We start from the raw sequence: 230,686 nt of genomic DNA, 5'->3' as shown, positions 1-230,686 counted from the left end.
GCCATGTTCCTTCAAAAGCTTGCTCCGGACATCCCACAACTTTTGCGACAAGTCCACATGGTAGTCTTGGGGGTTGTCAAAGCGCTTCATTTCATCCCAAAGCCGGTCCAGCTCTTCCTGGGCGTGGTTGCGGATTTGGTCCAGCTTTGGCAGGTCATAGACCAATTTTCCCTTGTCATAGATCCTTTCCAAGAGGGGTTTAACCGTATAATTAGAAAGAGTCCGGGTCTTCCAGGTGTAGAGGGGGTGGAAGATTTCAAAATCCTCCCCTTGGGGGGCCGGTTCGTCCTGGAGGCTAATGAGGTCGGCCAGGGCCTTGTCTGTTTCCTTGTCGTAAAAACGGTAGACCTTTTTAAAACCGGGGGTGGTGATTTTGGAAATATTTTCGGAAATCTTAATAGTGGGTTCCAATTGACCGTCTCTTTCCACACTGGTGAGCTTGTAGACCCCGCCAAAAACCGGGTCGCTCTTGGAGGTAATGAGCCTTTCACCAACGCCGAAAGAATCCAGCTTGGCTCCTTGAGTCAAAAGAGCCTCAATGACAAATTCGTCCAGGGAGTTGGATGCCATGATCTTGGCATAGGGGTAGCCGGCATCGTCCAGCATCTTCCGGGCCTTTTTAGACAGGTAGGCAATATCTCCGGAGTCAATCCGGATCCCCATATTTTTAATTCCCTTGGGTTTTAAATATTGGTCAAAAGTTGCAATGGCATTGGGAACCCCCTGCTTCAAGACATCGTAGGTGTCCACCAAGAGGATGCAGTTGTGGGGGTAGGTTTGGGCAAAGGCGTCAAAGGCCTCCTTTTCTGTAGGAAACATTTGGACCCAGGAATGGGCCATGGTCCCCACAGCTGGAACCCCGTAGATTTTCTCAGCCAGGGTGTTGGCCGTACCGGCACAGCCCCCGATATAGGCAGCCCGAGCCCCCAGGTTGGCCCCGGAATAACCCTGGGCCCGGCGGGACCCGAATTCCACCACGGGACGGCCTTGGGCCGAATAGCAAATCCGGTTGGCCTTGGTGGCAATCATGGACTGGTGGTTGATGGTTAAAAGCACCATGGTTTCCAAAAGTTGGGCCTGGATAACAGGACCCCGGACCACAACCAGGGGTTCGTGGGGAAAGGCCACCGTCCCTTCGGGAATGGCCCACATGTCACAGGTAAATTCGAAATTTCTCAAATAGTCCAGAAAACCCTCAGAGAAGATCTTCTTGGACCGTAAAAAGTCAATATCCTCGTCGGAAAAATGGAGTTGTTCCAGGTATTCCACCAACTGCTCCAAACCGGCAATAATGGCATAAGACCCCTGGTCCGGCACAGACCGGAAAAACATGTCAAAGGTGACAATAGTGTCTTGCATATCTTGGTCAAAATAGCCATTGCCCATGGCCAATTCATAAAAATCCGCCAAAAGCGTGTAGTTATTTTTATCCATAAATTTTATTCTTTCCATGAAACCCTCCTTAGGTTGGTAAAACAAGCATTTCTTACTATCTATTATAGCCTATAAAAAGATTTTGAAACAAAAAAATAAATTTAAAAAAATTTTGAAAAAAGCGTTTAAAAGAAAAAGAGTCGGGTATTATAAGAATACCAAAGGAAAAGGTTACTCCATCCTTTGGCTGTACCTTGAAAATTCCATCCAACGCAAAATCAATAGGAAGAAATGACATTCAAAGAGGTTCGACTTTCTTTTATATCGGTTTTAAGAAATAGATAAGAATTGATAAAAGAAGCGGAAGAAGTTATTTGAAGGTTAATTCTTTACATCAAGAATTTGATGTTGACTATAAAATGTGTATTTTAAAGGAAAATGAGCTCATAGATAAAAGTTAGATGCCTATTGTGGTTGAAAACAACCGAGTCGGAGAGAGATTCCATCGACTGAGGAATCGTTCGAATCCCCTTATCGAGTTGCTTTAGCAGAATAGGAAGGCAAGAGGTGAGACCTCTGAAAGATAAGAAATGACCGGGGCAAGAGCCCAAGAGAGTCAGGAAAGAGAGATGTGAATGGAACCTACAATAGACGCGTTGGATGGATGACAAGGTATTTTTTTATTTTATTGGCCGGGAGGCCTTTTTTTATTGGGATTTTTTGGGTGTGGGTGTTGAATGCCTTTTTTACAGGCTCTTTGTCAAATGTTGGGGTGAGATTCATTCTCGCCCCTTCTTTATGCCCGAAAGACCATTAAAATGCGACTCTTAAAGTTCTCAAAATTCCGATACCCATAGGAAACCCGTTTAATCACTTTGATTTTGTTGTTAAAGCCTTCTGTTTGTCCATTGGTGATGCCTGTGGAAAAGGCGTTTAGGATTTCTTCTTTCCAGTTTTCATAGGCCCGAATACTGGCTTTAAATTCCTTTAATTCACTTTCTTTGGCTGTCCAGATCCACTTGTCTAAGGCCTGTCTTGCTTCTTCTTTGCTGGAGGCATCTAAGACGTCATAAAAGCGTTCTTTTAAGAAATAAGCTTCTTTGATTTCCTTGTCTTGCCAAAGCATTAGTTCCAGCTTTTCTTTTTCTTCGGGGCTTAGCCGACTGCCTTTTTTCCGTAGGATGGACTTGGACCGTTTAAAGTAGAGGCGATACTTTGCATCCCTTGCCTTTTGTCGTGTCTTGCGGACATTCTCTAAGGCCCAAAAGACTTGTCTGGCAAAATGAAACTTATCCGCAATGAAGGTTGCCTGAGGGAAGAATTCCTTTAAGACGGCGTAGAAAAGATGACTCATATCCATAACCACATACTTCACCCTTCTTCGTTCTTCCTTGGGAAAAGAAGAAAAGTAGTCCATTAAAGCCTTCTTTCGTCGAGAGGGTAAAATATCCAGTACCTGGTGATGGATTGGATCCACTAAAATACATTGGTATTTATCCCCACCAGCATTTCCCTTAAACTCATCCATACTTAAGACCCGAGGAAGATTTGGCCGCCTCCTTGGAGCCAACTTTAGATAGCTTGTGAGACAAGAGGAAGATAAACCCAAGTCCTTGGCAATAGAAGATAAAGACCGGACCTGTTTTAATTGGTCTTGGATAAAGAAGTGGAGATCCTTAGTCCGTCTAGAATAAGGAGCTAAGAAATCCAAAGACTCATAAAAGCGCTTCTGACAATGAGGACAAACAAAGCGCTTCTTCCGAAGAAAAAGAAAGACCTTCCGCAAGCCAATGGGCGTATGTTGGATCCTTTGCAGACGATAATCATGGATGCGAGAGGTCTTATGCCCACAAACAGGACAAAGTCCCTCCTTGTATAAAGAATGGAGTTTTACATCAATGTGATCATCAAAAGAGACCACCTCGTCAATAGAGACACCTTTTAAATTCAATAGATTTGTGTTAGTATAGTTTTGCACTTATCTCACCCTTTCATTTTGTTGTGGTAACTTTATTGTAAAGGAAAAAAGAGATAAGTGCATTTTTTATAGCAAAAAATAAATGTTGGAGTCTAGGGGGACCCCAACATTTATTATAGAACCTTTTTACAAAGATGAATATATTTGTAGGGGCGATTTTAATGACCTATCCCAATGAAGCCAAGCGAAGCGAAGGCTGAATTGAGGAAGGTCAGATACTAAGATTTCCCAAGAGGCCGAGAGAAACGAAGGCCGATTGGCAGAAATCGACAGTGAAAGCCCTAGCTAGAAATTGACGGCTATATCGCCTTTTTTATAAGGGGTAATATGTTGATATGGGGGAGAAGGTGATGGAGGGTTTTGTAGGGGCGGCCCTGTGCCGCCTTACCACAATTCCGGATATGTGTATTTTGGGGTTTGGGTATTGATCTTGTTTCTTATGTTTAATGAAATAATTGAATTGGTAGATTTTCGAACATATTGCCGGAAGGATCGTAGGGGCGATTTTATATCGCCCTTTTGCAAGGGGGAAGAGGTTGATATGGGGGAATCATGGTTATTGTTTTTATTCTCTATATTTATATCACCTGTTTACAAATAAGGGCCGGACAGGCCGGCCCCTACATGGGGAATCGGTCCTTGGCTTCATTGGGTTAGTATCTATAGCAGGGATGGTCGCTTGCTGTCAAATCAAAGATTTGAAACGCCGCGACCTCTTCCAGACCTAACTTGGCGACGAAGGAGCCATAGTAGGTCTTATGCAACCAATTGCCCAAATTTTTAATTTGGCTGCAATTGTCTGCGAACCTTCCTCAATTCAGCCTTCGCTTCGCTTGACTTCATTGGGATAGGTCATGAACAAGGTCGCCCCTACATTGGGAAATCGAAGATTTCGGGTTAGGTCATAAAAAAACCAGCCGGGTTTTCCGGCTGGCAGGTTTATTTTTTTCGAATGGCGCCGAGGATTAATAACAAAATGACGGAGCCGGCAATGGCGATTAGGAAAGAAGACAGGTTGAAACCAGATACTTTTCCGAAATGGAAGATGTTGGTTCCGATGAATCCACCAATAAAGGATCCGATAATCCCAACGATAATGTTGGCTCCGGCACCCATATTAGGATCGTCTCCTGTAACTTTACTTGCCAACCAGCCTGCAATTGCTCCAAAAATAATCCAACTAATAATACCCATAGTCTACCTCCTTGTGGTTCGTTTTATAAAGTACTAGTAAATAAGTTCACTTATTTTTTACCCAGAAGAGGGTGGTTAAAACATAATTTTGTTCATTCTTTTCCTGCTAAAAGCTGGTCGATTTGTTTTTCCAGGTCCAAAATATGATCCAAGGTCAGGTCATCTCCCAGCTTTGCCAGGGACTTGGCCTGGCGAATCAATGGGTCCAGGCTGGGGTCTTGGAGGTCTTGGCATTGTTTGATTTTTTTCCCCAGGCGGTTGTAGGCCTGCATGACTTGGTGTTCTTGGGCAATGTGGCCCAGGAGGTAGGAAAAGGGCCAGGCCTTGGTGGTTTCCGTCAAAACGGCCTTGTGGGGAAATTGGTAGCCTTGTTCATGGGCTTCTTGCAAAAATCCGTAGAGGGCTTCCCGGTCAATTTGGCAAAAAAGCAAAAATTCCATGTCTTGGGGATAGTCTTCTTTGACGAATTTTCTGGGGTCGGCGTCGGGGATTTGGGCCAGGTGGCCGGCTGTATAGAGGGTGTCTTGGTCCCGGACTTCCTTGACGGTAAAGGAGTATTTTTGGGCCAGGTCTTGGATAAAGTTTAATTTTTCTTGGTCTAAACCGTAAACTAATAGCATTTTTTCACCTACTTATTTTTTTAGGTCCTTAAACTTATGGTAAAATAAGGACATATACTTTAAAAATATACCCGATTTCCGCTTGTATCTAACAGGAAGAAGGGGAAGAAGATAGAAGGAGAAGGTTTGATGAAAAGATTTTTTTGTTGTTTATTGGGGGTCCTGGTTTTGACCCTGGCAGCTTGTGGCGGGGGCAAGAAGGGGCCTCTGGTGACCAACCTGGGGGGTCCGGAAAGTAACTCCTGCCTCAAGAAACTAGGGGAAAGGTTCGGCCTCAGGGACCTAGAGGGGGTCTTGGCGGAAAGTGCGCTTTTTAATTCCACCAATGGGGACCGGGTGTATCCTTCTTTTGTGGCCTTGGACCAGGCGACCTATGATCCTTTTTCTTTTAATAGTGATTTTTTAAAGGACCATCCGGACTTCCAGGACAGTAATTGTCGGGAGACTTTGATGCGGGTTTACGGCCAGGCCCTGGAGGTGAAGAAGGCGGATTTTCAGGGGACCTACCTGGCCTTTGACCGGGAGGACCTGGCTAAAAATCCGGCTTTGAAAAAAATTGATCCCAGGACCTATGCGGGGCTTTTTAATGAAATTACCCTGGACCGGAAGGCCCAATCCAAAGAGGACCGGAAGAGGATCTTTCAAGAGGCCTTGGATGCCAGGGGCTTTAAAAACCACCAGGGGGCCAAGGTTGTCATGGTCTATTTGGAGGACCCGGACCAGGGGGTTTATTTTGTGGGCCACTGCGGGCTTTTAATGGAAGATGGGGGCCGCTATTACTTTTTTGAAAAACGGGCCATCAACGAGCCCTATTCTCTTTTATCCCTGGACTCCAAGGACCAATTGGTCCGTATTTTGGAGGACCGCTACGAGGCAGAGGATATTCCCAACCTGGTTATTACAGAGGATATGAAGGTCCTGGCCTGGGACTAGGGCTAGTTTTTGTGGAAGTGGACATGAACTTGGGTATTAATAAAGATAAGGGTTTACTTGTGAGGTGGAAAGATGAAAATGAAGCAAAAAACTTTTTTAGAAATTTTAAATTCCATTAGCCATGGTCTGGGGGTTTTTCTTGGTATCACGACCTGTGTCCTCTTGTGTGTCTACCATAGGGCCTATGCCAGCCGGATTTTTGTGGGAGAGCTGGTCTACATATCCAGCTTTATCCTCTTGTTTTTGGCTTCTACCCTCTACCATGGCATCCCCATCCGGTCGGAGAAAAATCTTTTGCGGGTTTTTGACCATAGTGCAATTTTTATCTTTATTGCCGGGTCCTATACCCCCATTGTCTTGTCCTTATTTGAAAATACAGGGGCCATTTTATTTTTAATCTTGATCTGGGGATTGGCCCTGGCGGGTTTTTGCTTTAAGTTATTTACCATAGGCCGTTATGATAAGTACACTAAATTGTCGACCCTTCTCTATATCGGCATGGGTTGGATTTCGGCCTTCTTGATTCCTGGCCTGGTAAAAACCATGGGGATCAAGTATATGCTGGGGATTTTATTAGGGGGCATTCTCTATACCCTGGGAACCTATTTTTACCGGAAGACATCCTGGACCTACCACCATGTGGTTTGGCACTTGTTTGTCTTGGCTGGAGCTGTGACCCAGCTGGTGAGCCTAGTCTTTGGCTTGCAGTTAGCTGTTTTGAAGGGATGATTTGATGAAGTATGGATTGAACCTCCTGGGGGCGGCCTTGAATACGGCCAACCTGGAGGAGGAGGCAGAAAAAATTGAAGAGATAACCAAGCCCTCTTTTTGGGCGAATATTGACTGGCATAGGTTGGCTAAGCCTCTGGCTTTGGGCCTGGTGATTTTTATTGTGGGTTTTTACCTGATCCGCCTGGTGACCCATCTTTTGGCCAAAATCATGAAGCAGCAGGGGGTCAACAAGGCCTTGAGCCACTTCCTCCTGGTGGGGGTCAAGGGGGTCTTGTATTTTTTCCTGGTGACGATTGTGGCGGGAAACCTGGGTCTTAAGACGACTTCTTTGGTGGCCCTGATTGGTACCTTTGGTATCGCCATTGGCCTGGCCCTCCAGGGGAACCTGGCGGACTTGGCATCGGGGATCCTGCTGGTGGTTTTGAAGCCCTACCAGGTGGGGGACTTTGTGTCCATCCGGGACCTGGATGGCCTCTACCGGGTTTTTGAAATCCGCCTCTTTCAAACGGTCTTGCTGGATGCCAGGGGCTTCCACCATATTTTTCCCAACAAGACTATGATGTCTTCGGTCCTGGCCAACTTGTCCCAAGAACCCCTGGTAGGGGCCCAGGCCCGGTTGACGGTGGACCTGGATGAGGATATTGACCGGGTCATTGAGGTGGCATCCCGGGCCATGGACGGTTTGGACTGTCTCAACCATAGCCGGGACTATGGAATTTTTCTGGACGAAGTTTTAGACTATGGCATGGTTTTTGTCTTCCGGGGTTTTAGCCGGGACGTGGACTATGCTGGGGCCTGTTCGGATATTGCTGTGGCTGTGAAAAAGGCCTTTGACCGAGAGGGAATCCGCCTGGCCCATAAGATTGTACGAATTGAAGAAAGAAAAGATGGAGAAAAGTCAGGAGAAAGAGAATGAAAAAACAAGTGAAACTAGGATTGACAGCACTTTTAATGACAGTCCTATGTGCCTGTGGAGGTCCAAAAAATGCCGACACAGGCAACACGGCCAAGGCAAATGCAAACCAAGCCCAAGCCTCTGTGGAAAGCCAAGACCAAAGCAATGCTTCAGCAGGTCAAGTCCAAGCCAATATCCAGGCTGTGGATGAAAAGACCTATCCCGTCAGCCTGGCCCAGGCAGTGGATGCCTTTAAAAAGGAATATCCCCAAGCCCAATTAACAGGAGTTTCCTTTGAAGAAGAAAATGGCAACTTTGTCTATGAATTGGAAGGAAAAGACCCCAAGCAAGACTATGAACTCCAAGTCCATGCTGGATCGGGGCAAATCTTAAAGCAAGCACAAGAAAATGAAAACAATCCCATGATTCAAGCCCTGGACCTAAGCCAAGTCAAGACAGAAAAAGAAGCCATGGATGCAGCCTTAGCTGCAGCCAAGAGCCAATACCTGTATGTAAAATCCTGGTCTTTAGAAGTGGAAAATAAGCGACCGGTCTATGAAGTTTCTCTTGTCTATGAAGTTTTTCTTGAAAAGGGCAACCAAGACGACTTGGAAGTGAAATTGGATGCAAAAACTTTAGAAGTTCTTGACCTGGATATGTAATTTTTAAAAGAGCTAGAACCCCGGAGAGATTTTTCCGGGGTCTTTTTTTAATCTTACCCTAAGCTTTTGAAAAATTGACGAAAAGACCAATAAAGCGTATAATAGAGCCATTAAATAAGTTTGGAGAGCCTATGAAATATTTAAATTTAAGTGGAAAATTTATTTTGGGGTCGGCCCTAACGGCCCTGGTCATTACCCTCCTGAGTCTTTACCTGGTAGGGGAAAAGTTTCAAGAAGGACTTTTTTGGACCTTCTTTAAACCTGTGGACATTTTTATCTATAACTTTATCCCCATCTTTTTGATGGTGGTTTTTTTGGCCTTTTTCTTTGGCAGTCTCCAGGTTTCTATCCTGGTCAACAGCATTTTTTGGATGCTATTAAGCTATATCAATGTTTTAAAGATCCAGTACCGGCAGGAATTTCTCTTTGCCAGCGACATCAAGCTGGTCCGGGAGGCCTTGCTCATGGCGAAAAAGTATTCTCTCAAGCTGGACCCCAAGCTGGTGGTCATCTTTGTGGTTTTTGGCCTGGCAGTCTTTGCCTGGTCCCTGCTTTTTTCCCGGGGCAGGATTCCTATGAATTTGGAAGTCCGTTGCCTAGGGAGCTTGATTTCCCTCTTTATCTTTATCTACCTGGCATCTAATTTTATGATGGACCCGGTTCGCTTTCAAGACCTGGGGGTCAATTCTGGCTTGAACACATGGCAGGGCCTCAACAATTATGCCTCCAAGGGTTTTGCCTACCCCCTGGTTTATTCCTTTAAGGATTCCCGGGGCTATATCTATGACGACTACAATGAAAAAGAGGCCTTGGAAACCGACAAGGCCTATCAAGACGCAGACATACCGGCGGGGCAAAAGGTCAACTTTATGTGCATCATGCTGGAATCCTACAAGGATTTTTACAAGTTCCAAAACCCCCGGATGGTCTTTAGGGAAAATCCCTATGCCTACTGGTACCAATTGAAAAATGAAATTATTTCCGGCAACCTCTATGTAGACACCTTTGGCGGCGGAACCCTGGTGACGGAAAAGATGTTTTGGTCGGGCTATAAACACAGCCCCAACTACACCACAGACCGCAAGACCCATGTCAGCTATTTCAAGGACCAAGGCTACCGGGCCGAGGCCTTCCACCCCAGCGACGGGCTCTTTAACAACCGGAAGAACCTCTATCCCAAGGTGGGTTTTGACAACTTTTTCTATGAACAAAACTACTTTAGCAAGGCGGTTAGGGAAGGAATTTTACCAGACTGCGAATTTTTCCCGGAACTGATGAGGATTTTCAAGGACCGGGCCAGCCAGGACCAACCCTATTTTTCCTGGTCCATTACCTACCAGGGCCATGGCCCCTATCCCACAGAGCCCCTTGAACCGGGGCAAGAAATTGTCACCAAGCAGGATGGCTATGATGAAAACCAATACTGGGCCTTTAACCACTACCTGCGGGGAGTCAAGGACACCACGGAAAACCTCAAATACCTGGTGGACAATTTACGGGACCAAGAGCCTACGATTTTAATCCTCTTTGGCGACCACTGTCCCTCTATGGGAGACCAAGCCATTGGCATGTCCATGATGGGGATTCCCTGTGACCTATCCAGCCTGGAGGGGTCTGTCAATACCTATGAAACCCCCTATATTGTCTGGGCCAACCCGGCGGCCAAGGAACTTTTTGCCGGGAAAAACCTGGTGGGCCAAGGACCCAACCTGGACGCCAACCTCTTAATGGACTATGTCTTTAAGACCCTGGGTTGGCGGGGAGACAAGTACACCGCTTTTTCCCAAGACTATATGGACCGGCAAAGTGTTATGAAAGACAACTTCTTCTTTGAAAATGGCCAATGGACCTTGAAATTGTCCGACCAGGGAGAAAAGATCCGCAAGAATGTATTGAACTACGAATACTACCTATCCAGACAAAAGAGAAATAAGTAAAACAAAGGCTTAGGCTGCGGTCTAGGCCTTTTCAATAAGGAGGCAAGATGAGATTTATCCTAGAAGACATTCACAAGTCCTTTAAAAAGCACCAGGTCCTCAAGGGGGCCGACATGACCTTTGAATCTGGCCATATCATTGGCCTTTTGGGCCGAAACGGCGCCGGAAAAACCACCCTCTTCCAAATTTTAAATGGGGAGCTGCCCTTTGATTCCGGGAGTTTTTACATTGAAGAAGGGGGCCAAAGACGGCCAGTCCAAGAAGGGGATATAGGCCTGGTCTATTCAGAAAACATCCTGCCGGACTTTTTAACCGGCTATGAGTTTATCAAGTTTTACCTGGACATCCACCGGGGCAAGGAAAGCATGGACCCCGAGCCCTTTTTGGACCAAATGGAATTCAGCCAGGAGGACCGGCACAAACTCATCAAGACCTATTCCCACGGCATGAAGACCAAGTTGTCCATGCTGACCCTCTTAATTGCCGCCCCACCCATTATGCTACTGGACGAACCCCTAACCAGCCTGGATGTCGTCATGAGTGAGATGATTAAGACTATTTTACGGACCATGCAAAAGGACCACATCATCATCCTGTCCACCCACATGATGGACCTGGCCAAAAACCTCTGTGATGAAATTGTCCTCCTCCACAACGGCAGGCTCAAAGGGGTGGAAGACATGGGCCAAGAGGACTTTGACGCCTACATCCTCCAAGCCCTAAGGGAGAAAGAAGATGCCTAATTTTTTACCCCTCATCCAACTCCGCCTGACCATGCGCTACAACAAGTTTATTGCCGCCCTACAAAAAATCCCCCTCCTGGGTCGATTAGTGTCGGACAAGGCCTTCCAAGCCCGGGGCTTTAAGGGCCTTATGGCCTTTTTCGGAGGAATCCAATTTATCTGGAGCCAGGTCTTTCAAAGTGTCCTCTACTTTGGCTTTATTGGCCTTGTAGGCTATGGTATCCACCAGGCTACAGGGCTCATTGGCCTGGACCTTTCCACCACTCAGGTTATGGTCCTTTTTGCCTGCAGTTTTGTCTTGGGGTCTTTTATGGCCAATGTTGATGTCTATGAGCCCTCCCAAGAGGCAGCCCTGTGTATTAAAATTTACGGCCTGGATCCTAAGAAATACTATCAAAGTCTTTTTTTCCTGGACCTGCCGGATCCACTTTTTTATATCCTGGCCCTGGCCATCAGTCTTAAGCTGATGGGCCTAAGCCCCTGGGGGGCCCTGCCCTTTGGCCTGGCCTTGGAAGGAGTCCGGGGCCTGGTCCGCTACCTATTTTTAAAAGATGTGGCCAAGAGGGAGTCCATGGACCTGTCTAAACGGTCCAGCGCCATCTTTGCCTGGTTCTTGGGCGGGAGCTTTTTGACCCTGGGACTCTTGATTTTGATTCACTGGTTGACGGGCTTGAACCTGGTAGCCTATATCCTTACTTGGCCAGCCGGCCTGGTGGGCCTAGGACTTTGCTTTTTAGCCTATAAGATGACCTACCGGGGAGACTTGCTCTATAGGGTAAGCCAAAGGGCACTCAATGCCAAGATGGCCAAAAACGATGTAGAGATAGATGCAGCAAAAATTATGATGGAGCTGGATGACAAGGACTTGGACTTGAGTCGGGACAAGAAGTTTGACCAGTTCCATGGAGTGGCCTATATCAACGAGATCTTTTACCACCGCTTGTCTCGTCGATTTTTCAAGATGGTCCGGGTCCGCTTTATCATTCTGGGCCTGGCCGCCCTGGTTCTTTTGGGCCTGAGTTTTTTCTTTAAGACGGAAATTTTGCAGGCCATGAAAAAAGACCACCTGGACTTAAACGATGGTCTGCTAAAAATCTTGCCGGCTGTGATTATTTACATGTCTTCCCTAATTTATGTATCGGAGTCCTTGACCAAGCTGTCCTTTTACCACTTGGACCGGACCCTGATGGGGGACCCCCTCTACCGGTCACCTAGGTTGGTGGTCTACTCCCTCAAGGTCCGGTTGAAAAAGGTCCTGAAGATGAACCTCCCCCTCATTGGTCTGGTCTACCTCTTTACCCTGGGCCTCAAGGTCATTTTTCCTCAAATCCAGGTCAAGACCCTGGTGGTTTTATTGGCTTGGGAAACCCTGCTGATGCTCTTTTTCAGCCTTTACTACCTCTACATGTACTATTTGATCCAGCCCTTTACGGTGGATATGAAGGTAAAAAGTCCCCTCTATAATTTTCTACAAGTGGTAATCGTCTTCTTCTCCTACCAGTCTATGAGTGTCTTTTTAAATATGGACAACCCCCTGCCCTTTTACCTGGGCCTGGCGGCCTTTTTTGTCCTCTTTACTTTGCTAGGATATTTTGCTGTCCTTCGTTTGGCACCGAAAAATTTCAAATTAAGACATGGATGATTTTTTAGATCGCAAGGCCCGCCAGGTCCGAAAGGCTTGGTAGGCCTTTTCTAATGTGTCGGAACAATAGGTAATGGCCACGCCGGGGTCCTGGAGGGTCCAAAGGGGACCGAAGGACCTCAAGGGGACATAGGCCGATAGGGGCAGGTCCAAAAAGGATCCTCGCCGGATGTGTTGGGCCAGGGCCAGGTAGGATTCTTGCCCTAGCCGGCCCCATTGGCCAGGCAGGGCCTTGTGTTTTTTCAGGTCCAGACCCAAAAGGGCCTTGCCCAGGGGGAGACCGGCCCTTTGCCAGAGGAAGGTAAAGTTGTCGGGACGGTTTTTAATGGACAGGATGTATTGTTTTTTTGTATAGGGGTCTTCCTTGGTCAGGATGGATAAAAATCCCCGCCATTGGACCTCCTTGGCCATGGACAGGAGGGCTGCATCCAAGAGGGAGGACTTGGTTTGTAAAATACTGGGACTGCCAATATAGAGGGGGTATTGGGCAAAGGCCCGGGCCGAGGCGTAAAAAATTAGGTCCCCTTGGTCGGAGAAAAAGGCGATGAATTGCCGCATGGTCTTGGAAGGACCCTTGACATATTCCTTAAAGGGGCCGGGGTCTTCTGGAGAGACCTGGTCCCTGGAAGAGTAAAGGCGGTTTTGGGCCAGGGAAATCAGGGGGAAGTCGGGAGCCTGGTCCGGGTCCTCATAAATTTTTGGCAGGGCAAAGTCGTATTTTTCGCAAAGATACTTGATGATGCTGGAGTGGGGGATCCTTTGGTCATGGGCCAGGGGCATTTGGGCATAGGCTGCCAAGTCATGAGCCTGGTCCAGGAAAAAGTCGTTTCGAGGATGGTGGGTAAAGAGCAAAAGAGGCCGCCCCTGTCTCAGGCCGGCTAGAGATTTAATTTGCTGGTAGGCCAGGCCGTCTTCCTTGGCCAAAAGCATCCGGGAAGAAAAACAGGTGGAGCTGTGGGGAATCCTATCCAGACCCAGGCCAATGACCTTGGCGTCCTTGGAAAATTCCCTGGCCAGGGCCAGGCCAGCGTAACTATCTGCTCCTACAATAAAAATATCCATAATCCTCACTCCTTTAGACTATTGTAGCAAATCTTTGTAAACTTGTGTAAAAATCTTTTCTCCGGGATATATATAAAAGGTAAGAGTAGGTGACAAAATGAAAATCAAGTTAATTAGCGTAGGCAAACTCAAGGAAAAATATTGGAAGGCCGCCGTGGATGAATACCAAAAACGCCTGGGGGCCTATTGCAAGTTGGAAATCCTTGAGTGCCGGGAAGAAAAGGCCCCGGAAAATTTAACAGACCATGAAAGAGACCAAATCCTGGACCGGGAGGGTCGGGGAATCCTAAGCCATATCAAGGAGACAGACCAAGTGGTGAGCCTGGCCATCCAGGGTCAGGAAGTGGACTCCCCCCAGCTGGCTAAAAAATTGGCCCAGTGGGAAATGGAAAGAGGCGACCTCTGTCTGGTTATTGGTGGGAGCCTGGGGCTGAGCCAAGAAGTCCTGGACCGGAGCCAGTGGAAGTGGAGCTTTTCCCCCCTGACCTTTCCCCACCAAATGGTCCGGGTCATGGTTTTGGAACAAGTCTACCGGGCCTACCGGATCAAGGAAGGCCACCCCTACCATAAATAAGTTTTCAATGGTAAAATAGAAAGGAGACAAGGAGGATAAAATGAAAGAAGAAAACATGAAAGACGTCAAAAATATTTCCACAGCCAAGGCCAAAGAAATGAAGGCCCACCTGGCCCAAGAAAATTCCAAGGACCACCAAACCACCCCTGCCAGCGACCTCTATAGTAAGGTTCAAGGCAAGGACCCCGAAACCGGCGTAGAAAAACCCACAGAAAGAGCCGTGGAAGAAGCCATGGAGTGGAACCAAGAAAACCAAATGTAAGGAAAAAGACTCCCTGGGGAGTCTTTTTTAGATGGTTGGTCTATAGGTTAAGATCCTGACAGTCCTTGTAGAGGGTTTGGCCGTTATCGACAATTTCCACCTCATAGGAAGATTGGTAGAGGGGGGAAGAAAGCAGGTAGTCGGCTGTGGTGGGACAGGTGGCCAGGGCGATGTTGTAGAGGGTGGAGATCCGAAAGAGGGCCTTGACGTCGGGGTCATGGGGCATGGCTTCTAGGGGGTCCCAGAAGAAGATCAGGATGTCGATTTTCCCTTCTGAAATCATGGCGCCGATTTGCTGGTCTCCACCCAGGGGGCCGGAAATCAAGGGTTGGATCCGGAGGCCGGTTCGTTCACTTAGGAGGCCGGCGGTGTTGCCGGTGCCTAAAAGGGTGTGGGCCTTTAAGAGGTCCTTGTTTTTGCTGACCCACTTTAAGAGGTCGTCCTTCCTGTGGTCATGGGCCACCAGGGCAATGGTCTTGTTTTCTGGGATTCTAATTTTTTTATGTAGCATAATCCACCTCCATGGACTAGATACCCTTATTTGCCCCGTTGACACAGGAAAAGGACAAATAAAATTTTTTTGAAAGAATCAAATTTTCTCTTGACAGAAATCGGCCTGTATGCTATTCTAATTACAAATTGAAGGGACAAAAAAACTCCTTAGCTGGTTTATTTCTTTCTTTCTTACTTACTCAACGGTTGTTCTACATATAACCGGGTCTCTTCAATTTTAACCACCCCCCAGGGGTGGTTTTTTTATGGGAAAATAGAGCTGGAACCAGTCTTTGTTAAAGGAAAAACCGCCTCTAGGAGACGGTTTTTTCTTTATGGAAGGCGGACTTGTAAAAGAAGATTAAGCCTAAGATGAAGAAGACCACCAGGACCAAGAGGGCCTGGTTTTGGTTGCCGGTAATCTGGCTAATAAGGGACACCACAAAGGTTCCAAACATGGAGGCTCCCTTGCCGAAGATGTCGTAGATGCCAAAGTATTGGGAGGATTTTTCCTGGGGAATGAGTTTGGCAAAGTAGGACCGGGACAGGGCCTGGATGGCTCCTTGGAACATACCTACCAGGGCGGCCAGGATCCAAAAGTGGGTCAGGGTCTTTAGGAAGACGGCAAAGATGGCGATGCAGGTATAGGCCAGGATGGTAACCATTAAAAGTTTGGCCGAGTCGACTTTTTTGGACAGGCGGCCAAAGAAGATGGCACAGGGGAAGGCCACAAACTGGGTCATCAAGAGGGCCAGGATGAGGCCATTTTGGTCCAGGCCCAGGGAGGACCCGTAGGCTGTGGCCATGTTGATAATGGTGTAGACCCCATCAATGTAAAAGAGGAAGGATAGGAGGAAGAAGAAGAGCCTCTTGTCTTTTTTAATGGCCTTAAGACTTTCCTTTAAAGATTGCCGGGCCAGGGAATTTTCTTCCCGGGGACCTTGCCGGTAGCTTTTTAAAAGGGGCAGGGTAAAGGCCAGCCACCAAAGGGCAATGATGGCAAAGATTAAAATGGAAGCTGGTCGGATGGTCAGGTCGATTATTTCATGGAAGAGCAAGAGGGCCAGGCAGAGGATAAAGGGCAGGCAGGATCCTACATAGCCCCAGGCGTAGCCAGCAGAGGACACCAGGTCCATCCGGTCGTCGCTGGTGATGTCTTTCATCATGCTGTCATAAAAAATCAAGGACCCGTTAAAGCCCACCTTGGATAGGATGTAGAGGATAAGGAAGGCCAACCAGGTGGTTGGTAGGGGCTGGAGGAGGCAGCCCATAAAGCCCAAGAGGAAGAAGAGGGTAAAAAAGGCCTTTCTCTTACCATGAACGTCGGCATAGGCTCCCAGGATGGGACCCAGGATGGCGGTAACCAGGGTGGAAAAGGTAACGGCATAGCCCCAATAGGCCAGGTAGGTGGCCGGGGCCAGGTCTTCCTTGGCCAGGAGGTTGAAGAAGATGGGGATTATAGTGGTGGCAATGAGGATGTAGGCCGAATTTCCAACGTCGTAAAAGATAAAATTGCGTTCGAGTTTTGTATATTTCATTGTTTTCTCCCGTTAAAGTCCAGGTCTACCAGGTCCGGTAGGGGGCTATCTTCTGTCAACCAGAGATAGATACTTTCTGTAAATTTTGCAGCTTCTTGGGGGCAGGAATCCAGGATGGCCATAAGGGCTTGGTTGGTTTTTTCTGCCTTGGGGTTGGTGACCTGGGGCACCAGTTGGTTGCCAAAGGCCTTGTCCATCTTAACCAACCTTAAAAGTCCCAGGAGGATTTTTTCCTGCCAGGGTCCCCGGGGCTGGAAGATTTTTTTCACCAGCTTGAGGTCCCGAAGAGATTTTTGAATATCAGATAGGGTGGCGCCAAAGCCCTGGTAGATGGTCCAAATGGCCCTTAGGTCATAGGAGGGGGCAAAGAGTTTACTTTGCTGGAAGCCATTTAGGTCCCGGCCATTTTTTTCAATAAAGTAGCGGTCCAATTCCCCCTCAATGGAAATGTGGTCAAAGTCTGGCCGGGCCAGGGCATTGACGGTGGGGTGGATGGAGGCGTCTACAAAAAAATGGTTGCAGAGGCCTAAAAAATAGGCCAGGGCCCCGGGCTTTTGGGCCAGGTGGGGCTGGATTTTTTTCAGGTCTTCCAGGAGGCTACGAAAGGGCCGGTCGTGGAGGAGGGTCCCTAGGTTTTTTTCTTTTTTCACCTGCTTGGAGATTTGAAAAAAGAAGAGGTCGGGGCCCTGGTTGCCTAAAAGGTAGAGGTCTTCTTGTCCTGCCACCAGGGCTTTGAGCCTTGGGCTGAACTTGTCTTGGATTTCTTTTGCCAAAAAGTAGTGGCTGACAAAGCTGGCCATGGTTTACTTCCTTTCTTAAATTTCTACATCGTCCAGGTTGCTATAGTCTTCTTCATCGACAGACTTGGCCTTGTAGAGGGAGGCCTTGTTAAAGAGACCTTCTTGGTGGGCAACAATGGTAGTGACAACGGCATCTCCTGAGCAGTTTACAGCTGTCCGAGCCATGTCCAGGACCCGGTCGATCCCCATAATAAGGCCGATGCCTTCCACGGGAAGGCCCACGGAGTTAAAGACCATGGCCAGGGTAATCAAGCCCACACCGGGAACGGCAGCGGTGCCAATAGAGGCCATGGTGGCGGTGCCGATGACAGTGAGAAAGTCACTTAATTCCAAGTGGATGCCAAAGGCCTGGGCCACGAAGATTACAGCTACCCCTTGCATGATGGCAGTACCGTCCATGTTGATGGTGGCCCCCAGGGGGATGGTGAAGGAGGAGATTTTTTTAGAAACTCCCATGTCTTCCAGGGTTTGGATGTTGACAGGAACCGTAGCCCCACTGGAGGCTGTGGAAAAGGCAAAGCCCAAAACCGGGGAGAAGCGTTTGAAAAAAGTAAAGGGGTTGGTCCGGGTAAAGATAAAGAGAAGGAGACCATAGACGGCAACCAACTGGATGGCCAGGCCACCACTGACGGTGAGCATGTACTTGACCATGGGGAGGAAGCCGTCAAAGCCAATGTCGGAAAAAGTTTTGGCAATGAGGGCAAAGACTCCTACAGGGGCCGCCTTCATGACGTTAAAGGTCATGGTCATCATGACTTCGTTGGCCTCGTTCATAAAGCGGGTGATGACGGGAACGTGGTTACCCAAAGAGGCCAGGATGATGCCCAAGAAGAGGGCAAAAAAGATGATTTGCAACATATTTCCGCTGGTTAAGGACTCAATGGGGTTTTTGGGGATGATGTCCAGGACCATGTCGATGCCCGTGGCGGCGCTTTTGGCAATTTCTGTTTGGGCGGTTTTGACTTCAGACAGGTTTAGGCCTATGCCGGGGTTGGTTAGTTGGGAAAAACTCAGGGCAATGATAATGGCCAGGGCCGTAGTGACAATGTAAAAGGCCAGGGTCTTTAGACCTACCTTGCCCAGGCGCTTGGTGTCCCCGATACTCATGGCTCCTGTGACAATGGAGAAAAAGACCAGGGGGACCACCAGCATTTGCATCAGTCGCATAAAGCCTGTGCCAAAGAGTTGGAAGAGGCCGTTAATGAGGAAGCGGTCCTTAAAGGGACCAGCCGGTAGAAAGTAGTGGACCAGGACCCCCAGGACTAGACCGGACAAGAGGCCGATAAAGATTTGACTGGTAAGGGAGAGTTTTTTTTCTTTCATTGGTTTGACCTCCCGGCTAGATAGTAGTTTTCAAGGTAGTTTTTCAAGTCTTCCTGCCAGGTGGGCAGGGACTTGTAGTCCTTCATCCTGAGCATAAAGGGATCCATGAGGGCATACTTGGGATGGAGGGAGGTTTGGTGGTGGAAGTCACTTTTTTCGTAGTGGTCTTCCAAGTTGAGGAGCTTGGCAATTTCTGCAATAAAGCCCTTCCGGTCTGTAGACCCCTGGGTGACAAAGTGGTAGATGCCGTAGTCATAGGAGTCTACCAGACCCAGGATAAAGTCGGCTAAAAGTTCCCTGGAGGTGGGGCTGGCGATTTGGTTCCGGGTAATGGTCAGGGAGTGGTTTTTCAAGCCCTGTTCGATTTTGGCAATGGTCCTTAGGTCGTAGACCCAGGAGGACCGAACGATGAAGTATTTTTGGCTAAATTCTTGGATGAATTTTTCTCCCTGGTGCTTGCTTTTTCCATAGATGGTAATGGGCTTGGGTTCCACCAGTTCATTCACCGGGGTATCATCCTTACCATTAAAGACGTCGTCGGTGGAAATATGGATCAAGCGGGCCCCATAGTGGTTGGCGGCAATGGCCAGGTTTTTGGCTCCCAGGGCATTGACCCGGAAGGCCTCGTCGGGGTTTTCTTCACAGGCCGTGGCGCTGGACATGCCGGCACAGTTGATAATGACGGTGGGGAGGTTCCTTTCGGTAAAGACTAGGATGTCTTCCAGGTTTTTTATGTCCACAGAGGCATGGTCTGTGGTGACAATCCGCCGGCTGCCATCGGTGAGTTTTCGGGTAATGCTGCGGCCAATCCGGCCCTTGGCTCCTAGGACCCAAATAGTTTCTTGGCCCTTAAAGAGGTCGCCCTCTAAGAGAATGGATTCGTGCATTATTTTTCCTCCTTTAATTCTTGGACCATGTCTCCGATGATGGAGATGGTCTTTTCCAGGGCCTGGCTGGTGCGGATGTCCAGACCCACATGTTGGGCAAAGTCAATGGGGGACTTGCTGCCGCCCATGTCTAATACCTCCAACCACTTTTGGGTGGTGGAGGGGTCATCGACTAAGAGCCGACCCAGGAGGGTTCCCAGGTTTAAACCGGCAGAATAGGTGTAGGAATAAAAACCACTGGCCTCATAATAGTGGGGTTGCCGCATCCAGGTTAGACCAGCAGAATCTGGTAGGTCTACGGAGTCGCCCCAGAATTTTTGTAAAGTTTCCAAGAAAATCTTCCGGAGGTCTTGGCCTTGGACATGGTCTCCAGCTTCCACTTTTCGGTAGACTTCTCTTTGGAAGTAGGCTTCCAGGAAGTGGGTGACAAAGTTGTGGTAGTAGGTGTTGGCCAAGGATTCGCCAATGATTTCCCGGCGGTCGTCTGGGGTCTTGGCTTCTTTTAATAGGTATTCCTTTAAGAGGAGCTCACTGGTGGTGGAAGGGGATTCCACAAAGTAGAGGGAGGGTTCCACCGTCAGGATGCTTTGCTTGGCTCCGGCCCGTTTAAAGTGGCCAGCGTGACCCAGTTCATGGGCCAGGGTAAAGACATCGGACAAGAGGCCCCGGAAGGTCATAAGAATGTAGGAATGACAGCGGTAGGGACTGGCGCAGAAACCTCCGGTGGACTTAAAGTCGTTGTCGGCATAGTCAAGCCAACGGTCGCTAAAGGCCTTGGCAATGGAGTCCACATAGTCCTTGCCATAGGGGGCAAAGGCCTTTAGGATCAAGTCCTTGGCCTCTTCCATGGAATATTTTTTCCCGGCTTGGGGGTTGGGAGACAATTTTAAGTCGGCATAGGTCATGGTGTCCAGGCCATAGCGGTCTTTTAAGATACCAGCATAGGTCCGCATAATGGGGGCCAATTTTTCCATCATGGTGTCCAGGTGGTTGTCAAACATTTCCCGGCTAATTTCGTGGCTCCGGAGCATGTAGTCAAAAACCGAAGGATAGGACCGGGCCTTGGCCAGGGCCAGGTCTCTTTTGACCATGGCAATAAAACCTGCAGCCATGGTGTTTTCATATTTTTCCAGGGCTTGGGAAAAGGCCTGGTAGCTCTTTCTCCGAACCTGGATGTCGGGGTCATAGGCGTATTGGTCTTCATAAAGGATAAAGCTCAAGGGATAGGTTTTTCCGTCGACTTGGAAGTCGGGGAAGGTCAGGTCCTTGAACTTGGCTTCTTGGTAAAGGCTGTAGGGTAGGTCCAGGGCAGGACTTAAAGACTTTAAAAGGGCCTCGGTTTTTTGACCCAAATAGTGGGGCTTGTCCCGGAGGATCCGTTTAAAAAAGGCCCCATAGACGGGGTCTTGGCTAAAGTCTTCCAAGACCCTATCCTCCAACTTGTAGTAGCGACCCTCTACTGGGGCCAGGTCTTCCTGGACAGCCACCAGGCCGTCGTGGATTTTTTGAGACAGACTGGTCATGGCCTGGTCGGAAAAGTCTGTGGAGACAATGAGTTCTTCATAGTTGGCCAGGTGGTCAAAAAGGACCATGGCCTTTTCATAATCCCTGGTGTAGGGTAAAATTTCTTCCTCTTGGTCCATCTTGCAAGAGGAGAGCTTTTCAACCAGGGCCCGGAGGTCGTCCAGGGCCTTTAAGGCCTCTTGGCTATCTTTATATAAGGCAGTTAAGTCCCAGGTTTGGTCCAGGGCTACATCTTTTCTTAACATAAAATCTTCCTTTCAAAACAGTTTACTTTTCATTTTATATCCAATAATATAATTATAACATAGAGAATTTTAAGGAGTTGACTTATGAAGAAAAAAAAGCCCCTGACTTGGGGCTGTTTGGTCTTAATTTTAGGAATTTTTTTCCTCTGGCTCTTTATCCAAGTTTTATTTTTTTTCGTCAATAACATCCGCTACCAGCCCCAAAGGGTCACTAGCCGGCAAGAATTTTTCCAAGAATACGCCCCCTTGGCCCAGAAAATTGGTAAAAAATACCATCTTTACCCCAGCGTCATCCTGGCCCAGGCAGCCCTGGAAAGCAACTTCGGCCAATCTGACCTGGCCCAGGTCAATAAAAATTTTTTCGGTATCAAGGCCAAGAAGGGCCAGGGGGTTTCTTATGCCACAGAGGAAGTGGAAAATGGTCAAAGGGTCACCATTCAGGACAATTTTGAATCCTACAAGAGCCCGGTGGATTCCTTTAAGCACTATGGCCGTCTTTTAAGCCAGGCCCAGCGCTACCAGCCTGTGCGAGAGGCCAAGAGTGCCCAAGAAGCCTGTCACAAGCTCCACCCCTCGGGCTATTCTACCGATCCTGGCTATGGCCAAAGGTTGGTGGACTTAATCAAGCAATATAACTTGGAAGTCTACGACCAGGGAATAAAAGATTCAAAATAAGGACAAGAATATCTTGTCCGAAAAGCCACTGCATGATATACTAAATCTTGACTGAAATAAATTCCGGCCACTAGATATAGTGGATAATAGGAATAATTCTTAGATAAATGAAGCCAAGAAAGAGAGAAAAATCATGCTAAAAGTTGAAAAACGCAATGGCCGGATTGTAGACTATGATGGCCAAAAAATTGCCCTGGCCATTGAAAAGGCCATGGGGGAAACGGACCAAGGCCTGGACGAGGCCTGTGCCAAGGAAGTGGCAGACAAGGTTACCCGAGATTTTGAGGCTAAAAACCTGAACCAGGTGGGAATTGAAGAAATCCAAGATGCCGTAGAACTCCACCTCATGCAGCTAAGACCCGATGTAGCCAAAAAATACATCCTTTACCGGGAAGAAAGAACCCGCCTGAGAGAACAAGGCTGGGCCATGAACGACCTCCAAAGGGATATTTATGAGAAAAAATACCGCCATGGGGGAGAAAGTTTCGAGGGCTTTTTAAGCCGGGTTTCCGGAGGCAATGAAGCCATTGAAAAGGCCATTAAGGACAAGAAATTTATGCCGGCAGGGCGGATCTTGGCTGGTCGGGGTCTGGACAAGGAAGGCAAGAAGGTCACCCTGTCCAACTGCTATGTCATGCCCAAGGTGGAAGACAATATTGAAGCGATTTTTGATACGGCCAAGTGGATGGCCCGGACCTATTCTTACGGAGGCGGGGTTGGCCTAACCCTGTCCAAGCTGCGCCCCAAGGGGGCCAAGGTCAACAATGCAGCTTCCTCCACTACAGGAGCGGTGAGTTTTATGGACCTCTACAGCCTCACCACAGGCCTAATTGGCATGCGGGGTCGCCGGGGGGCCTTGATGCTGAACATGGACTGCTACCATCCGGATATTTTGGAATTTATCGACGTGAAAAATGACCTGGACAAGGTCACCAGTGCCAATATTTCCGTCAATGTCTATGACGACTTTATGGAGGCCGTAAAAAAAGACCAGGACTACACCCTTCGCTTTGACGTGGAATCCACAGGAGAAAAAATCCGTAAAAAGGTCAATGCCCGGGAGATGTTTACCATCCTGGCCCGGAACAACTGGAACATGGCCGAACCCGGCATCCTCTACCAAGACCGGATCAACTCCTGGCACCTCTTAAGTGAAGACGATACTTTTGAATATGCCGGAGTCAACCCCTGTGCGGAAGAACCCCTGCCAGCCTTTGGGTCCTGCAACCTTTCTTCCATCAACTTAAGTGAATTTGTAGCCCAACCCTTTACAAAATATGCCCGCTTCCAATTTGAAGCCTTTGGTCAATTGGTCCGGGACGGGGTGGTTTACCTCAACGATGTCTTGGACGAAAACATGAACCTCCATCCCCTAGAAGAGCAAAGAGACCTTTCCAGAGACCTGAGACAAATTGGTCTTGGAATTATGGGGGTTGCCGATATGTTCATCAAGATGGGCCTGGCCTACGGGTCTGATGAATCTCTCAACCTCATCAACCAAATTGGTCGCGTCCTGGTGAACGAAGCCTTACGGCAATCGGCTCTTTTGGCCAAGGACCAAGGACCCTTCCCCAGGTACCGGAAGGAAAAGGTCCTGGAAAGTCCCTTCCTAAAGACCAATGCCGATGCAGATGTTTTAGACCTCATTAAAGAATACGGCTTGAGAAACTCCCAAGTCTTGACCATTGCCCCAACAGGAACCATTTCAACCCTCTTGGGTTGCAGCAATGGGGTGGAACCCATCTTCCAAATTTCCTATACCCGCAAGTCTGAGTCCCTCCACAATGAAGACACCTACTACACCGTCTACACCCAAATCATCAAGGACCTGATGGAGGCCCAAGGACTGACCTCGGAAGAAGACTTACCCGACTATGTCATTACCACCAGCAACCTAAACTACAAGGAAAGAATCAGGGTTCAATCCACCTGGCAACAATTTATTGATGCCTCTATTTCCTCCACCGTCAATGTTCCCAAGGAATTTACCGTGGAAGAAGTGGAAGACCTCTATATGTATGCCTGGGAAATGGGCTTAAAGGGAGTAACCATCTACCGAGATGGTTGTGCCCGGTCGGGAATTTTAATTACAGAAGATTCCAAGAAAAACAGGGTCCATGAGCTCCAAGAAGAGCTGAACCGGGAAATTGCCAAGCAGCTGACTGAAGACCCGGATACCTGCCCCATGTGTGGCGGCACCATGGCCCATTCCGGAGGCTGTGCCGAATGTCAAAACTGTGGCTACAGTCCCTGTGCCATTTAAATGAAAAGGAAAAAAGCTCCGACTTTAAAAAAAGAAGGAGCTTTTTTAAGTATTTTTGCCTACTTGGACCTAGCTTGTGTTAGTATAAACGTATAGGAAGTGCAAGAAGACACGACAGAAAAAATCAAGAGAAGGGGTGATTTTGTGCATAAAAAAGTTTCATTGACAGAGGGGTCCATTGCCAAGGCCTTGGTGGCTTTTGCCATCCCCTTGATCTTAACATCCATCTTGCAACAACTTTATAACACCGCCGACCTTTTAATTGTGGGTCGCTATGCTGGTAAGGTGGCCATGGCTGCTGTTGGGGCAACAGGCCCCATTACCCAGCTGATTATCGGCTTGTTTGTGGGTCTGTCCACGGGGGCCGGTGTGGTGGTGGCGCAAAATTACGGCCGGAGGGACTACCTAAGGATGGCTTCAGCCATTGAAACAAGTTTTGCCCTGGCCATTGGCGGGGGCCTTGTCTTAACCCTTGTAGCCTACATCTTCACCCCCCTCTTTTTACAATGGATGTCCACGCCGGCAGACATCTTCCAAGACGCAGTAGACTATATGCGGCTCTTTTTCATCGGCATTGTCCCCCTTTTGGTCTACAATATGGGGTCAGGGGTTTTACGGTCCATGGGGGATTCCACCAGACCCCTCTACTATTTAATTGTAGGGGCAGTGGTGAATATTGTCCTGGACCTGGTCTTTATTGCCTATTTCCACATGGGAGTTATGGGGGCGGGGATTGCCACCATCCTGGGCCAAGTGGCTTCGGCCATCTTAGTTTGGCTCAACCTCCGCCATGGGAATGACACCTTTTGGTTGAACTATAAGAACATCGGCCTAAAAAAGGACAGTCTCAATGCCATTTTGGCCATTGGGATTCCGGCAGGCCTCCAAACAGTGGTTATCAATTTATCCAATGTCATTATCCAAACCATGATCAACCGCTTTGGGTCCAATGCCGTAGCTGGTGGGGCAGCAGCCAGTCGGATTGACGGCTTTGTCTTTTTAATCATCGCCTCCCTATCCATGGCGGCTATGACCTTTGCCGGGCAAAATATTGGCGCCGGCCGCTACGACCGCCTCAAGAAGGGGACCTGGGTCAGCCTGGGGATGGTTTGCCTGGCCAGCGGGATTATGTCCGTCCTTCTCCTGGTCTTTTGCAACTCCCTAATCGGTCTTTTTAACCCCACGCCGGAAGTGGTGGCCTATGGGCGGCTTTCCATTATCTTTCTAGCCCCGGCCTATGTGATTTTCGGGGCCAGCGAAATTTTAGGGGGAATTTTAAGAGGAGCCGGCCATGCCGTTGTGCCCATGCTGGTGTCCATCCTCTTTATGTGTATCTTTAGAATGATTTGGGTCTTTTTTGTCCTGCCCCAATACTATTCCATCAAAACCGTCTACTTGTCCTATCCCATTTCTTGGACCCTGACCTTTGTGGTGGTGGGTCTATACTTTGTTTTTGGGAATTGGCTTGTGGAAGAAAACCAGGAGGCATAAGTGAAAGAATATAGTATTTTTCAAGTAATGGGCCCTATTATGGTGGGCCCCAGCTCCAGCCATACGGCCGGGGCCTGTCGGATTGCCAACAGTGCCAGAAACCTCTGCCCCTTTGACTTTAGCAAGGCAGTCTTCATCCTCCACGGGTCCTTTCTTATGACTTACAAGGGTCATGGAACAGACCGGGCCCTCTTGGCGGGAATTTTAGGCGTGAAACCTGATGACAGCCGGATTATCCAAGCCTTTGACCTGGCAGACCAGGCCGGCTTGGACTACCGTTTTGAAAGGGGAGACCTGGGCCATGTCCACCCCAACTCTGTCAAGATCATCCTGTCCAACGACCAAGGAGACAGTTTTGACCTGGTGGGGTCCTCCATTGGTGGGGGGAATATTGAACTTATTGAACTGGATGGCAATAAAATTTCCTTCCGGAACCAATTCCCCACCTTTATCCTCCAATACCAGGAGCAAAAGGGGGTTATTGCCCGGGTTTCTCGTTACATCAGCGATGCAGGTTATAATATCGAAAACATTGATACAGAAAAAAGGGGAAAGTCCGTCACCCTAAGTGTGGAATTGACCCACCCTGCTGGAGAAGACTTAAAAAATCAAGTCCTCCAATCCGATTTGTTTAACTTTGCCAAGTACCTGGATGTTGTGGACTAGGAGGTTGTATGTTAACAAGTACAAGTGAAATCATCAAGTATTGTCAAGAAGAAGGCATCAGCTTTCCGGAAATGGTCCTAAGAGACGAAGTGGAAAAATTTGAAACAGACCCCAAGGAAATCCTGGAAGAACTGGGCCGGATGTTGGATGTCATGGAAGAATCCACCCAAAACTACCTGGACCATCCTTCCGACTTGGGCCTGGGTATGATTAACGGCTTTGCCTACAAGATGATGGGCTACAGGGACCAAGACTCCCTGGTGGGGTCGGACCTGGTCCAAGCCATGGCCATGGCCCTGTCCACCTTTGAAACCAATTCCTCCATGGGGAGGATTGTGGCAGCACCTACAGCTGGATCTGCTGGGATCCTGCCGGCGGCCCTGATGTATATCAAGGCCAAGGAGGGAACCAGCCGGGAGGACCTGGTGGAAGGACTTTTAGTCAGCGTAGGTCTTGGACAAATCATCGGCTACTATGCCAGCTTCGCCGGGGCCGAAGGAGGCTGCCAGGCAGAGTGCGGATCAGCGGCAGCCATGGCAGCGGGTTGTTTGGTTTATTTAAAAAAAGGAAACCTGGACCAGGTCTTCCAGGCGGCATCCATTGCCCTGGTCAATGTCCTGGGTCTGGTTTGCGACCCCATTGCCGGCCTGGTGGAATATCCCTGTACCTTCCGCAACGCCAGTGGCCTTATGAATGCCTTGATCAGTGCCGATATGGCCCTGGCTGGGGCCAAGTCCGTTGTCCCCTTTGAAGAAGTGGCCCAGGCCATGAAGGAAGTAGGGGATGCCATGGTGGAATCTCTGAGAGAAACAGGAACAGGAGGCCTGGCCGCCACCAAGACAGGCAGCCAAATCCGCAAGGATTTTTTCAAGAAAAACGGCGTCCATATAGACTAAAAAAAGACCGAGTTGGAAAACCAACCCGGTCTTTCTACTTATTTAAAAGTTAATCCTTGGGGAAAATCTTGGATCCCAAGAATCCATCCACAAGGCCCATAATCAAGGCCCCAATTAAGGCCCCAAAGATACCTACGGAAAAACCCTCTACAAGCTTTCCGGCAATAAATAAAATCAAGGCAGCCAGGATAAACCCCTTGGCTCCCCGGCCAGAAGGAGCAGCCTGTTCTCCGAAAAACCGTCCCAGGGCAAAGTCTAAAATCCCAATAACCAGGGCCACCAGGATGGCCGTCTTAAAGCCGGCAACACTCATGCCCGGAGTCAACCAGGAAGAAACCAAAACGGCAAAACCTGCCACAATAAGCTTTATAATTAAATCTAAAATCATATTGACCTCCTTAATTGTCAAATAACTATTCTATATATGCCCAAAAAGCATGTCCTTTAAACAATTTACTTGTCTTATTGAAAGACCAGGTAAATTTGGTTATAATGACTATATATAAGAAAAAAGAGGTGAAAGGATGCAAGTAAAAGTTGAAGTCTATATTCCAAAAGATTATGTAACGGGTTTGGCCAATGACTTAAATAGTCATGACTACCTACAAGAGGGCTACTATGACTATGCCTTTTCCACCACTCTGGTTAAGGGCCACTGGCGTCCTTTGGAAGGGGCCCAACCCTATGAGGGGGAAGTTGGCCTGGTAACGGAAGCGGATGAAATTAAGATGGAGTTTGTAGTCCAAAGGGAAAACCTGGAGGATGTCCTGCATATCATCCGGAGAATCCACCCCTATGAAAGTCCGGCTGTAAATTGTATTGCCCTTTTGGATCCGGACCTGGACTGAAGCCTAGGCCGAGTGGACAGCTGAAGATTTAGGTCTCGGGAGATGGCCCCGGGGCTGGAACCCTCTTAAGGAGAAAAGGAGTCAAAAATTCATGACGCACAATTTTGAAGACGGGGCTCCCCGTCTTTTCTCTTGGGACTATTTGGCCAAGAGTTTAGAAGATACCAAGGCCCTGGCCCAAAGTCTAGCAGGGCTTTTAAGGCCCGGGGATATGATTTGCCTAGAAGGGGGCATGGGGGCCGGAAAAACAACTTTTACCAAGGCCCTGGCCCAGGCTCTGGGGGTCCAAGACCTGGTAACCAGTCCCACCTTTACCCTGGTTCGGACCTACCAAGGTCGCCTGCCCCTCTACCACTTTGACCTCTTCCGTTTGGAAGATCCGGACGAGCTGGATTTTTTAGGTTTTGACGATTATTTTTACGGGTCCGGGGTCTGTGTAGTGGAGTGGCCCAAGGACTTTTACCCAGTCCTGCCGGCTCATCCTCTTAAAATTCAAATCCAAGAGGAGGGGCCGGGCCAAAGAAGGTTTACCCTGAGTCAAGAAGGGGAGGACAGGATTATAGAAAGGCTAAGAAATGAAAATATTGGGGATTGATACATCGACAATGACGACTTCCATCGCCATTAGCCAAGACGATAAAATCTTGGGGGAAGTGCAAGTCTATGGCCGGATCAGTCATTCGGAACGTTTGATGGACTTGTTGGAAACCCTCTTAAGGGTGCAAAATTTAAAACTGGAAGACCTGGACCTCTTGGTAGCAGGTTGGGGTCCTGGGTCCTTTACAGGAATCCGGATTGGGGTAACCACCATCCGGACCCTGGCCCAGGTCTTAAAAAAAGATGCCCTGGGGGTGTCTTCTCTGGCAGCCTTGGCCAGCCAATTTCAAGGCCTGGTGGCTCCAATTGTGGATGCCAGACGGGGCCGGGTCTATACGGGTCTTTACCAGGTTGAAAATAACCGGGTTTCCTGTTTAAAGGAAGACTGCCTGGTGGACCTGAAAGACTGGATCAAGGACCTGCCCAAGGAAACTATTTTATGTGGAGAGGGCTTGGAAGTCTACCGGAACCGTCTTTTTCAAGAAGGCTTTAACCTAGCCAGCCAAAGGGACCAATCTCTGAGAGGGTCTTCTATTTGCCTAGTGGGAAGACAGATGGCCAGTCAAGGACAAGACTTGGACTACCGACAAATTCTTCCCAACTACATCCGCCCCTCCCAGGCAGAAAGGGAAAGAGAAAATGGACATTAGGCAGGGAGGTCCCAGGGACCTGGAGGGAATTTATGCCCTGGAAGTGGAAAGTTTTGCCAGCCCTTGGTCCAAGGAGTCTCTGGCCCTGGACTTGAAAAATCCCCTGTCCCACTATGTGGTTTTGGAAGAAGATGGGGACTTGCTGGCCTATGGGGCCTTTATGGTCCTGGCAGACGAGGGTCATATTTTAAATTTAGCTGTGGCCAAGGATTACAGGGGCCAAGGCTATGGCAAGACCCTGATGGAGGCCATGATCCAGGCTGCCAAGGACCGGGGAGTCAGGGCCATGACCTTGGAGGTGAGACCCTCCAACAAACCAGCCCTGGGTCTTTATGACCTCTATGGTTTTGAAATCAAGGGCCGGAGAAAAAATTACTATGGAGACAACCATGAAGATGCCTATATTTTATGGAAGGAGGACCTATGCGAGTCTTAGGAATTGAATCATCATGTGATGAAACATCTGTGGCCATTGTGGAAGACGGTCGCAAAATTTTAAGCAATGTGATTTCCACCCAAATTGACACCCACAAACTCTATGGGGGCGTGGTGCCGGAAATTGCCTCCCGCAAGCACGTAGAGGCCATTAACCTGGTGATTGACCAGGCCTTTGAAGAAGCGGGACTTTCCTTTCAAGATATTGACCTAGTAGGGGTTACCCGGGGACCAGGCCTCATTGGGGCCCTCCTGGTGGGCCTGTCAGCAGCCAAGGCCTTTGCCCTGGCCAGTGGCAAGGAAATTGTGGGCGTCAACCACATGCACGGCCATGTCTGTGCCAACTACCTGGCCCATCCTGATTTGGAACCGCCCTTTATCAGCCTGGTGATTTCCGGCGGCCATACCTATCTTTTAGAGGTCAAGGACTATTTGGACTTTGAAGTTTTAGGACAAACAAGAGACGATGCAGCTGGTGAGGCCTTTGACAAGGTGGCCCGAGCCTTGGGCATTGGCTATCCCGGGGGACCCATTGTGGACCAGCTGGCGCAAAAGGGTAATAGCCGGGATATTTTTCCCCGGGTCATGCTGGAAAAAGACTCCTATGACTTTTCCTTTTCCGGCCTAAAGACAGCTGTCATGAACTATCTCAACCAGGCCAAGCAAAGGGGAGAAGAAATCATCGTTGAGGACATTTGTGCCTCCTTCCAAGATGCCGTTTTGGATGTCTTGGTGGAAAAGTCCCTCCGACTTTTAAAAGATAAGAAGATGAAGACCCTGGTCTTATCCGGAGGAGTTGCAGCTAATTCCGCCCTGCGAAGCCGCTTGCAAGAAGCCTTCCAGGGAACAGACTACAATCTCTACTACCCTCCAAAAATTCTTTGCACCGACAATGGAGCCATGATTGCCAGTGCCGCCTACTATACCTACCAAAACCATAGGGGCCAATCCCTCTATGCCGACCCCAGTCTGGGGATCCTATCCACAGAAACATCCGTTCAATGATTGTGGATAATGTGGGTAAAATTGGGGAAAACTCAAAAATACAGGCTTAGAAATGTGCATAAAACTGTGGACAAAGTGGATAAGTGTGGATATTTTAAGAAAAATACCAACTTATCCACATTTTTTATGAAAAATAAGGGAAAAAATTTTTAAAGTGGCGGAAAATAGACAGAACAATTGTTTATAGCTAATCCATGCCTTTTTCATTGGGTCCTTGGAGGGAAAAAAGAAATTCTGAACAGGCATTCTGACTCTTTTTATATTTTACAGAGAAAATTATAAAAAAATTTATAAAAAATAAAAATTTTAGATAAAAATGGAATAGATTTGTATTCTCAAACATGCTATACTAGGTGGTGAAAAAGGAGGAGATTATGAACATACTCAAAAGAAAAAAATTATCTTTACTTTTAGCCCTAATCCTTGTAGTATCCAGCTTAGCTGCCTGCGGTAAAAGCGACACCGCAAGCCAAGCTCCCAATGCAGGGCAAAACGCAAGCCAAGATGGCGAAAAGTCCGGTAAAAACGGAACCATACGCATTGGCCAAACCTGGGTTATTGGTGCCCTAGATCCAACAGATTCTTCTGTGCCCTGGGGATTAACCAGCCATGGTGTGTCTGAAGGATTCTACATGTTAGATGAAAATGGTCACCTTTACAGCCGTTTTATTAAGGAATTAAAGCAAACAAGCGATACTAGCTGGGATGCCATCCTTAATGAAGACGTGAAATTTTCTGATGGTAGTGCAGTTGATGCCAAGGCCCTAAGCGATGCCATGAATGCCATCCAAGAAAAGAACGAACTTTCCAATGCAACTGTTGGAAAAATTACCTTTACTCCCAAGGGAGATTACGAATTAGAAATTAAGAGTGAACGTCCAACCATGACCATGGACTCTGTCCTGGCAGAATGGACCAATGTTGTCTTCAAACAAGACGGAGACAAGTTCATCTTTACCGGCCCCTACATGGTTGCTTCCATGGAACCGGAAAATAAGATTGAATTAACACCCAACCCCTACTATCCCGATGCAGACAAGAGACAAGATGTGGAACTAAGAGCCTTTAAGGACGTAACTGCCTTGAAGCTTGCCTTTGAAAGTGGCGACATCGACATGGCCTTTACCGTAACACCGGATGTGGCTGAACTCTTGAAAAAGGATGGAAAGATGGTTAAGAGCATCCCTGCAGGCTACCAATACTTTGGTATGTGTAACCTTAAAGACGGGGCTCTAAAAGATCCCAAGGTTCGTGAAGCCTTAAACTACGGCTTGAACCGTCAAGACTATTTAGACGTTTTAAAGGGTGGAAAAATCGAAACCGGTTTATTCGCTTCCTACTATGACTTTGCCGGCAAGGAAAAATTAACCTACGACAAAGAAAAGGCTATGAAGATCTTGGAAGAAGCAGGCTACAAGAAAAACAAGGACAACATCTATGAAAAAGATGGTAAGCCTTTAAACATCCGACTTGTAACCTATACTTCCCGTCCTGACCTAGGCTTAATCGTCCAAGTTATGACCTCTCAATTAAAAGATCTGGGTATCAAGGCAGAAAGCCAAGTTGTGGATGATATTGACCAATTCAAGAAGAGCGGCCAATTTGACCTTATGGTCTATGCCCAACATACGGCTCCTACAGGAGAACCCTCATTCTTCTTGAACCAATTCTTCCGGACCAACGAACCCAACAACACCATGGGCTACTCCAATCCAAAAGTAGACAAGTTGTTGGATCAATTTGGTAGCGAAAAAGACCAAGCCAAGAGAAATGAAATTGCTCAAGAAATTCAACACATCATCTATGAAGATGCTCCGGTTTTATTCCTAGTGGATCCGGAATGGCATATTGCAGTTAGCGATAAGCTTAAAGACTATGAACCATATGGTGGAGACTACTATATTGTGAATGCAAAATTAGGCTTATAAAAAGGTGCTCCCTAAGGGGAGCCTTTTTTATAAGCTAGAGAGGAGACCTATGAATACCCTAAAAGAAATTTTGAAATGGTTGGTGGGTTTTTTTATCCTAAGCCTGGTCTTTTTCATCCTGGTGCGGATGATTCCGGGAAATCCCGTAGACAGGCTTTTGGATTGCTACCAACTGCCCAGGACTGAGGCCAATGTGGCTTTTTTGAAAAAGAGCTTTGGTTTGGACAAGCCCCTTTTGGAACAATACCGCTATTGGATTAGCCACTTTGTCCAAGGAGACTGGGGCCGCAGCTATGTGACCGGAAGGGAAGTCAGGGCAGAATTATTTAAACGGATGCCCCTGTCCCTATCCATTGGCCTGGGCGGGGTTTGCCTAGGCGGGGTCCTGGCCTTTTTCCTAGGCTACCTGGCAGCCTGCCGGCCCCGGGGATTTTGGGACAAGTTCACCCGTTTTTTAACGGTTTTTGTCCAATCAGTTCCCACCTTTATGCTGGCTGTATTTGTCATCTACCTATTAAGTGTCAAATACCAAATCGTCAAGGTTTACAGCAATTATTACCTGTCGATTTTTCTGGCCATGCTCTTTGTGGCCCTGCAAACCACCGGGGACCTTTGTCGCTTGATGCGGAGTCATTTTTTGGAAATCAAAAAGACCCCCTATATTTACTTTTCCCGCTGCCGGGGCTTTCGGACAGAGGGACTCCTCCTAAGAGACGGGGCAAGGCCCGCCTGTATTGCTCTTTTGTCCTCCATTGTCAGCCGGTTTTCCTGGGTCATTGGCGGGACCTCCGTGGTGGAATTTCTCTTTGCCCTGCCGGGGGTTTCCCTCTTTTTAATCCAGTCCACTGCCGCCAAGGACTACAACATCATCCAATCCTACCTCCTCTTTATCTTCCTATGGATGGCCCTGGTCCACTTGATTTTTAACGGGATTATCTATCTCTTGAAGGGGGGCTTAAGATGAAAAAGAAAATAATCTTTATGGCCCTGGTTTTGGCAGTTTTCTTCTACTATGTAAGCCAGCACTCCCTGGACCTGGTTCCGGTGGATTTAGCCCACCGGATGGCCCCCATGTCCAGCCAGCACCCACTGGGGACAGACCCCCTGGGCCGGGACATGCTGGACCTTCTCCTTATGGGCTTTGTCAGAACCTGCTTGGTAATTTTCATTGCCGGGGGTATCAGTTTAAGTGTGGGTCTCTTGGCCGGACTTTTAGCCGGCTACTACAAGGGAAATATTGCCCTGGTCCTCCACTTTATTACAGACTTTCTCCTAATCTGCCCAACCTTTATTGTCGCCCTTTTGGTGACGGCCCTTTTCGGCCTCAGTCCTGTCAGTGCAGGCCTGTCCCTGGGCCTTTGTCAAATGGGCCACTTTGCCAACCACAGTGAGGAAATGACCGAGTCCATCCTCCAAAGAGAGTACATTAAAATTTTGCCGATTTTAGGCTATCCCAACTGGCTTATTTTGCTGAAACACATCCTGCCAGATGTCCTGCCCATGGCCCTGCCTTTTTTTGGCAGCATGGCCAGCTCCAACATCCTGGCCTATGCCTCCCTGGCCTTTATCGGCCTAGGCAGCGACATTACAAAACCGGATTGGGGAACCATGCTCTACCAATACCGGGTCTACATGATCGAGTCCCCCCAATTGATTTTGTGGCCCAGTCTAGGCATCTTCTTCTTTGCCCTGATTTTCCATCTTGTATTTGACACAAGGAGGTTAGAAGACCAATGATTGAAGTGAAAAACCTATCCCTAGAAATCCAAAAGGCCCCCATCCTAAGAGGGGTCAACTTCACCATAGAAGACCATGAAATTTTAGGCATCGTAGGCCCTTCCGGCAGCGGAAAGTCCATGACCATCAAGTCCCTCATGGGACTTTTGCCCGAAGGCAGCCAAGTCAGCGGCCAGGTCTATGATGGAAAAAAAGAAGTGGACATTGGCAACTTTAAACCCTTTGAGTCAGACACGAGATTTTGCATCCTGCCACAAGACTCCATGAACGGTCTCAACCCCTATGAAAAACTGGGCAAGCAAATGATCAAGTGCCGGAAGATGTATGGCCTAAGCCAGGACAAGGCCAGCGTCCAGGAACTTTTTTTAGAATTGGGCCTGCCGGGAGACGAGGAATTTTTAAACCGCTATCCCTCCTCCCTGTCCGGAGGGATGCGGCAAAGAGTGGCCATTGCCCTTTGCCTGGCCATGGAGCCCAAGGTCCTTATTGCTGATGAACCCACCACCAGCCTGGACCCCATTAACCAGCTCAAGTTTTTAGACCACCTAAGAGATGTCCACAAGAACCACGGCACCACCCTTATTGTCATTAGCCACAACATTGCCCTGGTGTCCTATATTGCCAATCGAATCCTGGTCCTATCCCAAGGCCAAGTCGTGGAAGAGGGAGACAGTCGGGCCATCTTAGACCATCCCCAGGCCCCAGCAAGTAAGGAAATCGTCTATGGGGCTAGAGAATTATATGGAGGTCTGGAATGAGTATACTAGAAGGAAAAAATATCGAAAAAAGCTACAAGGACCGGACCTTTTTAAAGACCAGCCACCACCAGGTCTTAAAAGACATCCACCTGGAATTAGAAGAAGGAGAAATCCTGGCCCTGGTGGGAGAATCCGGGTCAGGCAAGTCCACCCTGGCCAATATCTTGGGATTTTTAATTGACCCAGACCAGGGAGAAGTTATCTACAAGGGCCGGAGTCTGAAAAGACCCCTGGACCGTCAAGACCGTCTGGACATCCAAATGGTCTTCCAAGACCCCTTTATGACCCTCCATCCCAGAAAAACTGTAGGCCAAAGCCTTTACGAACCCCTAAGACTCCACAAGATTGTCCAGGAAGAAGACATCAAGGACTACCTGGCCGGACTCCTGAACCAATGTGGCCTTAGCCTGGACCACCTAGACAGGTATCCCAGGGCCCTATCTGGTGGCCAACTCCAAAGATTGAATATCGTCCGGGCCTTGAGCCTTAAACCCAAAATCCTCATTGCCGATGAAATTATCACCGCCCTGGACACCCCCATCGCCCTGGAAATCATCCAGCTCCTAAAAGAAATCCGGGACCGGGAAAAAATCAGCATCCTCTTTATTTCCCATGACCTGGCCTCAGTCCGTAGGATTGCCGACCACATCCTGGTTATGAAAGATGGGGAGATTTTAGAAAGAGGACAGACCCAAGAAATCTTCCAGGCTCCAAAAAATGCCTATACCAAAAAACTCCTGGCCAGCATCCCCAGACTCCCCTAGAATAAGTTTGCAGATTCCCCAAGAGAAGCTTACAATAGAAGGAGGAAAGTTTTAGGAGGTTGCCGGTGAAAAAATTAGCCCACTTATTTTTTATCTTCTTTAAAATTGGAGCCTTTACCATTGGGGGAGGCTATGCCATGTTGCCCATTATCCAGGACCAGGTCGTCAACAAGTACCACTGGATGAGCGACGAAGAATTTTTAAATTCCATTGCCCTGACCAACTCCATTCCGGGGCCCCTGGCAACCAATACAGCCACCTTTGTGGGCTACCACATCCTGGGATTTAGGGGAGCCCTGGCCGCCATGCTGGGAGCCATCAGCCCCTCCATCCTGATTATCCTTGTAATAGCCAGTGCCTTTGAGCACTTTTCCGATTCAGTCATAGCCCAGGCCGTCTTTGAAGGCATCCGACCCGCCGTAGTGGCCCTGATCCTCTATTCGGTTTTTAAATTGGGCAAGTCCGTCAAGCTAAGAGAAAAGTGCAACTGGCTTTTAATGGTTTTAGCCTTTGCAGGCATTAGCTTTTTTCATGTCCACCCCATCTTTATCATCCTAGCTGGGGCCCTGTTTGGAATTTTTTTAAGAGAAAAGCTATAAGACCTGGAAGATTGAATTGGGAGGAGACATGCGTTCATTTTTTCACCTGATGGTGACCTTTATTAAAATTGGAGCCTTTTCCTTTGGGGGAGGTTATGCCGTTTTGGCCCTGATCCAAAAAGAAGTGGTGGAAGTAAACCAGTGGATTGAGGCCAAGGAATTCGTCAATATTGTGGCTGTGGCAGAAATGACCCCGGGGCCCATTGCCGTCAATTCATCTACCTATGTGGGCTTTAAGGTCTATGGCCCGGGCATGGGGATTCTTTTAACCCTTTGTGTGGTCTTGATCCCCTTTATCCTGGCCCTTTTAGTTTCCCATTACTTCCAAAAATTTAGGGACAACCAGGAGCTGAACCTGGCCCTGGCTGGAATCCGGCCAGTCGTCATTGGAATTATTGCCGCCGCCTGCTTCTCCATTGGGAAAATTTCCATTGTAGACATCCACCACCTGGTCTTTTTCCTCCTGGCCCTTTTTGCCGTGGTGAAATTAAAGATCCACCCCATCCTGGTCCTGGTGGGAGCAGGAGTTTTGGGGGCCATATACTATCTCTATTTGCTTCCTCTTTTTTAAGTTGAGGATAAATCAAAAGGTCCATCCGAAAGGGCAACTCAATAAGGGATTTTTTATCCTTTGAAAAATTCGGCATAGTTGATTGTAATATCGTGATATGTACCCTCTTTACTGGACATCCAGTAAGGAGGGTATTTTTATGAAATATAGTTATGACTTCAAAAAAGAATGTGTGTAGTTGTACAGAGAGGGTAAGTGGCCTGATACACCTGAAGGGATTAAAGAAGAAAACTTTCATAAATTAGTTCGGAAATGGTTTAAGTTAGAAGAACTCCATGGCCCAGAAATTTTAAAACATGGAAACAATATCAATTGGACCCCCGATGAGAAACTAGAAATGCTATCTAAAGTACTCGCCGGGAACTCAATAAAGTCGACTGCAATCGAAAATGGAATCAACGAGGGACATGGGTTAACAAGTATAAAAATTATGGATATAATGGTCTTGTGAATAAAGAGAAAGAAATACAAGCATGAAAAAGACAAATATCCATAAACCAAAAGAACTGAATGAATCTGAAAGAGAAGAACTCATAAGACTTAGAGCGGAAAATGAATATATAAAGGCAGAAAACGAAATAATAAAAAAAGAGATCGCCTTGAGAGAAGAATGTTACGCTACGCAACTCAAGGCGAAAAAGCAAAGCTGGAAAGTGAGATGGATGTCTGTGTCAAGATGATCGAAGACCTTATCCGCCAAAATGCTGCCATCCCGCAAGACCAGAGCGAGTACCAAGCAAAGTACGAAGATCTGGAATGCTTCTACGATGAAAAACAGGCGGCCTTAGCGAAGGTCGAAGTAAAATTCAAAAAGATGCAGGCAACCAAAGCCGATATCAAGTTCTGCCTGAATCAGCTACAAAAACAAGACAGGCTTCTGCAAACATTCGACGCACAGAGCTTATGTGCCCTCGTAAATCATATCACGACATTCAGCAAAGAAGATATCCGCATAACCTTCAGAAATGACTCAGAAATCAAGGCACTATAAAATGTCCGAATGGAGCTTTTTATTTTAACTGGGGTTGAATGAAATGCCCTTAAAGAGGTTTAATCAAATGTGCTAAGTTAGCTTATTTTAACTCAATGGAGGTTAATTGTATGAAAAAATCATCTGGAATTAAAGCAAAAGATTTGATCACTACAGGTGTTTTTACTGCCATTATGTTTGCTCTTTGCATGGCAGTGGCAATGCTGGGTTACATGCCAATATTTATTCCGCTTTTAGGCATCATCGTGCCGCTTATTGACGGTATTCCGTATGTGTTGTTTGTGAGCAAAACGAAAAAGTTTGGGCTTATAACCATTATGGGATTTTTGCTTGGACTACTAATCGGGGTCATGGGAATGGGCGTATATGCACCCTTCACCGGACTTATCGCGGGCCTTTTAGCGGATTTGTTATTAAAATCCTCGGATTATTCCAGTGCAAAAAAAGTAATTCTCAGCAAAGGTATTTTTTCAATATGGCTGATCGGAAACTATATTCCTATTGTTATTAGCCGTGATGCTTATTATCAAAATTTAGCACAAGGCGGTTACGGAAAGGCCTATGCGGATGCACTGATGAAACTTATTCCGGACTGGAGTTTGATCCCATTACTTGTAGGCATGTTTATCGCGGGCATCCTTGGTGCCTTGATTGGACGTTCCCTTCTAAAAAAGCAGTTCGAACGCGCCGGGATTGTCTAATTCATCATGCAACCTATTCAAACACGATCAAAAAAAGAATTTCTTGATCCTCGAACAAAGATACTTCTTGTCTTTACCATCGCTGCTGTCGTTGTGGGAGGAGGACATGGATATTGGCTGGTTCCGATTCGAATACTCCTTATATCTGTTCCCTTTATACTGTTTCTTACTGAAAGCAAGTGGAAATATGCCGCCATATATGCCATTTTATTCATAGCGGCCTATGTAGGGCAGATATATCTTTTGCCGCTCGTTACCGGATTTTTAGGTTTTCTGTTGGTGGCTTTTTGCGGTATTTTTGTTCGCATGATGCCGGGGCTTGCCATGGGCACCTATTTGCTCAGCTCAACGAAAATCAGCGAGTTTATGGCAGCAATGGAACGCATGCATGTTCCTGCCCAGATTACGATTCCACTTTCCGTTGTTTTTCGCTTTTTTCCTACCATCTTGGAAGAGTATCACGCCATAGCCGATGCAATGAAAATGAGAGGCATCTCTTTAGGTGGTTCAAAACCGTGGAAAACTGTGGAATATCGTCTGGTTCCGCTGATGGTGTCCTGCGTAAAAATTGGTGACGAACTTTCCGCATCTGCTTTAACACGTGGCTTAGGCGCGCCGATTAGGCGCACCAATGTCTGTAAAATTGGATTCCATTTGCAGGATATACTCTTTCTGATGCTTTGCCTGGTTAGCTTGTGTGTACTTATCTTTTATAAGATCGGAGGTTCGTCATGATAGAAATAAGAAATTTTTCTTTTTCCTATACATCCTCTGACCAAAGTACACTTAAAAATATCAATCTGAGAATCCCTGACGGGCAATGCGTTCTTTTAACGGGAATGTCCGGATGTGGTAAGACGACCATAATACGAGTTTTAAATGGACTTATTCCTCATTACTATGAAGGGAAAAGTTTGGGAAGTGTATCTATTTTTGGTAAAAGTCCACAAACGCTTGCTCTGTATGAACTCGCACCGATTGTTGGCTGCGTGTTTCAAAATCCCCGCAGCCAGTTTTTTAATGTAGATACGGATAGTGAACTGGTTTTTGCCTGTGAAAATTTAGGTATGTCAAAAGAAGATATTCGATTGCGCTTTAACAAAATCGTATCCTCTTTGCATATTGAGAGATTGATGGGAAAGAGTTTGTTTCATCTTTCTTCCGGAGAAAAACAAAAAATTGCTTGTGCCTCTGTGGCTGTGCTTTCTCCTAATCTTGTTCTTATGGATGAGCCAAGTGCTAATCTTGATTTTTCCGCTATCGCAAATTTGCAAGGGATGATACAATTTTGGAAAGATGAGGGAAAAACAATCGTTATTGCCGAGCATCGCATCCATTATTTAAAAAATTTAGTGGATCGTGTGATATTGCTTGATGCCGGCGAGATAATCGGAGACTATCAAGGCGTTAACTTTTTCGAGTTACCGAGTTCATTTTATGAAACGCATGGGATACGTATTCCGGACATAAAACAGCTTTCATTTGGAGCTTCCAATCCATTATCGCCGACGAAAGATTTTTTAGAGCTTTACGATGTGAATTTTTCCTACCATAATACGCAAAGCGTATTGAATATTCCGAAGTTTCAACTTCCTCTGGGAAGGGCAACAGCTCTCATAGGTTCAAACGGTGCCGGCAAGTCCACTTTTGCCAAACTTATTTGCGGACTGGTGAAAAAAGATAAAAGCAAACTAATCTATAAAAACAAGACTTTTCCACCTAAAAAAAGACGTGATCTGACCTATCTTGTGCAACAGGAAGTGAATCATCAGTTGTTTACAGAAACGGTTATGGAAGAGCTTTTGATTTCTCAGGAAGAAGAAAATCATTCTGAAGCCGAGGCAATACTCCAAGAACTCCATCTGGATGGCTTTAAAGATGAACATCCCATGTCTCTTTCAGGAGGGCAAAAACAGCGTGTTGCAGTAGCCTCCGCTCTGATGAGCAATCGAGATGTTTTAATCTTTGATGAGCCGACCAGTGGTCTTGATTTGGAAAACATGCAGCGTTTTGCACAAATTATAAAGAGAATAATTCTTTTAGGAAAAACATGCTTAATTATTACTCATGATCCGGAGTTTATCGCTCTTGCCTGTCAGCATATTGTTGAAATGAAAGATGGGCAGATTAAGGAGCAATATGATTTGAACCAGACGACAGTACAGAAATTGCAGAATTTTTTTAGAGAGGAGGGTTCATGGCAATGAACGCCTTAGGCAATATGGGAAATAATATCAAAATGCAGAAACAAGAAGATGGCAGCTCTATCTTTTTTTTGCATGATGAAACCGGCTCCGGGACGATGACTTGCTACGCCCTTTTCGAAGGCGTCTTTGTACTTTTTAATGACTTTCATCTCAAAACTTGTTACTCAGCTTTCAAGCCACATCAATCGATGTTCACCATTGATTACTGTAAAGAAGGAAGAATAGAAAATAGCATTCATCCGAAAAAGTACACTTATATCAGTGCTGGTGATTTGCAGATGGAAGTACGCACCCAGCATTACGGAGAGTTTTACTTTCCACTTAAACACTATCACGGAATCACAATCAGCATTCTCTTTCCGCAGGGTTCTGAAACGATACGGACATTATTAAACGGATTTCCGGTTGATGTGGAAAATTTGAAAAACAAATTCTGTAGAACATCAAAAGGCTATGAAACCTTTATTATGCGTTCCAATCCACAAACGAACCATATCTTAGCCGAAATTTATCAAATTCCTGAAAAAGATAGAGTTCCTTATCTGAAAATTAAGGTATTAGAACTTCTTCTTTACTTGAATGGTATGGATATTTCTTTGGCAAAACAACAAAACGACTTTTTAAATTTCGCCCAAGTAACTAAGATCAAATCTTTGGAAAAAAGATTGACTTCACATCTTGACCGATTTTATACGTTAACCGAATGTTCGAGTTTCATTGATATGCCACTCACAGCTATGAAAAAAGCGTTCAAAATTATTTATGGAAAATCGATTTATGCCTATATGAAAGAGTATCGCGTTAATGCAGCGGCTTTGCTCTTACAAGATTCATCGAAGAGTATACTTGAAATTGCGAATGATTTAGGCTACCAAAATCCATCCAAGTTTTCAGCTGCCTTCAAGTCCCTTCGTGGATTAACGCCACGAGACTATAGAAAAACTCTTGTCTGAACGGGGCTGTTTTCCCATTAGAGGGTGGAACGGACCACACCTTATTTCATAAACTGTTTTAGAGAATACGTTGAATTCTCTTCGACCAAAACAGTTTAGAAATGAGGTGTTTTTATTTTGAAAAGCAAAAAAAGAATATTGCCGATTGTTCTGTCTTTTGCAGACAGTGCGAAATCACAGTTTATACTATCTATTCTATTTGCCGTGCTAAGCGTTTTCTGTGGTTTTTTGCCTTATTTTGGGATCTATCAAGTCCTTCTTGTATTTTTTTCAAAAGTACAAGATAGCAGTCAAATTTCTGTGCATTCACTTGTCCCTTGGTTCCTTTTGTGCGTCGCAGGATATGGCCTTAAAGTCATGTTTCACACAATCTCAACGAATCGGTCTCATCATGCCGCCTACCATATTCTTAAAAATATACGAAGCCGACTGACCGATAAATTAATGCGATTGCCGCTTGGAACTGTAACAGGAAAAACCGCCGGTGAACTCAAGAGCATTATTGTTGACCGTGTAGAAACGATTGAATTACCTTTGGCACACTTGATACCGGAAGGCTTATCGAATCTGATTTTTCCTGTTATCGTATTTATTTTCATGCTGGTATGGAATTGGAAAGTCGCATTGGCATCTGTTGCCTGCATTCCTTTTGGCGTGCTTGCCTATGCGATCGTCATGAAGACATTTAACAGCAAATATGACAGCTATATGAAAGCTTCTAAAAAAGTGGACAGTGTGATTGTGGAATATGTGGAAGGCATTGAGGTTGTCAAGGCTTTTAATCAATCCAGTAAATCCTATAAAAAATATACGAATGCGATCACGTCCTTTAAAGATTTTACTTTAGATTGGTTTCGCTCCACTTGGCCTCTGATGAATTTTGCAGCGGCGATACTGCCGAGCACACTATTAGGCATTCTTCCGGCAGGTATCTTGCTTTATGCTACAGGAAATCTAACACCTGCTGAACTAACGCTTACCATCATCCTTTCCTTAAGTCTGGTAGGCCCCGTTTCATACTTTACGACAGCTGTCAACAGCTATAAATCCATTGAATACGCTCTGCTGGATGTTCAGAAAATCTTAGACTTGCAAGAGCTTCCGGAAGAAAAAGAGTCGAAAGAACTGTCCGGTTATGACATTTCATATAAGGATGTCACATTTTCTTATGAAGAGGCTCAAGCACCTGTCGTTAAAGATTTTTCTTTAGAAATACCCGAGGAATCTTTCGTAGCTTTGGTAGGTCCTTCCGGCGGAGGAAAATCTACCTTATCTCGATTGCTTTTGCGTTTTTGGGATGTGAATCAGGGATGTATTTGTATCGGAGGAAAGGATATACGCTCTTTGCCACTTGGACAGCTCTCAGGACTCATCAGCTATGTTTCTCAGGATAATTTTCTTTTCAATATGTCCCTTTTTGAAAATATCCGCGTAGGCAATCCGGCCGCAACAAAAGAAGAGGTGTTTCAGGCTGCTCATATGGCACAATGCGAAGAGTTTATTTCACGTTTAGAACAAGGTTGGGACACGCCGGCTGGAGAAGCGGGGGATAAACTATCGGGCGGTGAAAAACAGCGTATAGCAATTGCCAGGGCAATACTAAAAGATGCCCCTATCGTTGTTTTGGATGAAGCAACCGCATTTACTGATCCGGAAAATGAACTTCAACTCCAAAAATCAATTAATGAACTAACGCGTGGCAAGACGCTGTTAGTGATTGCCCATAGGCTTTCTACAATAAAAAATGCCGACAAAATCGTTGTTTTGCAGGAAGGCACAAAAGTGGCGGAAGGAACGCAGAATGAACTTCTGAAGGCTTGTTCCCTTTACCGCTCCATGTGGGAAGCACATGTTGGTGCCAAAGTATGGGCGGCATCCAATCAAGAGAAAGGAGTGGATAAATAAATGTTTACCATGATCAAACGTATCGTTGATTGGACAGGTTCTTATAAAAAAAGATTTTACTGGGGCATCGTCTGGTCGTTATTAGAGAATTTCTTTATTGCTTTTCCCTTGATGGGAGCGGCTTATGTTCTGAACCTTATGCTGCAGGATACGGCAGGGCTCAGGAGTTTGCACACAAAGGAAGCTTTATGGGCGCTTTTGTTTATGGTTTTCTGTGTTTTAGGTCGTTTTTTCTTCTCCTATCTGCGGGCTGTTTTTCAAGAAAGCATTGCTTATGAAAAAACAGCCGAGGAGCGCATCGAGATAGGCGATATATTAAAGCGAGTTTCCCTTGGATTTTTTGACCGTCACAAGACCGGTGAAATTGCGGGAGCAGTTACAACCGACTTATCTGCTTTGGAATTGTATGCCATGAAGATGACGGATACGGTTATCGGAGCTTATTTGCAGACTCTTGCCATGATTCTATGCATCCTTTTTTTCTCGTGGAAAGTGGCAACTGTTGCTTTAGTAGGTGTATTATGCTCTGCATTTTTCCAGCGCCGACTGGTGAAAGATAGCCGGGCAAACACAGCGGTGCGCCAGAAAGCCAATGATAGCATGATTAACGCGACACTCCAATTTATCCGTGGAATAACGGTTATTAAATCGTATGGGAGAACAGGAAGCGCCGTTGCGGAACTACAAAAATCTTTTTCCGATCAACGTGACATCAACATCAAAATAGAAAATGCTTACATGTGGACGAACGGTCTTTATCAGTTAAGCCTAAAATTGACCTCCGTAGCAATCGCTTTTATGGTATGCCTTCAAACCATTCACGGTGAAATTTCTCTGCCTATCATGCTCATGGTAGTGATCTTTTCATTTGTTATGTTTGCTCGTTTGGAAACAGTAACCGATGCTGCTCACACCTTGGAAATGATGCGAGCAGCACTGGACAAACTTCAAACAATTAAGACGGCAAACTATATCGACGAAGATTCAAAAGACATTGTTTTAAACAATTTTGACATTTCTTATCAGAACGTATCTTTCGCTTATGATCACAAAAATGCTATCGAGAATGTGAGCTTTTCTCTTCCCGAAAATTCAACTTTAGCCATCGTGGGACCCTCCGGTTCCGGTAAAACAACGCTCTGTAATTTGCTTGCCAGATTCTATGATGTCAATCATGGGTCTATTTCTATCGATGGACATGATATCAGGGAAATGACTTGTGATACTCTGCTGCAATATATTTCGATCGTTTTTCAGCATGTATATCTGTTTCATGACACGATATTAAACAACATTCGTTTCGGCAGACCGGAAGCCAGCATCGAGGAGATTAAAGAAGCTGCCAAAAAGGCGGCTTGTCATGAATTTATTGAGAATTTACCAAACGGCTATAACACGATGCTTGGCGAAGGCGGATCGACACTTTCAGGAGGAGAAAAACAACGCTTATCCATTGCTCGTGCCATACTAAAAGATGCACCTATCGTTATATTAGATGAAGCAACTGCCAGTGTTGATCCTGAAAATGAGCATTTAATTCAACAAGCCATATCCGCCTTGGTCAAAGGAAAAACATTGATCGTTATTGCCCACAGGCTAAACACAATACAGTTCGCTGACAATATTTTAGTTATAGACCAAGGAAAGCTGGTACAGCAGGGAACGCATGAACAGTTAATAGAAGAAGAAGGAATATATAAAGATTTCCAGAAAATACTCAATAAGACAAGTAACTGGCAATTCAGTTGAACAAATTTATTTTAATTTAGCAACTCCAATTATTATGAAAAAGGGACTGACTGCAAGCTCATGTTTGCAGTCAGTCCCTTTTGTTTTAGGGTTAGCGCATTAGTTTTCGTACCCCTGAGTATGAGTTCCGTACCCTAAGCGGCTGTGCCGTTAAAATGTATCAAATATGTTGTTTTGTTCTCCAGGAACTTTTTTTCACCTGCTTGTGGGTTTAATACTTCCACCATATATTTAACAACACTGGAAGGGGTGTAGAATGTTCCGCCGTCCATTTTAGGGTTTTCATCTTCCATGGCTTCCATGGCTTCTTTTACAAGGGTCGCCTTGTTGGCATCATCGGGGGCATCGTTGAGGAAGTCGTAATAAGCACACTCAGGAAGATAGAAGCCGTATTTCTCGATGGTATTCTTCCTCTATGGCTTTCTTATGTTGTTTGTATAAAATATCTGAATAGCGCAGGAAGATAAGTCCCAAAATGGGCTGACCGTATTTATTGGCAGCTAAATGGGCACTTGCACGAAGAATATCGGCAGAGTGCCAGAGGGTATCTTTTAATTCTTTCAGTTCATTGTCCGTCATGGGAATCTTGCTCCTTTATTTCTATAGTTTATAGTCCAGCCAAGCTTCTTCTATAGTTTCATAAGGAAGTTTACGCTCTAAGCAAAAGCCATAAATGCTTTTCATTGCTTTTAAGTTGGGTTTGGAACGTCCAGCTTCCCAACGGTTCACAGTGGAAAATGCCACGCCGATTTTCTTTGCAAAGTCCTGCTGTGTAAGGAATGAGCGTTGTCTAATTCTTTTTATTTCTTCAGGAAAATTCATTTGCATCTCCTTTTTATTTTGATTCTTTAACTTCCCTGGGGAAGTAGCGAGTCCAAGGAATGCAAAAAGGGCACAGGGGATGGTTCCGCCTATGCCGCTATTTTCAGGATATAAATCTCTTCTAGGACTTGCCTTCAAGGATGGACCTTTTTATTGCATCTTAATAGAAAATTTGGATCCGGTTAAAGGGGTAGTCTTTTTCCTTGGCCGGGGGTTGTTCTACAATGCCGCCAAAGGGCATTTGGGCCACCAGCTTGTAGGAGTCGGGGACCTGGAAGAGTTTTTTAATGTCCCGGTCAATGAGGGGGTTGTAGTGTTGGATATTGGCACCTACGCCGAGTTCGGCCAGGGCGGTCCAAACATTGATTTGCAGCATGCCACTGGCTTGTTGGGCCCAGTCGTCCATGTTGTGGGCATAGACGGGGTAGTCTTTTTTCATCTGGTCTACAATGTCTTGGTCGATGAAGTAGAGGATGGTGCCGGCTCCGGCCTTGAAGCTGTCGATTTTATCTCTGGCGACCTTGCCGTTAAAAGAGGCATAGACTTGGTCCCAAACTTGGTCATGGCTTTGGCCAAAGGCTAAAAGGACCTTGGAGCTTTTCATATTAAAGGCATCGGGGACCAGTTCTAAAAGGTCTTCCAGGAGGTAGATGACCTGGTCTTGGGACAGGGGAAGGTCTTTGTTGAGCTGGTAAAAACTGCGACGGGTTTGTAGGGATTCGGGAATCATAGGATCTCCTTTCTTTTTATAAGCTAATGAATTTTTAGTCTTGAAGCTAATGAATTTTTACTCTTGCAAGTAGTCGTCTAGCATGGCTTGGAAGGCTTGTTCATCTTGGGGAAGGTCGGCGACAAAGGCCGGGTCCAGGGCGGCAAAGTACCATTGCTGGCAGCCTTCTTTTTCCAGGACAATGGCCTCTCCATCTTCGGACCCTTGGAGGGAGCGGGAGACTTGAAAACCCCGGTCTTCTAGGGCAGACTTAACTCTTTGGTAGGCGGCTTCCCGGTCCCGGATATAGGCTTGGACTTCTCCTGCTGGGATGGCGTAGTTTTCAATAACCAGGTAGCCATCGCCATAGCCTTGGCCTTCCTGGCTTAAATCTCTTAAAGGCTGGCCTTGGATGTAGATGTCATCTTCCAGGGGAAATTCAAACCGGCTCAAGGGAATCTTGTGGCCGTGGAAGTGGATTTCTCCATAGTCTGGCAGGTCTTTTTTATGGATAAAGTAGTCTCCCTCTATATTTTCCAAGGGACAGACTTCTTCAATGGCCCGGATAAGACCTTCCAGCTGGGCCTGGTCTTCCAAGAGGCCGATTTCTTTTTGGACATTATCTTGTATGAAATAAACAGAAAACATTCTTTTCACCTCCTTATAGTTTTACCCCATTTTGGCCAAAGATACCATAGAAAATCCAAGAAAGTTATGGTAGGATAAATGAAGAAGAAGGGGAGGGTATCATGGTTTTTTCAAGTTCAATTTTTTTATTTTATTTTTTACCCCTGGTTTGCCTGGTCTATTTTTCCCTGAAAAAACTGCCTGTAAGAAACCTGGTCCTGGTCTTGGCCAGCCTGTTTTTTTACTTTGCCGGAGCGGGGGTCCACCTCTGGGTCATGGTCTATTCCATCTTGATGAACTATGGTCTGGCCCTGGCCATCCACCGGGAAGCTAGGCCCAGGACCAGAAAATTTTACCTGGTGGTTTGTATCCTTTTAAACCTCCTGCCCCTATTTTACTTTAAATACTATAATTTCACCCTGGCCAATCTCAACAGCCTCTTTGCCTGGAAGATTCCCGCCAGGGACATTTTGATGCCCATTGGGATTTCCTTTTTTACCTTCCAGGCCATGTCTTATACCATTGACATCTACCGCCGGGAGGCTCCAGTTCAGAAAAATCCCCTCAATGTGGCCCTTTACATCAGCTTGTTTCCCCAACTCATTGCAGGGCCCATTGTCCGCTACGAGACGGTGGCCTTGGAGATCAAGAACCGGACCCATTCTTGGGAGGATGCCTACTATGGCCTTATGCGGTTTATGCTGGGTTTTTCCAAGAAGATCCTTCTGGCCAACCAAATGGCCCTGGTGGCCAACTATTATTTTGACGACCTGGCCGGGAAGACGGACCCGGTGGGTTTTCTTTTGGCCATGGTTAGCTATAGTTTTCAAATCTACTATGACTTTTCCGGCTATTCCGACATGGCCATTGGCCTGGGTCGGATTTTCGGCTTCCACTTTTTAGAAAATTTCAACTTCCCCTATATCAGCCGGTCCATTACTGAATTTTGGCGGCGCTGGCACATCTCCCTATCCAGCTGGTTTCGGGACTATGTCTACATCCCCCTGGGTGGGAATAGGAGGGGGCTTTTAAGGCAAATTTTCAACCTTCTTGTGGTTTGGTTTTTAACGGGCCTCTGGCATGGGTCCTATTGGAATTATATTCTTTGGGGGCTCTACTATTTCCTCCTCTTGATGGTGGAAAAATTTTTCTTAAAGTCCTGGGGGCCCAAGGTCCTAAGCCACGTCTTAACCCTGGCTTTTATCTTTTTCGGCTGGGTCATCTTCCGTTGCGAGGACCTGACGGTTTTGGCCAACCTGGTCCGGTCCCTCTTGGGCCATTCCTATTTGGACGGGCAGGTGGCCTGGACCTGGAAGGGCCTTCTTGCTTCAACGGATGCCTATGTCCTAGTCAACTACGGCCTGACTTTTTGCCTGGCCATTCTTTTTTCCATGCCCTTGGAAAAATGGGCCCTGGCCCGGGCGGAAAGGAACCAAGCCTTTAGCCTTCTAGTGGGTCTTGGCCTCTTGGTCATCTTTCTTTTGGCCCTGGTTTACATGTTAACCGGGGGCTTTAACCCCTTTATCTATTTTCGCTTTTAGGAGGACCCATGAAGCTTATCAAAAAAGTGTTTATTCTTTTATCCCTGGGCCTCTGCCTGGCTTTTGGAATTTTTCTTCAAATAAGCCCCTACCATGGACCCTTGTTTTCTGAAAACCGGCCCACCATGGACAAGCCTAGGATGACCCTGGCGGGTCTGGGGTCCGGGGACTATTTTAACCAGGTCAATGACTACATCCAAGATGTCAACCCCTGGCGGCAAGACCTGATCCAGGTCAAGTCCGTCTTCCAGGGGAAAATTCTAAGAAGGCCTGTGGTCAACAATGTCTATTGGCGGGGGCCTGTCCAACTGCCCTACCTGGACGGGATGGACACAGACTCCCTGCGGCCGGACCTGTCTGCCCAAGACATGGCCCATTTTTACAAAAAACTCCAGGGGGACTGCCAAAAGTATGGGACCCAGTTTCTCTTTGTGGGGATTCCCAACCAGACAGATATTTTTTCCAAAAAATTTCCATCCTATATGGAAGATACCGGCTACCTGGCCCAGGGAGAGAAGGACTTAAAGGAGGCCTTGGACCAGGCCGGGGTGGATAGCTTATTTTTACGGGACCTCTTGGCCCAAGACCCGGCAGCCTATTATTTAAAAAGTGACCACCACTGTTCCAACCGGGGCTTACTTTTAGAGGCTCGGGAAATTTTAAAGAAGCTGTCCAGCCCCTATGGCCAAGGCGACATCCTAGAGGACTTTGAAGAAGTAAAAGACCCCCGGCCCTTTGTAGGGTCCAGGAGTCGCAAGATGCCCGGGCTGGGACCGAAAGAAAATTTTGCCTACTATCGTTATAAAAAGCCCTGGACCTACCAACTGGAAACTCCGGCAGGCCCTGGCCGGGTCTTGGAGCTAAATCCTGAAAAGGCCACAGTGGACTATGGTATCTACATGGGGGGAGACCAGGCCTATTCGGTTTTAAAGACAGACCGGCCGGGAGGGCTGAGGGTTTTGGTCTATGGCGACTCCTACACCAATGGCCTGGAAAGTACCCTGGCCCCCTATTTGAGCCAGATGACCAGCTTTGACTTCCGCTATGGCAAGAAGGAGGACTTTTTCAAGGAGCTGGAAAGTGGCCACTATGACTACTGCCTCTGTATCCGGGATAGCGGGATTTATTTAAAGGAGTCTCCCAATGGACGATTTTATTAAAAAAATTTTTAAGGGCAGGGGCTCCAAGGGGCTTTTCATGGGCTTTGGGGCCTGGTTAAATTTTCTAAGATTATTGACAAGCAGGGACTTTTTCTGTATTATAAAAGAAAACACCTTAATAGAGTTTTTTATATTGGTTCTTTGTCTGGAAAGAACCAATTTTTTGTTTTGCTAGGAGGGACTATGATCGAAAATTCATTACATGACTTTGCAAAGATGACATTTAACAAGCAAAAGATGAAGGAAAGGCTACCCTATCCCATCTACTTAAAGTGGAAAAATGCCATTCGTAACCAACAAGACCTGGACCGGGAAACGGCCGATGCCATTGCCCATGCCATGAAGACCTGGGCCACTGAAAATGGGGCTACCCACTACGCCCACTGGTTCTTCCCCTTAAATGGAGCCACGGCAAAAAAACACGAATCCTTTATGGACAGGACCGACGACCTGGAACCCATGATTCGTTTTTCAGGCAAGGAACTCATTAAGGGAGAGCCGGATGCATCCAGCTTCCCCAGCGGTGGTATGCGGTCCACTTTTGAAGCCCGGGGCTATACCTACTGGGACTGTACGGCCAATTCCTTTATTATTGACAACATCCTCTACATTCCGTCCATTTTTGTCTCCTACCGGGGGGAAAAGCTGGACAAGCGGGGACCCTTATTGGAGTCCATGAACCTGGTGGGCCACTATGGAGCCGAAATTGCCAACCTCTTTGCCCGGGACGAAAAAACCTACCGGGTCCGCCCCAAGGTTGGTTTGGAACAGGAATTTTTCCTGGTAGATGAAAAATTGGCCAAGAAAAGACCCGACATCATCAATTGTGACTGCACCCTCCTAGGAGCCGAACCTGCCAAGGGGCAAGACCTGGATGACCACTATTTCGGGTCCATCCCCAAGAGGGTTATGGATTTTTATGCCGACCTCAATACAGAACTCTATAAGTTGGGTGTCTATGCCAAGACGGAACACAATGAAGCGGCACCCTGCCAATTTGAAATTGCCGTCTTGTTTGAAAATTCCAATGTCACCATTGACAACAACCATCTCTGCATGAGCCTTTTACGGAAGATTGCCAAAAAGCACGGCTTAAAGTGCATCCTCCACGAAAAGCCCTTTAAGGGAGTCAACGGGTCCGGAAAGCACAACAACTATTCCCTGGCCACCAACTACGGCCTAAACTGCTTTGACCCGGGAGACAATCCACAAGAAAACCTCCTCTTCCTGGTCTTTTTAACAGCCATGATTGCTTCAGCAGACAAGTATGCAACCCTACTTCGGGTGGCCAGCTCCAGCCCCAGTAATGATGCTCGGCTTGGTGCTCAAGAAGCCCCTCCGGCTATTATCTCCATCTTCTTGGGAGAGGACCTGGAAGAAGTTTTAAGGTCCATTGAAGAAGGAGACTTTAAACCCAAGGTGGATGTAAGAGATATTAAGATCAACAACCTGGCCTATGTACCCCGGGACCTGTCTGACCGGAACCGGACCAGCCCCTTTGCCTTTACCGGCAACAAGTTTGAATTTAGAATGCTGGGGTCCTCCCTCAGTGCTGCCGATGTCAATATTGTTTTAAATACGGCCATGGCAGATACTTTGGAAGGCTATGTAGACCGGCTCAAGGGTTTGAAGGGTGAGGACTTAAAGAAAGAAACCTACCAATTAATTCGGGAAGAATTGAAAAACCACCAAAGAATTCTCTACAGCGGGGACAACTATTCCGATCAATGGAAGCAAGAAGCCCAAAGACGGGGACTGCCTTGCTATGGAACCTTCCATGAAGCCGTCAAGGCCCTGAAGGGGGACAAGAGCATCGAGCTTTTTGTCAAGCACAAGATTTTTACCAAGGAAGAGCTCTACGCCCTCTATGAAGTTTGCATGGAAGAAGTGGTCAAGGTCCACGGCCTGGAAGCCAGGACCCTCTTATCCATCCTGCAAAAAGACGTCATCCCCTCTGTAATTAAGGAAATCAACCTGGCCAGCCAAGCTGCAAAATTGGTTGAAAGTCAGGCCTTGACCAGCCATCTGGAAAAGCTAACAGCTGGTTTGGACCGGCTCTACCAAGAAAAAGAAGCCCTAAAGTCCAAGCTAGATACTTGCAAGAAGCTTGCCAGCATTGATGAAAAGGCAGATTATTTACAGGGAGAAGTTGTAGAAGAATTAAAGAAGATTCGCGAAATTTCCGATGGTTTGGAAGAAGAAATCAGTCGGGAAAATTGGTCTCTTCCAAGTTATGAAGACCTATTTAATTCCGTCATGTAAGGAGGAAAAAATGACAAAGTACATCTTTGTAACCGGCGGTGTCGTTTCCGGAATTGGAAAGGGAATCAGCGCCGCCAGTATTGGACGCCTGCTGAAGGACCGGGGTTTCAGCGTATTTATGCAAAAATTTGACCCCTATCTCAATGTAGACCCGGGAACCATGAGCCCCTACCAACACGGAGAAGTTTTTGTCACCAAGGACGGGGCGGAAACAGACCTGGACCTGGGCCACTACGAACGCTTTACAGATGAAGAACTCACCAAAAGAGCCAGTATCACCACAGGTAAGATCTACCTTAAGGTTATTAAAAAAGAACGCCGGGGAGACTATGACGGCGAGACCGTCCAAGTCATCCCCCATGTAACGGATGAAATCAAGGGGGCCATTACCAAGGCAGCCAAGGAATCTGGCGCCGATGTGGTCATTACAGAAATTGGGGGAACTGTGGGAGACATTGAATCCCTTCCCTTTATTGAAGCCATCCGGCAAGTCCATTCCGAGCACCCCAAGGGGGATGTGGCCTTTATCCATACGGTCCTGGTACCTCAAATTCCTGGGTCTGATGAATTAAAGACCAAGCCCACCCAACACTCCTACAAGCAATTGATGAGTCAGGGAATCAAGGCCGATGTCATTATCACCCGGTCTGATGGGAATGTTGACGAGTCCTTGCGAAGGAAGATTTCCCTCTTCTGTGACGTGCCACCTGAAGCGGTGGTCCAATCTGAGCACGTGGACTTGATTTATGAAGTGCCCTTGATTTTCCACAAGCAAAAGTTGGATGACTACATCCTGGGACTTTTGAACCTGGAAGCCAAGGAAAGTCGCCACCACGAGTGGAAGGATATGGTAGACCGGTTTAAAAAGGCAGACCAGGACCTAACCATCGGCCTGGTGGGCAAGTATGTCCAACTCCACGACGCCTACCTGTCTGTGGCCCAAGCCCTGATGGATGCAGGCTACCAAAATGGAGCCAAGGTCCATATTCGGTGGATTAATTCTGAAGAAATTGAAAAAGATGGACCGGAAAAGCACCTAAAAGGACTGGATGGCATTATCGTTCCCGGCGGTTTTGGTAACCGGGGCATTGAAGGCATGATTTCCACTAGCCAGTATGCTCGGGAAAATAAGATTCCCTATTTTGGCATCTGCCTGGGTATGCAAATTGCCGTTTTGGACGTTGCCCGTCACCTTTGCAACCTAAAAGAGGCTTCTTCTTCCGAGCAAAATCCCGATACCAACTATCCGGTTATTGACCTGATGGAAAGCCAAGCTGATGTGGAAAATGTCGGAGGGACCCTGCGCCTGGGGAACTATTCCTGCCACTTGTTGGAAGGCAGCCTGGCCCGGAACCTCTATGGCCAAGAAAGGGTGGATGAGCGCCACCGCCACCGCTATGAATTAAACAATGATTTTAGGGGCCAATTGAGAAAGGGCGGCCTGGTCTTTTCAGGCATCCACGAGGACCTGGACCTGGTAGAAATTGTGGAATTGAAGGACCATCCCTTCTTCCTGGCCTGCCAATTCCATCCGGAATTTAAGTCCAGACCCAACCACATCCATCCCTTGTTCGATGGATTTATTCAAGCATCATTAAAGAATAAAAAATAGGATTTGAAAGACGGTTGTTTAGGCAACCGTCTCTGTTTTTGTCAGTTTAGGGGGTAAATGAAATGAAAGAAACGATCTACATTACCGGCCACAGGAATCCCGATACAGATTCCATAGCCAGTGCCATTGCCTATGCAGATTTTAAAAGGCAAACATCCCAGGGGACCTATCTTCCAATCCGCCTGGGGACTTTAAACAAGGAAACGACCTATGTCCTGGACCGCTTTGGTTTCCAGCCGCCCAAGCTGGTGGAATCCATGAAGGCCCAGGTAGAGGACTTGGACTTTGACCGGGCCCTGTGTGTAGGGGAAACTATGTCCCTCTATGAAGCGGTGAACCTCCTCCAGGACGAGCAAAGACACACACTTTTTATTACAGAAGAGGACAAACTCTTTGGCATTGTCAGCCTCCAGGACCTTTGGCGGTCCTACGGGGATGTCTGGGCCGATGAAATCCTCTACGACTCCCAAACGCCCATTGAAAATATCTTGAAGGTCCTTAGGGGGACCCTTTTAGTGGGGCAAGAAGACCTGGTGAGCCGCCGGGGAGCCATGCGGGTTTTTGCCAATGCTCCGGAAAATTCAACCAACACCATCAAGGAAAATGACGTGGTTATTGTGGGGGACCGGGAAGAATACCAAGATGCGGCCCTGGATAGACGGGTTAGCATCATGATCTTAACCCGGAATGCCAAGGCCTCCAAGAAAATTTTGCAAAAGGCGAAAAAACTTGACGTCATGGTAATCCAAACACCATTATCCACCTTTATGACTGCCCGGCTCCTGCCCCAGGCAGTGCCTATAGGCTACCAGTCTTCTAGGTCCAAACTCAAGGTCTTTTACCTGGACCAAGACCTGGATGAGGTCCAGGAAGAAGTGGTTAAGTCCCGCTTTGCCGCCTACCCTGTCTTGGACGACCAAGACCGGGTGGTGGGGTCCCTATCCCGGGCCCACCTTTTGGCCTATAAAAAACCCAAGCTGATCTTGGTGGACCACAACGAAAGCAAGCAAAGTGTGGAGGATATTGAAGAGGCGGAAATTATAGAAATCATTGACCACCACCGGGTGGCAGCTCCCATGTCCAATGAACCCATCTTCTTTCGCAATGAACCTGTAGGGTCTACAGCCAGTATCATCAGCAAGCTCTACTTTGAATACGGCCTGGAGCCCAGTCCGGAAATTGCCGGCCTCCTTTTAAGTGCCATCCTGTCCGACACCTTGGAGTTTCGGTCTCCAACCTCCACCCGGCAAGATGAATACCTGGCGGACCGCCTGGCCAAAATTGCTGGCCTGGATATCCACACCTATGCCATGGAACTTTTTGAAGCCGGCACCCGTTTTTCCAAAAACGATATTGGCTCCCTGGTCCGGGGAGATGTCAAGGTCTTCCAAGTCCATGGGAAGCAATGTCGGATTGGCCAGGCCTTTACCATGAACCTGGAAGCCGGAAAGTCCATGGAAAAAGACTTTTCCAAGGCCATGTTGGAAGTCTTGGCAGATACAAAGGAAGATGTCTTTGCCTTTATGCTGACGGATATTTTAAAGGAAGAGTCCCTCCTGATTATAGAGGGCCCCGGCAAAAAAACCGTCCAAGGCTACATTAGCCAAAATTGGAAAACGGGCGGCAGGATTATTCCAAAACTCCTGTCCCGGAAAAAACAAGTCCTCCCCAAGATCATCGAAGCCCTGTCCTAGTGTTTAAAGCTCCCGAAAAGGGGTAAAAGAAAAAAGTAAGCTAGGAAAGAAAAAGGAGGAAAATATGGAATTTAAAGAAGGAAAAAACTGTCTCTACCTGGGTCCGGACCAAGACCACTACCAGGCCATTATCCAATATGAAGATTGCGGCCAAGGCCAAGTCAATATCACCCATACCATTGTGGACTCCTCACTTAGGGGCCAAGGGATGGCCGGGAAATTGCTGGAAGCCTTGGTGGAAAAGGCCCGTAAAGAAGGCTTTAAGCTCCGGGCAACCTGTTCCTATGCCAAGGAAAAATTAGACAAGACCCAAGACTATCAAGACATTTATCTTGGATAAATAAGGAGGGGCCCGGCATCTTAGGATGGCAGGCCCCCTTTTGCTCTCTTGAAGCAAGGGGGCTTTTTTCGTATAATAGAATAGATTACAAGTATATTTTTTTAAGAGAAACCTATAGATTTTGGGAGGATTGGATGAAATTATATAACACCCTAACGAGAAAAAAAGAAGAATTTGAACCCCTCCAAGACAAGCATGTAAGGATGTACAATTGTGGACCTACAGTTTACAACTATATACATGTTGGAAATGCCCGACCCATGGTGGTTTTTGACAGCCTTAGACGGTATTTTATTTACAAGGGCTGGGATGTTGACTTTGTTGTCAACTTTACAGATATTGACGACAAGATTATCAAGAAGGCCAATGAAGAGGGGCTGGAAGCCAAGGAAATTGCCGAACGCTATATTGCAGAATTTAAAAAAGATGCCCAAGGACTCAACCTCTATGAATACAAGACCATCAACCCCCGGGCCACAGAGTACATGGATGAAATCATCCACTTTATCAAGGACCTGGTAGACAAGGGAGCAGCCTATGAGTTGGATGGGGATGTCTACTTTGACATCACCAAGGCCAAGGACTATGGAAAACTCTCTGGCAAAAACTTAGACGAGCTCCAAAGTGGGGCCCGGATTGACGTCAATGAAAAGAAGAAAAACCCTGGCGACTTTGCCCTTTGGAAGAAGAAAAAAGAGGGAGAACCTGCCTGGGAAAGTCCCTGGTCCCAAGGCCGTCCCGGCTGGCACATTGAATGTTCCGTAATGGCCAAGACCCTTTTGGGCAAGACCATTGACATCCACACCGGGGGAGAGGACTTGGAATTTCCCCACCATGAAAATGAAATTGCCCAATCGGAGGCCCACAATGGCCAAGACTTTGCCCGTTTTTGGCTCCACAACGGCATGATTACTGTGGACCATGAAAAAATGAGTAAGTCCAAGGGGAATTTCTTTACCGTCCGGGACATTTCCAAGGAATATGACCTGGAAGTCCTGCGAATCTTTTTAATTTCCAGCCACTACCGCAATCCCATTAACTTTTCCAAGGAGGTCATGGACCAAAATAAAAATGCCCTGGAAAGACTTTACAATACCAAGGACCGTTTGGAAGGGGCCATGAAGACGGCCAAGTCGGGGTCAGATCCTGACTTTGACCAAGATATCCAGCAATTAAAAGAAGAATTTTGCCAGGCCATGGAAGATGACATGAATACAGCCGACGCCTTGTCCAGGCTCTTTGACCTGTCCAAGCGGATCAACCAAGGCATCAATGAAGAAATTGGCCTGGAAAGTTTGAAAGGGGCCCAAGAAACGTATTTATCCTTGGCCAAGGTTTTGGGACTCTTGTACAAGGAAGAAGACCAGGCTGAAGAAGAGGTCTTAAAGCTCATTAAGGAAAGAGAAGAAGCCAGAAAGAACAAGGACTTTGCCCAGGCCGATGCCCTTAGAGACCAACTCTTGGAAATGGGCATTGCCATTGAAGATTCACGAGATGGAACAAAATGGAAGAGAATTTAAATCCCGGCCTAAACATGGCCAAAGACGGGAAGCTTTCCCTGGGTGAAATACCCATTTTAACCCTGGCTTATCTGGGAGATGCCGTCTATGAAATCATGGTCCGGTCCTATATCCTGGACCACCGGACCAAGGTGGCCCAGCTCCACAGGAAAAGTGCCGGCATGGTCAAGGCCCAGGCCCAGGCCCAGGGGGTTAAAAAGATTGAGGACCTATTGACGGACCAGGAAAAAGACTATCTAAGACGGGGCCGCAATGCCCACCCCAAGACCCGGGCTAAAAATGCCAGCATGAATGACTACCGTCTGGCCACAGGCTTTGAAAGTCTCTGGGGCTACCTCTATTTGACAGGGCAAGAAGACCGGTTAAGAGAATTATTCCAAAGGATGTGGGAAGAAAATGAAGGTTGAACTATTAAACTACACCCCCCATGGGGACCAATTAATTGCCCAAGGGGCCAAGCTTTGCTATTCTCAAGCAGGCTTAAAGGAAATCAAGGAAAAATTATCCCCAGAGGAAGTGTCTCGCTTTGTCAAGATGTTGGCCGACATGGGCCATATGTCTCCCATGGAGCATGTTTCCTTTAGCTTTTATGTCGAGGGAATTTCCAGAGCCTGCTCCCACCAACTGGTCCGGCACAGGCTGGCCAGCTATTCCCAACAGTCCCAACGCTATGTCCGCCTGGATCAATTTGACTATGTGGTGCCACCGGCCATAGAAAAAAATCCCAAGGCCAGGGAAATTTTTATCCAGGCCATGGAGAGAGACCAAAGAGACTACCAGGCCTTGGTGGATAGCCTGGTCCAGGAAGAATTGGCCAAGGGACCGGTAACGGACAAGGAAAAAAGAGCCATTGAGAAAAAGGCCATTGAAGATGCCCGCTATGTCTTTCCCAATGCCTGCGAAACCAAGGTCATCCTAACCATGAATGTCCGGACCCTCCTGCACTTTTTCTCTCTCAGGACTTGTAACCGGGCCCAGTGGGAGATCCGAGAGATGGCCAAGCAAATGCTCTTGGAAGTTAAAAAGGTCTATCCAGAAATTTTTGCCAAGGCGGGACCGGGTTGCCTCCAAGGACCCTGTCCTGAAGGGGCCATGACCTGTGGGAAGATCAAAGAAGTCAGAGAATATTTTTTAGGTGGTCAAGAATGATAGAAGATTTAATTTTCGGTCGCAAACCGGCGGAAGAAGCCATAGAAAAGTCCATGGCCAAAAAGGTCTACCTCTTAAAAAACAACAAGGGGAATGTAGCCAAATTTCAAGACCTGGCCCAGGAGAAAAAGCTCCCGGTCCAGCTGGTGGACAAGGGCTTTTTAGATGATTTGGCAGGGGGAAAAAATCACCAGGGGGTGGTTTGTCAAATTAAGCCCTACAACTATTCTTCCTATGAGGAAATTTTAGCCTATACCCGGAAAAGGGGAGAAGACCCCTTCCTAGTCCTTTTAGACGGGGTGGAAGACCCCCAAAACCTGGGGGCCATTATCCGGACGGCCTACCTGGCCGGGGCCCATGGGGTCTTGATTCCCAAGCACCGGTCAGCCAAGGTTACGGCTACGGTTTTCAAAACCTCTGCCGGAGCCTGTGCCCATATAAAAATTGCCCAAGTAACCAATGTCAACCAGACCATTGAAAAATTAAAAAAGGAAAACATCTGGGTCTACGGGGCCGACATGGGGGGCCAGGCCTACTACAAGCAAAACACCAAGGGACCCATCTGCCTGGTTTTAGGCAGCGAGGGCAAGGGCCTTAGTGACCCTACCAAGTCCCACCTGGATGGGATCTTGTCCATTCCCATGTACGGGGACCTGGATTCTTTAAATGTGTCGGTTTCGGCGGGAATCTTGGCCTTTGACATTGCAAGACAGCGTCATGAAGAGGATTAAGCCCTACTACCGTAAGAAAAGGGCCTACTTATTTGTAGATGGCTACAATATTTTAAACTCCTGGTCTATCTTTGAAAGGGAAAGGGAGGAAGACTTTGAAAATGCCCGGAAAAAACTCATGGACATCCTGGTGGACTATGCCCACTATACCGACCAGGCAGTGATTTTGGTTTTTGATGGCTACAAGGTCAAGAAAAATCCTGGTGAGGAATTTCACTACAAGGGGATCCAGGTGGTCTTTACCAAGGCCATGCAAACAGCTGACCACTACATTGAGCAGGAGCTGACCCTCATTGGTCGCCACCGGAATGTCCGGGTGGCCACCAGCGACTCCATGGAGCAGCAGATGATCCTGTCCAGGGGAGGCCAGCGGATTTCTGCCCGGGAATTGGAAGTGGAAGTGGCCCATGCCAAGGAGGGGCTGGTTCGGAGGAAGAGGCAGCTTAAGTCGGAATCTAAGGTCAATGCCTGGGAAGAAGAAACCCTGGAGTCCTTAAAAGACCTCAAGAGTCGCCTGGACCCCCATTAAGATTTTCCTTTTCAAGGAGAAGAACTTGGAAAAATTTTCCCTTTTAGGAAAAAAATCTTGACAAGGGGAAAATCCCCCTGTATAATGCCATATATATTAAACAAGAGAAAAAGAAGAGTACTGAGTTTGGACTTTTCCAGAGAGCTTCGTTTGGTGGAAGAAGCAAAGAAAGAACTTGGGAAGATGGTCTTTTTATTGGAGCTGCTGAAGTTTTTAGGCGGCTACGGGTGCTCCCGTTACAGGGCTAGGGTATGATGGTACCTAAAGAGGTCCAGCTTGCAAGAGCTGGATGAATTAAGGTGGTAACACGAAGTGTATGCTTTCGTCCTTTGGGACGGAAGCTTTTTTTATTGAGAAATTAGAGAAAAGAGGAAAGTATGAAAGAGACAAAAAATATTGAAAGCCTATGCGTGCAAGCAGGATATGACCCTAAAAATGGTCAAGAACGGATTCCGGCCATTAGCCAATCCATTACCTTTAAATATGACAAGACCCAGGACGTCCAAGACCTTTTTGACCTCAAGGTTCCGGGGCACTTTTACTCTCGCTTGTCCAACCCCACGGTGGAAGTTTTGGAAAAGAAAATTACGGCCCTGGAAGGGGGCATTGGTGCCCTGGCCCTTTCTTCCGGCCAAGCTGCAGCCACCATTGCCTTTTTAACCCTGGCCCAGGCCGGAGACCATATTGTATCGGCCAACAACATCTATGGAGGGATCCACTCCCTCTTGGCCTCTACCCTAAAGAGAATGGGGATTGCCACCAGCTTTGTCCGCTATGATGACCTGGCTGGAGTAGAAGAAGCCATCCAAGAAAATACCAAGGCCATCTATGCCGAAACCATCTCCAACCCCAGTGCAGAAGTTATTGACATCCAAGGCCTAGCCGACATTGCCCACCGCCACCACATTCCCTTGATTGTAGACAACACCTTTGCCACACCAGTCCTTTGCCGGCCCTTTGACTATGGCGCCGACCTGGTAATCCACTCTACCAGCAAGTACATTGACGGCCATGCCACCAGCATTGGAGGAATCATTGTAGACAGCGGAAACTACGACTGGGCCCAAGGCAAGACCCCCCTCTTAACGGAAAAAGATCCTGCCTACCACGGCCTGTCCTATACAGAAAGCTTTGGCCCCTTGGCCTACCTAACCCGGGCCCGGGCAGTCTACCTAAGAGACCTGGGAGCATCTTTAAGTCCCTTTAATGCCTTTTTAACCAACCTGGGGGCTGAAACCCTGGCTTTAAGAATGGAAAGACATTCAGAAAATGCCCTGAAGGTAGCTAAATTTTTACAAGGCCACGAAAAAGTGGACTGGGTCTGCTATCCCTTTTTGGAAGATTCTCCCTCCTATGAAAATGCCAAAAAATATCTAAAGGCCGGCAGTGGCGTCCTGTCCTTTGGTGTCAAGGGGGGACGGGAAGAAGCAGCCCGGGTCATCGACAACTTAAACTTTATCAGCCTGGTGGTCCATGTGGCCGATGTTCGCAGCCATGCCCTCCACCCAGCCAGCTCCACCCACAGGCAACTCAGCGACCAAGACCTGGCAGCGGCAGGCATTGATAAAAACCTCATCCGCCTGTCTGTAGGAATTGAAGATCCCCAAGACATTATTGAGGACCTAGACCAGGCTCTTAGGGCTTAAAATTAAGAAAGGAGGCAGACCATGCCCTTAATTTTACCAGACCAACTCATTGACCAGGAGGTCTTAAACCAAGAAAATATCTTTACCATGACCCAGGACCAGGCCGACCACCAAGACATCCGACCCATTAAAATCCTCATTGTCAACCTCATGCCCAAAAAAGAGGAAACCGAGTTGCAACTTTTACGGATGCTGTCTAACTCGGCCCTGCAAATGAATATTGACCTGGTGCGGATGGATTCCTATAAGGCTACCCATACCAGCCAGGACCGGTTGAAAAAATTCTACAAGACCTATGACCAAATCAAGGACCAAAACTTTGACGCCATGATCATTACCGGGGCCCCGGTAGAGAGGATGGACTACCAGGACATCATCTACTGGAAGGAATTGAAACACATCTTTGACTTTGCCCGGGAACACGTCTTTTCCACCCTCTTTATCTGCTGGTCGGCCCAGGCGGCCCTCTACCATTATTTTGGGGTTCCCAAGCAGGAGGTGGAGGAAAAAATCTTTGGTATCTACCAGTATGAAAAGAAAAAGGAAGACCCCATCCTAAAGGGCTTTGACGACAGCTTTTACGCTCCCCAATCCAGGTACACCTATGTCAAGGAAGAGGACCTAAGAGAGATTCCCCAAATCCAAGTCCTATCCTCCCGGGAGGATACCGGGGTTGGTCTGGCCACCACCCTGGACCACCGCTTTGTCTTTTCCTTTGGCCACTGGGAATACGACAAGGAAACCCTCCATGAAGAATATTTAAGAGACCTGGACAAGGGCCTGGACACCCAAATTCCCAAGAACTACTACCGCCAAGACGACCCCCAAGGGGACATTATTATGAATTGGCGGTCCAGTGGGTCCCTTTTCTTTTCCAACTGGCTCAACTATTGCGTCTACCAGGAAACTCCCTACCAATTGGAAAAAATCAAGGGGGTCAAGGTGGCCAAGTTTGGCGGATCCAGCCTAGCCTCTGCCAGTCAATTTTCCAAGGTTAAAAAGATCATCCAGGCCAAGGAAGACCGGGAAATTATTGTGGTTTCAGCCCCGGGCAAGAGGTCCAAAGACGACCAAAAGGTCACCGACCTCTTGGAAAAATACTATGAGGGCAAAAAAAGAGCCCGGGACCTGGAAGTTATGATTGAAAGTTTTCGCAAGGACCAGGCAGCCAAGAGGCAAGAAGCCCAAGAAGCCCTGGCTGCTGTCCGGACCCGCTTCCAAGAAATCGTCCGGGACCTAGACCTGGAAGAGGCCTTAAAAGAGGACCTGGACGAAACCTTCCAAGACCTGGACAAGACCCAGTCCAAGGACTTTGTCCTGAGTCGGGGAGAATATTTAAATGCAAAAATCCTGGCCCAGGCCTTAGACTACGACTTTATCGACGCCAAGGACATCATTCGCTTAAAAAGCCAAGACCAATTGGACTATGGAGAAAGCTACAAGGCCATTATCAAGACCATCCACAAGGGACAAAGAGTTGTGGTTCCCGGATTTTACGGGGCCAATGCCCAGGGAGACATCCGGACCTTCAAGAGGGGTGGGTCCGACTACACCGGGTCTATTATTGCCAGTGCCCTCCAAAGCAAGGTCTATGAAAACTGGACCGACGTCAGCGGAATTATGACCCAGGACCCCAACCTGTCCAAGGATGCCAAGAGGATTCCCTCTATGAACTACCAGGAGCTGACCGACCTTATTGACCAGGGGGCCCAGGTCTACCAAAGAGATGCCATTGACCTGGTAAAGGAAAAAAACATCACCCTGAAGATTTTAAATACCAATGCCCCAGAAGAAGGGGGTACGGAAATCAAGGACCAAGAGGATAAGTAGAGGAAAAAGCCCGACTCCCAAGGAGGAAGGCTTTTTTCTTTGGCTCTTTGTCAAATGTTGGGGCGAGATCTATTCTCGCCCCTTTCTTATGCTCGAAAGACCATTAAAATACGACTCTTAAAGTTCTCAAAATTCCGATACCCATAGGAAACCCGTTTAATCACTTTGATTTTGTTGTTAAAGCCTTCTGTTTGTCCATTGGTGATGCCTGTGGAAAAGGCGTTTAGGATTTCTTCTTTCCAGTTTTCATAGGCCCGAATACTGGCTTTAAATTCCTTTAATCCACTTTCTTTAGCAACCCACAGCCACTTGTCTAAGGCCTGTCTTGCTTCTTCTTTGCTGGAGGCATCTAAGACGTCATAAAAGCGTTCTTTTAAGAGATAAGCTTCTTTGATTTCCTTGTCTTGCCAAAGCATTAGTTCCAGCTTTTCTTTTTCTTCGGGGCTTAGCCGACTGCCTTTTTTCCGTAGGATGGACTTGGACCGTTTAAAGTAGAGGCGATACTTTGCATCCCTTGCCTTTTGTCGTGTCTTGCGGACATTCTCTAAGGCCCAAAAGACTTGTCTGGCAAAATGAAACTTATCCGCAATGAAGGTTGCCTGAGGGAAGAATTCCTTTAAGACGGCGTAGAAAAGATGACTCATATCCATAACCACATACTTCACCCTTCTTCGTTCTTCCTTGGGAAAAGAAGAAAAGTAGTCCATTAAAGCCTTCTTTCGTCGAGAGGGTAAAATATCCAGTACCTGGTGATGGATTGGATCCACTAAAATACATTGGTATTTATCCCCACCAGCATTTCCCTTAAACTCATCCATACTTAAGACCCGAGGAAGATTTGGCCGCCTCCTTGGAGCCAACTTTAGATAGCTTGTGAGACAAGAGGAAGATAAACCCAAGTCCTTGGCAATAGAAGATAAAGACCGGACCTGTTTTAATTGGTCTTGGATAAAGAAGTGGAGATCCTTAGTCCGTCTAGAATAAGGAGCTAAGAAATCCAAAGACTCATAAAAACGCTTCTGACAATGAGGACAAACAAAGCGCTTCTTCCGAAGAAAAAGAAAGACCTTCCGCAAGCCAATGGGCGTATGTTGGATCCTTTGCAGACGATAATCATGGATGCGAGAGGTCTTATGCCCACAAACAGGACAAAGTCCCTCCTTGTATAAAGAATGGAGTTTTACATCAATGTGATCATCAAAAGAGACCACCTCGTCAATAGAGACACCTTTTAAATTCAATAGATTTGTGTTAGTATAGTTTTGCACTTATCTCACCCTTTCATTTTGTTGTGGTAACTTTATTGTAAAGGAAAAAAGAGATAAGTGCATTTTTTATGGCAAAAAATAAATGTTGGAGTCTAGGGGGACCCCAACATTTATTATAGAACCTTTTCTTTTAGATGGCTTTCTTGACAAAAACTTTAAAAATCGTATGATAGTAGTAAAGTTATTAAAAGAAGAAAGGACCATTCATGAATCATTCCATTGCCTATATTGTGGACCATGCCAGTGATATCGATGAGGAAATCCTGGAACAACATCAAGTATATTCCCTGCCCTTTGGCATTAATTTTTCCCATGGTCACTACATAACAGGAGAAAGTATTGACCGGGAAAGCCTATTTGAAAAGATGAAAGAGGAAATTCCCACCAGCTCGGTATGCTCTCTTGACCGTTTTGACCGGATCCTGGAAAGGATAAAAGAGCGAAAGATTAAAAATATTTTAATTATTACCATGGGCCATAAATTTTCTTCCTTTCATAATTTTTTGAAACTTTATGCCCAGGAAAAAAAGGACTTTAATATCTATATTTTCGACAGCAATGCCGTAAGTTTTGCAGAAGGAGCCTACCTGGTTCGGGCCCTGGACCTGGAGGGTCAGGGCTATAGCTTTGAAGAAATTTGCCAGGGCCTGGAAGAGATGAAGGCCCAGGACCGGGTCCAGTTAAGGGCCTATTTTGGCAGCCTAGACAACCTCATCCGGGGAGGTCGGATGAAAAAAACCACAGGAACCATTGCCAATGTTTTAAATATCCGGCCCATCTTGGATATTTCAGATGGGCTCATGGCTGTAAGAGAAAGAATTCGCGGGGAAAAAAGGGCCTACAACTACCTGGTCCAGGAAGTGAAAAAGTCTTTAGATCCCGAGAAAAAATACTACCTCTCCCTCCTCTATGGCCAGGGAGAAGAAGAAAAAGCCAAGCTGGAGGAGGCCTTTCAAGAGGAAATTGCCCAGGCGGACTACTACCAAATGGTCCCCCTGTCTCCGGTGGTTTTAGTCCATTCAGGTCCCCGGGTAGCCGGTGTAGTCTGGGCTTGTTTTGACGAAGAAAAGGGCTCGAGTTTTTAAACTGGGGTCCTTTTTATTTGGAGATTGAGAACTTTTCCAAGATTTGATAAAATAAGGTAAATACTAAGAATAATTATCAGTAGACCGAGGAAAGCAGGTGGAAACTTGTCGACTATTTTTGAAAAAGCCAACCGGGCAGGGGTCCGATCCTTTATCAACCGCACCCTGGCTAGCCTAAAAAAGGATCCGGACCAGGCCATTGACCAGCTGGTGAAGACTGCCAAGACCTTCAATGCCTTGGACCCGGAAGACTTAAAGACCTGGGAAAGCCTGGCCCGGAATCGGAACCACCCTTGGAGGGAGATGGTCCTGGAGGCCCGGGACAGGATCCATGAAAATATTTTAAAAACCAGCCTCTTAAATATTTTTTTCCACCATGCCATCCAGGGGGAAAAGAGACGGGAGGAATGGCAGGAAAAATTGGGCCTGCCGGCGGCTTCCTTTATGGTGGTTGAGACCCAAAACCAGCAGGGGACCTTGACCTACCAGGACCTGGACAAGCTGGTGACCCAAGGCAAGGACCTGGGAATCTATTTTTATTTTTTAAGAGACCTGGACCTAGAGGCCAGGCAAAGGGAAATCATCCTCTTGGCCAGCAAACACAGCGACTGTATTTTTTATCTTTGGATCCCAGGGGCTTGTTTGGACCGGGGCCTGGCAGCCTATATGAAAAAATTGGGCAATGTCCACTTCCTTGTGGAAATCCAACCTGGGAAAGACTTGGAGGGCCTGGATGCCCTGGCCTGGATCTGGTCCCAGGGATTGCCAGTGACGGCAGCCATCCACTTGGACAAGAAAAATTATAAGGAAGTAGCGGAGGGGGACTTTTTAGACCTCCTAATCCAAAGAGGGGTCCAATTTCTCTGCTGCTTCCAGGACCTTCCCCTGGGGGCAAAATTGGAAGGGGGCCTGGACCCCCAAGAAAAAGTTAGGCTTAGGAAAAAACTGGCTGACCTGGATTCCAGAGAAGGGGCGAAAAAAATCCTGGTGGTAGACTATGACCGGGATGGCCTAGAGGGGCTTTTTGTGACAGGATCCGGCGACCTCTTATCCAGTCAAGAGGGGGCAAACCCCCTGGGTAATATCAAGAAGTTAGATCTGCTAGAAGCCTATAAGAAAAGAAAACAATAAAAAAGACCCTGTGGTCCGGCAAATCCCTTTTAGGGACTTGAAGGCTCCAGGGTCTTTTTTCAAAGCAAGCTTCAAAAATTAAAGTTGACTTAAAATTTCTTCTAGGATAAATTTGCCTACAGGAATGGAAGTGGCTTTTTGGAAGCCCAGGTAGGACAGGTTGCTATTGACTTCGCAAACCAGGGGCCCCTGGGAGGAGACCAGAAGGTCTACCCCGGAAAAGTTTAGCCCCAAGTGCCGGTGGGCTTCCAGGGCCAGGGCCTCTTGGTCAGCCGTCAGTTGGATTTCTTTTCCCTGGCCTCCAAGATAGATATTGGACCGGAAGTCTTTTTGGTTGGTCCTTTCCATGGCTCCTAAAATTTGGTCACCCACCAGGACCACCCGGATGTCCCGCCCCAGGCTTTCTTGGATGCACTCCTGGACCAGATAGGAAGTAGGGGACATGGCCCTGGTTTCTCGGACCAGGTCCTCCAGGCTTTTAACTTGTTTGACCTGCTCTCCAAAAGACCCCTGGGCAGCCTTTAAAATCAAGGGAGCCTGGAGCCGGGACCAAACTTCTTTACAATAGTCCCTATTTTCCTTGGCATGGTAGAGGAGGGGAGAAAAAATCGTCTTGGGCATGGGAAGACCTCGGAGGACCTGGTAGGTCTTTTTTTTATCGTCACAAAGGCCAATGGCCTGGGAGGAATTGAAAAGGGGATAACCCTTATTTTCCAGGGCCCTGGCCAGGTCCAGGTCCTTGTCCAAAAACAAGACAAAGGCTGGGTCAAAGTCTAAATTTAAAACCTCCTCCCCCTGGCTGGACTCCAAAACCAAAAGTTCTTCATTGCTTTTGGGGATTAAGTCAATTGAAAATTCCCTGGCCCTTTCAATTAAGTCCCGCACCACATCATACAAGATATAGTTTTTTCCCAAACCCCCATTATAGACAAGTAAAGCCTTCATCATCATTCCTCCTTTTTACTAAGTATACCAAAAAAAGAAGGACTTGACATGTATTAAGTGTTTATATACAATATATACACTAGGAGGTTGAATCGTGCACATTCTTATAAAAAATTCTAGTAACCAACCCATTTATGAACAAATTAAAGAGCAAATTAAAAAGCAAATCCTGGACTCTACCCTAAAAGAAGGAGAAAAACTTCCCTCCATCCGGAGCCTGGCCAAGGAATTAAGAATTTCTGTCATAACCACAAAAAAAGCCTATGATGTCTTGGAGCAGGAGGGTCTGATCCACTCTGTCCAAGGCAAGGGATCTTTTGTGGCGGCAAAAAATATGGACATGGTCAATGAACTCAACCGGAAAAAATGCGAAGACCACCTTCTGGCAGCCATGGAATATGGCAAACGCCTGGGCCTGTCCAACCAGGACTTGCTTGAGCTCATGGACTTATTGGAGGAAAATGATGACTAGTATTGTCTTAAAAAATATGGTAAAGGACTATCCTTCCTTTCGCCTGGGGCCTATCTCGGCTGAAATCCCCCAGGGGGTCATTGTGGGCCTGATTGGAGAAAATGGAGCAGGCAAGTCCACCCTAATCAAGTGCCTTTTGGGCCTCAAAAGAATTGACCAGGGGTCCATTGAAGTCTTGGGAGAGAAGATGGACCGCCAGACCTATAGCCAGTATGAAAAAATTGCTGTGGTCTTTGATGAACTTCCACTGGCAGAAAATTTAAAAATAAGCCAGGTGGGGAGGATTGCCAAGGACCTTTATCCAAGCTGGCAGGAGGAAAAGTTTAGCCTCTTTTGTCAAAGATTTGCCTTGGACCCAGATAAAAAGGTCAAGGAATTGTCCCGGGGTATGCAGATGAAGCTGGGGCTTTCTCTGGCTCTTTGCCGGGACTCAGACCTTTTAATTTTAGATGAGCCCACAGGAGGCCTGGACCCCCTAGTCCGGGAAGATTTTTTAGATGACCTCCTGGACTTTATCCAAGACGAAAAGAAAACCGTGGTGATTTCTTCCCACATCCTGTCGGACCTGGAAAAGGTGGCAGACTATATTGGTTTTATCCACCAGGGCCAGCTCCTTTACCTGGATGCCAAGGACGAACTCTTGGACCAGCATGGCCTGGTGTCCCTATCTTGGGAGGACTACAGGGACCTGGACAAGGAGAAGGTTCTAGGAAAAAAAGAATCTGCCTATGGGGTCACCATCCTGGTCAACTTAAAGGATTGGTCCGGGGACTATGAAAAGCCCAGCCTGGAAGACATCATGACCTATACCATCCATGGAAGGGGGATCCAATGAAAGCAATGATCCGTAGGGACTTATATTTAAGTAGACGTATTTTACTAGGAGCTTTGATTTTTGTGGGACTATTAGGATATTTTAATAAAGAAATTCCTCCCTTGACCCTAATAAGCCTAGCAGGGTGTTTTATATCCATCATGTACATCAATATGAGCTTTTACAATGATGAAACATCTCATGATATCCAATACTATCTTTTGGTAAATCATGGCCAAGAGCTCTACCTAAAGAGCAAGTATTTTGTCAGTGTGTTTGTGGCCTTGGTTACGGCCCTGGCCTCTCTTGTCTACCTTGCCTTGGCTCAAGACTTGGCAAGTGGCATGTCAATTTTTCTGGCTGGACTAAACTTTTCTTTCTTGCTGGTTATCAGTGGATTTTTACTGGTCTTTTTTATCTATTTTGGCAGTCAGCTTGGTCGCTATCTGGTCTTTGTCCTGTGGGTTGCCATCCTCTCTCTTAGTCGATTCTTTCAACCAGCTATGAAGAGCTTGATTCAAAGGGTTTTGAACAATATCCCCTTGAGCTTACTTGCAATCTTGGCCTTGAGTCTGCTATTTATGGGCCTAAGTTATTTTTTATCCATGAAGCGTTTGAATCAAAAAGATTTTTAAAATAGGGGGTTACCCCTATTTTTTTTATGGAAAATCCCCGTAAGGGAAAAATAAGCTTTCTCTTTTAAGAAGGTTCTAAGATATTTAAGAAAGGTCTAAGATTTAGTTCTAAGCAAGTAAATATGCGACTTGTGAGGAAAAAAGCCTTAAAAATTGTGCTATACTTGAGTCAGAAAACAGGAAGGAGGGAATGCAAATGAAGGTTAAAATTTTTACTTGTCGTTTTGGTGCAGGTCACATGAAGGGGGCCTTGTATTTAAAGGAGTCTTGGAAAAACCATGACGTGGAAATTGTCGACATCATTCAAGAAATGTTCCCTGAAAAAGCAGACTTTATCTATAAGACTTACGGGGCCTGGGCCAAGCAGGCCCGGTATCTCAACCGGATGGTAACGGGGGAGGGGGCCCACAACCTCTCCTATCACTTTTTAGACCCACTTAGAGACCGCTTTTGTCAAATGATGGACCGCTATCGGGGGGCGGATGTCTATGTGGCTACCTATTCGGCAGCAGCCCACCTCTTAAACTACTATAAAAAAACTTATTTTGACCAAACGCCCTTTATCACCATGATTACGGATTTTACACCCCATGAGGGTTGGATCCAAGAAAGTACAGATGCCTACCTGGTGGTGTCAGACTACACCAAGTCTTCCATGTTGAGCCTGGGTATTGAGGACAAGAAGGTCCACCTCTATGGCTGGCCCAAGCAATATGTCCAACACCCCAGCCGGCGGGGGCCCCTCCACATTCTAGTGGCTGGCGGGGGCCTGGGCCTGCTGCCTGAAAATAAGAAATTTTACCAGGACTTAAGAGACAGACAAGGGGCCAAGATCCGGGTCCTCTGTGGAAAAAATAAAAAGCTCTACCAAAAAATCAAGTCCTGGCAATTAAGGGATGTAAGTCCCTATCCCTTTTTGTCCTCTCTGGACAAGCACTACCAATGGGCCGACCTCTGCATTACAAAACCTGGAGGGATGAGTATCTTGGAAGCCCTTTACTGGGAGCTGCCTATTTGTTATATTAAACCTTACCTGTCTCAAGAGGTGAGAAATGCCAGGTATCTTGAATCCATCCAGGGGGGCTTTCTCCTGGAAAGGAAGATGCCTGTCTTGACCCGCAGACAACTAGTGGACTATCGGATTCATTTGAGGGATAATCGAATTACGGGTATGCCGGACCTGGTGGACCTGGTGGCTTCCACTTATCATGGACCCAGGACTCCCTTTATGGAGGGACCGGGAAGGGAAAAGTATCTGGGAAAAATTCATCCTGCCTACCATGCAGGCTAAGAGAAAGGACGGAAAATGGAAAAGGGACTCTTGATCTTTATGGGCCTTGGAGGCCTTGCCTTTATTGTTTGGGGCCTCCCCCTGGTCCTAGGGCGTAAAAAACTTGTGCGCCGAGGCTTTAAGGGGACTTTTTTAACCTTTGACGATGGTCCTTCAGAGGTGACAGGCCAGCTTTTGGATGTTTTACAGGCCTGTCAATGCCAGGCTTGCTTCTTTCTTTTAGGGGAAGAAGTGGTCAAGAGGAAGGAGACCTTGAAAAGGATCCAGGAAGAGGGTCATGGGATTGGCCTTCATGGCTACAGCCACAAACACCCCTTGAAGATGACCTATTGGGAGCAAAAAAAGGACCTGGAAAGGGCCTATCAAATTTTCAAACAAGAGGGAATTTGTCCAAACTACTACCGGGCTCCCCATGGGGCCTATACCTGGGCCAGCCTAATTTTTTGCAAGAGGCATGGCTTAAAAATTGTCCATTGGACCGGCTTGGTAGGAGACTGGGAATTGCAGGAGGAAAAAACCCTCCTGGACCGCCTGGTCAAGCTTAGCGGTCCCGGCCATGTCCTGGTCCTCCACGATGGGACCAAGGGTAAGGCCAACCCCCTCTGTAAGACCCTGGTTCCCCTCTTGGTGGAAGACCTTTCTAGGAAATTGGCCACAAGCCCGGCTCCCTTGGAAGGGTGGACAGGTCTATGAAAAAACGAACCATCTTCCAAGGATTTTTAGCCAGTCTGATCTCCCTGGCCACTATTTACTTTTTAACTCCCAGGGGGACCAGTCTTTTTACAGTTTTTTCCCATGTTCGCTTACCGAAATTTTTAATCCTGGCAGGGATTTTTTTTCTCTTCTTTCTCTTGATGGAGGCCCTGACCTACCGCTATATTTTTAAACTCCAAGGGCTGGAAATTCCCCTGACCAGGACCTATGGTTACAGCCTGGTGGATTATTTTTTCTCCTCTATTTCTCCCGGAGGGTCTGCCGGCCAGCCTGGCCAGCTCTACTATATGAACCGAGACCAGATTCCCCTGGCTTCTTCCATGATGGGATTGGTGGTTTTTAACACCAGCTACCACCTGGCCATGGTGGTTATGGGACTTTTTGCCCACCTTTCCTACCGGGACCTCTTTAGCAATTTGCCCTCTAAGGTGACGGCTTTAATGGTTTATGGTATTTTAATCCAGGTCTTTTTGGCCCTTTTTCAGGGGTCTGTCATGGTGAGCCAAAAGAAGGTCCCCCACTTTGTCTTGGCCTTTTTACAGAAGATGAAGGCCTGGAAGGTTCCCTTTTTAAAAAGGGTCAACCTGGATGCAGCCCAAAGGTCCATGGAAGGCTATGCCAGATATGGGGCCTATTTTAAGAAAAATCCCCAAAAATTACTCCCCATCCTCCTGATGAACATCCTGCTCTTGGTTTTTTCCTATGCCATTAGCTATTTTGTCTACCGGAGCCTGGGCTACAAGACCCTGACCTTTTTAAAATCCATTGCCCTCCAATCCCAATTGGTGGTGGCCACAGAAGGCCTGCCCCTGCCTGGGGGTGTTGGGGCAGCAGAAGGGGTCTTTTACCGGGTCTACCAGGGCTATGTTCCGGAAGATATTGCCTTTTTTTGGATGATCCTAACCCGGCTCTTGACCTACTACCTAGGTCTGGGACTGGGGATGATTTCCCTGGTCTTCCTATCGGCCAAGCCCTACCGCGCCCAAAGAAGAAAAAAATAAAAAACAAAGACTTTCTCCAAGTCATGGGGAAAGTCTTTTTCTTTAGATGACCTTTTTTTCTTGTCGTGGTACAATAAAAGGGAAAGGAGCAAGCATGTCACTGGAAAAAGACCTGGTTCACTATAAAAATCTTGAAAAACATTCCTTCCATTTTCCTGGTCACAAGGGCAAGTGGGAGGTCCTATATAAAAATTTAGCCGCCCTGGACACCACAGAGACCTTTGGAACGGATAACCTGGCCCAGGCAGAGGGGATTTTAAAAGAATCCATGGAAAAAATTGCCAAAATTTATGGGGCCCACAAGAGTTTTTTTGGCCTGGGTGGGTCCACCATGGCCATCTATGCAGGCCTCTATGCCCTAAGCCAAAGAGGACAGAGGGTGGGGGTCCAAAGAAATGCTCACCGGAGTGTCTTCCAGGCCTGCGAATTATTGGACCTGGAGGTTTGTCTTTTGGATGTGGACCGGAGTCCCCAGGGCCTGGCCAAGAGCCTGTCCCTGGACAGCTTGGAAAGGGCCCAAGACTTGGACATCTTAGTGGTGACTTCGCCATCCTACTATGGTTACCTGGCTCCCATGAAGGAGATCATGGACCTGGCCCGGAAAAGGGGCATTAGGGTCCTGGTGGATGAGGCTCATGGAGGCCACTTTCCCTTTTTTAAACCGGAGACATCGGCCCTGGCCCATGGGGCAGACATGGTAGTTCATTCTGTCCACAAGATGCTGCCGGGGTTAACATCTACAGCCTTGGTCCACGCAGGTCCAAACCTGGACCAAAAAAAACTTCAAAGGGGGCTCAACCTCTTTACTACTACCTCCCCCTCCTATCCCATGATGGTTTCCATTGAAAAATCTGTAACCTGGATGGACCTCTATGGTCGCCAAAGGCTCCAGGACCTTTTGGGACCCTTGGAAGACTTTGGGAAAAAATTGGAGGATCAAGGGATTAACCTGGTCCAGGCTCCTGACAAGGACCCCTTTAAACTCTTAATTGAAGTGCCGGGCTATGGGGGCTTGGAGCTTTATGAAAGTTTATTTTACGACCATGGCCTGGGAATGGAAATGCATGACCAGCGTTTTGTTTTAGCTGTGGTGACGGCCTTTGACCACCCGGAAGACTTGGACCTCTTGGCTGAGGCTTTAACTTCTTTTGAAAAAAGACAGCCCCTGGGCAAGACCTGGCCCCAAGACCCTCCCCTTAGGGAGGAAATTTTAACTATCAACCGCCGCAAGGAGGGGGCAAGAACCCTCCACTACAAGGAGACTTTGGGCCTGGAGTCTTTGGACTTTATCACTCCCTACCCACCGGGCATCCCCTTGATTTTTCCCGGGGAAAGAATTAGGGAGGACCAGCTAAGGCAAATCGAGGCCTACCTGGACCAAGGAATCCAACTGGAAGGCCTTGACCAAGACCATAGAATGGACGTGATTGAATGAAGGGAAAATTTATTGTCCTGGAGGGATCGGACGGGTCCGGAAAGTCCACCCTGGCAGGGAAGTTAAAAGACTATTATGACCAAAGGGGGGCCAAGGTCCTCCTGACCCGAGAACCCGGAGGTACAGACCTGGGGGAAGAAATTCGGGATATGATTTTGAGAAAGCAGGGGGATGAAATGGACCCCAGGACTGAGGCCTTGCTCTATGCAGCCTCCAGGGCCGAGCATGTCTTTAAAAAAATCAAGCCGGCTGTGGAAGAGGGCTACATTGTCCTTTGCGAACGCTACATCCTATCCAGTCTGGCCTACCAGGGCTATGGTAGGGAGCTTGGCCCCCAAGAGGTTTTAAAGATCAATGAATTTGCAACGGGGTTCTTCCGGCCCGACGTAACCTTTTACTTAAAGGTGGACTGGCAAAAGACCCTGCAAAGGAAGATTGACCAGGGAGGCGACCGGTTGGAATTGGCCGGAGACGCCTTTTTCAAAAGGGTTCAAGAGGGCTACCAGGCCCTGGCCCAAAGCAAGGGCATCCATGTCTTGGATGCAGGAAAAACACCAGAAGAAATTTACCAAGAGTGTATAAAAATATTGGAGGAAGTCCATGGATAAATTAGTCATAGCTATTGTACAAGACCAGGATGCCAGCATCCTCATTGAAGAAGTAACCAAGGCAAACTTTCGGGTTACCAAGCTATCTTCTTCTGGAGGATTTTTAAAATCAGGCAACACCACCCTCTTAATGGGGGTCCAAGAGGACCAGGTCAAGGACCTCTTAAAGATCATAGAAAAAAACTGCAAGACCAGGGAAGTGGCCACCAGCCTCTTAACTGTAACCATGCCGGGAGAATCCTACGCTCCCTATCCCGTCAATGTGACGGTTGGCGGGGCTACGGTTTTTATCCTGGATGTAGACCAATACATTCGCTACTAGGAGACCCGGCATGAAGATGATACTTGCAATTGTACCGGATAATCTCATGGACAAACTCATGGACCGGTGCTTGGAAAAAAAGATCCAGTTTACCCGGTTGGCCTCTTCTGGAGGCTTTTTAAAGCAGGGGAACACCACAGTCATCTTGGGAATCCAAGAAGATAGCTTGGACCAGCTAAAGGGAATTTTTGAAGACCTGAGCCGGGACCTGGATGGAGCCAAGGAAGGAATCCATGTCTTTTACATGGCTGGAGATATAGGACGGGAATTTTAATGGGTCAAGTTTTCGTTGGCCATGAAGACTATGTCCGAGAATTTTGCCAGCGCAAGGAAGAAGGAGCCCTGCCCCACTGCCTTCTAATTACGGGACCCCAGGGGGTGGGCAAGGCCCGTCTCGCCAAGGACTTGGCAAAAATCTACCTAGCCGGGGACCAAAAAGACCAAAGCGACCTCCAGGTGGAGTCTGGCAACCATCCTGACTTCCACCAGCTTTGCGCTGGGGAAGAGACCATTAAAAAACAGGAAATTGTAGACTTGATTGAGGAGAGTCAAAAGACCTCCTACCTGGGAGGGCGGCAAGTTTTTCTCATCCAAGAGGCAGACCAGCTGACAGTCCAGGGGCAAAATGCTCTTTTAAAGACCCTGGAAGAGCCCCAAAGCCAGGTGGCGATTTTTTTGACAGCTGTCCATGAGGGCCAACTTTTGGATACCATTGTGTCCAGGGCCCGGGTAATTCCTCTGCATCCTGTCAGGGAAGAAGACCTCCTGGCCTGGTTGAAGGACCAGGGCTATGGGACCAAGGAATCTCTAAAGGATGCCGTAAGCCTATCTGGGGGGTGTTTGGAAAAGGCCCTGGCCTATTTGGAAGATGAGGACTGGATCCGGTTAAGGGCTGAATTTTTTCAAAAGATTCAAGACTTTAAGCGAAAGAGTCGGGACTTCCCCTTTGTTTTAACAGAGGACCTTTTAACCAAAAAGGCCTACCTAAAGGACTTTTTACTCCTGATGGCCCAATACTACCGGGATATCTTGGTCTACAAGACCCTGGGAGACCAGGACCTTTTAGTCCACCGGGACAAGCTGGTCTTGATTCAGGGGGAGACCTTGAAAAATTCATCACTTTATACTATCATTAAAGACATTCAGGAAAGTTTCACTTTTCTTGAAAGGAATGGAAATAGTCGCCTTGTACTGGAAGGCTTATTTATAAAAATACAGGAGGAATATTTATGATCGATGTTGTTGGGGTACAGTTTAAACCAACCGGAAAGATCTATAATTTTGCCTCTCAAGGACTAAGTTTATCCCCAAAAGATAAGGTCATTGTGGAAATGAGCTGGGGAAGAGAATTTGCAACAATTGCCACAGGTAACCAGGAAATTTCTGAAGAGGAAGTTGTCGGGGACCTGAAGGCAGTTTTAAGGAAGGCCACAGATGAGGATTTAGCCATCTATGCCAAAAACAAGGAAGAGGCCCGGAAGGCCTTGAAGGTTTGCGCAGAATGTGTTGAAAAAAATAATTTGGACATGAAACTCATCGACAGTGCCTATACCTATGACCGGAGCAAGCTCTTGTTTTACTTTACAGCAGAGGGCCGGGTAGATTTTAGAAATTTAGTAAGAGATTTGGCAAGAATATATAGGACACGCATTGAGCTGAGACAGGTAGGGGTCAGGGACGAGGCCAAGTTTTTAGGAGGCCTGGGAGCCTGTGGCCGCCGCTGTTGCTGCTCCAGCTTTTTACAAAAGTTTGACCCAGTAACCATTAAGATGGCCAAGGACCAAAACCTGTCCTTGAATTCATCAAAGATATCCGGGATTTGCGGTCGCCTGATGTGCTGCTTGCGCTATGAGCAAGAAGGTTATGAGTGTATGCACAAGAAAACTCCCTTTATCGGAGAAATTGTGGACACAGACCAGGGAAGGGGCACAGTTGTGGACCGGCAACTCTTAAAGGGCCAGGTCAAGGTGGCCTTTTATGGGGAAAATGCTAGCCAGGAAGTTTTTTCTGTGGAAGAGGTCAAAAGGACCTACCAAAAAGACAAGGAAAACCACTCTCCCAAGCGAGGAGAGGACATAAACAATGAAGACGAATGAAAAAACGTCCAGATTCAAGGACCATTGAATTTGGACGTTTTTTTAAAAGAGGGAAAAATGAGAAAATTATCTGAAATCAGCAAAAAAATTTTTGCCCTGGACAAGTGGACAAGTCGGGCCTATTTTTATTTTTTATCAGTTCTTTACTTTATTGGAGAAGACCTGGCCTATCAAATTGACCCGGAGATTCCGGGTTACCTTTGGACCGGGGGACTCTTGGTCTTGAGTCTGGTCTTGGCCCTGGGCCTCCATGGCCTGGCCCTGAAGATTTTTGCCAAGAGCCCCTATGTCCGGCTCTTGGACTTGCTGGCTCCGGGACTTTTTATTTACGCCTTGAGCCAGTGGCTTTTTGATGTCCAGGGAGATGGATTTTTATCGGATACCTTGGTCTATGGCCTGGTGGCCCTGGTTTTTTTGGTCCAAGTCTTTTTCTTACGCTGCCTGGACACAAAAATGGCCGGGACCTGGAGGGCCCCCCTCTTGGTTTTGGCCCTGGTCCTCCAAGGGGGCTTGGTGGGTTTTTTATTCTATCCGGGCTTTATGAGTCCTGAGAGAAAGGACCTGGTTTTGGGCAAGGATGCCATACATGCCCCCAAGGCCCGGGAGTACACCTATGGGGCCAAGACTCCCCGGGTCAACCTGTCCAAGTATGTCTACTATGATGGCTGGAATAAAAAACTCAGAGACTGGTACTGGGGCTACTCCCTATCCAGGACCCCCCTGGCCGGCAAGGTCTACCTGCCGGCAAACAAGGAGGCGCCTGTTTTGTTTTTTGTCCACGGCAACCATATCATGACGGAAAAAAGCCACCTGGGCTACGACTACCTGGGCCGTTACCTGGCCCAAAGGGGAATTGCCACTGTCAGTGTGGATGAAAATGCCCTGAATGGTTTTTTGGGCCAGGGGGTTGGCAATGAAAATGACGCCAGGGCCATCCTCCTCTTGGAAAATATCCTCTACCTCTTTAAGGAAAATAAAAATCCCCAGTCTGTTTTTTACCAGGCTTTTAAGGAAGAGGACCTCTACCTGGGGGGTCACAGCCGGGGTGGCGAAGCAGCCCACCTGGCCGCCGACTTTAGCAAGCAGGAAGTCTATCCCGACAACGGTCAGATAAAATTATCCTATCCCCTATCTGTCCGGGGCATCATTACCCTGTCTCCCACCAGTGGCCAATACACGCCGGCAGGTCATTTTCCCGCTATTGAAAACTACGACTACCTAACCATCCACGGGTCCCATGATTCCGATGTAACAGACTTTATGGGAGACGATGGCTACAACCACAACATCCTAAAAGATCCAGGCAAGAAAAAAATGGCCATCTATGTGGCCTATATGAACCATGCCCGGTCCAACCGCCGGTGGAAGCAAGACCAGTCCCTGCCGGAAGGCTTTTTCTATAACGAAAAAGACCTCCTGCCCAGGCCCTACCAGGAAGCCCTGGTGGCCAAGGCCATTGCAGGATTTTTACAAGACTCCATCCAGGGCAGGGAGGACTTTTTCAACCATGCCAAAAATAGACTGCCCCAAGGCATCTACTACATTAAAAAAGAAAGTGGTCGGGAAGAAACCCTCATCCACTTTGAAGACGACCACCAACTCTTAACCAACAACCTGGGAGGGCGAAACCGGATCCAGGGGGCCCAGTCCTTCAAAGAAGTGGAGCTCAACCACACAGGAGGTGGGTCTCATGTAGACAAACATGGCCTCCAGGTGGACTTTAATTCCAAGGCCGACTATGAAATGACCTTTCCGGAAAAAGACCTTAGGGGACTCAAGACCTTGAACCTGGACCTGATGAACCTAAGTGAGGCCCCATTGGAAGTTCAAGTAGAAGTCAAGGATGGAAGTGGAAAAAGTCTGGTCCTGGGGCCCAAGCAAGGCCTCCAAGGTCAAACCCCAGTGGCCCTGACAAAATTCCAATACTTTACCGGAGACTATGAAGACAAGTCTGGCTTTGAAAGTCTGACCTTTCCAATTCCCGACGGAGCTGGCTCCCTGGACCTGGCCCGGATCCAATCTATCCAGGTGACCTTTTTTGGCAAGAGGAACAGCCGGGTCCTTATGGCGGAAGTTCGGGGGAGCCTGGACTAGGAAGTGAAAAATTGCAAAAAAATCCAAGGTCCTTACCGGGACCCTGGACTTAAAAAAAGGAAGCGAACCCTAGGCCCGCTTCCTTTTTCCTTTATGGAGCTGACGACGGGATTTGAACCCGTGACCTCTACATTACCAATGTAGTGCTCTACCTACTGAGCTACGACAGCAAAACTCTCTATTGAGTATACGAGAATTTTAAGAAAATGTCAACTCTTCTTTTTGCTTTTTATATAAAAAGAAGTAACCGGCTCTGGTTACTTCTTACTGTCTTCAGATTTGTTTAAGAGGCTGTCGGTGAGTCTTTCCTTTAAGGGGTCCTTGCCATCTTCTGGGGCGGTCATCTTCAGGTAGTTGCGAATTTCCTCTGAGGCCTTGTTGGACAGGCAGCGTTTAGGCAGGGTATAGGCAACTCCTGGTTGTTCATAGATGTAAAAGTAGTCCTTGGTTTCAAGGGACCGGAGGATGTCCTTATAAAAAAGTTTTCTCTTGAGGCCGTTGGTGGTTTCCATAAGGTGGTCTTTTTCAAAGGTCATGGACTTGGCCCCATAGGAATCGTAGGGGTGGTTCTTTTTTAAAAGGGCAAGGATCCGCCTCCGCATCATGGCCCGGAAGAAAAACTGGTAGAGCCAAAAAAAGGCAAGCATGGTGATGATTCCTACAATCCAGCCCTCCAGGGCGTTGATATGGAAGTAGGCAATGAGCCCAAAGGTAATAACTGCAATGGCACAGCAACCCAGCAGGGCCTGTAAAAACCGGGCTCGGATTGCCCGCCGGTCATATTGCATGTGGAACATGTAAAATTCAATTAGGTCGTCCTGGTTTATTTCATAGTTAATGTGCAAAACATAGCCTCCAAAGTCAAAGTTTTTGAATCCCTTATAAATTAAGCCTATTATACCATACTTTTTCTAAAAATTAGGCTGGCAGGAGAAAATTTAGGCAAAAAGACTTGAGAAAATAGGGCTTGAACTTGGTCATTGGGACAAATTTTGGGTATAATAAGATTAAATAAGAAAAGAAATATGAGGTCTTTTTATGGCGAAAAGGCCCTTTTAGAAAGAAGGTTGACATGTCCTTTATAAAAGTTGTGGATTTGGTCCGCCAATATCAAATGGGTGAAAGTGTAGTTACAGCCAATGACCGGCTGAATTTTGACATTGAAGAGGGGGAATTTGTGGTTATTCTGGGCCCCAGTGGGGCAGGAAAGTCCACCCTCTTGAACCTCCTGGGGGGCATGGACAAGGCCACCTCCGGCAGTATTTTTGTGCAAGGGGAGGATATTTGCCGCTATAATGACCTGGAATTGACCCGCTACCGCCGGGACAAGATTGGCTTTGTCTTTCAATTTTACAATTTAATTCCCAACTTGACGGCCCTGGAAAATGTGGAGCTGGCCATCCAAATTGTGGAGGACAGCCGGGACCCCAAGAAGGTATTGGACCAGGTGGGTCTTTCTCACCGGCTCAACAATTTTCCATCCCAACTATCGGGTGGGGAACAGCAAAGGGTGGCCATTGCCCGGGCCCTGGCTAAAAACCCCGCCCTCCTCTTGTGTGATGAACCAACAGGGGCCTTGGACTACCATACTGGAAAGAATATTTTAAAGCTCCTCCAGGAAACTTGTCGCCGGGAAAAGACCACGGTGATTGTCATTACCCACAACTCGGCCCTGGCCCCCATAGCCAACCGCTTGATTGAAATCAACGATTCCAAGGTCCGGAGGGTGGAAATTCAAGAAAATCCCAAGGATATTGAAGAGATAGAATGGTAGGTTTGACATGAAACCATTAAACAAGGACTTAGTTCGAGAAATTAAAAAAAATTTTCCTCGATTTGTTTCCATTGTCCTCCTGGTGGGCCTGGGTGTCATGGTCCTGGTGGGCCTGGCAGCTGCAGGGCCCCTTATGCGGTTTAACCTGGAAAAGAAGCTGGACCAAGCTGGGATGTATGACTTGTTTTTGTCCAACCCCCTGGGTCTGGAAGACCAGGATATTGAACAGATTGCCCAGTTAAAGGGTATGGAGGATGTGGAATTTCGCTACAGTCTGAACCGGAATATCCAGGGGACCAACGACGCCATCCATCTTCTTTCCTTGACCAAAAAATGGGCCAAGCCTCTTTTGATCCAGGGAAGGCTCCCCTCCAAATCCGGGGAATTGGCCCTGGACCGGGACTATGCCACCAAGAAAAAGATAAAAATAGGGGATTCCATTTCCTTTAAAGATGTGAAAAACAAGTATGACCTGGGCCAGGAAGAAAGGCCCATGGTCCGGGACGACTTTGTCCTGGTGGGTCTGGTGGATTCGGCTGAATATTTGCAAACCATCCACAAGGGCAACAAGGAAGACGGAACAGCCCTGGAGGGCTTTGCCTATGTCAGCCCTGATGACTTTAAGCTGGATGAGCCCACAGATGCCTTAATTGGTCTCAAGGGGGCTCGAGCCCTAAAGACAGATTCCAAGAACTACCGAAACTTGGTCCTGGCAGGTCGAAAAAACCTAGAAGACCTCTTTAGCCAGCGACCCAAGGCCCGTTTGGAGGCCATGAAAAGTGAAGCCCAAGATAAAATCAAAAAGGGAGAAGACGACCTCCAATCTGGCAAGGATCAACTCCAGGCTGCCCAAGACAAGTTGAAAGCCGCTAGGAAAAAATTGGACCAAGGGGAAAAAGACTACCAAAAGGGCCAAAAAACCCTTAGGGAAGAAATTGCCAAGGGCCAAGGGAAAATTCAAAAGGGTCAAAAGGACCTGGACCAAGGGGAAAAAGACCTCTTGGCCAACAAAAATAAGTTGGATGATGGAGAAAAGAAGCTCAAGGATTCAGAAAAAGTCCTGGCTGAAAAAGAAGCCGACTACCAGGCAGGTCGAGAAAAATATACAAGAGGCCTGGAAGAATACCAAGAAGGCTTGGATCGGATTAAGACGGAAGAAGGCCGTCTAATCCAAGGCAAGAAGGACCTGGAAGAAAACCAGGCCAAGTTAAGTCAAGGGCAAAAGGACTACCAAGAGGGTCTGGCGAAACTCCAAGCCGCCCAAGGGGAGATCCAAAAGAATGAAGAAACTTTAAAGCAAGCCCGGCAAGCCCTGGACCAGGGCAAGGCAAGCTTAGCCCAGAAAAAGGAAAAGTTAGATCAAGCCCAGGGAGACATTGACCAGGGCCGAAAGCAAGTGACAGAGACTGTTAAGAGCCTAGAAAAATCCTTGGCTGATAAGAGGAGCCAGTTGGATGCTCTAAAAAAGAACGGAGGAGACCCGGTTAAAATTGCCCAGTTAAAAGGAGAAATTCAAGTCCAGGAAGGAGCTTTGGCAGGAGCCAAGCAGGCCCTGGCAAATTATGACAAGCAAGTAGCTGACCAGCAAAGGAAAGTGGACCAAGGCCGGGCACAATGGCAGGAAGGCAAAAAGACCCTGGACCAAAAGGAAGTCCTCTACCAAGACGGCCTCAAGAAACTCAATAAGGGCAAGGAAGAGTTGGACTACAACCAAGGTCGCCTAAGGGATTCCAAGGCCCAACTGGACCAAGGTCTTGCCCAACTGGACCAAGGTCGAAAAAAACTCCAAGATGGCCAAAGACAATTGGACCAAGGCAAGTCCAAGTTGGAAGATTCTCAAAAGACCCTAAAGGATGCCAAGGAGACCCTGGACCAGGGTCGGGCAAAATTGGACCAAGGTAAAAAAGACCTGGACCAAGGGCGAGAAGACCTGGAAAAGGGCAAGAGCCAATATGCCCAGGGTCTGGAAAAATTCCAAGGCGCCAAGGACCAATTGGACCAAGCCAGAAAAACCCTGGACCAAGAAAAGCGAAAGGGCCAGGACCGGTTAAATGCAGCTAAAAAAGACCTGGACACCGGTCGAGGAAAGTTAAAAAAAGGCCAAAGGGACTATGATGAAAAGGCCCAAGAGGCTCAAAAAGACTTTGCCCAAGCGGAAGTGGACATCCGGAATGCCAAGGACCTGATGACTCTCTTGAAAAGGCCCATGTACACCATCTACAGCCGCCTGTCCAACCCGGGAATTTTCAACTACATGGGCTATGCCGACAGTATGGACGCCCTGGTGAAACTCTTCCCCCTCTTTTTCTTTGCCATCTCCATGCTGGTGAGCCTCACCACCATGACCCGGATGGTGGAAGAGCATAGAAACTATATGGGAACCCTTAAGGCCCTGGGCTTCCAAAGAAATCAAATCGCCCAAAAATTTTACCTCTATGGACTTTTGGCAGCCATTGTGGGAGGAATTTTTGGTGCCATCCTGGGGAATTTCTTTATTACCCCCCTTATTGGCAATGCCTATTCCACCGGAACCATTGTCTATCCCTTGGAAGTCAAGGCCTATGCCTGGGTCATCCTCTCCAGTATCCTGGTGGGCCTGGCCTGTACGGGTCTTGTGGCCTATATCATTACCAGACGGTCCTTGAAAGAATCGGCAGCCTCCCTGATGAGGCCCAAGCCCCCAGCCCAAGGTAACCGGATCTTTTTGGAAAACTTTAAGGCCCTTTGGTCCCGGATGACCTTCCTGCAAAAGGTTACGGCCAGAAATATCTTCCGCTATAAGATACGGATGCTCATGACCCTGGCGGGAGTAACGGGTTGTATGGCCCTTTTGGTCCTGGGTTTTGGAATCCATACAGCAGTCTTTAAGCTGGTGGACATTCAATTTAAGGACCTGGCCACCTATGACATGATCCTAATCCATGAACAACTCCTGTCCAGAGAATCCTATGACAAGATGATGGACAGACTGGGGCAAGACCCCCAAATTAAAAACAAGGTCCCGGTGAAACTGGCTACTATGACCATGGAAACCAAAAAGCAAGGGACCCGGACCATTAGCCTAATGGCCAGCCAAGATAAAAATTTCAATGGCCTTATCCATCTTAAAAGACCCCGGGGCCAAGACCTGACCCTGCCGGACAAGGGGGCCTTGGTTACAGAAAAATTGGCCCGGGAGGAAGGTTTGAAAAAAGGCAGCATCCTCCAGGTTAAGGACCGGGAGGGAATCTCCCGCAAGATTCGCATTGCCGGAGTGGTGGAAAACTATGCCGGCCACTACCTCTACATGACAGGAGACTACTACAGCCAGGTTATGGGAGAGGACTACCGGGACAATGGCTACTTGATCTCCCTCAAGAACCAAAGCCCCCAAGGCAAGAAGGACTTTATCCAAGACTACCAAGGCTACAAGGCTGTCCTTTCCATATCCAGCTTTGACCAAATCAAGGGCATGGTGGAAAATATGGTGGACTCCTTAAATGTAGTGGTGGGAGTCATCCTAGTTGTCAGTGCCACCCTGGCCCTGGTGGTCCTCTATGACTTAACCAATATCAACATTGAAGAAAGGCTCCAGGAACTTTCCACCATCAAGGTTTTAGGTTTCTACCCCCGGGAAGTAACTGCCTATGTCTACCGGGAAACCTGGGCCCTGACCCTGATTGGAATTTTTCTTGGAGGCTTTGTAGGCAAGCTCCTCCACTGGGGAGTTTTACAAGTGGTGGTTCCAGACGATGCCATGCTCTATCCCGTCTTGACCTGGTGGAACTTCCTCCTACCGGCAGCCATTACCCTTTTGATTTCCTTCTTGGTTATGGTTTTGGTCCACAATTATCTCAAAAAAGTAGACATGGTGGAAGCCTTAAAGGGTGTGGAATAAAAAGAGCATCTGGTACCATAAAAAACATTTAAATTGGAACTTTTAAACATACCAGTAATACCCTAAACTTAAGATAAAGAAAAAATTTTTAGGGAGGATTGCATATGAAAAATTTTAACAAGAATTTGGCAGAAAGTCTCAAGGGCGGCGTCATCATGGACGTCATCAATGTAGAGCAGGCAAAGATTGCCGAAGCAGCTGGAGCAGCAGCCGTTATGGCCCTAGAAAGAGTCCCGGCAGACATCCGGGCTGCAGGTGGCGTTAGCCGGTCTTCCGACCCACAAATGATTTGTGAAATCATGGAAGCCGTAAAGATTCCTGTCATGGCCAAGGTTCGTATCGGCCACTTTGTCGAAGCGCAAATTTTGGAAGCCATTGGTGTAGACATGGCCGATGAATCCGAAGTCCTATCTCCAGCAGACCAAGTGAACCACATCAACAAAAAAGACTTCCAAATCCCCTTTGTCTGTGGCTGCCGTAACTTAGGTGAAGCCCTGCGCCGGATCCAAGAAGGGGCCATGATGATGCGGACCAAGGGAGAAGCTGGAACAGGAGATGTGGTCCATGCTGTAACCCACCTCCGGACCTTAAATCGGGAAATCCAAGAAACCCAAGCCCTTCGGGATGATGAATTGTTTACAAGAGCCAAAGAACTAGGCGTGTCCTATGACTTGTTAAAATATGTAAAAGACCATGGGAAATTGCCCGTTGTCAACTTCTCTGCCGGTGGAGTGGCTACTCCTGCCGATGCAGCCCTGATGATGCAATTGGGAGCTGAAGGTGTCTTTGTGGGATCTGGAATCTTTAAATCCGGCAACCCAGAACAAAGGGCCAAGGCCATTGTCAAGGCTGTTGCCAACTACAAGAATCCTGAAGTTCTTGCTGAAGTCAGCAAAAACTTGGGAGAAGCCATGGTGGGTATCAACGAAGACGAAATTGAAGTCATCATGCGCAACCGCTAATCTAAAGAAAAAAGGGAACCTCTCGAGAGGTTCCTTTTTAATGGTAAAAAGATGAAATTTTTTCCCAAAGTTCTTGGGGATTGCGGGCCCAGGTTACCCCGTAGCGGGTGGCTTGGGGGTTAAAGTAAATGGCCCCTTTAAAGTCCATGGCCAGGGGGGCCAAGACGTCGTTTTGAACATTATCCCCAATCATGATGCAGTCTTGGGGGTCCAGTCCAGCCTGGTCCAGGACATAGTGGAAAAATCGGGGATCGGGTTTACCGTAGCCGAAGTCTCCGGAAGCGAAAGTTTCCTTGCAGATGTTTCTGAGACCCAGGAGGTCAATCTTCAAGTGTTGGATTTCGCTAATTCCATTGGTAATAACCCCCAAGTCGTCCAAGTCAGCAGCCTTCTCCAAAAGCTCCGGGATACCGGGGATAAAGTGGCAAAAATCATTCCGCAGGTCCATAATGACTTGGTAGAAGTCCTCCTTGGAGCATGTGAGGCCCAAACCCTTCATCTTGGACCAAAGGTCCTCCTTAAAGGCCTCCATGTGTTGGGGCTCGTAAGCCTCTTGGGTCATGAGATAGTCCATAGGGTTGATGCCGATGGATTCGTTGTAGCTAAAGTCAAAATGCTTGATCATCCTGGTCCTAAGATGGGTTCTGAAAAGAGCCATAAAGTCTTCAAAGGGCATGGAGACCTTTAACTGTTTATGGATTTGCTCAAAGATAGAACGGTTGATCCTTTGGGTGTCTAAAAGAGTGTCATCCAGGTCAAAAAAATCATAAGTCCTCCTTAAAATTTGACGATTTGTCAGGTTTAGATGCAATAAATAGGTAGGGTAGGGCCACGAGAAAGGCGCCACCGATAAAGTTCCCCAAGGTCGCCAGCAAGAGATTGTAGACATAAGCAGAAAGGGGAATGGACCCGCCCCCTAAAGCGCTAATAAAAAACAAGGTCATATTGGCAATGCTGTGCTCATAGCCGGAAATAAAAAAGCAGGCAATGCAGAGGATGATTATTAAAATTTTTCCGGCTCCATCCTTGATCCGGTTGCAAGACCAAATTGCCAGGCAAACCAGGGTGTTACAGAGGATGGCCCGGCAAAGTAGGGGGAAAAACCCAAGGCTTGTCTTTAGCAATGCAGCTTCAAGAACAGCCTCTTGGACGCCGGGAGAGTAAAGACCTGATCCCAGAAAGAAAAGGGCACACAGGAGGCTCCCCATTAAGTTTCCCAGCCAGCAAAAAGCCATCAAGGATAGAAAATTTTTAAGAGAAAGCTCTTTTTTTGCCAGAGGAAGGGTCATCACCAGGCAGTTTCCCGTAAAGAGCTCGCCTCCGGCGACAACTACCAAGGACAGGGCCACAGAAAAACAAAAACCCATTAAGACCTTAGTTCCCAGAAAGCCCCCCAAGAGACCGGCAAGACTAAAGACAAAACAAATGCCAAAGCCAATGTATAAACCAGCCAGGATAGAAGAGAGAAAAAACCCTCCGGGATGCTGGCGGTAGAGTGTAAACTTTGCCCTTGCTCCCTTTAGGAGTTGATTAATATCTTCTTGGTACATAAGTCCTCCTTTTAAGGATATAAAATAAAAGCTAAGGTCAATTATATCATTGAAAGGGCAAGAGGACTAGGAAGGATAGGGAAAGATTTTTACTTTTTGGCCAAGACAACCAGGCATAGGGGTCAAATTTTAAATCCGACTATGGGAAGGTTGTTTTTTTGTAAAAGGGGTATATATGAAAAAAAGGAAGTAAGGCTGAATAGAGAGGGAGGACGACCAAAACGATGAATCAAAAGAAACAAGAGAGAAAAGAAGAAGGCTACAAGGACAGCTACGACCTGTCTTTAAAAAAATGGCGAAACCTGGCCCTGGGCTACCATTTTTTTTATCTTATCTTTGTCCGCTTATTTTTGGACAATTGGATAAAAGACCCCTCGCCCCACTTTGCCCAGCTTCAAATGACCATTTCTGCTATTGGCTTTTTTATCCTTGGGCTTTCCAGCTATAAGACCCAAAAGATCAAGTCCAGGATGGAAGAAAGGGAAGGGACAAACCCCATCTTGGGTGAAACAAGAAATCTAATCTATTGGACCTATCTTCTCTTTTTACTCCTGGCCCTTGACGACGTCGATTCCTTCTATCGTGCCTTTAGGGCCCATCCCTTTTAGGGGGACCAGGGAACAAAGGACTTGCCTTGTTGGATTAAGAGGAAAGCTTAAATGGAAAAAGGAGTGAGACTTGTGAAAAAATCCTACCTAGTTATTTTTATCCTGGGCCTCTTTTTCTTAGTAGCCTGTGCTGGTAGAACAGAAGAAAATGAAGTCATTGGCCCCTTTTTAAGGGCCCGGGCAGACCTCTACCAGAAAAGCGACCAAATTGTGGCATACTTGCAGGAAATTACCTCCAGTCAAATGCCCCCAGCAGGGGAAGAAGTTGGCAGTCTAGAGGCCCTGGACAAGTTAGAACCCTACTTGACACAAGAGGCCTATGACGGCCTTCTAGGTAACCGGAAACTCTTGGAAGATGATTTTTTCAAAGAAGACCTGGACAAGGTCCAAGTAGAAAACATCCAATACAAGCCCCTAAAGGAAGAAGGGGATAGGAAGGAAATGGATGTGACCTATGACAAGGTCAAGACCCGGGAGGGGAAAGAAGAAAGGGAAAAGAGAGAAGAAATCTTCATCCTAAAAAAAGAAAAGGGGTCTTGGAAGATTCTGGATATAAGGGACAAGTAGGTCCATGGGAAGTAGTCAGGGAAACCTGGCTACTTTTTCTTGTCAAGGAGGTTGGTCTTAGATACAATAAGTTTAAAATAAGGATCAAGGAGGGCCTATGTATAAGATATTTATTGTAGAGGATGATCCCAGTATCTTTTCCAGTATCAAAGATTATTTGGAAACCTTCCACCTGGAAGTTTACGGGGTAGATGACTTTAGCCGGGTCCTGGAGGATTTTGAAAGAGTGGATCCCCACTTGCTGGTTATGGACATTGGCTTACCCTTTAAAAATGGCTACTATTGGACCGAGGAGATTCGGAAAAAATCAAAACTACCTATTTTGTTTTTATCCAGTATGGGAGAGGATCTGGATCAAGTGATGGCCATGGACCTGGGAGCTGATGATTTTGTGGTAAAGCCTGTATCTCTAGCCTTACTTTTGGCCAAGATTAAGGCCCAACTTAGAAGGGCCTATGAGCTCCAAGTCCAAGACCAGGTCTTGGAGGATGGGGAATTGCTTTTAAATTTGGATACCATGCAGGTGACCTACCAAGGCAGGATGGAAAGTTTGTCCAAAAATGAATTTTTAATTCTACGGTCTTGCCTCCAGGCTCAGGGAAGGGTCATCCATAGGGAGGATCTCATGAATGACCTTTGGCAGTCGGACCTCTATATTGACGATAATACCTTGACGGTAAATGTGGCCCGGCTTCGAAAGACATTAAAAAAGCTGGGCTTGGAAGACTATGTCCATACAAAAAAGGGAGTGGGTTATTATGGGGCCTTTGAAGAATAAGGACAGCCTCCTGGTCCTCTGGGGACTTACAGGGATTTTTTTCTTTAGCTATATCTATGTCCAATCAGGTCGGCTGGCAGATAGCCTCTATGGTCTGGGTATCTACAGTCTTTCTTGGGGAGGGTATTTTTTCTATGCCTACCAAAGGGACAAGAAGTTGGCAGAAAAAATTCGTCAAGAAGGTTTGGAGGACTATGCCGGCCAAGGTCTCTTAGAGGAAGCCTTGGTGGAAGAAATTCATAAGGCAGAGAAAAGAAACTTGGACCAAGAAAATCAATTCCTCCAAGATCGAGAAAAAAGAGCCAATTACCTCCTGCGATGGTCCCACCAAATTAAAATCCCCATGACGGCCATTTTGGCCTGGCTGGACGCCCAGGGCATCCAGGATAAAAATCCCAGGTTCCAGGTCTTTAAAATCCAAGAGTACATAGACCATATCCTATCCTACCAAAGACTCCAAGGAAGAGATACAGATTATGTCTTTCAATGGCTGCCTTTAAAAGATCCTCTTCAAAAGGCTCTCAGGACCTATGCAGCTCTTTTTATCCACAAGGGGCTTAGGGTCCAAATGGACCTGCCAGAGGTGGAAGTTTTATCCGATGCCAAGTGGCTCTTATTTTTTACCAAGCAATGGTTGAGTAATGTGGTTAAGTACACTCAGACAGGGGGCCTGACCATTTCTTTCCAAGAGGGGAAGTTGATTTTTCAGGATACGGGAATTGGAATTGCTCCAGAAGACCTGCCCCGGGTTACCGACATGGGCTATACAGGTTTTAGTGGTCGAAAGTTTGACCAATCTACAGGGATTGGCCTTTATCTCATGAAGGAAGTGGCGGAAAATTTAAACCTAGTCATGACTTTGGAGTCCCAAGTGGGCCAGGGAACACGACTGACCCTATCTTTTCCCAAGCAAGCTTACAAAATGTCACATTAAAAGAAAAAATGTAAGGTCAATCGAGGGATTTTTTCTCGATTTTTTCCTATACTGGGCTTAGAAAGGGTGATGATATGTTATTAAAAGTTAATCATTTAGAGAAAATTTACAATAAAAACAAGGAAAATGCTCTTATGGCCCTTAGGGATATATCTTTTAGTGCCAACCAGGGAGAATTTGTAGCCATTATGGGAGAATCCGGATCTGGGAAGTCCACCCTTCTGAACATCTTGTCCATGCTGGACGACCCCACCGGAGGAGAGGTTTTCTTGGAAGATAAGAATATTCTTTCCCTGAAAGATGCAGAAAAGGCGGATTTTCGTCGGAGGAAGCTGGGTTATGTTTTTCAAAATTTCAACCTTTTGGACCAATTAACGGTCAAGGATAACATCCTCTTGACCCTGGTTTTACAAGGAATGAAGGCTCAAGATCTGAAAGCTCCCTTGGAGGGAGTGGTGGAAAGATTGGGTCTAGAAAAGCTCCTGACTAAGTACCCCTATCAAATTTCTGGAGGCCAGGGGCAAAGAACTGCCATTGCTCGAGCCTTGATTAGTAATCCCAAGTTGATTTTAGCTGACGAACCTACCGGGGCCCTGGATTCCAAGACGTCGGAAGAGCTCCTTCACTATTTTTCTATTATCAACAACCAGGGGCAGACCATCCTCATGGTGACCCATTCAGCCAAGGCAGCCTCTGTTGCCAACCGGGTTCTTTTTATCAAGGATGGGAAAATCTTTCACCAAGTCTATCGGGGGCAAGAAAGCCGGCAGGAATTTATGAGTCGAATCAACCAGGCCATGACCCTAACTCTGGGAGGTGGCCATCTTGACTAAACTCTACCGGTCTTTGGCCCAGCGATCTTTTAAAAATAATGGACAGACCTACCTGCCCTTTGTTCTTGTAGCTGTGATGATGCTGAGTTTTTCCATCATCTTACACGATTTGGCTTTTAATTCTGCCTATAAGGGTGTGGCCTATATGACCACTTTACAAATGATTTTGCAAATGGGTTATTATGTCTTGCAAATTTTTAACTTCCTCTTTCTCTACTATACCTATTCCTATTTATTGGGAATGCGGTCCAAGGAGTTGGCCCTCTACCAGGTCTTGGGACTGAGTAAGAAGAATTTGCTGGCAGTAATCACTTGGGAGAACATCTATCTTTTCTTCTTTATTATCAGTTTGGGGGCCCTTTTGGGGAGTCTTGGGAACTACCTGGTTCAAGGACTTTTTATCCGGTTTACAGGAATTAAGGAAGAGATTCCCTGGACCATCCAAGGGGAAAGCTATAGCATCAATGGCCTGTCCTATTTGATTTTGTTTGTCATCCTGGAAGTCCGGGCCCTGGTCCGGATTTTTAAGCAAAACCCCCTGTCTTATTTAAAAGAATCCAAGCGTCGACAGACCTCCAAGGTCCTAAAGGGGGTCTATACCTTGCTGGGGGTCCTTTGTTTGGGCCTTGGTTATTTTATCGCCTTGGAAATTACAGACCCCGTTTCTTCCATCCTCTTCTTTCTTATTGCCGCCCTTTTTGTCATCTTGGGAACCTATTGTTTCTTTTTAGGGATTTTAGAAATTATTCTTAAATTTCTCCAGGGACGGGAGTCTTTTTACTATGAAAAAAACCGAATGACGGCAATTTCTGGCCTCCTCTTTCGCTTGCGAGACCAGGCCATGGGTCTGGGTTCCATTACCGTCTTAATGGTAGCGGTCTTGGTTCTTTTGTCTTGTGCCCTATCTTTAAACCAGTCCTTAGAAGCCTTGGTAGATAGTTCTGTGCCTTTGGATCTTGTCTATAAGACAAGCTATCCAGAAAAAATCACACAGGGAGATTCCTTTGATAGCTTATTTTCCCCCAGTCAGGCTGTACTGGAAAGAAATAAGGACAAGGTCAAGGAGGTCATCCAATTAAGGGCCATCAACGGCAACATAGATTTAAATCATCCGGAAAAGGGATTTAGCCAGGTGGATTGGAATGAAAATTCTATTTATGTAAAAATCCTTCCCCAGGGGGAAGTCAATAAACTCCTTCACACTTCCTATGACCTAAAAGATGGAGAGGCCCTGGTCTTGGGACGGGAGCCAGGCTTAAGGGAAGACCTGGACCTATCCTTTTTAGGTATTCACCGACAAGAGAAGGAGGTCAATGAAGACCTGGGAAACTTTTATGACTTAAAACAAACGGACTTGTTTCAAAAGTTACTTTTTCTTGTGGTGAATGAGTCTTCCTTCCAGGACTTGGCAAGTCAAGCAAGAGAAGCTTCCTTAAGCACCATTAGTCATATTTCCTTAAAAAATAAGGAAGATGAGGAGGCTTTGAAGGGAGAACTTTTAAAAGCGGGAAAAGACCATGAAAAAGACTTTACCAGCTTTGTCAATAGCCGTAGGGAAGCTGAAGAAGATGGTCGGGGTCTTTATGGTGGGCTCACCTTTACAGGCCTTTCCTTAGGGATTATCTTCCTCGTCGCTCTAGGGGCCACCATTTACTACAAACAGTTGACAGAGGGTTACCAAGACCAAAAGGCCTTTACCATCTACCGCCGGGTAGGGATGGATGAAGAAACTGTTAAAAGGTCCATCCAGACCCAGGTATCCTTGATTTTCTTTTTACCTGTAGCCTTGAGCTGGATCCATATGGCCTTTGCCTACCAGCTCCTAAGCCGGATGATGAGACTTCTAAATGTGGGAAATGATTTGATTTATTTAAAATCTACCCTCTTGGTCCTGGCCTTGGTCTTTATCCTCTATTATATTTGGTATAAAATCACGGGGGTTGTCTACTACCGCCTCTTAGGTCAAAAAAATAAGGGTTTGCTCTCTTGAGCAACCCTTATTTTCTTACATATTCATCTAAATAATCATCATAGGACATGGACCGATCTCGGTAAGTGCCATCGGGGAAAAATTCCACAACTCGGTTGGCAATGGTGTCGATAAATTGGTGGTCCTTGGAGGTAAAGAGTAAAGACCCCTTATAGGCCATGAGGCCGTTATTGACAGCAGTAATGGACTCCAGGTCCAGGTGGTTGGTGGGTTGGTCGAAGATGAGGACATTGGATGGAGCCATCATCATCTTGGAAAACATCATCCGGACCTTTTCACCCCCGGAAAGGACGGAGGAGGACTTGTAGACCTCGTCTCCCGAAAAGAGCATTTTGCCCAAAAAGCCCCGGATGTGGGTTTCAGTTTGGTCCTTGGAATATTGTCTTAACCAGTCTACCAGGTTGAGGTCGGGGTTTTGGAAAAACTCGGAATTGTCCTTGGGGAAGTAGTCGGCTGTAATGGTTTGTCCCCATTTAAAGTCCCCGGTGTAGTCCTTGTCGTAGCCCATTAGGATTTCAAAAAGGGCGGTAATGGCCCGTTCGTTTCCTACAAAGGCCACTTTTTCATCGTGGTTGAGGCGGAAGGAAAAGTCCTTTAAGAGGCAGTCTTCTCCTGACATTTTGCCCAGGCCCTCAATGGTTAAAAGCTCATTGCCAGGCTCCCGAGACAGTTCAAAGCCCACAAAGGGGTAGCGACGGGAGGAGGGCTTGATGTCGTTTAGGGAAATCTTATCCAAGAGCTTTTTCCGGCTGGTGGCCTGGCGGGACTTGGACTTGTTGGCGGAGAACTTGGCGATGAAGTTTTTTAACTCCTTGATTTGGTCTTCCTTTTTCTTGTTTTCTTCCTTGAGCATTCTTTGGGCCAATTGGGAAGATTCGTACCAGAAGTCGTAGTTTCCTACAAAGAGTTGGATCTTGCCAAAGTCGATATCTACCATGTGGGTACAAACTTCATTTAAGAAATAGCGGTCGTGGCTGACGACAATGACGGCTCCCTTAAAGTCCATTAAAAAGTCTTGGAGCCATAAAACGGCGGCAATGTCCAAACCGTTGGTGGGCTCATCCAGTAAAAGAACATCGGGTTCGCCAAAAAGGGCTTGGGCCAGCATGACCTTGACCTTGTCAGACTCAACCAGGTCGTCTAGGATCTTGTCGTGGAGGTCGGTAGAAATTCCCAAACCTTCCAAAAGGGTAGCGGCATCGGATTCTGCCTGCCAGCCTCCCAACTCGGAAAAGCGTTCCTCCAATTCGGCGGCCTTGAGGCCGTCTTCTTCGTTAAAGTCTTCCTTCATATAGATGGCGTCTTTTTCCTTTTGGATGGCAACCAATTCTGGATTCCCCATAATAACCACATCCAGGACTTTTTCTTGGTCGAATTGGTAGTGGTCTTGCTTTAAGATGGATAGACGTTCATTTTTTCCCAGGGAGACATGGCCGGTGGAGGGCTCTCTTTCCCCGGATAAAACGGATAAAAATGTGGACTTACCGGCTCCGTTGGCACCGATAATCCCGTAGCAATTTCCGGGACTAAAGACCAGGTCCACTTCATCAAAAAGGGTCTTGTCTGGAAATTGGATACTGACATTTTGAACTTGTAACATATTTTCTCCTTTTACACTTAGTAACTTGCTGTATTATATCATGAAAAGCCCAGGAAATAAACTCATGGCCAGGAAGACTCCAAAGGACCAGGATAAATTTATATCTTTTCTTGCTAAGAGGGAAGTTTTTCGGTAAACTACTTTTAAGGAGAAGACTCGATTTATTTAGGCCTAAAGGGGAGGCAAAAATATTTTTCCCGGCCCCTATAAAAGAGGGGCCTATATGGTATACTTATTCCTATACGTTAAGGAAGTTGGTCGTAAGAAAGGAGGGGCTATGACCTTTTATAAAAAAGAAGCATCCATGGACCTAGGCGACACCGTCATTTCCAACATATTTTTAAGAGAATATATGCCCCAGGCAGATGGAAACTTTGTCAAGGTCTATCTTTTGGCCTATGGCTACGCCCTGGCAGGAGTCCAGGACAAGGACAATGCCTCCCTGGCCAAGAGCCTGCAACTTTTGGAAAGTGATGTCCACAGGGCCTGGACCTATTGGCAAGACCAGGGGATTGTGGAAAAAATTCCCCGGGAAGACAGCCAAGACCCCCTGGACTATGACGTCTACTTTGTGGACTTAAAAGAACTCTACATTAAAAATGTCTATATCCCCTCTGGGTCTAAGCCCAACTTCCAAAGCCTGACCCAGCCCATGAGTGACCCCCAATTGGCCGACCTCATGGCCAAGGGAGAATTTTTCCTCCGTCGGGCCATGTCCTACCAGGAAAAAAGAGACCTGGCCAATTGGGTCCTGGACTACAATATGCCCCCCAAGATGGTGGAGGAAGCCCTCCGCTACAGCACCGAGGTCCAAAATAAATACGACCTCCGCTACATCCAAAGGGTGGTGCAAAATTGGTCCAGCCAGGGCATCCGGTCCATGGAGGCCCTGGAAGCTAATGTCCAGGCTCGGAACAAGGACTACTACCGCTACAGGAAGGTCATGGCGGCAATGGGTCTGGGCAACAAACCCTACAGTCAGGCAGATATGAAGGAAGTCAATTCCTGGTTTAATGACCTGGGCTTTTCAGAGGAGATGGTCCTGGAGGCTTGTAGCCGGTCTGTTTTAACAGCCAACCCCAATGTGGCCTACATCAAGGGGGTCTTGACCTCTTGGTACAAGAAGGGGATTTTCACCCTGGAAGACATAGCCAAAAAAGACCTGAAGCCATCCGGCAAGGCCATCCCGTCCAAGGTCAAGGTCCAGGGCAACAAGTTTCATAACTTCAGCCAAAGCTCCGCAGACTTTAGTCCCGAGGAATTAGAAGACCTGGCCCGGAAAAAGAGCCGGGGCTATGGCAAGCAAAGAGGTGACCTTGAATGAACCCAAAGCTCAAGCGACAAATCCAAAGCCACTATGACCGAATCCGGACCCGGCATGCCCAAGACCAGGACCGGAGGCAGGACCAGGTCTACCAAAAAATTCCCCTGGTCCAAGAAATAGATAGAGAAATCAATAAAAAGGGCTTTTCCGCCGTCTACCAAAGCCTGGCGGGAAAAGATGCCCAGGGTCTCCAAAGAGAGCTGGACCACCTCAAGGACATGAAAAGAGACCTCTTGGTCCAAAATGGCTACCCGGAAGACTACCTGGACCCCCATTATGATTGTCGGGAGTGCAAGGACACAGGCTACCTGGAAAATGGAAAGCGCTGCGACTGCCTCAAACAATTCCTGGCCCAAGACCTCTATGAAATGAGCAACATGGACCGGATGTTAAAGAGGGAAAACTTCCAAAGCTTTAACTGGTCTGTTTTTTCCAAGACCATCCAGCCTGACCAGGGAGTCAGTCCCTATGAAAATATGAAGCTGGTGGTCCAAAAGGTGGACCAGTTCCTCCAAGACTTTTCCCAAGACAATGGGGACAACCTCTTGTTTTACGGAGGAACCGGCCTGGGAAAGACCTTTTTATCCAACTGTATTGCCAAGGCCCTCTTAGATGAAAACTACACTGTCATCTACCAAACCTCCTTTACCCTGATTGACCTCTTGGAGAGGAAAAAATTCGGCAAGGAAAGCCAAGCTGACCTGGACCTGGCCTACCAGCTCCTTTTTTCCGCAGACCTTTTAATCCTGGATGACCTGGGAACCGAACTCACCAACCAGTTTACCAATGCTGAAATCTTCAACATTCTAAACACCCGGATCCTGGCCGGGAAAAAGATCCTCATCTCCACCAACCTGGCCCTACATGAAATTAAAAACATCTACTCAGACCGCGTATTTTCAAGAATCGTTCAAAACTTTATCCCCTTACATTTTATTGGAGAGGATCTAAGATACAGCAATTTATAATTTTAGGAGGAAGTATGGTTTCAAAAAGAATACAAGACATGCCCTTTTCGTCAATTCGAAAATTAACCCCCTTTGCCAACCAGGCAAAAAAAGAAGGGAAGTCCGTCTACCACTTAAACATCGGGGCCCCAGACGTGGTAACACCCAAGGCCTTTTTCCAAGCCATTAAAGAAGCTGACTTGGATGTTTTAAGCTACCCCCCCTCCCAAGGGATTCCCGAATTATTGGAAGAAAACGCCAAATACTTCCAAAAAATCGGCTTAAACTTTACAAAAGACGACCTAGTCATTACCAACGGAGGCAGCGAAGCCCTCTTATTTGCCCTTTTGGCCACAACCGATGCCGGCGACCAAGTCCTAACCTGCGAGCCCTTTTACACCAACTACAAGACCTACTTCCACGAAGTAGGCGTGACGGTTACTACCTTCCCCACCGATGTCAAAGAAGGCTTTGCCCTGCCGGCTAGGGAAGTGATTGAAAAAGCCATTACCGACAAGACCAAGGTCCTCTTGATTTCCAACCCCGGCAACCCTACAGGTGCCGTCTATTCCAAGGAAGAAGTCCGTCTCTTAGGAGACATTGCCAAGGACCACGACCTCTTTATCCTGGCCGACGAAGTCTATCGGGAATTCATCTATGACGGAAAAGAATTTACCAGCTTTGCCTCCTTTGAAGACCTGGCAGACCGGGTCATTGTCCTGGACTCCATCTCCAAGAGGTTTTCCGCCTGTGGAGCAAGAATAGGCTGTACCGCCACCAAAAACAAGGCCATGCAAGAAGCCCTGGTTAAACTAGCCACTGGCCGTCTAGCCTGCCCCTACCTAGAACAAGTAGGAGCTGTGGCCCTCTACCAACTTCCCGACAACTACTTTGACCAAGTGCGGGAAGAATACACCCTCCGCCGCAACTGCATTGAAGCAGAACTGGCAAAAATTCCGGGAGTTGTGACCTCCCATTCCACTGGAGCCTTTTACATTATTGCCGACCTGCCGGTGGAAGATGCCGAAGACTTTGCCCGCTTCATGTTGACAGACTTCCAAGACCAAGGAGAAACCGTCATGATGGCTCCAGCCGGCGGTTTTTACCAAAATACCCAGGTAGGTAAGAGCCAAGTCCGCCTGGCCTATGTCCTGGAAAGAGAAAAAATCACCCGGGCCTGCCAACTCATTGGCCTGGCCTTGGAAGAATATAAGAAGAGATAAGAAAAAAGCTTGACCCAGAAAAGGGCCAAGCTTTTTTCATGGAAAAGCCCCCTTTTAGGGGGCTTTCTCTATAACTTATTTAATTTTTTCCACAGGCCTTTAAAACTTCTTCCATGGCTTGGTCCACACTGAGGTCTTGGTTGACCATGTCTTTTCGGGTGGAGTATTCTACTACACCTTGGGAAGCTTTTTTACCCACGGTGATCCGCAAGGGGATTCCAATGAGGTCGCGGTCGTTGAATTTCACGCCTGGCCGTTCGTTTCGGTCGTCCAGAAGGACATCCAGACCCTTGTCTTGGAGGTCTTGGTAGATTTTTTCTCCCAGGGCCACTTGGTCTTGGTCCTTGCTTTGGACAATGGTGACAATAACTTGGTAGGGGGCCAGGTGGAGGGGCCAGATGATGCCGGCATCGTCATGGTTTTGTTCCACGATGGCGGTAACGGACCGGGTGATGCCTACGCCGTAAGAGCCCATGTAGAAGTATTGTTCCTTGCCGTTTTCATCCAGGTAGGTGGCATTGAGGGCGGTGGAATATTTGGTGCCGAGTTGGAAGATATTTCCCACTTCGATGCCCCGACGGAAGAGGAGTTCTTGGCCGTCTTCTGCCAGGTCGCCTTCTTGGACCATCAAGAGGTCTGGAGCGACTTCGCCGTCAAAGTCTCGGCCGTAGCAGGCGTTGATGTAGTGGTAGCCTTCTTGGTTTCCACCCACAACCAGGTTGTTAATCTTGGTCAGGGATTGGTCCAAGATGACCCGGGTGTCTTTGAGGTCCATGGGCCCGGTGAAGCCGGGATAGGATCCACAGGCCAAGATGGCTTGGTCGTCCATTTTTTCAATGGCGTGTTCGGGAACTTGGGTATAGGCTGCTAGTTTTGTTAGGTTCAATTCGCGGTCTCCGGGAATGAAGACGATGCAGGCCTCGTCGTCAATCAGGAGGTCTACGGCCTTGGCACAGCGTTTTGGATCCAAGTTTAGGAACTTGGCCACTTCTTCAATGGTTGAGGCTCCAGGAGTAGGAACTTTTTCTAAGTCCTTGGCTTCTTCCTCTTGGGGTCCTTGGTAGTGGACCGGGGCCTTTTCATCGGTATAGGCGATTTTTCCATCTTTAGTAAAGCAGATGACCCCTTCGCCAGTTTCGGACAGGGCAATAAATTCGTGGGAAGAAGACCCACCCATGGCGCCGGAATCTCCCAAAACGATCCGGTAGTCCAGGCCCAGACGGTCAAAGATCCGCTCATAGGCCCTGTACATGACCATGTAGGCTTCCACCATGCTTTGGGCATCGGTGTCGAAACTGTAGGCGTCCTTCATGGAAAATTCCCTGGCCCGGTTTAAACCGAAGCGGGGGCGTTTTTCATCCCGGTACTTGGTTTGGATTTGGTAGATGTTCAAGGGGAGTTGCTTGTAGGACCGCACTTCGTCCTTGACCAGGCTGGTAAAGTATTCTTCAGCAGTGGGGCCCAGGCAAAATTCTCTTTGGTTGCGGTCTTTTAACTTAAACATTTCCGGACCGTAGACAGCCCAACGGCCAGATTGTTCCCAAATTTCCTTGGGTTGGAGGGCGGACATGAGGATTTCCATAGACCCTGCCCGGTCCATTTCTTCCCGGACAATGGCTTCGATTTTTTTAATGACCCGGTAGCCCAGGGGGAGGTAGGTGTAGATTCCTGTGGCAGATTTTCGGATCATACCGGCTCTTAGAAGGAGTTGGTGGCTGGCAATTTCAGCATCTGAAGGCACTTCTCTAAGAGTGGGCATATAGTATTTGCTAAGTTTCATAAGGCTTCCTTTCTATGATTCTTTTATTGTGAATTTTTATTTCTAAGGGCTTAAACTTCTCCTTATTATAGCATAAGTCAGGGGAAACAAAAAGAAGGCCCAAGGAAAAACTCCCGAGGGACCGGGAGTTTAAAAAATTTTATTTACTTTTTTCTGGAACCAGGGGACGCCACTCGTCAGGATGGTAGACATCGCTGGGGTGGTCATTGAAGAATTGTTTTTGCAGGCGGACAAAAACGGTGGACAGGCCCAGGAGGCCAATGAGGTTGGGGATGGCCATGAGGCCGTTGAGGTTGTTGGCTACAGCCCAAACGGCGTCTAGGCGGATCAGGCCCCCTAAAAAGACCATGGGAACGAAGATAAACTTGTAGTAGCGGCCTATTTTATCTCCTAAAAAGTAGCGGCAGCAGGTTTCGCCATAGTATTCCCAGCCCAGGATGGTGGACATGGCAAAAAGGGTCAGGCCGAAGGTTACCACATATTTTCCACCAGGGAAGCCCTGTTCAAAGGAAAAGGCAACCAGGGAAGAGGCATCACCGTGGCCGGTCCAGATGCCTGTGGTTAAAATAACCAGGGAGGTCATGGTACAAACCACCAGGGTGTCGACAAAGACTTCGAAAACTCCCCAAAGGCCTTGCCGGGCTGGGTGGTCGGTGGAGGCGGCAGCATGGGCAATGGGAGAAGATCCAAGACCGGCTTCATTGGTAAAGACGCCTCGGGCAATCCCACTTCGCATGGCCAAGGCTACGGTGTAACCGCCGAGACCTCCGGCAGCAGCCTTGGCTTGGAAGGCTCCTTTAAAGATCAGGCCAAAGGCTTCCGGCACTTGGTGGAGTCTGGTACAGATAATAAAGAGGGCGCCCAGGATGTAGAGACCCGACATAAAGGGGACCAATTTTTCTGCAAAGGCACCAATCCGTTTGATGCCCCCGATAATAACAATAAAGGTAACCAGGGTTACCACCAGGGCGCTGGCCAATTTAGGCACTTGGAAGGCAGCGTAGAGGGTGGAGGAAATGGCATTGGATTGGACCGTGTTTCCTGTACTTAGGGTGGCAATCATACCAAAGAAGGCAAAGAACTTGGCCAGGGTTTTTAGGCCCAGGCCCTTGGAGATATAGTACATGGGACCGCCACGGACCACGCCTTGGTCAGACACATCCCGGTAGGCAACGGCCAGGGTGGATTCAGCCATCTTGGTGGTCATTCCCACCAAAGCTGCAATCCACATCCAAAAAATTGCCCCCGGACCTCCCAGGAGGATGGCGCCGGAAACGCCGACGATGTTTCCTGTCCCCACTGTGGCCGCTAGGGCCGTTGACAGGGCCTGGAAGGAACTGACCTCGCCCACATGGCCTGTGTGTTGGTTCCGGGCAAGAACCCGGCCTACGGTTTCCTTTAAAACAAAGGGAAACTTGCGGAAGACCACAAAGTTTGTTCGGATGGTGAGGTAGAGACCGCAGCCAATTAAGAGGATAATCATAGGGGGGCCCCAGATAATGCTATCTAGACTCTTGTTTACCTGATAAAATAAATCCATTTCTAAGCCTCCTTAAACAAATGGCCGAAAAAAGACAGGTCGGCCAGGACAAAAAAGTAAAATATTTTTTTATCTTAATACAAGTTGCCCTATAAGTAAATAGTTTTTGAGAAAAAAATAGGCCCTGAAGCCCTTTTTTCTAACAAGGATTTGTTCTCTTCATTGAAAAAAATCCCCCTTTTCAGTATAATAGACTTTAATGAATAAAACTGTTGAACGCTTGTTTAGGGGGATTAGAATGGATAAAAATAAAAAACCATATTATATTACAACGCCAATTTATTATCCCAGTGATAATCTGCACATTGGCCATACTTACTGTACCGTGGCAACAGATGCTGTGAAAAAGTTCAAGGAGCTCCAAGGCTATGATGTCTTCTTTACCACCGGTACCGACGAACACGGACAAAAGATTCAAGAAAAGGCCCGAGAACAAGGCATGGAACCCAAGCCCTATGTGGACAAGATTGTAAAGGACATTAAGGACTTGTGGAAAAAGCTGGACATTCGCTATGATGCCTTTGTCCGGTCCACCGATGAGGACCATGAAAAGAATGTCCAAGAGCTCTTCCAAAAGCTCTATGACAAGGGAGAAATCTACAAGGGAGAATACGAAGGCTACTACTGTACCCCCTGTGAATCCTTTTGGACGGAAAACCAACTGGGAGAAGACCATGTCTGCCCCGACTGCGGCCGTCCAACCCACCGACAAAAAGAAGAAAGCTACTTCTTTAGACTGTCTAAATACCGGGACCGTCTTTTAAAACTCTACGAAGACCATCCCGAATTTATAGAACCTGACTTCCGGAAAAAGGAAATGGTCAACAACTTCTTAAAAGAAGGCCTGGAAGACCTATCTGTGACCCGGTCCAGCTTTGACTGGGGGGTTCCCGTTCCCTTTGACGACAACCACGTCATCTATGTTTGGATTGATGCTCTATCCTGCTATTTAACAGGCATTGGCTACGGCAAGGACCCAGAGACCTTTAACCGCTACTGGCCGGCCCAAGTCCACTTTGTGGGCAAGGAAATCATGCGTTTCCACGTCATCATTTGGCCTGCCCTTTTAATGGCCCTGGACCTTCCCCTGCCGGAAAAAGTTTTTGGTCACGGCTGGATCCTCTTTAATAACGACAAGATGAGTAAGTCCAAGGGCAATATTGTCTATCCGGAACCCATTATCGACCGCTACGGGGTCGATGCCTTGAAATACTTCCTCTTAAGGGAATTTTCCTTTGGTAACGACGGAAGTTTTGAAACCGACAAGTTCTTAAAACGGCTGAATTCCGACCTGGCCAATGACCTGGGCAACCTGGTTTCCAGGACGGTGTCCATGATTGAAAAATACTTCGGACAAATTCCTGAGGCTGGTCAGCCGGGAAAATACTCCAAAGAATTAGAAGAAATGGCCCTGGCTATGGCGGATAAAAACCAAAAAGCCATGGACCACTTCCAATTTTCCACGGCCCTGGAAGATATTTGGACCCTGATCCGCCGCTGCAACAAGTATGTGGATGAAACCACCCCCTGGATTTTAGCCAAGGAAGGCAGGATGGAAGAGCTGGGAACAGTCCTCTACCACCTGGCTGAAGCCTTGAGGATTGTCTCCATCCTAATCTACCCCACCATGGAACACACGGCCCTGGAAATTCGCAATCAACTGGGCATCCAAGGGGAAATCAAGCTGGAAGATGCAAAAGTTTGGGGCCTAACCCCCACGGGAGTCCCCATCCAAAAGGGCAAGATCATCTTCCCGAGACTGGATGTGGAAGAAGAAATGCAAGCCCTGTCCAAGGCCCATGAAGACTTGATTGCCAAGAGAAAATTGGCCCATGGTCAAGCCCCCAGCCAAGAAGCAGAAAAAACTGGCAAGGGAGAAGTTAGCCTGGAAGACTTTGAAAAATTAGAAATAAAATTGGCCAAGGTGGTCTCTGTGGAAGACCATCCCAATGCCGACCGGCTCTACCTTCTCCACTTAAAACTAGGAGAAGAAGAAAGAACCATTGTTACAAATGTGAAAGACCGCTACAAGCCTCAAGACCTGGAGGGGAAAAAGATCCTGGTCTTAACTAACCTCAAACCCCACAAGTTTAGAGGCATTGAATCCCAGGGCATGCTCTTGGCGGCAGAAGACCAAGACGGCAACCTGTCCATTGCCACAACCCTGGAAGATATAAAGGATGGAGCTGTAATATCATGATTGATTCCCACGTCCACTTAGACGACCCCCGCTTTAAAAAAGACCGGGACCAAATTATCCAAAACTTTGACCGAGACGGCCTGGAGCTGGTGGTAAATATTGGGGCAGACCTAGAGTCCAGTCGGGCTTCTGTAGACCTGGCCCGGAAGTATGACAAGGTTTATGCTGCCGTGGGCATCCACCCCCATGACGCCTCCAGCTACAGTCCGGAAGTGGAAAAAGAACTTATAGACCTGGCCCAGGATGAAAAAGTCCTGGCCATTGGAGAAATTGGCCTGGACTACTACTATGACAATTCACCCAGAGACATCCAAAAGAAAGTTTTCGAAAAACAATTGGACCTGGCCCACAGGCTGGGCCTTCCCATTGTCATCCACACCCGGGAGGCCAGCAAGGATACCTTTGACCGGATCAAGGCCCATATGGAAAAGCACCCCCAAGACAGGGTCCTGATCCATTGTTTTTCCGAGTCTTTGGAAATGATGCGGGAGTATGTAAAATTGGGTTGCTATATTGCTCTAGGAGGAGCGGTAACCTTTAAAAACGCCCGAGTCCCCAAGGAAGTGGCCCTAGAAGTCCCTCTAGACCGACTCCTTTTAGAAACAGACTGTCCCTATTTGACACCGGAACCCCTACGGGGCAAGAGGAATGAACCGGCCTATGTCCGCTATGTGGGAGATTTTATTGCCAATTTAAGAAAGATCAACCTGGACGACCTTTTGGACCAAACAGCCCGAAACGCCAAGGCCTTTTACGGGATCCAAGCATGAAAAAAATCCGTGAAATCATCGTGGTAGAAGGCAGGGATGACATTACTGCCGTCCGGTCTGCCGTTGAGGCCCAAGTGGTCCAAACCCGGGGCTATTCCTATGGAAAAAAACTCATTGACAGCCTGCAATTGGCCCAGAAAAATCGAGGCGTCATCGTCCTGACAGACCCCGACTATATGGGGGAAAAAATCCGCAAGGACCTGGCCAAGCGAGTGCCGGGAATTAAACACGCCTTCATTGCCACAGACCTGGCCCTGAAGGGGGAAAACATCGGGGTGGAAAATGCCAAACCCCAGGCCATCTTAGAAGCCCTGGAAAGGGCCCAGGCCACCCTGGAAGAGGCAGAGGTTGAATTTACAGAAAAAGACCTCCGGGCCTGGGGACTGTCTGGAGGCCCCCAAGCCAATGAGCGGAGAAAAAAATTGGGCAAGGCCCTCCACCTGGGCCAATGTAATAGCAAGCAATTTTTAAAGCGACTCAATGCCTTTGGCATCAGCCGTGAGGAAGTTCAAGAAAAGGTAAGAAAAATTGATGGACAATAAAAGACTTTATACACCCTCCACAATTCAAGAAATCTTAAACCGCCATGGCTTTACCATGACCAAGGCCCTGGGGCAAAACTTTTTAATTGACGGCAACACCGTCCGGGGGATTGTCCAAGGGTCTGGGGTGACAAAGGAAGATCGGGTTCTGGAAATCGGCCCCGGCATTGGGACCCTGACAGAGGAATTGGCCCTGGAGGCCAAGTCTGTCCTGGCTGTGGAAAAAGACCAAAGGCTCAAACCTATTTTGGAAGAAACCATGGCAGACTACGACAATGTGGAAATCCTCTTTGGGGATGCTTTGAAATTGGACCTGAAAAAGGAATGGGAAGACCGTTTTGGTCAAGACCCGGTCCATATTGTGGCCAACCTGCCCTACTATGTCACCACCCCCATTTTGGGAGCCCTTTTTGACCTGGACCTGCCCTTGAAAAGTCTCACCGTCATGGTCCAAAAGGAAGTGGCTGAGAGGATGTGTGGCCAAGAGGGAACCAAGGACTATGGTGCCTTGAGCCTCTTTATCCGCTACCATTCAGACCCGGAAATCATCCGACAAGTTCCAAATTCTGTCTTTATTCCTAGACCCAAGGTGGATTCAGCAGTGGTCCACATGCTGGTTAAGGACCCGGACCCTGGCATTCCAAAGGAAAAATTTTTCCGAATTGTCAAGGCTGCCTTTTCCAAACGCCGCAAGACCATTTTAAATGCCCTGTCCTCCTATGGATTTTCCCTGACCAAGGCAGAGATTCGCGAAATTTTAGAAAAATCCAATATAGATAGTATTCGACGAGGGGAGACCCTGAGCCTGACAGAATTTTTAGTCCTGGCCATTAACTTTCCCCATGAATTTTAAAGAGGTGATCCATGAAAGAACAATACCTAAGTCCAGAGGACGAAGAAAAGATCCGACAAAAATACAAGGCCTTTGAAGGAAGTCAAGAGGTCATGGACTTTTTAAGCTCCATTTTCAAGGTTCTGGGGGACCCAACCCGGCTGAAAATCATCTACCTCCTGTCCCTAAGCCCCCTTTGTGTCAACGACATTGTGGACTTGATTGGCATGAGCCAATCCAGCATATCCCACCAACTCATCCTATTAAAGAGGAAAAAACTCATTAAAAGTGAAAAAGACGGCCGTAAAAACATCTACTCCCTGGATGATGACCACGTCCTAAGTCTCTTTCACGAAGGCTACAACCACGCCAGCCATCGTTTAGAAGAAAAAAATGATTAAGGACCGGGTGACGGGGTAAATATCTTATAAGAAACTATGAATAAGATTTTAAAGGAGGAAGCAAATTGACAAAAGCAATTGTTTATACATCCAGTACTTGCCCCTATTGCACCATGGCCAAGGACTATTTACAAGAAAAGGGCGTAGATGTTGAAGAAAGAAATGTCCAAACAGACGCTGCTGCCCGGAGTGAACTCATGGAAAAAGGATACACTGGCGTTCCCGTTATTGTCATTGGGGACGAAGAAATCGTGGGTTTCGACAAGGCAAAATTAGAAAAAATACTCGATAAATAAGATGAATAACAGGGAGCCAGTTACTGGCTCCTTCTTTTCTATAGGAGGAAGCATGAAGCAAACATCAATGATTTTAATGGTGGTGACGGTTTTGGCCAAGGTCTTTGGCCTGGCCCGGGAAAAGGCCCTGGCCCAATTTTTTGGCGTATCACCCATGGCCGATATTTTTATCGTGGCCCTGTCCATCCCCATGCTCTTTACCAACCTCTTGACTGGGGCCTTGGGAACGGGATTTATCCCGGTCTATAATGAAATTGAAGAAGAAAAGGGACATGTCCGGGCAGAACTTTTTACCTCCAATGTCACCAACACCCTGGCCCTCTTCTTTTTTTTATTGTCCCTGGTGGCCATTGTCTTTGCCCGCCCCCTGGTCAAGGCCCTGAGTCCCGGCTTTAGCCCCCAACAAATGGCAACTGCCCTGGTGATGACCCGGATTTTCCTACTTTCCATTGCTGTAATAGCTGTGGGGTCCATCTACCGGGCCTACCTGCAAATCCATGGCCGCTTTGTCATCAGTGTCCTCCACCCCATTATCATGAATATCTTCATCATCTTTTCTGTGGCCGTCCTGTCTAAAAAAGGCATCCTGCCCATGAGCCTGGGGGTGCTTTTTGCCCTGGTGATCCAATTTGCCATTTTTATTCCCTTTTTGAATAAAAAACTCTTCCACCTGGTTTTTTCCCTAAAAGACCACTACTTAAAAAAGATGCTTACCAGCATCTTCCCCATCCTGATTTCCACCAGTGTCATTGAGCTGAACTTTATCATCAACAAGGCTCTGGCCTCCATGGTTACCAGTGGGGGGATTGCGGCTTTGAATTACGCCTCAAGACTCCAAGGCTTTGCCACGGGAATTGTCATCTCCAGCATTGTCACCGTAGCCTACCCCCAAATGGCCCGGGCCATTGCCTCAGGAGACAAGCCGGGGCTCAACAAGTCCTTTTCCGAGAGCCTGTCCCTGATGAACCTCTTGGTCATTCCCGCCACTGTGGGTATGATGGCCTTTTCCAGCGAAATTGTGGCCCTCCTCTTTAAGGGTGGGGCCTTTACTGACCAAGATGCTGCCATGACAGGGGCTGTTCTCTTTTACTATGCCTTGAGTATTCCGGCTATCGGTTTTCGGGAAATGCTGTCCCGGATCTTTTTCGCCAAGGGCTATGTAAAAACTCCCGTCATCAACTCAGTGCTGATTATCCTCATGAATACCGGCCTAAGCCTGGTGGCCTCTAAGTACATGGGTCTGGCTGGCCTGGGTCTAGCCACCAGCTTGTCCATGATTATTGGGTCCCTGCTTTTGGCCCTGGCCTTGAAAAAAGACCTGGGAGAAAAAATCGGCGACTTCAATTGGGTCCAAGTCCTGAAGGTTTGTCTGGCTACGGCCCTGATGACCCTCTTGGCCAAGCTGGTCTATTGGAAGGTCAGCCAAGTCCTGGGTCTGCGTTTAGGGATCCTAGTGGCCATTGGCCTGGGAGGCCTGGCCTACTTTGTCCTTTTGGCCCTATTTAGGGTTAAGGAAGTCCAAGAATTAAAAGAGGCTCTTCTTAGGAGGAGGGCTAAATAAGTTTCAATAAAAAAGATTCCCTAGGGGCTATTTATTTAAAAAGTTAACAATGATATACTAAAAATGTAGATAAGTAAATTTTATAAAAATAAGAATAGAGGTAAGTATGACAGACTATTTATTTGATGAAATTAAGAATTTGTTTTTGACTGCGGCAGAAGAAATAGATAGGGGAAATGCCCACAAGCAAGTCCCTATCCTGATAAAATTTTTAAACCTTTTAGAAGAATTGGCTGGGGAAGAAGGATCCTTTGACCAGGTGACCCTGGCCCAAGACCTGGAAGACTTCGATGCAGACGACTTTGGCTCGGAAGACTATCTGGACCAAAAAGAAGAAGACCCGGGCTGGATTGAAGGAACCCTCCACCGGCAACTCAAGGGAGGCATCCTGGCTGGGCAAGAAATTTACGTTCCTGAAAGGAGCATCCGGGAGTTTGGCTTTGAAGACGGAGACCTGATCCGGGCCAAGTCCCAAGGCATTAAGCACATGGGGACCAAGACCCGGGAATTTTACTATTTCGACCTCCTGGCCAAGGGGGACCCCCAAGAGTCCAAGAGGGAAGAAGTCAACTTTGCCCAAGTTCTTTGGAACAACGAATTGGGCCAATACTATATCCTGGGAGAGGAAGATGGACAGACAGTGGAAATTCCTCTCAAGGATGAAGATGTGGATTCCCTTTACATCCAAGAAAATGACCGGATTGAATACGCCTACTGGCAAGGAGAAATCTTCGAGGGCCGGGTGGCCTGGAAGTACAGCCTCAATGGTCCAGTGGTGGAAAAACCAGCCCAAGGATCCCGGGGCCAAGACGGAGCTCTGGATGGGATGGATGTGGTCCTGGCTGTAGACCTGGGTCGGGAAAAACCCTTCCGGGAAGAATTAAACCGCCTGGGAGCCAACCTGGTTTCCCTGGAAGACCTCAACCAAGCCTACCGGGAAAACCGGACCCTTTTAGCCGATTGCGCCCTGGTCCTCTACGACCAAGTGGCCCCCAGTCACTTTGAACGATTGCGGAAAAAACTCCAATATGACAACATCCCTACTATATACATCGGTCAATTGGAAGCCAAGGACCTCTACCAAGTCCTTGTAGATAATTTTTAATGAAATTGGAGCAAGTATGGGAAAGAAAATTTTACTAATCAGTGACATTCCCGGCTATGGCAAGGTCGGTGCCATGGCCATGATTCCAGCCCTGAGCTTTATGGGCTACCGCTGCTACAACCTACCGACCCTCTTGGTGTCCAACACCCTAGACTATGGCGACTTTGCCATGATGGACACCACAGACTATATGGAAAAAACCATTGAGGTTTGGGACCGGTTGGACTTTGACTTCGACTGCATCTGCACCGGCCTCTTGTCCAGTCCCAGACAGGTGGACCTGGTTTTAAACTACATTAAAAAGTGGAAGAAAAAAGGCCGGACCGTTTTGGTGGACCCCGTTATGGGAGACCACGGTTCCCTCTACCATGGAGTGGGACAAGAAATGGTGGCTGCCATGACCAAGATGGCCCAGGTGGCCGACTACTTTATCCCCAACGGGACAGAAAGTCATTTAATGACCCAAGAAGCTGGCCTGGCAGAGGGAGATTGGACCCACCCCTCCATTGACCCCTTAAGACAATTGGGAGCCAAGTCCGTTCTGATTACCAGCGGCCTCCAAGACCAAGACGACCCCGTCATCCGGGGCTACGATGCCAAAGAAGACCGCTATTTTGACCTGGCCTATACCAGGGTTCCCGTATCCTTTCCCGGCACTGGCGACCTCTTTTCTGCCATCCTAATTGGCCTGGTCTTGCAAGGCCATTGCCTGGAAGACGCGGCAAAAAAAGCCTCCAAGGCCATCCACGCCATGATGGAGTCCTACCAAAAAACCAGCGACCCCTTCCATGGCATTCCCATTGAACAATGCAGCGACCTCTTATTAAAATCCATATAAAAGATTGACAAAAAAGCATTCTTCCCGTATAATAAATAAGATTCATCCTTGCTCTTAATTGAGCCAGTAGTCCATAAGGAGGTGACATGATGAGAAAATATGAAGCAATTGTAATGTTTTACCCAGATGTTGAAGAAGAAAAACGCCAAAAAGCTCTTGACCGTTTAAAAGCAATCCTGGATCAAGATGGTAAAGTAACCAATGTCGATGAATGGGGAACTCGTAAGTTAGCCTATTTAATCGAATACTATGAAGATGCTTACTATGTTTTGCTTGACTTTGAAGCAGAAACAAAGGCCATCAAGGAATTTGACCGGGTAGCCAAGATTCTAGACCCAGTTATGCGTCATATGGTTGTGCGCTTAGAAGACTAATCCAAGGGAGTGTAAAGTATGAATAATGTATCTTTGCTCGGACGTTTAACCAAAGACCCTGAGTTGCGTTATACCCAAGGGGGACAGGCAAGTTGTCGCTTTACCTTGGCCGTAGATCGTGGCCTAAGTCGAGAAAAACGCCAAGAATTGGAAGCCAACAATCAACCAACAGCAGATTTTATTTCAATCACAACATGGGGAAAAACAGCAGAATTGGTAGCGAACTACCTTTCCAAGGGCCGTCAATTGGCCGTTGAAGGAAGCATTCGCACAGGCAGTTATGAAAATAAAGAAGGACAAAGAGTCTATACTACAGAAGTGTGGGCCAACCGCATCCACTTTATCTCAGATGGAAGTGGAAACCGGTCCGGGGGATCCCAATACGACCAAAGTCGTCCAGGAGCCTTCCAAGCCAACCAAAGTAGACCGATGAATCAAGCCGGTCCTTCCAATGCACCTGTCAACCATTTTGCACAAGACCAAGCAAAACAAGCTGGCCCAAGTCAAGACAATGACACCAGCGGTTTTTACCCCATCGATAATGATGACATTCCATTTTAAAAGGAGGGGTGAGTGTGCAAAGAAGATTTCGTTCTCGTAAAAAAGTTTGCGCTTTTTGTGCAGATGAAAAAAAAGTAATTGACTATAAAGATACACAAACACTTCGCAAATACATCTCAGATAGAGGAAAGATTTTACCTCGTCGAGTAAGCGGATGTTGTGCAAAGCACCAAAGAGAAATGCAAAGTGCCATTAAACGGGCACGCCAAGTTGCATTACTTCCATATAGTGCAGACTAAGAAGATGGGCCTAGCCCATCTTTTTTTATGGGATTTTTGGGGTGGGGCGAATATGTTTATTTTGGGATTATGGGTATCGATGATGTTTCCTATATAAATATATTTTGTTTATCAATCCGGGCGACTACAACTTTTCATCAGCTCAAGTGCGCTTGCGCTTCTTTCGCTGTGAAAGACTGCATATGACCTACCTACGACTCGATCTTCGATCTCGTTGGGTTAGGTCATGAACGAGGTCGCCCCTACTCGAATTACCACGGAATGTACAAATCCAATTATTCAAATTGAAAGAAAAAATCGATGAGCCGTTAAAAAAATTCAATGTTTGAGCGAAGCGAGTTTTGAATTTTTAGGCTTGTCGATTTTTTCTTACATAAAGTGAGCTAGGGTGGAAGGGGAGGTTCTAGGAGGGGCAAGGGGCATGCGTTAGCCCCTAGGCCCCTCCTGGGGAATTTGGTATGGGCAATAATGTAAATAGGGATTTATCTCCTAATATAAATATATTCTGTTTACCAATGTGGGCGATATAGCCGTCGATTTCTAGCTGTTTAAGCGAAGCTTTCACAGGAAATCTTGGCATGAGACCTGCCAACGAAATCAAAGATTTCGGGCTAGGGCTTCAAAATCGCTCCTACAAGCCAGCCCCCACAAATAAAAAAATGTAGACCGAAGTCTACATCTCATTCTTTTCATCTTTTAACCCAAGGTCACATCCAAGACCATCATGACGATAAAGCCGATGATGATGCCGTAGGTGGCCTGGCGTTCATAGCCGTTACTATGGGTTTCTGGTATGATTTCGTCGCTAATGACAAAGAGCATGGCGCCTCCGGCCAAGGCCAAAATAAAGGGCAGGATGGGCTGGAAGATCTGGACTAAAAAGATACCTAGAAAGGCTCCGATAGGTTCCACCAGGCCGGTAAAAAGGGCAATAAGGAAGGCTTTTTTTGTGGAATAGCGCTCCCGGACCAAGGCCAGGGCCACAGCCAAACCTTCGGGCATATTTTGCAGGCCAATGCCCAGGGCAATGGTAATACCGTTTTTCAAGGAGTCGGTTCCAAAGCCCACGCCGGTAGCCAGGCCTTCGGGGAAGTTATGGATGGTAATGGCAATGATAAAGAGCCAAATTTCTTTTAAAGAATCGGTGTTTTTCCCTTCGACTTTTTTGTCAATAAGGTGTTCGTGGGGGGCATAGCGGTCGATGAGGTCAATGAGGTAGGCCCCGAAAAAAAGGCCCAGGGAGGTAATGAGGACGGCCTGGAGGTTGCCTCCCCCGTATTCGATACTGGGTAAGATCAGGGAAAAGCAGGTGGCTGCCAGCATGACTCCGGCGGCAGACCCCAGAAGGGTGTCTAAAAGTCCCTGGGAGACGTTTTTTGTGGCAAAGATGGGAAGGGCACCCAGGCCGGTCATCAAGCCAGGAACCAGGCAGCCTAGAAGGATGATTAAATTGGGGTTGATTGTATCCATGAAACCTCTTTTCTATAAAAAAAGCACCTATAAATAGATGCGAATAAACAAAATTATGTAGCCATACACCCGGCCTTGTCTTATTGATTATATGCGGTACCCGGAGAGTTAACTCAGACTAGGCGACCCATACGGCACACAAAACATCTTCCTTAGTGCTGCTTCCGTCAAGACCTGACACGGTTCAAAAGCATTTGTTGCGTAGGACCCAATCATCAACGCCACTTTTCCGAGGCAGACCATACAAGGATAAGCCGCAACCGGGAATTCAACCTTGCTATAGCGGATTGCAAGCATGAGGGTGCCGCTAGCTCCCCGTCTAGTATGGCAATGTATTTACTGGCGGAGAGAGGGGGATTCGAACCCCCGATACGCTATAAACGTATACCCGCTTTCCAGGCGAGCGCCTTAAACCAACTCAACCATCTCTCCATTGGATTACAATAACTTATTATACAGAATAAAAAGAAAAGTGTCAAGTTACCCTGACACTTAAAATCTTTTTATTGAACTATTTCAATATACTTACTTGCCAGGGCCATAAAGTCTTCTTTAGATATAGACTCTGTCAAAAGGGCTCCAATCAAGCTGGTAAAAAGGAAGTCAATTTTTTTATCGGATTCTTTTTTTTCATAAAATTTTCCAAACTTGCCATCTTCTTCCCAGGCTTTTTTCAGATCTTCTTTCAAGGGACCAGTATGTCTAGCAAAGAGGTCACGACCGAGTTGAGGATTCTTATAGGCCAAGCCCAAAGAGTAAAGATTAAAAAATTCCGCCCCTTCGGCCTTTTTTTGAGCCAAAGAAGAGAAAAGCCATTCCAGATAGTCAAGAAAAGATGTGGGCTTGTCCTGGGAGGAGTCAGCCAGGTCAAAAATTTTTCCCCAAGCATGGTTTAGAACTCCATAGACCAGGTCATCTTTTGATTCGAAATGATTGTAGATGGACCCCACAGATACGTGGCAGGCCGCAGCAACAGTTCGAATATCCAGGGCATTTAGGCCCTTTTCAGACACAAGATCTTGACAATTTTCTAGAATTTCCTGGCGAGATGTAATTCTTTTTCTCATACCAAGACTCCTTTCGTATGTCATTGAAAATAATAATACTATGAATTTTAAGCGTTGTCAATTTATCGGCTAAATTTATTGAAAAATGTTTCAGAGAAAGGGGTAAAATTTTTTATCTTGCCGGGACTTTTCCTGGACGTTTATTTTAGGGCGGTGGCCGCCTGGGGCTTTTTACCCAGGATGGAGGCCAGGATTATCCATCTCAAGAGTTTTTAGGGTCTCCTCATTTAGGGGATTATAAAGAAGGGACTTGGCCTGGTGGAATTTTTCCTACCTGGGGAAAAATTTTTTCAATCCCTGAAAAGGACAAGCAATAGGGAAGAATTCGTGCTATACTAAAGAAAATGAGGTGAGATTTTGCATTACGAAAGCATTCAGTTTATTTTAGAATTTATCGGAACCATTGCCTTTGCCATCTCCGGTGCCCTTTTGGGGGTCCGGCGGAGTATGGATATTTTTGGCACCATGGTTTTGGGCCTGGTTACGGCTGTAGGAGGCGGGATGATCCGGGACCTAACCCTGGGGATTACACCTCCGGCGGCCTTTACAGACTCTATTTGGACCCTAATTGCCGTGGTGGTTTCACTCTTGGTTTTTTTAAGTTTTTACCGCCGGGGGAACCACCTCAACAGTCGTTTTTTAATTACCTTTGAAAAGTACCTGGTCTTTTTTGACGCCTTGGGCCTGGCAGCCTTTACCATTGTTGGCATGAATACGGCAGCCGGAATTGGCTATGTCAACCAGCACTTTTTGATTTTATTTTGCGGCATGGCTACGGGAATTGGCGGGGGGATCATCCGGGACCTCTTGGCTGGCATTGTCCCCTTTGTCTTTATCCGGCAAATTTATGCCGTGGCCAGTTTTGCCGGCGGGGTCCTCTACCTCTTGACCTACCAGTCCCTGGGGCCCTCTGTTGCTATGATTTTGGGCTTTTCAGGGGTCCTTGTGGTCCGCTTGATTTCCTACTTGAAAAACTGGAACCTGCCCCGGGTGATTGTGGAAGACATTGAGGAAGGCAGGCAGGGCCAATGAAAGAGGACGTCTTGAATTTTTTGGAGGCCCACCGGGAAGCCTATGTTTCTGGCCAGGACCTGGCAGACCAGTTAGGGGTTTCTCGGGCGGCGGTTTGGAAGGCCATTGAAGCCCTGAGAAGGCAAGGCTATGACATTGAGGCCAAGCCAAAAAAGGGCTACCGGCTTTTGGGGGACTTTGACCGGCTCTCCCAGGGAGGCATCCAAAAACACCTGCCGGAAGCTTTAAGAGACCGGCAAATTTTCATCTACGACAGCCTGGACTCCACCAATACGGAAATGAAAAGGAAGCTGGAAAAAAACCAGGTCCGGCCCTTTGATGTGGTCCTGGCTGAAGAACAAGTCCAGGGGCGGGGACGACGGGGCAAGGCCTTTGCCTCTCCCAAGCACACGGGCCTCTACATGACCCTTCTCTACTACAAGGAGGGAGAGGGAGACCTGGAAGACCAAGACCTGATTACCATCAAGGCCGCCTTGGCCGTTTTAAGGGCTGTGAAAAAAACCACAGGCCTGGAGGCCAAGATCAAGTGGGTCAACGACCTCTTTTTGGCCAATAAAAAATTCTGTGGCATCTTGACGGAAGGGGAGTTCAACCTGGAGAACCGAGAAATTTCAGCCATCTACACAGGGATTGGCATTAACATCCGGATGCCAGAAGAGGGCTTTGGCTCGGACCTGGAAAAAATTGCCACAGCCTTAAATGTGGACCTTTTGAGAAATGACCTGGCTGGGGAAATCATAAGCCAGCTCTATTTTTTAAAGGGCCAAGACCGGAAGGAAGTCATTCGGGCCTACAAGGAGGCCTCCCTGGTCTTGGGGAGAAAAATTTCCTTCAACTACCAGGGCCAAGACCTGGTGGGCCGGGCCAAGGATATCAACGACCAAGGCCATCTCTTGGTGGACCTATCCGGCCAAACCCTGACCCTCAAGGCCGGAGAAATTTCCATCCGGGGAGATTTTTCTTAAAGCCCTTAAATTATAAGAATAAAAAAAGATTCCTTCATGGCGAAGGAATCTTTTTTTATTCAAGCTTATATGGTAAAAATGACCACTCCAAGAGAGAGGGCATTTACATGCCAAATAGGTCTGCGTGGCTACCAGTATTGATGAGGGTGAGGGTAAGGATATCATCCTCTATTAGATAAATGAGCAACCAATCAGGTTTTATGTGGCACTCATGAAAACCCTTGAATTTTCCCTTAAGGATGTGGTCTTTGTATTTGGGCTCAAGTGGGATACCCTGCCTTAGATGGTCGATGACTTCATCTAAAAGAGACAGGTCTATGCCTCGTTTAGCCATACGTTTATAACTTTTCTTATAAAGGTTGGTGAACTTAATCTTGTACATTAGTCAGATAGCAGGGCTTTCTTTAAGTCTTCCATAGAAGAATAAGAGGGTGTGTTAGGATCTCTGGAAATTCTTCTGGCTTCTTCCATGGCAGCCAGGGTTTCAGCCTTAAACCCTGGTAGCTCTACCTTAAAAGGCAAACCACCACGAAGGATGCATTGACGAAGAAACATGTTTACGGCACTGGATAGGTCGATGCCAAGCTCATTAAAAAGTTCATTTGCTTCTGCTTTGACAGTGGTATCAATACGAATTTGAGTAGGACTTGTAGCCATAAAATCATCTCCTTTCAAGGCAATTATATTACGAATGGTATACAGTGTCAACTAAATCCATAACAACAAAGGGGTTAAATGGGATATACAAAGTTGATTCTTGGCTAGGTAAAATCAAGGGAAAAAATAGAAAGCCACCGGGTACCCGGCAGCTTTCTATCCCAAATCTTGGGTGATTTGTTTTTTTAGGTCCATTTGGTAGAGGAGGCCTTCCTGGGACTGGAAGTCCAAGGTCCGGTCTAGCTTGTATTCTTTGATAATGGACCGGGTCTTGGGGGACAGGATGTAGATCCTATGGCTCAGGTGGATGGCCTCGTCAATATCGTGGCTGATAAAGAGGGTGGTGAGCTGGATTTCTTCCATAATTTTCAGGTACCAGTCGTGCATCTTGGCCTTGGTAATGGCGTCCAGCTTGGAGAAGGGCTCGTCTAAAAGGGCGATCTTTGAGGAAAAGAGATAGGTCCTTAGAAGGGCGGCTCTTTGGGCCATGCCTCCGGAGATTTCAGAAGGATAGAGGCCCTCTGTGCCGGCCAGGCCAAATTGTTGGAAGTAGGACTGGGCTCTTTTCCGGGCCTGGTCCTTGGGTACTTTTTTTAAAAAGAGGGGAAGGGCCACATTGTCCAAGATTTTTAAATGGGGCAAGAGGAGGTCTTTTTGTAACATATAGGCTACCTGGCCGGCCTGGCCGGTAATGTCTTTTCCCTCCAAGAGGACCTGGCCTTGGTCGGGTTTTAGGAGGCCGGCAATGATGTTAAAAAGAGTGGTCTTGCCGGACCCCGAAACCCCCAAGAGGGAAACCAACTCTCCCTGGTCCAGGTGGAGGGAGACTTGGTCCAAGACGGGATGGGATCCAAAGGTCTTGGAAATGGACTCAAGGTCTAAAAGTTTATTGGGGGAGGAAGTCATTGGTGAATCCGTAGCCCTTGTCCAGGGGTTTTTTAATGAGGTTTTCATCGGCCAACCATTGGTAGAATCTGTCCCAACGGGTTTGGTCTATATAGCCGAATTGTTTGCTGTCGGCTTGGTATTGGTCGGCCAGCCATTTTTGTGAAGCCAGGACTAGGTCCTTGTCCAATTCTGGATTGGCCTTGCAGAGGATCTCAGCGGCTTTTTCTGGATTTTCCATGGCGTATTGGTAGCCCTTGACGGTGGCTCTTAAAAAGGCCTTGACGGTTTCGGGGTCTTCCTTTAAAAGTTGGTTGTTGGAAATAATGACGGGGCTATAGTAGTCGAAAACGGGATTGATGTCGATAAAGGAAAAGTAGTTGTGGGGGACATTTTTCACTTGGGCAGCCAGGCCGTCCCAGGCATAGTAGACCCAAACGGTGTCAATCTTGCTTTGGATGGCGGAAACGGCATCGGTGGCTGTAGAAGGAATAAATTCTACCTTGTTGGGGTTGCCTCCATCTTTTTGGATGACGTTTTTAATAATGGCTTGTTCAATGGGGTTGTCCCAGGTGGCATAGTTGTGGCCTTCCATATCCTTGGGCCGGGTGATGTTTTTGTCCTTGGCAGAAAGGATGCCGGAGGTGTTGTGGTTGATAATGGCACAGATGGCTGTAATGGGAAGGGGGTTGTCGTTGGAAAAAGTGGCAGCCAGGACGTCTTGGAAGGAAACGCCGAAGTCGGCTTTTCCGGAAGCTACCAGGGCTTCGGCTCCGTCTTCCGGAGGTTGGACGATGTTGAGCTTTAGGCCTTCTTCAGCATAGTAGCCCAGGGCGTCAGCTACATAGACCCCGGTGTGGTTGGTATTGGGGGTCCAGTCCAAGACGAATTGGACTTCTTTTAGGTTTTTTTGGTCCGACTTGGCGCCGGCATTTTTTTCTTGGCTCTTGGGGCCGCAGGCTGTTAAGAGGAAGCAGGCAACCAGGGCCAGGGCGGTTAATTTTTTAAAGTTCATGTTTTTCTCCTTTTTTCCAGGGCATTGATTTTTTTTCCAAGACTTGAACCAGCAAGAGGCAGAGGTAGGAGATGATGGAAATAAAAACAATGACGGCAAACATCTTGTCAAAAGAATAGGACTTCTTGACCTTGGTCATGTAGACTCCCAAACCGGCGTAGCCTCCCAGCCATTCGGCAATGACAGCCCCTACCAGGGCATAGGAGGTGGAAATTTTTAGGCCGGAAAAAAAGGAAGTCAGGGCCATGGGCCACTTGACATAGCGAAAGAGGTCCAGGCGGTTGGCCCCCATGGCTTGCAGGAGGAGGAGGGAGTCCTTGTCAGCTCCTTGAAAACCTTGGTAGAGGTTCATGGCAATGGGGAAAAAGGTCACAATCACCACCAGGGTGATCTTAGGTAAAAGACCATAGCCCAGCCATAGGACCAGGAGGGGGGCAATGGCCACAGTAGGTACGGTTTGGGTCAAGACCAAGAGGGGGTAGAGGGCTTCCTTTACCAGGCGAAAACGGTCCATGGCCAGGGCGCAAATAAATCCCAAAAGGATACCAATGGATAGGCCCAGTAGGGCTTCCAACATGGTGACCTTGAGGTGGTTTAAGAGCAGGAGTCGGTCGGTCCAAAAGGCTCCCAGGACGGCCCGGGGTGAGGGCAACATAAAGCTAGGAACCAGCTCATAATAGGAGACCAGGGACCAGAGGGCTACAAGGGCCAAGAGGACCAGAAAGGGAATGACCCTAGCGGTATTTTTTTGTCTTTTCATCAATGGTTAAAAGGTGGTCCTTGGGATTGTAGAAAATCTTCACATAGGACTTGACTGAATCCGCCCCCTGACGGATACAGATGAGTTGGGCTTCTTTTACAATATCTAAAAGTTCTTCATAGTCGCCTTCCACTGTGGTTTCCAAGGGACCTACTTGGTAGTTACAACCGGTGGATGCAATGTAGTCAATGACGGAATCAACAATCCGTAAAAGCTCTTCTTGACTGGCTGTCACAGGAAGAACTTGGATGGCAATGGTAGTATTCATATAACTCCTTTCAATAAAAAAGGACTTCTGGGCAGCAGAAGTCCTTGGTTTCCTACGTCAGCATTACCTGAACAGGTTCAATGGGTTTGGCCTAGGCCATCTCAGCAATAGCACCCCTGCCCTTTCATTGTACCCATTAATAAAATCTCGGTCAAGGAGAAAATCATCCCCGGTTAAAGGCCCGGTAGATGGCCTTAATGGCGGTATCGTAGTCGGCGGTATCTACTCCGACGATGATGTTTAACTCGCTGGAGCCTTGGGTGATCATTTCCACATTGACCTTGGCTTGGGCCAGGGCCTTAAAGAGCTTGGCAGAGGTCCCAATGTGGTTGCGCATATTTTGCCCTACTACGGCAATCAGGGAAATGTCCGTTTCAACAGAGATGTTGTCGGGGTTGCAAAGGGCCTTGATTTCACTGGTAATTCGTTTTTTCTTGCCTTGGAGTTGGTCGTCAGAGACAATTAAAGACAGGGAGTCGATACTGGAGGGGATGTGTTCCACATAGATGTCGTTGGCTTCCAAAATGGAAAAGACCTTACGGGAAAAGGACAGGTCCCGGTTCATTTGGACCTTGTCGATGTTGATAACAGAAAAACCCTGGCGACCGGCGATGCCAGTAATTTCTCCGTCCTGGTCTCCCTCCCGGCTGGAGGGGACAATCCGGGTTCCCTCTTCTTCCGGGGCATTGGTGTTTTTAATGGAAATGGGAATACCCTGGGAGATAACAGGGAAGATGGCTTCTTCGTGGAGGATGCTGGCCCCCATATAGGAAAGCTCCCGGAGTTCCCGGTAGGAAATTTCCTTGATCCGGCGGGGGTTTTGGATAATCTTAGGGTCTGCAGCTAAAAATCCGCTGACATCGGTCCAGTTTTCATAGAGGTCGGCCCCCACCCCCCGGGCCACAATGGCACCGGACAGGTCTCCCCCGCCTCGAGAAAAAGTGGTGATGGACCCATCAGGCAGGGACCCGTAAAATCCAGGAATCACTGCAGAGTCAAAGGATTTTTTCATCTCGGCCAGGGCCTTGTAGGTCCTTTGTTCATCTAAAATGTGGGGGGCCTTGAAGAGCATGACATTCTTGGCATCCACAAAGGGAATGTCCAGGTACTTGGCTAGGATAAGACCATTTAAATATTCTCCCCGGCTGGACAGGTATTCCTTGGAGGCCTTTTCTTCAATGGCCTGGCGGATTTCGTCGAAGTAGTCTTGCAGGTCCATTTCCACGCCGATTTCCCGGCAAATGTCCAAGTAGCGGTTCTTGAACATGGAAAAGACTTCATTATATGAAATGCCGTGGCTGGCCAGGTCGTATAAGAGGTAGAGAAGGTCTGTAATCTTGGTGTCCTGGTCATTTTCCTTCCCGGGAGCTGAGGGGACAATGTATTTTTTATTGGGGTCTGTCTGGATAATGTCATAGACCTTTTTAAATTGGCCTCCGTTGGCCAGGCTGGTCCCGCCGAATTTTGCTACAACAAGTGTCAAGGTAACGTCTCCTTTCGAAAAAACTGCTAAAGTGCTAATACTCTTTATTGTAGTCAAAAAAAGGACTTTTGTATAGGGTTTTTCCAGAAATTAGCTGGCTAAATTCCAAGATAGACCAGGGGAAAATATTAAAAAAAACTTAGACTTTTGTTAAAAAAGCCTTTAGAATAATAAGATATAATAAAGGAATAAAAGCCATGAAAATATAGAAGGGAGATGGAGATGAAAAAAATAAGAAGATTCCTGGTTCAGATGGCCCAGAAGGGGGGCGCCTTTTTTGCCAGGCACAAGTTGCTTTCCATCCTGGGCCTAGTCCTGGTGGTGGTCCTGGTAGCCACTGGCCTTATGAAGGCCCTGAGACCTGATGCTGGAATCCAGGTGACAAAAAACCAAGTTGTGACCCTAAAGCACAAGGATGTAACCAATGCAGTTAATGAAACGGGAACGGTGGTAAGTTCCACGGTGGTGGATGTCTATGCCCAAAAGCAATCCCCTATTGTGGCCCTCCATGTAAAGGTGGGAGACCGGGTGGAAAAGGGAGACTTGATTGCAGAGTTGGACTCCCAGGACATCCGCCAACAAATTGCCGAAAAGCAAGCCTCGGCAGCGGCTCAAGCCAAGACCCTGGGGGCTCAAATTTCTGCTGCCAAAAACCGGCTCTATGAAGCAGTAACAGGGAAAAAGAATGGAACCAATCCCGGAGTCCAAGGGGCCAATTCCAGCCTTGTGGCTTCTTTTGATGCCTACAAGCAGGCCCAAAAGGTCTATGAGGACTATAAAAGATCCTTGGACCAAGGCTACAATCCTGAATTGCTTGCCGAAAAATCGGAAAGGGATAGCCTGGCCTACCAGGAAACTTCCAGCAATGTCAAGTACAGCCAGTTGAGAGATGACCTGGCCCAATCCAGCCAAAGAGCCATGGACAGCCGGTCCAGGGCCGGAAGTTTGGACGGACAAATTGCCAGTTTGAAAAATCAACTGGACTCCCTAAACCAGCAAGTCATCCAGACCTCAAGGGAGATTTCCCAAAAAAATCGAGACCTGGAAAAGGCCAGTGGGGCAAATCCCCCGGCAGGGACGCCAAATAATGGACAAGGAAGTAACCATAGCAGGGTCGAAGGCCTGCAAAAAGACCTGGATGACTTAAATGAAAGGCAAGAAAAAACCCGCTTGGAAATTTCCCAAGTGACAGAAAACCTGGCCAAGCTCCAAGGAGACCGGGAAAAGTATCTTGCAGAAGCCGAAGCCATGGACAAGGAAGTGGAAGCCATGGCCAAGACCATCCCCAATGCCCAAATTGAATTGGAAAAGGCCCGGTCCGACGCCCAACTTTCTGCCGACAAGGAAGTAAAAAACAAGAAGGCCCGGGAAGACCAACTCAAGACCTACAAGCAAAATATGGAAGTGGCAAAAAATGCCTATGACCAAGCCCTTAAGGCCCTAGAAGGGGCCCGGGTGGCTCAAGACAATGACATTGCCAACCTAAAAGACAGTCTCCAACAAGCCCAAGCCGGGAAAAATAATGTAGACCAGGAAGAACTTAAATTCTTGAAAGAGTCCCTGGACCAAACCCTGGTTAAGGCTCCAGCTTCCGGGACCATTACCCAGTTAAAGGCCAAGCTGGGGGAAACACCGGCAGAAGCCCTGGCCCGGGTGGAAACGGTCAACACCCTAAGGGTGGAATCCCACATTAAAGAATACAACATCAACGATGTCCACGTGGGAACCAAGGTGGTCTTAACTTCGGATGCAGTAGAAGGCAAGGAATTTATGGGAGAAGTGGTTTCCGTATCTCCTGGTCCTGAGGAAAAGGCGGAAGGAGCCCCCTCCAAGGACGTCTACTATAAAACCGTCATCGACATCAAGGAGGGACAAGAAAGTCTTTTGGCTCCCGGGATGAATGTCCGGGTAAAATACATCCTGTCCCAGGAAAAAAACACCTTCTCCGTACCAACAGACGCCATCTATGAACGAGACAAAAACCACTACATCCTCTCCCTGAAGGACCTGGGCAAGAACCGCTATGAACTGGTTTCCCTGCCTGTTACAGTGGGCCTGTCCAACGACTTTGAAAGTTCCATTACAGGTCCAGCCCTCAAGGAAAAGATGAAGGTCCTAACCAGCTCCCAAGGCTATGGCCAAGGCCAAGTAGTAACCATTATTGAAGCCCCTGAGGAGGGCCAAGATGGATAAGCTTATGACCATGCGGGGGATTACCAAGTCCTATAACATCGGCCTGGAAAATGAATTGGAAATCCTCCACGGCATTGACCTGGACATCTACGACGGAGAATTTATTTCCATTGTGGGTCAATCCGGGTCTGGAAAGTCCACCCTGATGAACATCATAGGCCTTTTGGACCGGCAGACTTCCGGCAGCTATGACTTGGCTGGAACCAATGTCCAAGACATTAAAGACGACGAACTTTCAGCCTATCGGAGTCGGAAAATCGGCTTTGTCTTTCAAAACTTCAACCTGATCCCCCGGTCCAATGCCTTGAAGAATGTGGAACTGCCCATGCTTTATGCCAAGGTCCCCAGGGCCCAAAGGCAGGAAAGGGCCAAGGAACTTTTGGCCCTGGTAGACATGGAAGACCGGATGGGCCATAGGCCCAATGAATTGTCCGGCGGGCAAAAGCAAAGAGTGGCCATAGCCCGGGCCATGGCCAACAACCCCGCCATTATCTTGGCCGACGAACCCACTGGGGCCCTGGACAGCAAGACTGGCCGCCAGGTCATGGACCTCTTCCACACCCTCCATGAAAAAGAAAAGAGAACCATCATCGTCATTACCCATAATATGGACCTGGCCCAGGAGGCCGGGCGAATTTATGAAATGGATGATGGTCACTTAAGGGAGGTTTAAATGGATATTCTAGAAACCATCAAGCTGTCCATTGAAGGAATCCGCACCAATAAAATGCGGTCCTTTTTAACCATGCTGGGCATCATCATCGGAATCTCCTCTGTCATTGGCATCACCACCATTGGGTCGGCCATGACCAAGTCCGTCAACAAGGCCTTTGACACCATTGGAAATTCCTCGGCCTATATTATGGTAGAGGCAAAAAATCCAGAAGACCAGGATGGACAAGGCATGGTTTACCCCGATGACTTCATGACCAAAGACATGCTGGAAGATGTGCAAAAGTCCCAGGGAGACCTGGTGGACGAGGTAGTCTACCAGGGGCCAGAAGGACCAGGGGTTGTTCGCCAGGACAAGAAGCAAATCAATGTTAACATCCAGTCCACCTCTCCTGGGGCGGCTAAAACCGACAAGGTCAAACTCCTGGCCGGACGGTTTTTAAATAGCCAGGACATTAAAAAGTCCAAAAACGTCGCCGTTATTTCCGACAAGGTCTTGGACAAGATCTACAAGGGAGACGTCAACAAGGCCCTGGGGAGCGAAGTCAAGGTTTATAAGGATGGGGAGTTGGTTGTTTTAACCGTTGTGGGCATCTACCACTATGAAAAGGTCAATGTGGCCCTTTTGGGAGATGTCAAGGGGGAAACGTCAACCCTCTATATGCCCTACACCACGGCCTTTAAGGAAATTCCTTCAGACTATGACGATGAAGATGTCTTCCAATATGTTCTCATCTCTTTGAAAAATCCTGGCCAGGCAGAAGAAGACTCCCAAACCCTGGCAGACTATATCAACAAAAAATACTTTGCCGACAACAGCCGGGCCCGGGTTCAAGTGTCTTCTGTGGTATCGGAAATGAAACAGGTGGGGTCCACCATGGCCGGTATCCAAACAGCCGTAGCAGCCATTGCTGGCATCGCCCTGATTGTTGGGGGGATTGGGGTCATGAACATCCTCCTGGTTTCCGTAACGGAAAGGACCCGGGAAATTGGCATCCGCAAGGCCCTAGGGGCCACAAAAAATGACATCCGCAAGCAATTTATTATCGAGTCGGTGATTCTCTGTATTATTGGAGGGATCTTTGGTATTCTCCTGGGAACCCTTTTGGGTCTAGTGGGGTCAGGCCTTATTGGGACCCGGTCTCTGCCCTCTATTTTCAGCATCCTGGTGGCAGTGGGCTTTTCCATGGCCATTGGCGTCTTTTTTGGCTACTATCCTGCCAACAAGGCGGCAAAATTAGATCCCATTGAGGCCTTGAGGTATGAATAGGAAATAGAGGAAGGCTTAAGAAAAAATTAAAGCCAGCGTAAAATTTTCATTGACAAAGCAGGGGACAAGTAATATACTATATAAGTACTTAACTTGTGCCCTTAGCTCAGCTGGTAGAGCACCTGACTCTTAATCAGGGTGTCGAGAGTTCGAGCCTCTCAGGGCGCACCAAGTTAGGGAAAATCGTGGAGAGAAATCTTCACGATTTTTTTATATTCGGGCTTTTTAAAAGTTAAAGATGTTTTTTCAAAAAGAATCCCCACTTGCTACTTTTTCAAGAGGGGATTTTATGATATAATCACTTATTGTAAAGAATATATTTATTCACGGGGAGGTTAGAGGGGTCTATGAATAGGGCGAAGTCTATAGTTCACCGGCGTAAAAAGCCTAAAAGTCACAAAAACAGGACTTTTGCAACTTTTTTTAGCCTGGAGAGAGAATTCTTCTTGGACTTGCCTGCCGGTTTACGCCTTAAAACTACATTAACTTGTCCTATGGATAGGTTTATCCCTTTATTTGCATGAGAATGATTCTGAAAAAGAACGTTCTCTTTTTTTATTTTATGGAGGTATATGATGGAAAAATTGTACGAAGGAAAAGCAAAGTTAGTCTACAAAACAGACAAGGACGATGAAATTATCATCCGCTACAAGGATGATGCCACAGCTGGTAATGGGGAAAAGAAGGCCACCATCCAAGGTAAGGGAGCCTTGAACCTGGCCATTACAACCCGGATCTTCGAAATGTTGGAAGAAAATGGCGTCCACACCCATTATATTGAAACCCTTAACGACACAGACATGCGGGCTAAAAAGGTAGAAATCTTCCCCTTGGAAGTCATTATCCGTAACATTTCTGCTGGTTCTTTTGCCAAACGCTATGGGGTAGAAGAAGGCATTGTCTTTAAGGAACCCACCTTCGAACTTTCCTATAAGAATGATGACCTGGGCGACCCCTTGATGAACGAAGACCACGCTGTGGCTTTGGGCCTGGTTACAAGAGACCAATACGACCAAATTAAAAAGACAACCTTGAAGATCAATGACCTCTTAAAGGACTTCTTCCACGGAATTGGTGTAACCCTGGTGGACTTTAAGATTGAATTTGGTAAGGACAAGGACGGAAACATTCTCTTGGCCGATGAAATCAGCCCAGACACCTGCCGTCTATGGGATGAAAAGACCAAGGAAAAATTGGACAAGGACATCTTCCGTCGGGACCTTGGCAACTTAACTGAAGGCTATCAAAAAGTTTTAGACCGTATTAGAGGATAATATGTGCGGGGTAATTGGTATTTATGATGAAAAGGGCGTGGCCAAAAAGTTGTTTTTTGGCCTGTCCAGCCTCCAACACCGGGGCCAGGAAAGTGCCGGGATGAGTGTGTCCAATGGGTCTGAAATCGTCCGGAAAAAGGGCATGGGCCTGGTGAGTGATGTTTTTAAGGATGGTGTTTTGGAGGACCTCCAGGGTTCCATGGGGATTGGCCATGTCCGCTATTCAACAGCCGGGGGAAGTTTTGAGTTTAACACCCAACCCCTTATGGCCTTTGCAAAAAATACAACCATGAGTCTGGCCCACAACGGCAACCTTATTAACTATCAAATTTTACGGACCCGTTTGGAAGAAGAAGGGATGATGTTCCAAACCACCATTGATTCGGAAGTCATCCTCTACTTAATCAGCCGCTACTACAAGGGAGATATTGTCCAAGCTGTCCGCAAGGCCATGGGTCTGATCAAGGGGGCCTATGCTGTGGTCTTGTTGCTGGAAGACAAGTTATTGGCCTTCCGGGACCCCTATGGAATCCGTCCTTTGGTTTTAGGGGATACTCCTGATGGGGGTTGGATTGTGTCCAGCGAAAATGCCCCTATTGATATTATTGGTGGCAGGTATATCCGGGATATCCAACCCGGGGAAGTGGTGGTGATTGACCAAGAGGGGATCCAATCCTTCCCCATGGAAGAGGAACAAAAGCCCAAGCACTGTTCCTTTGAATATGTCTACTTTGCCAGAAATGACGCCACCCTGGATGGGGTAAATTCCTATAATTTTAGACGGCGGTGTGGGGAAATTTTATATGAAGAATTTCCTGTAGATGTGGACTTGGTTGTGGCGGTCCCTGACAGCGGGATTCCCTCGGCCATTGGCTATTCCCAAGCCTCTCACATTCCCCTGGCAGAGGGCTTGGTCAAGAACCGCTACATGGGTCGGACCTTTATTAAGCCCACCCAGGAAGAAAGGGAAATGGCCGTTAAGCTCAAGTTAAACCCCCTAAGCCATGTGGTAAGTGGCAAGCGGATTGTCCTCTTGGACGACTCCATTGTCCGGGGAACTACCTCGGCCAATTTAATTTCCAGGCTCAGGGAAGCCGGGGCAAAAGAAGTCCACATGCGGGTGACATCACCTCCGGTGGTCAACCCCTGCTACTATGGTATTGATACGCCGTCTCGGAAGCACTTAATTGCGGCCAATATGTCGGTGGAGGAAATTGAAGAGAAAATCGGGGCAGACTCTCTGCGTTTTATTTCGGAAGAGGGAATGGTCAAGGCAGCCCGAATTGCCGGAGACCACCTGTGTATGGCCTGTTTTGACGGTCATTACCCGGTGGATCCCATTGTATTATAGGAGGAACTATGGCATTAACATATGAACAAAGCGGTGTCAATATTTCAGAAGGCAATCGTGCCGTTGAATTGATGAAAAAGTCGGTGCAAAAAACCTATCGGGATGGCGTTGTGGGAGATATCGGCCTCTTTAGCGGGGGCTTTTCCCTCAAGGCCTTTAAGGATATGGAGGACCCCATCCTACTAGCTTCTACTGACGGGGTTGGAACCAAGATTTTGATTTCTCAAGAACTGGGTATCCACAATACCGTAGGGATTGACCTGGTGGCCATGTGTGTCAATGACTTGATCTGTCAAGGGGCCAAACCTCTCTTTTTCCTGGACTACATAGCCAGTGGTCACCTGGAAGCGGAAAAGATTAGTCAATTGGTGGAAGGTATTGCCCAAGGCTGTTTGGATTCCATGTGCTCTCTCATTGGGGGAGAAACAGCGGAAATGCCGGGCCTTTACGGGGAAGATGAATATGACCTGGCAGGTTTTTCTGTAGGCATTGTGGACCGGGCCAAGATGATTGACGGATCCAAGATTAAGGAAGGGGATTCCATCATCGGTTTGGCTTCCTCAGGAATCCACTCCAATGGCTACTCCCTGGTTCGTCGCTTGTTTTTAGAAGAACTGGGTATGAAGCTGACAGACTCCTTTAAGGGGACAGACCAAAGTCTGGGCCAAGTCCTTTTGACTCCCACCAAGCTCTATGTCAAGGCTATTTTAAATCTCTTGGACCAAGTGGACCTCAAGGGGATTGTCAATATTACTGGTGGGGGCTTTGTGGAAAATATTCCCAGAATCCTACCTGAAAACCTAAATGCCCGAGTCCATGTCAATAGCTGGGAAAAACTTCCCGTCTTTAAGGCCATTGAAGAATCAGGCATGGTGGAATTTGAAGAAATGTACCGGAGCCTCAACATGGGCATGGGCATGGTCTTGATTTGTGACCCCCAAGATGAAGAGGCTGTCCTAAAGAGTCTTGCAGAGTCTGGGGAAGAAGCCATGAAGATTGGGGAAATTGTCCAAGGGAACAAGGTATGCGAACTTATAAAATAGCCGTCTTTGTCTCCGGGTCCGGGACCAACCTTCAAAGTATCCTAGATGCCATGGACCGGGGGGACTTTCAATCCCAGGTCCTCCTTTGCCACAGCAATAAGGAAGATGCCTATGGCCTGGAAAGGGCCAAAAAGCATGGCATTGACTGTCTTGTGTCCAGGGACGATGACGAGATTTTACAGGCCTTAGAAAGCCGGGGCATTGACCTAATTGTCCTGGCCGGCTACTTAAGAATTTTAAGCGATTATTTTTTGGAAAACTTTAAGGGCTTGATTTTAAACATCCACCCCTCCCTCCTACCCAAGTATGGGGGCATGGGGATGTATGGAATCCATGTCCATGAGGCAGTTTATGCCCATGGAGAAAGGGAATCTGGAGCCACAGTCCACCTGGTTACTGGGGTGGTGGACGGGGGACAAATCATCCTCCAAGAATCCACCAGCATTGAGGACTGCCACAGTCCAGAGGAAATCCAAGCCAAGGTTTTGAAAATTGAACATAGGCTACTGCCCAAGGCAATAGCCCACTTAGAGGAGGTATGAAATGACGTATGCATTGTTGAGTGTCACGGACAAGAGGGGAATTGGAGACCTGGCCCGGGGCCTGGCCCAAAGGGGCTACAAACTCCTATCCACCGGGGGAACCATGAAGGCCATCCAAGATGCCGGAGTTGAAGTGGAAAACATTTCTGCCTATACTGGCTTTCCGGAAATGTTAGATGGTCGGGTCAAGACCCTCCACCCCAAGGTTCACGGCGGTCTTCTTTATCGTAGGGACCTGGAGGACCATGTCAAGACCGTCAAGGACCATGGCATTGAATCCATTGACCTGGTGGTTTGCAACCTCTATGACTTTGAAGGTCACTTGGAAAAACAAGCCCCCCATGAAGAGATGATTGAAAACATCGACATCGGTGGCCCCTCTATGATCCGGTCAGCCGCCAAAAACTACCAATCTGTCTATGTCCTGACAGACCCAGAAGACTATGAAGATGTCTTCAAGGCCATGGATGGGGAAATTGACGACAAGGCCTTTAGGGAACGCCTGGCCATGAAGGCCTTCTCCACTACAGCCTACTATGACGCCATGATCAGCCGTTATATGCAAGACCGCCTGGGAGAAAAGGCCAAGACCCTAACCCTGGGTCTCAAGAAAATTTCTGACCTCCGCTATGGGGAAAACCCCCACCAAAAAGCGGCCAGGTACCGGGACCCCATGGTGGATTCCTACTACAAGTCCATCTACCAATACCAAGGTAAAGAATTGTCCTTTAACAACCTAAACGACTTGAATACTGCCTTGGAATTGGTTATGGAATTTAAGGACCCAGCTTGTGTGGCCCTAAAACATGCCACACCCTGTGGGGTAGCCAAGGCAGATACCGTCTACCAAGCCTATGAAAAGGCCTTTGAAGCTGACTCTTTATCCATCTTTGGTGGAGTTGTGGCCTTTAACCAAGAAGTAGATGGCAAGACAGCAGAAAAAATGGTGGAAATCTTCTTAGAAGTTGTGGCTGCACCGAGTTTTTCAGACCAAGCCCTGGAAGCCTTTAAGAAGAAACCTAACCTCCGTGTTCTCCAATTTGACCTCAAAAAGCAAACAGCCTCTATGGATATTAAGTTCACTTCAGGAGACTTTATCATCCAAGAAAAAGACAAGCTGGCCCATACAGATTGGAAGACAGTGACCAAAAAAGAAGCCAGCCCTCAAGAAGTCAAGGACTTGGAATTTGCAGAATTGGTCTGTAAGTATGCCCGGTCCAATGCAGTGGTTGTTGTCAAAGACGGTCAAACTTTGGGAATCGGTGGGGGCCAAACCTCAAGAATTTGGGCCCTGGAATCCATCCAAACCCACCACAAGGACCGAGACTTTACAGGGGCAGTCCTGGCCAGTGATGCCTTCTTCCCCTTTGACGACTGCGTCAAGCTGGCAGCCAAGATGGGCATCAAGGCCATCGTTCAACCTGGTGGATCCATCCGAGACGAGGATTCTATCAAAGTTTGTGACCAAGAAGGTATGGCCATGATTTTTACCAATACACGTCATTTTAGACATTAAGGAGTTCGGAATGAAAATTTTGATTTTAGGGAGTGGAGCTAGAGAGCATGCCTTGGGCTATGCTGTGAAAAAAGAAGGTCGCTCACTATACTTTTTGCCTGGAAATGCCGGGACCCAAGACCTGGGAAAAAATATAGACCTGGCCTTGGAAGATAGGGAAGCCATTGTTGACTTTGCGAAAAAAGAAGGAATCGACTTTACCCTAGTGGGACCGGAAGCTCCCCTGGTAGGGGGAATTGTCGATGCCTTCCAAGCAGAGGGCTTAAAGATTTTTGGTCCCAAGGCCAAGGAGGCCCAATTGGAAGGGTCCAAGACCTTTGCCAAGGACTTTTGCAACCGCCATGGTCTCTTGACAGCCAAGGCCTATGCCTGCCAAGAAGCCCAAGAAATCCGCCAAAGAGCCCAAGAACTTTTGGATGCGGATGGCACGGTGGTTTTAAAGGCTGATGGTTTGGCCGGGGGCAAGGGCGTTGTCATTGCCAAAAAGCAAGAGGACATTGAAGACTTTATCCAAAGAGTCCAAGAGGGAGCCTTTGGAGAGAAAAAAGTTTTAGTGGAAGAATTTATCCCTGGCTTTGAAGTGAGCATCCATGCTCTAGTGGATGGCCAAAAGGCCCTGCTCCTTCCCAGCGCCCGGGACCACAAGAAGATATACGACAATGAAAAAGGCCCCAACACTGGGGGCATGGGGACCTACAGCCCCAATGACCAAGCCGACATCTACCAGGATGAAATTGAAAAAGACATCCTGGCCCCCTTTATGGAGGGCTTGAAAAAAGATGGCCTGGACTTCCATGGAGTCATCTTTATCGGCTGCATGATTTCCCAAAAGGGAATCTATGTTTTGGAATTTAACGTTCGCTTTGGAGACCCGGAAACCCAATCCATCCTAAACCGGATTGATGAGGACCTCCTGGACCTCTTCCAAAAGACCATGGAAGGGAACTTACCTGACCAAATTAAAATCAAGGACAACAAGGTCCTAACCCTGGTTTTAGCCTCCCAAGGTTATCCCTTGTCCTATGAAAAAGGCAGAGAAATTAACCTGGAAGGCCTGGACCAAGACGTCCTTATTTACCATGGAGGCACCAGCTACCAAGATGGAAAGCTAGTGACTTCCGGTGGTCGGGTCCTGTCCATTACAGGCCAAGGCCAAGATTTTGAAGAGGTTAAGAAAAAAGTCTACCAAGCTGCAGAGCAAGTCCAATTTGAAGGCAAGACCTACCGCAAGGACATTGGACCCACGGTGTCTCGGGTCTATGTGGCCAAAAAGGACCCCTTCCAAATCGAAGCCAAGAACCTGGAAACAGAATTGGAAGAGCTCCTGGGTCATCCTCTAAAGATCAAGGTCTACCAACGCTACGACATTGAAGGCCTAAATGAGGAAGAAGAACAAGAAGTGGCCCGGACCATCCTGGCAGAACCTCCCGTAGATGACCTCTACCTGGGACGAGATGCTCTTCAAGTTCAAAAGGACTTTAAAAATCCCCTGGTTGTCCAATACCACCAAGGGCAATTTGACCAAAGAAACCAAGGGGTCCTAGACACCATCCTGGTGACCCTGGGGCGGGATGACCTGGCCAGCAAGACTGCCAAGGTCTACGACTTTGACCAAGTGACTCTCCAGGACATGGAAAAAATTCGGACCTTCTTAATCAACCCTGTGGATGAAGAAGAAGGACAAGTTCTGGGAATTCCCACCAGCCTCAAGGAAAACTTTACAGTAGAGGCCAAAAACCCCGTCTACCAAGGCTTTATAGACTACAGCCAAAAGGACCTTCAAGACTTTTTAGAAGACCAAGGCCTGGCTATGAGCATGGAAGACCTGGCCCTGGTTCAAGATTATTTCAAAGATCTTAACCGAGACCCCAATGTAACAGAAATTGGCCTGATTGACACCTATTGGTCAGACCACTGCCGCCACACCACCTTTAATACGGTTTTGGATATCCAAGTGGACCCAGTCAAGACCAAGTTGGATGAAACAATCCAAAAGACCCTGGAAGACTACCTGGACCTGAAGACCAGGGTCAAGAAGAAAAAACCCATCACCCTAATGGACCTGGGCACCATTGTGGCCAAGTACCTAAAGGAAGAGGGAATTTGCAAAAAAATTGAAGTATCGGATGAAATTAATGCCTGCTCAGTCTATGTGGATGTCACCATTGAAAAAGACGGCAGGGAAGAAGTCGTCCCCTATCTTTTGATGTTTAAAAATGAAACCCACAACCACCCAACGGAAATCGAACCCTTTGGAGGAGCATCCACCTGTCTGGGTGGAGCCATTCGGGATCCATTGTCTGGTCGGTCCTATGTCTACCAATCCATGCGGGTCACAGGAGCCGGGGACCCCTTTACTCCCCTGGACCAAACTCTTAAGGGAAAACTTCCCCAAAGAAAGATTTGCCAAAATGCCGCCAAGGGCTATTCTTCCTATGGAAACCAAATCGGCCTAACTACAGGCCTAGTGGAAGAGTGGTACCATCCAGGCTACCTGGCCAAGAGGATGGAAGTTGGGGCTGTGGTGGGAGCAGCTCCCCAAGAAAATGTCAAACGGCTAAAACCTGGTCTGGGAGACTTGATTCTCCTGGTAGGAGGACGGACAGGCCGAGATGGCATTGGAGGAGCCACAGGTTCTTCCAAGGCCCATGACCTTTCTTCCATTACAGAGTCTTCTGCCGAAGTCCAAAAGGGGAATGCTCCCATGGAAAGAAAGCTTCAAAGACTCTTTAGAAACCCTCAGGTGGCTCAAAAAATTAAAAAGTGTAACGACTTTGGTGCCGGAGGAGTTTCTGTGGCCATTGGTGAATTGGCCGATTCCCTAGATATTGACCTGGACCAAGTGCCCTTGAAATACCTGGGCCTCCAACCCAAGGAAATTGCCCTGTCAGAATCCCAAGAACGGATGGCCATCCTCATTGATCCCAAGGACTTGGACTTTATGAAAAAAGCCTGTGTTGAGGAAAATGTAGAAGCCAGCCTTGTGGCCAAGGTTACAGACACTGGCAAACTCCACATGACCTATGGGGGTCAAACTATTGTGGACCTAGACCGGAGCTTCTTGGATTCAGCTGGAGCCAGCCGGGAAAACCAAGCCCGGATTACAAGCGAAGGCCTTCCCTCTTTCTTCTTGGAAGATGGAGACCTGGAAGACCTACCCAAGAGGTTGGAAGACTTAAACATGGCCAGCCAAAAGAACCTCATGGAACGCTTTGACACCTCCATTGGTCGGGGGTCTCTGGTAGTTCCCCTAGGAGGAAAAGACCAGTTAAGTCCCGTCCATGGAATGGCAGCCTTGATTCCCAGCCTGGAAGGCCAAAGTAAAACCGGGTCTATTATGGCCTACGGTTTCAACCCCTTCCTGGCAGACCAAAGCCAATTCTTGGCCGGCTACTATGGCGTTTTAGAATCCCTGGCCAACTTTGTAGCCCTGGGAGGAGACATCCATGAAGTCTACCTGAGCTTCCAAGAATACTTTGAAAAATTGGGTCAAGACCCCCAAAAATGGGGCAAGCCCTTAAAGACCCTCCTAGGAGCCTTCTCCATCACCAAGGAATTAGAAATTCCCGTTATTGGAGGCAAGGACTCCATGAGTGGAAGCTTTGAAGACCTAAATGTTCCTCCAACCTTCCTGTCCTTTGCCTGTGGACCCTGTCCAGCAGACCGGATCATGACACCAGAATTAAAGGGGACTGGAAAAATTGGCCTCCTAGCAGTTCCCCACCAAGAAGATGGGCGAGTGGACCTGGATGCCTGGTTGAAAAACCTCGAAACCATCAAGAAGGAAAACCAAGCCGGCAATATTTTAAGCCTGGCAGCCATCAACCACCGGGGCATCCTGGTGACCCTGTTTGAAATGGCTATTGGGAACCGGGTGGGCCTAGAGGTCAAAACAGAAGACTTCTTCTTGCCCCGTTATGGAGACTTTATCCTGGAATACAAGGAAGATATTCCGGGAGTTCAAGAACTGGGAACCTGCCAAGGGGAAGACTTTACAGTTAATGGCCGGACCTTTGCCTACCAAGATCTCTTAAAGGGTTACCTGGGTCGCTTTGACTCCATCTATTCCCCCACCATCCAAAGTCGGGATATCGACTGGACCAAGAGGGTTAAAATCAAGGACCGGCAAGAAAAATCCAAGCACCCTGTGGCCAAACCCAAGGTCATCATTCCCGTTTTCCCGGGAACCAACTGCGAATACGATACAGCCGCTGCCTTTGAAAAAGAAGGAGCCCAAGCGGAAATCTTCGTCTTCAACACCCTGAGCCCGGACCATGTCAACCAGTCCATCCAAGACCTGGCTGAAAAAATCAAGTCCGCTCAAATCCTGGCCCTGCCTGGAGGTTTTTCCATGGGAGATGAACCCGATGGATCAGGTAAATTTATTGCCAATGTCCTAAGAAACCCCAAAATAAAAGAAGCCATTGACGTTCTCCTAAGAGACCAAGATGGCCTGATGCTGGGAATTTGTAATGGTTTCCAAGCCCTGATTAAAACAGGCTACCTCCCCTATGGTCAAAGCAAGGTCTTGGACCAAGAGGACCCAACCCTCCATTACAACAATTCCAACCGTCACATTGCTAAATTCGTCCAAACCAAGGTTTTATCCAACAAGAGTCCCTGGACCCGGAGACTTTCTACAGAAAAAGACTATCTTGTCCCTATTTCCCATGGGGAAGGTCGGGTCATTATTTCTGAAAGTATGATGGAAAAATTGTTGGAAGGAGACCAAATTGCCACAGTCTACAAGGAAAGCCCCAATGGGTCCTTCTATGGCATTGAAGGCCTTATGTCACCAGATGGAAAAATCCTGGGGAAAATGGGCCATTCAGAAAGGGTTTGTGACCAACTATACAAAAATATACCGGATGTGGAAATTCAAGAAATTATCGGCTCCGGTGTCGACTTCATGAGGAGGGACTAATGAGAAATAAGTATGAAAATCCCTTGACCAGCCGCTATGCCAGCAAGGAAATGTCCTATATCTTTTCCGACGACCACAAGTTCCAAACCTTTCGGAACTTGTGGATCGCCCTGGCCAAGGCGGAAAAGGAATTGGGACTGTCCATTAGCGACCAACAAATTCAAGACCTGGAAAGGGTCAAGGAAGAAATTGACTACCAAAGAGTAGCAGAAATTGAAGCCCAAACCCGTCACGACGTCATGGCCCACATCAAGGCCTATGGAGAGTTGGCCCCTTCTGCCAAGGGAATCATCCACTGGGGAGCCACCTCTTGCTTCGTCACAGACAATACAGACCTAATCCTTATGCGGGAGGGCCTGGACCTGATCTTGAAAAAGCTAAAGGTCCTCATCAAGCAAGTTCGGGACTTTGCCATGGACTACAAGGACCTGCCCATCCTGGCCTACACCCACTACCAACCGGCCCAACCCACCACCCTGGGCAAGAGGGCCAGCCTTTGGCTCTATGACCTCTACATGGACTATGTAGAAATCCAAAGACGCCGGGACCTCCTCCGCCTGAGAGGGGTCAAGGGGACCACAGGAACCCAGGCTTCCTTTATGGAACTCTTTGAAGATGGGGACAAGGTAGACCAATTGGAGGACTTGGTGGTCAAGGCCATGGGCTTTGACAAGGCCTATGAAGTAACAGGCCAAACCTATTCCAGAAAGGTGGACCAAGAAATCCTGGCCTCCATCAGCAGCCTGGCCCAAACCATGCACAAGATGACCAATGACCTAAGGATGATGCAACACCAAAAAGAAGTGGAAGAACCCTATGAAAAGGGCCAAGTCGGTTCATCCGCCATGGCCTACAAGCGAAACCCCATGCGGTCCGAACGGATTTCTTCCCTGGCCAAGTATGTCATCCAAGCTGCCGGCAACGGGGCCCTGGTCTATGCCACCCAATGGTTTGAACGGACCCTGGACGATTCAGCCAACCGGAGGATTTCCATTGGAGAGAGCTTTTTGGCCATGGACGCCATCTTGGACATTGCCATTAATGTCAGCCAAGGCCTGGTGGTCCATGAAAAGATGATTGAAAAAAATCTCAAGGCAGAACTGCCCTTTATGGCAACAGAAAATATCCTTATGGAAGCCGTAAAAAGAGGAGGAGACCGACAAGAACTTCATGAACACATCCGGACCCACTCCCAGGCAGCTGCAGCCCGGGTTAAGGACCAAGGCCTATCTAACGACCTCATTGATCGGATTATTGCAGATCCAGCCTTTGGCCTATCCGAAGCAGAGATCCGGGACCTGATTTCTCCAGAAAAATTTGTGGGACGCAGTCCTCAACAAGTGGAAAGATTGGTCAAGGAAGTCATTGACCCCATCCTCCAGGATGTGGAAGACTACCATGCCCAATTGCACGTGTAAAAAGGAGGATCCAAATGGAATTAATCGGATATAAAAAATGCTCAACCTGTAAAAATATTGAAAAACTCTTGGACCAAGAGGGCCTGGACTACCACTACCGGGAAATTGACAAGGAAACACCCTCTGTGGAGGAACTCAAAGACCTCCACAAGAGGTCGGGCCTGGACATTCAAAAGTTTTTTAACTCCTCAGGTATGGTCTACCGGGAATTGAACTTGAAAGACAAGCTCAAGGACATGGACCTGGAAGAAAAATACAAGCTTCTAGCCTCCAACGGCATGTTGATCAAAAGACCCATCCTGGTAAGTAAGGACCAAGTCTTGGTGGGACCCCAGGTAAAAAAATATCTCTTAGGAGAATAAATGAAATCCCCCCATCTACGGATGGAGGGATTTTTTGCTTATAGAGAAAATAAATGGTCTGTGTAAAATTTAAAAAAACTTTACCTGGCTGGAAAAGAAAACTTACATGGGTATGGTAGGATAAAAGAAGTTAAGTTAACATGAAATAGGGGGAAGAAAATTGAAAGAAGACCAATTAAAAGTAAAAATTTTTACAGCCTTGACCCTGGCAATGGGGGTTGCCTCTCTTGTACTATTGATTTTAAAGGTGGTCTCTACAGAAAGTGCTTTAATTCTCCTGTCTTTAGGACTTGTATGCCAGGGATTTTTGAATTTGGAAAAAGGAAATAAGCTTACTTCCAAGTGAAAATGTAAAAGCAAAAAGCGATTAAGGTTTTTCTTAATCGCTTTTTGCTTGGATGATGATTTTTGGTCACACAGAATAGTGGTGGAAGCTAACCAGGCCAATGGACAAGAGGACAAGGAGAAGGAGGAAGGGGGCCAGGCCTACAAAGTGGACGGTGGACACAAAAAAGAGGAGGAGGCTACAGACCCCAATACTGGGCATGAGGATGGTGAAGGCCTTGTAACCAGCCCGGTAGATTTCTAATTGTTCCCGTTCGTCGGAGGATTCCAGTCTTTTTTTGGCATAGGAAAAGGATAGGGTGTCACTATAGAGGTCGGGCCGGTAGCTATGGATAAAGTCCACCAGTCTTTTTTGGAAATAGACCAAAAAGACAGCAAGAAGAATGAAATAGACCAGGGCAAAAAAGATTCTCTCTACAAAAGCGTCGTCTGTCTTGTGAAGAGAAGTTGCCATGTAGAGCATAAAGAAGAAAAAGTTAAAGACACTAGCTAGGTGGATATAGAGGTTGGCTCGTTTGATGGAGCCTTCTCTTAAAAGGTCCCGGTCCAGGGCCAGGTCTTCTGTAACTTGTTTTTCCCCTCGAAAATAAGCTCCCAGGGCCAGGAGGGTCAAGGCCAGGGGAAGGACCAGGTAGATGGTAAAGGCATGGTTGAAGTAAAAGGCTTCTAAATTCCGGTTGAGGGAAAGAAGGAGCTCATCTATTTGGATTCGAGATGCAAAGATTCCTGTCAAGGCTCCCAGGACCATTAAAAGGATTAAACGGACAGTAAAGTTATTTTTCCATGTTTTCATGGGGGACCTCCAATTTCTCGATTTCTTCTTGGATTTCTTCCAGGTCGGGACGACGGTGGAGGGGCTTTCTATTGTAGGGGCTAAGGATAAAGCTGCCAAAGAGGACCAGCATCAAGAGACCAGTTACCAGGACAGAGGGCCAGGTCAGGACTTGGTTTTCAATAATAGAGGGGTCCATGTTTTTGCTAAAGAGCAAGATGAGGTTGTTGTTAAAATAGTGGAGTAGGACCGGGGTCCAAAGGGACTTACTGTAGTTGTAGGCAAAGGAAAAGAAGATCCCATAGCTGACACAGACAAAAAGTTGGTTGACCAGGCTCATAAGGCCACTACCTGGAGCCGAGTAGAAAAAGAGGTTGAGGGGAAGGTGCCAGATTCCCCAGGCCAGTCCCAAAAGGAGGGTCCCCTGGACCATGCCAAATTTCTTTTGCAAGAGGGGTTGGAGGTAAAAGCGCCAACCAAATTCTTCCCCAAAGAAAAAGATAAAGCTAAGGGGGAAGTTGACCACTAGGGCCAGGACAAAAACCAGCTTATTCCAGGTCAAATAAGTTAAAAATTCTTGGAAGTTTTTTTCGGCCAGGCTGCCCAAGCCCCCTCGAAGAAGGTAGAGGACAAGGAAAATCCCCAAGACCCCAAGGATCCTCTTCTTATGGGATAAATCTAGGCCATAAGCCTTTCTTAGGTCCTTTGGCATGGAGACTATGGCAACAAGAAAGGCCAAGGAAAAGACAATGACTAGGACATTTTGGGGTAAGTTCTTCATAAAAAGAGAAGCAATACTGGCTAGGAGGAAAAGACCTGTAAAAAAGACATAGGTCAAAAAGGCCCTTTTGACCTTGGGGTTTCTTTCTTTTCTTCCATTTAAAATAATCAGGGAAACGGCCAGGGCAGGGGTCAGCATTTGAAAGGCGGGAAGGAGGGAAATATCCAGTCCCTTGCTCTTTCCATAATAGATGAGCCCTCCCAATAAAAAGGGCAAAAGATAGGTAGTTAAGAGAAAAATTAAGGCTTGTTTTTTAGATTGAGTCATGATTTTCATCCTCCTTGTAGGTAAATAAGTCTTCAACCCGGCAATGCAAAACCTGGGCCAGCCGGAGGCAAACCACAATGGAGGGGTGGTAGTCTCCCCGCTCAATGAGAGAGATGGTTTGTCGACTGACCCCCACCAGGGCTCCCAGGTCGGCCTGGTTGTACTTGTGTTCTTTTCGTTTTTCTTGAAGGGAATTATAGAGGGGCATGGCTAGGTCCTTTCTTTAAATTGACAAGTATCTTTGTCAATAACTATTATAATTATGACAAGTATTCTTGTCAATAGCAAAAAGAAAAAATCCAACCGCCTAGACGGTTGGATCCTTACTTTTTTATTTTAACTCAATCGACAGATTGGAAGACCCGGCCATTGGAAATGTCATAGTGGCCTAGGAGACTTTCGGCTTCTTGGCCATCTACCAGGAAGCGGACGCCGTCAATTTCAGAAAAACTGGTTAGGCTCTTGACGATTTGGCCAATAAAGAGTTCTTCGTCCAGGTCGCCGCCGCCGGCCAAGGCAGACTTAGAAACGTCAATGGTTGCAATGGAGTCCTTGACGTCGGTTTTCAGGATAGACCCCTTGGGAACAAAGTTTGTGGCGTCTTTCAAGTCGCCATCCTTGCCGGGACCTTCTTGCAAAAGTGCCAGAACAGCATCAACCAGGTCTTTTTTGTTGGAATCGTAGTCAATGGATGCCTTGGCTTGGATGTATTTGGCATTGGAATCTCCATTTTGGACATAGGCCTTGTTGGGGAAGAAGAGGCTGCCTTCAGCCTTGATCTTTTCTTGGGCCTTGTCGTCGGGTTTTTCTTCCTGGCTTTGGCTGGCCGGGGCTTGGTTGGAAGCCGGATTATTTTCATTGCCCGGGGCCTTGTTACAGGCCAGGGCCAAAACCATAAGGCCCACCAGGACTAGAATCTTCAAGGGTAGTTTTCTATTCATAATTAACCTCCGTTAGTGTATAATAATCTTACTCTGTTATTACCCAGAAAAGACAGGATTACACAAAATTTACCTTGAATAAAGAAAAAAATTAAGGGTATATTAAATGAAACGGAAAGAATAGAAAGGACAAGCAAGTCAAATGAAGAAAAAGGATAAAAAACCCAATAAAAACAGTCAGTGGCTGAAAAAGCCCATGTTTTTATTTTACGCTATAGCCATTATTGGCGTTTTTGCCTTTCAAGCCCTAGTCTATCCCAAGCTCCAAGGCCCCAGCGAAGAAGTAAAAGTTGTGGGCTATGGAACTTTTTTGGACCAACTGGCCCAGGGGAAAATCAACCAGGTCCATGTGGCAGACAAGAAAATAACCTATGACCTCAAGGTCCCAGGTAAGAAGGAAGGACCTAAGTATGAAACGGCCCGGATGGAGGACTTTGACCTGGTGGACCGGCTCTACAAGGGAGACATCAAAGGTTTTGAACGAATCTATCCTGTGGAAATCAACCCCATTTTGGGGTCCATTCTTAGCTTCGTCTTGACCCTGGTCTTTTTCATCGCCGTGGCCCAACTCTTGATGTACATGCTCAACAAGCGGATGGGAGAAGGCGGCGTAGGCCCCATGAGTTTTGGCAAGTCCAATGCCAAGATCTATGACCAGTCCGTGGAAGGCATGACCTTTGACAATGTGGCAGGCCAAGACGAGGCCAAGGAAGCTCTGAAGGAAATTGTGGACTTCCTCCACAATCCTAAAAAATATGCAGCCATTGGAGCCAAGCTACCCAAGGGAGCCCTCTTAGTAGGTCCTCCCGGAACAGGCAAGACCCTCCTGGCCCAAGCCGTTGCCGGCGAGGCAGAAGTTCCCTTCTTCTCCATCTCCGGGTCTGAATTTGTTGAAATGTTTGTAGGTTTGGGGGCCTCCAAGGTCCGAGACCTCTTTAAACAAGCCAACGAAAAAGCCCCCTGTATCGTCTTTATCGACGAAATTGACACCATTGGAAAGAAAAGAGACGGAATGGGATTTTCCGGCAATGATGAAAGAGAACAAACCCTCAACCAACTTTTGGCCGAAATGGACGGTTTTGAAGGCAAGTCCGGAGTGGTAATCCTAGCCGCTACCAACCGGCCTGAATCTTTGGACCCGGCCCTTTTAAGACCGGGCCGCTTTGACCGACGGATCCCCGTAGAACTTCCAGACCTGGCAGGACGGGAAGCCATCTTAAAGGTCCATGCTAGGAAGATTAAAAAAGATGCCAACATCGACTACAATGCCATTGCCCGGGCCACAGCCGGAGCCTCCGGGGCAGACCTGGCCAACATGGTCAACGAAGGAGCCCTAAGGGCTGTCCGCCAGGGTCGGAATGAAATGACCCAGGAAGATTTGGAAGAATCCGTTGAAGTAGTTTTGGCAGGTTATGAACGGAAAAACATGGTCATTAGCCCCAAGGAAAAAGAAATGATTGCCTACCATGAAGTGGGCCATGCCCTGGTGGCAGCCATGCAAAGCGATTCCGCTCCAGTCCACAAGATTACCATTATCCCCAGGACCTCTGGAGCCCTGGGCTACACCATGCAGGTGGATGAGGAAGAAAAGTTCCTCATGAGCCAGGAGGAAGCCTACCAAAAGATTGTCACCTTTACCGGGGGACGGTCTGCCGAAGAATTGATCTTTAACACCCGGACTTCCGGAGCCTCCAATGACATTGAGCAGGCCACCAAGATTGCCCGGGCCATGATTACCCGTTTCGGTATGAGCGACAAGTTTGGCATGGTGGCCATGGAAAGTGTCACCAACCAATACCTGGGCGGGGACACCAGCCTGCAAGTTTCTCCCGATACGGCTCATTTGATTGACCAGGAAGTGGAAAAACTCATTGCCAAGGCTCACAACCAGGCCATCACCATCTTAAAAGAAAATATGGAGGCCCTTCATGAAATTTCCCGCTTCCTTTTAAACAAGGAAACCATCACCGGGGAAGAATTTATGGAAATTCTGGCCAAGTATAAATAAAAGAACCGATTTTTCGGTTCTTTTTTCTCTTTTGTGGTAAAATAAGAAAAGAAAATAGTTTCTTACATTAAAGGAGGAAAAGATGAAAAAATTATTTCCAATTCTGGCCATCCTCTCCCTCCTGGCCTTGGTGGCCTGTAAGTCCCAGGCTGGTCCCAAGGAGGCTGGAGAAAAGCCACAAAAACCAGAGATTAGCCAAGAGAAAATCTTGGCTGACTTGAAAGAAGCCGATGAAAAAAACAACCCCTATAAAAGAGACGACTACATAGCCTATAGTGTCACCATGGTAAAAGAGCTGGAAGAAGGGCAAAAAACCTCCGTCCTTCTTTGGGTCTGGAGCCAGGGCTATAGCTTCTCCCAAGGGATTTTTAAAGCCGAGTCCGGCTACTCCATGCCCATGAAGTTGGTCTATGGGTCCCAAGACGGAAAGCTCCAGGAAATCATCCAAGCCCAAGATGGGTCTGAGTACGCCCCTTCGGTTTTAAAAATGGCCGGAGGAGACAAAAAGCTGGCAGACAGCTTGATGGAAGTGCCTAATAGTCAAGAAAGCTATGACCAGCTCATGGAAAGTCTGGCCCAAGATGCCAAGGCCAAGGGCCTGGAAGGCTTTAATCACAAGATCGACCAAATTCCAGGCTATGAAAAAGACGTCATTTATATCAAGACCGGCCCCAACCACATTCCCGGAACAGTGGAAATTGCCAAAAAAGCAGACTATGACCAAGCCAAGGCCCGACTGGGAACGGAAAATTGGACCTACTGTCCCAGTGTCCTCTACCATGAAAAAACTGGCCTGGCCCTGGAATCCATTATTGATTCTTTTGAAGACTAGGAGGAGGCAATGAAAAAAATCTTAAAAATCCTCCTTGGTCTGGCCTTAATTTGCCTAGTGGCCTGCCAAGGAGAAAAAGAAGCTAGCCAACCAGCCCTGGGTCCCATGGTCCGGATCAAGGACGAGCTCTACCTGTCCACCGGCTATGTCAATAGCCTGGTGACCTGCGGAACAGCCGACGGACAAATTACATCCACCGTCCCCAATAGCCAAGAACCCCGGGAAGACAACCAGTCCAACTTTGGCAAGAGCTATGACTGGCAGGTTTGGGAGGGCGGCTATGTCAGTGTAAAAATTGACGACCAGTGGATCCTCTTCCAAAACATAGCCATGGATAGCAATCAAATTCCCAGCTGTGTGGCCCATTTCAAGGCCCGGGTCCTGGAGACAGAAGAAGACCGACTTTTAGTTCAAGCCACAGAAATAGACGACGGGTTTGTCTTGCTGAAAAGAGCCTTGACCAAACCCATTGCCCTAGATATTGACAACCTAGACCACGCCAAAGACGGCCAGGTCACGACACAAGGCCTAGAGGGCAAGGAAGTGGAAGTTTGGTTTGACGGCCAAATCAGCCAGGAAGAACCAGAAAAATCCACCCCCATCTTCCTGGGACAAATCTACAAGATCCAGGTCCTGGAAGACTAAAAAGAGTAGGGAAAATTAAATAAGAGCACATCTAAATTTTCACTCGCTTTAGATTTCTAAAAAACAAGAAAAGCCAAGACCCCTGTAGCAGCTACAGGGGTCTTTTTGTAAAAGTTCAATTGTAACTCCCGGCGATTATTTAGTATAATAAAAGTGAAAAGGAGTGGACTTATGAACTACAAGGACTATCTAAAAAGAGAATTGAAAACCGCCTTTGGCTGTACCGAACCCATTGCCCTGGCCTATGCCGCAACCAAGGCCAAGGAGGTCTTGGGCCATGAACCAGACCAGATTCGGGCCGACCTGTCAGCCAATATGATAAAAAATGCCCATAGCGTCTATGTGCCAGGGACCCAGGGTCGCAAGGGCATCGACATCTCCCTGGCAGCCGGGGCCCTTTTAGGCCAATCGACCCATGAGCTGGAAGTCTTGGCCCATATCGACAAGACCCGGTTGGAAGATTGCGACCGTTTTATCCAGCAAGGCCGGATCCAGGTCCACTTGAAAGAAAATGTGGCCAACCTCTATATAGACATCCAAGCCTCCTACCAAGACTCCCATGCCCGGGTCCTTGTAGTGGACGAACACACCAACATCGTCCGGATTGAAAAAGATGGACAAGTCCTCTACCAAAAAGACCACTCCATCCAGGAAGAAGTCCAGGTGGATTTTTCCTTTGACCAAATTTACGACTATGCTCAAAAAGTCGACCTAAAAGACTTCCAAGACCTTTTAGACCGAGAGATTTCCTATAACTATGCCATAGCCCAAGAGGGAATCCAAAACCCCTGGGGGTCCGGCATTGGACGTTTGATCCTAGAAAGACACCCCCAAGACCTGAGAGAAAAAATTGTCGCCTATACAGCCGCCGGGTCTGATGCTCGGATGTCCGGAGCAGAAAACCCCGTGGTTATTAATTCCGGGTCCGGCAACCAGGGGATTTCCGTATCCGTCCCCTTGATTGTCTATGCCAAGGAAAAAAACCTAGACTGCGAAAAACTCCAAAGAGGCCTTTTATTTTCAAACCTCCTGGCCCTCTACCAAAAGAAAAATATTGGAAAACTATCCGCCTATTGCGGAGTCGTTTCCGCAGCCTCCAGCGCCATTTGCGGCATCGCCTTTTTAAAAGGAGAAGACCGGCAAGTCATTAAAGAAACCCTGGCCAATGCCCTGGCCGTCAATGGGGGCATCCTCTGTGACGGAGCCAAGGCCTCCTGTGCCATGAAAATCGCCTCCAGCCTTAGAAATGCCTTTTTGGCCTACGACCAAGCCAAGGCCGGCCAGTCCTTCAAGGCCCAGGACGGGATTATCAAAGACGACATCGACCAAACCCTGGAAGTGATGGGCAATATCGCCCGCTACGGCATGAAAAAAACAGATGAAGTGATTTTAAATGAAGTCTTGGGCAACCGGGATTATTTGAAAGAATTTGACTAGGGTGGGGGAAGCTAAAAATAGGAAAAGTTTTTAGAAGACCTGAGAGGCTAAGGAATTAAACTTCCAGTCAAAGATTTGAAACGCCGCGACCTCTTCCAGACCTAACTTGGCGACGAAGGAACCATAGTAGGTCTTATGCAAGCAATTGGTTTTTCTGGGTATTTATCTTGGACCTGTATTTATATATTCTGTTTATCCATACGGGCGACACCAGGTCGCCCCTACAATTGGGGTATAAAATTTATTCCTTATATTTATATATTTGGGGATGCAGGGACCTATGTAGGGGCCTGCTTGTCAGGCCCGTATAGGGAAATATGTTGATATGGGAATAATGTGAATAGGGGCAATACCCTATATAAACATATCCGGAATTGAAGGGAACGGGCTAGACAGCCGTCGATTTCTAGCTGTTCAAGCAAAGCTTTCACAGGAAATCTTGGCATGAGACCTGCCGCGAAATCATAGATTTCGGGCTAGGGCATGGGTCGCCCCTACAATTGGTTTTCTGGGTATTTATCTTGGACCTGTATTTATATATTCTGTTTATCCATACGGGCGACACCAGGTCGCCCCTACATGGGAAATTCTGTTTATTTATATTGGACCAATATTTATATGTTTTGCTTATTAATTTGGGCCTAGGATTGGTTTTCCTGGATATTTACTTGACCTGGGCTAGAAATGGGTATATACTATATAAGGTATTATAAGAAATAAACAAATGAAAAATTTGACTATGTACATGTAAGTCCTTTAGGGGCTTTCTTTTTTTTGAAAGGAGTGGTGGGGTGACTAGGAGTCATGAATATCGGAATCCCATGGGTTATGGGGAAATTGGTCCCCTGATTCGTCAATATGCGGTTCCTTCTATTATCAGTGGCCTGGTGGGGGCTCTTTACAATATTGTGGACCAAATTTTTATTGGCCAAGGGGTGGGGATCCTGGGCAATGCGGCCACCAATGTGGCTTTTCCCTTTACCAACATGGCCCTGGCCCTGGGGCTTCTAGTGGGGGTCGGGGCTTCGGCTTCTTATTCTCTAAACCTGGGGCGGAATAAAAAGGACCTGGCGGGGAATTATATCTTCCAGGGCCTGTCTTTGCTTTTTTTGGTTAGTCTGCTTTTAATGGTTTCTACCCGGATTTTTTTAAAGCCTCTCTTAATTGGCTTTGGGGCCACGGAAAAGGTCCTGCCCCTGGCCTATGAATACATGCTTATGATTAACCTGGGTATGCCGGCTCTTATGGGGGTTGCCGGGCTAACCAATGTCATCCGGGCTGACGGGGGCCCCAAGTTTGCCATGATGGCCAACCTGGTAGGGGCCATCATCAACACCATCCTGGACCCTATTTTTATTTTTGTCTTTAAGTGGGGGATGGCGGGGGCTGGTTTGGCCACCATTATTGGCCAATATGTCGGCTTTATCCTCTGTCTTATCTACCTGATGAACTTAAAGAGTGTGGACCAAAAATTCCACCTGCCCTGGCCCAAGTGGTCTTATGCAAAAAATATTTTCAGCCTGGGGGCCAGTCCCTTGATTAACCAATTGGCTTTTATGGTAACTCAAATTGTCTTAAACAATGTCCTGACTTATTTTGGGGGCCAATCCATCTATGGGGCGGAAATTCCCCTGGCGGCAGTGGGGGTTATCAGCAAGGTGACGGTTATTTATATCTCCTTTGTCATTGGGGTTTCAGGCGGGGCCCAACCCATTATTGGCTACAACTACGGGGCCAAGCAGTATGACCGGGTCAAGGAGGCCTACTTCAAGGCCTTAAAACCCATTATGATTTGCTCGGTGATTACCTTTTTAATTATAGAAATTTTCCCCAAACAAATCCTCATGCTTTTCGGAGAGGGGTCGGACCTCTACTACCAATTTGGAATCAAGTATTTCCGCATTTTTTGCGGCACTATCTTCCTGGATGGGATCCAACCTCTGACGGCCTTTTTCTTCACGGGAATTGGCAAGGCCCTAAGGGGGACCTTGATTTCTCTGACCCGGCAAATTATCTTCCTGGTACCCCTGATTTATTTTTTTGCCCGCTTTTTCGGCATTGAGGGGGTCCTTTATGCAGGGCCGATTTCGGATATTGCAGCCTTTGCTGTGTCGGTGGTCTTGATTTACAAGGAAATCCTGGACATGGAAAAATTAAAAAGTCAGCTGGCCTAGGCCGGCTTAAGGAAACTCCAAGAGAAATGTTATTAAAATGTAATTTTTTTCTTGGAGTTTTTTGTCTAAAGTCCGTTATAATAAAGAGTAGAGAATATGAAAGGAGATTTACATGAAGGTAAAGTTAGGAAAATTCATGACCCTGGCCCTGGTGGCAAGTGTCTTGCTTCCCATAAAGACCTATGCCAAGGCCCAGGTTTTGGAAAGAGAACCCATTGGTCCCGGGGCTGTCCGGACCCTCTACCAAAGTCAAACCAATAGGGGAAAAGTCCGGGTCAATGTGGTGGAATGTGATATCAATAATTCCAACCTGGAGGTGGGCCTGGTCACGGGGGCCGGAAAGTACACCCAAAAAGCCACGGTTTCCCAAATGAGCAAGAGGGTGGACTCCATAGCCCTGGTGAATGGAGACTTTTTCAATATGCGGGCCCAGGGCGCTCCCTTGGGAGCCAGTGTCCTCCAAGGTCGCCTGGTGTCAGCACCCATGAATTCCATCGGCTATTATTCCCTGGGGATTGACGGCAACAACAAGGCCTTTATTGACGCCATCACCTTTAAGGGAAACTTTACTGCAGCCAATGGAAGGTCCTTCCCCATCCGGGGTCTCAACAAGGCCCAATACTGGGACAATATTTCCGGAGCGGACTCCCATCTGGATACTCTCCACATCTACAACGACCACTGGTCCAGCATCAGCCGGGGAAAATTTAAGTCTGGTGGAGCGGAAGTTTTAATCAATGCCAACAATGTGGTAGAGCAAGTGAGCTTGGGAAGCCCCCTTCGCATGGCTGTGCCCCAAGGCAAGATTATTGTCCAAGCCAACAATTCTGCAGCCAACTTTATCCGGGACAATGTGAAAAAGGGAGACAAGGTCCAATTAAACTACGCCATCTACCCCAAGAGAAATTGGAAGTTCCTCGTAGGAGGCCATGGCCTCTTGGTGGACAATGCTGTAGCCATTCCCTACCAATTGGCCCCGGAATCCATTGCGGGTTTCCGGCCCAGAACGGCTGCTGGAATTTCTGCTGATGGCAAGAAGATCTACCTGGTTTCTGTGGAAAAATCCAGCCGGAGTGTGGGGATGCAATTAAGTGAAGTCTCCAACTTTATCGTGGAAAATCTCAAGTGCCAACGGGCTGTCAACTTGGATGGTGGCGGGTCCACTGCCATGACCATCAAGCATGCTGGGGACTTTGACCAAACTGTCGTTACAAGACCTGGCCCCTCAGCCCAAAGACCTGTCGTCAACGGGGTGGGTGTCTTTAACCGGGCTCAAGAAGGTCCCTTGGCAGCTGTCCGTTTGGAAGGGCCCTCTTCCATTGTCTTGGGAGAAGAAGCCCGCTTTAACATGAAGGGCTGGGATGCCAACTATGTGGCCAAGAAAACCCAAGCCATGAAGCAACTCTACCGGGTGGGAGATCAAATGCTTCCAGGCAACAGTTATGTGGGGAGGCAAATTGGCCAAGTCCAAGTTGTGGGAAACATTGATGGAATCCGCAACACCATGAACCTAACTGTTCAAGGGTCTGAGGGCTTGAAGTCCTTAAATGTCAAACTGGCCAATCCAAAAATGGGTCCTGGTATGATGACGAATTTCCAAGTCCAAGGGGAAAAACTGGACAAGAAGAGTGTGGCCATTGATCCTTCTGTGGCCCAATATTCTTTGGAAGGTTTCCAAGGCCAAGTCCAAGGCAATACCATCCAGGTCCAAGACACCCTGGACCAAGCCCTGGGTTATTTAAAGGTCCAATACGACAAGATGACCATCAAGGTGCCCATTTACAACAAGGACTACCGGATGATTGAAATGGCCATTGGCAAAAAAGACTACACCATTGACGGGGCCAAAAGGTCCATGGACGTAGCTCCCATGGCCACCAACAACCGGACCCTGGTTCCCTTACGCTTCCTAGTAGAAAGTCTGGGAGGCCAAGTGGATTGGGACCAAGAAAATCAAACCATCCACATCAACCACAAGGGACAAGACCTGGTTCTGCCCCTGGATTCCACCAGGATTTTGGTCAATGGCCAAGAAGTTGTCATTGACACACCGGCCATGGTTAAAGACCAAAGGACCCTGGTGCCCATTCGTTTTGTAGTGGAAAACCTGGCCATGACAGTGGACTACCAACCAGAGGGACAAGTTGTCCGGATTTTGGAAAGAGTCCAAGGAGCCATGTAAATAAGCAAGAGCCTTCTCCTGGAGAGGGCTCTTTTTTCAAAAGGGAGGAAGACTTGATTCGAGGAATACTTTTTGACCTGGACGGGGTCATCCTGGACTCCATGGACATGTGGCAGGACCTGGGCCCTAATTTTATCCAGGGCCTGGGCCTGGAAGTGGAGGAAGACCTGGGTAAGACCCTCTATTCCATGACGGACCAGGAGGGCTATCGGTATTTAAAAAAAGCCTATAACTTGTCTATGTCCCTCCAAGAAATTCAGGAGGGGATGGAGGAAGAATTGCGGCATTTTTATCTGGAGGCCCCTCTTTTAAGGCCCGGGATCCGGGAACTTTTACAGGCCTTGGCAGGAGAAAAAATTCCCTGCTATATCTGTAGTCAAACACCAGAGAATTTCATCCAGGGGGCTCTGGAAGTCTTGGACCTGGATCCTTATTTTCAAAAAATCTGGTCCACAGGGGGCCGGGCCAAGGGCAAGGAAGACCCGGAAATTTTTCGGGAAATTTTAAAAGACCTGGGCCTCCAGGGGCCGGACCTCATCTATTTAGAAGACAGCCTCTATGCCCTAAGGGCTGCCGAAACTTTGGGCATCTGGGGAATTTATATTCAAAATTCCTGGGATCCAGACGATAAAAGAGAAGGGGGTCGGCCAAGTTATGACCTGGAGGGGCCGGAAATCATGGACCTGGTCCGGGGGAGAATCCCGGCTTGTCAAGACCCAGAATCTTTGCTATAATGGAAGCAATTTAATAGAGCGATGAAGAGAACTAGTACATGGAAGGGGCCTATAGAGAGCATTTGTTTGGTGGAAAAATGTGGCAGGGACTATGGAATCCATCTCGGAGCTTGATTTTTCTAAGTGAGTATAGATGCTAAAAAGGGTGGCACCGCGGAGCTTTTTCGTCCCTTGACGAAGGAGCTTTTTTTATTTTATGGAGAGAAAGGACTGTCATGTTAGATTTAAAATTTGTCCGGGCCAATCCGGACCAAGTTAAAGAAAATATCAAAAAGAAGTTTCAAGACCACAAGTTGCCCCTGGTAGACCAAGTCATTGCCTATGACCAAGAATACCGGGACCTTAAGACCAAGGGAGACGACCTCAGGGCTATAAGAAACAAGAAGTCCAAGGAAATCGGCAAGTTCATGGCCCAAGGGGACAAGGACCAGGCAGAAAAGGTCAAGGCAGAAGTGGTCCAAGTCAACCAAGAATTGGAAGAGGACCAAGCCCGGACCTTGGAATTGGAAGAAAAAATTAAAAAAATCATGATGCAAATTCCCCAAATCATTGATCCCTCCGTGCCCATTGGCAAGGACGACTCTGAAAATGTGGAAATTGAAAAATTTGGCGACCCCAAAGTTCCCGACTATGAAATTCCCTACCATGTGGATATTATGGAATCCTTTAATGGCCTGGACCTAGATGCTGCCCGGAAGACTTCCGGAGCGGGTTTTTACTACCTCCAAGGAGACATTGCCAGACTCCATTCAGCCGTGATAAGCTATGCCCGGGACTTTATGATTGACCGGGGCTTTACCTATTGCCTGCCTCCCTTTATGATCCGGTCCGACGTGGTTACCGGGGTTATGTCTTTTGATGAAATGGAAGACATGATGTACAAGATTGAAGGGGAAGACCTCTATTTAATCGGCACCAGCGAACACTCCATGATTGGTCGCTATATCAATACCATCCAGGAAGAAGACAAGCTCCCCTTGAGCCTGACTTCCTATTCTCCCTGCTTCCGAAAAGAAGTAGGAGCCCATGGCATTGAAGAAAGGGGGGTCTACCGGATCCACCAATTTGAAAAACAAGAGATGGTGGTTATCTGTAAGCCGGAAGATTCCAAGGACTGGTTTGAAAAATTATGGCAAAACACTGTGGACCTCTTCCGGAGCCTGGACATTCCCGTCCGGACCCTGGAATGTTGTTCTGGAGACCTGGCAGACCTCAAGGTCAAGAGCCTGGATGTGGAAGCCTGGAGCCCCAGACAAAAGAAATATTTTGAAGTGGGGTCTTGCTCCAACCTGGGAGATGCCCAAGCCAGACGGTTGGGAATCCGGATCCGGGGCCAAGAAGGCAACTACTTTGCCCACACCCTCAACAATACCGTGGTGGCTCCACCTAGGATGCTCATTGCCTACCTGGAAAACCACCTCCAAGAAGACGGCTCTGTTACCATACCGGAAGTTTTAAGACCCTATATGGGGGGCCATGAAAAATTGGAAAAAGTTGGAAAATAAAATTTGGGACCTGGCCGGTAAGGGCCGGGCCCTATTTTTTTGCCGGGAGGATGAAATTTATATTTTCTTTCCTGGTGGAATCATGTATAATAAGACTTAAGTAAATCGAAGGGGAGTAGCTTATCTTTCTTTCTCGTCAGTTCGGATTTATCCCGGGAAAGAACCCTTAGTGGTAGCAAGACCTTTGTTTCCTTTGGGAAACAGGGGTCTTTTTTTAAGAAAGGAGAAGACGGATGCAGTGGTATAACCTGGATGAAAAAGAAGTCTTGGAAAAATTAGAATCCAACTTGGACCAGGGCCTGTCTCAGGCAGAAAGCCAAGATCGTTTGGAAAAATACGGAAGAAATGAATTAAAGGAGGGGAAGAAAAAGTCTTTTGGGAAAAAATTGGCCGAGCAATTTTTAGACCCCATGATTATTATCCTGGTCATTGCCTCCATCCTATCGGCCCTTATGGGAGAATGGGTGGACTCCATCATTATCATTGCCATTGTCATTGTCAATGCAATTTTGTCCTTGAGCCAGGAGGGCAAGGCGGAACAAGCCATTGAGGCCCTGCAAAAATTGTCCAGCCCCAAGGCCAAGGTCTTGAGAGATGGGAAAAAAATCGACCTGGACTCCCCCCTCTTGGTGCCTGGTGACCTGGTCCTCTTAGAAACTGGGGACATTATCCCGGCAGACCTCCGCCTGGTGGAAAGTGTCAACTTAAAAATTGACGAATCCTCCCTGACAGGAGAATCTGTAGCTGTGGAAAAACACGCCCAAGACAAGTTAGACGGGGAAGTTTCCCTAGGCGACCGGACCAACATGGCCTATTCTTCTTCCATTGTTACCTATGGCCGGGGCAAGGGCCTGGTGGTAGCCACAGGAGAAGATACGGAAATTGGAAAAATTGCCAGCTCTCTTTCCCAATACCAGGAAGAACAAACCCCCCTTCAAAAGAAATTGGCTGGCCTGTCCAAGACCCTGGGCATTCTCGTTGTAGGCGTCTGCGTCTTGGTCTTTATCGTTGGAATTTTATACAAGTTGGAGCTGATTGAAAACCTCCTAACCTCTGTATCCTTGGCTGTAGCCGCTATTCCTGAAGGCCTTCCAGCCATTGTTACCATTGTCTTGTCCCTGGGTATGGGACGGATGGCCAAGAAAAATGCCATTGTAAAAAAACTTTTGGCCGTAGAAACTTTGGGAACCACAACGGTTATTTGCTCAGATAAGACGGGAACCTTGACCCAAAATGAAATGACCGTTAAAAAGGCCTATGCTGCCGGAGAAATTTTTCATGTTACCGGGACAGGTTACGACCCCAAGGGACAAATCCTCCTGGACCAAGAAGAAGTCCAAGACCTGGAAGAATCTCCCCTGGAAAGGCTCCTCCATGTGGCTGTTTTAACCAACGATGCCTCCCTGGAAGACCATCCGGAAGGCTTTAAAATGTTGGGAGACCCTACAGAAGGATCCCTCTTATCCTTTGCCGGCAAGGCGGATATCTGGCAAGAAGACTTGGAAGCAAACTATCCCAGAAGGGCAGAAATTCCCTTTGACTCATCTAGGAAGATGATGACCACCTTCCACCAAGTGGGAGACCAGGCCTATTCCTATACCAAGGGGGCCCCGGACATGGTCCTGGAAAGGTGTAGCCAAGTCTTGACCCGGAAGGGAATTATTGACCTGACAGACCAGGCAAGAAAAGAGATTTTGGACGTCAACAGTTCCTTTGCCCAAGAAGCCCTAAGGGTTTTATCCTTTGCCTTTAAAAAGGTGGATACCATTCCTGACCAGCCCAAGGTTGAAGAAACAGAAAAAGACATGGTCTTTGTGGGCCTGGTGGGGATGATTGACCCGGCCAGGGAAGAAGTTAAAGACGCCATCCACCAATGTAAGACAGCGGGAATTATCCCCATTATGATTACTGGTGACTACCTGGAAACGGCCGTAGCCATTGCCAAGGAATTAAAGATTGCAGATTCCATAGACCAGGCCATGACAGGCCGGGAAATGGACCAACTGTCTACAGAAGAATTGAAAAAGGCCCTGGAAAGCAAGAGGGTCTTTGCCCGGGTTAGTCCGGAAAACAAGGTCCAAATTGTCAAGGCCCTGAAGGAATTGGGCCACATTACCGCCATGACTGGGGACGGGGTCAACGATGCCCCGGCCATTAAGTCGGCGGACATTGGCATCGCCATGGGGATTACAGGAACCGACGTGGCCAAGTCCACAGCAGAAGTCATCTTAACAGACGACAACTTTGCCACCATTGTCCACGCCGTGGAAGAAGGCCGGATTATCTATGCCAACATTAAAAAGTTCGTTTCCTTCCTCTTATCCTGTAACATTGGGGAAGTTTTGGTTATCCTCATTGCCATCCTCTTGAATATGCCGGTGCCCCTACTGCCCATCCAACTCTTGTGGCTCAACCTCTTAACCGACTCCTTCCCGGCCCTGGCCCTGGGTATGGAAAAGGGGGAAGACGACACCATGTACGAAAAGCCCAGAGACCCCAAGGAACCCATTTTGGACAAGGAAATTTCCATTACCGTGGCCGTCCAATCCATTGCCATTACCATTGCCACCCTGGGAGCCTATGTCATTGGCCTCAACCGCTATGGCAACACCGGTCTTGGCCTGGATACGGCAAGGACCATGGCCTTTTCAACCTTGATCTTGGCCGAACTCTTGCGAAGTTATTCTTCCCGGTCCATCAACTTTACCCTCTTCCACATTGGGGTCTTTAGCAACCCCTCCCTGGTTAAGGCAACTGCTTTTTCCTTCTTCTTGATGGTCATCGTTATGTATGTTCCCTTCCTAGAAGAACTCTTCCACCTGGTGGACATTGGTCTAAATGATTGGCTTATCGTCTTAATTGGCGCCTTTATCCCCTTGGTCTTGGGAGAAGTACAAAAAATGATCCGTTTTAGAAAAATCCAAGAAAAGTTTGAAAAGTAGGATTAAAAAAATTAGAAGCTCTTTAACAAGGGCTTCTTTTTCTTTGGCCATGATGTGGTATAATAGGGAAGGTTAAAAAATATTGAAGGAGGAAGTATGGCCTGGTTTAATGTATTCATACTTGGTATTGTAGAAGGAATTACAGAATTTTTACCTGTATCCAGTACGGGGCACCTGATCTTGTTCCACCGCTGGTTTCAATTGAGTCCGGAGAATTTTCAAAACGCCTTTGACGTTTGTATCCAATTGGGGGCCATCCTGGCTGTGGTGGTCTTGTATTTTCGAAAACTAAACCCCCTGGCCTCTGTGGACCAAAATGGTCAGGCCATGACGCCTAAAAAAAGACGGAAGATTGTGGAACTTTGGGCCAAGGTCCTGGTGGGGGTCCTGCCGGCCATGGTCCTGGGCCTCTTGTTTGACGATTTGATTGACAAGTACCTCTTTTCGGAAAAAGTTGTGGCTGTGACCTTGGTCCTATGGGGGATTGTCATCATCCTCATGGAAAAACGAGTCCGGCCTGCCAAGTTCCAAAGCCTGGAAGAAGTCCCCTATAGCTATGCCTTGGGGATTGGATTTTTCCAATGCCTGGCCATGATTCCCGGCACCAGTCGGTCAGCCGCCACCATTATCGGGGCCATGACCCTGGGTCTAAAAAGGGTGGATGCGGCAGAATTTTCTTTCTTCCTGGCCATTCCCACCATGCTGGGGGCCACCCTCTTAAAGGTGGTTAAAAATGTCCACGGCTTCGACCCCAGCCAATGGATCATGATCCTATTTGGCGGCCTGGTGTCCTTTATTACGGCCTACCTGGTGATTCGGGTCTTTATGAACTTTATCAAAAAACACGACTTTGTCCCCTTCGGTATCTACCGAATCATTGTGGGAATCCTAGTCTTTATCTTGTTTCTATAAGTGAACCCCCGGTCTTGGCCGGGGATTTTGCTTTAGGAAGAGGCAATTGTGTCTAAGTCTAGTAGAATGAGCCGGAATATGGTATATTATATAGATAAGAGGTGATTGATTGAAACCGATAAAAAGTAAGTCATTATTGCCCATGATTCTCCTATCCATCGGGATTGGCATCATTGGCATTTTAATTCCTATAGCCTATGTCTTTTTGCCCATGTTATTTTTAACAGAGGCCATGGACAGGGGCCTAGTAAAAATAATGGGGACCTTTCTGGGCCTTTGCCTGGTCCTGGAAGCCCTGGTGCCTAGGATGGGGATGGTGCTGTTTACCCTCTTTGGCCCCTTGATTTTAATCCTGCACTATTGCCTGGTGACCAAAAAAGACCTGCTTGCCAGCTTGGCCTTGTCCAGCGGACTCTTTTTGCTGTCCATCCTGGTGGTCCTCCAGTCCACTGGGGTCTTAGGCTTTATCCAAAAAGATAACTTTCCCCAAGAAATTATTCAAATGCAAAGGGAAGCGGGAATTTGGCAGGACTCTATGACCAGCTACATTCCGGCCTTTGAAAGTATGGTCAGGGGCATGGTCCAATACCTGCCGGCCATCTTGGTGGTTCTTTCTCTCATTGTGACCTATGTCACCCTGACCTTTACCGGGAGAAAGTTGCTCTTAAGGGGGAAGTTGGTGGTGCAACCGCCGTCTTTCTTTTACTTTAGGCTCCCCCAAGGGATCTTTGCCATCCTGGGGACCTTTCTAGTCCTGGGCCTGGTCTTCCAGGCAGACTTGGACAAATTTGCCCCCCTCCTCTTGAATAACGGCCTGGTCCTAGTGGGATTTTTATTTTTCATCCAGGGCCTGGCCCTGGTGGACTTTTCCCTGGTGAAGTTAAGGATGGTTCGTTTCTTTAAGGCCATCCTCTTAACCATGATTGTCCTAACCCCCCTCCTGCAAATTCCTCTGGCCTTTTTGGGCCTCTTAGACAGTCTTTTGAATCTAAGACGGATTCACTTAAAATGAAAGGGAAGACTCTATGGAGAATGATACAAAAATTTTAGATATAAAGGACTTTATTCTGCCCCTAGGGGCCTTGGCCTTGGTGTCCATAGCCCTTTTGACCAAGGACCCCGTCCTGGGAGCCTTGGGCCTTCTGGCTACGGGCTATGCTGTCTATGCCAGCTACAGGAAGGTGGCCGGGAAGAATGAAGAATTTATCGACTACCTGGAACACATGAATGAAGACTTTGACCAGCTGACCAAGCATGCGATTTTTTCCATGCCCTTTCCCCTGGTTATTGCCGATGACCAGGACAAGATCGTCTGGTACAACACCCCCTTTATAAAACTTTTCAAGGAAGAAAACTCCCTGATCGGGTCTTCTTTGAATAAAATTGTGGACCTGACCGAGAGGAAAAAGGACCACAAGGAAGAAACGGCCTTTTCCATGACCCTGGAGGACAGAACCTACACCGTCTATCCCAATGAAGTGGAAACCAAGTCTTCCGACCGAAAAAACTTAAAAATGTACTATTGGGTGGACACCAGTAGATATGAGGACCTAAAAAAGTTTGCCGAAGACAACAAGCCCGTCGTGGCCATTGTAGAGGTGGACAACCATGACGAGGCCATGGACTCCATTGACTCCAACCTCCGTCCCATGGTCCAAGCCAAACTGGACTCCACCATTTCCCAATACTTCCATGAGGTCAATGCCATCTTGAGAAAGTTTGACCAGGATACCTACCTGGCTGTTATGAGCCAGGAATCCTTTGTGGAATTAAAAAAACGCCGCTTTGACCTTCTGGACATCATCCGGAGCCTGGACTTTGAAAACATCCTGCCCCTGACCCTGTCCATTGGGGTTAGTCGACCGGGTTTGACCTATATGGAATCCTACAAGGAAGCCGACACCTCCCTGGATGTGGCCTTGGGCCGTGGGGGAGACCAGGCAGTGGTCCGGATCCACGACTCCTATGAATTTTTTGGCGGCAAGTCCAAGGCCGTTGAAAAGAGAAACAAGGTCAAGGCCCGGGTCATTGGTGTGGCCCTAAGGCAATTGATCGACCGGTCCAGACGGGTTTTCGTCATGGGACATGGCAATGCCGATATGGATGCCATTGGGTCCGGCATAGGCGTTTTACGCGCCGTAGCCAACCGGGGCAAGGAGGGCTATTTAGTTTTAAACAAGTCCAACCCCAGCATCGACAACCTTTTAAATAGGATGGACAAGGAGCAACCCTCTTTAAGGGAACGCTTTGTCACCGGGGCCCAAGCCCAAGACATGGCCACCAAGGATTCTCTTTTGATTATGGTGGACAACCACAAACCCTCCTTTACCGAACATCCTGCCCTGGTGGATATAATTCCAAATATTGTGGTTATTGACCACCATAGGCGGGGGAAAGAATTTGTAGACAATCCCGTCTTAAGCTATGTAGAACCCTATGCTTCCTCCACCAGCGAACTGGTAACCGAGATGCTGACCTACATGTCCGACGACTTCCACCTGACCAATTTTGAGGCCGACGCCCTCATGAGTGGGATTGTGGTAGACACCAAAAATTTCACCTACCATACAGGAGTCCGGACCTTTGAAGCCGCCAGCAACCTCCGGCGGGCTGGTGCTGACATGAGTAAGGTCCGGGTCCTATTTGAAGACGACTACGACACCATCTTGGCCCGGGCAGAAGTGGTCCATAATGCCAAGATTTACTTTGACTATATTGCCGTATCCTACCTGGACCGCCAGGCAGCCAACTCTGTCTTGGTGGCAGCCCAAGCAGCCAATGAACTCTTGGATATCCACGGCATCAAGGCCTCTTTTGTCTTGACCAAAAAGGAAAAAACCATCCACATTTCCGGCCGGAGCCTGGGAGAACTATCTGTCCAATTGATCTTGGAAAAAATCGGCGGGGGAGGCCACTTGAACATGGCGGGAGCCCAAATTGAAACCGACTCCTTGGATGAGGCAAAAGACCAACTTCTTCATGCCATTGAAGAATATTTAGAAGAAGGAGCAGAAGTATGAAAATAATCTTAACAGAAAATGTAAAAAACCTGGGGAAAAAAGGAGACCTGGTCCAAACCAGCGACGGCTATGCAAGAAACTTTTTATTTCCCAGAGACCTAGCCATAGAAGCAACTGCTGAAAATTTAAAGGTCTGGGAAGCCGACCAAGCTGAAAAGGCAGCCCAAGAAAAAGAAAGAAAAGAAGAAGCCTCCAAGGTCAAGGACCAATTAGAAAAGACAAAAATTACCATTTTGGCCAAGGGGGGCGATGGAGGTCGCCTCTTTGGCGCCATTACCAACAAGGATATAGAAAAAGCCATTAAGGACCAGGTCAAGGTGGCCATTGACCGGAAAAAAATTGAATTAAAGGAAAACATCAAACAGGCAGGCGTCCACACAGTGGATGTGCGGGTTTATCCTGAAATGATTGCCAAGGTCCGGATTGATGTCCAAACCCAAGACTAATGGAAGAAAACGGACGAATTCCTCCCTATGACGAGGATGCGGAAATCAATGTTCTAGGGTCCATGCTCCTGGAAAAGGAAAGCATCACCACAGCCGTTGAATTTTTACATGCCCAAGACTTCTATCGGAAGTCCCATGGAGAAATTTACCTGGCCATCCTGGACCTCTACAATATGAACGAGCCGGCGGACCTCTTGACTGTGGCCAACCAATTAAGGTCCAAGGGCCAACTCAAGGAAGTTGGAGGGACAGCCTACCTGGCCGCCCTGTCTGCGGCCGTTGTCACCACCAGCAATGTAAAATACTATTGCAAAATCGTCAAGGACAAGTCCACTTTAAGGAAGCTCATCCAGGCCTCCGACGGGATCATGTCCGATGCCTACAGCCAAACCGGCGAAGTCGATGCCCTTTTGGAAAAGGCAGAAAAAAGTATTTTTGACATTACGGAAGGTTCTCAAAGGGGAGGCTTTTTGCCAATGACCGAAGTCATCCAAGAGACCTTTGAAACCATGCAGAAAAAAGCCGAAAACCCCAAGGCCCTGACAGGTCTCAACACAGGATTTTCCGACCTCAACCGGAAATTGTCCGGCCTGCAAAAAAGCGACTTGGTTCTTTTGGCTGCCAGACCCTCCATGGGAAAGACGGCCTTGATGGTCAACATCGCCACCAATGCCGCCATGCAAGACCAGGCCCGGGTGGCCATGTTTTCTCTGGAAATGAGTGCCCCCCAATTGGTTCAAAGAATCCTGTCCTCTGTGGCCCATGTGGATTTGAGTAAGATCATTTCCGCCAACCTGGACGCAGACGAGTGGAAAAAAATCATTGACGCCATCCAGGTCATGCAGGCCATCAGCATCGACATTGACGACACACCAGGCATATCCCCCTTGGAACTCAAGGCCAAGTGCCGCAAGCTCAAGATGGAAAAAGGCCTGGACCTCATCGTTATAGACTATTTACAACTTATGGAAAGCTCCGGCCGGCCTGAGTCTCGGCAACAAGAAATCTCCGCCATCTCCCGAGCCCTAAAGGGGATAGCCAAGGAATTAGACGTTCCCGTCCTGGCCCTGTCCCAGCTTTCTCGGGCGCCGGAATTGAGACAAGACCACCGGCCCATCCTGTCAGACCTGAGAGAAAGTGGAGCCATCGAACAAGACGCCGACGTAGTTATGTTCCTCTACCGGGACGACTACTACCATGAAGATTCAGAAAAGAAAAACACTGGAGAACTCATTATTGCCAAGCACAGAAACGGCCCAACAGGGACAGTAGACCTGGTCTTCAAGAAAGAATACACCAAGTTCGTAAGTATGGAATTTCGCAATGAACCTTAATTCGATTAAGTAGAAAGAGTGACGTATTGGACCCCAATAGCATCATCCAGATCCTATCTTTAATAATATTAATTGGCCTGTCGGCCTTTTTTTCCTCTTCAGAAACAGCCCTAACCACCCTAAGCCCCTACAAGGTCCGGCAACTTAAAGACAAAAAGGTAAAAAATGCAGGATTTTTAGAAAAAGTCCTAGAAGAACCCTCCAAGATGATCACCACCATCCTGGTAGGGAACAACATCGTCAACATTGGTGCCTCCGCCATAGCCACGGTGTTTTTTACCAAGCTCTATGGCGGGTCAAAGGGCCCCATCCTGTCCACCGTAGTCATGACCATCCTGGTTTTAATCTTCGGTGAAATCACCCCCAAGTCCTTGGCCCAAATCAACCCCGAACCCATGGCCCTAAGGTCATCAGGAATCATCCTGGTCTTGAAAAAAATCCTGACCCCCCTGATCTACCTTTTAGGGATTATTACCAACTTCTTGATCCGGGTCCTGGATGGGAAAAACGCCGGGGAAGACAAGATTACCAAGGAGGAAATCCGGACCATTGTAGACGTGTCAGAAGAGCAGGGTATCCTTATGGACGAAGAAACATCCTTTATCAACAATGTTTTGGACATCAAGGAAGACCAGGCCCTGTCCATTATGACCCCTAGGACCTCCGTATCCGCCCTGGACATCGAGTGCAGCCACCAAGAGCTCTTTGACTTTATCCAAGAAAATAACTTTTCGCGGATCCCCGTCTACCGGGAAAACATCGACCACATTGTAGGAGTCCTCCACCTGAAGGACCTGGTTCTTCCCCTGGAAAAACACAAGTCCATCAAGATAGAAGACTACCTCCACGAGCCCTATTTTGGCTACGAGTACATGCCGGTGATTGACCTCTTTCGGCAAATGCGGCAAAGAAACGTCTCCCTGTCCATTATTGTTGACGAGTACGGCGGCACCTCAGGTATCGTCAGCATCGAAGACATAGTGGAAGAATTCTTGGGAGAAATCGACGACGAATACGACCAAGAAAACCCCTTCATTAAATTGGAGAAAAACCACTACCGGATAGACCCGGAACTGAGGATTGACGAAGTCAACGAAACCTTTGGCCTAAATTTGGAAAGCGAAAACTACGACTCCATTGGTGGCTGGGTCATGGAACAGCTGGAAAGACTCCCAGTGGAAGGAGACGAAGTGAAAAAGGGCAAGACCCTCTTTATCGTCAAGAAAATGGACAAGAGAAAAATCGAAAGCCTGGACTTGATTTTACTAGAAGACAAAGAATGACAAGAGTGGGAGACCCCACTCTTTTTTTTATGGAAGGAGCTTTTAGGGGCATATTTTTAAATGATAAGTCGAGTCGGGGTCATGAAATATAAAATGTCATTAGGAATGTATTCAGCTTGGGCCCCAGGGGGGAGTAGCAGAAAGCAATATTTAAACTCTGATTGTACACAAGATAAGGGGTTTAAACAGGTAAGTGGAAAAATTTTTTCTATTTTTTTATTTTTTTAGGTCAGGAGTCTTGGAGAAGAGAAAAAATTTGCTATAATATAAACTTGTTTTTATTCAAAGATCAGGCTTGTAGTCGGAAGAGGCCCAAAAAATCCTTGTTGGGAAAAGTAAAAAATGAAGGGAGATTATCTTTTTCATCTTTTCCCATATAAAAAAGGAAAGAAAGGGATTTTTTTAGGAAATTACCTTAATTTAGAGAATTATTATTGATAAATAAATGAGAGTTTGCTAATATATATATGTATTGATAGTAGCTATTAGTTCATGAACATGGTTACTAGCTCTAGTAAGCAATGAGGGGGTGCAAAATGAATTTATTAATGGCAGAGCTTGGCGTTGATTACACCATTGCACGCTTGAGAATCAAGGATAATGACCAGCAAAAATTTCTGGCAAATATTGGTTTTATCGAAGGGGCTGTCCTATCTGTGGTATCTGAAACCATGGGAAACCTCATTGTGAAAATCAAGGGAAGCCGTGTGGCCATTGGAAAAGACATTGCAAGAAGGATTGATGTCACAGTTATAGGAGGGTAGATAAGGATGGAAGTTTTGACCTTAAGAGATGCTAAAATTGGCGAGTCTTATCGTGTAAAGAGAATCTCCGGTCAGGGAGCTGTTAAACGGCGTATCATGGATATGGGTTTGACAAAAAATGCAGGCTTCACTGTAGTGAAGGTGGCTCCTTTGGGGGATCCGGTACAAATACACCTGAGGGGATACCAATTGAGTTTGAGAAAACAAGATGCTGAAATGGTCCAAATTGAGCCTATTGATGCCTCAGAAATCGAAGATAATTAACTAGGAGGATAAGATGATTCGCATAGCACTTGCCGGGAATCCAAATAGTGGGAAATCCACCTTATTTAATTTACTTACAGGCTCCAACCAATATGTAGGGAACTGGCCAGGAGTCACAGTTGAAAAGAAGGAAGGGGTCTATAAAAAGGACAAGGAAGTTAGTATTACGGACTTGCCGGGAATTTATTCCCTTTCACCCTACACTTTAGAAGAAGTTGTCAGTCGGGACTATTTAATTAACGAAGTTCCAGATGTCATTATCGACATTGTCGATGCAGCGAATATTGAAAGAAATCTTTATTTAAGCACCCAGTTGTCTGAATTGGGCATTCCCTTTGTCTTGGCCCTAAACATGATGGACGTCGTCCGGAAGAATGGGGACAAGATTGATACAGGGGGGCTTTCTAAGGACTTGGGTTGCCAAGTGGTGGAAATTTCTGCCCTGAAAAACCAAGGTGTGGATGAATTGATCCATGTGGCCAAAAAGGTGGCCTTGACTAAAAAGGTCCAAGCGGAAGAAAAATATCCCAAGGATATTGAAGATGTCTTGGCCGGAATTGAAGAAATTGTTCCAGGCTTAAAAGAAGAAAAGGCCAGACGCTTTTTGGCCATCAAGCTTCTTGAAAGGGACGAAAAAGTTTTAGAAAAATATAACTTAAACCAAGACCAAAAAAGTCGTCTGGAAGCTCTTATATCCAAGTTTGAAGAAGACCATGATGATGATGGGGAAGGCATCATGACCGATGCCCGCTACCAATTGGTTACAGATGTGACCAAGAGAAATGTTCGCAAGGGAAGAACGGGAGAAACCACAACGGATAAGATTGACCGGATTGTCACTAACCGTTGGCTGGCCCTGCCGATTTTCGCCTTGATTATGGTGGGTGTCTACTATATTTCCATTATCTGGGTAGGCCAACCCATTACGGACTGGGTCAACGACACCGTAGTGGCTGAATGGACCCAAGGCGGGATTGACCAACTGCTTACCAATGCCGGCGTGGCTGACTGGATGCACTCCTTAGTGGTAGACGGAATCATCGGTGGTGTTGGGGCTGTTTTAGGCTTCCTACCTGTTATTGCTTGTATGTTCTTACTTTTGGCCATCTTGGAAGACATTGGTTATATGAGCCGGATTGCCTTTATCTTGGACCGGATCTTCCGTAAATTCGGCCTGTCTGGCAAGAGTTTTATCCCGATTCTAATTGGGACCGGTTGTGCCGTTCCTGGAATCATGGCCACCAGAACTATTGAAAATGACAATGACCGTCGGATGACTATTATTACAGCTTCCTTCTTACCCTGTGGGGCTAAGTTGGCCATTATTTCTCTCTTCTCTGCAGCAATTTTCATTGACAAGTGGTGGTTCGCCCCCTTGACCTACTTTATTGGGATTGCCGCTGTGGTTATTTCAGGGATTATCCTTAAGAAAACCAAACTTTTCCAAGGGGATCCAGCTCCCTTTGTTATGGAGTTGCCGGAATACCACTTCCCCAACCCAAGAAACGTCTTACGGTCCACCTATGACCGTTGCAAGGCCTTTGTTGTCAAGGCCGGAACCATTATTCTTTTAGCAACCATCGCTATTTGGCTCTTAAGTAACATCAGCGTCAAGGGTGAATTCCACACCTTTGAAGATGCTTCTACAGATTCCATCCTATCAGCCATTGGTGGCTTCTTTGCCCCCTTGTTTGCTCCCCTGGGCTTTGGAGACTGGAAGGCCGTTGTAGCTACCTTTACAGGCCTTGTAGCCAAGGAAGCCGTTGTAGGAACCTATGGAGTTGTTGCAGGACTTGGAGCCGGCTTGGACTCATCAGATTCAGGGGTTATTGCCTTTGCAGCATCCTCCTTTACATCTGTTAGCGCCTTGAGCTTTACCGTATTTAACCAATTGACTGTTCCATGCTTCGCATCAGTGGGCGCCATCCGGAATGAAATGAATTCCGCCAAGTGGACCTGGACAGCCATTGGTTATCAAATTCTTTTCTCCTATGTCATTGCCTTGATGATTTATCAATTTGGTCGCGTTCTTGTCTTGGGAGAAGCCATGACCCTTTGGACTTACATTGCCTTTGCATGCTTAGTCCTGATGGTTTACCTGCTCTTTAGACCCGATCCAAAAGATAGACTGGCCAAGACAGCCATGAAGGCAGCTGGAGAAAACCGTTAAGTCTAGAAAGGATATGTTATGGGAACAATTATTATAGGAATTGTGATCCTAGTGGCCTGTTATTTTGCTATTAAACACGTGAAAAAAACCAAGGGCGGCTGCTCTTGTTGCCCCGGTGCTTGCCACTGTGACCATAAACATGAAAAAAACTAAAAGCATAAAAAGTAGAAAAGACCACCCTGGAGGTGGTCTTTTTCTATAGCCATGGCCCATGGGAAGGGGACTTAAATCTGGTCCGCTAGGTCATAAAAAAATTGATAAAGAGATAGAAATAGGGGTATAATGGTAAAAATGAAAGAATTTCATGGAGGTTAATATGAGGAATATCAGTGGTACCCCCTATCACCTGGAAGCCCTACATAAAAGAGAGGATGACGAAAGAAGACATGTGACCAGGTGCCGGCATAGGGACAATAAGGCCAGGTATTGCAATGCCCTGCACAGGTCTTGTTATAGTTCCAGATTTTGCGACGCCTACTTGGAAAAATCAGAAGAGCAAGAAGACCTCTTTTACCAGGCCCCGAAAGATCCATCTCCAGCAGCTGTAAAGGCCAAGACCGGCCAGGAGACCCCCTTGAAAGCCCCAGTAAGGGTCGGCGATGTATGGATACATAAAAAATACGGCCCTGGAAAAATTCGAGAAATTCACGGGGGCAAGGAAGTATCCATTGCATTTAAGGAGGGGGAGGTAAAAAAATTTACCCTGGAGGCCTTGGCCAATGAGAAGTTTTTCAAAAGGTAAGAGGGAGTAAAAAAAGGGCATAAAAAAAGCGCCGAGACAGCGCTACTAGTAAGTTGGATACGGACTAAGCCTTATTTTAACTCGCTATATTGTTTTGAATAGTACACCTATAGTATACCACTATTTAAAAATATGTCAAATTAAAGTTTATGAGGAGGAAGTATGAAGAATTATACAATTGGTTTAGATATTGGAACAAACTCAGTAGGATGGGCTGTAATAAAAGATGATTTAACTCTGGTACGCAAGAAAATCAAGATTAGTGGAAATACGGATAAAAAGGAAGTTAAGAAAAATCTTTGGGGAAGCTTTTTATTTGAACAGGGAGATACTGCTCAAGACACAAGAGTGAAAAGAATTGCTAGACGTCGTTATGAAAGACGGCGCTTTAGAATTCGAGAGTTACAAAAAATTTTTGACAAGTCCATGGGAGAAGTGGATTCAAATTTTTTTCATAGACTGGATGAAAGCTTTTTAGTAGAAGAAGATAAGGAATATAGTAAGTATCCTATTTTTTCTAATGAAAAGGAAGATAAAAATTACTATGATAAATATCCAACGATATACCATTTAAGAAAAGATTTAGCTGATAGCAACCAAAAAGCTGACTTGAGGTTGATTTATTTGGCTTTAGCTCATATGATAAAGTATCGGGGACATTTTTTAATTGAGGGCGATTTAAAAATGGATGGGATATCTATCAGCGAAAGCTTTCAAGAATTTATCGATAGTTATAATGAAGTGTGCGCCTTAGAAGATGAAAATTTAGAAATTATTTACAATGATGAACTCCTCACACAGATAGAAAATATATTCAAGCAAGACATTTCTAGAAGCAAGAAGCTAGATCAAGCAATAGCTCTATTTCAGGGAGTTAAGAGGCAAAGCTTGTTCGGAATATTTTTAACCCTAATTGTTGGCAACAAGGCAAACTTTCAAAAAATATTTAATTTAGAAGATGATATTAAGCTTGACTTAAAAGAAGAAGACTACGATGAAAATCTAGAAGAACTTTTATCGAATATAGATGAAGGCTATAGAGATGTTTTTCTTCAGGCGAAAAATGTTTATAATGCCATTGAATTATCTAAAATTCTAAAGACAGATGGGAAAGAAACAAAAGCACCCTTATCTGCACAAATGGTTGAACTATACAACCAACACAGAGAAGACCTTAAAAAATACAAAGACTATATTAAAGCGTATCTACCAGAAAAATATGGAGAAACCTTTAAAGATGCCACTAAAAATGGATATGCGGGATATATAGATGGGAAAACAAGTCAAGAAGATTTTTATAAATTTGTAAAGGCACAACTTAAAGGTGAAGAAAATGGAGAATATTTTTTAGAAGCCATAGAAAATGAAAATTTTCTAAGAAAGCAAAGATCTTTTTATAACGGAGTGATTCCTTATCAAATTCATCTTCAAGAATTAACAGCCGTTTTAGACCAGCAAGAAAAACATTATTCCTTTTTAAAAGAAAATAGGGATAAGATAATATCCTTATTGACCTTTAGGATTCCTTACTATGTTGGACCATTAGCAAAAGGAGAAAGTCGATTTGCTTGGTTGGAGCGATCAAATTCGGAGGAAAAAATAAAACCATGGAACTTTGATAAGATTGTAGATATAGATAAATCTGCAGAGTTATTTATTGAAAACCTAACCAGTCGAGATACTTATTTACCCGACGAACCAGTCCTACCTAAGAGGTCTTTAATCTATCAAAAATTCACTATTTTCAATGAATTGACGAAAATCAGCTATATAGATGAACGAGGAATTTTACAAAACTTCTCTAGCAGGGAAAAGATAGCTATTTTTAATGATCTATTTAAAAACAAATCCAAAGTAACTAAAAACCAACTTGTTAAATATATAGAAAATAAAGAACAAATAATTGCGCCTGAAATCAAGGGGATAGAGGATAGTTTTAATTCAAACTATAGCACCTATATTGATTTATCTAAAATTCCAGATATGAAAAAATTGTTAGAAAAAGATGAGGATGAAATCTTAGAGGAGATAATAAAAATTCTAACCATTTTTGAAGATAGAAAAATGCGGAAAAGACAGCTGATGAAATTTAAAGATAAATTATCCGAAAAGGCCATCAATCAATTATCTAAAAAGCACTATACAGGTTGGGGACAATTATCAGAAAAATTAATTAACGGCATCAGAGATGAGCAAAGCAACAAAACGATTTTAGATTACCTGATTGAAGATAATGGTTGCCCTAAAAACATGAATCGAAATTTTATGCAACTAATCAATGATGATACTTTGTCTTTTAAGGAGAAAATAAGAAAAGCCCAAGATATTAACCAAGTCAATGACATCAAAGAAATCGTAAAAGATTTACCTGGAAGTCCTGCAATAAAAAAAGGAATCTATCAAAGCATCCGGATTGTTGATGAAATTATCCGAAAAATGAAGGATAGGCCGAAAAACATTGTGATAGAGATGGCTAGAGAAAATCAAACAACTCAAGAGGGAAAGAACAAATCAAAAGCAAGACTTAAGAAAATTCAAGAAGGATTGGAAAATCTGGATAGTGTTCATGTGGAAAAGCAAGCCTTGGATGAAGAAATGTTAAAAAGTCCCAAATACTACCTTTATTGCCTACAAAATGGAAAAGATATCTATACCGGAAAAGATTTAGATATTGGACAATTACAAACCTACGATATAGACCACATTATACCCAGAAGCTTTATAACAGATAATTCTTTTGACAACCTGGTACTAACCTCATCAACGGTAAACAGAGGGAAATTAGACAACGTGCCTAGTCCGGATATTGTAAGGCAACAAAAGGGCTTCTGGAAACAATTATTAAGGGCAGGATTAATGTCTCAACGAAAATTTAATAATCTAACCAAGGGAAAATTGACAGATCGAGATCGTCAACAATTTATAAATCGCCAGTTAGTTGAAACGAGACAGATTACAAAACATGTCGCCAATCTTTTAAGTCACCACTTAAATGAAAAGAAAGAAGTTGGTGAAATAAATATTGTCCTATTAAAATCAGCTTTAACCAGCCAATTCCGTAAAAAATTTGACTTCTATAAAGTCAGAGAAGTGAACGACTATCATCATGCCCATGATGCCTATTTAAATGGAGTTATTGCCTTGAAACTACTGGAGCTCTATCCATACATGGCTAAGGACTTGATCTATGGTAAATATTCCTACCATAGGAAGATAGAGGGGGATAAGGCAACACAAGCTAAATACAAGATGTCCAATATTATAGAGAGATTTTCTCAAGACCTCCTGGCAAATCCAGATGGAGAAATAGCTTGGGAAAAAGATAAAGACTTAAATACCATCCGAAAGGTTCTTTCTTCTAAGCAAATAAATATTATAAAAAAAGCTGAAGAAGGTAAGGGGAGATTATTTAAAGAAACAATTAATTCACGACCAAGCAAGAAGACAGAAAAGAGAATTCCCATTAAGAATAATTTAGATCCGAATATATACGGGGGCTATATTGAGGAAAAAATGGCCTATTATATTGCTATAAATTACCTGGAAAATGGAAAAACAAAAAAAGCAATTGTGGGTATTTCTATCAAGGATAAAAAAGATTTTGAGGGACAAACAACTGAGTATTTAGGAAAAATAGGATTTAATAAGGCTAGCATTATAAATAGCTTTAAAAACTATACCCTTTTTGAACTAGAAAATGGATCTAGGCGAATGATTGTAGGAGCATCCAAAGAAAATGATTCTAAAGGAGAACTTCAAAAGGGAAATCAAATGTATCTTCCGCAAAATTTACTCGAATTTGTTTATCATTTAAAGCATTACAATGAAGATGAAACAAGTCATAAATTTATAGTAGAACATAAGGCGTACTTTGATGAGCTTTTAAACTATATAGTCGAATTTGCAAATAAATATTTAGAGCTAGAAAATAGTATTGAAAAAATTAAGGACCTATACCATGGAAAGGGACCAGATGTAGAAGAAAAAGAATTAGTCGAATCCTTTATAAACTTATTAGCAATAACAAAATGTGGTCCCGCAGCAGATATAACATTTTTGGGTGAAAAAATATCCAGGAAAAGATATAGATCTACCAATTGCTTATGGGGAAGTGAGGTTATTTTCCAATCTCCAACAGGACTATACGAAACAAGACTACGATTGGAGTAAAAAATGGGATGGAGAACAGTAGTCGTAAATACACACTCAAAACTAAGCTATAAAAACAACCATCTAGTTTTTCAGACAGGGATTCAAACAGAAATGATTCATCTATCCGAGATAGACTCCATTATTTTAGAAACAACAAATATTTCCATTACAAGTATGCTAATTAAGCGACTCGTAGATGAGAAAATAAACCTTGTTTTTTGCGATGACAAAGCCCTACCACTAGCAAACCTTATGCCCTTCTATGGGCGCTACAATAATAGTTTAGAATTCAAGAAACAAATCGACTGGGCCCAAGAAAAAAAGGAAGAGGTCTGGATGGAAGTGTTGAGGCAAAAATTGATAAACCAGTCAAGACTACTTTTTAAAAGAGAAAAAGATGACCAAGGCAAGAGGATTGAAGAATTCTCTTGCCAAATAGAAAGAAATGATCCTACAAATAGGGAGGCCCATGCAGCCAGACTTTATTTTAATACACTCTTTGGCCTACCTTTTTCTAGACAAGAAGAGACAGATATCAATGCAGGTTTAAATTATGGCTATAGCCTGCTACTGAGCATCTTTGCAAGAGAAATTGTTTTAAATGGTTGCCGGACAGAATTAGGGTTAATGCACCATAGCCAATTGAATAACTTTAACTTAGCCAGTGATTTGATGGAACCCTTTAGAGTTCTCGTTGATGAGATCGTACTGGAAAATCAAGAAGAAAAATTTAAACAAATTAAGAAAGCTATTTTAGCATTAGTTCAAAACACATATCCATATAAAGGACATTTGAATAGTACTTAAACCTATTACTACAACAAGATATACGCCTGGTCCAGTTTTAGAGCTATGTTGTTTTGAATAGTACTTAAACCTCCGTCTGTCGTTGTTAGGCCAGGTAGTGGTTTTAGAGCTATGTTGTTTTGAATAGTACTTAAACTGGAACTTCCGACGGGGCAAGCATTGTCTAGTTTTAGAGCTATGTTGTTTTGAATAGTACTTAAACGACGGATTTACCTGGACGAGTTTGCCAACCGTTTTAGAGCTATGTTGTTTTGAATAGTACTTAAACCCTGGAGGGGGCCATTGCCCTGGACGGGGGGTTTTAGAGCTATGTTGTTTTGAATAGTACTTAAACGAGGTCAAGGAGTACTTGACCAGCCTTGATGTTTTAGAGCTATGTTGTTTTGAATAGTACTTAAACAGCAATTAGGCATAGATCCAATTGATTGTTTGTTTTAGAGCTATGTTGTTTTGAATAGTACTTAAACCGACCTAGGACCCAAGAGCCTAGAGAGCTAGTTTTAGAGCTATGTTGTTTTGAATAGTACTTAAACGACGGATTTACCTGGACGAGTTTGCCAACCGTTTTAGAGCTATGTTGTTTTGAATAGTACTTAAACCACCAGTAAGCTCAGTGATGATAAAGGCCAAGTTTTAGAGCTATGTTGTTTTGAATAGTACTTAAACTACTGTAACCGACGGAAAGATTTACTTAAAGTTTTAGAGCTATGTTGTTTTGAATAGTACTTAAACTATATCCGCCTGTTACTACGCCTACGGCAGCGTTTTAGAGCTATGTTGTTTTGAATAGTACTTAAACTCATTGATAAAGAGATGCCTCGGCAACTGAGTTTTAGAGCTATGTTGTTTTGAATAGTACTTAAACCAGGACCTAGGATGACTTTTTGGGAGTCTATGTTTTAGAGCTATGTTGTTTTGAATAGTACTTAAACAAGAAATAAAGGAGGGAAGCCCCGCGGCGAGTTTTAGAGCTATCTTGTTTTGAATTAAGGTTCTTTGTCAAATGTTGGGGTGAGATTCATTCTCGCCCCTTTCTTATGCTCGAAAGACCATTAAAATGCGACTCTTAAAGTTCTCAAAATTCCGATACCCATAGGAAACCCGTTTAATCACTTTGATTTTGTTGTTAAAGCCTTCTGTTTGTCCATTGGTGATGCCTGTGGAAAAGGCGTTTAGGATTTCTTCTTTCCAGTTTTCATAGGCCCGAATACTGGCTTTAAATTCCTTTAATCCACTTTCTTTAGCAACCCACAGCCACTTGTCTAAGGCCTGTCTTGCTTCTTCTTTGCTGGAGGCATCTAAGACGTCATAAAAGCGTTCTTTTAAGAGATAAGCTTCTTTGATTTCCTTGTCTTGCCAAAGCATTAGTTCCAGCTTTTCTTTTTCTTCGGGGCTTAGCCGACTGCCTTTTTTCCGTAGGATGGACTTGGACCGTTTAAAGTAGAGGCGATACTTTGCATCCCTTGTCTTTTGTCGTGTCTTGCGGACATTCTCTAAGGCCCAAAAGACTTGTCTGGCAAAATGAAACTTATCCGCAATGAAGGTTGCCTGAGGGAAGAATTCCTTTAAGACGGCGTAGAAAAGATGACTCATATCCATAACCACATACTTCACCCTTCTTCGTTCTTCCTTGGGAAAAGAAGAAAAGTAGTCCATTAAAGCCTTTTTTCGTCGAGAGGGTAAAATATCCAGTACCTGGTGATGGATTGGATCCACTAAAATACATTGGTATTTATCCCCACCAGCATTTCCCTTAAACTCATCCATACTTAAGACCCGAGGAAGATTTGGCCGCCTCCTTGGAGCCAACTTTAGATAGCTTGTGAGACAAGAGGAAGATAAACCCAAGTCCTTGGCAATAGAAGATAAAGACCGGACCTGTTTTAATTGGTCTTGGATAAAGAAGTGGAGATCCTTAGTCCGTCTAGAATAAGGAGCTAAGAAATCCAAAGACTCATAAAAACGCTTCTGACAATGAGGACAAACAAAGCGCTTCTTCCGAAGAAAAAGAAAGACCTTCCGCAAGCCAATGGGCGTATGTTGGATCCTTTGCAGACGATAATCATGGATGCGAGAGGTCTTATGCCCACAAACAGGACAAAGTCCCTCCTTGTATAAAGAATGGAGTTTTACATCAATGTGATCATCAAAAGAGACCACCTCGTCAATAGAGACACCTTTTAAATTCAATAGATTTGTGTTAGTATAGTTTTGCACTTATCTCACCCTTTCATTTTGTTGTGGTAACTTTATTGTAAAGGAAAAAAGAGATAAGTGCATTTTTTATGGCAAAAAATAAATGTTGGAGTCTAGGGGGACCCCAACATTTATTATAGAACCTGAATTAAAAAAAGACCACCCAAAAGGGTGGCCTTAATTTTTATAAGTATTTTTTATTCTGGTTGAGCTGCTCCAGTTGGGCAAACTCCTGCACAAGAACCACAATCGATGCAAGCATTTTCGTCGATTTCGTAAATAGCACCTTCGCTGATGCAGTCTACTGGACATTCTGGTTTGCAAGCACCACATGCGATACAAGCGTCAGTAATTACATATGCCATTGAAAATTCCTCCTTAAAAATATTGATTTAACGTATATGTCTATTATAACAAGGATTTATAAGAAATCAATGAATTATTGTAAAAAAGATTGGTAAATTGAGGAAAGAAAAAAAGTAAAAGTTGGAAATTTTTTCTTGCTTTTGCTGGACAAATGGCATGGTTATGGGGTTTTCCAGGGCAAGACTTGATAAAGAAAAAACAAACCTTGATTAGGTTAGGCTAAATACAAAACTTTTTTATTCTGGGACGGATTTTTTTGGGCAGGCAGGGGAATTGTGTTATAATATTTGAAGGATACTTTATAAAATGAATCAGGAGGGTTATTTATGACGGAAGTACGACTTAGATTTGCTCCAAGTCCAACAGGTTATTTGCACATTGGAGGGCTTCGTACGGCTTTATATAATTATTTATTTGCCAAGGCCAACCATGGCAAGATGGTTTTAAGAATTGAAGATACGGACCGGACTCGTTTTGTGGAAGGGGCCATTGAGGGCCTGATTCAATCCTTGAAATGGGCCGGGATTGACTATGACGAAGGGGTCTTTATGGAGGACGGCAAGATTGTGGAAAGGGGAGACTACGGTCCCTATATCCAATCTGAACGTCTGGATATTTACCAAAAGTATGTGGACCAACTCTTGGAAGAGGGCCACGCCTATTATTGTTTCTGCTCCAAGGACCGCCTGGACCACTTGAGGGAGGAACAAAAGATTAAGGGACAAATTCCCCGTTATGATGGTCTTTGCCGGTCTGTTCCCCTGGACGAAGCCAGGGAAAGGATCGCCAAGGGGGAAAAGGCTGTTGTCCGCTTAAAGTTACCGGAAAATATGGATATTAAATTCCATGATGCTGTCCGGGGGGACATTACCATCAACACCAATGAAATGGACGACCAGGTTTTGATGAAGTCGGATGGTTTCCCAACCTACCATATGGCTGTGGTGGTGGATGACCATTTAATGAAGATCACCCACATTGTCCGGGGGGAAGAATGGTTGCCCTCTACACCCAAGCACATCTACCTCTACGACTGTTTTGGCTGGGAAAAACCTCAATATGTCCACCTACCCGGCGTTTTAAATGCCGACCACAAGAAGTTGTCTAAACGCCAAGGGGATGTCAGCGTGGAAGACTTTAAAAACCGGGGTTACCTGCCAGAAGGCTTGATTAACTACCTGGCTCTTGTGGGCTGGAGTCCCAAGGACAATGAAGAAATTCTTTCCATGAAGGACTTGATTGACCAGTTTTCCTTTGACCGGGTTTCCAAGGCCGGGGGAGTTTTTGATAAGAACAAGCTAGACTGGGTCAATGCTCACTATATCAAGGAATTACCCGTTGATGACTTGGTGGACCTCTCCATTCCGGAATTGGTCAAGGCGGGTCTTATTAGCCAAGACTTTGTCCAAGGCCACCGGGATTGGTTAAAGTTGCTCTTGGAAACCGTGAGAGAATCCTTATCTCGGATTGAAGAGGTGCCAGAAAAGACGGCCTTCTTGTTTGGCAACTTGGAAGTTACGGAAGAGGAAGCCAAGGACCAATTGGCCAGCGACCAAATTGGCGATCTTTTAGGGGCCTTAAAGGAAGAATTGGATTCTGTGGACCAAGTGGACCAAGAATTTGCCAAGACGGTGATGAAACGGATCCAAAAAAAGACCGGCATCAAGGGCAAGGGCCTCTACATGCCGACCCGGGCAGCCTTGACAGGCAATGTCCATGGACCGGAACTGTCCAACATCATGGAACTTTTGGGTAAGGAAAAGATGCTGGAAAGAATCAATCAAATTTTAAACAAGTAAGTTAGGGGGAGCCTAGGCTCCTCTTTTTTTGTAGGGAAAAGAACAAATAAATGAAATGAAAAAGAGAAAAAACATACGTTTAAAATTCCTGCCTTCTATGGTATAATAGGCAAAAGGTGAGAAAAATGGACTTATTTGAAAAACTGACAATTTTATCTGATGCCGCCAAGTATGATGTCTCCTGTTCTTCTTCCGGGTCCAGTCGGGCCAGCCAGGGGGGCATGGGCAATGGGCATGTCAGTGGGATTTGCCATTCTTGGAGCGAGGACGGCCGCTGTATTTCTCTTTTAAAGGTCTTGATGACCAACCAGTGTGTTTTTGACTGTGCTTATTGCCTCAACCGTCGGTCCAACCATGTCCCCCGGGCAGCCTTTAGCCCCGATGAGTTGGTGGACTTGACCCTGGAATTTTACCGGCGAAATTATATTGAGGGGCTTTTTTTATCTTCTGGGATCTATCCCAATATTGACGAGACTTCGGAAAGGATGGTCCAGGTGGCCAAAAAGCTCCGGGAAAGGGGCTTTTATGGCTACATCCACATGAAGATTATCCCCGGCACCGATGCAAGATTAGTAGCTGAGCTGGGGTCCTACATCGACCGGGGCAGTGTCAATATTGAGCTGCCCTCTACCAAAAGTCTAGCCCTCTTGGCTCCACAAAAAACGCAAAAATCTATTATGGGACCCATGAGGCAAATTAGCGAGACCCTCCTGGACCAAGAGGAGGGGCGGAAGGGAAAGAAAAAGACCTTTATCCCGGCAGGCCAAACCACCCAGATGATTATTGGGGCTTCGGGGGAAAGTGACCGGGACATTTTAAGCCTCAGCGAACTTCTCTACCAGAGACAGGGCTTAAAGCGGGTGTATTTTTCAGCCTATGTTCCTGTGAACCAAACCAGCCTGGTGCCGGCGGGACCTCCTCCCTTGAAGCGGGAGCACCGGCTCTACCAGGGGGACTTCCTCCTGCGCTTTTACCAATTCCAGGCCCGGGAAATTTTAACAGACCAGGAGCCCAATTTTGACCTGGACTTGGACCCCAAGGCCTCCTGGGCTCTCCAGCACATGGATCTTTTTCCCATGGAAATCAACCGGGCATCCTATGAGGAACTCTTGCGGATTCCCGGCATTGGCCCCAGGTATGCCCGGAGGATCCTCCAGGCCCGGCGCTATAGTGCCTTGACCATCGACAGCTTGCGCTCTTTAAATATTTCTGTCAAAAGGGCCAAACACTTTATCTTGGCCCGGGGAAGGGCCCTGCCGGGGGCGGGAAAAAATTTAGAAGACATCCGCCGGGACCTGGTGGGCCGGGACCAAGATGTCCAGCAAATGAGTTTTTTGCCATGATTTTTCAATATGACGGGACTCCCCAGGGACTTTTAACGGCGGTCTTTGACGGCTATCCCTATCGAAAAAATATCCGTTTTGAAAGGGGTTTTTCCCCTTCCTTCCTCCAGGACCTGGTCCAGGTCAAAAGCAACCAGGCCAAAAGTCAAAGGGTCCTGGCCTATTTAAAAGAAAATTTTCCGGGCTTTTTGAACCATGAATTTAAGTGGGCCATCCTGGCCGACCGGCCTGAAATTGAAAATGCCCTGGCCCTGACCATCTACCTTATGGTGGACCATGGCCGTGACATCCTCTACAGCGACCATCCCCAGGCCCGGGCTCTTGTGAAAAATGCCAAGACCATTTCTTCAGAAGCCCATTCCTACAAGGGACTTTTGCGCTTTCGAGAATTGGAAAATGGAGCCCTTTATGGCCCCATCCGGCCCAAGGGAAATATCCTCTACCCCCTGGGCCTCCACTTTAAAAACCGCCTGCCTCGGGAAACTTTTTTGATCCACGACCTGGGGCGGGGGACTGGCCTGGTCCACCAGGATGGCCAGCTGTCTTTTGTAGAGGTGGATTCTCTTGAAGAGACCTATTCCAAGAAAGAGGAGACCTACCAGGACCTTTGGAGGACCTTTAACCGGGCCATTTCCATTGAAGAAAGAAAAAATAAAAAATTGCAAAAGACCAACATGCCCCAAAGGTATTGGGAATTTTTGACAGAAGTCCAGGACTTGTTTTAAGGGCAAGAAAAAAGGCTCCCTCTTAACTTGCTAAGAGGGAGCCTTTCTATATTAGGGAAAAACAATAAATTTTATTAGAAGCCCAGGTAAAATTTTGCAAAGGCAGCGGCACAAAGGGCCCCGAAGTAGGGGGCAAGTCCTGGAATCAGGAGGCCGTATTGCCAGTCGTTGTTGGTTTTATTCTTAATGGGCAGGAGGGTGTAGGCCAGTCTGGGGCCCAGGTCTCGTGCCGGGTTCATGGCAAATCCTGTAGGACCGCCCAGGGCCATACCAATGGCCCAAACCAAGAGGCCAACACCGATGGAAACCAGGTTGGGTTGGTTTTTTACAATCCCCAAGATTGCCGAGATAAAGACGAAAGTAGCAAAAAATTCTACGAAAAAGTTCCGGGGCAGGTCCCGAATAAGGGGGTTGGTGGAAAAAATATTCCGAACCCGAACGGGGTCAATTTCCAGGGAGGCGTCAAATTGGTCCTTGTAGATGACATACATCAGCAAGGAAGCAAGGCAGGCTCCCAGACATTCTGCCAGGGTATAGGGGATAAAATAGGACCAGGGGATCATACCCAGGACAGCCTGGGTCAGGGCCATGGCCGGGTTCATACAAACATCGCCAAAGACCATCAGGGCAATGGTGATCCCAAAACCCCAAGTAGTAATGGCAAAGAGGTGGCCAGACCCTTGGTACTTGGTCCGGTTCAAAACTTCGTCACAGTGGACGCCAACCCCAAAGACAATCATCAGGGCTGTGGACAAAAATTCAGCTAGTAGTTTAGAAAACACAGGCAGCCCTCCTATTAGTCTTCTACGACAACGCCCAAGCCGTCGGGAATGACAACAACTTTTGCATCCTTGCCCATAAGGTCGTAGGCCATATCCAAGGCTTGGTCCATGGTTCTAGCCAATTGCATATGGAGGTCAGTAACGAGTTTTTCGTCCACTTGGTCGGAAACTAGAATAACATGGTAGTGGGAAAGGATTCGGGCAAAGATTTGGGAGGTCCATTGGTCGGGAAGGGTTTCTAGACGAGGGGTATGGATGGCCAAGTCTTCAAATTCTTTGGCTTCCTTGACATCGGCAATGTTGTGGTAGAAGCCTTCGCCACCATGACCGTCGCCACAGGCACAAGCGGAGATAATGACGCCGCCTTCCTTGACGGTGGCTTCAGCTGCAGTCATACCCTTGACGGCTTGGTAAATGTTTTGGTCCAAGGGGGCTCCACCGTTGGTGGTAATGGCAATGTCGCAGTCAATTTTTTTGACGCTAGCCAATTGACGGACAAAGTCGCAACCGACCTTGTGGGCGGCTTCCATGTCTCCGGCAAAGGAACCGATGATTTCATGTTTGCCATTTAAGACGACATTGACGATAAAGGCCAGTTTGGCTTTTCTGGCGGCGTAAACCATGTCTTCATGGATGAGGTTGTGGGCCAGGATGCCGGTCCGGGAGTGTTTGTCGTCGATGAATTCACCGCTGTGGTTGGCCATGATGGTCTTGTAGGAAGCCACACCGGGAAGGACGGACTTGCGGCCACCGGAAAAACCGGCGAAGAAGTGGGCTTCGATAAAGCCTTCTGCAATTAAAAGGTCGCAATCGGCGGCAATTTTATTGATAATGCAGGCGCCACCACTGGGTAGGGTGCCGATTTTTTCCATGGATGCATCATCTGTGGAAACATGCATGACAATTTCTTCATTGTCGACAATTTCTTGGCCGTATTTGGCAATGAGTTCTTCCCGGGTGGAAGGACGGTGGAAACCTGTAGCCACAAGGATCCGAATCCGGGCATGGGGGTTGGCACTACGAATCCTTCTCAGAAGGATGGGGGTAATAATTTTTGATGGAACGGGACGGGTGTGGTCAGAGGAAATTAGGACAATATCTTTTTTTCCCTGAACCAGGTCTTCTAATTTTTCAGACCCAATGGGGTTGTCCAAGGAATCTTCGACGATTTCTTCTTGGGCTTTTTCCGGAACATAGTGGGTTTGTTGGCCCAGTAATTTTCCGGCAAAGTTTTTTTCGTCCAAGCAAACTTCCATGCTTGTGTGGTCATAGGGTACCTTAATTTTGATCATTTTTTTACATCTCCTAAAATGAATTTTTTCCAAATGAATCTTTTTTCAAATATCCATGACTATAGCACAAGAAAAAATGGAAAAAAAGCACAAAGTATGATAACATTTGTTAATAAAAATAAGCGAATGGGTGGAAAGATGGACTATAAATACCTAATTGACCTTCTGGATCAAAAAAACTACAAGATTCAAACAAAAAAGAGAAAGTCCCATATTATTTACCAGGGCTCTGAACAATCCCATACTTATGTCCTGAAAGAGGGGATTGTCAAAACCTCCATCCTCCAGAGAGATGGGCGGAAGTTCAACCTCTCCTATCTCAAGGGGCCGGACATTGTATCCATTTTAAAGGATGAATACAGCGATACAACAGACTCCCCCCTGTCAATCCGGGTGGAGTCGGAAACCGCCAGCTACTACCCTGTACCCCGGGTAGAATTTTGGGATATTATCAATGAAAACCCAAAATTGCAGGACTTCATCAAGGACTACTACCGGCGAAATTTAAACATGGCCATCCTCCGGCAGAGGATGATGCTGATGAATGGAAAAATTGGCGCTGTAAGCAGCTTTCTCTATTACATGGCCCGGGAGTTTGGCGTGGAGGCCCAGGGGGGAGCCCTAATTGACCTGGTTATTACCAATGACGACCTGGCGGCCTTTTGTGGGATTTCAACCCCCAATTCCGTCAACCGAATCCTCCACAAGCTCAAGGAGGAGGGCATCATCCAAATGGAAGGGAAAAAAATCCTGGTCCGGGACCAGGGCTACTTTAAGCAGTATTTAATTTAATCTCCTTTAAGGGGACAAAAAAAGAGGAAGCTTCTAGGGGCGTCCTCTTTTTTTAGGCTCAAGTGTCCCAACGGACATATAAAATTTTATTGGTCTTTTCATCAATCAGCAGGCCAATGAAGTTTCCATAGCGGTAGTCGGTGGTTTGTTTAAAATAGGCCCGGCTGATTTCACTTAAGCCTGGTAGAAAGCCCCGACGGTTCAAAGCTGTTAAGCAGCCTTCAAGAGCTTGAAATTCTTTGGAATTTTTATCCACCTCATAGGGGCTTAGCTGGCCTTCTATGAACTTAATTTCTTCTGCCTTGGCAGACAGGAGGATTCCCGCTTCGCCATCTCCGTGAAAGTCCGGCTCCTTGTACATTTCCTTTAAACGCTTGACATCCTTAGACAGGGGGACCTGAAACTCATAGGCCACCTCCTTGACGGCCTGGGGCCGGTGGTCCGACTGGGCGTAAAGGACAGGGACCAGGCAAAGGCCTATAAGAATCATAATTAGAAGGCATCGTTTATAGGTTTTTTTCGTCATCTTCATCCTCCTCATAGCGTAATAGGTCTCCAACATCGCAAGACAGGACCCGGCAAATCTCCGATAGGGTGGAAAAGCGGATGGCCTTGGCCTTGTTGGTTTTTAAAATAGACAGGTTGGATAGGCTGATGCCCACTTGGTCAGAAAGTTCTGTCAGGGTCATTTTCTTTTTGGCCAAGGCAACATCTAGATCAACAATTATTTTTCCCATAGTCACCTCATATTGTTAAGTCGTTTTCTTCTTTTAGGGTCATACCTTGCCGGATTAGGTCAGCCAGGAGTAAAAAGACCTGGTTCAAAAGCAGGGCCAGGAGAAAGAGGCCCATAAAGGCTAGGTTAGTAATGGACCCGTCCAGGTTGAAGTTTGTAAAGACAATGGCCAAGACGGCCAGGATGCAGATTCCCACAAAGGACAAAGAAGTCCCCTGGAGGTAGAAAAGCATCTTCCGGTCAAAGATTTGGTCCCGGCCATAGGCCACAAGGGCCAAAAAACCAAAGACTAGGCCAAGAATTAGGCAAAGAACCATGGCCTCACACAGGACCAGCATGGGGATGTGCATGTTATAAAATTGAGGGGTCACGGAGAGGACCATATAGGAAAGCTTGAACCCTCCGTAGGCCAGGCCCAGGCAAAGGGCCATGGCCAGGATTAAAAGACCTCCAATAAAGTAAACTCTAAATTTTTTCATAAATCACCTCGAAAAGTTCAATGGATAAAGCTTAAGTATAGTATAGCAAGTTTTTATTGAAAGTCAACATTTATTTATTGATATTCAATAAATAAATAGCGTTTAGAGTAAAACTCAAAAGAAGGATTTTAAACAAAACAAGAGAAAGGCCCTTCAAAATGGCCACTCTTTTTTTCATGCTAGAGCCCAAACGTTCACAGGCCTCTTATTTGATATGGGATAGACCAGGGAAAGAAATCAGGATCTTCATTTCAAAAGAAGCCAAGTCGGAAGAAATGTCAAAAGACAGTAGTGAAAGTGTGGAATGGAATAAGCCCGGCCGGGAAAGACTCCTTGGTAGGGGAATTAAAAAGACCCTGGCCAGATAGAAGAAAGACAAGATCGAGTCTTTTTTTAGGCAAAGACAATAGACAAGGTAAAAGAACTGAGAAGGCAGTTCAATCAGCACTAAAAAAGTAGACATAAATGGCGATTTATAGCCAATTAAAGGCAAAATATCTTGACAATATATATGTATATATGATTAGATTTATATAGGAAAAGATTAATAATTCGGAGTAGATGGTTCAAAAAGAGGAACAAATTGAAAGTAAAAATACCTTGGAGGGATAGCATGAAAGAAAGCTTAAAGAAAACCATGGGGATAGCTCTTGTCTTAGCGATGGTCATAACGGCACTACCGTTCAATGTTGCAAAAGTCTATGCAGCAGGAGATGTAGCCATTAACGAAAGCAACTTCCCGGATGCGAATTTTAGGGAGTATGTAGAAGAAATTGACGGAGATAAAAATAAGATCCTAAGTCAGGATGAACGTAATGCTGTTAAAACAATTAACGTCATGAGTAAAGGCGTTGCAAGCTTAAAAGGGATTGAGTATTTTACCAACTTAGGAATGCTTCAGTGTAGCAATAACCAATTAACATCCTTAGATGTCAGTCAAAGCCCGTCACTTACGTATTTAGCTTGTAATAGAAACCAACTAACAACCTTAGATGTCAGTCACAACCCATTACTTACAAATTTATATTGTGGTAACAACCAATTAACATCCTTAGATGTCAGTCAAAGCCCGTCACTTACGTATTTAGATTGTAATAGAAACCAACTAACAACCTTAGATGTCAGTCAGAACCCAGCCCTTGAGAGATTAGATTGTAGGGCTAACCAATTAACAACCTTAGATGTCAGTCACAAACCATCACTTAAGGACTTAGTTTGTACTTCCAACCAACTAACATCCTTAGATGTCAGTCAGAACCCAGAACTTAAGGATTTAAATTGTGGCTCCAACCAACTAACATCCTTAGATATCAGTCACAACCCATCACTTACAAGATTATCTTGTTACACCAACCAACTAACAACCTTAGATGTCAGTCAGAACCCAGAACTTAAGGATTTAAAGTGTGGCTCCAACCAACTAACATCCTTAGATATCAGTCACAACCCATCACTTACAAGATTATCTTGTTACATCAACCAACTAACAACCTTAGATGTCAGTCACAACCCATTACTTACAGGTTTATATTGTGGTAACAACCAATTAACATCCTTAGATGTCAGTCAAAGCCCGTCACTTATGTATTTAGCTTGTAGTTCTAATCAACTAACATCCTTAGATGTCAGTCACAACCCAGCCCTTATGGATTTAGATTGTAATAGAAACCAACTAACAGCTTTAGATGTCAGTCACAACCCAGCCCTTACGTATTTAGCTTGTAGTTCCAACCAATTAACATCCTTAGATGTCAGTCACAAACCATCACTTAAGGACTTAAATTGTAGTTCCAACCAACTAACAACCTTAGATGTCAGTCACAAACCATCACTTAAGAACTTAGTTTGTAGTTCCAACCAACTAACATCCTTAGATGTCAGTCACAACCCATCACTTACGTATTTAGTTTGTAGCTCCAATCAACTAACATCCTTAGATGTCAGTCAAAGCCCGTCACTTACAAACTTATATTGTGAGATCAACCAACTAACATCCGTAGATATCAGTCAAAACCCAGCACTCACAAACTTATCTTGTTACAGAAACCAATTAACAACCTTAGATGTCAGTAAGAACCCAGCCCTTGAGAGATTAGATTGTAGGACTAACCAATTAACAACCTTAGATGTCAGTCACAAACCATCACTTAAGGACTTAGTTTGTACTTCCAACCAACTAACAACCTTAGATGTCAGTCAAAGCCCGTCACTTACAAACTTATATTGTGACATCAACCAACTAACAACCTTAGATGTCAGCCATAACCCAGCACTTATGTATTTAGCTTGTAGTTCTAATCAACTAACATCCTTAGATGTCAGTCAAAGCCCATCACTTACCCATTTATACTGTCAGTACAACCAACTAACAACCTTAAAGCTACCTAGTAGGCCCATAGAGGATAATAAAAAGGATTTAAGGCAAAAATATACTATAAATGTCCCTAAAGGAAGTTCAATCATAGAATTTCCTCCAGGATTTGATGCAAGCAAAATTCAAGGGCCAGTAGCTGGCTTAACTCCAACAGCGAGTGGAATGGAATGGGATGGACAGACGAAAGTATTCATCTTTCAATATCAACTATGCGACAATCCAAAAGAAATCGCTAGCATAGATGTAAAATTGATAGATTTAGCTAAAGCCAAAGAAAAAGCCAAGACAGAAATTGACCAACTTCCCAACCTAAGTGAAAGCGAAAAGAAAGAAGCCAAGGGTAAGGTTGACAATGCAGAAACAAAAGGCGACGTTGCCAAGGCAGTAGAAGACGCCAAGGCCAAAGACGCAGCAAATAAAAATGCAGCAGGACAAGTCGTACCCAAACCTGCACCTCAACCTACACCCCAAGCTCCTGGAATCCGGTTTTTTGTCCTGGCACCAGAAAGACAAGGGCAAAAACCTGTAGAAGTGAAGAAAACAAATCAAATGACCCTAGAAACAATGATAAAAATTGGATCGAAAAAACTGACCCGGATCATCAATGGGGAGTCCAAGGAAGTGGAAATGGATGTAGCCGCCTATGCAGACAAGGACAGGACCTATATTCCGTTGAGGTTTGTTGGAGAAGCCATGGGCTTTGATGTCCGCTGGGACAAGGAAGCTAGGATGGCCATCTTAAAAAATAAGGACAAGGAAGTAAAGGTCTCTCTAGACAGTAATATTTTCTATGTCAATGGAGAAAAATTTGAAAGTGATGTAAAACCACAAATCAAAAATGATCGAACCATGATACCTGTCGGGAACTTTGCAAGATGTCTTGGTTTAAAAGATGGAAAAGATATTTTCTGGGATCAAGGAAGTCAACAAGTAACCATCAAGCAAGTTGTAAACTATTAAAAGAAGAGAATAGAAGCAAAAGAAAAAGTCGGAATCATGGTTCCGACTTTTTCTTTTTGGAGTTTCTAGTTATTCTTAGGAAAAGGCTCCTTGTCAAGTGATGGGGTGGGATCCATTCTTGCCCTTTTTATGGAAAAAATAAATGTTGGGGTCTAGGTGGACTCCAACATTTATCATGGACGTTAAGAGAACCCCTAGGGGTTCTCATTTTTTTAATTTAAAGCCTTTCTTTTCTTCCGAGCTTCCAACTTACTGCTGACTAGGTGGACGATGTCTTTCACTTCTCTAAAGCCTAGGAAGTAGAGGACCAGGCCATAGAGGAAGGCGGAGCAAAGGGCCACAAGGAGTAAGAGGGCCAACTTGGCCAGGCGGAGTTTGGCTCCGGTTAAGAGGCCTGCCAGGACCATTTCCAAGGGGAAGAAGGTCACGGAACAAAAGATGGCCATGATAACACCAGCCAGGCAGGTTTTGATAATGGCCCGGAGGTAGGAGGACATGCCCAGGTGGCCAATGCGTTTACGCAGGATGATAAAGCGGAGGCCGCAGGCAACTGTGGTGGCGATGGTGACGCTGCCGGCCAGGCCTCGAACGCCTAGGATGTGGACAACTAAGAGGTTGAGGCTGACGTTGATGGCCACGTTACACATGCCGATGTAGAAGGGGGTCTTGGTGTCCTGGATGGAAAAGAAGACCCGGTTTAGGACGTTGTTAATGGACAAAAAGATCAAAACTGGGGAGTAGAAGACCAAAACCTTGGCTGTTTCCAAGGTGTCTTCCGGGGTAAAGGCCCCGTATTGGAGGGCAATTTCAATAATGGGTCGGGCCAAGACGGCCATACCAATGGTGGATGGGACTGTGATTAAAAGTACGCTTTTAACGGACCCATTCATGATTTGCTTGCCCAGGAGATAATTTTTTTCGGCAAAGGCCCGACTCATGGCCGGGAAGACCACAGAGGTAATAGCGGTGATGAAGATGCCCAGGATGACCAGGTTGATCTTGTTGGCATAGTCCAGCCGGCTGACGGCGGCATTTCCCAAGCCTGTTGCCAGGTACTTGTTAAAGATGGTGTTGATATTGTTGATGGAAACGGACACCAGGACTGGCATGGCTAAAATCAAGGCTTGTTGGGTGTACTTGTCCTTGAAGTTCAGGATGGGTTTAAAGTGGAAGTCTGCCTTTAAAATCGAGGGGATCAAAAACAGGACCTGGGATAGGACGGCCAAGACGGAAATGGCAGCCAGACCCTTGATACCAAAGGCGGGGGTCAAAAAGACCAGGTAGATGATGTAGATGATGTTATAGGGCAGGTTGACGGCTCCCGCTGCGGCAAAGAGGTTGTTAAATTGTAGGTAGCCGGTAAAAATTCCCACGGTGGCTGCAAAAATAATTAAGGGCATGGAGTAGCGGATGAGGACAATGGTCAAGGCCTTGGTTTCGGGGTCGAAGCCTCCTCCTGTAATGTTGGCAATGGCCGGGGCAAAGATGATACCCAGACTTGCCACAACAATGGCCAAAACCAGGGATACGGAAATCATATTGGATGTAAATTTATCCTTGGCTCCGGGGCCCTCGTTAAGGTTGACTTTTTGCAATTGTGGAATAAAGGTTGTGGCAATGGCCTCTGTAATCAAGGCACTCATCAGGCCTGTAGACGATTGGGCAACAGTCCAGGCAGCCTTTTCCATGCCGGACCCATATTGGTAGGCAATTAGGGTTTCCCGGCCCAGGCCGAAAAATTTACCTAAAAGGGAAAAGATGATAATGGCTGCTGTGGATTTTGCCAGATTTTTTGCTTGTTCTTCCATGATACCTCCTTCATATCTAAAGTAAAAGTATATTGAATTTAAAGGGATAAGTCAAGATGGTCAGGAGGATTAACGGTCTTCCATGGGAAGGTATTTTTGGGGTTGGTTGAGGGTTAGGTAGGCCGGCCGCATAATTTTTTTATCCAGGACTTGTTCCAAGCGGTGGGCACACCAACCTGTGGTCCGGGACAGGGCAAAAATAGGGGTAAAGAGGTCTCTGGGTATGCCTAAGAGGTGGAAGATCAGCCCCGAGTAGAGGTCAACATTGGCCGGTGCCGGATGGGGAAGGGCAAATTTTTCAGCTATGAGGTCTCCACCAATTTTTTCAATATTTTCAATGAGCTGGTATTCTTCTGGACAATTTTTGGATTGGGCCAGGGTCCGGGCTCTTTCTTTCAAGAGGAGGGCCCGGGGGTCGCTTAGGGTGTAGACGGCATGGCCCAGGCCGTAGATCAGGCCGGACCGGTCAAAGGCTTTTTTGTCCAAGACGGCTTCCAGGTATTTTTTTACCTGGCCGGCCTTGGTCCAATCGCTAGCCTTGTCCTTTAAGTCTGCCACCATGGAGTCCACCATGAGGTTGGCCCCACCGTGCCGGGGCCCCTTTAAGGATCCCAGGGCTGTGGTAATGGCACTGTAGGAGTCTGTTCCAGAAGAGGATACCACATGGGTGGCAAAGGCGGAGTTGTTCCCACCGCCGTGTTCTGCATGGAGGACCATAAGGGTGTCCAGGATTTGGGCTTCTTCTTCTGTAAAGGAAGAGTCGGGCCGGATCATATGGAGGAGGTTTTCTGCCGGGTCGTAGTTGCTTTTGGGCCGGTGGATAATCAGGGAGGCGTCATCGACATAGTGGCGTTTGGCCGCATAGCAGTAGGCTAGAATCATGGGCATCTTGGCAATGAGGCCCAGGGATTGGTTTAAGACGTTAAAAATTTCTGTATTGTCTGGGTCCGGGTCATAGGAGTAGAGGGAGAGGACCGACTGCATGATCTTGTTCATGAGGTTTTTATTGGCCGTCTTTAAGATGACATCTTCCAGGTAGCCTCCTGGCAGGGCGGTTAGGGACCAGAGGGTTTCGTGGTAGAGGTCCAGGTCTTCTTGTGTGGGGAGTTGACCAAAAAGTAGGAGGTAGGAAACTTCTTCAAAGGCGTGGCTTTGTCTTTCCCGGGCCCCCTTTAAAATTTCTTCTACGGAATAGCCCCGGTAGTCCAGGCGGCCGGGAGTGGGAATTTTTTTCCCATCCTCGTAGGCATAGCCCACAACGTCAGCCACCCCAGTTACTCCCACCAGGACCCCGGTGCCATTTTTATTTCTCAGGCCCCGTTTGATCTTGTGGTCCTCATAAAATTGGGGGTCAATATAGGCCCTTCTTTCAATGACCCGGGCATAGCGCTTTAAGCGGTTGGTGGTTTTCTTATCCATGCTTGATCTCCTTGACCCTTTGGATTAAGAGGTCAGTAAATTCTGAAGCCCTTAGGGGGCCACCCAGGTCTCGGGTGGAAGTTTCCTTGTTAGATAGTAGGCTATCCAGACCTTGGCGGATGGCTCCGGCATAGGCCCCCAGGTCCAAATAGTCCAGCATCATACAGGCAGACAGGAAAAAGGCCGTTGGGTTGACCAGGTCCTTGCCGGCCAGGTCGGGAGCCGTTCCATGGACAGATTCAAAGATGGCCATGCCATCTCCCATGTTGGCTCCGGGCACCAGGCCCAGACCGCCAATTAAACCGGCAGCCAGGTCGGATAAAATATCTCCATAGAGGTTTTCTGTGGCAATGACATTAAATTGATAGGGGTTTAAAACCAACTGCATGGCCATGTTGTCCACCAGGACTTCTTCCAATTCAATGGTGGGATAGTCCTTGGCCAGGTCCCGACCGGCTTTAAGAAAGAGGCCGTCGGTAAATTTCATAATGTTGGCCTTGGTAACCAGGGTCACCTTGGGATAGCCATGGTCCAGGGCATAGTCAAAGGCCCGTTTAATCAAGCGTCTGGACCCTTGGTAGGTGATGATTTTAATGGAATGGGCCTCGGTATCCGAAACCATTTCTTCCACACCCCGGTAGAGGTCTTCGGTATTTTCCCGAAAGATAACCAGGTCAATGGCTTGGTCTGGATTTTTCCAGGGGCCCAGCTCCTTAATGGGACGGATATTGGTATAGAGGTCGTATTTTTTACGGAGTTGGACATTTAAAGACCGGAAGCCCTCCCCAATGGGGGTGGTCATGGGGCCCTTAATGGCCACCTTGTTTTTTTCCAGGCTCCGGAAGAGGCTATCGGGTAAGTAGACCCCGTGTTTTTCATATTCTTCCTTGCCGGCTTCTTGGATGTCAAAGGAAAGGGGAATTTGCAAGTCCTTAAAGAGACGGATTAAGAGCTTGGCTAATTCTTTTCCTACCCCGTCGCCGGGAATTAAGCTAATCATATTAAACCTCCAAATTTTTTGAATAATTTAAGTTGCCTCCAGCCAAAAGGATGGCCAACTCTCTGGGAGAGCCCTTGAATTCTAGGGAAAAGGCCAGGCCCTTGGTCTTGTTGAAGGCCAAGATTTGACCCTTGGTCAGGCCCTCATGTAAGTTGTCTAAAAGAAGCTCATCTTCTGGATCCACCAGGTCATAGCTGGCTGGATCGGCAAAGGTCAAGGGGAGGATACCGGAGTTGATGAGGTTGGACCGGTGGATCCGGGCAAAGCTCTTGGCTAAAACGGCCTTGACTCCAAGATAGAGGGGGACCAAGGCGGCGTGCTCCCGAGAAGACCCTTGGCCGTAGTTGTCTCCCGCCAGGATAAAGCCCCCGTTATTTTTCTTGGCCCGGTCGTAAAAGTCATCCACCAGGGTGGTAAAGGCATAATGGGCCAGGTGGGGGATGTTGGACCGGTAGGGTAAAAGTCCAGCGTGGCTGGGAACAATGTCGTCAGTAGTGACATTGTCTTGGACCTTTAAGAGGACCTTTTTTTGGATTTGGTCTTCCAGGGGGTCGTTTAAGGGGAAGGGCTTGATGTTGGGTCCCATGGCCAGGTCCTTCCGTCTCTGGTCTTTTTCCTTGGGATAGATAAAGTAATCATCTACATGGTCATAGGAAGAAAGACTGGAAGGATCCACTTCTTGGCCGGGAGTTAAGTAGCCCTTAATGGCTGAGCTGGCAGCTGTTTGGGGACTCACAAGGTAGATTTGGGCGTCCTTGGTGCCGGACCGGCCCTTGAAGTTGCGGTTAAAGGTCCGGAGGCTGATGCCTTTGGACTTGGGGGCTTGGCCCATGCCGATACAGGGGCCACAGGCAGATTCTAAAATCCGGGCTCCTGAGGCAATCATGGTGGCTAGGGCTCCATTTTCTGCCAGCATCTTCAAGACATTGGCTGACCCTGGACTAATGACCAGGGAAACGTCGGGATGGACCCGGTGGCCCCTTAAAATTTGAGCCACAGCCATAAGGTCGGCATAGGAAGAATTGGTACAAGACCCTATGGCCACTTGGTCCACCTTGAGGGAGTCAATTTCTGAAACGGGAACAACGGCGTCGGGACTATGGGGCTTGGCCACCATGGGCTCAATAGCCGACAGGTCAATTTCCAAACGGGCGTCATAAGAGGCTCCTGGGTCTGGTCCCAGTTCAAGGAAGTCTCCTTCCCGGTGGTGGGCCCGTAAAAAGTCCCGGGTCACTTGGTCAGAGGGGAAGATGGAGCTGGTGGCCCCCAATTCCGCTCCCATATTGCAAATGGTGGCCCGGTCCGGAACAGATAGGTTTTTGACCCCAGGACCGGTGTATTCCATAATATAACCCACGCCACCCTTGACGGAAAGTTTTTGCAAAACGGTTAGGATGACGTCCTTGGCATTGCAGTTGGCCTTTAAAGATCCCTTTAAGTAGACTTCATAGACCTTGGGAAGGGTTAAGAAGTAAAATCCCTTGGCCATGGCCACGGCCACATCCAGACCTCCAGCCCCAATAGCTAGAGAGCCTAAACCCCCGGCAGTAGGTGTATGGGAGTCAGACCCAATCAGGGTGGCTCCGGGCTTACCAAAGCGTTCCAGGTGGACTTGGTGGCAAATGCCTCCCCCGGGTTTGGAGAAGATGAGGCCATATTTTTCTGCTGCCGACTGGATAAAGGCGTGGTCGTCGGCATTTTCAAAGCCGGCTTGGAGCATGTTGTGGTCGATGTAGGCCACAGAAAGGTCTGTAGCCAACTTGTCCACGTCCAGGGCCTCCAGTTGGAGGTAGACCATGGTTCCTGTAGAATCCTGGGTCAGGGTTTGGTTGATCTTCAAGCAAACTTCTTTGCCAGCTTCCAAGTCCCCATCTAAAAGATGGGAGGCAATGAGTTTATAGGTTAATGTTTTTGGCATAGGCATCTCCTTTAGTTTATAAAGATAGCAAATAATTAAGGTCTATTTTATCGAAAAATCCCCCAAGATTCAACAGGTCATTCAATGTAAAAGAAGGCCTAAATTTTAACAAATAGAAGGGCAGAAGAAAATAAAAAAAGCCTGCTTAAGCAGGCTTTAACATTTACTTTTTCAGGATTTGGTTCATGAGGTTTTTGATGGTTTGGTCTTGGAAGAGTTGGTCGTCCTTGGTCTTTAAAAAGCTGTCTACATCCTGGTTTCTTTTGACTTCCTGGTTTTTAATGGTGGCCGTCATTTGGTCCACAATTTGCCGCATGGCTACAGAATAGTCGGTGAGCTTGCTGGTAAGGCCGGCGGCACTTAGGGAGTCGTCGCTTAAAAAGGCGGCCTTGTAGTCTTCCAGGATGCCGGGAAGGGCTTGGGAGACCTTGCTAAAAAGAGCATGGCTTTCTTGGAATCTTGCAGGAGCCTGGAGGGCTTCCATTTCCTTGGCGGTGGAGACGATTTGGCCACCTACTTGGGCCATCTTTTGTCCCACTTGGTCCTTGCTGTACTTGTTAAAGTCCCGGAAGGCCAGGTTGCGGAAGTTGGCCAGTTCTTGAACCAGGACTTGTTGCTTTTGGTCAAAGTTTTTCACATAGGCCACTTCTTCAGGATTTAAGTGGGTCAGGTCCACTCCTTCCAGGAAGGACTTGGCTACATTTTTTCCGGCTAGGTTATCATCTGTCAAAAGAACGGTTTGGTTTTTTTGGTCCCAATCTACCTTGACACCCAGGTTTTCAGCTACAAAGCGCAGGGGCACAAAGGTCCTTTCTTGGCTGGCATAGGGGGCAATATCCATGGTGGATTTTTTCCCTTGGCTTTCCAGGGTCTTTTTCCCCAGCCAGAGCTTGATTTGCTTTTGGCCCTTGGCAATGGAAACGGATTGGTCTTTTTGGAACCAGTCCACCTTGTAGCCCAGGGCTTCTGAAACAAAACGCAGGGGCACAAAGGTTCTTTGGGACTTGACTTGGGGGGCGACATCCCCCTTGATTTCTTGGCCGTTTAATAGGATCTTAATGGGTGAGGCGGCGTAAATTCCTTGGCTTAAAACCAGGCAGGCAGCTAGGCCTAAGCCGGCTAATTTTTTATGCATACTTGCTCCTTTTATTCTTCATCTGTAGTGGATTTTGAAGAAGTCTTTGTGGATTCTTTGCTCTTAGATTCACTGGATGTGGACTTCTTGGACTTGGATTCGTCTTGGGAAGAAGAGTCCTTGCTATCCTTGGAGGACTTGGAGGAAGATTTGGATTCTTCCTTGTCTTCCTTAGAAGAGGACTTCTTTTTTTCGTCAGAAGAGTCTTTTTTCTTATCTTCTTTTTTCCGGCTGGATTGGCCTTCTGTTTGGTCTGTCTTGGCATAGGTTTTTTCGATATAGTCCAGGACAGTGTCATTTTTTGTTGCCACTTCAATGACGGCATCCTTGCTGGTGGCTACCACATTTCCGTCTTCATCGTCCTTGTAAAAAATTAAGTATTCCTTGTTGGTGGATAGGTTTTTGGGTTCTGTAAATTCAATGTTGGACAGACTTCCCTTGTAGTTGTCCAGGATGGTTAATTCGGTTTGCCCGTCTCCAAGCTGGGTCAACTTAACCCGGCTGATGTAGTCAGACTGGGTCATGAGCTTGCGTACATCCTCCCGGCTCACACCTTGCTTGTCTTCGGAGCCTTCATTTAAGCTGGGGGAAGATTCTTCAATTTTCGGACTGGTGTTGATTGGTTTTTGGACCTTTTGATCTTGACCATCCTTTTGTCCACAGGCTGTTAAAATAAGTGCCAGGGATAAACCACTTATGGCTAGAGTTTTTTTCATACGATTCCTCCATCAAAATTGAGTCATTGCTTTTCTTTCATTATAACATACTGGTCCTGCAAAAGAAAAAAAACTTGTGGGGAATTTAAAAAGCCCTGGTTGGGGGCCTTGTCTTGATTTAGAGATTTTACAGGTCCTGGAAATATGGTATAATAAAGGCTAGATAGGTTCAGGAGAGAACCGAAAAGAAAAAAGGAGACTTTACATTGACAGAATTATTCGGTACAGATGGTATCCGGGGCATTGCCGGCCAAGCCTTAACGGCTGAATTGGCCCTGGAAGTGGGCAAGGCTGCTGGTTTTGTTTTAGGGAAAAACCAAGGCTCTTGCCTCATTGGAACAGATACCAGAGAATCTGCAAATATGTTAGAGGCTGCCCTGGCTACAGGCCTCATGAGCATGGGGATGGACGTGACCCTGGTGGGAGTCATTCCCACACCGGGGATTGCCTACTTAACTAGGACCTTAAACTATACTTGCGGCGTGGTGATCTCGGCCAGCCACAACCCCTACAACTACAATGGAATTAAATTTTTCTCCCAAGATGGCTACAAGCTGCCAGACCAGGTGGAAGAAGAATTGGAAGACTACCTCTTAAAACGCAAGGAATTTCCTGAAAATACGGAAAATTTCGGCCACTTGACCCTGGACCCCTCCCTGGCCAAGCAATACACTAGGTACCTCCAATCCCTTTGTCCCCACAAGTTAAGCGGCTTAAAAATTGCCCTGGACTGTGGAAACGGAGCCCTATCCAAGATTGCCCCCTATGTATTAACCTCTCTAGGGGCCAATGTCTTTGCCTTAAACACCAACCCCAATGGGAAAAATATCAACTTGGACTGCGGGTCCACCAACCCCAAGGTCATCCAAAACCTGGTCCTGTCTAAGGAAGCCGACCTGGGCTTTTCCTTTGACGGAGATGCAGACCGGATTATTGCCGTAGATGAAGAGGGGCGGATTGTAGACGGAGACCACATCCTGGCCATTTGTGCCCACCATCTCCATCAAAAAGACCAGCTCAATGGCGGCGTGGTTGGAACCCTTATGTCCAACCTGGGCCTGAAAAAATATCTGGAATCCATTGACGTAGACTTTATTGAAGCCAAGGTGGGAGACCGATATGTCCTGGAAGAAATGCGGGACAAGGGCTATGTCCTAGGGGGCGAACAATCGGGCCACATTATCTTTACAGACTACAATACAACAGGAGACGGCCTGGCTACCGGCCTCCACTTAATCGAAGTCATGCTGGAAAGTCAAAAGCCCCTGTCCTATTTAAATGACCTCATGACCACCTACCCCCAAGTCCTGGTCAATGCAAGAGTTCTGGACCGGAAGAAAAAAGACTACATGGCAGATGAGGTCCTGGAAAAAGCCATTGAGGCCCTTAAGAAAAAATATGAGGACAGGGGACGGATTGTCATCCGACCCTCAGGAACAGAACCCCTAATCCGGGTCATGATTGAAGGAACAGACCTCGTTGAAATGCAAGAAGATGCTCAAGTACTTGCAGACTTGATCCAAAAACAACTGGGAGGTGAATGATGAACTACCAACTTGTTGGCGACTCCAGCGTCGACTTAACTGATGAGCTTGAAAAATCCTTGGACATCCAACTGGTTGCCTTTACCATCCAAGTCGAAGGAGAAGACTTTGTGGACAAGGACCGGAGCCAAATCCAAGCCATGCGGGAGGCCATGAACGCCTCCAAGAAGGCCATTAAAACCAGCTGTCCCTCCCCCTATGACTACCAAGAGGTTTTTAACAAGGAGGCAGATGGAATTTTTGTCATTACCATTAGCGATAAACTTTCCGGGTCCTATAATTCCGCCACCCTGGCAGCCAAGGACTTCCAAGAAGAAAACCCCCAAACCAGGATCCATATCTTTAATAGCCAGTCCGCCTCTGCCGGAGAAACCAACCTAGCCTACCACATCAAGAGCCTTATGGACCAAGGCCTGGCCTTTGATGAAATTGTAGAAAAGGGGGAAAAGTTTATCCGGGAAATGGAGACCTTCTTTATCCTGGAAAGCCTCAACAACCTCATTAAAAACGGCCGGATTAGAAAGTCCGCCGGCCTCATTGCCAAGACCCTGAACATCAAACCCATTATGCAGGGGGTCAAGGGAGAAATCGAACTCTTTGAACTCAACCGGGGCTTTAAAAAATCCCTGGACAAGCTGGCCAAGGCCATTGGCAGGATTGTAGAAAAAACAGAAGGTCGGACCCTCTACATCAGCCAGTCCAATGCCGAGGAAAAGGCGGAATTTTTTAAGAAAAAAATCCTGGACCTCTACCGCTTTGACGATGTCGTGGTGGTGCCAACAGGGGGCTTGTCTTCGGCCTATGCTGATGACGGAGGCATTGTCATTAGCTTTTAAAAGCCCGAGCCTGTAAAAACCACCATAAATAGTTGCTTTTAAGACAAATTTATTGTATGATAAGAACAAAATAAAGTCATTTCTTAAATATAGGAGGAGAACCATGGCAAAAGAAAAATTTGAAAGAACGAAACCCCACGTAAACATTGGAACCATTGGTCACGTTGACCACGGTAAAACAACCCTAACAGCAGCCATTACCCTTGTACTCAACAAGAGATACGGCTCAGGAGAATTCGTAGACTACTCCAACATCGACAAGGCACCCGAAGAAAGAGAACGTGGAATCACCATTTCCACATCCCACGTAGAATACGAAACACCAAACCGTCACTACGCCCACGTAGACTGCCCAGGCCATGCCGACTACGTTAAAAACATGATCACAGGAGCAGCCCAAATGGACGGCGCCATCCTCGTAGTATCCGCAGCAGATGGACCCATGCCCCAAACCCGTGAACACATTCTACTCTCCCGCCAAGTAGGCGTACCAAAGATCGTTGTCTTCCTAAACAAAGAAGACCAAGTAGACGACCCAGAACTTATCGAATTAGTAGAAATGGAAGTTCGTGACCTCTTAAGCGAATACGAATTCGACGGAGACAACACACCCATCGTAGTAGGATCCGCCCTAAAAGCCCTAGAAGATCCAGACGGAGAATGGGGAGACAAAATCATCAAATTAATGGAAGAAGTTGACGAATACATTCCAGCACCAAAACGTGATACAGAACACCCCTTCCTAATGCCCGTAGAAGACATCTTCTCCATTACAGGACGTGGAACCGTAGCAACAGGCCGTGTAGAACGCGGAGTCGTAAAAGTAAACGACAACGTAGAAATCGTCGGATTAACCGAAGAAAAGAGAACCGTCGTCGTAACCGGCGTAGAAATGTTCAAGAAAATGCTTGACGAAGCCCAAGCCGGAGACAACATCGGAGTCTTACTACGTGGAGTCCAAAGAGACGAAATCGAACGTGGACAAGTACTGGCAGCCCCAGGAACCATCCAACCCCATACAAAATTTGAAGCAGAAGTATACGTACTAACCAAAGAAGAAGGTGGACGTCATACCCCGTTCTTCAACGGTTATAGACCCCAATTCTACTTCAGAACCACAGACGTAACCGGTGACATCCAATTAGCCGATGGCGTAGAAATGGTAATGCCAGGAGACAACGCAACCTTTACCGTAACCCTAATCACCCCAATTGCCATGGACGAAGGACTTCGTTTCGCAATTCGTGAAGGAGGACGTACAGTAGGAGCAGGAGTTGTATCCAAATTATTAAGCTAAGAGCTTAGAAACTTACAAGGCAGGTATCGAAAGATGCCTGTCTTTTTTTCTTTTGGGCTTTTATCTTTTCCATCTTTCGATATAATAAAGAGAGGAAGAAAAGGAAAGAAAGGAAAGAAAAGATGCTTGAACTTAAAATAGAAAAAAACTTTGCCCATATTAGCCTGGACAGGCCCAATAAACTCAATGCCCTGAACAGGGACTTGATTGAGGCTATTGACCAGTGTATGGACCAGGTCCTGGAAAATGACCGGGTCAAGGCCGTCTACCTGGACTCCACCAGCCCCCGGGCCTTTTGTGCCGGTGGGGATGTGGTGGACATCTACAAGAAGGTCCAAGCCACAGGGGAAGACCCCATTCCCTATTTTGAAAGAGAATTTCGCCTGGACAAGAAGATGGCCAAATTTCCCAAGCCCATTCTTGTAGCCTACAGGGGCATTGCCATGGGAGGAGGCCTGGGTCTCAGCATGGACTGTCCTATAAGGATTGCCGATGAAAGTACCCGGATGGCCATGCCAGAAGCCCGGCTGGGTATGGTGCCAGATGTAGGCATGGGTTATTTCTTTTCCAAAATGGACCGGGCCATGGCCCTCTATATGTCCCTAACGGGAAGCCAAATCAACGGCCGGGATGCCTTGGACCTGGGTTGGGCCAGCCATACCATTTCTTCAAATTCCTGGGAAAATTTTGAAGGAGACCTTTTTGACCTGGACCTGGAAGGCCTAAGCAGGGAAGAAGTCTTGAGAAAAATCCAAGATCTTTTAGGGGACTACCAAAAAGACCTGGCCCCCCTCCACAGTCCCCAGGACCTGGAAAAAATCCAAGACCTCTTTGGGGCCAAGACCCTGAAGGAAATTAAGGAAAGGGTGAAAGACCGAGATGGGGACCTCTACCAAGACTTGGAAGAAGCCTCCCTCCTGTCCCTGGCCCTTATCTATTTAAAATACGACTATGGCAAGTATTGGACCCGGGAAGAAACTCTTGACATGGACCTGAGGGTCATTGACTATTGCTTTAAGGAAGGAGACATGGTGGAGGGGATTCGGACAGTGATGGTGGACAAGGAAGACCAGCCTTCCTTTAAATACCAAGACCTGGAAGACCTGCCCTGGGAAGACCTCCACCGCCTATTGGGAGGAAAATAAATGGAAAAAGAAAAAAAGACGAATTTTTTTGCCTATCTCTTGCCGGCCCTGCTGGTCCTGGATCTTTTTTACTACTATAGCCACAAGACCAACACCGTGGCTGTGGCCTATATTTACGGGGCCCTCTTTGTTGCCAGCTACTTTTGCCTTTTGGCCGCTTGGAAGGGCCGGAGAAAAAAGACCCAAGAAAATTAAAAAAATTTTGAACCTTTCCAGGTCTCATGACCAATTCTAAGTGAAGGGGGCAAATATGAACTTCAACCAGCAGATGATTCAAGAATATGGTCCTGACCTCTACCGATTTTGTCTGACCTTGACCAAGGATAGGGGCCGGGCAGATGACCTCTACCAAGACAGCTTTGTCCTGGCCCTGACCTATGACCGGGATATAGACCCGGAGGGCTTTCGGTCTCTTTTGTTCCGGATTGCCCATAGGAAGTGGCAGGACGGCCGGAGAAAATGGGCCCGGAGGAATCGAATTGCACCAGAGACTTCTGAGGACCTCCTCTTTAGCCTGGTGGACCAGGGGCCCAGCCTGGAAGACCAGGTCTTGGAAAGAGAAAAATCCAAAGAGGTCAACCGGGCAATCTTAGACCTGCCAGACCCCATGCGGGAGGTGGTCTTGCTCTTTTACATGGCTGACTACAGCCTAAAAGAGATTGCCCAAAGCCTTGACTTGCCAGAGGGAACGGTCAAAAGCCGCCTCCACTATGCCAAGGAGACCTTAAAAGAAAACTTAAAGGAGTACCGTCATGACCAATGATTGGATGGATGACCTATTAAAAGAAGAAGTCCATAAAGAAATCCGGGTTCCCAGCCACTTGGACCGGGAAATCCGGGCCAGGTTAGAGGATAGGGAAGAAAAAAATCCCATCAACGGCTATATACTAGGCCTCTTGGTCCTAAGCTTCATCTACCAGTGGGGACTTTTTGCCCCGGCCTTGAAGTATCTCAGTGCCTATTTGAGTCCGGGAAAACTCCTGGCCCTGGCCTGTATCTGCCTGGAGGTTCTAGGCCTGAGTCTGCTGTTTGCCTTAGTTTTAATTCACCAATGGAAAAAAGGAGAGATTTAAATGCAAATTGCAAGTATAGTACCCTTATTTATGATGATCCCTATGTTAATGCTACTGGCCTCTTCCATCTTATTCGCCGTTTGGGTCTATAAGGATGCCGAAGCAAATGGAGAAAATGGCCTCTTGTGGCTTTTGGTGGTCTTGGTTGTTCCCAATGTCTTGGGAATTGTCCTCTACCTGCTTTTGGTCAAGAGGGAAAAACAAGTCCGTTGTGGAAATTGCCAACACATGAACAGCTACAAGGCAGATTATTGTGAAATTTGTGGAAGCCCCTTGGACAAGGATATCATGAAAGAAAGTGAAACCAACCCTCTTTGGAAGTGGGCTTTAGGCTTATTGGTCCTAGGGATTCTAACCATTTTAGTATTTTTCTTTGCAGCCATGGTCTATGGTCCTTCTGTTCAATAAATGAGAAGACAGACAATCCTAGGATTGTCTGTTTTTTATTTTATCTTTTCCAGGGACTAATGGTATAATAGTAAAAAAAGAAGGAGGTTCTTATGGCAAAAGATGTAATTGTAGCCTTGGATTTTTCGGGAAAAGAAGAGGCTTATGAATTTTTAGACAAGTTTGACCAAGCCATTTACACCAAGGTGGGCATGGAGTTGTTTTATAAGGAAGGCCCTGACATTGTCCGGGAAATTAAAAAAAGAGGCCACAAGGTCTTTTTGGACTTGAAATTTCATGACATTCCCAATACTGTTTGGGGAGCTGTCCGGTCAGTTTTGGACCTGGATGTGGACATGGTCAACCTCCACATTCCAGCAGGGAAAAAGGCCATCCAAGGGGCCCGGGAAATTTTGGACCAAGCCAAGTCCTCCACCATCCTCTTGGGGGTTACCGTCTTAACCAGTATGGAGGAAGAGGACCTAAGAGACCTGTCCATCCAAGGCAGCCTAAAGGATGTGGTAAAGTCCTATGGGAAATTAGGCCTGGATGCTGGTCTCCATGGCCTGGTTTGCTCGGCCCAAGAAGTAGCAGACTTGAAAAAAGACCTGGGGAACTTTATTGCCGTAACTCCGGGAATCCGTCCTGGTGGTCAAGCTGGTCAAGATGACCAAAAAAGAACCATGACCCCGGCCCAAGCAGCCAAGGCTGGCTCAGACTATATTGTCGTTGGCCGTCCCATCCGTAATGCCCAAGATCCCCTGGAAGCTTATAGGGCCATCAAGGCAGAATTTCTCAAGGAGGAAGTATGAAACACGTAGCAGAAACCCTATTAGATATTAAAGCCGTCAGCCTGTCTCCCAAGGACCCCTTTACCTGGGCCTCAGGAATCAAGTCGCCCATCTATTGTGACAACCGCCTCTTAATGAGCTATCCCCAAGAGTGGAGCATCGTCATTGAAGCCTTGATTTCTCTGATCCACGAAAAATATCCCCATGTAAACTATATTATGGGCACAGCCACTGCGGGAATTCCCCACGCTGCTCTCATTGCCAGCCGTTTAAAACTTCCCATGGGTTTTGTCCGGTCCAAGGCCAAGGACCATGGCAAGGCCAAGCAAATTGAAGGGGAGATTTTCCCTGGAGCCAAGGCCTTGGTTATTGAAGACCTCTTTTCCACAGGAGGGTCCTCCATTGAAGCCGCCAAGGTTTGCCAAGAAGCAGGCTTTGATGTCATTGGCGTTTTGAGCATCTTTACCTATGACCTGGACCGCTGCCAAGAAAACTTTCAAAAGGCAGGCTTGGACCACCATTCTGCAAGTAATTTAACGGAACTCCTAGACCTTTCCGTAGAACGGGGAGACATTAGCACCGGGGAAAGGCAGGAAATTTTAACCTGGAAGGAAAGTCTGTAAGAGAATCCTTGCCGGATAAAAACTAGAAGGAGCCCCTATGAACACCCTGATCGTTACCGGAATACTACTTTTGGCCCTGGTGGCCATTCGAATCTCTAGCAAGTCGGGTCTCCCGGCCCTCCTACTCTTCTTGGGTCTGGGAATTGCCTTTGCTGCCGGAGGCTGGAACTTTAATGACTATGGTCTGGCGGACCAAATCGCATCCATGTCCTTGATGATCATTATGTTTTACGGGGGCTTTGGAACCAATTGGTCCATGGGTCAGTCGGTGGCCCGGGAAGCAATTCTTCTTTCGTCCTTGGGTGTGGTTCTGACAGCTGGTTTAACGGGACTTTTTTGCCACTATGTCTTACATTTTGGCCTGATGGAATCCATGCTCTTGGGAGCAGTGGTGGGGTCCACAGACTATGCCTCGGTATCCAGTATCATGGTATCCAAAAAATTGAACCTCAAGTACAATACCGCCTCACTTTTGGAAATTGAATCCGGCTCCAATGACCCGACAGCCTATACCATGACCATGGTCTTTTTGGCCATCCTAACAGGGTCAGACCTTTCTGTACCGGTCTTGATTTTCCGTCAGATATTTTTTGGGGGCCTGGTGGGTTTTTCTGTAGGCTACCTTTGCCTAAGCGTTGTGAGAAAGTACAAATTCAACGAAGATGGCCTCTTTGTGGTCTTTATTGCTGCCTTGATGTTGGGGGTGTATGGAATGAGTAACCTCATTGGAGGCAATGGCTTTTTAGCTCTCTACATTGCTGGGATTATCCTGGGTAACAATGAGTATGTAGGAAAAAAGGAGGTGGTCTTTTTCTACGATGGCCTTTCCCACTTGGTTCAAATCATGCTCTTCTTCCTCTTGGGACTTCTGTCCAATCCCCAGGACATCTTCCATGCTCTACCCCTGGGTCTTGCCATTATGGCCTTTATGACCCTGGTGGCCAGACCCTTGTCCGTCCTAGGCCTCATGACTCCCTTCCGCTTGAAGAAGAACCAGCTGGCCTTGATTTCCCTGGCAGGGATTCGTGGAGCTGCAGCTATTGCCTTTGCCATTATGGCCGTCAATACAGGAGCGGGCCTGGATATTGACCTCTTCCATATTGTCTTTGCCATCTGCCTATTTTCTCTTTTAATCCAAGGGTCTCTTATGGCCTGGGCCACCAAGATTTTGAAGATGTTTGACCCCAATGATACGGTCCTTAAGACCTTTAACTACTACCAGGACAAGTCCAAGCTGGGCTTTATTCAAACTAGGGTTACAGACCAGTCCATGTTTGTAGGGATGAAGATCAAGGACCTCAAGATGGTTTTTAACTTTATCATTGCCAAAATTGAACGGGATGGCAAGACCATCATCCCCCGAGGGGAGACAGTCTTGAAAAAGGGTGACATCATTGTCATGGGGGGAGAAAGCCACTTTGACCAGTCCGGCCAGTCCTTGCTAGAAATTAAATTGGCCCCCTGCCATGCCTGGGTGGGAGAAAAAATCAAGGACCTGGATATTGGGGAAAATGAATTAATCGTCATGCTCCAAACAGCCCAAGGAGGGCTGGAAATCCCTCGGGGAGACACCGTCCTCCAGGTGGATGACCGGGTGGTTTTACTCCAGGGAGAAAAATTAAAAGAAGCCATTGACCACGAAAGTGGACAATAAAAAAAGGAATCTCCTTCGGGGGGCTTTTCATTTTGGGAAAACCTTCAAATCCATTGACGAAAGGAAAGTACAGGAATACAATAGATAATGAGAGATAATATATTTTTGTGATTTTTTGTACGATGATGTTAAGGTCATGAAAGGAGAGAGGAATGAAGCGAGTACACATTCTACTACTCTTTATCTTGTTTTTCCTGGTGGGGGGGGGGTACAGCCTACGCCCAGTCCGTAGAAGATAAGGCACCGGTAGACCAACCTAAAATACAGAAAGAAGCTGTATCCACGCCTAGAGAAAATAAGATAGAGACCAGCCAGGCAAGGGATACGTCCACGAAGAAAGAAAGTGCAGAACCGGTCCAAGAAAAGCCTGCCCTGGAAGGTTTGGACTCAGAAAAAGGAACACAGGTTGAAGAAAAATCTGAAAAAGATGACCTGAAAGAAGACGCAGCTGAAGTGCCAGCTGAAAAAGATAGCCTGAAAAAAGAAACGACAGAACCAGCGGAAGCGAAAGAAAATGGTCCAAAAGAAGAAGCAGCTCAAATACCAGCTGAAGAAGAGGTAGCTCAAAAGAAAGATGGGGAAAATTCAACTTCAGAAGAAGTGAAAGACCCATCAGAAAAGACTGATAAAGAAGATAAGACGATCCAAGAAGAAAAAGATGTAGATAAATCTGCCTTGGAGGATCAAGAAAAGGAAGCCACTGAAGAGGGCCTAGTTTTAGAAAAAGGCACCACTTTGGATCCTAAAGCTTTAATGGCAAAGGCACCAGAGGCTGAAGGGACGGATTCCAATCGTGTAGAAGTAGATTCTTTTGATTCATTAAAAAAAGCAATTGAAAGTGTAGTTTCTGGAGAAAAAAAGACTATCATAGTTAAAAAGAACATTGATATTACTGGAACTATCACGATTCCAAAAGGCGCAGACATTATTCTAATATCTAGTAATGAAAAGGCTGCAGATGGCAAATGGAAGCCCATTGAACAGCCTAAAGACTATGCCGAAGATGGTGAAAAGAAACAAAGAGAAATTATCAAAGAAGCCAGAGACCGAGGAGATAAAGCTATTGAAGCGACTGAAATTGGCATCTCGGGAGAGGATGAATACACCTACACATTCGGCAATGATGATATCGTCCTCAAAAACGAATCAGGTGGAACTTTATTTGACGTTCAAGGCAAACTAACTCTTGGCGACGAAAACAACTCCATCAATTTCGACGGAAATGAAGCTATAGGTACATTTTTTATAGTTCAAGGAGATGGTGTGCTGACCCTGAAAAACGGCGTCATCGCCAACGGTAAAAACAAAATTGCCGGACACGCACCTGTTGAAGTTAAAGATGGCGGAAAATTTATCATGGAAGGCGGAAGGATTACTGCCAACGAAATAAAAGAAGATACGGGATATTCACTTAATGCAGGTGGTGTGATGGTGTCTCCCGGTGGAAAATTCATCATGAACAACGGGATGATTGACCACAATATCGGCGCCGCCGGCGGTGTATTAGCCGGGGATTTATTTGGCGCCAAAGGCAAAGATATTGTAAAAAAACCGGAAGATGCAGCTGTTGTGGAAATGAACGGCGGCTATATTGTTTCCAATAAGACGAGAGGCGGGCGACAACTGGCCGGCGGTATCGCTGTTATGACAGGTGGCACCCTTAACTTAAATGATGGAATCATCGCGAACAATATAGGAAACACCCGCGCCGGGGGCATCCTCATCTCGGATAATTATATCGTTGATTCTCGTGAAAAAGGATTAAGAAAAGCAACGACACCGAGCACTCCCTATGATGACTATATTCGAGTCAATAAAGCGGAAGCTAATTTCAAGGGCGGCTTAATTTATAAAAATTCGACGCCTGAACGAGGTGGCGGTGTATTTGTAGACTCCAACCGAGTAACCTTTGAACGCGTGATGATTTTAAATAACACGGCAAAAACATTTGGCGGAGGCATTTATGTATCCTACGCACCGAGAACTCAAAAATTAGAAAATGTTTTAATCACTGAAAATCATGCCATTAAAGGCACCGTTGTTAGTTCTAATGATAATGGAACACCGGGAACCGGTGGTGGCATTTGGAATTGTGCCTATGGATCCAGTCATTACGGTGACGGTCACAGTGTCTACGTTTACAACAACACATCTTTTCTTGGCAAAGGTTCCGATTACAGTTATGCCAAAAGAGGTGTTCCGTTTGAGTTAAATGGCAAGCGGATTGAAGATCAATTTTATATTTTCTTATCGCCGATTACGAAAGACCATCACTTTATAAAGTTTGTAAACGACGACGGTAGCGGGAAACTCATACCGGAAAATATGTCCTATGTAAAAAATGAAATTCTCCTGAAGGCAATTTACGATGACGCTTTAAAAGCCGAAGCATGGAAGAATTCAGGAACATTCATCCTTGGGAATGAATCCGGTAATGGCGCCGGCTATGGTTCTAATGCCGATAACTATAATCCCAAGGACGAAGGGGACGTGGAATTCCACTTTAAGAAGAAGTGGGATGAAAAGATCGATAAGAGCGAATATGAAAATAAAGATATTCACGTGGATATTTTTATCGTTCCTTTGGACAAGGACGAAGTTTATGTTCGCAGCCAATATGGCCAAGATCCCGACTTGTATAAATACGGCGAAGTGGTCTTAAATCAAGGAAACAATTGGCAAGCAAGTTTCTCGAAAAATACTTTCAGCAACTACACCCTAACCAAGGACAACGGGCTTCCCTTCACTAAGGAAGAATTGAAAGCAATGGGTTACAAGTACTTGGTCATGGAAAGAGAAACGGATTACGCTACCTCTATTGAAGAAACAAATGCAGAGGCTCCCGTGCACCCCGGTACAGTTCATATTTCCAGAGATAAGACCACGGCATACGGCGGACGTTATGACGCCGGTAATCACAACGCAGATTTTTACTTCTATGAGCTAAATAAAGACGGCACCCTTTCATATATCGGGAAATCGACCAAAACAGGAAACAGTGGAATCAACGCAGAATTTTCCCATGAGATTTTGTCGGGCAATATTAAAGATGTAGTTCCCTACGGAAAAAATAGAAAATTAACAGAAGACGAAAGATTGAAAGGATGGATGGGTTATAGTGAAAGTGCCGAAAAGTATTCGATCTTCGTAGAAAAGACGGATAACGGCATTGTCCTTTACGTCCCCTATATTTGGACAGAACGTTGGGACAGCGGAGCAAGCGGCATCAAGGTCGTGAAAAAAGATGTACCTCCTGTAGAGAAAAAAGATTTTTACGGCTATGAATTTACCATCAGCAACAGGCCCTTTACCGAAGCCAAGATCAAAAAGACCTGGAAGATGCTTACGGAAGAAGAAATCAGACAAGCTCTGGGTGAGTACGGGACGAGTGTTGAAGTAAAGAACAGGGCCATTCCGGATCAAGTCACCTTCTATATCCTAAAAGACGGCGAGCGCATAGTTGTCGATTACAGGCGCGACGCAAACGGAAAGGTCTACCCGATTTACAAAACCGTCACCCTGACGAAAGCGGGCGGCTGGCAAGGAGTGATTACCAAGCTGGATCCCCTGTATCTGGAAAAGAACCGTTACGGCATTGAAGAAGAAGCCCTGGAAGGCTTTAAAATGTCCTATAAACTCAAGAAGGTACTTGTCGATCCCCGAAAAGATGGGGATGATGAGAAAGACAATGTAAAAATTCAATTCCGCTTATCCAGAGAATATGCTTTCTTCTCATCGATTGGTTCTTGGATTATGAAACAACCCGGCTATATTCCCCAAGATAGTAATAAAATCATTAATGAGGAGCCCTTTAGTAAATTAGTGGGAAATATTACCGTGCGCCTGATTGTCGACGGACAAATTAGAGAGCAAAAGGTTATGACGTGGAATGGAAGTTCTCTTAATGATGATGACTTATTGTTCGGCTATGACGAAGAAAAACCTATTATTGTCGATGCCAAGGGTCACCATATTAGAGTCAGATACTATAACAGCATGAATGAAAATTGGGGTTACCACGATCCCGGATACACCAGTGTAAACCTCTTCTTAAAGAAAGATGAAAAAGGCGTTTACACCCTGTATGTTCCGAATATGTTGGTCAATGGAAACTTTGCCAAGATCTTTAAGGTGACGGAAAAAGATTTGGTAGGAGAAGGAAAAGACAGCTATTATCCTGAAATCAAAGACTTTAACCCCAATCCGAAAAACCTTGAACCCTATTACGAATATATTTTCGAGGTAACCAATCAGGAACTTCCTCCTGAAAGACCGCCCCATAATCCGCCTCATGAACCGCCAGAAGAACCAGAGGAACCACCGGTTATTCCACCAGAAGAGCCAGAAGAACCTCCAGTGATTCCAGTGGAACCACCAGTGACACCAAAGAAACCAGGCGGAGCACCTCAAACAGGCGTGGAATCTGTAGGGTCTTATATCCTATTAGCGATGACTTCTACCTTAGGTTTAGGCTATATGCGGAGGAAAAAACATTAAATTCCTTGATTTAAAAGGTTCTATAATAAATGTTGGGGTCCCCCTAGACTCCAACATTTATTTTTTGCTATAAAAAATGCACTTATCTCTTTTTTCCTTTACAATAAAGTTACCACAACAAAATGAAAGGGTGAGATAAGTGCAAAACTATACTAACACAAATCTATTGAATTTAAAAGGTGTCTCTATTGACGAGGTGGTCTCTTTTGATGATCACATTGATGTAAAACTCCATTCTTTATACAAGGAGGGACTTTGTCCTGTTTGTGGTCATAAGACCTCTCGCATCCATGATTATCGTCTGCAAAGGATCCAACACACGCCTATTGGCTTGCGGAAGGTCTTTCTTTTTCTTCGGAAGAAGCGCTTTGTTTGTCCTCATTGTCAGAAGCGCTTTTATGAGTCTTTGGATTTCTTAGCTCCTTATTCTAGACGGACTAAGGATCTCCACTTCTTTATCCAAGACCAATTAAAACAGGTCCGGTCTTTATCTTCTATTGCCAAGGACTTGGGTTTATCTTCCTCTTGTCTCACAAGCTATCTAAAGTTGGCTCCAAGGAGGCGGCCAAATCTTCCTCGGGTCTTAAGTATGGATGAGTTTAAGGGAAATGCTGGTGGGGATAAATACCAATGTATTCTAGTGGATCCAATCCATCACCAGGTACTGGATATTTTACCCTCTCGACGAAAAAAAGCTTTAATGGACTACTTTTCTTCTTTTTCCAAGGAAGAACGAAGAAGGGTGAAGTATGTGGTTATGGATATGAGTCATCTTTTCTACGCCGTCTTAAAGGAATTCTTCCCTCAGGCAACCTTCATTGCGGATAAGTTTCATTTTGCCAGACAAGTCTTTTGGGCCTTAGAGAATGTCCGCAAGACACGACAAAAGACAAGGGATGCAAAGTATCGCCTCTACTTTAAACGGTCCAAGTCCATCCTACGGAAAAAAGGCAGTCGGCTAAGCCCCGAAGAAAAAGAAAAGCTGGAACTAATGCTTTGGCAAGACAAGGAAATCAAAGAAGCTTATTTCTTAAAAGAACGCTTTTATGACGTCTTAGATGCCTCCAGCAAAGAAGAAGCAAGACAGGCCTTAGACAAGTGGATCTGGACAGCCAAAGAAAGTGAATTAAAGGAATTTAAAGCCAGTATTCGGGCCTATGAAAACTGGAAAGAAGAAATCCTAAACGCCTTTTCCACAGGCATCACCAATGGACAAACAGAAGGCTTTAACAACAAAATCAAAGTGATTAAACGGGTTTCCTATGGGTATCGGAATTTTGAGAACTTTAAGAGTCGCATTTTAATGGTCTTTCGAGCATAAGAAAGGGGCGAGAATGAATCTCACCCCAACATTTGACAAAGAGCCATTTAAAAGACTGCTGAGAAATTCTCAGTAGTCTTTTTTTGGAGATAGGAAAAGCCCAGGAATATTCCTGGGCTTTTTCTAATCTGGGTTTCAAGGCTAGATTTTGTTAAATGAACTTTTTATGCTTCTCTCTTTACTTCTGGATCAGAGCCTAGGCGGCTACCTACAAGTCCGAAGTAGGAGGAAAGAACCATAGCTAGAACAAGGCCGACAAAGGTCCATACAGAGGCTTTAGCTGTGGTTGTAGTGACTTCTTTTGCTCCTTCTCGGGCGTCTTCAATAGTTTCTTCGGCTTGGACTTGGAGTTCTGTAAGTTTATTGGATGCTTGATTGATTTTTTCTTCAGCTTCCTTGGAGCTCTTTTCCAGGCCTGTGTAGATATTATCTACTGCCTTGTCCGCTTCTTCTGGACTTAGGTCAGAATTTTTTGCCAGAGCATTTTTAATGGCATCCCGGTCAGCGGCATTGGCAATGGTTTCTGCCCGTTTTTGTAGAGAGTCTGTAGTATTTTGAATGATTTGTTCAGATTGGTCTGGGTTGACAGCAATATCTTTTGCAGCTTCTTTAATTTCATTTCCAGCGGCTTCTAATTGACCTTGAAGGTAGTTGGGTTGCAGTTCTTTTATGTCGGTGTCTTTTAAGACTTCTTTAACATTTCCATCTAATTCTTCAGTATCAATATTTAAGTCGCCGATAATAGCATCGACACCAGATTTTGCAGCAGAACCTGCAGATTCAGCAACAGAACCTGCTCCACTGGCTACAGTTGAAGTGATATCTCCTACGGCCTTACCTATACCAGAAATAGCGGAAATACTTGCATAGGTTACTAAAACAAAGACTAAAAGAACAGAAGTAGCCCAAGTTACAAAACCGTGGAGTAGGCCAATTCTTTGGGAAGCTAAGCCAGAGACAAAGCCTCCGCAGATAGCAGAAAGGGCTAGGGCAATGACTGTCCAAATGGCAAGTCCTGTGCCGACACCGGACAAGGGGGTCCTAGAAGTGGGGTCTAAAAGACCGAAGCCTAGGGCAGATCCAATAAAGGACAGGGTGACAAAAACAGCCATAAAGGCAGCTAGGCCGGCAAAAATAGCTCCCCAGGAGATATTTGCTCCGGCGTTTTCATTTTTCACATAAGATATAAATCGTTTCTTCATTTTTCCTCCTTAATATAAATAGTAATATAAATAGTGCATTATTTATAAATAATAAATAAGTTTGACTTTATATAATATACCCAAGGAAAGATAAAATATTCAAAAAAAGTAGACTTTTTTTCAGTACAGCCAATATAAAAATTTTATAGGGAAATAGGGGAGAATTTCAAATTCCCTCCAAAAGTGGAGTTTATTAGGGGGGAGTATAAAAAGTTTAAAAAATTTTGAAAAAGGTCTTGCGTAAACATACCCATGGAGGTATAATAGACTTGTAAATAATGAATGAATATTCATATGAGTAAAAAGGAATGTTTAAGGAGGAAGAAAAAATGGCAGTATCTTGTGGAGAAATGAAAAAAGGCGACGTATATAAGTGTCAAGATTGCGGTTTTGAAATTGAAGTCATCAACGAATGTGATTGTGACAAAGACGAAGCTTGTCAACCAGGTCAAGACCATTGCTGTGAATTTACCTGCTGTGGTAAAGAAATGGTTCGTAAGTAAATTTTAAACAAAAAAGGAAGCCCAAGGCTTCCTTTTTTCATATAGGATTAGCAGTGACTTTCCAGGTAGTTGATAATGTCTTGAGATTCGTACATGGCCTGGTCACCAATAAATAAACAGGGAACTTGTTTCTTCCCACCCTTTTCAATGAGGTAGTCCCGCATGTCTGGGTCGGTGTCGATGTTGATGATCTCAACTCCTGTAATTCCCTTATTTTCCATAACAAGTTTTACCCGTTCACAATAGGGGCAATAGGTGGATGTAAAAAGTCTTAAATTTTCCATAAATTCTCCTTTCTTGTCCTTGTCCTACTTTTACCCAAGCTGGGCCAAGTTAATCAAGGAATTAGCAAGGGAAATGCTAAGAAGTGGAAAAACACCTTGTCTAAGAGAAAAAATATGCTAGAGTGGAAGAAAAGGGGGTAAGAAAATGGATGTTTTCCAATCAATTGGCCAGGGTATTGAAAAGACCCTGGATGCCTTAAAGGATTCCAAGGAAAGAATCCACTACCAGGCCAAAAAATATAGCCGCCAGTCAAAGCTTCGCTTGGAAAAGTCTCGGGTGGAAGGGGAGATTAAGCGGCTCTATGAAGACCTGGGAGAGGCCTACTACCAAAGTATAGAAGAAGGATCCGACCAGGCCCAAAGACTCCTCCATGAACTTGTGGCCAAGTTGGACCAGGAAAAAGAAATTTTAAAGGCCCTGGACAACCAGCTCAAGCAAGACCTGGTGGAGGAGGCCCCAGGGTCCAAAGAAAGGACCTGTCCTCACTGCCATGAAGTCCTGGAAGAGGGGGACCAATTTTGCAGCCATTGCGGGTCCAGCATGGAGGAAACCAAGGTCTTTAAAAGGGGAATTTTTGTAGACAATGTGGAAATCCTAACCAAGATGTGCCCCAATTGTGGCAAGCAAGTCAGTGTCCATGCCAAGTATTGCAATCGATGTGGCCTGGACCTGGAGAACTTATAGCTGGCTGAGGGATTTTTATTGAAAGTTTACCAGGATATGTTAAAATAAACTTAGGGGTAATTGAGCAGTAGAAGATTCCATCTATTTTATTAAAGGAGGAAATAGTATGGACGCTACAAGCAAAGAATTACTAGAGGTAAAAGAGTGGCTAAAAGAAGCAGATGCTGTAATTTTAGGCATTGGGCCCGGCTTAAGTAAGGCAGGTGGGGTGAGTCTTTCAGACCCCAAGCTCATGGAAGAGTGGATGCCAGACTTAAAGGCAAGAGGCCTTGAAACTGTCCTAAAGGGGATGCGGGTCTACCGTTGGTTTGATTCGGAAAACCCCTCGGACTATTGGGCCTTTTGGAGCAATTTAATTAAAAAATTGCGCTATGAAACCAAGCCCATGGAGGTCTATAAAGAGGTCTTTGACCTGGTCAAGGACAAGCCTTACTTTGTCATCTCCACCACAGTGGATGGACAAATTGAAAAGGCTGGTTTTGATATGGACCGGGTTTACATGCCCCAAGGGGACATGGCCTATTCCCAATGCTACGAGCCCTGCAACAATGAACGTTACTATAATGAAAAGGAAGTTTTTCGAATTTCCAGCCACATCAATGAAGAGGGAAATGTCCGGGAAGATATTTTGGGACGGTGTCCTTCTTGTGGCAAGTATCTGGTTCCCAATATCCGGATGGAAGAAAATTTTGTCGCCGAACCTTATTTGAAGCAAAGAAAAGATTTTGTTGACTTTGTGGAAAAAAGACGGGATAAGAAACTTCTCTTCCTAGAATTTGGGGAAGGTTTTGACCAAGCCGGCTTTATCCGCTATCCCTTTGAAACCATGGTGGAAACCTTGGACAAGGCAAAATTGGTCCGCTTTAATACCAGTGATCCTGAAGTGCCAGAGAGCATCAAGGACAAGGCCTTGGGTATTAAAGAGCCCATAGAAAAATGTTTAAAGGACCTTATATAGGTCTTAGAAAACCATCCGCAAGGGTGGTTTTTTATTGGGCACAAGGCCAATCTATGGTATAATAGCTAGAGATTGGAGGGTTTTTGTGGAAAAGAAGACATGCCAAATTAAGGGACTCAAGATTGCCTACCTACTCCAGGGCCAGGGGGACAAGTATTGTGTCCTTGCCCATGGCTGGGGGGCCAACATTGAAACCATGATGGGGGTCTATGAACAAGTTAAGAAAAATTACCGGGTCCTCCTATACGATGCCCCGGGGTTTGGTCAAAGTGATGATCCCAAGGAGGTTTGGGGAACGGAGGACTATGCCGACTTTTTAAAGGACCTTTGTGACCACTTTCATATTGACCAGGCCGACTTTATTGGCCATTCCTTTGGGGGCAAGACCCTGACGATTTTTGCCGTCAAGCATCCGGAAATGGTCCGGCGCCTGGTCTTAATGGATGCCTCTGGTGTTCTGCCCAAGCGGGGGCTGGACTATTATTTCAAGGTCTATTCTTTTAAATTTTTAAAAAGGGTCTACCTCTTTTTCCATGGGGGCCAAGGCCGGGAAAAGGCCCTGGAGGGTTTTTATAAGAAGTTTGGGTCCGATGACTACCAGGCCTCCCAGGGGATTATGCGCAAGACCTTTGTCAAGGTGGTCAATGAATCCACGGAAGCCTATTTTCCAAAAATCAGCCAACCCACCCTTTTAATTTGGGGCCGGCAGGACCAAGCCACCCCCCTTTGGATGGGGAAGGTCTTTGAAGAAAAAATTCCCGATGCCGGATTGGTGGAACTCAATGGGGGACACTACAGCTATGTAGATGACTATGGAACCTTCTCGGCAGTGATTGGTTCATTTTTAAAGGATTAAGGAGAAGAAGATGGAGAAAGAACTTTTATTCGGCCTCTTATACCTGGTTTATTACGGGGGCTTGGCCGGTCTTACTTACTATATTATTCAAAAAAATAGCCCCGACCCCCTGCACATGATGCAATTGGAAGGCTACCAACCCCGGGACTATCAACTTTGGCTCAAGGACAACAAGGCTTTTAACTTTGCCCTTAAAATTTCCAGCAGCCAAAACAAGACCCCCTTGGTTTGGACAGACCGGGCAAAAAGACTCCATAAAAGGCACCTGGAAACCATCCTCCTGGTCCTGGCGAGTCTCTTGGTTTTGTCCATCTTCCTCTACAAGTATTTTTTCTGGCTGTTTTTCTATCCCCTCTGCCTGGGGGTTTTCGCCTTTAGCCAATTCCACTGGATTATCCTGGCAGCCAAACTCAACCTGCCCCTGGAAAACAAAATCAACCAGGGCTTTTACGATACCGCCAAGGAAAAGATTAGGGCCCGGAAGGACCTGTCTGTTGTGGGAATTACTGGGTCTTTTGGTAAGACCTCAACCAAGTTTATGACAGCCACCATCCTGGAAGAGGCCTTTAAGGTCCAAACCACCCCCTCTTCCTTTAACACCCCCATGGGACTATCCAAGGTCATCAACAATGACCTGACAGAAAACAAGGAGGTCTTTGTGGCGGAATTGGGGGCCAAGGAACCGGGAGAAATTAAAGAGGTGGCCGACCTGGTCCAGCCCACTATTGGGGTCATTACAGCCATTGGTCCCACCCACATGCACCTCTTTAAAACCATAGCCAACATTCAAAAAACCAAGTACGAACTCATTGAAGCCCTGCCCCAAGACGGGGTGGCCATCTTTAACGTAGACAATGCCTATGTCCGAGAATTGGCTGATGGCTGTGACCGAAAAACCATCCGCTATGGAATGGACTTGGACCAAGACCTGGATGTCTTTGCCGACCAAATCCAAGTTGGGGCCCTGGGGTCCAGCTTCCAACTCCACCTGCCAGGTCAAGACCCTGTCTTGTGCGAAACCATTTTATTGGGTAAGCACAATATTTCCAACCTTCTGGCGGCGGCTTGTATTGCCTACAGCCTGGGGATGACAGCAGACCAAATTGCAGCGGGGATCCGAAAAGTTCAACCTGTGGAACACCGTCTCCAATTGATCCAAGGCCCCAGTGGGGTCAATGTCATTGACGATGCCTTTAACTCCAACCCTTTTGGGGCCCGGGCAGCCCTGGAAGTCCTAGGAGCCTTCCAAGATGTTAAAAAAATCATCATCACTCCCGGCATGGTGGAATTAGGCGACATAGAAGAAGAGGAAAATGAAAAATTGGGTCAAGAAATTGCCCAAGTTGTGGACTACTGCATCCTGGTAGGGGAAAAGCGGACCCAACCCATCCAAAGGGGGCTAAAGGGAGCAGGCTTCCCCCAAGACCGGCTCTTTGTTGCCCAAAGTCTGGATGAAGCCACCCAAATTTCTGCCCACCTAACAGGGCCTGGAGATGTGGTTTTAATTGAAAATGACCTACCCGACAGCTACAATGAAGTCTAGGAAGTCTTCCCCAGGTTAAGCCTGGGGATTTTTATAAAATTAAAAAAAGATTTAAGGTTCTGGAAGGACTTGGTAAAGTTTACAAAACTTTCCATAAAAGCAAACGCTCAGGACCGGAGTGTGATAAAATAAAAGGTAGAAAGTCTATATTTTTAGGAGGAAGTATGAAAACAATCGGAGTCTTGTTTGGCGGCAAAAGTGTCGAACATGAAGTGAGTGTTATTACCGGGGTTCAAGTCATGGAAAACTTGAGCAAGGACTATTGTGTGGTTCCCATTTATGTAAAAAAAGATGGACAATGGCTGGGGGGAGAGAGCCTAAAGGACTTCAAGTCTTTTAAAAACCAAGATTTTTCCCAGGCCTATCCGGTTTATTTTAAGGCCGGAATCCCCTCCTTGTTCCACCTGCAAAGGCAAAAGGGAGGTCTTTTAAAGGGAGACCAGCTGGTGGAAGAAGAAAGAAAAATTGACTGCATCATCAATGCCCTCCATGGGACCAACGGAGAAGACGGGTCCATGCAGGGGCTCTTGGAACAATGGTCTGTGGCCTATACAGGTTGCCAGGTGCCGGGGTCAGTCCTGGGGATGGACAAGGTCCTGATGAAGGAACGCTTTAGCCATTGTGGCATCCAACAAGTGGCCTATACTTGGTTTAAGGCAAGGGACTGGAAGGAAAACCGGGACCAAGTCGTGGAAAAAATTGAAAAAATTGGCTACCCCCTTATGGTGAAGCCCTCCACCCTGGGGTCCAGTATTGGGATTTCCAAGGTCAAGGAAGAAAAAGATCTGGAAGCTGCTGTAGACCTGGCCTTGTCCTATGACAAAAAAGTGGTCATTGAGCATGCTGTGGACCATCTTAGAGAACTGAATATTTCTGTTTTAGGGGCCAATGGGACCTATGACTTAAGCCCCATTGAAGAGCCCAAGAGCCTCAACGACCTCTTGACCTTTGATGAAAAATACATCCACTCCAACAACAAGGCCGGGGGAAAAACTTCCGGCAAGGGAGGGCGAAATATCGTGGTTCCTGAAGAAAAGGTCCTGGAAGCCATCCACACCATGGCCCGGTCTGCCATGGATGCCATTGATGGTGCCGGAGTGGTTCGGATTGACTTTATGATGGAAGGGGACCAAGTTTACCTCAATGAGATCAACACCCAACCCGGGAGCATGGCCTTCTACCTCTGGGAAGAAGCGGGCCTGTCCTTTAAAGACCTCCTGGACCGGATTATCGACATTGCAGAAGAAAAGAAAAGGGAAAGGGACCAAATTATCTATTCCTACGAAAGTAACTTATTTCAAAGGTCAGGTTTTGGTTCCAAACTATAGGAGGCAAGATTGATAGAAGACAAGCTGTTAGATTATTTAAAAGAACCCAAAACTGAAAAGGAAATCTTCAGCCACTTCCAAGTAGATGGACCCATGCGCAAGGAAGTGCGAAAGCTCTTGAATAAATTGGAAGACCAAGGAAGGTTAAGTCGGACCAAAAAAGACCGCTACCAATGCCTTGAAGATGACCATTGGATCAAGGGGGAATTTCAAGGAAATCAAAAGGGGTTCGGCTTTGTCTTGCCTATCGACCAAGACCTGGAAGATATTTATATTGATCGGGCAGATACGGCCGGGGCCTTGGACCAGGACCAGGTCCTGGTTAAGATGGTGGATGAAAAAAGCCGCCGGGGCCAGGTGGTTCGGATCCTGAGCCGGGGCCGGAAGAAGTTGGTAGGGACCTTTGACCGGTCCAAAAAAGATTTCGGCTTTGTCCGCCCAGACGACCACCACTATTCCAGAGACATCTACATTGGCAAAAAACAAGTCAATGGTGCCAAGGATGGGGAAAAGGTCGTGGTGGAAATCACCAGCTGGCCCGACAATGACCGGAAGCCCGAAGGCAAGATCCTGGAAATCCTAGGCCACAAAAACGACCCCCAAGTGGAAATTTTGGCCATTGCAAAAGAAATGGACATCCCTATGGATTTTTCCAAAAAGACCCTGAAATATGCCCGGGAAGTCCAGGAAGAAGTGGACCCCAGGGACTGCCAGGGCCGCTTGGACCTAAGAGGGGAAAAAATCTTTACCATTGACGGGGCCGATTCCAAGGATTTTGACGATGCCATTTCCATTGAAAAAACAAACAAGGGCTATAGGCTGGGAGTCCACATTGCCGATGTGGCCCACTATGTCAAAGAAGGCCGGGCCATTGACAAGGACGCCTACACCCGGGGCAATTCCGTCTATCTTTTAAGCAAGGTCATCCCCATGCTGCCCAAGAAATTGTCCAATGGGATTTGCTCCCTCAACCCCCATGTGGACCGGCTCTGCCTAAGTGTCATTATGGACGTAGACCTAAAGGGTAGGGTGAAAAAACACAAGATTTGCGAAAGTGTCATCCAGTCCAAGGCCCGGCTGGTCTATGATGATGTCAGCGACTACCTGGATTATGGTAAGCCCCATCCCTCCTTTGCCGGCCTAGAAGAAGACCTGGACCATGCTTTTGCATTGGCAAAAATCCTCCAGGAAAAACGCCACAAGCGGGGGGCCATTAACTTTGACATGGAAGAAAGAGAAATCAAGTTGGATGAAAATGAACGGGTCCTGTCCATTTCCATTGCCCAAAGACGGTGGGCCAACAAGTTGATTGAAGAATTCATGATCCTCTGCAACGAAACAGTGGCAGAGCACTATTATTGGATGAAGGTCCCCTTCCTCTACCGGATCCACCAGGAGCCCGACAAGGAAAAGCTCCTGGGCCTCAACCAAATCATGCGGCCCTTTGGCTACCGCTTGAACCAGGTAGAGGATATTCAACCGGGGAAAATTCAAGACCTCCTGGAATCTGTCCAGGGCAAGATAGAATACCCCCTGATTGAAATGCTGGTTCTTAGAAGCTTGAAAAAGGCCAAGTACAGCCCCATTATGGAAGGCCACTTTGGCCTGGCCAGTCGCTTTTACAGCCACTTTACCTCCCCCATCCGGCGCTATAGTGACCTGCAAATCCACCGGATCATCAAAGACGACCTCCATGGCCTCCTAAGTATGGACCGGATCAACCACTATGAAGGCATCTTGGAAGAGGTGGCCCTTCACGTTTCAGCCACAGAAAAATTGGCTGTGGAAGCTGAAAGACGGGTAGAAGATGTCAAAATTGCCGGCTATATGGAAGACCATCTGGGAGAAGAATTTGACGGCATGGTTTCAGGAATTACAGGCAATGGCGTCTTTGTCCAATTGGAGAACACTGTAGAAGGCTACATGGGCTATGAAAGCCTGGAAGACCACTTTACTTTTGATGAGAACCGCTACATTGCCCTGGCTAAAAACGGGCGCAAGTTCTACCTGGGTATGAAGTTGAGAATCCGGGTAGAATCCGTAGAAAGAGAAAAAGGACATGTGAATTTTAGTTTGGTAGGTGACCCCTTTGGCGAAAAAAAAGACCAAAAAGACAAATGAACTGGCCAGTAACCGCAAGGCCAGACATGATTATTTTATTGAAGACAGCCTGGAGGCCGGCCTTGTCCTAGTAGGGACAGAAGTCAAGTCCATCCGCAAGGGGAGTGTCAGCCTGGCCGACGCCTATGCCTCCATCCACAAGGATGAAGTCTATGTGGAAAATATGCACATTGCCCCCTATGAAGAGGGTAACCGCTTCAATGTAGACCCCCTGAGAAAGAGAAAACTCCTCCTCCACAAAAAAGAAATTCAAAAATTAAAAAAGAGCCTGGACCAAAAGGGTAAGACCCTGGTTCCCTTAAAGCTCTACCTGGTCCGAGGAAGAGTCAAGATGGAATTGGGTTTGGCCCAGGGGAAAAAGCTCTATGACAAGCGTCAAGCCTTGAGGGAGAAGGAAGTAAACAAGAAACTTAGGGACCTGACTAAGTATTAAATCCCCAAGAAAAATCTAGGAAAATCTATTGACAAGCCAGTCGGACAATGCTAAAATAGAAAATTTATTGACGCCGGCCCTTAAATATGTTATACTAATGAAGTAAATCATTGTATAGAAGGGTGGTAGTACAGTGAATCAGATGGAGCAAATCCGCAAAGAGTTAACAAGACACATAGGCAAGCGGGTCATTTTAAAGGCAGACAAGGGACGAAAGAAAATTGTCACCCGGCGGGGACGCTTGGTGGAAGTCTATTCCAGCTTATTTGTCGTAGATATTGAACATGAAGTCAGCGAAGGAAAGCGGACCATTTCCTATACCTTTTCCGACGTCCTTACATCAACCGTTCGACTAACCATTATTGACGATGATGGGGCGGGAGAAAATAAAAAAATTTCCTAGATGAAAAGTTCTTCTCCAAGGGGGAGGACTTTTTTTGTGCCCGGTGGCCTATACCCGGCCCGGGCCTTATGGTATAATAAAAAAGACTTTTATTTGGAGGACCCATGGACCAACTTGTCATTGAAAGCAGAGGAAAAATAAATAGGGGTTTAAAAATTCTCGGAAAAAGACCTGACGGCTACCACAATTTGGATTCCATTATGGTGCCCATTAGCTTGAAGGACACTATCACCCTGACCAAGAGAGACCGGGGCCTGGTCTATGAAAGTAATAACCTGGACCTGGCCTGGACGCCGGATAATTTTTGTAAAAAGGCCCTGGACCTTTTAGAAAAAAAGCTGGCCAGGACTTTTTCTCTGGCGATCCAATTGGAAAAGAGGATCCCTCTTGGAGCCGGTCTAGCCGGCGGAACAGCCAATGGAGCCAGTATCTTAAAGGGTCTGAACCAACTCTATGATTTAAAAGTGGACCTGGAAGACCTCCAAGCCTGGGCCTTGGACCTGGGGGCCGACTTTCCCTTTTGCCTTTATGATCGGCCAGCTCGAGTTGGGGGGATTGGAGAAAAAATCCAACCCCTGGAGGGGAAGGAAGAAGCCATCCTCTTGGTAAACCCCGGCTACCCACTTTCCACACCGGAAGTCTATGCCTGGTATGACCAAGACATGGACCGGGGCATCCAAGACCAGGCCATCAACGACTTGGAGGGGCCTGTCCTAAGACGCAAGTCCCAATTGGTCCAAGTCAAAGAGAGCCTGGAAGCCACAGGGGCCTATGAAGTTTCTATGTCCGGATCGGGTCCTACATTTTACGCAGTTTATAAAAGCCCAGACCAAAGAGATCGGGCCAGGGAAAAACTAGAGGGGACTTTTGAAAAGGTCCTGGCCTGTTCAACAGCCTTATAGGAGGAAATATGCAAGGGATTGGCCTATACGACAGTGGCCTGGGAGGCCTAACTGTCTTAAGGGAAGCCAAGAGATGCTTTCCCAATGAAAAATTCATTTACTTTGCCGATGAGGCCCACCTGCCCTATGGGACCAAGAGCCTGGACCAAATCAGGACCTATGCCCAAGAGGCGGGAAGGCACTTTCAAAAGGCCGGAGTTAAGGCCCTGGTGGTGGCTTGCAATACAGCCACCGGGGCAGCCCTGGACCTCCTGCAAAACCAAATGCCCTGTCCCGTTCTGGGTGTGATAGAGCCGGGAGCCAAGGCGGCCCACCAGGCATCGAAAAATAAAAAATATGCCCTCTTGGCCACCCAGTCCACCATAGACCGGGGCCTCTACCAAGCCTACTTAAAAAATTTAGATCCCCAGGGCCAAGTTTACGGCCTGGCCTGTCCCCAATTGGTCCTGGCAGTGGAAGACGGTCTGGCAGACCACTACATCGGCCAAAAAATCGTCCGGGAATACCTGGACCAGCTTCCAACAGACTACGACACCCTGATCCTGGGTTGCACCCATTTTCCCCTGGCTCGAAAGGCCATGGAAGATTATTTCAAGGAAAAAAACCGGCAGGTTCAAATCATAGACCCGGCTATCCAAACCTGCCGGGACCTGGCAGACCTGGTTAAGATGGAAGAGGAAAAGATTGGAAAAATAACCTACTACACCAGCGGAGACAAGAGACTCTTTCGGGAAAAACTAGAAAGACTCTTTGGCGAAAAAGTCCATGTGGCAGGCTGGGATTCTTAAAGAACAAGAAAAAAGATTTAGGAGCAGAAAACCTGCTCCTATTTTTTATGGACAAAAGAGAAAAGAGGCCGACCATAATTTTAATCCTATATATGATAGAAAAAGAAAAAATTTTTTTAGGTTGGGTCTAAGAAAATAAAAAAAGGGAAAGAAATTTTTGGAAAAGCCCCAGGCCCCTAAATATGGGAATTTCTTAACGATTATGAAAATATTTTCTTGGCTTTTTTTCATGGGATCAAAAAGTTCAAAAGAGAATCCTAACATTTGTCAAAGAAAAATCAATAAATGTATTGCAATTTGTGAGATTTTATATATAATAATACATGAGCATTGAGAAAAGGGACAGGTGAAGTCGGGTTGATTTTACCTTCTGAACGGTTTCGAGCAAAACCGGAAAACCTTTACTAGTTTTAATTATTTATATTTTATGATGGAGGGAAAGATGAAAGCTCTAAAAATTATTTTTAAGCTCAGTCCTGTGGCCCTATTAGCTTGGTTACTATTAGCCGGTAAGGGCGGCGGAGAAGGCTTCAACATGTTAATTGCAGGACCACTTGCTCTTATGTATGCAGGTTTTGTAGCCTATTGCACTGAAGGCATTAAGCCAGCAGATGCAATCGAAACAGCCGTAGAAAATGTTCGCGGAATCCAATTGGTATTTTTTATTTTAATGATGGCTTATGCTATGGCTGGTTCATTTATGCAAACAGGTGTAGGTGCTGCAACAGTTAACCTTGCACTATCCGCAGGTCTTTCAGCAAAGACAGTAGCTCCCGTTGGTCTACTTGTAACAGCAGTTCTTTCTGTTGCAACAGGTACTTCCTGGGGAACATTCGCAGCTTGTGCTCCAATTTTCTTGTGGTTAAACCACATCGTTGAAGGAAACTTACTTATTACAGTTTGTGCCATCACCGGTGGAGCTGGTTTCGGGGACAACATCGGTTTAATTTCCGATACAACAGTTGTATCCTCTGGGATCCAAGGTGTTGAAGTTATCGACCGTATCCGTTACCAAGGTGTTTGGTCTATCCTATGTTTAGCAACAACATTCATTATCTTCTTTGCATTGTCTGCAGGTCTTCCTGCTAAATCAGCTACAGGTGCTGAAGCCTATGCAAACATCTCTCAAGAAACATTAGACTTCTTGGCTGAAAAACGTCCCGACGCTTTAGCCCTACTACAACAAGTACGTGACGGCGTTCCAGTTTACATGGTTATCCCCCTAATCTTCGTAGTAGCTATTGCTATTGCAGGGGTTCCAACAATCTTCTGTTTAGCACTTGGTATCTTTGCAGCTATGGCCCTAGGTCTAGTTGCCGGTACTGTTGAAAGTGTTCCGGCATTCTTGGAAGACATCGTTCAATCTGGTTTCGCAGATGCAGGTTCTTGGGTTATTGTAATGATGATGTGGATCTCCGGTTTCGGTGGAGTCATGAACAAGATGAAGGCCTTCCAACCACTTGCTGACCTAGTATTGAAACTATCCCACAGAGTTCGTGGATTAATGACTTGGAACGCTGTATTATCCATTGCAGGTAACGCCTTGTTAGCCGACGAAATGGCTCAAATCGTAACAGTTGGTCCAATTATCCGTGAATTAGTTGAAGAAAACATTGAATGTAGTGAAGAAGATCAATATTCACTTCGTTTAAGAAATGCAACCTTCGGAGATGCAATGGGTGTATTTGGTGCCCAATTAATTCCATGGCACGTTTACATTGCCTACTACATTGGAATTGCATCTGCAGTTTACCCAGTTTACAACTTCCAACCAGTGGACTTCATCCGTTACAACGTAATGGGCTTTGTAGCCGTTGGATCCTTGTTAATCTTAACATTCACTGGTTTAGACAGAATGGTACCCCTATTCGGTATGCCACATGAACCAGAAGCAGTTTTACGTAAACAACCAAAAACAGCTGCTTAAATTCAAGTCAATGCTTGTAAAAGAGCTCCCTCAGGGAGCTCTTTTTTTTCATGACCTAACCCGATGAGGACGAGTGAAACGAAGTCCGAATCGTAGGTAGGTCAGATACTAAGATTTCCCAAGAAGACGAGCAAAGCGAAGTCTGATTGGTAGAAATCGACAGTGCCATGACCTATCCGAAATCTCTGATTTGACAGCAAGCGACCATCCCTGCTATAGGAAAGATACTCTGTAGGAGCGATTTTATATCCCCTACTGCGAATCAAATCATATAAATATAGGGAATAAATTTAATAAAATATCTCTGTAGGGGCGACCCTGTGTCGCCCGATATACCAAACCTGAATATATAAACATAGGGTGAATGCCTATTTAAATTATTCCCTATATTCACGTTTTATTTCTTTCAATTTGAATGATTGGATCCTTACAGTTTCGAGTGATATAAGGGATGGTCCATAGGAGCGATGTCGCCCAATCCACAATCCCGAATTTGTAAATTTTAGGATTAGATTTTACTCACCTTGTGGGTACATACCCTGAATTGCATAAAGGGCTGGACAGGCCAGCCCCTACATAATGGTTTGTCAATCCGGGAACCATATAAATATAAGGAAGAAAATACCCTTACCACAATCCCGAATATGTAAATTTTGGAATTATATTTTATTCACCTTTTGGGTACATACCCTGAATTGGATAAAGGGCTGGACAGGCCAGCCCCTACATAATGGTTTGTCAATCCGGGAACCATATAAATATAAGGAAGAAAATACCCTTACCACAATCCCGAATTTGTAAATTTTGGGATTAGATTTTACTCACTTTTTGGATACATACCCTGAATTGAATAAAGGGCTGGACAGGCCAGCCCCTACAGAGTTGGCAAAAACAAATTCCCCTTAAGACCTATCTTTCTTCAATAAAATATCTTAAAATAGACTCAAAAGAAAGATGAAAAAGGAGAACATCATGCAAGATTGGATCATCCTATCGCCCAGTAAGGAAATGGACTGGTCCTTGGGAGACCAGGCCCCCTACCTGGACCCAAGTGGCAAAAAAATAATTAAGAAACTAAGAAGCCTAAGCCAAGAAGTCTTAACCAAATGTCTGGGTCTAGACCAAGACCTGGGCAAAAAAATTTACCAGGCCTACCGGGATATTGATAAAGCCCAGGCCAAGGCGGCCATAGACCTCTATCAGGGTCTGGTCTTTCGGCAAATTCCAAGAGACCTGGCCCTATCAGACTTTGGCCGGGACCACCTCTTAATCCTGTCGGCCCTCTATGGTCCTGTGGGGCCCCAAATCCCCATCAATCCCTACCGCTTGGATTTTACCAAGGCCCTGGAAGTGGAAGGGGAGGGTCTGAAAAGTCTGCAAAAGAAAAATTATACAAGAAAATTAGCCGGCAGCCGGGTCTATAACTTGGCCTCTCAGGAATTTGCCCAAAGGATTGATCAAAAGTCCCTGGCATCCTGGGTAGACATCAGCTTTTACAAGACCTGGAAGGACAAGAAAAAGGCCCCTTCAGCCACGGCCAAAAAATTAAGGGGGCAATTGGCCCGGCATATCCTGGCCCGGGGATCTCTGGATATGGAAGTCTTTGAGGACTTTCAATTTGAAGGATATCATTTAAATCCGGACTCCAGCCAGGAAAACTTAATTTACAGCCTAGATGGGGAAAAGAAGGGTAAAATTTTATAAATAAAGTCTTGACTTTTCCCTGGACCTTGGGTATACTCTTATATGTTATGAAACCGCAGACAGTAGGTAACCATAAATCCTACCGAGGTGAGAATAAAGATATCTTTATGATTTGATTTTTTATCTCATTGTGTCTGCGATGAGATTTTTTTTATTTTATAGAAAACCTAGGGAGGTGAAGCCTTGAAAGAGGAAGTACTTCAATCAAAAGTTGCCTTAGTTGATGAAATTAAAGGTAAAATTGAAAATTCCCATTCGATTGTTCTTGTTAACTATCGTGGTTTAAATGTGGAAGAAGTTACTGAATTACGTGCCAAGTATCGTGAAGCAGGGGTTGATTATAAGGTTTACAAAAACACTATGATGCGCCGTGCTTTTGAAGAACTAGGCCACGAAGAAATCGGTGAATTCTTAAAAGGACCTTCAGCCATAGCCTTTGGTACCGAAGACCCAGTAAGCCCAGCAAAGATCACTGCTGACTTTGCAAAAGACCATGAAGCTTTGGAAATCAAAGCTGGTTTCATGGATGGCACTGTAATGGATCAAAAAGCTATTGAAGATCTTGCAAAACTACCATCGAAAGAAGAACTTATTGGAAAATTCCTTGGTGGCTTAAACAGCCCACTCCAAGGATTTGTCAATGTCATGAATGGAACGTTAAAGGGATTTGTTGTTGCATTAAATGCAATTGCAGAAAAGAAAAAAGAAGAAGAAACGGCTTAATAGTCTAGGAGGGTAAAGAATGAGCGAAAAAGTACAAGCACTTATTGAAGAAATTAAAGGTTTAACAGTATTAGAATTAGCAGAAGCTGTTAAGGCTATGGAAGAAGAATTTGGCGTAAGCGCTGCTGCACCAGTTGCAGTTGCAGGTGTTGCTCCAGCTGCTGGCGGAGCTGCAGGTGCTGCTGAAGAAAAAACTGACTTTGATGTTGTCCTTACTGAACCAGGACAAGAAAAAGTTAAGGTTATCAAAGTAGTTAAAGACCTTACTGGTCTTGGACTAAAAGAAGCAAAAGCTTTAGTTGATGGAGCTCCAAAAGCTATTAAAGAAGGCGTTCCACAAGCAGAAGCTGACGAAATCAAGGCTAAACTTGAAGAAGTTGGCGCAACTGTAGAAGTAAAATAAATAAAATCTCTAAGGGGGCCTAGGGCCCTCTTTTTTTGTAGGCAAAAGTCTAAGATTCGAGAATTTTATCCGGAAAAGACTAGGCAAAAACCCCAGGCTGGTGTAGACTAAATTTAAGAAGATACAAAAAATACCGGGAGGTTAGGATGTTAAAAATTGAAAAATTAGTCAAGGCCTATGGGGACAAATTGGTCCTTCACGGCATTGATTTGGAAATTAAGCCGGGAGAAATTTATGGCTTTATCGGTAAAAATGGTGCAGGAAAAACCACCACCATTAAGTGTGTCATGGGGCTTTTGGACTATGACCAAGGCAATATTTTCATTAATGGTATGGACACGAAAAAAGACCCCTTGGCCTGTAAGCAAATTTCTGCCTACATACCAGACAATCCCAGGCTCTACGAGTTTTTGACAGGGGCTGAATACATTAACTTTGTGGCGGACATCTATGGGGTCAGTGAGGAAGACCGGATGGACCGGACCCTCCGCCTAGCCAAGGTCTTTGACTTGACAGGGGACCTGGGGAGTAAAATTTCTAGCTATTCTCATGGGATGAAGCAAAAGTTGGCCATTATTGCCGCCTTGGTCCATGATCCCAAGCTCTTGATTTTGGATGAGCCCTTTGTAGGCCTGGATCCTACAGCTACCCATTTTTTAAAGGAGCTCTTCCAAGAAATGGTGGCCAATGGAGCGGCGATTTTCTTTTCCACCCACGTCTTGGAGGTGGCTCAAAACCTCTGTCATAAGATTACCATCATCAAGGATGGAAAAATTGTCAAGGAAGGGGCCACCAAGGATGTCATCCAGGATTCTTCCTTGGAACATATCTTCTTGGAGTTGATGGGCTATGATCACTAAAAAATTAAAAATCCTTCTAGGATTGGAGCTGAAAAGAATTTTGAAAAATAGCCGGTCTTCCACCAAGAGGATCAGCTCCATGGTTATGATGGTCCTGGTGGGCTTGGCTATGGTCTTTTACTCGGCCCTTTTTACCATGATCTTGGTGACGTCCAACCACAGCAAGGAACTAGCCCTGACCTTTGGCTTGGTCCTAAGCCTGTTGACCTTTTTTACGGGGATTTCCAATGGCAACAAAAACCTATTTTCCAGGGATGAATTTGAGATCCTCTACCCCATGCCCCTGGGAGAGGGGGATATTTTAATGGCCAAGTTTATTGGCATCTACCTGGACAGTCTTTTTTATGCCTTTGCCATCTTCCTCATCCCCATCGTTTGGTTTGGGGTTATCCATGGGCCCCTGGCCTTTATCTTGAACCTCTTGTCGGTCTTGGTCCTACCTATCCTTCCCACCTTTTTGGGGGTTCTTTTGGCCACGCAAATTTCCAAGACCTTCCGCTTCCACAATACCAAAACCGTCCTCCAGGTCTTGGGGACCGTCCTCTTCTTTGGCATTTACATTTTCATTATGACCCAGGCAGACAAATATGGTGACCAGGTTCTAGCCCTTTGGTCCCGCTTGTCCTGGGGATTAAGGACCTACTACCTGCCCTTGCGGTTTTTTGATCAGGTCTTTAGCAACCAATCCTTCCTGGGCTTTTTGGCGCTTTTTGTCCTGACGGCCCTCTTACTTTTGCTCTTGGGCTATTTCATTATCCGCAACTACATCCACAACTTTTACAAGGAAGCCGGGGCTGGCCCCAGGGAAAAGAAAAAAGCCGTAACTTTTTCCACCGGGTCCAAGCTGCAAAGCCTCTATAAAAAGGAAGTCAAACACTATTTTTGGCGGACCAACTATGTCAGCAATACTATTTTGTCCCCCATTCTTATCCTGGGACTGGGAGTGGCGGCCTTTTTCATCAAGCCGGACCAGGTTTTCGGCCAAATCTCGGGGAGCCTTCCGGGCCTTGACCTGGCCGGGATTGCCTCTTATATCCTGGCCTTTGTCTCGGTGAATGCCCAAACCACCTATTGCAGCCTGTCCTTGGAAGGGGAAAATTTTGAAATCTTGGAGGCCATGCCCCTGACCTTTAAGGACCTGGTCTTACCCAGGGTGCTTTTGGGGATGACCCTGGCCCTGGGGCCCATTCTCTTTACCAGCCTGGCCTTTGCCTATGTGGGGCAAGTGGGGATTATCAATGGCATTTTCATGGTTTTGTCTGGAATTTTGGCCAACCTCTTTGGCAATCTTGTAGGAATTTATTTTGACCTCATGACCCTAGACCTGGATTGGAAAAATGACCTGGAGGTCATCAAGCAAAGATTTTCGGGCATCCTCATGTCTTTGGCCATGGTCCTACCCATGTTTATTAGTTGGATCCTAACCACGCTTTTAAACATAAAATTTGTCATTCCCACATCTTTGATTATGTGCCTGTCCTTTATGGCCAGCATCGCCATTGTCTACCTCATGCTGGAGGGGGCCAAGGACCGGGTCAAGCTTTCATGAGACAAAAAAAGAACCCTGCCTCAAGGCAAGGTTCTTTTTCTTTATGGTCGAGATGACAGGATTTGAACCTGCGACCCCATGTCCCCCAGACATGTACGCTACCGGACTGCGCTACATCTCGATAAAAGTATTATAGCATAGGTCCTTGGCATTATGCAAGAGAGTCTTCCCACTAGTAGGCAGGTTTTTATAAAAACAAGTTCAAAAGTCCGGAAAGAAAAATCTCTTAAGGGCTTTTGTCTGGGTCCCAAAACTGGTAAAATAGGAAGAAGTGAAAAGAGGTGCCCTATGCGTAAAAAAATCGCCTTGGCCCTGGCAATGATCCTTTTGGCCCAGGGGCAGGTCCTTTATGCAAAAACGGAAAAAACAAGTCCGCCGGCCCAAGAACCGGCTAAAATAGAAGCAGTCATTCCACCGGAAGAAGTCCGAAACCAGGATTTTTTGGTTCCAACCAGCCAGGGAGTCCTGCCTGGAAACCTAAAAGAAGCCCAAATCATCCAAGAGCTTTCAGTCAAGCCCCTGACAGAATTGGCCAGCCACTACCTGGTTGGAGATTTTGACTCAGGAACCATCCTGGAAGGCCACGAAATGAACCAGGTGGTGGCCATGGCCTCCACATCAAAACTCGTGAGCCTCTATGTGGTCTACGATGCCATCAAGGCCGGGAAAATAAAATTGGAAGACCCGGTAGTGATGGATGAAGAAGTAACCCAATTAACCGGGTCCACCTTTAAGTCCAAGCTTGGAGACCAGTTTACAGTAGACCAACTGATTGATGCAGCCCTGATTATTTCTGGCAATGACGCCATTACCGCCCTGGGGAAAAAAGTGTCCGGGTCCACACCGGCCTTTGTCCAAGCCATGAATGAAAAGTGCCAAAGCCTAGGCTTGACCCATGCCCATATGATTAACCCCCACGGCCTAACCGACTACGCCCTTGGGGACTACAATAAGATGACCGTCCAGGAAATGTTTCAACTGGTGAGACATCTCTTGAAGGACCATCCCGACATTATCAACCGGTCCAAAAAACCCCTGATTGATAATTTAAACCGGGGATTTTTAGCCTACAACACCAACCCCCTTTTGGGGATTGTCAAGGGAGTTGACGGCTTGAAAACCGGCTACACCAATGCCGCCGGTCGCTGTTTAGTGGCCACAGCCCTGACCCCGGCCATCCAGGGAGTTACAGAACCCATGCGGTTGATTTCCATCACCATGGGGTCCCCGACCAATATGGACCGCTTTGTGGTGGCCAAAAGACTCATGGACCACAGTCTCAAGACCTATTCAAAAAGAGTCCTGGCCCAGTCTGACCAGGCCATGGCAAAAGTTCCAGTCATTGACGGCATGGAAAGAGAAGCCGAAGTCTACCCAGCCAAGGATCTGGCCATGGTTTGGGACGCCCGGGAAAAATTGACCCGGAAGCTGGACTTGAAACCCTTGACGCCACCCCTAAAGGCCAAGACCAAGGTGGGCCAAGCCCTCTATTATAAAAATGGCGAATTGGTGGCCAGCCTGCCCTTGGAGATTCGGAAGGACCTTAAACAGGAAAACATCCTGGTCCGCCTCCAAAAGGGTCTCTACCAGGCCTTTTTGCAAATTGAAAAAATCTAGTAAAGTCACAGGTTTATATGCTATAATAGTATAAGTAAATGGACCTGTAGCTCAGGTGGATAGAGCAGTGCCCTCCTAAGGCACGTGCCGGGGGTTCGAATCCTCTCAGGTCCACCAAAATAAAAAGACCGTATCAAGCCTTGAAATTTCAATGCTTTACGGTCTTTTTTTGTCTTTATTTTCCATTTATAGTCGGTGTATCACTATCTTAGCTTTTAAGAAATCATGAAGTTAAGAACCAGGAAGTCGAACATAGAAGAGGGCCTGCATTATGGTAGGTCTCTCAAACTGCTAGCAGTTATTTTGATCCATATTGCCTTATTTCCGGTCTAGGTGGACCATTTTTTTGGGGTCTAGAATTCGGTCAAATTCTTCTTCTGTCAAAAGGCCCAGGTCCAGGCAGGCTTCTTTGAGGGTCTTGTTTTCAGCATAGGCCTTTTTGGCAATTTTAGCGGCATTTTCATAGCCTAGGTAGGGGTTTAAAGCCGTAACCAACATCAGGGACTTGTCCAGGTTTTCTTGGATTTTTTCCCTGTTGGGCTTGATCCCTTGGGCGCAATGGAGATTAAAACTCTTTAGGGCATCGGCCAGGAGCCGGACGCTTTGCAAAAAGTTATAGGCAATAAGAGGCATGTAGACATTGAGCTGGTAGTTGCCCTGGGATGCAGCCATGGAAATGGCGGTGTCATTCCCCATGACTTGGACGCAAACCATAGTCAGGGCTTCTGCCTGGGTGGGGTTGACCTTGCCAGGCATAATGGAAGACCCGGGTTCATTAGCAGGGATGGTAATTTCTCCAATACCACACTTGGGGCCTGAGGCCAGCATCCGGACATCATTGGCAATTTTCAAGAGGTCACAGGCCAGGGCCTTGATGGCTCCGTGGACAAAGACGATTTGGTCCTTGCTGGTTAGGGCATGGAATTTATTTTTTGCCGATAGGAAGGGGTAGCCAGACTTTTGGCTAATTTTTTCTGCCACCAGGTCTGCAAAACCCTCTGGGGCATTGAGTCCTGTTCCTACGGCAGTTCCTCCTAGGGCGATTTCCCTAAGTCCTGCCAGGGAGTCTTGGATCATGGCCTTGGAGACTTCCAACATCCGGGACCAGGCGCTGATTTCTTGGCCCAGGGAAAGGGGAACGGCATCTTGGAGGTGGGTCCGGCCGGTTTTGATAATGTCCATATAGGCTTGAGAAAGCCCATCAAAGGTGGATTTCAGCTCTTCTATGGCGGGGAAGAGCCTTTCTTCTACAGCCAGGAGGCTACTGATATGGAGGGCGGTAGGGAAGGTGTCATTACTGGATTGGGACCGGTTGACGTCGTCATTGGGGTGGAGGAGGTCTTGGCCCAAAATTTCATTGGCCCGGTG

213 protein-coding genes, 5 tRNA genes, 1 other RNA gene, 1 pseudogene, 1 CRISPR repeat array, 1 riboswitch and 3 other annotated features (2 of these 225 cut by a window edge) are annotated in these 230,686 nt (G+C 46.7%); of the genes and pseudogenes, 162 read left to right on the top strand and 58 right to left on the bottom strand.

Translation table 11 applies throughout. From position 1 onward, the window contains the following. The 4 genes from BQ7400_RS07295 to BQ7400_RS07280 all read right to left on the bottom strand — a co-directional run. Window positions 1-1,452 carry the 5' portion of a nicotinate phosphoribosyltransferase gene (locus tag BQ7400_RS07295; RefSeq protein ID WP_083553297.1) on the bottom strand. The gene continues 27 nt to the left of window position 1, outside the view, so the window shows 1,452 of its 1,479 coding nt (coding positions 1-1,452); the start codon lies at window positions 1,450-1,452; its stop codon lies beyond the left edge, outside the window. 718 nt (window positions 1,453-2,170) lie between these two features. After that, window positions 2,171-3,325 carry an ISL3 family transposase gene (locus BQ7400_RS07290; RefSeq protein WP_180371967.1) on the bottom strand — a complete coding sequence of 385 codons (1,155 nt, stop codon included), beginning with the start codon at window positions 3,323-3,325 and terminating at the stop codon, window positions 2,171-2,173. 966 nt (window positions 3,326-4,291) lie between these two features. Continuing rightward, on the bottom strand, window positions 4,292-4,546 hold the full coding sequence (locus tag BQ7400_RS07285) for a GlsB/YeaQ/YmgE family stress response membrane protein (protein ID WP_072469974.1): 255 nt from the start codon (window positions 4,544-4,546) through the stop codon (window positions 4,292-4,294). Between the two features lie 92 nt (window positions 4,547-4,638). Beyond that, window positions 4,639-5,166, bottom strand: a complete 528-nt coding sequence (locus BQ7400_RS07280) for a DUF3783 domain-containing protein (RefSeq protein WP_072469973.1) — start codon at window positions 5,164-5,166, stop codon at window positions 4,639-4,641. 129 nt (window positions 5,167-5,295) lie between these two features. Between BQ7400_RS07280 and BQ7400_RS07275 the strand changes: the two genes are divergently transcribed. The 7 genes from BQ7400_RS07275 (at window position 5,296) to BQ7400_RS07245 (ending at window position 12,710) form a co-directional block, all read left to right on the top strand. Next, the gene (locus BQ7400_RS07275; RefSeq protein WP_072469972.1) at window positions 5,296-6,099 is read left to right on the top strand and encodes a DUF4300 family protein; all 804 of its coding nucleotides are present in this window, start codon (window positions 5,296-5,298) and stop codon (window positions 6,097-6,099) included. Window positions 6,100-6,171: 72 nt separating this feature from the next. Beyond that, entirely contained in the window at window positions 6,172-6,828 is a 657-nt protein-coding gene (gene trhA / locus BQ7400_RS07270; RefSeq protein ID WP_072469971.1) for a PAQR family membrane homeostasis protein TrhA, read from the top strand. Window positions 6,829-6,832: 4 nt separating this feature from the next. Next, on the top strand, window positions 6,833-7,747 hold the full coding sequence (locus BQ7400_RS07265) for a mechanosensitive ion channel family protein (protein ID WP_072469970.1): 915 nt from the start codon (window positions 6,833-6,835) through the stop codon (window positions 7,745-7,747). Further along, window positions 7,744-8,388 carry a PepSY domain-containing protein gene (locus tag BQ7400_RS07260; RefSeq protein ID WP_072469969.1) on the top strand — a complete coding sequence of 215 codons (645 nt, stop codon included), beginning with the start codon at window positions 7,744-7,746 and terminating at the stop codon, window positions 8,386-8,388. The genes BQ7400_RS07265 and BQ7400_RS07260 overlap by 4 nt, the downstream gene beginning before the upstream one ends. Before the next feature lie 131 nt (window positions 8,389-8,519). After that, entirely contained in the window at window positions 8,520-10,325 is a 1,806-nt protein-coding gene (locus BQ7400_RS07255; RefSeq protein ID WP_072469968.1) for an LTA synthase family protein, read from the top strand. A 47-nt stretch (window positions 10,326-10,372) separates the two neighbouring features. Further along, window positions 10,373-11,068: an ABC transporter ATP-binding protein gene (locus BQ7400_RS07250; protein WP_034439248.1), complete on the top strand. Its 696-nt coding sequence runs from the start codon at window positions 10,373-10,375 to the stop codon at window positions 11,066-11,068. Then, window positions 11,061-12,710, top strand: coding sequence for a hypothetical protein (locus BQ7400_RS07245; protein ID WP_072469967.1), 1,650 nt, complete (start codon window positions 11,061-11,063; stop codon window positions 12,708-12,710). The genes BQ7400_RS07250 and BQ7400_RS07245 overlap by 8 nt, the downstream gene beginning before the upstream one ends. Here BQ7400_RS07245 and BQ7400_RS07240 read toward each other — a convergent pair. Continuing rightward, on the bottom strand, window positions 12,696-13,772 hold the full coding sequence (locus BQ7400_RS07240) for a hypothetical protein (protein WP_072469966.1): 1,077 nt from the start codon (window positions 13,770-13,772) through the stop codon (window positions 12,696-12,698). The genes BQ7400_RS07245 and BQ7400_RS07240 overlap by 15 nt on opposite strands. A 97-nt stretch (window positions 13,773-13,869) precedes the next feature. On the opposite strand from BQ7400_RS07240, the gene rlmH reads away from it, so the two are divergent. After that, window positions 13,870-14,346, top strand: a complete 477-nt coding sequence (gene rlmH, locus BQ7400_RS07235; protein ID WP_034439240.1) for a 23S rRNA (pseudouridine(1915)-N(3))-methyltransferase RlmH — start codon at window positions 13,870-13,872, stop codon at window positions 14,344-14,346. A gap of 40 nt (window positions 14,347-14,386) precedes the next feature. Beyond that, complete coding sequence (locus BQ7400_RS07230; RefSeq protein WP_072469965.1) at window positions 14,387-14,608, top strand: CDIF630_02480 family spore surface protein; 222 nt, start codon at window positions 14,387-14,389, stop codon at window positions 14,606-14,608. Between the two features lie 40 nt (window positions 14,609-14,648). Here the strand turns inward: BQ7400_RS07230 and BQ7400_RS07225 are convergent, their stop codons facing one another. From BQ7400_RS07225 to pepF, 6 genes are all read right to left on the bottom strand, one after another. After that, window positions 14,649-15,119 (bottom strand): methylglyoxal synthase, encoded by a 471-nt coding sequence (locus BQ7400_RS07225; protein WP_072469964.1) that lies wholly within the window; start codon window positions 15,117-15,119, stop codon window positions 14,649-14,651. A 295-nt stretch (window positions 15,120-15,414) separates the two neighbouring features. After that, window positions 15,415-16,638: an MFS transporter gene (locus BQ7400_RS07220; RefSeq protein ID WP_072469963.1), complete on the bottom strand. Its 1,224-nt coding sequence runs from the start codon at window positions 16,636-16,638 to the stop codon at window positions 15,415-15,417. Then, window positions 16,635-17,438 carry a zinc dependent phospholipase C family protein gene (locus BQ7400_RS07215; RefSeq protein WP_072469962.1) on the bottom strand — a complete coding sequence of 268 codons (804 nt, stop codon included), beginning with the start codon at window positions 17,436-17,438 and terminating at the stop codon, window positions 16,635-16,637. Before BQ7400_RS07215 ends, BQ7400_RS07220 begins: the two co-directional genes overlap by 4 nt. Window positions 17,439-17,453: 15 nt before the next feature. Beyond that, the gene (locus BQ7400_RS07210) at window positions 17,454-18,761 is read right to left on the bottom strand and encodes a dicarboxylate/amino acid:cation symporter (protein WP_034440804.1); all 1,308 of its coding nucleotides are present in this window, start codon (window positions 18,759-18,761) and stop codon (window positions 17,454-17,456) included. Further along, complete coding sequence (locus tag BQ7400_RS07205; protein WP_072469961.1) at window positions 18,758-19,648, bottom strand: SDR family oxidoreductase; 891 nt, start codon at window positions 19,646-19,648, stop codon at window positions 18,758-18,760. The genes BQ7400_RS07210 and BQ7400_RS07205 overlap by 4 nt, the downstream gene beginning before the upstream one ends. Then, window positions 19,648-21,417, bottom strand: a complete 1,770-nt coding sequence (gene pepF, locus BQ7400_RS07200; RefSeq protein WP_072469960.1) for an oligoendopeptidase F — start codon at window positions 21,415-21,417, stop codon at window positions 19,648-19,650. Before pepF ends, BQ7400_RS07205 begins: the two co-directional genes overlap by 1 nt. Before the next feature lie 84 nt (window positions 21,418-21,501). On the opposite strand from pepF, the gene BQ7400_RS07195 reads away from it, so the two are divergent. The 5 genes from BQ7400_RS07195 to sdaAA all read left to right on the top strand — a co-directional run bounded on the left by BQ7400_RS07195 (window position 21,502) and on the right by sdaAA (window position 27,408). After that, the gene (locus tag BQ7400_RS07195) at window positions 21,502-22,092 is read left to right on the top strand and encodes a glycoside hydrolase family 73 protein (RefSeq protein WP_072469959.1); all 591 of its coding nucleotides are present in this window, start codon (window positions 21,502-21,504) and stop codon (window positions 22,090-22,092) included. Between the two features lie 133 nt (window positions 22,093-22,225). Continuing rightward, complete coding sequence (locus BQ7400_RS07190) at window positions 22,226-24,355, top strand: adenosylcobalamin-dependent ribonucleoside-diphosphate reductase (RefSeq protein WP_072469958.1); 2,130 nt, start codon at window positions 22,226-22,228, stop codon at window positions 24,353-24,355. Between the two features lie 144 nt (window positions 24,356-24,499). Beyond that, window positions 24,500-25,846: an MATE family efflux transporter gene (locus BQ7400_RS07185; protein WP_072469957.1), complete on the top strand. Its 1,347-nt coding sequence runs from the start codon at window positions 24,500-24,502 to the stop codon at window positions 25,844-25,846. Beyond that, window positions 25,847-26,512, top strand: a complete 666-nt coding sequence (gene sdaAB / locus BQ7400_RS07180) for an L-serine ammonia-lyase, iron-sulfur-dependent subunit beta (protein ID WP_072469956.1) — start codon at window positions 25,847-25,849, stop codon at window positions 26,510-26,512. It abuts the gene before it with no gap. A gap of 8 nt (window positions 26,513-26,520) precedes the next feature. Continuing rightward, entirely contained in the window at window positions 26,521-27,408 is an 888-nt protein-coding gene (sdaAA, locus tag BQ7400_RS07175; RefSeq protein ID WP_072469955.1) for an L-serine ammonia-lyase, iron-sulfur-dependent, subunit alpha, read from the top strand. Between the two features lie 49 nt (window positions 27,409-27,457). Here sdaAA and BQ7400_RS07170 read toward each other — a convergent pair whose 3' ends face one another. Further along, complete coding sequence (locus BQ7400_RS07170) at window positions 27,458-27,796, bottom strand: phage holin family protein (protein ID WP_072469954.1); 339 nt, start codon at window positions 27,794-27,796, stop codon at window positions 27,458-27,460. Between the two features lie 136 nt (window positions 27,797-27,932). Between BQ7400_RS07170 and BQ7400_RS07165 the strand changes: the two genes are divergently transcribed. From BQ7400_RS07165 to BQ7400_RS07070, 20 genes are all read left to right on the top strand, one after another. After that, window positions 27,933-28,256: a YqfO family protein gene (locus BQ7400_RS07165; protein WP_034440812.1), complete on the top strand. Its 324-nt coding sequence runs from the start codon at window positions 27,933-27,935 to the stop codon at window positions 28,254-28,256. A gap of 91 nt (window positions 28,257-28,347) precedes the next feature. After that, window positions 28,348-28,851 carry a tRNA (adenosine(37)-N6)-threonylcarbamoyltransferase complex ATPase subunit type 1 TsaE gene (tsaE, locus tag BQ7400_RS07160; protein WP_083553296.1) on the top strand — a complete coding sequence of 168 codons (504 nt, stop codon included), beginning with the start codon at window positions 28,348-28,350 and terminating at the stop codon, window positions 28,849-28,851. Window positions 28,852-28,861: 10 nt separating this feature from the next. Continuing rightward, on the top strand, window positions 28,862-29,503 hold the full coding sequence (gene tsaB / locus BQ7400_RS07155) for a tRNA (adenosine(37)-N6)-threonylcarbamoyltransferase complex dimerization subunit type 1 TsaB (protein ID WP_180371966.1): 642 nt from the start codon (window positions 28,862-28,864) through the stop codon (window positions 29,501-29,503). Further along, complete coding sequence (gene rimI / locus BQ7400_RS10850) at window positions 29,493-29,939, top strand: ribosomal protein S18-alanine N-acetyltransferase (RefSeq protein WP_072469952.1); 447 nt, start codon at window positions 29,493-29,495, stop codon at window positions 29,937-29,939. Before tsaB ends, rimI begins: the two co-directional genes overlap by 11 nt. Next, window positions 29,927-30,943 (top strand): tRNA (adenosine(37)-N6)-threonylcarbamoyltransferase complex transferase subunit TsaD, encoded by a 1,017-nt coding sequence (gene tsaD / locus BQ7400_RS07145; protein ID WP_072469951.1) that lies wholly within the window; start codon window positions 29,927-29,929, stop codon window positions 30,941-30,943. The genes rimI and tsaD overlap by 13 nt, the downstream gene beginning before the upstream one ends. 374 nt (window positions 30,944-31,317) lie before the next feature. After that, a complete protein-coding gene (locus BQ7400_RS07140) occupies window positions 31,318-32,871 on the top strand; it encodes an ABC transporter substrate-binding protein (protein WP_072469950.1) in 1,554 nt (517 codons plus the stop codon). A gap of 49 nt (window positions 32,872-32,920) precedes the next feature. Beyond that, entirely contained in the window at window positions 32,921-33,835 is a 915-nt protein-coding gene (locus BQ7400_RS07135; RefSeq protein ID WP_072469949.1) for an ABC transporter permease, read from the top strand. Beyond that, window positions 33,832-34,608, top strand: coding sequence for an ABC transporter permease (locus BQ7400_RS07130; protein WP_072469948.1), 777 nt, complete (start codon window positions 33,832-33,834; stop codon window positions 34,606-34,608). Before BQ7400_RS07135 ends, BQ7400_RS07130 begins: the two co-directional genes overlap by 4 nt. After that, complete coding sequence (locus BQ7400_RS07125; RefSeq protein ID WP_072469947.1) at window positions 34,605-35,366, top strand: ATP-binding cassette domain-containing protein; 762 nt, start codon at window positions 34,605-34,607, stop codon at window positions 35,364-35,366. Before BQ7400_RS07130 ends, BQ7400_RS07125 begins: the two co-directional genes overlap by 4 nt. Continuing rightward, window positions 35,363-36,130: an ABC transporter ATP-binding protein gene (locus BQ7400_RS07120; RefSeq protein WP_072469946.1), complete on the top strand. Its 768-nt coding sequence runs from the start codon at window positions 35,363-35,365 to the stop codon at window positions 36,128-36,130. The genes BQ7400_RS07125 and BQ7400_RS07120 overlap by 4 nt, the downstream gene beginning before the upstream one ends. 65 nt (window positions 36,131-36,195) lie before the next feature. Then, the gene (locus BQ7400_RS07115; RefSeq protein ID WP_072469945.1) at window positions 36,196-36,729 is read left to right on the top strand and encodes a chromate transporter; all 534 of its coding nucleotides are present in this window, start codon (window positions 36,196-36,198) and stop codon (window positions 36,727-36,729) included. 28 nt (window positions 36,730-36,757) lie between these two features. Further along, a complete protein-coding gene (locus tag BQ7400_RS07110) occupies window positions 36,758-37,300 on the top strand; it encodes a chromate transporter (protein WP_072469944.1) in 543 nt (180 codons plus the stop codon). A gap of 178 nt (window positions 37,301-37,478) precedes the next feature. Then, window positions 37,479-37,751 (top strand): hypothetical protein, encoded by a 273-nt coding sequence (locus tag BQ7400_RS10845; RefSeq protein WP_245759422.1) that lies wholly within the window; start codon window positions 37,479-37,481, stop codon window positions 37,749-37,751. A 159-nt stretch (window positions 37,752-37,910) separates the two neighbouring features. Further along, a complete protein-coding gene (locus BQ7400_RS07100) occupies window positions 37,911-38,291 on the top strand; it encodes a hypothetical protein (RefSeq protein ID WP_144019927.1) in 381 nt (126 codons plus the stop codon). 110 nt (window positions 38,292-38,401) lie between these two features. Next, complete coding sequence (locus BQ7400_RS07095) at window positions 38,402-38,992, top strand: MptD family putative ECF transporter S component (protein WP_081944185.1); 591 nt, start codon at window positions 38,402-38,404, stop codon at window positions 38,990-38,992. 6 nt (window positions 38,993-38,998) lie between these two features. Then, complete coding sequence (locus BQ7400_RS07090) at window positions 38,999-39,727, top strand: energy-coupling factor transporter transmembrane component T (RefSeq protein ID WP_072469942.1); 729 nt, start codon at window positions 38,999-39,001, stop codon at window positions 39,725-39,727. Continuing rightward, a complete protein-coding gene (locus BQ7400_RS07085; RefSeq protein ID WP_072469941.1) occupies window positions 39,724-41,199 on the top strand; it encodes an ABC transporter ATP-binding protein in 1,476 nt (491 codons plus the stop codon). The genes BQ7400_RS07090 and BQ7400_RS07085 overlap by 4 nt, the downstream gene beginning before the upstream one ends. Next, a complete protein-coding gene (locus BQ7400_RS07080) occupies window positions 41,190-42,152 on the top strand; it encodes a helix-turn-helix domain-containing protein (protein WP_072469940.1) in 963 nt (320 codons plus the stop codon). The genes BQ7400_RS07085 and BQ7400_RS07080 overlap by 10 nt, the downstream gene beginning before the upstream one ends. Before the next feature lie 117 nt (window positions 42,153-42,269). After that, window positions 42,270-44,057 carry an ABC transporter ATP-binding protein gene (locus tag BQ7400_RS07075; protein ID WP_072469939.1) on the top strand — a complete coding sequence of 596 codons (1,788 nt, stop codon included), beginning with the start codon at window positions 42,270-42,272 and terminating at the stop codon, window positions 44,055-44,057. Beyond that, window positions 44,058-45,806 carry an ABC transporter ATP-binding protein gene (locus tag BQ7400_RS07070; protein WP_072469938.1) on the top strand — a complete coding sequence of 583 codons (1,749 nt, stop codon included), beginning with the start codon at window positions 44,058-44,060 and terminating at the stop codon, window positions 45,804-45,806. Between the two features lie 134 nt (window positions 45,807-45,940). On the opposite strand, the gene BQ7400_RS10840 is transcribed toward BQ7400_RS07070, so the two are convergent. From BQ7400_RS10840 to BQ7400_RS07050, 5 genes are all read right to left on the bottom strand, one after another. Beyond that, window positions 45,941-46,099: an N-6 DNA methylase gene (locus BQ7400_RS10840; protein WP_245759421.1), complete on the bottom strand. Its 159-nt coding sequence runs from the start codon at window positions 46,097-46,099 to the stop codon at window positions 45,941-45,943. Window positions 46,100-46,178: 79 nt separating this feature from the next. Further along, window positions 46,179-46,385, bottom strand: a complete 207-nt coding sequence (locus BQ7400_RS10835; RefSeq protein WP_072469937.1) for a type I restriction-modification system subunit M N-terminal domain-containing protein — start codon at window positions 46,383-46,385, stop codon at window positions 46,179-46,181. 21 nt (window positions 46,386-46,406) lie between these two features. Then, window positions 46,407-46,766, bottom strand: a complete 360-nt coding sequence (locus tag BQ7400_RS10830) for a helix-turn-helix domain-containing protein (protein ID WP_245759420.1) — start codon at window positions 46,764-46,766, stop codon at window positions 46,407-46,409. A 22-nt stretch (window positions 46,767-46,788) separates the two neighbouring features. Next, a complete protein-coding gene (locus BQ7400_RS07055) occupies window positions 46,789-47,358 on the bottom strand; it encodes a nitroreductase family protein (RefSeq protein ID WP_072469936.1) in 570 nt (189 codons plus the stop codon). A 57-nt stretch (window positions 47,359-47,415) separates the two neighbouring features. Next, window positions 47,416-47,985, bottom strand: a complete 570-nt coding sequence (locus BQ7400_RS07050) for a hypothetical protein (protein ID WP_072469935.1) — start codon at window positions 47,983-47,985, stop codon at window positions 47,416-47,418. 101 nt (window positions 47,986-48,086) lie between these two features. Between BQ7400_RS07050 and BQ7400_RS07045 the strand changes: the two genes are divergently transcribed. From BQ7400_RS07045 to BQ7400_RS06980, 13 genes and pseudogenes are all read left to right on the top strand, one after another. Continuing rightward, the gene (locus tag BQ7400_RS07045; RefSeq protein ID WP_072469934.1) at window positions 48,087-49,505 is read left to right on the top strand and encodes an MBOAT family O-acyltransferase; all 1,419 of its coding nucleotides are present in this window, start codon (window positions 48,087-48,089) and stop codon (window positions 49,503-49,505) included. A gap of 8 nt (window positions 49,506-49,513) precedes the next feature. Then, entirely contained in the window at window positions 49,514-50,665 is a 1,152-nt protein-coding gene (locus tag BQ7400_RS07040) for an alginate O-acetyltransferase AlgX-related protein (protein ID WP_072469933.1), read from the top strand. Window positions 50,666-50,848: 183 nt separating this feature from the next. After that, a complete protein-coding gene (locus BQ7400_RS07030) occupies window positions 50,849-52,927 on the top strand; it encodes a glutamine synthetase III domain-containing protein (RefSeq protein ID WP_072469931.1) in 2,079 nt (692 codons plus the stop codon). Window positions 52,928-52,937: 10 nt separating this feature from the next. Beyond that, the gene (locus BQ7400_RS07025) at window positions 52,938-54,539 is read left to right on the top strand and encodes a CTP synthase (RefSeq protein ID WP_072469930.1); all 1,602 of its coding nucleotides are present in this window, start codon (window positions 52,938-52,940) and stop codon (window positions 54,537-54,539) included. Window positions 54,540-54,601: 62 nt separating this feature from the next. Continuing rightward, a complete protein-coding gene (locus BQ7400_RS07020; RefSeq protein WP_072469929.1) occupies window positions 54,602-56,233 on the top strand; it encodes a putative manganese-dependent inorganic diphosphatase in 1,632 nt (543 codons plus the stop codon). Window positions 56,234-56,294: 61 nt separating this feature from the next. Then, window positions 56,295-56,573 (top strand): annotated as a pseudogene (locus BQ7400_RS07015) (GNAT family N-acetyltransferase); the annotation flags it as partial. A 134-nt stretch (window positions 56,574-56,707) separates the two neighbouring features. After that, on the top strand, window positions 56,708-58,093 hold the full coding sequence (gene cysS, locus BQ7400_RS07010; RefSeq protein ID WP_072469928.1) for a cysteine--tRNA ligase: 1,386 nt from the start codon (window positions 56,708-56,710) through the stop codon (window positions 58,091-58,093). Next, window positions 58,078-58,500 carry a Mini-ribonuclease 3 gene (locus BQ7400_RS07005; protein ID WP_072469927.1) on the top strand — a complete coding sequence of 141 codons (423 nt, stop codon included), beginning with the start codon at window positions 58,078-58,080 and terminating at the stop codon, window positions 58,498-58,500. The genes cysS and BQ7400_RS07005 overlap by 16 nt, the downstream gene beginning before the upstream one ends. Beyond that, the gene (gene thyX, locus BQ7400_RS07000; RefSeq protein WP_034438664.1) at window positions 58,490-59,242 is read left to right on the top strand and encodes an FAD-dependent thymidylate synthase; all 753 of its coding nucleotides are present in this window, start codon (window positions 58,490-58,492) and stop codon (window positions 59,240-59,242) included. Before BQ7400_RS07005 ends, thyX begins: the two co-directional genes overlap by 11 nt. Further along, entirely contained in the window at window positions 59,239-59,973 is a 735-nt protein-coding gene (gene rlmB / locus BQ7400_RS06995; protein ID WP_072469926.1) for a 23S rRNA (guanosine(2251)-2'-O)-methyltransferase RlmB, read from the top strand. The genes thyX and rlmB overlap by 4 nt, the downstream gene beginning before the upstream one ends. Beyond that, window positions 59,960-60,502: a YacP-like NYN domain-containing protein gene (locus tag BQ7400_RS06990; protein WP_034438670.1), complete on the top strand. Its 543-nt coding sequence runs from the start codon at window positions 59,960-59,962 to the stop codon at window positions 60,500-60,502. The genes rlmB and BQ7400_RS06990 overlap by 14 nt, the downstream gene beginning before the upstream one ends. 96 nt (window positions 60,503-60,598) lie before the next feature. Further along, window positions 60,599-60,835 (top strand) — a binding site (T-box leader). 44 nt (window positions 60,836-60,879) lie between these two features. Further along, window positions 60,880-62,148, top strand: a complete 1,269-nt coding sequence (locus BQ7400_RS06985; RefSeq protein ID WP_072469925.1) for an O-acetylhomoserine aminocarboxypropyltransferase/cysteine synthase family protein — start codon at window positions 60,880-60,882, stop codon at window positions 62,146-62,148. Window positions 62,149-62,169: 21 nt separating this feature from the next. After that, the gene (locus BQ7400_RS06980) at window positions 62,170-63,978 is read left to right on the top strand and encodes a homoserine O-acetyltransferase/O-succinyltransferase family protein (protein WP_072469924.1); all 1,809 of its coding nucleotides are present in this window, start codon (window positions 62,170-62,172) and stop codon (window positions 63,976-63,978) included. A gap of 86 nt (window positions 63,979-64,064) precedes the next feature. Here the strand turns inward: BQ7400_RS06980 and BQ7400_RS06975 are convergent, their stop codons facing one another. Next, on the bottom strand, window positions 64,065-65,219 hold the full coding sequence (locus BQ7400_RS06975; RefSeq protein WP_180371962.1) for an ISL3 family transposase: 1,155 nt from the start codon (window positions 65,217-65,219) through the stop codon (window positions 64,065-64,067). Between the two features lie 233 nt (window positions 65,220-65,452). Between BQ7400_RS06975 and BQ7400_RS06970 the strand changes: the two genes are divergently transcribed. Beyond that, entirely contained in the window at window positions 65,453-66,331 is an 879-nt protein-coding gene (locus tag BQ7400_RS06970) for a DegV family protein (protein WP_072469923.1), read from the top strand. Between the two features lie 105 nt (window positions 66,332-66,436). Continuing rightward, window positions 66,437-67,462 (top strand): hypothetical protein, encoded by a 1,026-nt coding sequence (locus BQ7400_RS06965; RefSeq protein WP_072469922.1) that lies wholly within the window; start codon window positions 66,437-66,439, stop codon window positions 67,460-67,462. A gap of 78 nt (window positions 67,463-67,540) precedes the next feature. Here the strand turns inward: BQ7400_RS06965 and BQ7400_RS06960 are convergent, their stop codons facing one another. Beyond that, complete coding sequence (locus tag BQ7400_RS06960; RefSeq protein ID WP_072469921.1) at window positions 67,541-68,407, bottom strand: RimK family alpha-L-glutamate ligase; 867 nt, start codon at window positions 68,405-68,407, stop codon at window positions 67,541-67,543. Between the two features lie 94 nt (window positions 68,408-68,501). Between BQ7400_RS06960 and BQ7400_RS06955 the strand changes: the two genes are divergently transcribed. From BQ7400_RS06955 to BQ7400_RS06895, 13 genes are all read left to right on the top strand, one after another. Further along, a complete protein-coding gene (locus BQ7400_RS06955; protein WP_072469920.1) occupies window positions 68,502-68,879 on the top strand; it encodes a GntR family transcriptional regulator in 378 nt (125 codons plus the stop codon). Beyond that, the gene (locus tag BQ7400_RS06950) at window positions 68,872-69,714 is read left to right on the top strand and encodes an ABC transporter ATP-binding protein (RefSeq protein WP_180371965.1); all 843 of its coding nucleotides are present in this window, start codon (window positions 68,872-68,874) and stop codon (window positions 69,712-69,714) included. The genes BQ7400_RS06955 and BQ7400_RS06950 overlap by 8 nt, the downstream gene beginning before the upstream one ends. Next, entirely contained in the window at window positions 69,711-70,328 is a 618-nt protein-coding gene (locus tag BQ7400_RS06945; RefSeq protein ID WP_072469918.1) for an ABC-2 transporter permease, read from the top strand. Before BQ7400_RS06950 ends, BQ7400_RS06945 begins: the two co-directional genes overlap by 4 nt. Window positions 70,329-70,524: 196 nt before the next feature. Continuing rightward, a complete protein-coding gene (locus BQ7400_RS06940) occupies window positions 70,525-71,619 on the top strand; it encodes an MGDG synthase family glycosyltransferase (protein WP_072469917.1) in 1,095 nt (364 codons plus the stop codon). A gap of 15 nt (window positions 71,620-71,634) precedes the next feature. Continuing rightward, window positions 71,635-72,312 (top strand): polysaccharide deacetylase family protein, encoded by a 678-nt coding sequence (locus BQ7400_RS06935; RefSeq protein ID WP_072469916.1) that lies wholly within the window; start codon window positions 71,635-71,637, stop codon window positions 72,310-72,312. Next, window positions 72,309-73,334, top strand: a complete 1,026-nt coding sequence (locus BQ7400_RS06930; RefSeq protein ID WP_034438695.1) for a lysylphosphatidylglycerol synthase transmembrane domain-containing protein — start codon at window positions 72,309-72,311, stop codon at window positions 73,332-73,334. The genes BQ7400_RS06935 and BQ7400_RS06930 overlap by 4 nt, the downstream gene beginning before the upstream one ends. Window positions 73,335-73,428: 94 nt before the next feature. Then, a complete protein-coding gene (locus BQ7400_RS06925) occupies window positions 73,429-74,769 on the top strand; it encodes an aminotransferase class I/II-fold pyridoxal phosphate-dependent enzyme (RefSeq protein WP_072469915.1) in 1,341 nt (446 codons plus the stop codon). Then, window positions 74,766-75,377 (top strand): dTMP kinase, encoded by a 612-nt coding sequence (gene tmk, locus BQ7400_RS06920; RefSeq protein WP_072469914.1) that lies wholly within the window; start codon window positions 74,766-74,768, stop codon window positions 75,375-75,377. The genes BQ7400_RS06925 and tmk overlap by 4 nt, the downstream gene beginning before the upstream one ends. After that, the gene (locus BQ7400_RS06915; RefSeq protein WP_072469913.1) at window positions 75,370-75,699 is read left to right on the top strand and encodes a cyclic-di-AMP receptor; all 330 of its coding nucleotides are present in this window, start codon (window positions 75,370-75,372) and stop codon (window positions 75,697-75,699) included. Before tmk ends, BQ7400_RS06915 begins: the two co-directional genes overlap by 8 nt. Before the next feature lie 10 nt (window positions 75,700-75,709). Continuing rightward, window positions 75,710-75,973: a cyclic-di-AMP receptor gene (locus BQ7400_RS06910; protein ID WP_072469912.1), complete on the top strand. Its 264-nt coding sequence runs from the start codon at window positions 75,710-75,712 to the stop codon at window positions 75,971-75,973. Then, entirely contained in the window at window positions 75,973-76,932 is a 960-nt protein-coding gene (locus BQ7400_RS06905) for a DNA polymerase III subunit (RefSeq protein ID WP_072469911.1), read from the top strand. The genes BQ7400_RS06910 and BQ7400_RS06905 overlap by 1 nt, the downstream gene beginning before the upstream one ends. Further along, entirely contained in the window at window positions 76,929-77,795 is an 867-nt protein-coding gene (locus tag BQ7400_RS06900; RefSeq protein ID WP_034438707.1) for a PSP1 domain-containing protein, read from the top strand. Before BQ7400_RS06905 ends, BQ7400_RS06900 begins: the two co-directional genes overlap by 4 nt. Before the next feature lie 57 nt (window positions 77,796-77,852). After that, window positions 77,853-79,889, top strand: a complete 2,037-nt coding sequence (locus BQ7400_RS06895; RefSeq protein WP_072469910.1) for an alpha/beta fold hydrolase — start codon at window positions 77,853-77,855, stop codon at window positions 79,887-79,889. Between the two features lie 94 nt (window positions 79,890-79,983). Here BQ7400_RS06895 and BQ7400_RS06890 read toward each other — a convergent pair. Both BQ7400_RS06890 and BQ7400_RS06885 read right to left on the bottom strand, forming a co-directional pair. Beyond that, window positions 79,984-80,059: transfer RNA gene (locus BQ7400_RS06890), tRNA-Thr, on the bottom strand. A gap of 87 nt (window positions 80,060-80,146) precedes the next feature. Further along, on the bottom strand, window positions 80,147-80,734 hold the full coding sequence (locus BQ7400_RS06885; RefSeq protein WP_034438712.1) for a YcxB family protein: 588 nt from the start codon (window positions 80,732-80,734) through the stop codon (window positions 80,147-80,149). A gap of 227 nt (window positions 80,735-80,961) precedes the next feature. On the opposite strand from BQ7400_RS06885, the gene BQ7400_RS06880 reads away from it, so the two are divergent. The 3 genes from BQ7400_RS06880 (at window position 80,962) to pdxS (ending at window position 86,502) form a co-directional block, all read left to right on the top strand. Next, complete coding sequence (locus BQ7400_RS06880; RefSeq protein ID WP_072469909.1) at window positions 80,962-81,663, top strand: ABC transporter ATP-binding protein; 702 nt, start codon at window positions 80,962-80,964, stop codon at window positions 81,661-81,663. A 7-nt stretch (window positions 81,664-81,670) separates the two neighbouring features. Further along, window positions 81,671-85,540 (top strand): ABC transporter permease, encoded by a 3,870-nt coding sequence (locus BQ7400_RS06875; RefSeq protein ID WP_072469908.1) that lies wholly within the window; start codon window positions 81,671-81,673, stop codon window positions 85,538-85,540. Window positions 85,541-85,644: 104 nt separating this feature from the next. Next, the gene (pdxS, locus tag BQ7400_RS06870) at window positions 85,645-86,502 is read left to right on the top strand and encodes a pyridoxal 5'-phosphate synthase lyase subunit PdxS (protein ID WP_072469907.1); all 858 of its coding nucleotides are present in this window, start codon (window positions 85,645-85,647) and stop codon (window positions 86,500-86,502) included. 37 nt (window positions 86,503-86,539) lie between these two features. Here pdxS and BQ7400_RS06865 read toward each other — a convergent pair whose 3' ends face one another. Together BQ7400_RS06865 and BQ7400_RS06860 are read right to left on the bottom strand one after the other, a co-directional pair. Continuing rightward, window positions 86,540-87,349: an HAD family hydrolase gene (locus BQ7400_RS06865; protein WP_245759419.1), complete on the bottom strand. Its 810-nt coding sequence runs from the start codon at window positions 87,347-87,349 to the stop codon at window positions 86,540-86,542. Beyond that, window positions 87,267-88,052, bottom strand: a complete 786-nt coding sequence (locus BQ7400_RS06860) for a formate/nitrite transporter family protein (RefSeq protein ID WP_072469905.1) — start codon at window positions 88,050-88,052, stop codon at window positions 87,267-87,269. The genes BQ7400_RS06865 and BQ7400_RS06860 overlap by 83 nt, the downstream gene beginning before the upstream one ends. A 224-nt stretch (window positions 88,053-88,276) precedes the next feature. Here BQ7400_RS06860 and BQ7400_RS06855 point away from each other — a divergent pair, with 224 nt between their 5' ends. The 6 genes from BQ7400_RS06855 to BQ7400_RS06830 all read left to right on the top strand — a co-directional run bounded on the left by BQ7400_RS06855 (window position 88,277) and on the right by BQ7400_RS06830 (window position 93,762). Further along, window positions 88,277-88,660, top strand: coding sequence for a hypothetical protein (locus tag BQ7400_RS06855; protein WP_072469904.1), 384 nt, complete (start codon window positions 88,277-88,279; stop codon window positions 88,658-88,660). A 51-nt stretch (window positions 88,661-88,711) separates the two neighbouring features. Continuing rightward, window positions 88,712-89,227, top strand: a complete 516-nt coding sequence (locus BQ7400_RS06850; RefSeq protein WP_072469903.1) for a hypothetical protein — start codon at window positions 88,712-88,714, stop codon at window positions 89,225-89,227. A gap of 97 nt (window positions 89,228-89,324) precedes the next feature. Then, on the top strand, window positions 89,325-90,005 hold the full coding sequence (locus tag BQ7400_RS06845; RefSeq protein ID WP_072469902.1) for a response regulator transcription factor: 681 nt from the start codon (window positions 89,325-89,327) through the stop codon (window positions 90,003-90,005). Then, complete coding sequence (locus BQ7400_RS06840; RefSeq protein ID WP_083553290.1) at window positions 89,956-90,939, top strand: sensor histidine kinase; 984 nt, start codon at window positions 89,956-89,958, stop codon at window positions 90,937-90,939. The genes BQ7400_RS06845 and BQ7400_RS06840 overlap by 50 nt, the downstream gene beginning before the upstream one ends. Window positions 90,940-91,013: 74 nt before the next feature. After that, the gene (locus tag BQ7400_RS06835) at window positions 91,014-91,772 is read left to right on the top strand and encodes an ABC transporter ATP-binding protein (RefSeq protein ID WP_072469900.1); all 759 of its coding nucleotides are present in this window, start codon (window positions 91,014-91,016) and stop codon (window positions 91,770-91,772) included. Further along, window positions 91,765-93,762, top strand: a complete 1,998-nt coding sequence (locus BQ7400_RS06830) for an FtsX-like permease family protein (RefSeq protein WP_072469899.1) — start codon at window positions 91,765-91,767, stop codon at window positions 93,760-93,762. The genes BQ7400_RS06835 and BQ7400_RS06830 overlap by 8 nt, the downstream gene beginning before the upstream one ends. A gap of 7 nt (window positions 93,763-93,769) precedes the next feature. On the opposite strand, the gene BQ7400_RS06825 is transcribed toward BQ7400_RS06830, so the two are convergent. Continuing rightward, window positions 93,770-95,362, bottom strand: a complete 1,593-nt coding sequence (locus tag BQ7400_RS06825; RefSeq protein ID WP_072469898.1) for an ABC-F family ATP-binding cassette domain-containing protein — start codon at window positions 95,360-95,362, stop codon at window positions 93,770-93,772. A 277-nt stretch (window positions 95,363-95,639) separates the two neighbouring features. Between BQ7400_RS06825 and BQ7400_RS06820 the strand changes: the two genes are divergently transcribed. The 3 genes from BQ7400_RS06820 to BQ7400_RS06810 are packed head-to-tail and all read left to right on the top strand — an operon-like array spanning window position 95,640 to window position 98,856. Continuing rightward, window positions 95,640-96,686, top strand: coding sequence for a DnaD domain-containing protein (locus BQ7400_RS06820; protein WP_072469897.1), 1,047 nt, complete (start codon window positions 95,640-95,642; stop codon window positions 96,684-96,686). After that, entirely contained in the window at window positions 96,683-97,654 is a 972-nt protein-coding gene (locus BQ7400_RS06815) for an ATP-binding protein (RefSeq protein ID WP_034438738.1), read from the top strand. Before BQ7400_RS06820 ends, BQ7400_RS06815 begins: the two co-directional genes overlap by 4 nt. Window positions 97,655-97,668: 14 nt before the next feature. Continuing rightward, a complete protein-coding gene (locus BQ7400_RS06810) occupies window positions 97,669-98,856 on the top strand; it encodes a pyridoxal phosphate-dependent aminotransferase (protein WP_034438740.1) in 1,188 nt (395 codons plus the stop codon). A 79-nt stretch (window positions 98,857-98,935) separates the two neighbouring features. Here BQ7400_RS06810 and BQ7400_RS06805 read toward each other — a convergent pair whose 3' ends face one another. Continuing rightward, window positions 98,936-100,636, bottom strand: coding sequence for a proline--tRNA ligase (locus BQ7400_RS06805; protein WP_072469896.1), 1,701 nt, complete (start codon window positions 100,634-100,636; stop codon window positions 98,936-98,938). A 139-nt stretch (window positions 100,637-100,775) separates the two neighbouring features. Beyond that, entirely contained in the window at window positions 100,776-102,176 is a 1,401-nt protein-coding gene (locus tag BQ7400_RS06800) for an alanine/glycine:cation symporter family protein (protein ID WP_072469895.1), read from the bottom strand. A gap of 238 nt (window positions 102,177-102,414) precedes the next feature. On the opposite strand from BQ7400_RS06800, the gene metG reads away from it, so the two are divergent. The 12 genes from metG (at window position 102,415) to rpsR (ending at window position 111,895) form a co-directional block, all read left to right on the top strand. Then, entirely contained in the window at window positions 102,415-104,376 is a 1,962-nt protein-coding gene (gene metG / locus BQ7400_RS06795; protein WP_072469894.1) for a methionine--tRNA ligase, read from the top strand. Further along, window positions 104,373-105,146: a TatD family hydrolase gene (locus BQ7400_RS06790; protein WP_072469893.1), complete on the top strand. Its 774-nt coding sequence runs from the start codon at window positions 104,373-104,375 to the stop codon at window positions 105,144-105,146. Before metG ends, BQ7400_RS06790 begins: the two co-directional genes overlap by 4 nt. After that, window positions 105,143-105,688 carry a ribonuclease M5 gene (gene rnmV, locus BQ7400_RS06785; protein ID WP_072469892.1) on the top strand — a complete coding sequence of 182 codons (546 nt, stop codon included), beginning with the start codon at window positions 105,143-105,145 and terminating at the stop codon, window positions 105,686-105,688. Before BQ7400_RS06790 ends, rnmV begins: the two co-directional genes overlap by 4 nt. Next, entirely contained in the window at window positions 105,678-106,541 is an 864-nt protein-coding gene (rsmA, locus tag BQ7400_RS06780) for a 16S rRNA (adenine(1518)-N(6)/adenine(1519)-N(6))-dimethyltransferase RsmA (RefSeq protein ID WP_034438751.1), read from the top strand. Before rnmV ends, rsmA begins: the two co-directional genes overlap by 11 nt. A gap of 11 nt (window positions 106,542-106,552) precedes the next feature. Further along, window positions 106,553-106,921 carry an ArsR/SmtB family transcription factor gene (locus BQ7400_RS06775; RefSeq protein WP_072469891.1) on the top strand — a complete coding sequence of 123 codons (369 nt, stop codon included), beginning with the start codon at window positions 106,553-106,555 and terminating at the stop codon, window positions 106,919-106,921. Window positions 106,922-106,986: 65 nt separating this feature from the next. Then, window positions 106,987-107,217, top strand: coding sequence for a glutaredoxin family protein (locus tag BQ7400_RS06770; protein WP_034438754.1), 231 nt, complete (start codon window positions 106,987-106,989; stop codon window positions 107,215-107,217). Between the two features lie 52 nt (window positions 107,218-107,269). Further along, window positions 107,270-108,778, top strand: coding sequence for a murein biosynthesis integral membrane protein MurJ (murJ, locus tag BQ7400_RS06765; protein ID WP_072469890.1), 1,509 nt, complete (start codon window positions 107,270-107,272; stop codon window positions 108,776-108,778). Between the two features lie 106 nt (window positions 108,779-108,884). Then, window positions 108,885-109,883, top strand: a complete 999-nt coding sequence (locus BQ7400_RS06760; protein ID WP_072469889.1) for a hypothetical protein — start codon at window positions 108,885-108,887, stop codon at window positions 109,881-109,883. Between the two features lie 16 nt (window positions 109,884-109,899). Then, window positions 109,900-110,721, top strand: a complete 822-nt coding sequence (locus BQ7400_RS06755; protein WP_072469888.1) for a bifunctional hydroxymethylpyrimidine kinase/phosphomethylpyrimidine kinase — start codon at window positions 109,900-109,902, stop codon at window positions 110,719-110,721. A gap of 89 nt (window positions 110,722-110,810) precedes the next feature. Then, window positions 110,811-111,095: a 30S ribosomal protein S6 gene (gene rpsF, locus BQ7400_RS06750; RefSeq protein ID WP_034438762.1), complete on the top strand. Its 285-nt coding sequence runs from the start codon at window positions 110,811-110,813 to the stop codon at window positions 111,093-111,095. 18 nt (window positions 111,096-111,113) lie between these two features. Beyond that, on the top strand, window positions 111,114-111,656 hold the full coding sequence (locus tag BQ7400_RS06745) for a single-stranded DNA-binding protein (RefSeq protein WP_072469887.1): 543 nt from the start codon (window positions 111,114-111,116) through the stop codon (window positions 111,654-111,656). Window positions 111,657-111,670: 14 nt separating this feature from the next. Further along, window positions 111,671-111,895 (top strand): 30S ribosomal protein S18, encoded by a 225-nt coding sequence (gene rpsR / locus BQ7400_RS06740; protein ID WP_052099059.1) that lies wholly within the window; start codon window positions 111,671-111,673, stop codon window positions 111,893-111,895. A 696-nt stretch (window positions 111,896-112,591) separates the two neighbouring features. Here rpsR and BQ7400_RS06735 read toward each other — a convergent pair. The 4 genes from BQ7400_RS06735 to BQ7400_RS06720 all read right to left on the bottom strand — a co-directional run bounded on the left by BQ7400_RS06735 (window position 112,592) and on the right by BQ7400_RS06720 (window position 114,432). Continuing rightward, a complete protein-coding gene (locus BQ7400_RS06735) occupies window positions 112,592-113,365 on the bottom strand; it encodes a ZIP family metal transporter (protein WP_072469886.1) in 774 nt (257 codons plus the stop codon). A gap of 61 nt (window positions 113,366-113,426) precedes the next feature. After that, an RNA gene (gene ffs, locus BQ7400_RS06730) (signal recognition particle sRNA large type) lies at window positions 113,427-113,693 on the bottom strand. A 12-nt stretch (window positions 113,694-113,705) separates the two neighbouring features. Further along, a tRNA-Ser gene (locus tag BQ7400_RS06725) sits at window positions 113,706-113,797 on the bottom strand. A 71-nt stretch (window positions 113,798-113,868) separates the two neighbouring features. Beyond that, window positions 113,869-114,432, bottom strand: a complete 564-nt coding sequence (locus tag BQ7400_RS06720) for a TetR/AcrR family transcriptional regulator (RefSeq protein ID WP_072469885.1) — start codon at window positions 114,430-114,432, stop codon at window positions 113,869-113,871. A 357-nt stretch (window positions 114,433-114,789) separates the two neighbouring features. Between BQ7400_RS06720 and BQ7400_RS06715 the strand changes: the two genes are divergently transcribed. Further along, window positions 114,790-115,464, top strand: coding sequence for a trimeric intracellular cation channel family protein (locus tag BQ7400_RS06715; protein WP_034439997.1), 675 nt, complete (start codon window positions 114,790-114,792; stop codon window positions 115,462-115,464). Beyond that, window positions 115,461-116,429, top strand: coding sequence for a biotin--[acetyl-CoA-carboxylase] ligase (locus BQ7400_RS06710; protein WP_072469884.1), 969 nt, complete (start codon window positions 115,461-115,463; stop codon window positions 116,427-116,429). The genes BQ7400_RS06715 and BQ7400_RS06710 overlap by 4 nt, the downstream gene beginning before the upstream one ends. A gap of 103 nt (window positions 116,430-116,532) precedes the next feature. On the opposite strand, the gene BQ7400_RS06705 is transcribed toward BQ7400_RS06710, so the two are convergent. The 7 genes from BQ7400_RS06705 to BQ7400_RS06675 form a co-directional block, all read right to left on the bottom strand. Further along, window positions 116,533-116,811 (bottom strand): type II toxin-antitoxin system YafQ family toxin, encoded by a 279-nt coding sequence (locus BQ7400_RS06705; protein ID WP_072469883.1) that lies wholly within the window; start codon window positions 116,809-116,811, stop codon window positions 116,533-116,535. Next, window positions 116,811-117,086, bottom strand: coding sequence for a type II toxin-antitoxin system RelB/DinJ family antitoxin (locus BQ7400_RS06700; RefSeq protein WP_072469882.1), 276 nt, complete (start codon window positions 117,084-117,086; stop codon window positions 116,811-116,813). Before BQ7400_RS06700 ends, BQ7400_RS06705 begins: the two co-directional genes overlap by 1 nt. A 156-nt stretch (window positions 117,087-117,242) precedes the next feature. Further along, a complete protein-coding gene (locus BQ7400_RS06695; RefSeq protein ID WP_245759418.1) occupies window positions 117,243-118,040 on the bottom strand; it encodes an ABC transporter ATP-binding protein in 798 nt (265 codons plus the stop codon). Next, window positions 117,973-118,986, bottom strand: a complete 1,014-nt coding sequence (locus tag BQ7400_RS06690; RefSeq protein ID WP_072469880.1) for an ABC transporter substrate-binding protein — start codon at window positions 118,984-118,986, stop codon at window positions 117,973-117,975. The genes BQ7400_RS06695 and BQ7400_RS06690 overlap by 68 nt, the downstream gene beginning before the upstream one ends. Further along, window positions 118,976-119,746 (bottom strand): ABC transporter permease, encoded by a 771-nt coding sequence (locus BQ7400_RS06685; RefSeq protein ID WP_094230616.1) that lies wholly within the window; start codon window positions 119,744-119,746, stop codon window positions 118,976-118,978. The genes BQ7400_RS06690 and BQ7400_RS06685 overlap by 11 nt, the downstream gene beginning before the upstream one ends. Next, window positions 119,721-120,014 carry a thiamine-binding protein gene (locus tag BQ7400_RS06680; RefSeq protein WP_034439983.1) on the bottom strand — a complete coding sequence of 98 codons (294 nt, stop codon included), beginning with the start codon at window positions 120,012-120,014 and terminating at the stop codon, window positions 119,721-119,723. Before BQ7400_RS06680 ends, BQ7400_RS06685 begins: the two co-directional genes overlap by 26 nt. 32 nt (window positions 120,015-120,046) lie before the next feature. Next, window positions 120,047-120,142, bottom strand: a riboswitch (TPP riboswitch). A gap of 35 nt (window positions 120,143-120,177) precedes the next feature. Then, window positions 120,178-121,497, bottom strand: coding sequence for an aspartate kinase (locus BQ7400_RS06675; protein ID WP_072469878.1), 1,320 nt, complete (start codon window positions 121,495-121,497; stop codon window positions 120,178-120,180). 222 nt (window positions 121,498-121,719) lie between these two features. On the opposite strand from BQ7400_RS06675, the gene BQ7400_RS06670 reads away from it, so the two are divergent. From BQ7400_RS06670 to BQ7400_RS06610, 13 genes are all read left to right on the top strand, one after another. Continuing rightward, entirely contained in the window at window positions 121,720-123,690 is a 1,971-nt protein-coding gene (locus tag BQ7400_RS06670) for an efflux RND transporter periplasmic adaptor subunit (RefSeq protein ID WP_072469877.1), read from the top strand. After that, complete coding sequence (locus BQ7400_RS06665; protein ID WP_034439977.1) at window positions 123,683-124,363, top strand: ABC transporter ATP-binding protein; 681 nt, start codon at window positions 123,683-123,685, stop codon at window positions 124,361-124,363. The genes BQ7400_RS06670 and BQ7400_RS06665 overlap by 8 nt, the downstream gene beginning before the upstream one ends. After that, a complete protein-coding gene (locus tag BQ7400_RS06660) occupies window positions 124,364-125,632 on the top strand; it encodes an ABC transporter permease (protein ID WP_072469876.1) in 1,269 nt (422 codons plus the stop codon). Between the two features lie 95 nt (window positions 125,633-125,727). Continuing rightward, window positions 125,728-125,803: transfer RNA gene (locus BQ7400_RS06655), tRNA-Lys, on the top strand. Window positions 125,804-126,207: 404 nt separating this feature from the next. Continuing rightward, window positions 126,208-126,906, top strand: coding sequence for a phosphoribosylaminoimidazolesuccinocarboxamide synthase (gene purC, locus BQ7400_RS06650; protein WP_072469875.1), 699 nt, complete (start codon window positions 126,208-126,210; stop codon window positions 126,904-126,906). A gap of 1 nt (window position 126,907) precedes the next feature. Further along, window positions 126,908-128,257 carry an amidophosphoribosyltransferase gene (gene purF / locus BQ7400_RS06645; protein ID WP_072469874.1) on the top strand — a complete coding sequence of 450 codons (1,350 nt, stop codon included), beginning with the start codon at window positions 126,908-126,910 and terminating at the stop codon, window positions 128,255-128,257. Between the two features lie 8 nt (window positions 128,258-128,265). After that, entirely contained in the window at window positions 128,266-129,300 is a 1,035-nt protein-coding gene (gene purM, locus BQ7400_RS06640) for a phosphoribosylformylglycinamidine cyclo-ligase (protein ID WP_072469873.1), read from the top strand. Further along, on the top strand, window positions 129,282-129,842 hold the full coding sequence (gene purN, locus BQ7400_RS06635) for a phosphoribosylglycinamide formyltransferase (protein ID WP_072469872.1): 561 nt from the start codon (window positions 129,282-129,284) through the stop codon (window positions 129,840-129,842). Before purM ends, purN begins: the two co-directional genes overlap by 19 nt. A 1-nt stretch (window position 129,843) precedes the next feature. Next, a complete protein-coding gene (purH, locus tag BQ7400_RS06630) occupies window positions 129,844-131,358 on the top strand; it encodes a bifunctional phosphoribosylaminoimidazolecarboxamide formyltransferase/IMP cyclohydrolase (protein WP_072469871.1) in 1,515 nt (504 codons plus the stop codon). Between the two features lie 10 nt (window positions 131,359-131,368). Then, the gene (locus BQ7400_RS06625; protein WP_072469870.1) at window positions 131,369-136,282 is read left to right on the top strand and encodes a phosphoribosylformylglycinamidine synthase; all 4,914 of its coding nucleotides are present in this window, start codon (window positions 131,369-131,371) and stop codon (window positions 136,280-136,282) included. Then, window positions 136,282-137,700 carry an adenylosuccinate lyase gene (gene purB, locus BQ7400_RS06620; RefSeq protein ID WP_072469869.1) on the top strand — a complete coding sequence of 473 codons (1,419 nt, stop codon included), beginning with the start codon at window positions 136,282-136,284 and terminating at the stop codon, window positions 137,698-137,700. Before BQ7400_RS06625 ends, purB begins: the two co-directional genes overlap by 1 nt. A gap of 14 nt (window positions 137,701-137,714) precedes the next feature. Next, window positions 137,715-138,062 (top strand): Spx/MgsR family RNA polymerase-binding regulatory protein, encoded by a 348-nt coding sequence (locus BQ7400_RS06615; protein ID WP_072469868.1) that lies wholly within the window; start codon window positions 137,715-137,717, stop codon window positions 138,060-138,062. Window positions 138,063-138,222: 160 nt separating this feature from the next. Beyond that, window positions 138,223-138,408 carry a hypothetical protein gene (locus tag BQ7400_RS06610; RefSeq protein ID WP_072469867.1) on the top strand — a complete coding sequence of 62 codons (186 nt, stop codon included), beginning with the start codon at window positions 138,223-138,225 and terminating at the stop codon, window positions 138,406-138,408. 66 nt (window positions 138,409-138,474) lie between these two features. Here BQ7400_RS06610 and BQ7400_RS06605 read toward each other — a convergent pair whose 3' ends face one another. The 4 genes from BQ7400_RS06605 to BQ7400_RS06590 all read right to left on the bottom strand — a co-directional run bounded on the left by BQ7400_RS06605 (window position 138,475) and on the right by BQ7400_RS06590 (window position 141,168). Then, the gene (locus BQ7400_RS06605; protein WP_072469866.1) at window positions 138,475-139,200 is read right to left on the bottom strand and encodes a DUF3169 family protein; all 726 of its coding nucleotides are present in this window, start codon (window positions 139,198-139,200) and stop codon (window positions 138,475-138,477) included. Next, window positions 139,181-140,227 carry a CPBP family intramembrane glutamic endopeptidase gene (locus tag BQ7400_RS06600; protein WP_072469865.1) on the bottom strand — a complete coding sequence of 349 codons (1,047 nt, stop codon included), beginning with the start codon at window positions 140,225-140,227 and terminating at the stop codon, window positions 139,181-139,183. Before BQ7400_RS06600 ends, BQ7400_RS06605 begins: the two co-directional genes overlap by 20 nt. Continuing rightward, window positions 140,214-140,435, bottom strand: coding sequence for a helix-turn-helix transcriptional regulator (locus BQ7400_RS06595; RefSeq protein ID WP_034439954.1), 222 nt, complete (start codon window positions 140,433-140,435; stop codon window positions 140,214-140,216). The genes BQ7400_RS06600 and BQ7400_RS06595 overlap by 14 nt, the downstream gene beginning before the upstream one ends. 133 nt (window positions 140,436-140,568) lie before the next feature. After that, the gene (locus tag BQ7400_RS06590) at window positions 140,569-141,168 is read right to left on the bottom strand and encodes a GerMN domain-containing protein (protein WP_072469864.1); all 600 of its coding nucleotides are present in this window, start codon (window positions 141,166-141,168) and stop codon (window positions 140,569-140,571) included. A gap of 142 nt (window positions 141,169-141,310) precedes the next feature. On the opposite strand from BQ7400_RS06590, the gene ftsH reads away from it, so the two are divergent. The 23 genes from ftsH to cas1 all read left to right on the top strand — a co-directional run bounded on the left by ftsH (window position 141,311) and on the right by cas1 (window position 171,521). After that, window positions 141,311-143,176: an ATP-dependent zinc metalloprotease FtsH gene (gene ftsH, locus BQ7400_RS06585; RefSeq protein WP_034439952.1), complete on the top strand. Its 1,866-nt coding sequence runs from the start codon at window positions 141,311-141,313 to the stop codon at window positions 143,174-143,176. A gap of 82 nt (window positions 143,177-143,258) precedes the next feature. After that, window positions 143,259-144,008, top strand: coding sequence for a hypothetical protein (locus tag BQ7400_RS06580; protein WP_072469863.1), 750 nt, complete (start codon window positions 143,259-143,261; stop codon window positions 144,006-144,008). 9 nt (window positions 144,009-144,017) lie between these two features. Further along, window positions 144,018-144,653 (top strand): hypothetical protein, encoded by a 636-nt coding sequence (locus tag BQ7400_RS06575; protein ID WP_072469862.1) that lies wholly within the window; start codon window positions 144,018-144,020, stop codon window positions 144,651-144,653. 171 nt (window positions 144,654-144,824) lie between these two features. Beyond that, window positions 144,825-146,090, top strand: coding sequence for an L-cysteine desulfidase family protein (locus tag BQ7400_RS06570; RefSeq protein ID WP_072469861.1), 1,266 nt, complete (start codon window positions 144,825-144,827; stop codon window positions 146,088-146,090). Window positions 146,091-146,881: 791 nt separating this feature from the next. Further along, a complete protein-coding gene (locus BQ7400_RS06565) occupies window positions 146,882-148,264 on the top strand; it encodes an MATE family efflux transporter (RefSeq protein WP_094230615.1) in 1,383 nt (460 codons plus the stop codon). A 112-nt stretch (window positions 148,265-148,376) separates the two neighbouring features. Then, window positions 148,377-150,446: a stalk domain-containing protein gene (locus tag BQ7400_RS06560; protein WP_072469860.1), complete on the top strand. Its 2,070-nt coding sequence runs from the start codon at window positions 148,377-148,379 to the stop codon at window positions 150,444-150,446. Window positions 150,447-150,499: 53 nt separating this feature from the next. Then, window positions 150,500-151,180: an HAD family hydrolase gene (locus tag BQ7400_RS06555; protein ID WP_072469859.1), complete on the top strand. Its 681-nt coding sequence runs from the start codon at window positions 150,500-150,502 to the stop codon at window positions 151,178-151,180. Window positions 151,181-151,192: 12 nt separating this feature from the next. Then, window positions 151,193-151,355: a binding site (T-box leader), on the top strand. Between the two features lie 40 nt (window positions 151,356-151,395). Continuing rightward, window positions 151,396-152,685 carry a serine--tRNA ligase gene (serS, locus tag BQ7400_RS06550; RefSeq protein WP_072469858.1) on the top strand — a complete coding sequence of 430 codons (1,290 nt, stop codon included), beginning with the start codon at window positions 151,396-151,398 and terminating at the stop codon, window positions 152,683-152,685. After that, window positions 152,657-152,785: a hypothetical protein gene (locus tag BQ7400_RS10920; RefSeq protein ID WP_281245078.1), complete on the top strand. Its 129-nt coding sequence runs from the start codon at window positions 152,657-152,659 to the stop codon at window positions 152,783-152,785. Before serS ends, BQ7400_RS10920 begins: the two co-directional genes overlap by 29 nt. Before the next feature lie 133 nt (window positions 152,786-152,918). Continuing rightward, a complete protein-coding gene (locus tag BQ7400_RS06545) occupies window positions 152,919-155,627 on the top strand; it encodes a calcium-translocating P-type ATPase, SERCA-type (protein ID WP_072469857.1) in 2,709 nt (902 codons plus the stop codon). A 96-nt stretch (window positions 155,628-155,723) separates the two neighbouring features. Beyond that, window positions 155,724-156,539 carry an undecaprenyl-diphosphate phosphatase gene (locus BQ7400_RS06540; RefSeq protein ID WP_034439931.1) on the top strand — a complete coding sequence of 272 codons (816 nt, stop codon included), beginning with the start codon at window positions 155,724-155,726 and terminating at the stop codon, window positions 156,537-156,539. 109 nt (window positions 156,540-156,648) lie between these two features. Then, window positions 156,649-157,551 carry a DUF2232 domain-containing protein gene (locus BQ7400_RS06535; protein WP_144019925.1) on the top strand — a complete coding sequence of 301 codons (903 nt, stop codon included), beginning with the start codon at window positions 156,649-156,651 and terminating at the stop codon, window positions 157,549-157,551. Between the two features lie 13 nt (window positions 157,552-157,564). Continuing rightward, window positions 157,565-159,559: a DHH family phosphoesterase gene (locus tag BQ7400_RS06530; protein ID WP_072469855.1), complete on the top strand. Its 1,995-nt coding sequence runs from the start codon at window positions 157,565-157,567 to the stop codon at window positions 159,557-159,559. Then, a complete protein-coding gene (rplI, locus tag BQ7400_RS06525; RefSeq protein WP_072469854.1) occupies window positions 159,556-160,005 on the top strand; it encodes a 50S ribosomal protein L9 in 450 nt (149 codons plus the stop codon). The genes BQ7400_RS06530 and rplI overlap by 4 nt, the downstream gene beginning before the upstream one ends. Further along, on the top strand, window positions 160,005-161,339 hold the full coding sequence (dnaB, locus tag BQ7400_RS06520; protein ID WP_034439921.1) for a replicative DNA helicase: 1,335 nt from the start codon (window positions 160,005-160,007) through the stop codon (window positions 161,337-161,339). The genes rplI and dnaB overlap by 1 nt, the downstream gene beginning before the upstream one ends. Window positions 161,340-161,365: 26 nt before the next feature. Further along, the gene (locus BQ7400_RS06515; protein ID WP_072469853.1) at window positions 161,366-162,622 is read left to right on the top strand and encodes a hemolysin family protein; all 1,257 of its coding nucleotides are present in this window, start codon (window positions 161,366-161,368) and stop codon (window positions 162,620-162,622) included. 536 nt (window positions 162,623-163,158) lie between these two features. Further along, entirely contained in the window at window positions 163,159-163,386 is a 228-nt protein-coding gene (locus tag BQ7400_RS06510) for a FeoA family protein (protein ID WP_009431972.1), read from the top strand. A gap of 6 nt (window positions 163,387-163,392) precedes the next feature. Continuing rightward, on the top strand, window positions 163,393-163,650 hold the full coding sequence (locus tag BQ7400_RS06505) for a FeoA family protein (protein WP_034439916.1): 258 nt from the start codon (window positions 163,393-163,395) through the stop codon (window positions 163,648-163,650). Window positions 163,651-163,663: 13 nt separating this feature from the next. Then, window positions 163,664-165,820, top strand: coding sequence for a ferrous iron transport protein B (feoB, locus tag BQ7400_RS06500; RefSeq protein WP_034439914.1), 2,157 nt, complete (start codon window positions 163,664-163,666; stop codon window positions 165,818-165,820). Window positions 165,821-165,838: 18 nt separating this feature from the next. Then, window positions 165,839-165,973, top strand: coding sequence for a FeoB-associated Cys-rich membrane protein (locus tag BQ7400_RS11025; protein ID WP_081944231.1), 135 nt, complete (start codon window positions 165,839-165,841; stop codon window positions 165,971-165,973). A gap of 163 nt (window positions 165,974-166,136) precedes the next feature. Further along, window positions 166,137-166,562 carry a hypothetical protein gene (locus BQ7400_RS06490; RefSeq protein ID WP_034439912.1) on the top strand — a complete coding sequence of 142 codons (426 nt, stop codon included), beginning with the start codon at window positions 166,137-166,139 and terminating at the stop codon, window positions 166,560-166,562. 162 nt (window positions 166,563-166,724) lie between these two features. Further along, window positions 166,725-170,732 (top strand): type II CRISPR RNA-guided endonuclease Cas9, encoded by a 4,008-nt coding sequence (gene cas9 / locus BQ7400_RS06485; protein ID WP_034440723.1) that lies wholly within the window; start codon window positions 166,725-166,727, stop codon window positions 170,730-170,732. Window positions 170,733-170,735: 3 nt separating this feature from the next. Further along, complete coding sequence (gene cas1 / locus BQ7400_RS06480; protein WP_072469852.1) at window positions 170,736-171,521, top strand: type II CRISPR-associated endonuclease Cas1; 786 nt, start codon at window positions 170,736-170,738, stop codon at window positions 171,519-171,521. A 34-nt stretch (window positions 171,522-171,555) separates the two neighbouring features. After that, window positions 171,556-172,453: a CRISPR direct-repeat array (repeat unit 36 nt; unit sequence GTTTTAGAGCTATGTTGTTTTGAATAGTACTTAAAC). Between the two features lie 103 nt (window positions 172,454-172,556). Here cas1 and BQ7400_RS06475 read toward each other — a convergent pair. Together BQ7400_RS06475 and BQ7400_RS06470 are read right to left on the bottom strand one after the other, a co-directional pair. Continuing rightward, the gene (locus BQ7400_RS06475) at window positions 172,557-173,711 is read right to left on the bottom strand and encodes an ISL3 family transposase (protein ID WP_165478613.1); all 1,155 of its coding nucleotides are present in this window, start codon (window positions 173,709-173,711) and stop codon (window positions 172,557-172,559) included. Between the two features lie 203 nt (window positions 173,712-173,914). Further along, entirely contained in the window at window positions 173,915-174,082 is a 168-nt protein-coding gene (locus BQ7400_RS06470; protein WP_072469851.1) for a DUF362 domain-containing protein, read from the bottom strand. Between the two features lie 327 nt (window positions 174,083-174,409). On the opposite strand from BQ7400_RS06470, the gene gltX reads away from it, so the two are divergent. The 3 genes from gltX to BQ7400_RS06455 all read left to right on the top strand — a co-directional run bounded on the left by gltX (window position 174,410) and on the right by BQ7400_RS06455 (window position 177,950). Then, on the top strand, window positions 174,410-175,882 hold the full coding sequence (gene gltX, locus BQ7400_RS06465; RefSeq protein ID WP_072469850.1) for a glutamate--tRNA ligase: 1,473 nt from the start codon (window positions 174,410-174,412) through the stop codon (window positions 175,880-175,882). Window positions 175,883-176,007: 125 nt separating this feature from the next. Then, entirely contained in the window at window positions 176,008-177,225 is a 1,218-nt protein-coding gene (locus BQ7400_RS06460) for a putative DNA modification/repair radical SAM protein (protein WP_072469849.1), read from the top strand. Beyond that, the gene (locus BQ7400_RS06455) at window positions 177,222-177,950 is read left to right on the top strand and encodes a TIGR03915 family putative DNA repair protein (protein ID WP_072469848.1); all 729 of its coding nucleotides are present in this window, start codon (window positions 177,222-177,224) and stop codon (window positions 177,948-177,950) included. Before BQ7400_RS06460 ends, BQ7400_RS06455 begins: the two co-directional genes overlap by 4 nt. A 74-nt stretch (window positions 177,951-178,024) precedes the next feature. Here BQ7400_RS06455 and larD read toward each other — a convergent pair whose 3' ends face one another. Beyond that, window positions 178,025-178,732, bottom strand: a complete 708-nt coding sequence (larD, locus tag BQ7400_RS06450; RefSeq protein ID WP_072469847.1) for a D/L-lactic acid transporter LarD — start codon at window positions 178,730-178,732, stop codon at window positions 178,025-178,027. 14 nt (window positions 178,733-178,746) lie between these two features. Continuing rightward, on the bottom strand, window positions 178,747-180,024 hold the full coding sequence (gene larA, locus BQ7400_RS06445; RefSeq protein ID WP_072469846.1) for a nickel-dependent lactate racemase: 1,278 nt from the start codon (window positions 180,022-180,024) through the stop codon (window positions 178,747-178,749). A 138-nt stretch (window positions 180,025-180,162) separates the two neighbouring features. On the opposite strand from larA, the gene BQ7400_RS06440 reads away from it, so the two are divergent. Further along, on the top strand, window positions 180,163-180,816 hold the full coding sequence (locus BQ7400_RS06440) for a Crp/Fnr family transcriptional regulator (RefSeq protein WP_034440731.1): 654 nt from the start codon (window positions 180,163-180,165) through the stop codon (window positions 180,814-180,816). Between the two features lie 58 nt (window positions 180,817-180,874). Here BQ7400_RS06440 and BQ7400_RS06435 read toward each other — a convergent pair whose 3' ends face one another. From BQ7400_RS06435 to BQ7400_RS06425, 3 genes are read right to left on the bottom strand one after another with little or no spacing between them, the layout of a single operon-like run. Next, window positions 180,875-181,342: a hypothetical protein gene (locus BQ7400_RS06435; RefSeq protein ID WP_072469845.1), complete on the bottom strand. Its 468-nt coding sequence runs from the start codon at window positions 181,340-181,342 to the stop codon at window positions 180,875-180,877. Further along, window positions 181,323-181,553, bottom strand: a complete 231-nt coding sequence (locus BQ7400_RS06430) for a helix-turn-helix domain-containing protein (protein WP_054254182.1) — start codon at window positions 181,551-181,553, stop codon at window positions 181,323-181,325. Before BQ7400_RS06430 ends, BQ7400_RS06435 begins: the two co-directional genes overlap by 20 nt. A gap of 7 nt (window positions 181,554-181,560) precedes the next feature. Continuing rightward, window positions 181,561-182,031 (bottom strand): DUF2975 domain-containing protein, encoded by a 471-nt coding sequence (locus BQ7400_RS06425; RefSeq protein WP_072469844.1) that lies wholly within the window; start codon window positions 182,029-182,031, stop codon window positions 181,561-181,563. A 158-nt stretch (window positions 182,032-182,189) separates the two neighbouring features. On the opposite strand from BQ7400_RS06425, the gene BQ7400_RS06420 reads away from it, so the two are divergent. Next, window positions 182,190-182,399 carry a hypothetical protein gene (locus BQ7400_RS06420; RefSeq protein ID WP_072469843.1) on the top strand — a complete coding sequence of 70 codons (210 nt, stop codon included), beginning with the start codon at window positions 182,190-182,192 and terminating at the stop codon, window positions 182,397-182,399. A gap of 245 nt (window positions 182,400-182,644) precedes the next feature. Next, a complete protein-coding gene (locus tag BQ7400_RS06415; RefSeq protein ID WP_072469842.1) occupies window positions 182,645-185,365 on the top strand; it encodes a leucine-rich repeat domain-containing protein in 2,721 nt (906 codons plus the stop codon). Window positions 185,366-185,577: 212 nt separating this feature from the next. On the opposite strand, the gene murJ (BQ7400_RS06410) is transcribed toward BQ7400_RS06415, so the two are convergent. The 6 genes from murJ (BQ7400_RS06410) to BQ7400_RS06385 form a co-directional block, all read right to left on the bottom strand. Beyond that, window positions 185,578-187,173 (bottom strand): murein biosynthesis integral membrane protein MurJ, encoded by a 1,596-nt coding sequence (gene murJ / locus BQ7400_RS06410; RefSeq protein ID WP_034440737.1) that lies wholly within the window; start codon window positions 187,171-187,173, stop codon window positions 185,578-185,580. A gap of 69 nt (window positions 187,174-187,242) precedes the next feature. Continuing rightward, the gene (locus BQ7400_RS06405) at window positions 187,243-188,592 is read right to left on the bottom strand and encodes a citrate synthase (RefSeq protein ID WP_072469841.1); all 1,350 of its coding nucleotides are present in this window, start codon (window positions 188,590-188,592) and stop codon (window positions 187,243-187,245) included. Further along, the gene (locus BQ7400_RS06400; protein WP_072469840.1) at window positions 188,585-189,592 is read right to left on the bottom strand and encodes an isocitrate/isopropylmalate dehydrogenase family protein; all 1,008 of its coding nucleotides are present in this window, start codon (window positions 189,590-189,592) and stop codon (window positions 188,585-188,587) included. The genes BQ7400_RS06405 and BQ7400_RS06400 overlap by 8 nt, the downstream gene beginning before the upstream one ends. A gap of 1 nt (window position 189,593) precedes the next feature. Further along, the gene (locus tag BQ7400_RS06395; RefSeq protein ID WP_072469839.1) at window positions 189,594-191,510 is read right to left on the bottom strand and encodes an aconitate hydratase; all 1,917 of its coding nucleotides are present in this window, start codon (window positions 191,508-191,510) and stop codon (window positions 189,594-189,596) included. 163 nt (window positions 191,511-191,673) lie between these two features. Then, complete coding sequence (locus BQ7400_RS06390; protein WP_072469838.1) at window positions 191,674-192,645, bottom strand: copper amine oxidase N-terminal domain-containing protein; 972 nt, start codon at window positions 192,643-192,645, stop codon at window positions 191,674-191,676. Window positions 192,646-192,656: 11 nt separating this feature from the next. Next, the gene (locus BQ7400_RS06385; protein WP_072469837.1) at window positions 192,657-193,361 is read right to left on the bottom strand and encodes a hypothetical protein; all 705 of its coding nucleotides are present in this window, start codon (window positions 193,359-193,361) and stop codon (window positions 192,657-192,659) included. A gap of 206 nt (window positions 193,362-193,567) precedes the next feature. Between BQ7400_RS06385 and glmM the strand changes: the two genes are divergently transcribed. The 13 genes from glmM to BQ7400_RS06320 all read left to right on the top strand — a co-directional run bounded on the left by glmM (window position 193,568) and on the right by BQ7400_RS06320 (window position 208,529). Beyond that, window positions 193,568-194,905 (top strand): phosphoglucosamine mutase, encoded by a 1,338-nt coding sequence (gene glmM, locus BQ7400_RS06380; protein WP_072469836.1) that lies wholly within the window; start codon window positions 193,568-193,570, stop codon window positions 194,903-194,905. Next, window positions 194,905-195,741 carry a DegV family protein gene (locus BQ7400_RS06375; protein ID WP_072469835.1) on the top strand — a complete coding sequence of 279 codons (837 nt, stop codon included), beginning with the start codon at window positions 194,905-194,907 and terminating at the stop codon, window positions 195,739-195,741. The genes glmM and BQ7400_RS06375 overlap by 1 nt, the downstream gene beginning before the upstream one ends. Before the next feature lie 103 nt (window positions 195,742-195,844). Further along, a complete protein-coding gene (tuf, locus tag BQ7400_RS06370) occupies window positions 195,845-197,038 on the top strand; it encodes an elongation factor Tu (protein ID WP_034441062.1) in 1,194 nt (397 codons plus the stop codon). 122 nt (window positions 197,039-197,160) lie between these two features. Continuing rightward, on the top strand, window positions 197,161-198,183 hold the full coding sequence (locus BQ7400_RS06365) for an enoyl-CoA hydratase/isomerase family protein (protein ID WP_072469834.1): 1,023 nt from the start codon (window positions 197,161-197,163) through the stop codon (window positions 198,181-198,183). Further along, window positions 198,184-198,378, top strand: coding sequence for a hypothetical protein (locus tag BQ7400_RS06360; protein WP_072469833.1), 195 nt, complete (start codon window positions 198,184-198,186; stop codon window positions 198,376-198,378). 55 nt (window positions 198,379-198,433) lie between these two features. Further along, window positions 198,434-198,946: an RNA polymerase sigma factor gene (locus tag BQ7400_RS06355; protein WP_072469832.1), complete on the top strand. Its 513-nt coding sequence runs from the start codon at window positions 198,434-198,436 to the stop codon at window positions 198,944-198,946. Continuing rightward, complete coding sequence (locus tag BQ7400_RS06350) at window positions 198,936-199,256, top strand: hypothetical protein (RefSeq protein WP_034440920.1); 321 nt, start codon at window positions 198,936-198,938, stop codon at window positions 199,254-199,256. Before BQ7400_RS06355 ends, BQ7400_RS06350 begins: the two co-directional genes overlap by 11 nt. Next, window positions 199,257-199,664 carry a PLDc N-terminal domain-containing protein gene (locus tag BQ7400_RS06345; protein WP_034440921.1) on the top strand — a complete coding sequence of 136 codons (408 nt, stop codon included), beginning with the start codon at window positions 199,257-199,259 and terminating at the stop codon, window positions 199,662-199,664. A gap of 92 nt (window positions 199,665-199,756) precedes the next feature. Next, the gene (gene pyrF / locus BQ7400_RS06340) at window positions 199,757-200,455 is read left to right on the top strand and encodes an orotidine-5'-phosphate decarboxylase (protein WP_072469831.1); all 699 of its coding nucleotides are present in this window, start codon (window positions 199,757-199,759) and stop codon (window positions 200,453-200,455) included. Further along, a complete protein-coding gene (gene pyrE, locus BQ7400_RS06335; RefSeq protein WP_034440923.1) occupies window positions 200,452-201,057 on the top strand; it encodes an orotate phosphoribosyltransferase in 606 nt (201 codons plus the stop codon). Before pyrF ends, pyrE begins: the two co-directional genes overlap by 4 nt. Window positions 201,058-201,094: 37 nt before the next feature. Then, window positions 201,095-202,711 carry a potassium/proton antiporter gene (locus tag BQ7400_RS06330; protein WP_072469830.1) on the top strand — a complete coding sequence of 539 codons (1,617 nt, stop codon included), beginning with the start codon at window positions 201,095-201,097 and terminating at the stop codon, window positions 202,709-202,711. A 381-nt stretch (window positions 202,712-203,092) separates the two neighbouring features. Beyond that, window positions 203,093-207,208 carry a hypothetical protein gene (locus tag BQ7400_RS10620; RefSeq protein WP_072469829.1) on the top strand — a complete coding sequence of 1,372 codons (4,116 nt, stop codon included), beginning with the start codon at window positions 203,093-203,095 and terminating at the stop codon, window positions 207,206-207,208. A gap of 166 nt (window positions 207,209-207,374) precedes the next feature. Continuing rightward, window positions 207,375-208,529: an ISL3 family transposase gene (locus BQ7400_RS06320; protein WP_180371964.1), complete on the top strand. Its 1,155-nt coding sequence runs from the start codon at window positions 207,375-207,377 to the stop codon at window positions 208,527-208,529. A 164-nt stretch (window positions 208,530-208,693) separates the two neighbouring features. Here BQ7400_RS06320 and BQ7400_RS06315 read toward each other — a convergent pair whose 3' ends face one another. Then, window positions 208,694-209,731 carry a hypothetical protein gene (locus BQ7400_RS06315; RefSeq protein ID WP_072469827.1) on the bottom strand — a complete coding sequence of 346 codons (1,038 nt, stop codon included), beginning with the start codon at window positions 209,729-209,731 and terminating at the stop codon, window positions 208,694-208,696. A 329-nt stretch (window positions 209,732-210,060) separates the two neighbouring features. On the opposite strand from BQ7400_RS06315, the gene BQ7400_RS10615 reads away from it, so the two are divergent. Next, window positions 210,061-210,234, top strand: a complete 174-nt coding sequence (locus BQ7400_RS10615; RefSeq protein WP_009432042.1) for a hypothetical protein — start codon at window positions 210,061-210,063, stop codon at window positions 210,232-210,234. 47 nt (window positions 210,235-210,281) lie between these two features. Here the strand turns inward: BQ7400_RS10615 and BQ7400_RS06310 are convergent, their stop codons facing one another. Continuing rightward, window positions 210,282-210,518, bottom strand: a complete 237-nt coding sequence (locus BQ7400_RS06310) for a glutaredoxin family protein (RefSeq protein ID WP_034440925.1) — start codon at window positions 210,516-210,518, stop codon at window positions 210,282-210,284. A gap of 145 nt (window positions 210,519-210,663) precedes the next feature. Between BQ7400_RS06310 and BQ7400_RS06305 the strand changes: the two genes are divergently transcribed. From BQ7400_RS06305 to BQ7400_RS06230, 16 genes are all read left to right on the top strand, one after another. After that, the gene (locus BQ7400_RS06305; RefSeq protein WP_072469826.1) at window positions 210,664-211,203 is read left to right on the top strand and encodes a zinc ribbon domain-containing protein; all 540 of its coding nucleotides are present in this window, start codon (window positions 210,664-210,666) and stop codon (window positions 211,201-211,203) included. 106 nt (window positions 211,204-211,309) lie between these two features. Beyond that, entirely contained in the window at window positions 211,310-212,161 is an 852-nt protein-coding gene (locus BQ7400_RS06300) for an SIR2 family NAD-dependent protein deacylase (RefSeq protein ID WP_072469825.1), read from the top strand. Window positions 212,162-212,246: 85 nt separating this feature from the next. Further along, a complete protein-coding gene (locus BQ7400_RS06295; protein WP_072469824.1) occupies window positions 212,247-213,017 on the top strand; it encodes an alpha/beta fold hydrolase in 771 nt (256 codons plus the stop codon). A 10-nt stretch (window positions 213,018-213,027) separates the two neighbouring features. Continuing rightward, entirely contained in the window at window positions 213,028-214,560 is a 1,533-nt protein-coding gene (locus tag BQ7400_RS06290) for a UDP-N-acetylmuramoyl-tripeptide--D-alanyl-D-alanine ligase (RefSeq protein ID WP_072469823.1), read from the top strand. Window positions 214,561-214,724: 164 nt separating this feature from the next. Then, a complete protein-coding gene (locus BQ7400_RS06285; protein ID WP_072469822.1) occupies window positions 214,725-215,888 on the top strand; it encodes a D-alanine--D-alanine ligase family protein in 1,164 nt (387 codons plus the stop codon). A 9-nt stretch (window positions 215,889-215,897) separates the two neighbouring features. Beyond that, the gene (gene rnr, locus BQ7400_RS06280; RefSeq protein WP_072469821.1) at window positions 215,898-218,009 is read left to right on the top strand and encodes a ribonuclease R; all 2,112 of its coding nucleotides are present in this window, start codon (window positions 215,898-215,900) and stop codon (window positions 218,007-218,009) included. Beyond that, the gene (gene smpB, locus BQ7400_RS06275) at window positions 217,978-218,442 is read left to right on the top strand and encodes an SsrA-binding protein SmpB (RefSeq protein ID WP_034440932.1); all 465 of its coding nucleotides are present in this window, start codon (window positions 217,978-217,980) and stop codon (window positions 218,440-218,442) included. The genes rnr and smpB overlap by 32 nt, the downstream gene beginning before the upstream one ends. Before the next feature lie 142 nt (window positions 218,443-218,584). Further along, complete coding sequence (locus BQ7400_RS06270; protein ID WP_425445226.1) at window positions 218,585-218,845, top strand: Veg family protein; 261 nt, start codon at window positions 218,585-218,587, stop codon at window positions 218,843-218,845. 104 nt (window positions 218,846-218,949) lie between these two features. After that, window positions 218,950-219,747: a 4-(cytidine 5'-diphospho)-2-C-methyl-D-erythritol kinase gene (gene ispE, locus BQ7400_RS06265; protein ID WP_072469819.1), complete on the top strand. Its 798-nt coding sequence runs from the start codon at window positions 218,950-218,952 to the stop codon at window positions 219,745-219,747. 8 nt (window positions 219,748-219,755) lie between these two features. Continuing rightward, window positions 219,756-220,535 (top strand): glutamate racemase, encoded by a 780-nt coding sequence (gene murI / locus BQ7400_RS06260; RefSeq protein ID WP_072469818.1) that lies wholly within the window; start codon window positions 219,756-219,758, stop codon window positions 220,533-220,535. 442 nt (window positions 220,536-220,977) lie between these two features. Then, on the top strand, window positions 220,978-222,462 hold the full coding sequence (locus tag BQ7400_RS06255) for a Na+/H+ antiporter NhaC family protein (protein ID WP_072469817.1): 1,485 nt from the start codon (window positions 220,978-220,980) through the stop codon (window positions 222,460-222,462). Window positions 222,463-223,434: 972 nt separating this feature from the next. Further along, window positions 223,435-224,166, top strand: a complete 732-nt coding sequence (locus BQ7400_RS06250; RefSeq protein ID WP_072469816.1) for a YaaA family protein — start codon at window positions 223,435-223,437, stop codon at window positions 224,164-224,166. Window positions 224,167-224,201: 35 nt separating this feature from the next. After that, window positions 224,202-224,327: a sequence feature (ribosomal protein L10 leader region), on the top strand. 22 nt (window positions 224,328-224,349) lie between these two features. Then, on the top strand, window positions 224,350-224,889 hold the full coding sequence (gene rplJ, locus BQ7400_RS06245; protein ID WP_034437455.1) for a 50S ribosomal protein L10: 540 nt from the start codon (window positions 224,350-224,352) through the stop codon (window positions 224,887-224,889). A gap of 19 nt (window positions 224,890-224,908) precedes the next feature. Continuing rightward, a complete protein-coding gene (rplL, locus tag BQ7400_RS06240) occupies window positions 224,909-225,292 on the top strand; it encodes a 50S ribosomal protein L7/L12 (RefSeq protein ID WP_034437456.1) in 384 nt (127 codons plus the stop codon). Window positions 225,293-225,438: 146 nt separating this feature from the next. Beyond that, complete coding sequence (locus BQ7400_RS06235; RefSeq protein WP_072469815.1) at window positions 225,439-226,152, top strand: ABC transporter ATP-binding protein; 714 nt, start codon at window positions 225,439-225,441, stop codon at window positions 226,150-226,152. Continuing rightward, on the top strand, window positions 226,142-227,701 hold the full coding sequence (locus tag BQ7400_RS06230; protein ID WP_072469814.1) for a hypothetical protein: 1,560 nt from the start codon (window positions 226,142-226,144) through the stop codon (window positions 227,699-227,701). The genes BQ7400_RS06235 and BQ7400_RS06230 overlap by 11 nt, the downstream gene beginning before the upstream one ends. 44 nt (window positions 227,702-227,745) lie before the next feature. Here the strand turns inward: BQ7400_RS06230 and BQ7400_RS06225 are convergent. Further along, window positions 227,746-227,822 (bottom strand) — tRNA-Pro (locus tag BQ7400_RS06225). A 167-nt stretch (window positions 227,823-227,989) separates the two neighbouring features. Between BQ7400_RS06225 and BQ7400_RS06220 the strand changes: the two genes are divergently transcribed. Then, window positions 227,990-229,318, top strand: coding sequence for a D-alanyl-D-alanine carboxypeptidase family protein (locus BQ7400_RS06220; protein WP_072469813.1), 1,329 nt, complete (start codon window positions 227,990-227,992; stop codon window positions 229,316-229,318). A gap of 40 nt (window positions 229,319-229,358) precedes the next feature. After that, window positions 229,359-229,435, top strand: a tRNA-Arg gene (locus BQ7400_RS06215). A gap of 201 nt (window positions 229,436-229,636) precedes the next feature. Here the strand turns inward: BQ7400_RS06215 and fumC are convergent. Then, window positions 229,637-230,686: the 3' portion of a class II fumarate hydratase gene (fumC, locus tag BQ7400_RS06210; protein WP_072469812.1), read on the bottom strand. It continues 330 nt past the right edge of the window; only the last 1,050 of its 1,380 coding nucleotides appear in the window; the start codon falls outside the window, past its right edge; its stop codon occupies window positions 229,637-229,639.

This window comes from Urinicoccus massiliensis (assembly GCF_900120405.1).
In the GTDB taxonomy this organism is placed as follows: domain Bacteria; phylum Bacillota; class Clostridia; order Tissierellales; family Peptoniphilaceae; genus Urinicoccus; species Urinicoccus massiliensis.
The sequence above is the reverse complement of the archived record's forward strand: the minus strand, read 5'-3'. Positions and strand labels throughout refer to the sequence as shown.

What these genes read in the sequence shown, in the direction of transcription:
- BQ7400_RS06710 (WP_072469884.1), top strand. Translation starts at nt 115,461, where the DNA reads ATGAAAGAGGACGTCTTGAATTTTTTGGAGGCCCACCGGGAAGCCTAT.
- gltX (WP_072469850.1), top strand. Translation starts at nt 174,410, where the DNA reads ATGACGGAAGTACGACTTAGATTTGCTCCAAGTCCAACAGGTTATTTG.
- BQ7400_RS10835 (WP_072469937.1), bottom strand. Translation starts at nt 46,385, where the DNA reads ATGACGGACAATGAACTGAAAGAATTAAAAGATACCCTCTGGCACTCT.
- BQ7400_RS06425 (WP_072469844.1), bottom strand. Translation starts at nt 182,031, where the DNA reads ATGAAAAAATTTAGAGTTTACTTTATTGGAGGTCTTTTAATCCTGGCC.
- BQ7400_RS06430 (WP_054254182.1), bottom strand. Translation starts at nt 181,553, where the DNA reads ATGGGAAAAATAATTGTTGATCTAGATGTTGCCTTGGCCAAAAAGAAA.
- BQ7400_RS06910 (WP_072469912.1), top strand. Translation starts at nt 75,710, where the DNA reads ATGAAGATGATACTTGCAATTGTACCGGATAATCTCATGGACAAACTC.
- BQ7400_RS07210 (WP_034440804.1), bottom strand. Translation starts at nt 18,761, where the DNA reads ATGAAAGAAAAAAAACTCTCCCTTACCAGTCAAATCTTTATCGGCCTC.
- BQ7400_RS07190 (WP_072469958.1), top strand. Translation starts at nt 22,226, where the DNA reads ATGCTAAAAGTTGAAAAACGCAATGGCCGGATTGTAGACTATGATGGC.
- BQ7400_RS06310 (WP_034440925.1), bottom strand. Translation starts at nt 210,518, where the DNA reads ATGGAAAATTTAAGACTTTTTACATCCACCTATTGCCCCTATTGTGAA.
- ftsH (WP_034439952.1), top strand. Translation starts at nt 141,311, where the DNA reads ATGAAGAAAAAGGATAAAAAACCCAATAAAAACAGTCAGTGGCTGAAA.
- murI (WP_072469818.1), top strand. Translation starts at nt 219,756, where the DNA reads ATGCAAGGGATTGGCCTATACGACAGTGGCCTGGGAGGCCTAACTGTC.
- BQ7400_RS06345 (WP_034440921.1), top strand. Translation starts at nt 199,257, where the DNA reads ATGCAAATTGCAAGTATAGTACCCTTATTTATGATGATCCCTATGTTA.
- BQ7400_RS06985 (WP_072469925.1), top strand. Translation starts at nt 60,880, where the DNA reads ATGAAAGAGACAAAAAATATTGAAAGCCTATGCGTGCAAGCAGGATAT.
- tsaD (WP_072469951.1), top strand. Translation starts at nt 29,927, where the DNA reads ATGCGAGTCTTAGGAATTGAATCATCATGTGATGAAACATCTGTGGCC.
- BQ7400_RS07045 (WP_072469934.1), top strand. Translation starts at nt 48,087, where the DNA reads ATGGTTTTTTCAAGTTCAATTTTTTTATTTTATTTTTTACCCCTGGTT.
- BQ7400_RS07170 (WP_072469954.1), bottom strand. Translation starts at nt 27,796, where the DNA reads ATGATTTTAGATTTAATTATAAAGCTTATTGTGGCAGGTTTTGCCGTT.
- purC (WP_072469875.1), top strand. Translation starts at nt 126,208, where the DNA reads ATGGAAAAATTGTACGAAGGAAAAGCAAAGTTAGTCTACAAAACAGAC.
- BQ7400_RS06350 (WP_034440920.1), top strand. Translation starts at nt 198,936, where the DNA reads ATGACCAATGATTGGATGGATGACCTATTAAAAGAAGAAGTCCATAAA.
- rlmB (WP_072469926.1), top strand. Translation starts at nt 59,239, where the DNA reads ATGATAGAAGATTTAATTTTCGGTCGCAAACCGGCGGAAGAAGCCATA.
- BQ7400_RS10920 (WP_281245078.1), top strand. Translation starts at nt 152,657, where the DNA reads ATGAAAAATTGGAAAAAGTTGGAAAATAAAATTTGGGACCTGGCCGGT.
- BQ7400_RS07005 (WP_072469927.1), top strand. Translation starts at nt 58,078, where the DNA reads ATGGAAGAGAATTTAAATCCCGGCCTAAACATGGCCAAAGACGGGAAG.
- dnaB (WP_034439921.1), top strand. Translation starts at nt 160,005, where the DNA reads ATGGAAGAAAACGGACGAATTCCTCCCTATGACGAGGATGCGGAAATC.
- BQ7400_RS06815 (WP_034438738.1), top strand. Translation starts at nt 96,683, where the DNA reads ATGAACCCAAAGCTCAAGCGACAAATCCAAAGCCACTATGACCGAATC.
- BQ7400_RS06235 (WP_072469815.1), top strand. Translation starts at nt 225,439, where the DNA reads ATGTTAAAAATTGAAAAATTAGTCAAGGCCTATGGGGACAAATTGGTC.
- rnmV (WP_072469892.1), top strand. Translation starts at nt 105,143, where the DNA reads ATGAAAAAAATCCGTGAAATCATCGTGGTAGAAGGCAGGGATGACATT.
- BQ7400_RS07130 (WP_072469948.1), top strand. Translation starts at nt 33,832, where the DNA reads ATGAAAAAGAAAATAATCTTTATGGCCCTGGTTTTGGCAGTTTTCTTC.
- larA (WP_072469846.1), bottom strand. Translation starts at nt 180,024, where the DNA reads ATGATCAAAATTAAGGTACCCTATGACCACACAAGCATGGAAGTTTGC.
- murJ (WP_072469890.1), top strand. Translation starts at nt 107,270, where the DNA reads ATGAAGCAAACATCAATGATTTTAATGGTGGTGACGGTTTTGGCCAAG.
- BQ7400_RS06220 (WP_072469813.1), top strand. Translation starts at nt 227,990, where the DNA reads ATGCGTAAAAAAATCGCCTTGGCCCTGGCAATGATCCTTTTGGCCCAG.
- thyX (WP_034438664.1), top strand. Translation starts at nt 58,490, where the DNA reads ATGAAGGTTGAACTATTAAACTACACCCCCCATGGGGACCAATTAATT.
- BQ7400_RS06880 (WP_072469909.1), top strand. Translation starts at nt 80,962, where the DNA reads ATGTCCTTTATAAAAGTTGTGGATTTGGTCCGCCAATATCAAATGGGT.
- cas1 (WP_072469852.1), top strand. Translation starts at nt 170,736, where the DNA reads ATGGGATGGAGAACAGTAGTCGTAAATACACACTCAAAACTAAGCTAT.
- purH (WP_072469871.1), top strand. Translation starts at nt 129,844, where the DNA reads ATGACGTATGCATTGTTGAGTGTCACGGACAAGAGGGGAATTGGAGAC.
- BQ7400_RS11025 (WP_081944231.1), top strand. Translation starts at nt 165,839, where the DNA reads ATGGGAACAATTATTATAGGAATTGTGATCCTAGTGGCCTGTTATTTT.
- trhA (WP_072469971.1), top strand. Translation starts at nt 6,172, where the DNA reads ATGAAAATGAAGCAAAAAACTTTTTTAGAAATTTTAAATTCCATTAGC.
- BQ7400_RS06660 (WP_072469876.1), top strand. Translation starts at nt 124,364, where the DNA reads ATGGATATTCTAGAAACCATCAAGCTGTCCATTGAAGGAATCCGCACC.
- feoB (WP_034439914.1), top strand. Translation starts at nt 163,664, where the DNA reads ATGATTCGCATAGCACTTGCCGGGAATCCAAATAGTGGGAAATCCACC.
- tmk (WP_072469914.1), top strand. Translation starts at nt 74,766, where the DNA reads ATGAAGGGAAAATTTATTGTCCTGGAGGGATCGGACGGGTCCGGAAAG.
- BQ7400_RS06305 (WP_072469826.1), top strand. Translation starts at nt 210,664, where the DNA reads ATGGATGTTTTCCAATCAATTGGCCAGGGTATTGAAAAGACCCTGGAT.
- BQ7400_RS06720 (WP_072469885.1), bottom strand. Translation starts at nt 114,432, where the DNA reads ATGAGAAAAAGAATTACATCTCGCCAGGAAATTCTAGAAAATTGTCAA.
- BQ7400_RS06845 (WP_072469902.1), top strand. Translation starts at nt 89,325, where the DNA reads ATGTATAAGATATTTATTGTAGAGGATGATCCCAGTATCTTTTCCAGT.
- ispE (WP_072469819.1), top strand. Translation starts at nt 218,950, where the DNA reads ATGGACCAACTTGTCATTGAAAGCAGAGGAAAAATAAATAGGGGTTTA.
- BQ7400_RS06810 (WP_034438740.1), top strand. Translation starts at nt 97,669, where the DNA reads ATGGTTTCAAAAAGAATACAAGACATGCCCTTTTCGTCAATTCGAAAA.
- BQ7400_RS06665 (WP_034439977.1), top strand. Translation starts at nt 123,683, where the DNA reads ATGGATAAGCTTATGACCATGCGGGGGATTACCAAGTCCTATAACATC.
- tsaB (WP_180371966.1), top strand. Translation starts at nt 28,862, where the DNA reads ATGACGACTTCCATCGCCATTAGCCAAGACGATAAAATCTTGGGGGAA.
- BQ7400_RS07100 (WP_144019927.1), top strand. Translation starts at nt 37,911, where the DNA reads ATGTTACGCTACGCAACTCAAGGCGAAAAAGCAAAGCTGGAAAGTGAG.
- BQ7400_RS06735 (WP_072469886.1), bottom strand. Translation starts at nt 113,365, where the DNA reads ATGGATACAATCAACCCCAATTTAATCATCCTTCTAGGCTGCCTGGTT.
- BQ7400_RS06615 (WP_072469868.1), top strand. Translation starts at nt 137,715, where the DNA reads ATGGAATTAATCGGATATAAAAAATGCTCAACCTGTAAAAATATTGAA.
- BQ7400_RS06950 (WP_180371965.1), top strand. Translation starts at nt 68,872, where the DNA reads ATGACTAGTATTGTCTTAAAAAATATGGTAAAGGACTATCCTTCCTTT.
- BQ7400_RS06460 (WP_072469849.1), top strand. Translation starts at nt 176,008, where the DNA reads ATGGACTTATTTGAAAAACTGACAATTTTATCTGATGCCGCCAAGTAT.
- BQ7400_RS06230 (WP_072469814.1), top strand. Translation starts at nt 226,142, where the DNA reads ATGATCACTAAAAAATTAAAAATCCTTCTAGGATTGGAGCTGAAAAGA.
- BQ7400_RS06945 (WP_072469918.1), top strand. Translation starts at nt 69,711, where the DNA reads ATGAAAGCAATGATCCGTAGGGACTTATATTTAAGTAGACGTATTTTA.
- tuf (WP_034441062.1), top strand. Translation starts at nt 195,845, where the DNA reads ATGGCAAAAGAAAAATTTGAAAGAACGAAACCCCACGTAAACATTGGA.
- BQ7400_RS06580 (WP_072469863.1), top strand. Translation starts at nt 143,259, where the DNA reads ATGAAAAAATTATTTCCAATTCTGGCCATCCTCTCCCTCCTGGCCTTG.
- BQ7400_RS07225 (WP_072469964.1), bottom strand. Translation starts at nt 15,119, where the DNA reads ATGCTACATAAAAAAATTAGAATCCCAGAAAACAAGACCATTGCCCTG.
- BQ7400_RS06930 (WP_034438695.1), top strand. Translation starts at nt 72,309, where the DNA reads ATGAAAAAACGAACCATCTTCCAAGGATTTTTAGCCAGTCTGATCTCC.
- BQ7400_RS06290 (WP_072469823.1), top strand. Translation starts at nt 213,028, where the DNA reads ATGGAGAAAGAACTTTTATTCGGCCTCTTATACCTGGTTTATTACGGG.
- BQ7400_RS06695 (WP_245759418.1), bottom strand. Translation starts at nt 118,040, where the DNA reads ATGAAAACCTCATTAAAAAACCCCTGGACAAGGGCTACGGATTCACCA.
- BQ7400_RS06530 (WP_072469855.1), top strand. Translation starts at nt 157,565, where the DNA reads ATGGAGAATGATACAAAAATTTTAGATATAAAGGACTTTATTCTGCCC.
- BQ7400_RS07095 (WP_081944185.1), top strand. Translation starts at nt 38,402, where the DNA reads ATGAAAAAATCATCTGGAATTAAAGCAAAAGATTTGATCACTACAGGT.
- BQ7400_RS07255 (WP_072469968.1), top strand. Translation starts at nt 8,520, where the DNA reads ATGAAATATTTAAATTTAAGTGGAAAATTTATTTTGGGGTCGGCCCTA.
- rsmA (WP_034438751.1), top strand. Translation starts at nt 105,678, where the DNA reads ATGGACAATAAAAGACTTTATACACCCTCCACAATTCAAGAAATCTTA.
- BQ7400_RS06590 (WP_072469864.1), bottom strand. Translation starts at nt 141,168, where the DNA reads ATGAATAGAAAACTACCCTTGAAGATTCTAGTCCTGGTGGGCCTTATG.
- BQ7400_RS06670 (WP_072469877.1), top strand. Translation starts at nt 121,720, where the DNA reads ATGAAAAAAATAAGAAGATTCCTGGTTCAGATGGCCCAGAAGGGGGGC.
- BQ7400_RS07020 (WP_072469929.1), top strand. Translation starts at nt 54,602, where the DNA reads ATGAAAGAAACGATCTACATTACCGGCCACAGGAATCCCGATACAGAT.
- BQ7400_RS07070 (WP_072469938.1), top strand. Translation starts at nt 44,058, where the DNA reads ATGTTTACCATGATCAAACGTATCGTTGATTGGACAGGTTCTTATAAA.
- BQ7400_RS07215 (WP_072469962.1), bottom strand. Translation starts at nt 17,438, where the DNA reads ATGGCCAGCTTTGTCAGCCACTACTTTTTGGCAAAAGAAATCCAAGAC.
- BQ7400_RS06375 (WP_072469835.1), top strand. Translation starts at nt 194,905, where the DNA reads ATGAACTACCAACTTGTTGGCGACTCCAGCGTCGACTTAACTGATGAG.
- purB (WP_072469869.1), top strand. Translation starts at nt 136,282, where the DNA reads ATGAGAAATAAGTATGAAAATCCCTTGACCAGCCGCTATGCCAGCAAG.
- BQ7400_RS06315 (WP_072469827.1), bottom strand. Translation starts at nt 209,731, where the DNA reads ATGAAGAAACGATTTATATCTTATGTGAAAAATGAAAACGCCGGAGCA.
- BQ7400_RS07090 (WP_072469942.1), top strand. Translation starts at nt 38,999, where the DNA reads ATGCAACCTATTCAAACACGATCAAAAAAAGAATTTCTTGATCCTCGA.
- pepF (WP_072469960.1), bottom strand. Translation starts at nt 21,417, where the DNA reads ATGTTAAGAAAAGATGTAGCCCTGGACCAAACCTGGGACTTAACTGCC.
- BQ7400_RS06250 (WP_072469816.1), top strand. Translation starts at nt 223,435, where the DNA reads ATGCAAGATTGGATCATCCTATCGCCCAGTAAGGAAATGGACTGGTCC.
- BQ7400_RS06970 (WP_072469923.1), top strand. Translation starts at nt 65,453, where the DNA reads ATGAATCATTCCATTGCCTATATTGTGGACCATGCCAGTGATATCGAT.
- BQ7400_RS06805 (WP_072469896.1), bottom strand. Translation starts at nt 100,636, where the DNA reads ATGAAACTTAGCAAATACTATATGCCCACTCTTAGAGAAGTGCCTTCA.
- cas9 (WP_034440723.1), top strand. Translation starts at nt 166,725, where the DNA reads ATGAAGAATTATACAATTGGTTTAGATATTGGAACAAACTCAGTAGGA.
- BQ7400_RS07110 (WP_072469944.1), top strand. Translation starts at nt 36,758, where the DNA reads ATGCGTTCATTTTTTCACCTGATGGTGACCTTTATTAAAATTGGAGCC.
- BQ7400_RS06925 (WP_072469915.1), top strand. Translation starts at nt 73,429, where the DNA reads ATGTCACTGGAAAAAGACCTGGTTCACTATAAAAATCTTGAAAAACAT.
- BQ7400_RS07265 (WP_072469970.1), top strand. Translation starts at nt 6,833, where the DNA reads ATGAAGTATGGATTGAACCTCCTGGGGGCGGCCTTGAATACGGCCAAC.
- BQ7400_RS06690 (WP_072469880.1), bottom strand. Translation starts at nt 118,986, where the DNA reads ATGAACTTTAAAAAATTAACCGCCCTGGCCCTGGTTGCCTGCTTCCTC.
- BQ7400_RS06390 (WP_072469838.1), bottom strand. Translation starts at nt 192,645, where the DNA reads ATGCATAAAAAATTAGCCGGCTTAGGCCTAGCTGCCTGCCTGGTTTTA.
- rlmH (WP_034439240.1), top strand. Translation starts at nt 13,870, where the DNA reads ATGAAAATCAAGTTAATTAGCGTAGGCAAACTCAAGGAAAAATATTGG.
- BQ7400_RS06685 (WP_094230616.1), bottom strand. Translation starts at nt 119,746, where the DNA reads ATGAAAAGACAAAAAAATACCGCTAGGGTCATTCCCTTTCTGGTCCTC.
- purN (WP_072469872.1), top strand. Translation starts at nt 129,282, where the DNA reads ATGCGAACTTATAAAATAGCCGTCTTTGTCTCCGGGTCCGGGACCAAC.
- BQ7400_RS06285 (WP_072469822.1), top strand. Translation starts at nt 214,725, where the DNA reads ATGAAAACAATCGGAGTCTTGTTTGGCGGCAAAAGTGTCGAACATGAA.
- BQ7400_RS06800 (WP_072469895.1), bottom strand. Translation starts at nt 102,176, where the DNA reads ATGGATTTATTTTATCAGGTAAACAAGAGTCTAGATAGCATTATCTGG.
- pdxS (WP_072469907.1), top strand. Translation starts at nt 85,645, where the DNA reads ATGAAAAATTTTAACAAGAATTTGGCAGAAAGTCTCAAGGGCGGCGTC.
- BQ7400_RS07140 (WP_072469950.1), top strand. Translation starts at nt 31,318, where the DNA reads ATGAACATACTCAAAAGAAAAAAATTATCTTTACTTTTAGCCCTAATC.
- BQ7400_RS07195 (WP_072469959.1), top strand. Translation starts at nt 21,502, where the DNA reads ATGAAGAAAAAAAAGCCCCTGACTTGGGGCTGTTTGGTCTTAATTTTA.
- BQ7400_RS06875 (WP_072469908.1), top strand. Translation starts at nt 81,671, where the DNA reads ATGAAACCATTAAACAAGGACTTAGTTCGAGAAATTAAAAAAAATTTT.
- BQ7400_RS07050 (WP_072469935.1), bottom strand. Translation starts at nt 47,985, where the DNA reads ATGTTTTCTGTTTATTTCATACAAGATAATGTCCAAAAAGAAATCGGC.
- pyrF (WP_072469831.1), top strand. Translation starts at nt 199,757, where the DNA reads ATGGCAAAAGATGTAATTGTAGCCTTGGATTTTTCGGGAAAAGAAGAG.
- BQ7400_RS07085 (WP_072469941.1), top strand. Translation starts at nt 39,724, where the DNA reads ATGATAGAAATAAGAAATTTTTCTTTTTCCTATACATCCTCTGACCAA.
- BQ7400_RS06420 (WP_072469843.1), top strand. Translation starts at nt 182,190, where the DNA reads ATGGCCACTCTTTTTTTCATGCTAGAGCCCAAACGTTCACAGGCCTCT.
- BQ7400_RS07025 (WP_072469930.1), top strand. Translation starts at nt 52,938, where the DNA reads ATGACAAAGTACATCTTTGTAACCGGCGGTGTCGTTTCCGGAATTGGA.
- purM (WP_072469873.1), top strand. Translation starts at nt 128,266, where the DNA reads ATGGCATTAACATATGAACAAAGCGGTGTCAATATTTCAGAAGGCAAT.
- BQ7400_RS07250 (WP_034439248.1), top strand. Translation starts at nt 10,373, where the DNA reads ATGAGATTTATCCTAGAAGACATTCACAAGTCCTTTAAAAAGCACCAG.
- rplI (WP_072469854.1), top strand. Translation starts at nt 159,556, where the DNA reads ATGAAAATAATCTTAACAGAAAATGTAAAAAACCTGGGGAAAAAAGGA.
- BQ7400_RS06860 (WP_072469905.1), bottom strand. Translation starts at nt 88,052, where the DNA reads ATGTACCAAGAAGATATTAATCAACTCCTAAAGGGAGCAAGGGCAAAG.
- metG (WP_072469894.1), top strand. Translation starts at nt 102,415, where the DNA reads ATGGATAAAAATAAAAAACCATATTATATTACAACGCCAATTTATTAT.
- BQ7400_RS06415 (WP_072469842.1), top strand. Translation starts at nt 182,645, where the DNA reads ATGAAAGAAAGCTTAAAGAAAACCATGGGGATAGCTCTTGTCTTAGCG.
- serS (WP_072469858.1), top strand. Translation starts at nt 151,396, where the DNA reads ATGTTAGATTTAAAATTTGTCCGGGCCAATCCGGACCAAGTTAAAGAA.
- BQ7400_RS10840 (WP_245759421.1), bottom strand. Translation starts at nt 46,099, where the DNA reads ATGGAAGATGAAAACCCTAAAATGGACGGCGGAACATTCTACACCCCT.
- pyrE (WP_034440923.1), top strand. Translation starts at nt 200,452, where the DNA reads ATGAAACACGTAGCAGAAACCCTATTAGATATTAAAGCCGTCAGCCTG.
- sdaAA (WP_072469955.1), top strand. Translation starts at nt 26,521, where the DNA reads ATGTTAACAAGTACAAGTGAAATCATCAAGTATTGTCAAGAAGAAGGC.
- BQ7400_RS07280 (WP_072469973.1), bottom strand. Translation starts at nt 5,166, where the DNA reads ATGCTATTAGTTTACGGTTTAGACCAAGAAAAATTAAACTTTATCCAA.
- BQ7400_RS06905 (WP_072469911.1), top strand. Translation starts at nt 75,973, where the DNA reads ATGGGTCAAGTTTTCGTTGGCCATGAAGACTATGTCCGAGAATTTTGC.
- BQ7400_RS06895 (WP_072469910.1), top strand. Translation starts at nt 77,853, where the DNA reads ATGAGAAAATTATCTGAAATCAGCAAAAAAATTTTTGCCCTGGACAAG.
- BQ7400_RS06595 (WP_034439954.1), bottom strand. Translation starts at nt 140,435, where the DNA reads ATGCCCCTCTATAATTCCCTTCAAGAAAAACGAAAAGAACACAAGTAC.
- BQ7400_RS06960 (WP_072469921.1), bottom strand. Translation starts at nt 68,407, where the DNA reads ATGAAGGCTTTACTTGTCTATAATGGGGGTTTGGGAAAAAACTATATC.
- BQ7400_RS06855 (WP_072469904.1), top strand. Translation starts at nt 88,277, where the DNA reads ATGAATCAAAAGAAACAAGAGAGAAAAGAAGAAGGCTACAAGGACAGC.
- BQ7400_RS06775 (WP_072469891.1), top strand. Translation starts at nt 106,553, where the DNA reads ATGAAAGAACAATACCTAAGTCCAGAGGACGAAGAAAAGATCCGACAA.
- BQ7400_RS06470 (WP_072469851.1), bottom strand. Translation starts at nt 174,082, where the DNA reads ATGGCATATGTAATTACTGACGCTTGTATCGCATGTGGTGCTTGCAAA.
- BQ7400_RS06505 (WP_034439916.1), top strand. Translation starts at nt 163,393, where the DNA reads ATGGAAGTTTTGACCTTAAGAGATGCTAAAATTGGCGAGTCTTATCGT.
- rplL (WP_034437456.1), top strand. Translation starts at nt 224,909, where the DNA reads ATGAGCGAAAAAGTACAAGCACTTATTGAAGAAATTAAAGGTTTAACA.
- BQ7400_RS06600 (WP_072469865.1), bottom strand. Translation starts at nt 140,227, where the DNA reads ATGACTCAATCTAAAAAACAAGCCTTAATTTTTCTCTTAACTACCTAT.
- BQ7400_RS06455 (WP_072469848.1), top strand. Translation starts at nt 177,222, where the DNA reads ATGATTTTTCAATATGACGGGACTCCCCAGGGACTTTTAACGGCGGTC.
- BQ7400_RS07260 (WP_072469969.1), top strand. Translation starts at nt 7,744, where the DNA reads ATGAAAAAACAAGTGAAACTAGGATTGACAGCACTTTTAATGACAGTC.
- BQ7400_RS06435 (WP_072469845.1), bottom strand. Translation starts at nt 181,342, where the DNA reads ATGACGAAAAAAACCTATAAACGATGCCTTCTAATTATGATTCTTATA.
- BQ7400_RS06940 (WP_072469917.1), top strand. Translation starts at nt 70,525, where the DNA reads ATGAAGGTTAAAATTTTTACTTGTCGTTTTGGTGCAGGTCACATGAAG.
- BQ7400_RS06355 (WP_072469832.1), top strand. Translation starts at nt 198,434, where the DNA reads ATGAACTTCAACCAGCAGATGATTCAAGAATATGGTCCTGACCTCTAC.
- BQ7400_RS06300 (WP_072469825.1), top strand. Translation starts at nt 211,310, where the DNA reads ATGGACGCTACAAGCAAAGAATTACTAGAGGTAAAAGAGTGGCTAAAA.
- BQ7400_RS06360 (WP_072469833.1), top strand. Translation starts at nt 198,184, where the DNA reads ATGGAAAAAGAAAAAAAGACGAATTTTTTTGCCTATCTCTTGCCGGCC.
- rpsF (WP_034438762.1), top strand. Translation starts at nt 110,811, where the DNA reads ATGAGAAAATATGAAGCAATTGTAATGTTTTACCCAGATGTTGAAGAA.
- BQ7400_RS06560 (WP_072469860.1), top strand. Translation starts at nt 148,377, where the DNA reads ATGAAGGTAAAGTTAGGAAAATTCATGACCCTGGCCCTGGTGGCAAGT.
- BQ7400_RS06680 (WP_034439983.1), bottom strand. Translation starts at nt 120,014, where the DNA reads ATGAATACTACCATTGCCATCCAAGTTCTTCCTGTGACAGCCAGTCAA.
- BQ7400_RS06700 (WP_072469882.1), bottom strand. Translation starts at nt 117,086, where the DNA reads ATGGCTACAAGTCCTACTCAAATTCGTATTGATACCACTGTCAAAGCA.
- rimI (WP_072469952.1), top strand. Translation starts at nt 29,493, where the DNA reads ATGGACATTAGGCAGGGAGGTCCCAGGGACCTGGAGGGAATTTATGCC.
- BQ7400_RS07135 (WP_072469949.1), top strand. Translation starts at nt 32,921, where the DNA reads ATGAATACCCTAAAAGAAATTTTGAAATGGTTGGTGGGTTTTTTTATC.
- BQ7400_RS06605 (WP_072469866.1), bottom strand. Translation starts at nt 139,200, where the DNA reads ATGAAAACATGGAAAAATAACTTTACTGTCCGTTTAATCCTTTTAATG.
- BQ7400_RS07230 (WP_072469965.1), top strand. Translation starts at nt 14,387, where the DNA reads ATGAAAGAAGAAAACATGAAAGACGTCAAAAATATTTCCACAGCCAAG.
- BQ7400_RS07275 (WP_072469972.1), top strand. Translation starts at nt 5,296, where the DNA reads ATGAAAAGATTTTTTTGTTGTTTATTGGGGGTCCTGGTTTTGACCCTG.
- BQ7400_RS06385 (WP_072469837.1), bottom strand. Translation starts at nt 193,361, where the DNA reads ATGAAAAAAACTCTAGCCATAAGTGGTTTATCCCTGGCACTTATTTTA.
- BQ7400_RS07125 (WP_072469947.1), top strand. Translation starts at nt 34,605, where the DNA reads ATGATTGAAGTGAAAAACCTATCCCTAGAAATCCAAAAGGCCCCCATC.
- BQ7400_RS06255 (WP_072469817.1), top strand. Translation starts at nt 220,978, where the DNA reads ATGAAAGCTCTAAAAATTATTTTTAAGCTCAGTCCTGTGGCCCTATTA.
- BQ7400_RS07205 (WP_072469961.1), bottom strand. Translation starts at nt 19,648, where the DNA reads ATGCACGAATCCATTCTCTTAGAGGGCGACCTCTTTAAGGGCCAAGAA.
- BQ7400_RS06835 (WP_072469900.1), top strand. Translation starts at nt 91,014, where the DNA reads ATGTTATTAAAAGTTAATCATTTAGAGAAAATTTACAATAAAAACAAG.
- BQ7400_RS06935 (WP_072469916.1), top strand. Translation starts at nt 71,635, where the DNA reads ATGGAAAAGGGACTCTTGATCTTTATGGGCCTTGGAGGCCTTGCCTTT.
- BQ7400_RS06760 (WP_072469889.1), top strand. Translation starts at nt 108,885, where the DNA reads ATGACAGACTATTTATTTGATGAAATTAAGAATTTGTTTTTGACTGCG.
- cysS (WP_072469928.1), top strand. Translation starts at nt 56,708, where the DNA reads ATGAAATTATATAACACCCTAACGAGAAAAAAAGAAGAATTTGAACCC.
- BQ7400_RS07055 (WP_072469936.1), bottom strand. Translation starts at nt 47,358, where the DNA reads ATGATTCCCGAATCCCTACAAACCCGTCGCAGTTTTTACCAGCTCAAC.
- BQ7400_RS07285 (WP_072469974.1), bottom strand. Translation starts at nt 4,546, where the DNA reads ATGGGTATTATTAGTTGGATTATTTTTGGAGCAATTGCAGGCTGGTTG.
- BQ7400_RS07040 (WP_072469933.1), top strand. Translation starts at nt 49,514, where the DNA reads ATGAAGCTTATCAAAAAAGTGTTTATTCTTTTATCCCTGGGCCTCTGC.
- BQ7400_RS06405 (WP_072469841.1), bottom strand. Translation starts at nt 188,592, where the DNA reads ATGGATAAGAAAACCACCAACCGCTTAAAGCGCTATGCCCGGGTCATT.
- BQ7400_RS07240 (WP_072469966.1), bottom strand. Translation starts at nt 13,772, where the DNA reads ATGGATATTTTTATTGTAGGAGCAGATAGTTACGCTGGCCTGGCCCTG.
- BQ7400_RS06850 (WP_072469903.1), top strand. Translation starts at nt 88,712, where the DNA reads ATGGAAAAAGGAGTGAGACTTGTGAAAAAATCCTACCTAGTTATTTTT.
- BQ7400_RS10615 (WP_009432042.1), top strand. Translation starts at nt 210,061, where the DNA reads ATGGCAGTATCTTGTGGAGAAATGAAAAAAGGCGACGTATATAAGTGT.
- BQ7400_RS06790 (WP_072469893.1), top strand. Translation starts at nt 104,373, where the DNA reads ATGATTGATTCCCACGTCCACTTAGACGACCCCCGCTTTAAAAAAGAC.
- BQ7400_RS06900 (WP_034438707.1), top strand. Translation starts at nt 76,929, where the DNA reads ATGATCGATGTTGTTGGGGTACAGTTTAAACCAACCGGAAAGATCTAT.
- BQ7400_RS06820 (WP_072469897.1), top strand. Translation starts at nt 95,640, where the DNA reads ATGACCTTTTATAAAAAAGAAGCATCCATGGACCTAGGCGACACCGTC.
- BQ7400_RS06365 (WP_072469834.1), top strand. Translation starts at nt 197,161, where the DNA reads ATGCTTGAACTTAAAATAGAAAAAAACTTTGCCCATATTAGCCTGGAC.
- BQ7400_RS06625 (WP_072469870.1), top strand. Translation starts at nt 131,369, where the DNA reads ATGAAAATTTTGATTTTAGGGAGTGGAGCTAGAGAGCATGCCTTGGGC.
- BQ7400_RS06510 (WP_009431972.1), top strand. Translation starts at nt 163,159, where the DNA reads ATGAATTTATTAATGGCAGAGCTTGGCGTTGATTACACCATTGCACGC.
- BQ7400_RS07080 (WP_072469940.1), top strand. Translation starts at nt 41,190, where the DNA reads ATGGCAATGAACGCCTTAGGCAATATGGGAAATAATATCAAAATGCAG.
- murJ (WP_034440737.1), bottom strand. Translation starts at nt 187,173, where the DNA reads ATGGAAGAACAAGCAAAAAATCTGGCAAAATCCACAGCAGCCATTATC.
- BQ7400_RS06395 (WP_072469839.1), bottom strand. Translation starts at nt 191,510, where the DNA reads ATGCCAAAAACATTAACCTATAAACTCATTGCCTCCCATCTTTTAGAT.
- BQ7400_RS06270 (WP_425445226.1), top strand. Translation starts at nt 218,585, where the DNA reads ATGGAGCAAATCCGCAAAGAGTTAACAAGACACATAGGCAAGCGGGTC.
- BQ7400_RS07165 (WP_034440812.1), top strand. Translation starts at nt 27,933, where the DNA reads ATGCAAGTAAAAGTTGAAGTCTATATTCCAAAAGATTATGTAACGGGT.
- BQ7400_RS06575 (WP_072469862.1), top strand. Translation starts at nt 144,018, where the DNA reads ATGAAAAAAATCTTAAAAATCCTCCTTGGTCTGGCCTTAATTTGCCTA.
- BQ7400_RS06400 (WP_072469840.1), bottom strand. Translation starts at nt 189,592, where the DNA reads ATGATTAGCTTAATTCCCGGCGACGGGGTAGGAAAAGAATTAGCCAAG.
- BQ7400_RS06490 (WP_034439912.1), top strand. Translation starts at nt 166,137, where the DNA reads ATGAGGAATATCAGTGGTACCCCCTATCACCTGGAAGCCCTACATAAA.
- BQ7400_RS07120 (WP_072469946.1), top strand. Translation starts at nt 35,363, where the DNA reads ATGAGTATACTAGAAGGAAAAAATATCGAAAAAAGCTACAAGGACCGG.
- purF (WP_072469874.1), top strand. Translation starts at nt 126,908, where the DNA reads ATGTGCGGGGTAATTGGTATTTATGATGAAAAGGGCGTGGCCAAAAAG.
- BQ7400_RS07245 (WP_072469967.1), top strand. Translation starts at nt 11,061, where the DNA reads ATGCCTAATTTTTTACCCCTCATCCAACTCCGCCTGACCATGCGCTAC.
- BQ7400_RS07220 (WP_072469963.1), bottom strand. Translation starts at nt 16,638, where the DNA reads ATGAAATATACAAAACTCGAACGCAATTTTATCTTTTACGACGTTGGA.
- BQ7400_RS06990 (WP_034438670.1), top strand. Translation starts at nt 59,960, where the DNA reads ATGAAGAGGATTAAGCCCTACTACCGTAAGAAAAGGGCCTACTTATTT.
- BQ7400_RS06825 (WP_072469898.1), bottom strand. Translation starts at nt 95,362, where the DNA reads ATGTTACAAGTTCAAAATGTCAGTATCCAATTTCCAGACAAGACCCTT.
- BQ7400_RS06980 (WP_072469924.1), top strand. Translation starts at nt 62,170, where the DNA reads ATGCCCTTAATTTTACCAGACCAACTCATTGACCAGGAGGTCTTAAAC.
- BQ7400_RS06570 (WP_072469861.1), top strand. Translation starts at nt 144,825, where the DNA reads ATGAACTACAAGGACTATCTAAAAAGAGAATTGAAAACCGCCTTTGGC.
- BQ7400_RS06330 (WP_072469830.1), top strand. Translation starts at nt 201,095, where the DNA reads ATGAACACCCTGATCGTTACCGGAATACTACTTTTGGCCCTGGTGGCC.
- BQ7400_RS06545 (WP_072469857.1), top strand. Translation starts at nt 152,919, where the DNA reads ATGCAGTGGTATAACCTGGATGAAAAAGAAGTCTTGGAAAAATTAGAA.
- BQ7400_RS06705 (WP_072469883.1), bottom strand. Translation starts at nt 116,811, where the DNA reads ATGTACAAGATTAAGTTCACCAACCTTTATAAGAAAAGTTATAAACGT.
- BQ7400_RS06915 (WP_072469913.1), top strand. Translation starts at nt 75,370, where the DNA reads ATGGATAAATTAGTCATAGCTATTGTACAAGACCAGGATGCCAGCATC.
- BQ7400_RS06745 (WP_072469887.1), top strand. Translation starts at nt 111,114, where the DNA reads ATGAATAATGTATCTTTGCTCGGACGTTTAACCAAAGACCCTGAGTTG.
- BQ7400_RS06755 (WP_072469888.1), top strand. Translation starts at nt 109,900, where the DNA reads ATGGGAAAGAAAATTTTACTAATCAGTGACATTCCCGGCTATGGCAAG.
- BQ7400_RS07030 (WP_072469931.1), top strand. Translation starts at nt 50,849, where the DNA reads ATGATCGAAAATTCATTACATGACTTTGCAAAGATGACATTTAACAAG.
- BQ7400_RS06540 (WP_034439931.1), top strand. Translation starts at nt 155,724, where the DNA reads ATGGCCTGGTTTAATGTATTCATACTTGGTATTGTAGAAGGAATTACA.
- tsaE (WP_083553296.1), top strand. Translation starts at nt 28,348, where the DNA reads ATGACGCACAATTTTGAAGACGGGGCTCCCCGTCTTTTCTCTTGGGAC.
- BQ7400_RS06440 (WP_034440731.1), top strand. Translation starts at nt 180,163, where the DNA reads ATGGACTATAAATACCTAATTGACCTTCTGGATCAAAAAAACTACAAG.
- BQ7400_RS06840 (WP_083553290.1), top strand. Translation starts at nt 89,956, where the DNA reads ATGTCCATACAAAAAAGGGAGTGGGTTATTATGGGGCCTTTGAAGAAT.